208 protein-coding genes, 2 tRNA genes and 5 pseudogenes (2 of these 215 only partly in view) are annotated in these 227,243 nt (G+C 63.3%); 111 read left to right on the forward strand and 104 right to left on the reverse strand.

Annotated elements, in window-relative coordinates:
• On the reverse strand, positions 1 to 748 hold the 5' end (the start) of the coding sequence (locus CIT25_RS11610) for an NHL repeat-containing protein (RefSeq protein WP_095484653.1). The gene continues 1,247 nt to the left of window position 1, outside the view; only the first 748 of its 1,995 coding nucleotides appear in the window; its start codon is at positions 746 to 748; its stop codon lies off the left edge, out of view.
• A gap of 553 nt (positions 749 to 1,301) precedes the next feature.
• Here CIT25_RS11610 and dnaK point away from each other — a divergent pair.
• From dnaK to pmtA, 3 genes are all read left to right on the forward strand, one after another.
• A complete protein-coding gene (gene dnaK, locus CIT25_RS11615) occupies positions 1,302 to 3,218 on the forward strand; it encodes a molecular chaperone DnaK (RefSeq protein ID WP_095484654.1) in 1,917 nt (638 codons plus the stop codon).
• Positions 3,219 to 3,428: 210 nt separating this feature from the next.
• Positions 3,429 to 4,559, forward strand: a complete 1,131-nt coding sequence (dnaJ, locus tag CIT25_RS11620) for a molecular chaperone DnaJ (protein WP_095484655.1) — start codon at positions 3,429 to 3,431, stop codon at positions 4,557 to 4,559.
• Positions 4,560 to 4,701: 142 nt separating this feature from the next.
• Positions 4,702 to 5,307 (forward strand): phospholipid N-methyltransferase PmtA, encoded by a 606-nt coding sequence (gene pmtA, locus CIT25_RS11625; RefSeq protein WP_095484656.1) that lies wholly within the window; start codon positions 4,702 to 4,704, stop codon positions 5,305 to 5,307.
• Positions 5,308 to 5,363: 56 nt separating this feature from the next.
• Here the strand turns inward: pmtA and CIT25_RS11630 are convergent, their stop codons facing one another.
• The gene (locus CIT25_RS11630) at positions 5,364 to 6,176 is read right to left on the reverse strand and encodes a sulfite exporter TauE/SafE family protein (protein WP_095484657.1); all 813 of its coding nucleotides are present in this window, start codon (positions 6,174 to 6,176) and stop codon (positions 5,364 to 5,366) included.
• Between the two features lie 250 nt (positions 6,177 to 6,426).
• Between CIT25_RS11630 and CIT25_RS11635 the strand changes: the two genes are divergently transcribed.
• The 3 genes from CIT25_RS11635 to CIT25_RS11645 are packed head-to-tail and all read left to right on the forward strand — an operon-like array spanning position 6,427 to position 8,043.
• Complete coding sequence (locus CIT25_RS11635) at positions 6,427 to 7,023, forward strand: NADPH-dependent FMN reductase (protein ID WP_095484658.1); 597 nt, start codon at positions 6,427 to 6,429, stop codon at positions 7,021 to 7,023.
• Between the two features lie 20 nt (positions 7,024 to 7,043).
• Positions 7,044 to 7,727 (forward strand): orotidine-5'-phosphate decarboxylase, encoded by a 684-nt coding sequence (gene pyrF, locus CIT25_RS11640; protein ID WP_095485091.1) that lies wholly within the window; start codon positions 7,044 to 7,046, stop codon positions 7,725 to 7,727.
• A 28-nt stretch (positions 7,728 to 7,755) separates the two neighbouring features.
• Entirely contained in the window at positions 7,756 to 8,043 is a 288-nt protein-coding gene (locus CIT25_RS11645) for a DUF1330 domain-containing protein (RefSeq protein ID WP_095484659.1), read from the forward strand.
• Positions 8,044 to 8,060: 17 nt separating this feature from the next.
• Here CIT25_RS11645 and CIT25_RS11650 read toward each other — a convergent pair whose 3' ends face one another.
• The 14 genes from CIT25_RS11650 to CIT25_RS11715 all read right to left on the reverse strand — a co-directional run bounded on the left by CIT25_RS11650 (position 8,061) and on the right by CIT25_RS11715 (position 22,444).
• A complete protein-coding gene (locus CIT25_RS11650) occupies positions 8,061 to 8,414 on the reverse strand; it encodes a cupin domain-containing protein (protein WP_095484660.1) in 354 nt (117 codons plus the stop codon).
• Positions 8,415 to 8,441: 27 nt separating this feature from the next.
• Positions 8,442 to 9,827, reverse strand: coding sequence for an NAD(P)/FAD-dependent oxidoreductase (locus tag CIT25_RS11655; RefSeq protein WP_095484661.1), 1,386 nt, complete (start codon positions 9,825 to 9,827; stop codon positions 8,442 to 8,444).
• A 24-nt stretch (positions 9,828 to 9,851) separates the two neighbouring features.
• The gene (locus tag CIT25_RS11660) at positions 9,852 to 10,961 is read right to left on the reverse strand and encodes an ABC transporter ATP-binding protein (protein ID WP_095484662.1); all 1,110 of its coding nucleotides are present in this window, start codon (positions 10,959 to 10,961) and stop codon (positions 9,852 to 9,854) included.
• A 1-nt stretch (position 10,962) separates the two neighbouring features.
• Positions 10,963 to 11,748, reverse strand: a complete 786-nt coding sequence (locus CIT25_RS11665) for an ABC transporter permease (protein WP_095484663.1) — start codon at positions 11,746 to 11,748, stop codon at positions 10,963 to 10,965.
• Positions 11,748 to 12,638: an ABC transporter permease gene (locus tag CIT25_RS11670; protein ID WP_095484664.1), complete on the reverse strand. Its 891-nt coding sequence runs from the start codon at positions 12,636 to 12,638 to the stop codon at positions 11,748 to 11,750. The genes CIT25_RS11665 and CIT25_RS11670 overlap by 1 nt, the downstream gene beginning before the upstream one ends.
• 10 nt (positions 12,639 to 12,648) lie before the next feature.
• Positions 12,649 to 13,719, reverse strand: coding sequence for an extracellular solute-binding protein (locus CIT25_RS11675; protein WP_095484665.1), 1,071 nt, complete (start codon positions 13,717 to 13,719; stop codon positions 12,649 to 12,651).
• A 29-nt stretch (positions 13,720 to 13,748) separates the two neighbouring features.
• Entirely contained in the window at positions 13,749 to 14,417 is a 669-nt protein-coding gene (locus CIT25_RS11680; RefSeq protein ID WP_095485092.1) for a helix-turn-helix domain-containing protein, read from the reverse strand.
• 112 nt (positions 14,418 to 14,529) lie between these two features.
• Entirely contained in the window at positions 14,530 to 15,600 is a 1,071-nt protein-coding gene (locus CIT25_RS11685; protein ID WP_095484666.1) for a D-alanine--D-alanine ligase family protein, read from the reverse strand.
• A gap of 179 nt (positions 15,601 to 15,779) precedes the next feature.
• On the reverse strand, positions 15,780 to 16,661 hold the full coding sequence (locus CIT25_RS11690) for an SMP-30/gluconolactonase/LRE family protein (protein WP_095484667.1): 882 nt from the start codon (positions 16,659 to 16,661) through the stop codon (positions 15,780 to 15,782).
• Positions 16,658 to 17,299 (reverse strand): 2-dehydro-3-deoxy-6-phosphogalactonate aldolase, encoded by a 642-nt coding sequence (locus tag CIT25_RS11695; protein WP_095484668.1) that lies wholly within the window; start codon positions 17,297 to 17,299, stop codon positions 16,658 to 16,660. The genes CIT25_RS11690 and CIT25_RS11695 overlap by 4 nt, the downstream gene beginning before the upstream one ends.
• Positions 17,296 to 18,255, reverse strand: coding sequence for a 2-dehydro-3-deoxygalactonokinase (locus CIT25_RS11700; protein ID WP_095484669.1), 960 nt, complete (start codon positions 18,253 to 18,255; stop codon positions 17,296 to 17,298). The genes CIT25_RS11695 and CIT25_RS11700 overlap by 4 nt, the downstream gene beginning before the upstream one ends.
• Positions 18,252 to 19,019, reverse strand: a complete 768-nt coding sequence (locus CIT25_RS11705) for an SDR family NAD(P)-dependent oxidoreductase (protein ID WP_095484670.1) — start codon at positions 19,017 to 19,019, stop codon at positions 18,252 to 18,254. The genes CIT25_RS11700 and CIT25_RS11705 overlap by 4 nt, the downstream gene beginning before the upstream one ends.
• A 186-nt stretch (positions 19,020 to 19,205) precedes the next feature.
• On the reverse strand, positions 19,206 to 20,555 hold the full coding sequence (locus tag CIT25_RS11710; RefSeq protein WP_095484671.1) for a putative bifunctional diguanylate cyclase/phosphodiesterase: 1,350 nt from the start codon (positions 20,553 to 20,555) through the stop codon (positions 19,206 to 19,208).
• 95 nt (positions 20,556 to 20,650) lie between these two features.
• Positions 20,651 to 22,444, reverse strand: a complete 1,794-nt coding sequence (locus CIT25_RS11715) for a polysaccharide biosynthesis protein GtrA (RefSeq protein WP_095484672.1) — start codon at positions 22,442 to 22,444, stop codon at positions 20,651 to 20,653.
• Positions 22,445 to 22,575: 131 nt separating this feature from the next.
• Here CIT25_RS11715 and CIT25_RS11720 point away from each other — a divergent pair, with 131 nt between their 5' ends.
• The 4 genes from CIT25_RS11720 (at position 22,576) to CIT25_RS11735 (ending at position 26,932) form a co-directional block, all read left to right on the forward strand.
• Positions 22,576 to 23,583 (forward strand): glycosyltransferase, encoded by a 1,008-nt coding sequence (locus CIT25_RS11720; RefSeq protein ID WP_095484673.1) that lies wholly within the window; start codon positions 22,576 to 22,578, stop codon positions 23,581 to 23,583.
• Positions 23,584 to 23,687: 104 nt separating this feature from the next.
• Positions 23,688 to 24,062: a GtrA family protein gene (locus CIT25_RS11725; RefSeq protein ID WP_095484674.1), complete on the forward strand. Its 375-nt coding sequence runs from the start codon at positions 23,688 to 23,690 to the stop codon at positions 24,060 to 24,062.
• 223 nt (positions 24,063 to 24,285) lie between these two features.
• Positions 24,286 to 25,227, forward strand: a complete 942-nt coding sequence (gene gshB / locus CIT25_RS11730; protein WP_095484675.1) for a glutathione synthase — start codon at positions 24,286 to 24,288, stop codon at positions 25,225 to 25,227.
• A 172-nt stretch (positions 25,228 to 25,399) separates the two neighbouring features.
• Complete coding sequence (locus tag CIT25_RS11735; RefSeq protein WP_095484676.1) at positions 25,400 to 26,932, forward strand: YifB family Mg chelatase-like AAA ATPase; 1,533 nt, start codon at positions 25,400 to 25,402, stop codon at positions 26,930 to 26,932.
• Positions 26,933 to 27,271: 339 nt separating this feature from the next.
• Here CIT25_RS11735 and CIT25_RS11740 read toward each other — a convergent pair whose 3' ends face one another.
• The 4 genes and pseudogenes from CIT25_RS11740 to CIT25_RS11755 all read right to left on the reverse strand — a co-directional run bounded on the left by CIT25_RS11740 (position 27,272) and on the right by CIT25_RS11755 (position 33,004).
• Complete coding sequence (locus CIT25_RS11740; protein ID WP_095484677.1) at positions 27,272 to 29,443, reverse strand: malate synthase G; 2,172 nt, start codon at positions 29,441 to 29,443, stop codon at positions 27,272 to 27,274.
• A 266-nt stretch (positions 29,444 to 29,709) separates the two neighbouring features.
• A complete protein-coding gene (locus CIT25_RS11745; protein WP_095484678.1) occupies positions 29,710 to 31,737 on the reverse strand; it encodes a hydantoinase/oxoprolinase family protein in 2,028 nt (675 codons plus the stop codon).
• 194 nt (positions 31,738 to 31,931) lie between these two features.
• A pseudogene (locus tag CIT25_RS11750) lies at positions 31,932 to 32,282 on the reverse strand (endonuclease domain-containing protein); the annotation flags it as partial.
• Positions 32,283 to 32,377: 95 nt separating this feature from the next.
• The gene (locus tag CIT25_RS11755) at positions 32,378 to 33,004 is read right to left on the reverse strand and encodes a CDGSH iron-sulfur domain-containing protein (RefSeq protein WP_095484679.1); all 627 of its coding nucleotides are present in this window, start codon (positions 33,002 to 33,004) and stop codon (positions 32,378 to 32,380) included.
• A gap of 352 nt (positions 33,005 to 33,356) precedes the next feature.
• Between CIT25_RS11755 and CIT25_RS11760 the strand changes: the two genes are divergently transcribed.
• A complete protein-coding gene (locus tag CIT25_RS11760; RefSeq protein ID WP_158302541.1) occupies positions 33,357 to 35,489 on the forward strand; it encodes an ATP-binding protein in 2,133 nt (710 codons plus the stop codon).
• 27 nt (positions 35,490 to 35,516) lie between these two features.
• The gene (locus CIT25_RS11765) at positions 35,517 to 37,451 is read left to right on the forward strand and encodes a hypothetical protein (protein WP_245329824.1); all 1,935 of its coding nucleotides are present in this window, start codon (positions 35,517 to 35,519) and stop codon (positions 37,449 to 37,451) included.
• Between the two features lie 8 nt (positions 37,452 to 37,459).
• Here CIT25_RS11765 and lepA read toward each other — a convergent pair whose 3' ends face one another.
• Complete coding sequence (gene lepA / locus CIT25_RS11770) at positions 37,460 to 39,265, reverse strand: translation elongation factor 4 (protein WP_095484681.1); 1,806 nt, start codon at positions 39,263 to 39,265, stop codon at positions 37,460 to 37,462.
• A 204-nt stretch (positions 39,266 to 39,469) separates the two neighbouring features.
• Between lepA and CIT25_RS11775 the strand changes: the two genes are divergently transcribed.
• The 3 genes from CIT25_RS11775 to msrA all read left to right on the forward strand — a co-directional run bounded on the left by CIT25_RS11775 (position 39,470) and on the right by msrA (position 42,031).
• Positions 39,470 to 40,555: a TadE/TadG family type IV pilus assembly protein gene (locus CIT25_RS11775; RefSeq protein ID WP_095484682.1), complete on the forward strand. Its 1,086-nt coding sequence runs from the start codon at positions 39,470 to 39,472 to the stop codon at positions 40,553 to 40,555.
• 260 nt (positions 40,556 to 40,815) lie between these two features.
• A complete protein-coding gene (locus CIT25_RS11780) occupies positions 40,816 to 41,106 on the forward strand; it encodes a pentapeptide MXKDX repeat protein (protein ID WP_095484683.1) in 291 nt (96 codons plus the stop codon).
• A gap of 184 nt (positions 41,107 to 41,290) precedes the next feature.
• Positions 41,291 to 42,031, forward strand: a complete 741-nt coding sequence (msrA, locus tag CIT25_RS11785) for a peptide-methionine (S)-S-oxide reductase MsrA (protein WP_095484684.1) — start codon at positions 41,291 to 41,293, stop codon at positions 42,029 to 42,031.
• A 290-nt stretch (positions 42,032 to 42,321) separates the two neighbouring features.
• On the opposite strand, the gene CIT25_RS11790 is transcribed toward msrA, so the two are convergent.
• The 7 genes from CIT25_RS11790 to CIT25_RS11820 form a co-directional block, all read right to left on the reverse strand.
• Entirely contained in the window at positions 42,322 to 43,047 is a 726-nt protein-coding gene (locus tag CIT25_RS11790; RefSeq protein WP_095484685.1) for an amino acid ABC transporter ATP-binding protein, read from the reverse strand.
• Positions 43,025 to 43,684: an amino acid ABC transporter permease gene (locus CIT25_RS11795; RefSeq protein ID WP_095484686.1), complete on the reverse strand. Its 660-nt coding sequence runs from the start codon at positions 43,682 to 43,684 to the stop codon at positions 43,025 to 43,027. Before CIT25_RS11795 ends, CIT25_RS11790 begins: the two co-directional genes overlap by 23 nt.
• Before the next feature lie 10 nt (positions 43,685 to 43,694).
• Complete coding sequence (locus tag CIT25_RS11800; RefSeq protein WP_095484687.1) at positions 43,695 to 44,366, reverse strand: amino acid ABC transporter permease; 672 nt, start codon at positions 44,364 to 44,366, stop codon at positions 43,695 to 43,697.
• Between the two features lie 40 nt (positions 44,367 to 44,406).
• On the reverse strand, positions 44,407 to 45,198 hold the full coding sequence (locus CIT25_RS11805) for a transporter substrate-binding domain-containing protein (protein WP_425351740.1): 792 nt from the start codon (positions 45,196 to 45,198) through the stop codon (positions 44,407 to 44,409).
• A gap of 208 nt (positions 45,199 to 45,406) precedes the next feature.
• Positions 45,407 to 47,980: a mechanosensitive ion channel family protein gene (locus CIT25_RS11810; protein ID WP_095484688.1), complete on the reverse strand. Its 2,574-nt coding sequence runs from the start codon at positions 47,978 to 47,980 to the stop codon at positions 45,407 to 45,409.
• A gap of 125 nt (positions 47,981 to 48,105) precedes the next feature.
• Positions 48,106 to 49,110, reverse strand: coding sequence for a cytochrome d ubiquinol oxidase subunit II (locus CIT25_RS11815; RefSeq protein ID WP_095484689.1), 1,005 nt, complete (start codon positions 49,108 to 49,110; stop codon positions 48,106 to 48,108).
• Positions 49,110 to 50,480 carry a cytochrome ubiquinol oxidase subunit I gene (locus CIT25_RS11820; RefSeq protein ID WP_095484690.1) on the reverse strand — a complete coding sequence of 457 codons (1,371 nt, stop codon included), beginning with the start codon at positions 50,478 to 50,480 and terminating at the stop codon, positions 49,110 to 49,112. The genes CIT25_RS11815 and CIT25_RS11820 overlap by 1 nt, the downstream gene beginning before the upstream one ends.
• Before the next feature lie 455 nt (positions 50,481 to 50,935).
• On the opposite strand from CIT25_RS11820, the gene CIT25_RS11825 reads away from it, so the two are divergent.
• Positions 50,936 to 51,862 carry an ABC transporter ATP-binding protein gene (locus CIT25_RS11825; protein ID WP_095484691.1) on the forward strand — a complete coding sequence of 309 codons (927 nt, stop codon included), beginning with the start codon at positions 50,936 to 50,938 and terminating at the stop codon, positions 51,860 to 51,862.
• Entirely contained in the window at positions 51,859 to 52,620 is a 762-nt protein-coding gene (locus tag CIT25_RS11830; RefSeq protein ID WP_095484692.1) for an ABC transporter permease, read from the forward strand. The genes CIT25_RS11825 and CIT25_RS11830 overlap by 4 nt, the downstream gene beginning before the upstream one ends.
• Positions 52,621 to 52,648: 28 nt before the next feature.
• Here the strand turns inward: CIT25_RS11830 and CIT25_RS11835 are convergent, their stop codons facing one another.
• Both CIT25_RS11835 and CIT25_RS11840 read right to left on the reverse strand, forming a co-directional pair.
• Complete coding sequence (locus CIT25_RS11835) at positions 52,649 to 53,686, reverse strand: phosphatidylglycerol lysyltransferase domain-containing protein (RefSeq protein ID WP_095484693.1); 1,038 nt, start codon at positions 53,684 to 53,686, stop codon at positions 52,649 to 52,651.
• A 407-nt stretch (positions 53,687 to 54,093) separates the two neighbouring features.
• Positions 54,094 to 56,115: a PhoX family protein gene (locus CIT25_RS11840; protein ID WP_095484694.1), complete on the reverse strand. Its 2,022-nt coding sequence runs from the start codon at positions 56,113 to 56,115 to the stop codon at positions 54,094 to 54,096.
• A 207-nt stretch (positions 56,116 to 56,322) separates the two neighbouring features.
• Here CIT25_RS11840 and CIT25_RS11845 point away from each other — a divergent pair, with 207 nt between their 5' ends.
• From CIT25_RS11845 to CIT25_RS11860, 4 genes are all read left to right on the forward strand, one after another.
• Positions 56,323 to 56,661, forward strand: coding sequence for a hypothetical protein (locus CIT25_RS11845; protein WP_095485095.1), 339 nt, complete (start codon positions 56,323 to 56,325; stop codon positions 56,659 to 56,661).
• Between the two features lie 12 nt (positions 56,662 to 56,673).
• The gene (locus CIT25_RS11850) at positions 56,674 to 57,375 is read left to right on the forward strand and encodes a phosphatase PAP2 family protein (protein ID WP_095484695.1); all 702 of its coding nucleotides are present in this window, start codon (positions 56,674 to 56,676) and stop codon (positions 57,373 to 57,375) included.
• Positions 57,376 to 57,578: 203 nt separating this feature from the next.
• Complete coding sequence (locus tag CIT25_RS11855; RefSeq protein WP_095484696.1) at positions 57,579 to 57,848, forward strand: helix-turn-helix domain-containing protein; 270 nt, start codon at positions 57,579 to 57,581, stop codon at positions 57,846 to 57,848.
• Between the two features lie 127 nt (positions 57,849 to 57,975).
• On the forward strand, positions 57,976 to 59,694 hold the full coding sequence (locus CIT25_RS11860; RefSeq protein WP_095484697.1) for a SulP family inorganic anion transporter: 1,719 nt from the start codon (positions 57,976 to 57,978) through the stop codon (positions 59,692 to 59,694).
• A 44-nt stretch (positions 59,695 to 59,738) separates the two neighbouring features.
• On the opposite strand, the gene CIT25_RS11865 is transcribed toward CIT25_RS11860, so the two are convergent.
• A complete protein-coding gene (locus tag CIT25_RS11865) occupies positions 59,739 to 60,599 on the reverse strand; it encodes an SMP-30/gluconolactonase/LRE family protein (RefSeq protein WP_095484698.1) in 861 nt (286 codons plus the stop codon).
• 114 nt (positions 60,600 to 60,713) lie between these two features.
• Between CIT25_RS11865 and CIT25_RS11870 the strand changes: the two genes are divergently transcribed.
• Positions 60,714 to 61,514 (forward strand): helix-turn-helix domain-containing protein, encoded by an 801-nt coding sequence (locus CIT25_RS11870; protein ID WP_095484699.1) that lies wholly within the window; start codon positions 60,714 to 60,716, stop codon positions 61,512 to 61,514.
• 275 nt (positions 61,515 to 61,789) lie between these two features.
• On the forward strand, positions 61,790 to 63,166 hold the full coding sequence (locus tag CIT25_RS11875) for an adenylate/guanylate cyclase domain-containing protein (RefSeq protein WP_095484700.1): 1,377 nt from the start codon (positions 61,790 to 61,792) through the stop codon (positions 63,164 to 63,166).
• 84 nt (positions 63,167 to 63,250) lie between these two features.
• On the opposite strand, the gene CIT25_RS11880 is transcribed toward CIT25_RS11875, so the two are convergent.
• From CIT25_RS11880 to CIT25_RS11890, 3 genes are all read right to left on the reverse strand, one after another.
• Positions 63,251 to 64,078 carry a C40 family peptidase gene (locus tag CIT25_RS11880; protein WP_095484701.1) on the reverse strand — a complete coding sequence of 276 codons (828 nt, stop codon included), beginning with the start codon at positions 64,076 to 64,078 and terminating at the stop codon, positions 63,251 to 63,253.
• A 61-nt stretch (positions 64,079 to 64,139) separates the two neighbouring features.
• The gene (locus CIT25_RS11885; RefSeq protein WP_095484702.1) at positions 64,140 to 65,087 is read right to left on the reverse strand and encodes a CHAD domain-containing protein; all 948 of its coding nucleotides are present in this window, start codon (positions 65,085 to 65,087) and stop codon (positions 64,140 to 64,142) included.
• Positions 65,084 to 65,557, reverse strand: coding sequence for a CYTH domain-containing protein (locus CIT25_RS11890; RefSeq protein ID WP_095484703.1), 474 nt, complete (start codon positions 65,555 to 65,557; stop codon positions 65,084 to 65,086). Before CIT25_RS11890 ends, CIT25_RS11885 begins: the two co-directional genes overlap by 4 nt.
• Positions 65,558 to 65,646: 89 nt before the next feature.
• On the opposite strand from CIT25_RS11890, the gene CIT25_RS11895 reads away from it, so the two are divergent.
• Genes CIT25_RS11895 through CIT25_RS11910 form a run of 4 tightly spaced genes read left to right on the forward strand, consistent with a single transcriptional unit; the run spans position 65,647 to position 69,354 of the window.
• A complete protein-coding gene (locus tag CIT25_RS11895; protein WP_095484704.1) occupies positions 65,647 to 66,342 on the forward strand; it encodes a DUF1956 domain-containing protein in 696 nt (231 codons plus the stop codon).
• Positions 66,339 to 67,292, forward strand: coding sequence for an HlyD family secretion protein (locus CIT25_RS11900; RefSeq protein ID WP_095484705.1), 954 nt, complete (start codon positions 66,339 to 66,341; stop codon positions 67,290 to 67,292). The genes CIT25_RS11895 and CIT25_RS11900 overlap by 4 nt, the downstream gene beginning before the upstream one ends.
• The gene (locus tag CIT25_RS11905) at positions 67,289 to 68,209 is read left to right on the forward strand and encodes an ABC transporter ATP-binding protein (protein WP_095484706.1); all 921 of its coding nucleotides are present in this window, start codon (positions 67,289 to 67,291) and stop codon (positions 68,207 to 68,209) included. The genes CIT25_RS11900 and CIT25_RS11905 overlap by 4 nt, the downstream gene beginning before the upstream one ends.
• 8 nt (positions 68,210 to 68,217) lie before the next feature.
• On the forward strand, positions 68,218 to 69,354 hold the full coding sequence (locus CIT25_RS11910) for an ABC transporter permease (protein ID WP_095485096.1): 1,137 nt from the start codon (positions 68,218 to 68,220) through the stop codon (positions 69,352 to 69,354).
• Positions 69,355 to 69,364: 10 nt separating this feature from the next.
• On the opposite strand, the gene CIT25_RS11915 is transcribed toward CIT25_RS11910, so the two are convergent.
• The 4 genes from CIT25_RS11915 to CIT25_RS11930 all read right to left on the reverse strand — a co-directional run bounded on the left by CIT25_RS11915 (position 69,365) and on the right by CIT25_RS11930 (position 73,307).
• The gene (locus CIT25_RS11915) at positions 69,365 to 71,035 is read right to left on the reverse strand and encodes an FAD-dependent oxidoreductase (RefSeq protein WP_095484707.1); all 1,671 of its coding nucleotides are present in this window, start codon (positions 71,033 to 71,035) and stop codon (positions 69,365 to 69,367) included.
• 92 nt (positions 71,036 to 71,127) lie between these two features.
• Complete coding sequence (locus CIT25_RS11920; protein WP_095484708.1) at positions 71,128 to 71,781, reverse strand: glutathione S-transferase family protein; 654 nt, start codon at positions 71,779 to 71,781, stop codon at positions 71,128 to 71,130.
• A gap of 77 nt (positions 71,782 to 71,858) precedes the next feature.
• On the reverse strand, positions 71,859 to 72,836 hold the full coding sequence (locus CIT25_RS11925; RefSeq protein ID WP_167391049.1) for a threonine/serine dehydratase family protein: 978 nt from the start codon (positions 72,834 to 72,836) through the stop codon (positions 71,859 to 71,861).
• A gap of 147 nt (positions 72,837 to 72,983) precedes the next feature.
• Entirely contained in the window at positions 72,984 to 73,307 is a 324-nt protein-coding gene (locus CIT25_RS11930; RefSeq protein ID WP_095484710.1) for a hypothetical protein, read from the reverse strand.
• Positions 73,308 to 73,484: 177 nt separating this feature from the next.
• Between CIT25_RS11930 and mbfA the strand changes: the two genes are divergently transcribed.
• Positions 73,485 to 74,468, forward strand: a complete 984-nt coding sequence (mbfA, locus tag CIT25_RS11935; RefSeq protein WP_095484711.1) for an iron exporter MbfA — start codon at positions 73,485 to 73,487, stop codon at positions 74,466 to 74,468.
• 170 nt (positions 74,469 to 74,638) lie between these two features.
• Here mbfA and CIT25_RS11940 read toward each other — a convergent pair whose 3' ends face one another.
• The 3 genes from CIT25_RS11940 to CIT25_RS11950 form a co-directional block, all read right to left on the reverse strand.
• Positions 74,639 to 74,983: an antibiotic biosynthesis monooxygenase family protein gene (locus CIT25_RS11940; protein ID WP_095484712.1), complete on the reverse strand. Its 345-nt coding sequence runs from the start codon at positions 74,981 to 74,983 to the stop codon at positions 74,639 to 74,641.
• Entirely contained in the window at positions 74,980 to 75,312 is a 333-nt protein-coding gene (locus CIT25_RS11945) for an NIPSNAP family protein (protein WP_095484713.1), read from the reverse strand. The genes CIT25_RS11940 and CIT25_RS11945 overlap by 4 nt, the downstream gene beginning before the upstream one ends.
• A 95-nt stretch (positions 75,313 to 75,407) precedes the next feature.
• Entirely contained in the window at positions 75,408 to 75,629 is a 222-nt protein-coding gene (locus tag CIT25_RS11950; RefSeq protein WP_095484714.1) for a DUF1127 domain-containing protein, read from the reverse strand.
• A 68-nt stretch (positions 75,630 to 75,697) separates the two neighbouring features.
• Here CIT25_RS11950 and CIT25_RS11955 point away from each other — a divergent pair, with 68 nt between their 5' ends.
• Positions 75,698 to 76,372: an ArsR/SmtB family transcription factor gene (locus tag CIT25_RS11955; RefSeq protein ID WP_095484715.1), complete on the forward strand. Its 675-nt coding sequence runs from the start codon at positions 75,698 to 75,700 to the stop codon at positions 76,370 to 76,372.
• Positions 76,373 to 76,589: 217 nt separating this feature from the next.
• Here CIT25_RS11955 and ligD read toward each other — a convergent pair whose 3' ends face one another.
• Positions 76,590 to 79,124: a DNA ligase D gene (gene ligD, locus CIT25_RS11960; RefSeq protein WP_095484716.1), complete on the reverse strand. Its 2,535-nt coding sequence runs from the start codon at positions 79,122 to 79,124 to the stop codon at positions 76,590 to 76,592.
• Between the two features lie 152 nt (positions 79,125 to 79,276).
• The gene (locus tag CIT25_RS11965) at positions 79,277 to 79,783 is read right to left on the reverse strand and encodes a YciE/YciF ferroxidase family protein (RefSeq protein ID WP_095484717.1); all 507 of its coding nucleotides are present in this window, start codon (positions 79,781 to 79,783) and stop codon (positions 79,277 to 79,279) included.
• Positions 79,784 to 80,191: 408 nt separating this feature from the next.
• Between CIT25_RS11965 and CIT25_RS11970 the strand changes: the two genes are divergently transcribed.
• The 3 genes and pseudogenes from CIT25_RS11970 to CIT25_RS11980 all read left to right on the forward strand — a co-directional run.
• Complete coding sequence (locus CIT25_RS11970) at positions 80,192 to 80,338, forward strand: hypothetical protein (RefSeq protein WP_023801394.1); 147 nt, start codon at positions 80,192 to 80,194, stop codon at positions 80,336 to 80,338.
• Between the two features lie 193 nt (positions 80,339 to 80,531).
• On the forward strand, positions 80,532 to 80,975 hold the full coding sequence (locus CIT25_RS11975; RefSeq protein ID WP_095484718.1) for a thiol-disulfide oxidoreductase DCC family protein: 444 nt from the start codon (positions 80,532 to 80,534) through the stop codon (positions 80,973 to 80,975).
• A 60-nt stretch (positions 80,976 to 81,035) separates the two neighbouring features.
• Positions 81,036 to 82,631: pseudogene (locus tag CIT25_RS11980) on the forward strand (saccharopine dehydrogenase family protein); the annotation flags it as partial.
• A 44-nt stretch (positions 82,632 to 82,675) separates the two neighbouring features.
• Here the strand turns inward: CIT25_RS11980 and CIT25_RS11985 are convergent.
• From CIT25_RS11985 to CIT25_RS11995, 3 genes are all read right to left on the reverse strand, one after another.
• Complete coding sequence (locus CIT25_RS11985; protein WP_095484719.1) at positions 82,676 to 83,053, reverse strand: DUF1850 domain-containing protein; 378 nt, start codon at positions 83,051 to 83,053, stop codon at positions 82,676 to 82,678.
• Positions 83,050 to 85,140: a TRAP transporter permease gene (locus tag CIT25_RS11990; RefSeq protein WP_095484720.1), complete on the reverse strand. Its 2,091-nt coding sequence runs from the start codon at positions 85,138 to 85,140 to the stop codon at positions 83,050 to 83,052. Before CIT25_RS11990 ends, CIT25_RS11985 begins: the two co-directional genes overlap by 4 nt.
• A 161-nt stretch (positions 85,141 to 85,301) precedes the next feature.
• Entirely contained in the window at positions 85,302 to 86,261 is a 960-nt protein-coding gene (locus CIT25_RS11995) for a TAXI family TRAP transporter solute-binding subunit (protein ID WP_095484721.1), read from the reverse strand.
• A 259-nt stretch (positions 86,262 to 86,520) separates the two neighbouring features.
• On the opposite strand from CIT25_RS11995, the gene CIT25_RS12000 reads away from it, so the two are divergent.
• Together CIT25_RS12000 and CIT25_RS12005 are read left to right on the forward strand one after the other, a co-directional pair.
• Complete coding sequence (locus CIT25_RS12000; protein WP_095485097.1) at positions 86,521 to 86,874, forward strand: YciI family protein; 354 nt, start codon at positions 86,521 to 86,523, stop codon at positions 86,872 to 86,874.
• Positions 86,874 to 88,130, forward strand: coding sequence for an RNA polymerase sigma factor (locus CIT25_RS12005; RefSeq protein WP_095485098.1), 1,257 nt, complete (start codon positions 86,874 to 86,876; stop codon positions 88,128 to 88,130). The genes CIT25_RS12000 and CIT25_RS12005 overlap by 1 nt, the downstream gene beginning before the upstream one ends.
• Positions 88,131 to 88,145: 15 nt before the next feature.
• On the opposite strand, the gene CIT25_RS12010 is transcribed toward CIT25_RS12005, so the two are convergent.
• The 5 genes from CIT25_RS12010 to hrcA all read right to left on the reverse strand — a co-directional run bounded on the left by CIT25_RS12010 (position 88,146) and on the right by hrcA (position 92,616).
• Positions 88,146 to 88,772, reverse strand: coding sequence for a glutathione S-transferase family protein (locus CIT25_RS12010; RefSeq protein ID WP_095484722.1), 627 nt, complete (start codon positions 88,770 to 88,772; stop codon positions 88,146 to 88,148).
• Positions 88,773 to 89,115: 343 nt separating this feature from the next.
• Positions 89,116 to 90,096, reverse strand: a complete 981-nt coding sequence (cysK, locus tag CIT25_RS12015) for a cysteine synthase A (protein WP_095484723.1) — start codon at positions 90,094 to 90,096, stop codon at positions 89,116 to 89,118.
• 226 nt (positions 90,097 to 90,322) lie between these two features.
• Positions 90,323 to 90,940 carry a LysE family translocator gene (locus tag CIT25_RS12020; RefSeq protein ID WP_095484724.1) on the reverse strand — a complete coding sequence of 206 codons (618 nt, stop codon included), beginning with the start codon at positions 90,938 to 90,940 and terminating at the stop codon, positions 90,323 to 90,325.
• A 217-nt stretch (positions 90,941 to 91,157) separates the two neighbouring features.
• Positions 91,158 to 91,355, reverse strand: a complete 198-nt coding sequence (locus tag CIT25_RS12025) for a hypothetical protein (protein ID WP_029347942.1) — start codon at positions 91,353 to 91,355, stop codon at positions 91,158 to 91,160.
• Positions 91,356 to 91,503: 148 nt separating this feature from the next.
• The gene (gene hrcA / locus CIT25_RS12030; protein ID WP_095484725.1) at positions 91,504 to 92,616 is read right to left on the reverse strand and encodes a heat-inducible transcriptional repressor HrcA; all 1,113 of its coding nucleotides are present in this window, start codon (positions 92,614 to 92,616) and stop codon (positions 91,504 to 91,506) included.
• A 134-nt stretch (positions 92,617 to 92,750) separates the two neighbouring features.
• Here hrcA and rph point away from each other — a divergent pair, with 134 nt between their 5' ends.
• From rph to CIT25_RS37460, 6 genes and pseudogenes are all read left to right on the forward strand, one after another.
• The gene (gene rph, locus CIT25_RS12035) at positions 92,751 to 93,467 is read left to right on the forward strand and encodes a ribonuclease PH (RefSeq protein ID WP_095484726.1); all 717 of its coding nucleotides are present in this window, start codon (positions 92,751 to 92,753) and stop codon (positions 93,465 to 93,467) included.
• Between the two features lie 14 nt (positions 93,468 to 93,481).
• Positions 93,482 to 93,892, forward strand: coding sequence for a VOC family protein (locus CIT25_RS12040; protein ID WP_095484727.1), 411 nt, complete (start codon positions 93,482 to 93,484; stop codon positions 93,890 to 93,892).
• Entirely contained in the window at positions 93,892 to 94,554 is a 663-nt protein-coding gene (gene rdgB, locus CIT25_RS12045; RefSeq protein WP_095484728.1) for an RdgB/HAM1 family non-canonical purine NTP pyrophosphatase, read from the forward strand. The genes CIT25_RS12040 and rdgB overlap by 1 nt, the downstream gene beginning before the upstream one ends.
• Positions 94,551 to 95,714: a radical SAM family heme chaperone HemW gene (gene hemW / locus CIT25_RS12050; protein WP_095484729.1), complete on the forward strand. Its 1,164-nt coding sequence runs from the start codon at positions 94,551 to 94,553 to the stop codon at positions 95,712 to 95,714. Before rdgB ends, hemW begins: the two co-directional genes overlap by 4 nt.
• Before the next feature lie 68 nt (positions 95,715 to 95,782).
• The gene (locus CIT25_RS12055) at positions 95,783 to 96,106 is read left to right on the forward strand and encodes a low molecular weight protein tyrosine phosphatase family protein (RefSeq protein WP_095484730.1); all 324 of its coding nucleotides are present in this window, start codon (positions 95,783 to 95,785) and stop codon (positions 96,104 to 96,106) included.
• A 132-nt stretch (positions 96,107 to 96,238) separates the two neighbouring features.
• Positions 96,239 to 96,358 (forward strand): annotated as a pseudogene (locus CIT25_RS37460) (EamA family transporter); the annotation flags it as partial.
• 73 nt (positions 96,359 to 96,431) lie between these two features.
• Here the strand turns inward: CIT25_RS37460 and CIT25_RS35745 are convergent.
• Positions 96,432 to 96,623 (reverse strand): hypothetical protein, encoded by a 192-nt coding sequence (locus tag CIT25_RS35745; RefSeq protein WP_101954466.1) that lies wholly within the window; start codon positions 96,621 to 96,623, stop codon positions 96,432 to 96,434.
• 167 nt (positions 96,624 to 96,790) lie between these two features.
• On the opposite strand from CIT25_RS35745, the gene rsmI reads away from it, so the two are divergent.
• The 6 genes from rsmI (at position 96,791) to CIT25_RS12095 (ending at position 104,188) form a co-directional block, all read left to right on the forward strand.
• Complete coding sequence (gene rsmI / locus CIT25_RS12070) at positions 96,791 to 97,720, forward strand: 16S rRNA (cytidine(1402)-2'-O)-methyltransferase (RefSeq protein WP_095484732.1); 930 nt, start codon at positions 96,791 to 96,793, stop codon at positions 97,718 to 97,720.
• Positions 97,713 to 98,090, forward strand: coding sequence for a YraN family protein (locus CIT25_RS12075; protein WP_095484733.1), 378 nt, complete (start codon positions 97,713 to 97,715; stop codon positions 98,088 to 98,090). The genes rsmI and CIT25_RS12075 overlap by 8 nt, the downstream gene beginning before the upstream one ends.
• 252 nt (positions 98,091 to 98,342) lie before the next feature.
• A complete protein-coding gene (locus CIT25_RS12080; RefSeq protein WP_095484734.1) occupies positions 98,343 to 99,485 on the forward strand; it encodes a TRAP transporter substrate-binding protein in 1,143 nt (380 codons plus the stop codon).
• 75 nt (positions 99,486 to 99,560) lie between these two features.
• Positions 99,561 to 100,229 carry a TRAP transporter small permease subunit gene (locus tag CIT25_RS12085; RefSeq protein ID WP_095484735.1) on the forward strand — a complete coding sequence of 223 codons (669 nt, stop codon included), beginning with the start codon at positions 99,561 to 99,563 and terminating at the stop codon, positions 100,227 to 100,229.
• Positions 100,226 to 101,977: a TRAP transporter large permease gene (locus CIT25_RS12090; RefSeq protein ID WP_095484736.1), complete on the forward strand. Its 1,752-nt coding sequence runs from the start codon at positions 100,226 to 100,228 to the stop codon at positions 101,975 to 101,977. The genes CIT25_RS12085 and CIT25_RS12090 overlap by 4 nt, the downstream gene beginning before the upstream one ends.
• Before the next feature lie 294 nt (positions 101,978 to 102,271).
• Entirely contained in the window at positions 102,272 to 104,188 is a 1,917-nt protein-coding gene (locus tag CIT25_RS12095; protein ID WP_245329841.1) for a winged helix-turn-helix domain-containing protein, read from the forward strand.
• Positions 104,189 to 104,205: 17 nt separating this feature from the next.
• Here CIT25_RS12095 and CIT25_RS12100 read toward each other — a convergent pair whose 3' ends face one another.
• Positions 104,206 to 104,532 (reverse strand): hypothetical protein, encoded by a 327-nt coding sequence (locus CIT25_RS12100; protein WP_095484738.1) that lies wholly within the window; start codon positions 104,530 to 104,532, stop codon positions 104,206 to 104,208.
• Between the two features lie 288 nt (positions 104,533 to 104,820).
• Positions 104,821 to 105,627 carry an undecaprenyl-diphosphate phosphatase gene (locus CIT25_RS12105; protein WP_095484739.1) on the reverse strand — a complete coding sequence of 269 codons (807 nt, stop codon included), beginning with the start codon at positions 105,625 to 105,627 and terminating at the stop codon, positions 104,821 to 104,823.
• A 174-nt stretch (positions 105,628 to 105,801) separates the two neighbouring features.
• On the opposite strand from CIT25_RS12105, the gene CIT25_RS12110 reads away from it, so the two are divergent.
• From CIT25_RS12110 to CIT25_RS12170, 12 genes are all read left to right on the forward strand, one after another.
• On the forward strand, positions 105,802 to 106,494 hold the full coding sequence (locus tag CIT25_RS12110) for a glutathione S-transferase family protein (RefSeq protein WP_095484740.1): 693 nt from the start codon (positions 105,802 to 105,804) through the stop codon (positions 106,492 to 106,494).
• A complete protein-coding gene (queG, locus tag CIT25_RS12115) occupies positions 106,475 to 107,635 on the forward strand; it encodes a tRNA epoxyqueuosine(34) reductase QueG (protein WP_095484741.1) in 1,161 nt (386 codons plus the stop codon). Before CIT25_RS12110 ends, queG begins: the two co-directional genes overlap by 20 nt.
• A complete protein-coding gene (locus tag CIT25_RS12120) occupies positions 107,632 to 108,537 on the forward strand; it encodes an SDR family oxidoreductase (RefSeq protein WP_095484742.1) in 906 nt (301 codons plus the stop codon). Before queG ends, CIT25_RS12120 begins: the two co-directional genes overlap by 4 nt.
• A 138-nt stretch (positions 108,538 to 108,675) precedes the next feature.
• Entirely contained in the window at positions 108,676 to 109,794 is a 1,119-nt protein-coding gene (gene mepA, locus CIT25_RS12125; protein WP_095484743.1) for a penicillin-insensitive murein endopeptidase, read from the forward strand.
• Between the two features lie 381 nt (positions 109,795 to 110,175).
• Positions 110,176 to 111,195, forward strand: a complete 1,020-nt coding sequence (locus CIT25_RS12135) for a glucokinase (protein ID WP_095484744.1) — start codon at positions 110,176 to 110,178, stop codon at positions 111,193 to 111,195.
• 128 nt (positions 111,196 to 111,323) lie between these two features.
• Positions 111,324 to 113,195, forward strand: a complete 1,872-nt coding sequence (locus CIT25_RS12140) for an ABC transporter ATP-binding protein (protein WP_095484745.1) — start codon at positions 111,324 to 111,326, stop codon at positions 113,193 to 113,195.
• Positions 113,192 to 114,034, forward strand: coding sequence for a 4-hydroxy-tetrahydrodipicolinate reductase (gene dapB, locus CIT25_RS12145; protein ID WP_095484746.1), 843 nt, complete (start codon positions 113,192 to 113,194; stop codon positions 114,032 to 114,034). The genes CIT25_RS12140 and dapB overlap by 4 nt, the downstream gene beginning before the upstream one ends.
• A 32-nt stretch (positions 114,035 to 114,066) precedes the next feature.
• Positions 114,067 to 114,687 (forward strand): 2,3-bisphosphoglycerate-dependent phosphoglycerate mutase, encoded by a 621-nt coding sequence (locus CIT25_RS12150; protein ID WP_095484747.1) that lies wholly within the window; start codon positions 114,067 to 114,069, stop codon positions 114,685 to 114,687.
• A 67-nt stretch (positions 114,688 to 114,754) separates the two neighbouring features.
• Positions 114,755 to 114,839: transfer RNA gene (locus CIT25_RS12155), tRNA-Leu, on the forward strand.
• Positions 114,840 to 115,197: 358 nt separating this feature from the next.
• Entirely contained in the window at positions 115,198 to 116,163 is a 966-nt protein-coding gene (locus tag CIT25_RS12160; protein WP_095484748.1) for an ABC transporter substrate-binding protein, read from the forward strand.
• Entirely contained in the window at positions 116,160 to 116,852 is a 693-nt protein-coding gene (locus CIT25_RS12165; RefSeq protein WP_095484749.1) for a L,D-transpeptidase, read from the forward strand. Before CIT25_RS12160 ends, CIT25_RS12165 begins: the two co-directional genes overlap by 4 nt.
• Before the next feature lie 145 nt (positions 116,853 to 116,997).
• Entirely contained in the window at positions 116,998 to 117,216 is a 219-nt protein-coding gene (locus CIT25_RS12170; protein WP_337124585.1) for a hypothetical protein, read from the forward strand.
• On the opposite strand, the gene CIT25_RS36215 is transcribed toward CIT25_RS12170, so the two are convergent.
• Entirely contained in the window at positions 117,194 to 117,568 is a 375-nt protein-coding gene (locus tag CIT25_RS36215; RefSeq protein WP_164759207.1) for a hypothetical protein, read from the reverse strand. The two genes, CIT25_RS12170 and CIT25_RS36215, sit on opposite strands and share 23 nt — an antisense overlap.
• Between CIT25_RS36215 and CIT25_RS12175 the strand changes: the two genes are divergently transcribed.
• Positions 117,456 to 117,695: a hypothetical protein gene (locus tag CIT25_RS12175; protein ID WP_095485099.1), complete on the forward strand. Its 240-nt coding sequence runs from the start codon at positions 117,456 to 117,458 to the stop codon at positions 117,693 to 117,695. The two genes, CIT25_RS36215 and CIT25_RS12175, sit on opposite strands and share 113 nt — an antisense overlap.
• A 350-nt stretch (positions 117,696 to 118,045) precedes the next feature.
• Here CIT25_RS12175 and CIT25_RS12180 read toward each other — a convergent pair whose 3' ends face one another.
• From CIT25_RS12180 to CIT25_RS36220, 5 genes are all read right to left on the reverse strand, one after another.
• Entirely contained in the window at positions 118,046 to 118,885 is an 840-nt protein-coding gene (locus CIT25_RS12180) for a maleate cis-trans isomerase family protein (protein ID WP_245329825.1), read from the reverse strand.
• Between the two features lie 22 nt (positions 118,886 to 118,907).
• Positions 118,908 to 120,143 (reverse strand): D-amino acid dehydrogenase, encoded by a 1,236-nt coding sequence (locus CIT25_RS12185; RefSeq protein WP_095484751.1) that lies wholly within the window; start codon positions 120,141 to 120,143, stop codon positions 118,908 to 118,910.
• Positions 120,144 to 120,340: 197 nt separating this feature from the next.
• Positions 120,341 to 121,090, reverse strand: a complete 750-nt coding sequence (locus tag CIT25_RS12190) for a GntR family transcriptional regulator (protein ID WP_095484752.1) — start codon at positions 121,088 to 121,090, stop codon at positions 120,341 to 120,343.
• A gap of 284 nt (positions 121,091 to 121,374) precedes the next feature.
• A complete protein-coding gene (locus CIT25_RS12195; RefSeq protein WP_095485101.1) occupies positions 121,375 to 123,339 on the reverse strand; it encodes a BTAD domain-containing putative transcriptional regulator in 1,965 nt (654 codons plus the stop codon).
• Positions 123,340 to 123,462: 123 nt separating this feature from the next.
• Positions 123,463 to 123,657: a hypothetical protein gene (locus CIT25_RS36220; RefSeq protein ID WP_127205478.1), complete on the reverse strand. Its 195-nt coding sequence runs from the start codon at positions 123,655 to 123,657 to the stop codon at positions 123,463 to 123,465.
• On the opposite strand from CIT25_RS36220, the gene CIT25_RS12200 reads away from it, so the two are divergent.
• The 3 genes and pseudogenes from CIT25_RS12200 to CIT25_RS12210 all read left to right on the forward strand — a co-directional run.
• Complete coding sequence (locus tag CIT25_RS12200) at positions 123,656 to 124,744, forward strand: PLP-dependent cysteine synthase family protein (RefSeq protein ID WP_095484753.1); 1,089 nt, start codon at positions 123,656 to 123,658, stop codon at positions 124,742 to 124,744. The two genes, CIT25_RS36220 and CIT25_RS12200, sit on opposite strands and share 2 nt — an antisense overlap.
• Before the next feature lie 20 nt (positions 124,745 to 124,764).
• Positions 124,765 to 126,033, forward strand: a complete 1,269-nt coding sequence (locus CIT25_RS12205; protein WP_095484754.1) for an aminotransferase class I/II-fold pyridoxal phosphate-dependent enzyme — start codon at positions 124,765 to 124,767, stop codon at positions 126,031 to 126,033.
• Between the two features lie 106 nt (positions 126,034 to 126,139).
• Positions 126,140 to 126,654, forward strand: a pseudogene (locus CIT25_RS12210) (pyridoxal phosphate-dependent decarboxylase family protein); the annotation flags it as partial.
• Between the two features lie 44 nt (positions 126,655 to 126,698).
• On the opposite strand, the gene CIT25_RS12215 reads toward CIT25_RS12210, so the two are convergent.
• From CIT25_RS12215 to CIT25_RS12270, 9 genes are all read right to left on the reverse strand, one after another.
• The gene (locus CIT25_RS12215; protein WP_095484755.1) at positions 126,699 to 128,342 is read right to left on the reverse strand and encodes an ABC transporter substrate-binding protein; all 1,644 of its coding nucleotides are present in this window, start codon (positions 128,340 to 128,342) and stop codon (positions 126,699 to 126,701) included.
• 452 nt (positions 128,343 to 128,794) lie between these two features.
• Entirely contained in the window at positions 128,795 to 129,772 is a 978-nt protein-coding gene (locus CIT25_RS12225) for an alpha/beta hydrolase (RefSeq protein WP_245329826.1), read from the reverse strand.
• Between the two features lie 27 nt (positions 129,773 to 129,799).
• The gene (locus tag CIT25_RS12230) at positions 129,800 to 130,480 is read right to left on the reverse strand and encodes an isochorismatase family protein (protein WP_095484757.1); all 681 of its coding nucleotides are present in this window, start codon (positions 130,478 to 130,480) and stop codon (positions 129,800 to 129,802) included.
• Positions 130,481 to 130,497: 17 nt separating this feature from the next.
• Positions 130,498 to 131,802 (reverse strand): M24 family metallopeptidase, encoded by a 1,305-nt coding sequence (locus CIT25_RS12235; RefSeq protein WP_095484758.1) that lies wholly within the window; start codon positions 131,800 to 131,802, stop codon positions 130,498 to 130,500.
• 292 nt (positions 131,803 to 132,094) lie between these two features.
• Entirely contained in the window at positions 132,095 to 133,072 is a 978-nt protein-coding gene (locus tag CIT25_RS12245; protein WP_095484760.1) for a GlxA family transcriptional regulator, read from the reverse strand.
• 323 nt (positions 133,073 to 133,395) lie between these two features.
• Positions 133,396 to 134,577: a cystathionine gamma-synthase gene (locus CIT25_RS12250; RefSeq protein ID WP_095484761.1), complete on the reverse strand. Its 1,182-nt coding sequence runs from the start codon at positions 134,575 to 134,577 to the stop codon at positions 133,396 to 133,398.
• Positions 134,574 to 135,998 (reverse strand): pyridoxal-phosphate dependent enzyme, encoded by a 1,425-nt coding sequence (locus CIT25_RS12255; RefSeq protein ID WP_095484762.1) that lies wholly within the window; start codon positions 135,996 to 135,998, stop codon positions 134,574 to 134,576. The genes CIT25_RS12250 and CIT25_RS12255 overlap by 4 nt, the downstream gene beginning before the upstream one ends.
• 348 nt (positions 135,999 to 136,346) lie before the next feature.
• Positions 136,347 to 137,696: an FAD/NAD(P)-binding protein gene (locus CIT25_RS12265; RefSeq protein WP_095484764.1), complete on the reverse strand. Its 1,350-nt coding sequence runs from the start codon at positions 137,694 to 137,696 to the stop codon at positions 136,347 to 136,349.
• 61 nt (positions 137,697 to 137,757) lie between these two features.
• A complete protein-coding gene (locus tag CIT25_RS12270) occupies positions 137,758 to 138,210 on the reverse strand; it encodes an RrF2 family transcriptional regulator (RefSeq protein WP_095484765.1) in 453 nt (150 codons plus the stop codon).
• A gap of 614 nt (positions 138,211 to 138,824) precedes the next feature.
• On the opposite strand from CIT25_RS12270, the gene tauA reads away from it, so the two are divergent.
• The 4 genes from tauA (at position 138,825) to CIT25_RS12290 (ending at position 141,793) form a co-directional block, all read left to right on the forward strand.
• A complete protein-coding gene (tauA, locus tag CIT25_RS12275) occupies positions 138,825 to 139,838 on the forward strand; it encodes a taurine ABC transporter substrate-binding protein (protein WP_095484766.1) in 1,014 nt (337 codons plus the stop codon).
• A gap of 112 nt (positions 139,839 to 139,950) precedes the next feature.
• Entirely contained in the window at positions 139,951 to 140,718 is a 768-nt protein-coding gene (locus tag CIT25_RS12280) for a taurine ABC transporter ATP-binding protein (protein WP_095484767.1), read from the forward strand.
• Positions 140,715 to 141,587, forward strand: coding sequence for an ABC transporter permease subunit (locus CIT25_RS12285; protein ID WP_095484768.1), 873 nt, complete (start codon positions 140,715 to 140,717; stop codon positions 141,585 to 141,587). Before CIT25_RS12280 ends, CIT25_RS12285 begins: the two co-directional genes overlap by 4 nt.
• A 17-nt stretch (positions 141,588 to 141,604) precedes the next feature.
• Complete coding sequence (locus CIT25_RS12290) at positions 141,605 to 141,793, forward strand: hypothetical protein (protein ID WP_095485103.1); 189 nt, start codon at positions 141,605 to 141,607, stop codon at positions 141,791 to 141,793.
• 102 nt (positions 141,794 to 141,895) lie between these two features.
• Here the strand turns inward: CIT25_RS12290 and CIT25_RS36840 are convergent, their stop codons facing one another.
• Positions 141,896 to 142,081, reverse strand: a complete 186-nt coding sequence (locus CIT25_RS36840; protein WP_095484769.1) for a hypothetical protein — start codon at positions 142,079 to 142,081, stop codon at positions 141,896 to 141,898.
• A 303-nt stretch (positions 142,082 to 142,384) separates the two neighbouring features.
• On the opposite strand from CIT25_RS36840, the gene CIT25_RS12300 reads away from it, so the two are divergent.
• From CIT25_RS12300 to CIT25_RS12310, 3 genes are all read left to right on the forward strand, one after another.
• Complete coding sequence (locus CIT25_RS12300; protein WP_095484770.1) at positions 142,385 to 142,744, forward strand: septal ring lytic transglycosylase RlpA family protein; 360 nt, start codon at positions 142,385 to 142,387, stop codon at positions 142,742 to 142,744.
• 234 nt (positions 142,745 to 142,978) lie between these two features.
• The gene (locus CIT25_RS12305; protein ID WP_095484771.1) at positions 142,979 to 144,256 is read left to right on the forward strand and encodes a polyhydroxyalkanoate depolymerase; all 1,278 of its coding nucleotides are present in this window, start codon (positions 142,979 to 142,981) and stop codon (positions 144,254 to 144,256) included.
• Positions 144,257 to 144,427: 171 nt separating this feature from the next.
• Positions 144,428 to 145,045, forward strand: a complete 618-nt coding sequence (locus CIT25_RS12310) for a transglutaminase-like cysteine peptidase (protein ID WP_095484772.1) — start codon at positions 144,428 to 144,430, stop codon at positions 145,043 to 145,045.
• A gap of 7 nt (positions 145,046 to 145,052) precedes the next feature.
• Here CIT25_RS12310 and CIT25_RS12315 read toward each other — a convergent pair whose 3' ends face one another.
• From CIT25_RS12315 to CIT25_RS12330, 4 genes are read right to left on the reverse strand one after another with little or no spacing between them, the layout of a single operon-like run.
• Positions 145,053 to 145,421 (reverse strand): helix-turn-helix domain-containing protein, encoded by a 369-nt coding sequence (locus CIT25_RS12315; RefSeq protein WP_095485104.1) that lies wholly within the window; start codon positions 145,419 to 145,421, stop codon positions 145,053 to 145,055.
• A gap of 10 nt (positions 145,422 to 145,431) precedes the next feature.
• Entirely contained in the window at positions 145,432 to 145,965 is a 534-nt protein-coding gene (locus CIT25_RS12320) for a Smr/MutS family protein (RefSeq protein ID WP_095484773.1), read from the reverse strand.
• Positions 145,962 to 147,113 carry a murein transglycosylase A gene (gene mltA, locus CIT25_RS12325; RefSeq protein WP_095484774.1) on the reverse strand — a complete coding sequence of 384 codons (1,152 nt, stop codon included), beginning with the start codon at positions 147,111 to 147,113 and terminating at the stop codon, positions 145,962 to 145,964. Before mltA ends, CIT25_RS12320 begins: the two co-directional genes overlap by 4 nt.
• Before the next feature lie 24 nt (positions 147,114 to 147,137).
• Positions 147,138 to 147,842 carry a Tim44/TimA family putative adaptor protein gene (locus CIT25_RS12330; protein WP_095484775.1) on the reverse strand — a complete coding sequence of 235 codons (705 nt, stop codon included), beginning with the start codon at positions 147,840 to 147,842 and terminating at the stop codon, positions 147,138 to 147,140.
• Positions 147,843 to 148,041: 199 nt separating this feature from the next.
• Here CIT25_RS12330 and CIT25_RS12335 point away from each other — a divergent pair, with 199 nt between their 5' ends.
• Both CIT25_RS12335 and secB read left to right on the forward strand, forming a co-directional pair.
• Positions 148,042 to 148,542 (forward strand): FxsA family protein, encoded by a 501-nt coding sequence (locus CIT25_RS12335; RefSeq protein ID WP_095485105.1) that lies wholly within the window; start codon positions 148,042 to 148,044, stop codon positions 148,540 to 148,542.
• A gap of 139 nt (positions 148,543 to 148,681) precedes the next feature.
• Positions 148,682 to 149,182, forward strand: coding sequence for a protein-export chaperone SecB (gene secB, locus CIT25_RS12340; RefSeq protein ID WP_095484776.1), 501 nt, complete (start codon positions 148,682 to 148,684; stop codon positions 149,180 to 149,182).
• A 105-nt stretch (positions 149,183 to 149,287) separates the two neighbouring features.
• Here the strand turns inward: secB and dnaQ are convergent, their stop codons facing one another.
• The 5 genes from dnaQ to CIT25_RS12365 form a co-directional block, all read right to left on the reverse strand.
• Positions 149,288 to 150,007 carry a DNA polymerase III subunit epsilon gene (dnaQ, locus tag CIT25_RS12345; RefSeq protein WP_095484777.1) on the reverse strand — a complete coding sequence of 240 codons (720 nt, stop codon included), beginning with the start codon at positions 150,005 to 150,007 and terminating at the stop codon, positions 149,288 to 149,290.
• 86 nt (positions 150,008 to 150,093) lie between these two features.
• Positions 150,094 to 150,696, reverse strand: coding sequence for a dephospho-CoA kinase (gene coaE, locus CIT25_RS12350; RefSeq protein WP_095484778.1), 603 nt, complete (start codon positions 150,694 to 150,696; stop codon positions 150,094 to 150,096).
• Between the two features lie 5 nt (positions 150,697 to 150,701).
• On the reverse strand, positions 150,702 to 151,556 hold the full coding sequence (locus CIT25_RS12355; protein WP_095484779.1) for a shikimate dehydrogenase: 855 nt from the start codon (positions 151,554 to 151,556) through the stop codon (positions 150,702 to 150,704).
• A complete protein-coding gene (locus CIT25_RS12360) occupies positions 151,549 to 152,148 on the reverse strand; it encodes a Maf-like protein (RefSeq protein ID WP_095485106.1) in 600 nt (199 codons plus the stop codon). Before CIT25_RS12360 ends, CIT25_RS12355 begins: the two co-directional genes overlap by 8 nt.
• Positions 152,149 to 152,346: 198 nt before the next feature.
• Positions 152,347 to 153,168 (reverse strand): pyruvate, water dikinase regulatory protein, encoded by an 822-nt coding sequence (locus tag CIT25_RS12365; RefSeq protein WP_095484780.1) that lies wholly within the window; start codon positions 153,166 to 153,168, stop codon positions 152,347 to 152,349.
• A 403-nt stretch (positions 153,169 to 153,571) separates the two neighbouring features.
• On the opposite strand from CIT25_RS12365, the gene hemE reads away from it, so the two are divergent.
• The 3 genes from hemE to rho all read left to right on the forward strand — a co-directional run bounded on the left by hemE (position 153,572) and on the right by rho (position 156,570).
• Entirely contained in the window at positions 153,572 to 154,600 is a 1,029-nt protein-coding gene (gene hemE, locus CIT25_RS12370) for a uroporphyrinogen decarboxylase (protein ID WP_095484781.1), read from the forward strand.
• Entirely contained in the window at positions 154,597 to 155,136 is a 540-nt protein-coding gene (gene hemJ / locus CIT25_RS12375) for a protoporphyrinogen oxidase HemJ (RefSeq protein WP_095484782.1), read from the forward strand. The genes hemE and hemJ overlap by 4 nt, the downstream gene beginning before the upstream one ends.
• A 168-nt stretch (positions 155,137 to 155,304) precedes the next feature.
• The gene (gene rho / locus CIT25_RS12380) at positions 155,305 to 156,570 is read left to right on the forward strand and encodes a transcription termination factor Rho (RefSeq protein WP_095485107.1); all 1,266 of its coding nucleotides are present in this window, start codon (positions 155,305 to 155,307) and stop codon (positions 156,568 to 156,570) included.
• A gap of 303 nt (positions 156,571 to 156,873) precedes the next feature.
• On the opposite strand, the gene CIT25_RS12385 is transcribed toward rho, so the two are convergent.
• Complete coding sequence (locus tag CIT25_RS12385; RefSeq protein WP_245329827.1) at positions 156,874 to 158,907, reverse strand: thioredoxin domain-containing protein; 2,034 nt, start codon at positions 158,905 to 158,907, stop codon at positions 156,874 to 156,876.
• A gap of 64 nt (positions 158,908 to 158,971) precedes the next feature.
• On the opposite strand from CIT25_RS12385, the gene mnmE reads away from it, so the two are divergent.
• The 5 genes from mnmE (at position 158,972) to CIT25_RS12415 (ending at position 165,032) form a co-directional block, all read left to right on the forward strand.
• Positions 158,972 to 160,294: a tRNA uridine-5-carboxymethylaminomethyl(34) synthesis GTPase MnmE gene (gene mnmE, locus CIT25_RS12390; protein ID WP_095484784.1), complete on the forward strand. Its 1,323-nt coding sequence runs from the start codon at positions 158,972 to 158,974 to the stop codon at positions 160,292 to 160,294.
• Positions 160,295 to 160,735: 441 nt separating this feature from the next.
• Complete coding sequence (gene mnmG / locus CIT25_RS12400) at positions 160,736 to 162,610, forward strand: tRNA uridine-5-carboxymethylaminomethyl(34) synthesis enzyme MnmG (RefSeq protein WP_095484786.1); 1,875 nt, start codon at positions 160,736 to 160,738, stop codon at positions 162,608 to 162,610.
• Positions 162,607 to 163,242: a 16S rRNA (guanine(527)-N(7))-methyltransferase RsmG gene (rsmG, locus tag CIT25_RS12405; RefSeq protein ID WP_095484787.1), complete on the forward strand. Its 636-nt coding sequence runs from the start codon at positions 162,607 to 162,609 to the stop codon at positions 163,240 to 163,242. The genes mnmG and rsmG overlap by 4 nt, the downstream gene beginning before the upstream one ends.
• Before the next feature lie 36 nt (positions 163,243 to 163,278).
• Positions 163,279 to 164,079, forward strand: a complete 801-nt coding sequence (locus tag CIT25_RS12410; protein WP_095484788.1) for a ParA family protein — start codon at positions 163,279 to 163,281, stop codon at positions 164,077 to 164,079.
• A 68-nt stretch (positions 164,080 to 164,147) separates the two neighbouring features.
• Positions 164,148 to 165,032, forward strand: a complete 885-nt coding sequence (locus tag CIT25_RS12415) for a ParB/RepB/Spo0J family partition protein (protein ID WP_095484789.1) — start codon at positions 164,148 to 164,150, stop codon at positions 165,030 to 165,032.
• A gap of 308 nt (positions 165,033 to 165,340) precedes the next feature.
• On the opposite strand, the gene holA is transcribed toward CIT25_RS12415, so the two are convergent.
• A complete protein-coding gene (gene holA / locus CIT25_RS12420; protein WP_095484790.1) occupies positions 165,341 to 166,387 on the reverse strand; it encodes a DNA polymerase III subunit delta in 1,047 nt (348 codons plus the stop codon).
• A gap of 436 nt (positions 166,388 to 166,823) precedes the next feature.
• Between holA and CIT25_RS12430 the strand changes: the two genes are divergently transcribed.
• From CIT25_RS12430 to lpdA, 4 genes are all read left to right on the forward strand, one after another.
• Positions 166,824 to 168,056: a 3-methyl-2-oxobutanoate dehydrogenase (2-methylpropanoyl-transferring) subunit alpha gene (locus CIT25_RS12430; protein ID WP_095484792.1), complete on the forward strand. Its 1,233-nt coding sequence runs from the start codon at positions 166,824 to 166,826 to the stop codon at positions 168,054 to 168,056.
• A 2-nt stretch (positions 168,057 to 168,058) separates the two neighbouring features.
• Positions 168,059 to 169,072: an alpha-ketoacid dehydrogenase subunit beta gene (locus tag CIT25_RS12435; RefSeq protein ID WP_095484793.1), complete on the forward strand. Its 1,014-nt coding sequence runs from the start codon at positions 168,059 to 168,061 to the stop codon at positions 169,070 to 169,072.
• Between the two features lie 235 nt (positions 169,073 to 169,307).
• A complete protein-coding gene (locus tag CIT25_RS12440; protein ID WP_095484794.1) occupies positions 169,308 to 170,708 on the forward strand; it encodes a dihydrolipoamide acetyltransferase family protein in 1,401 nt (466 codons plus the stop codon).
• Positions 170,709 to 170,954: 246 nt separating this feature from the next.
• Positions 170,955 to 172,352: a dihydrolipoyl dehydrogenase gene (gene lpdA, locus CIT25_RS12450; protein ID WP_095484795.1), complete on the forward strand. Its 1,398-nt coding sequence runs from the start codon at positions 170,955 to 170,957 to the stop codon at positions 172,350 to 172,352.
• Positions 172,353 to 172,687: 335 nt separating this feature from the next.
• Here the strand turns inward: lpdA and CIT25_RS12455 are convergent, their stop codons facing one another.
• On the reverse strand, positions 172,688 to 173,791 hold the full coding sequence (locus CIT25_RS12455) for a saccharopine dehydrogenase family protein (RefSeq protein ID WP_095484796.1): 1,104 nt from the start codon (positions 173,789 to 173,791) through the stop codon (positions 172,688 to 172,690).
• A 124-nt stretch (positions 173,792 to 173,915) separates the two neighbouring features.
• Here CIT25_RS12455 and CIT25_RS12460 point away from each other — a divergent pair, with 124 nt between their 5' ends.
• A complete protein-coding gene (locus CIT25_RS12460) occupies positions 173,916 to 174,344 on the forward strand; it encodes an Lrp/AsnC family transcriptional regulator (protein ID WP_095484797.1) in 429 nt (142 codons plus the stop codon).
• A gap of 244 nt (positions 174,345 to 174,588) precedes the next feature.
• On the opposite strand, the gene CIT25_RS12470 is transcribed toward CIT25_RS12460, so the two are convergent.
• Together CIT25_RS12470 and CIT25_RS12475 are read right to left on the reverse strand one after the other, a co-directional pair.
• Entirely contained in the window at positions 174,589 to 175,074 is a 486-nt protein-coding gene (locus CIT25_RS12470; protein WP_095484798.1) for a hypothetical protein, read from the reverse strand.
• Positions 175,075 to 175,146: 72 nt separating this feature from the next.
• Positions 175,147 to 175,905 (reverse strand): SDR family NAD(P)-dependent oxidoreductase, encoded by a 759-nt coding sequence (locus CIT25_RS12475; protein ID WP_095484799.1) that lies wholly within the window; start codon positions 175,903 to 175,905, stop codon positions 175,147 to 175,149.
• A gap of 253 nt (positions 175,906 to 176,158) precedes the next feature.
• Between CIT25_RS12475 and CIT25_RS12480 the strand changes: the two genes are divergently transcribed.
• Positions 176,159 to 176,524: a RidA family protein gene (locus CIT25_RS12480; RefSeq protein ID WP_095484800.1), complete on the forward strand. Its 366-nt coding sequence runs from the start codon at positions 176,159 to 176,161 to the stop codon at positions 176,522 to 176,524.
• Between the two features lie 120 nt (positions 176,525 to 176,644).
• Entirely contained in the window at positions 176,645 to 177,874 is a 1,230-nt protein-coding gene (locus CIT25_RS12485; RefSeq protein ID WP_095484801.1) for an amidohydrolase/deacetylase family metallohydrolase, read from the forward strand.
• Between the two features lie 147 nt (positions 177,875 to 178,021).
• Here CIT25_RS12485 and CIT25_RS12490 read toward each other — a convergent pair whose 3' ends face one another.
• Together CIT25_RS12490 and CIT25_RS12495 are read right to left on the reverse strand one after the other, a co-directional pair.
• Entirely contained in the window at positions 178,022 to 179,809 is a 1,788-nt protein-coding gene (locus CIT25_RS12490; protein ID WP_095484802.1) for a flavin-containing monooxygenase, read from the reverse strand.
• Between the two features lie 203 nt (positions 179,810 to 180,012).
• Positions 180,013 to 180,957, reverse strand: coding sequence for a MurR/RpiR family transcriptional regulator (locus tag CIT25_RS12495; protein WP_095484803.1), 945 nt, complete (start codon positions 180,955 to 180,957; stop codon positions 180,013 to 180,015).
• Positions 180,958 to 181,231: 274 nt separating this feature from the next.
• Here CIT25_RS12495 and CIT25_RS12500 point away from each other — a divergent pair, with 274 nt between their 5' ends.
• The 5 genes from CIT25_RS12500 (at position 181,232) to CIT25_RS12530 (ending at position 187,265) form a co-directional block, all read left to right on the forward strand.
• A complete protein-coding gene (locus CIT25_RS12500) occupies positions 181,232 to 182,059 on the forward strand; it encodes an ABC transporter ATP-binding protein (RefSeq protein ID WP_095484804.1) in 828 nt (275 codons plus the stop codon).
• Positions 182,056 to 182,904, forward strand: a complete 849-nt coding sequence (locus CIT25_RS12505; protein WP_095484805.1) for an ABC transporter permease — start codon at positions 182,056 to 182,058, stop codon at positions 182,902 to 182,904. Before CIT25_RS12500 ends, CIT25_RS12505 begins: the two co-directional genes overlap by 4 nt.
• 71 nt (positions 182,905 to 182,975) lie before the next feature.
• Entirely contained in the window at positions 182,976 to 184,142 is a 1,167-nt protein-coding gene (locus CIT25_RS12510) for an ABC transporter substrate-binding protein (RefSeq protein ID WP_095484806.1), read from the forward strand.
• A gap of 353 nt (positions 184,143 to 184,495) precedes the next feature.
• Positions 184,496 to 185,587: a Gfo/Idh/MocA family protein gene (locus tag CIT25_RS12520; RefSeq protein ID WP_095485108.1), complete on the forward strand. Its 1,092-nt coding sequence runs from the start codon at positions 184,496 to 184,498 to the stop codon at positions 185,585 to 185,587.
• A gap of 235 nt (positions 185,588 to 185,822) precedes the next feature.
• Positions 185,823 to 187,265 (forward strand): amidase, encoded by a 1,443-nt coding sequence (locus CIT25_RS12530; RefSeq protein ID WP_095484809.1) that lies wholly within the window; start codon positions 185,823 to 185,825, stop codon positions 187,263 to 187,265.
• Between the two features lie 214 nt (positions 187,266 to 187,479).
• Here CIT25_RS12530 and CIT25_RS12535 read toward each other — a convergent pair whose 3' ends face one another.
• From CIT25_RS12535 to CIT25_RS12555, 5 genes are all read right to left on the reverse strand, one after another.
• On the reverse strand, positions 187,480 to 189,516 hold the full coding sequence (locus CIT25_RS12535; RefSeq protein ID WP_095484810.1) for an aldo/keto reductase: 2,037 nt from the start codon (positions 189,514 to 189,516) through the stop codon (positions 187,480 to 187,482).
• A gap of 34 nt (positions 189,517 to 189,550) precedes the next feature.
• The gene (locus tag CIT25_RS12540) at positions 189,551 to 190,624 is read right to left on the reverse strand and encodes an ABC transporter ATP-binding protein (protein WP_095484811.1); all 1,074 of its coding nucleotides are present in this window, start codon (positions 190,622 to 190,624) and stop codon (positions 189,551 to 189,553) included.
• 7 nt (positions 190,625 to 190,631) lie between these two features.
• Entirely contained in the window at positions 190,632 to 191,468 is an 837-nt protein-coding gene (locus CIT25_RS12545) for a carbohydrate ABC transporter permease (RefSeq protein ID WP_095484812.1), read from the reverse strand.
• Entirely contained in the window at positions 191,465 to 192,325 is an 861-nt protein-coding gene (locus tag CIT25_RS12550; RefSeq protein ID WP_095484813.1) for a carbohydrate ABC transporter permease, read from the reverse strand. Before CIT25_RS12550 ends, CIT25_RS12545 begins: the two co-directional genes overlap by 4 nt.
• Before the next feature lie 198 nt (positions 192,326 to 192,523).
• Positions 192,524 to 193,795: an ABC transporter substrate-binding protein gene (locus CIT25_RS12555; protein ID WP_095484814.1), complete on the reverse strand. Its 1,272-nt coding sequence runs from the start codon at positions 193,793 to 193,795 to the stop codon at positions 192,524 to 192,526.
• Positions 193,796 to 193,901: 106 nt separating this feature from the next.
• Here CIT25_RS12555 and CIT25_RS12560 point away from each other — a divergent pair, with 106 nt between their 5' ends.
• The 3 genes from CIT25_RS12560 to CIT25_RS12570 all read left to right on the forward strand — a co-directional run bounded on the left by CIT25_RS12560 (position 193,902) and on the right by CIT25_RS12570 (position 197,745).
• Positions 193,902 to 194,771 carry a helix-turn-helix domain-containing protein gene (locus CIT25_RS12560; protein ID WP_095484815.1) on the forward strand — a complete coding sequence of 290 codons (870 nt, stop codon included), beginning with the start codon at positions 193,902 to 193,904 and terminating at the stop codon, positions 194,769 to 194,771.
• A 43-nt stretch (positions 194,772 to 194,814) separates the two neighbouring features.
• Positions 194,815 to 195,627, forward strand: a complete 813-nt coding sequence (locus CIT25_RS12565; protein WP_158302543.1) for an FkbM family methyltransferase — start codon at positions 194,815 to 194,817, stop codon at positions 195,625 to 195,627.
• 162 nt (positions 195,628 to 195,789) lie between these two features.
• Positions 195,790 to 197,745 carry an acyltransferase family protein gene (locus CIT25_RS12570; RefSeq protein ID WP_158302544.1) on the forward strand — a complete coding sequence of 652 codons (1,956 nt, stop codon included), beginning with the start codon at positions 195,790 to 195,792 and terminating at the stop codon, positions 197,743 to 197,745.
• A gap of 256 nt (positions 197,746 to 198,001) precedes the next feature.
• Here CIT25_RS12570 and CIT25_RS35780 read toward each other — a convergent pair whose 3' ends face one another.
• From CIT25_RS35780 to CIT25_RS12590, 5 genes and pseudogenes are all read right to left on the reverse strand, one after another.
• The gene (locus CIT25_RS35780; protein WP_101954468.1) at positions 198,002 to 198,358 is read right to left on the reverse strand and encodes a hypothetical protein; all 357 of its coding nucleotides are present in this window, start codon (positions 198,356 to 198,358) and stop codon (positions 198,002 to 198,004) included.
• 407 nt (positions 198,359 to 198,765) lie between these two features.
• A complete protein-coding gene (locus CIT25_RS12575; protein ID WP_095484818.1) occupies positions 198,766 to 199,899 on the reverse strand; it encodes a PQQ-dependent sugar dehydrogenase in 1,134 nt (377 codons plus the stop codon).
• Between the two features lie 129 nt (positions 199,900 to 200,028).
• Positions 200,029 to 200,337: a HigA family addiction module antitoxin gene (locus tag CIT25_RS12580; protein WP_095484819.1), complete on the reverse strand. Its 309-nt coding sequence runs from the start codon at positions 200,335 to 200,337 to the stop codon at positions 200,029 to 200,031.
• 39 nt (positions 200,338 to 200,376) lie between these two features.
• A pseudogene (locus tag CIT25_RS12585) lies at positions 200,377 to 200,490 on the reverse strand (type II toxin-antitoxin system RelE/ParE family toxin); the annotation flags it as partial.
• 226 nt (positions 200,491 to 200,716) lie between these two features.
• A tRNA-Gly gene (locus tag CIT25_RS12590) sits at positions 200,717 to 200,791 on the reverse strand.
• 233 nt (positions 200,792 to 201,024) lie between these two features.
• Between CIT25_RS12590 and CIT25_RS12595 the strand changes: the two genes are divergently transcribed.
• The 4 genes from CIT25_RS12595 to CIT25_RS12610 all read left to right on the forward strand — a co-directional run bounded on the left by CIT25_RS12595 (position 201,025) and on the right by CIT25_RS12610 (position 203,889).
• Positions 201,025 to 201,522, forward strand: coding sequence for a prolyl-tRNA synthetase associated domain-containing protein (locus CIT25_RS12595; RefSeq protein ID WP_095484820.1), 498 nt, complete (start codon positions 201,025 to 201,027; stop codon positions 201,520 to 201,522).
• 94 nt (positions 201,523 to 201,616) lie between these two features.
• Positions 201,617 to 202,615: a thioredoxin gene (trxA, locus tag CIT25_RS12600; protein WP_095485110.1), complete on the forward strand. Its 999-nt coding sequence runs from the start codon at positions 201,617 to 201,619 to the stop codon at positions 202,613 to 202,615.
• 164 nt (positions 202,616 to 202,779) lie between these two features.
• Positions 202,780 to 203,451 carry an LON peptidase substrate-binding domain-containing protein gene (locus CIT25_RS12605; protein ID WP_095484821.1) on the forward strand — a complete coding sequence of 224 codons (672 nt, stop codon included), beginning with the start codon at positions 202,780 to 202,782 and terminating at the stop codon, positions 203,449 to 203,451.
• A gap of 198 nt (positions 203,452 to 203,649) precedes the next feature.
• Positions 203,650 to 203,889 (forward strand): Trm112 family protein, encoded by a 240-nt coding sequence (locus CIT25_RS12610; RefSeq protein ID WP_095484822.1) that lies wholly within the window; start codon positions 203,650 to 203,652, stop codon positions 203,887 to 203,889.
• A 60-nt stretch (positions 203,890 to 203,949) separates the two neighbouring features.
• Here CIT25_RS12610 and CIT25_RS12615 read toward each other — a convergent pair whose 3' ends face one another.
• The 3 genes from CIT25_RS12615 to CIT25_RS37465 are packed head-to-tail and all read right to left on the reverse strand — an operon-like array spanning position 203,950 to position 209,688.
• Positions 203,950 to 207,231 carry an error-prone DNA polymerase gene (locus CIT25_RS12615; RefSeq protein ID WP_095484823.1) on the reverse strand — a complete coding sequence of 1,094 codons (3,282 nt, stop codon included), beginning with the start codon at positions 207,229 to 207,231 and terminating at the stop codon, positions 203,950 to 203,952.
• Entirely contained in the window at positions 207,228 to 208,703 is a 1,476-nt protein-coding gene (locus CIT25_RS12620) for a DUF6504 family protein (protein ID WP_095484824.1), read from the reverse strand. Before CIT25_RS12620 ends, CIT25_RS12615 begins: the two co-directional genes overlap by 4 nt.
• Entirely contained in the window at positions 208,645 to 209,688 is a 1,044-nt protein-coding gene (locus CIT25_RS37465) for an ImuA family protein (protein WP_095484825.1), read from the reverse strand. The genes CIT25_RS12620 and CIT25_RS37465 overlap by 59 nt, the downstream gene beginning before the upstream one ends.
• A gap of 174 nt (positions 209,689 to 209,862) precedes the next feature.
• Between CIT25_RS37465 and CIT25_RS12630 the strand changes: the two genes are divergently transcribed.
• A complete protein-coding gene (locus CIT25_RS12630) occupies positions 209,863 to 210,285 on the forward strand; it encodes a metallopeptidase family protein (RefSeq protein WP_095485111.1) in 423 nt (140 codons plus the stop codon).
• A 60-nt stretch (positions 210,286 to 210,345) separates the two neighbouring features.
• Here the strand turns inward: CIT25_RS12630 and CIT25_RS12635 are convergent, their stop codons facing one another.
• Positions 210,346 to 211,551 (reverse strand): pilus assembly protein TadG-related protein, encoded by a 1,206-nt coding sequence (locus tag CIT25_RS12635; RefSeq protein ID WP_158302545.1) that lies wholly within the window; start codon positions 211,549 to 211,551, stop codon positions 210,346 to 210,348.
• Here CIT25_RS12635 and CIT25_RS36230 point away from each other — a divergent pair.
• Positions 211,550 to 211,729 carry a hypothetical protein gene (locus tag CIT25_RS36230; protein ID WP_158302546.1) on the forward strand — a complete coding sequence of 60 codons (180 nt, stop codon included), beginning with the start codon at positions 211,550 to 211,552 and terminating at the stop codon, positions 211,727 to 211,729. The genes CIT25_RS12635 and CIT25_RS36230 overlap by 2 nt on opposite strands.
• 328 nt (positions 211,730 to 212,057) lie before the next feature.
• Here CIT25_RS36230 and CIT25_RS12640 read toward each other — a convergent pair whose 3' ends face one another.
• Together CIT25_RS12640 and CIT25_RS12645 are read right to left on the reverse strand one after the other, a co-directional pair.
• A complete protein-coding gene (locus CIT25_RS12640) occupies positions 212,058 to 212,264 on the reverse strand; it encodes a DUF1737 domain-containing protein (protein ID WP_095484827.1) in 207 nt (68 codons plus the stop codon).
• Positions 212,265 to 212,290: 26 nt separating this feature from the next.
• Positions 212,291 to 213,172, reverse strand: coding sequence for an HpcH/HpaI aldolase/citrate lyase family protein (locus CIT25_RS12645; RefSeq protein ID WP_164897543.1), 882 nt, complete (start codon positions 213,170 to 213,172; stop codon positions 212,291 to 212,293).
• A 292-nt stretch (positions 213,173 to 213,464) separates the two neighbouring features.
• On the opposite strand from CIT25_RS12645, the gene CIT25_RS12650 reads away from it, so the two are divergent.
• The 4 genes from CIT25_RS12650 to CIT25_RS12665 all read left to right on the forward strand — a co-directional run bounded on the left by CIT25_RS12650 (position 213,465) and on the right by CIT25_RS12665 (position 218,521).
• Positions 213,465 to 215,018 carry a DUF4153 domain-containing protein gene (locus CIT25_RS12650; RefSeq protein ID WP_095484829.1) on the forward strand — a complete coding sequence of 518 codons (1,554 nt, stop codon included), beginning with the start codon at positions 213,465 to 213,467 and terminating at the stop codon, positions 215,016 to 215,018.
• A gap of 3 nt (positions 215,019 to 215,021) precedes the next feature.
• Entirely contained in the window at positions 215,022 to 215,717 is a 696-nt protein-coding gene (locus CIT25_RS12655) for a response regulator transcription factor (protein WP_095484830.1), read from the forward strand.
• Positions 215,714 to 217,291, forward strand: a complete 1,578-nt coding sequence (locus tag CIT25_RS12660; protein ID WP_425351741.1) for a sensor histidine kinase — start codon at positions 215,714 to 215,716, stop codon at positions 217,289 to 217,291. The genes CIT25_RS12655 and CIT25_RS12660 overlap by 4 nt, the downstream gene beginning before the upstream one ends.
• Before the next feature lie 63 nt (positions 217,292 to 217,354).
• Positions 217,355 to 218,521: an NAD(P)/FAD-dependent oxidoreductase gene (locus CIT25_RS12665; protein WP_095484832.1), complete on the forward strand. Its 1,167-nt coding sequence runs from the start codon at positions 217,355 to 217,357 to the stop codon at positions 218,519 to 218,521.
• Positions 218,522 to 218,629: 108 nt separating this feature from the next.
• Here CIT25_RS12665 and CIT25_RS12670 read toward each other — a convergent pair whose 3' ends face one another.
• A complete protein-coding gene (locus CIT25_RS12670) occupies positions 218,630 to 219,055 on the reverse strand; it encodes a GNAT family N-acetyltransferase (RefSeq protein ID WP_095484833.1) in 426 nt (141 codons plus the stop codon).
• A 161-nt stretch (positions 219,056 to 219,216) separates the two neighbouring features.
• On the opposite strand from CIT25_RS12670, the gene leuD reads away from it, so the two are divergent.
• Positions 219,217 to 219,822 (forward strand): 3-isopropylmalate dehydratase small subunit, encoded by a 606-nt coding sequence (gene leuD, locus CIT25_RS12675; protein ID WP_095484834.1) that lies wholly within the window; start codon positions 219,217 to 219,219, stop codon positions 219,820 to 219,822.
• Between the two features lie 61 nt (positions 219,823 to 219,883).
• Entirely contained in the window at positions 219,884 to 220,816 is a 933-nt protein-coding gene (locus CIT25_RS12680) for a hypothetical protein (protein ID WP_095484835.1), read from the forward strand.
• Between the two features lie 115 nt (positions 220,817 to 220,931).
• Here the strand turns inward: CIT25_RS12680 and CIT25_RS12685 are convergent, their stop codons facing one another.
• Positions 220,932 to 221,726 (reverse strand): lytic murein transglycosylase, encoded by a 795-nt coding sequence (locus CIT25_RS12685; RefSeq protein WP_095484836.1) that lies wholly within the window; start codon positions 221,724 to 221,726, stop codon positions 220,932 to 220,934.
• Positions 221,727 to 221,989: 263 nt separating this feature from the next.
• On the opposite strand from CIT25_RS12685, the gene CIT25_RS12690 reads away from it, so the two are divergent.
• The 5 genes from CIT25_RS12690 to CIT25_RS12710 all read left to right on the forward strand — a co-directional run.
• Positions 221,990 to 223,237 (forward strand): flavin monoamine oxidase family protein, encoded by a 1,248-nt coding sequence (locus CIT25_RS12690; RefSeq protein ID WP_095484837.1) that lies wholly within the window; start codon positions 221,990 to 221,992, stop codon positions 223,235 to 223,237.
• A gap of 100 nt (positions 223,238 to 223,337) precedes the next feature.
• Positions 223,338 to 224,435, forward strand: a complete 1,098-nt coding sequence (locus CIT25_RS12695; RefSeq protein WP_095484838.1) for a zinc-binding metallopeptidase family protein — start codon at positions 223,338 to 223,340, stop codon at positions 224,433 to 224,435.
• A 63-nt stretch (positions 224,436 to 224,498) separates the two neighbouring features.
• Positions 224,499 to 225,098, forward strand: a complete 600-nt coding sequence (locus CIT25_RS12700) for a DUF1236 domain-containing protein (RefSeq protein ID WP_095484839.1) — start codon at positions 224,499 to 224,501, stop codon at positions 225,096 to 225,098.
• Between the two features lie 201 nt (positions 225,099 to 225,299).
• Positions 225,300 to 226,244 (forward strand): CPBP family intramembrane glutamic endopeptidase, encoded by a 945-nt coding sequence (locus CIT25_RS12705; protein WP_095484840.1) that lies wholly within the window; start codon positions 225,300 to 225,302, stop codon positions 226,242 to 226,244.
• A 67-nt stretch (positions 226,245 to 226,311) separates the two neighbouring features.
• Positions 226,312 to 227,243: the 5' portion of a glycosyltransferase gene (locus CIT25_RS12710; protein ID WP_095484841.1), read on the forward strand. It continues 10 nt past the right edge of the window; only the first 932 of its 942 coding nucleotides appear in the window; its start codon is at positions 226,312 to 226,314; its stop codon lies beyond the right edge, outside the window.

The following is a 227,243-nucleotide window of genomic DNA, read 5'->3' on the forward strand; positions in this document are numbered from 1 at the left end:
TGAGACCGGTGTCGAGGTCACTGGCGAAGATCTGGCGGTGGATATTGTCGAAGGTGATGTCGCCAACGCCGGGACCGCTGTTGGTGTCGATGTCGGCAAATTTGCTCACCTGGCCGGTGATGCCGTCGATCTTCCAGATCGTGCCCGGTCCGCCGCCGTTCTCGGTGCCGAACTGGCCGTCCATAAAGATGGCGCCGGCAGCACCGCGACGCTGCCGCTCAGGGCGCCCGTCCGCATCTTCGTCTGATGTGACGATGCGGATGCCGTGCAGCGAGCTGGCGCCGGCATAGAGGTTCGGAATGCCTGATGGAACACCGTCGCGGACGCCGTCGTCATAGGTGATGCCGAACACCTGGCCGATCTGCTCGGCTGTCACTTCGAAGGGCGGCGGCGTGAAGACGAGCTGGCCGGAGGCCGGCCCGCCTAGCCTTGAAACGTCGAAAACGCGCAAGGTTGCGCGCGTCGTGTCGATGAAGGTTTCGTCGACGGGATCGACGCCGGGCGGCAAGCCTGCTTCGAAATTGGGCCCCTCTTCGAAATTGGGAATGACAGTGCCGGAAAACCCGGTCACCGCTATCGAGCCCGGATAGATGATCTGCGTTTCCTGCGCCTGGGCGGCACAGCCAAGCCACAGGGTGGTGGCGAGCGCCAGGAATCTACTGGTTGCCGGGAATCCACTGGTTGCTTGGATCGCACGGCGCAAACGGCCAGCACGAGAGCGCACGAACGCGCCGTGGTCGCAAGACATGGAATTCCCCCCGCGGGCGGGAGAAACATCCGGTCTTGCCGCGCAAATCAGGGCAAGGCGCGACGTTCCGGCACGTTTTTCCCTGATCGAATTGTCTGCTTTCCTCGCAGTCACGATACGCCGGCTCTTACGCAGGGTCAACGGAATCAGCGGAAAGCCCAGCGGATCGCCCCCATCCCGAAAGCGGTGGTCGCGCTGAGTTCCCGGAGACCGCGGAGCCTTTGGATTTCCAGTCATGGCACTTTCCTTTCCGGGGCCGCACCATGCAGCACCTAGGTGTCAGTCGCGAACAGACGCGGAAAGGTTCATGGGAAGCGCTGGACGGCCTGGGCTCACCGTGCCATGGCCGGAGAACACCCGGCTCGGCCCGAGCAAAGGATGTTGGACGGCCTTGCGCAGAATGCTTGCGCGCCGCGCAGCCTGTTCTTATATACGCGCCAAGCCGTTCGACGCCGGAATGCCGGTTGCCGAAGCGGAATTTCTTGTGAACAGGGGCTTTCGTCGGAACGCCTGTACGGGTCCTGAGAGCCTGCTTAGCGGAGAGACTAGAAAAATGGCAAAAGTAATCGGTATCGATCTGGGGACCACCAACTCCTGCATCGCCATCATGGATGGCAAGGAGTCGAAGGTCATCGAGAATGCGGAAGGCGCGCGCACGACCCCTTCCATCGTCGCCATCAACAGCGATGGCGAGCGCCTCGTCGGCCAACCGGCCAAGCGCCAGGCGGTCACCAATCCTGAAAACACCATCTTCGCGGTCAAACGCCTGATCGGCCGCCGGTATGACGACCCGGTGACTGACAAGGACAAGAAGCTCGTCCCCTACAAGATCGTCAAGGGTGACAATGGCGACGCCTGGGTCGAGGCCGGCGGCAAGAAGCAGTCGCCCAGCCAGATCTCGGCAATGATCCTGCAGAAGATGAAGGAAACGGCGGAAGCCTATCTCGGCGAGAAGGTCGAGAAGGCGGTCATCACCGTTCCGGCCTATTTCAACGACGCCCAGCGCCAGGCCACCAAGGACGCCGGCAAGATCGCCGGCCTTGAAGTGCTGCGCATCATCAACGAGCCGACCGCGGCCGCACTTGCCTACGGCCTCGACAAGAAGGAAGGCAAGACCATTGCCGTCTATGACCTTGGCGGCGGCACGTTCGACATTTCGGTGCTCGAAATCGGCGACGGCGTCTTCGAGGTGAAGTCGACCAATGGCGACACCTTCCTCGGCGGCGAAGATTTCGACATGCGTCTGGTCGAGTATCTGGCTGCCGAGTTCAAGAAGGAACAGGGCATCGACCTGCGCAACGACAAGCTCGCCCTTCAGCGCCTCAAGGAAGCGGCCGAAAAGGCCAAGATCGAGCTGTCGTCCACCACACAGACCGAGATCAACCTGCCCTTCATCACCGCCGATGCCAGCGGCCCCAAGCACCTGACGCTGAAGCTGACGCGGGCGAAGTTCGAGAGCCTGGTCGAGGATCTCGTCCAGCGCACGATCGAGCCCTGCAAGGCGGCGCTCAAGGATGCCAGCCTGAAAGCTGGCGAAATCGACGAGGTCGTCCTGGTTGGCGGCATGACCCGCATGCCCAAGATCCAGGAGATCGTGAAGCAGTTCTTCGGCAAGGAGCCGCACAAGGGCGTCAATCCGGATGAGGTCGTCGCATTGGGCGCCGCCATCCAGGCTGGCGTGCTGCAGGGGGACGTCAAGGACGTGCTGTTGCTCGACGTGACGCCGCTGTCGCTCGGCATCGAGACGCTGGGTGGCGTGTTCACACGGCTGATCGAGCGCAACACGACGATCCCGACCAAGAAGAGCCAGGTGTTCTCGACGGCCGAGGATTCACAGTCGGCCGTGACCATCCGCGTCTTCCAGGGCGAGCGTGAAATGGCCGCCGACAACAAGGCGCTCGGCCAGTTCGACCTGGTCGGCATTCCGCCGGCGCCGCGCGGCGTGCCGCAGATCGAGGTCACTTTCGACATCGACGCCAACGGCATCGTCAACGTCTCGGCCAAAGACAAGGGCACCGGCAAGGAGCACCAGATCCGCATCCAGGCGTCTGGCGGCCTTTCGGACGCCGACATCGAGAAGATGGTGAAGAACGCCGAAGCCAATGCCGAGGCCGACAAGAAGCGGCGCGCGCTGGTCGAGGCCCGCAACCAGGCCGAGGCGCTGGTGCATTCCTCGGAGAAGTCGCTGAAAGAATATGGCGAGAAGGTTTCCGAGGCCGACCGCACGGCGATCGCCGATGCGATCGCGGCGCTGAAGACCGCCGCCGAAGGCGACGACGCGGCCGAGATCGAAGCCAAGACCCAGGCGCTCGCCGAAACCTCGATGAAGCTCGGCCAGGCCATGTACGAGGCTTCGCAGAAGGAAGCCGCGGAAGCCGACGCCAAGGCGGACGCCGCCAAGGACAGCGACGTGGTCGATGCCGATTTCGAGGAAATCGACGAGGACGACGACAAGAAGAAGTCGGCCTGAGCCGCCTGACGGCAGATAAAGCGGAAAGCCCGGCGCAAAGCCGGGCTTTTTTGCAACTCTGACCGAAAAAATACGGGCTTGATCGAAAAAATGCGGGCAAGTCCGCGTCGACACTGGCATCCCGGCCCCATCGCACCTAAATCGGAACAGCGTGCCGGCAAACGACGCAACAAGGCTTCAAGACGTTGAATATCCGGACTGCAGGAAAAGATGAAAGCTGATTTCTACGAAACGCTGGGCGTGCAAAAGGGGGCAGACGAGAAGGAGCTCAAGAGCGCTTTCCGCAAGCTCGCCATGCAGTTCCATCCCGATCGCAATCCCGGCGACCATTCCTGCGAGCACAAGTTCAAGGAAATCAACGAGGCCTACGAGACGCTGAAGGACCCGCAGAAGCGCGCGGCCTACGATCGTTTCGGCCACGCCGCCTTCGAGCAGGGCGGCATGAATGGCGGCGCGCAAGGCTTCGGCGCCGGCGGCTTCGCCGACATCTTCGAGGATATTTTCGGCGACATGATGGGCGGGCGCCAGCGCCGCTCCTCAGGCGGCCGCGAGCGCGGCGCCGACCTGCGCTACAATATGGAAATCACGCTGGAGGAGGCATTCGCCGGCAAGACAGCGCAGATTCACGTGCCAGCGTCGATCTCCTGCACGGAATGCTCCGGCACCGGCGCCAAGCCCGGCACCCAGCCCGTCACCTGCTCGATGTGCAACGGCCACGGCAAGGTGCGCGCCACGCAAGGCTTCTTCTCGATCGAGCGCACCTGCCCGCAATGCCAAGGGCGTGGCCAGACCATCAAGGAGCCGTGCCCGAAATGTGCTGGTCAGGGTCGCGTCACCGAGGAGCGGTCGCTGTCGGTCAACATCCCGGCCGGCATCGAGGACGGCACCCGCATCCGCCTCGCCAATGAGGGCGAGGCCGGCCTGCGCGGCGGCCCGTCGGGCGATCTCTACATTTTCCTTGCGGTCAAGCCGCACGAATTCTTCCAGCGCGACGGCGCCGATCTCTATTGCAAGGTGCCGATCTCGATGACGACGGCCGCCCTTGGCGGCTCCTTTGAGGTGGCGACGCTGGACGGCACCCAGACGAAAGTGAAGGTGCCGGAAGGCACCCAGAACGGCCGTCAGTTCCGCCTCAAGGGCAAGGGCATGCCGGTGCTACGCCAGCACAATGTCGGCGATCTCTATATTCAGACCGCGGTTGAGACGCCGCAGAACCTTTCCCGCCGCCAGCGCGAGTTGCTGGAGGAATTCGAGCAGCTTTCCTCGAAGGACAATTCGCCCCAGTCGAGCGGCTTTTTTGCCCGCATGAAGGACTTTTTCGAAACCTTCAGCGAGCGCTGATGCCTATTCTCGTCAATCGGGTGTAGAGTGCAATTAAGGCGAAGCTTCCCTAGCGTCATCAACATCTTATACCGGCATCCGCCTTGCCTAGAACCCCGTAGCTGCTAAGTAGCCTCTCGGGGAAGCGTTCAGGAGAACTTGCATGGCACATGGTCCCGGACTGCGAAAAGCGCTGGCGGAAAAGTTCGACGACGAACTGAAGTTCTTCAAGGGCTGGATCGACAAGCCGAAGGCAGTCGGTTCGATCGTGCCGACCAGTTCCATCACGGCCCGCAAGATGGCATCCGTCGTCAACCCGAAGTCGGGCCTGCCGGTGCTCGAAGTCGGACCCGGCACCGGCGTCATCACCAGAGCCATCCTCGCCCAGGGCGTAAAGCCTGAAAATCTCTATGCGGTCGAATATTCCCCCGATTTCGTGCGCCATCTGCGCCGGCTCTATCCCGGCGTCAACGTTATCGAGGGCGACGCCTTCAATCTCGATGCGACGCTTGGCGACAAGAGCGGCCTGACCTTCGATTCGGTCGTCTCCGGCGTCCCACTGCTCAATTTCCCGGTCGCCCAGCGCATCGCCTATGTCGAAAGCCTTCTCGACCGCATCCCGACAGGCCGTCCGATCGTGCAGCTGACCTACGGCCCAATGTCGCCGATCCCGCCTGGCCGCGGCGACTACACGGTTGAGCATTTCCATTTCGTCATCCGCAACATCCCGCCAACGCAGCTGTGGATCTACCGGCGCGCGGCACACTAGGGTCGAAACTTAGCCAGCCGCCGCAAATGGCCTAAAATGGGTGGAAGCGGACATCTCTACCTCGCCTGGTGCCAGACTTTCCACGCGGAGATTACGAGGATCGCGGCTAGCGCTGGCAATAGCAGGGCGCTAGGAACGATGCCGAGCAGAAAACCGCCGATCAAGGTCCCCATGATTGATCCAGCTGCCATTACAAGCAAGAGCGACCGATTTCGTCCGATGGTGGCGAAGCTCTGATCGCGGCTGTAGCGTGAGAAGCCGACCAGCACCGTCGGAAGGCTCACGGCGAGCGACAGGCTTCCAGCAAGCTTGATGTCCGCACCGAAGAGCAGAACCAGCGTGGGTATCAGGAGTTCGCCGCCGGCAACGCCGAGAAACGACGCGACGACGCCTATTGCGAACCCTGCGACAGCACCCACCGCCATTTGGGCCGTACCCGTCAACAGTGCTCGCCCCACACTGGCATCATGTCCGAACACAAGCACAGCCGCGATGACGATGAGCAGCGCTGCGATCACCCTGTAGAGCGTTTCCGATTTCAGGCGCGTTGCCCATCCCGCTCCGAACCATGCGCCGAGAAGGCTTCCGGCAAGCAAATTCACGATGATCGGCCAATGCGCCGCAATCTGGCCAAAAGGCACCGTGCCCATGCGAAAGGGTAGCGCCGTGGCGACGACCACCAAGCTCATGGCCTTGTTGAGGATGACGGCTTCCAGCGCGGTGAAGCGGAAGACCCCGATCAGCAGCGGCAAACGAAATTCAGCACCGCCGAGGCCGATCAGGCCGCCGAGAGCGCCAATGATTGCGCCACCGCCGAATGCAAGCGGAAGTTTTTGCGGAGGATTTGTCGAGGTCAATCCTTGAGTCATAGCGCTATATCTACACGGAAACGACGCCTGGAACAGGCGATCCTTGGCCCGTCATTAAGCGTCCGCTCCGCGTCGAACTCGGTCGCTCAGAGTGAGCGAGGTTTGATCCCTTGAGCGAGGTGCGTCCTCTTGGACGCACAACACCTTGAATCCAAGCATCGTGCTTTCCAGAAATCGATTTTCGATTTTTGGGCCGATGCGTTGATCTGAGCGATCCTTGGCTGTACCTGTCCGGGGACAAAGGTGGCCAATGGCAGTGATCCCGAAAATTCTCGTCTTCGCGGGCTCGATTCGCGCTGGCGCCTACAGCGGCAGGACCGCCGACGTGGCGCAGAAGGAACTCGCCATGCAGGGCGCCGAGGTGACCCGGATCTCGCTTGCCGACTATCCGCTGCCGATCCTGGACGAGGATCTGGAAAAGGAGAAAGGCGTTCCCGAAAACGTCTTCAAGCTTGCCAGGCAGATCGCTGCCCATGACGGGCTGCTGATCGCGACGCCCGAATATAACGGCTCCATCCCGCCGCTGCTCAAGAACACTATCGACTGGGTGAGCCGGGTGCGCACGGATGGCGGGCGGTCGTTCAGGCCGTTCACCGGCAAGCCCGCCGGCCTTTGTTCGTCTTCCAAAGGACACTTCGCCGGGGTACGCTGCATCAACCATCTGCGCGCCGTGCTGGTGCGCTGCCAGATGGAGGTGGTAACGCCGGAGTGTTCCGTGCCGGAGGGCGGCAACGCCTTCGACGACGACGGAAATTTCAGGGACGAGAGACTGAACAGATCGATGGAGCACCTATGCCGCACGCTGATCGAAACCTCGCGCCTGCTGTCCACGCGGATCGAGGCTTGATCCAGGAGCGCGCCAGCACCATGCAAGACAGGCTGATCGTCGGCCTCGACGTGCCGACGCTGAAGGAAGCCGAGAAGGCGGTGCGCGAGCTCGACGGGGTCGTCTCCTTTTACAAGATTGGCTATCAGCTCGCTTTCGCCGGCGGGCTCGACTTCGCCCGCGAGCTCGCCAGCGGCGGCACCAGAATCTTCCTCGACATGAAGCTGCTCGACATCGACAACACAGTGGCCAAGGGTGTCGAGGCCATTGCCAGGATGGGCATGACCATGCTGACGCTGCACGCCTATCCGAAGACGATGAAGGCAGCGGTCGAGGCCGCCAGGGGCAGCGATCTCTGCCTGCTTGGCGTCACCGTGTTGACCTCGATGGACGAGCAGGACGTGATCGACGCCGGCTATGAATATGACCCGCATACGCTGGTGCTGAGGCGCTCCGAGCAGGCGCTGCATGCCGGCATGGGCGGCATCGTCTGCTCGGCCGAGGAAGCGGAAGCGGTGCGCCGGATCGTCGGGCCCAACCTGGCCGTCGTCACGCCGGGAATACGGCCCAAGGGCAGCGACCATGGCGACCAGAAACGCGTCGTCACGCCGGCGCAGGCGATCCGCAACGGCTCCAGCCATCTCGTCGTCGGCCGGCCGATCGTCGGCGCCGCCGACAGGCGGGCAGTCGCGGAAGCGATACTTGACGAAATGCGCTCGGCCTAAGGATCAATTCCGAAACTGGAGAAAAAGCATGCCCAAGGGATACTGGATCGCCCGCGTCGATGTGCGCGATGCGGAAGGCTACAAGGACTATGTTGCTGCCGCCAAACTGGCCTTCGACCGTTTCGATGTGAAATTCCTGGCGCGTGGTGGCGCGCACGAAAAGGCCGAGGGGCCGGGCCGCGACCGCAACGTGATCATCGAGTTTCCGTCATTGGCTGCGGCGCACGATTGCTACCACTCGCCGGAGTATCAGCGCGCCGTGGCGATCCGCCAGAAAGTGGCCGACGGCGAGATCGTGCTGGTCGAAGGGGTTTAGTTCAGCGCCTGCGGCGGTCAGACCGAATGCAGGATGTAAAGCTTGCGCGTCTTCTCGTGGATGGTCCATTCGCCCTCCCAGCCAAGCGGCAGGACAAGCAGTTCGCCGGGCCCGACATTCCTGGCCGCGCCATCGGGACCGTGCAGCGTCACGCGGCCGGAGACGATGTGGCAGATCTCGGAATTCGTGTCTCGGCGCGCAGTGAACCGGCCCTGCGAACATTCCCAGACACCGACTTCGATCTTGCCATCATCCGAAGCCCACAGGGTGTTGGCTGCTTCCAGCTGATCGCCTTCCACCGAGGTGGGTTTCGGCTGAGGCTCACCGAGGTCGATATGCGCAAGGTGGGCGAAGGTCTTGAAGTCGATCATTTTCTTAAGTCCTCGAGGTAATGCGGTTCAGTGCCCGGTGATGCGATCGGCCAGGGCGGCCAGCCGCGATGTGCGCGGCAGCCCCTTTGCTTCCCGCTCGTCGGCAATCCGATAGAGCTGATACATGGAATGGACGCCCAGCCAGCGCAGCGGCTCCGGTTCCCATTTGCGCACGGTTCGATTGACCCAGGGAAGCCGCGTCAGCTCGGTGTCGTTGCCCAGCAGCAGATCCCTCAATGTGCGTCCCGAGAGGTTCGAGGTGGAAACGCCGAGGCCGACATAGCCACCGGCCCAGCCTATTCCGGTCTGCTTGTCAAAGCCCACCGTCGTGCACCAGTCGCGCGGCACGCCCAGCGTTCCACACCACGCATGGTCGAGCTTTAGCCCCTTGGTCTGCGGCAAAAGCGTCGTCAGGATCTTGTGCAGCTTATCGATCGTCGCCTGCTGGGTGACGCCTCGAACGTCGGTCTTGGAGCCGAAACGATAAGGCACCCCGCGCCCTCCCATGGCAATGCGCCCTTCCCGGGTGCGTTGCGCGTAGCAGTAGGTGTGCGCAGCGTCGCCGAGCACCTCGTAGCCATCCCAGCCGATTTCACTCCACAGTTTTTCGGACAACGGCTCGGTCACCACGATGGCACTGTTGAGCGCCAACCAAAGTCTCTCGTGGCCGGCAATTCCGGCGGTAAAGCCCTCGGTCGCCCGCACGATCTTTTCGGCGCGCACCACGCCCCGATTGGTTACGACCTTGCCCTTCTCGATCGACAGCACGGTCGTCTGTTCACAGATCTGGACACCGAGGCGCTCCACTGCCCTGGCGAGCCCCTGCACCAGCTTTGCGGGCTGAACCCGCGCAACTTTCTTGATGACGAAGGCGCCGCGCGCATTGTGCACCGCTATGCGACGGCGCATCTCCGCGGCATCGATGTACCCGACGCGGTCGTCGGTCAGCTCCCAGGACCTGGCATGGGCATACATCGCCTTGGCGCGCTGCTCCTGCGCCTCGTTGGTTGCGACAAGCAGTTCGTCGGTACGGCGAATATCGGCGTCGATGCCTTCGGTCTCCGCGACCGATATGACCTCGTTCACCGTGCCCATCATCGCCGCCTGCATGGCGATGACCCCGGAGCGCGACGATGCCTCCTCATACTTTTCGCGCGACCATGAGAAGCCGCCGGACAGCCAGCCGCCATTGCGTCCCGAAGCACCGAAGCCGGCGAACTCCTTCTCGACGATGACGATGTTGAGGTGCGGCGCTGCCTGCTTCAGGTAATAGGCGGTCCAAAGGCCGGTGTAGCCGGCCCCGACGATGCAAACGTCGGCCACGATATCGCCCTGCAGCGGCGGCCGGTAGCCGGGCACGCCGCCGATGTCTGCATACCAGAATGAAACGTCGCCGTTCTTCTTCACGTCCATTGTCGCGATTTTCCCAGGTAGGATTCAGGTAAGCGTGAAATCGGCCTTTTCGTCGTCCGCTAACAGCTTCACGTCGCTGCCCGCGAATATGAGGTCGACCTCGTCGCCGATGGCGAAGGTCTCGGCATCCAGCGTCGAGCGCACGATCGCCTTGGAGGTGTCCGCCAGCACGACTTCGTATTTGGAGCCCGATCCGAGATAGATGGCTTCGCCGATGCGCCCGGGCAGGGTGTTTCGATCCTGTCCGCCCTTGCCCCGTCTGGCGAGGCTCAGCTTCTCCGGCCGCAGCAGCATCACCGGCTTGGCGCCATCGGGAAGGCGTTTGGCGGCGGCCACTTTCCGCCCTTCTATCTCGATGGCGGTCTCGTTCCCGGAGGTGGAGGCCGCGCCACGCAGTATCGTCGAGTCGCCGACGAACTTTCCGACGAACAAGGTCTCGGGCTCGTCGTACAGCTGGCGACCGGTGCCGATCTGCTCGATGCGTCCTTGGTTGAACACGGCGATGCGGTCCGAGAGGACCAGGGCCTCCTCTTGGTCGTGCGTGACGTAAACGAAGGTGGTGCCCAACTCCCGGTGGATCCGTTTGATCTCGAGCTGCAGCCATTCACGCAACTTCTTGTCGAGCGCGCCGAGCGGCTCGTCCATCAGGAGCAGCGGCGGGTCGAATACGATGGCGCGCGCCAGCGCGACGCGCTGCTGCTGCCCGCCGGAAAGCTCGCTGGGGAAGCGGTGGCCGAAATCCGCCATCTTCACCATGTCCAGCGCCTTGCGCACCCGCGCCTCGCGATCGGGATTGGCGATGCCGCGCAAGGTCAGTGGGTATGCGACGTTCCTGCTCACCCTCATGTGCGGAAACAACGCATAGTGCTGGAAGACCACGCCGATGTTGCGTTTGTGCGCCGGTACGCCGATGACGCTCTTGCCGCCGACATCAAGCGAACCCGAGCTGACCTCGGTGAAGCCGGCGATGACGTTGAGCGTGGTCGTCTTGCCCGAACCGCTGGGTCCGAGCAGCGTCATGAACTCCCCCGGCTCGATGCGCAGCGAAACCTTATCGAGAGCAATGAAGCTGCCATACTGTTTGCTGACGGATTTGAGATCGATGGCTGCGCCGCGGGTCGATGGTGAGGCCATGTCAACGTTTTCCCTGTCTCGAACCGATCAGCAGCCCCGCCCCGATAACCAGCGACGTCACGATGAAGAGCAGCGTGCCCACCGCCGCTACCGTGGGATCGGCGTCCCGGGTGATGCTGGAGAAGATCTGGACCGGCAGTGTCTTCAGGTAAGGGCTGGTGATGAACAGCGCGACGATGATCTCGTCGAATGAGGTTACGAAGGCAAACAGCAAGCCCGACAGGATGCCCGGCGCGATCAGCGGCAAGGTCACCGTCCTGAACGCCGTCAGCCGGGTTGCGCCGAGGCTGGCCGCAGCCGTCTCCAGCCGTTTGTCGAAGACTTCCAAGCTGGCGGAGACGGCGATGATGACGAAAGGGACGGCGAGCATCGTGTGGGCCAGCACGAAGCCGGTCATGGTGCCGACCAGCCGCGTATCGAGATAGACCGCATAGATTCCGACGGCGAGCACCACCCCCGGCACGACCATCGGCGTGATCAGCAGTGCACGCAGCACGCCGCTGACGCGGCTTTTCATGCGATCGAGGCCGAATGCCGCCAGCGTGCCGATGACAGTGGCGAACACCGCAGTGACGACGGCAACCTTGAGCGAGCCGACCAGGCTCGCCGACCATTCGGGGTTGGTGAAGAAGTTCTGGTACCACTGCCAGGAAAAGCCGGATGGCGGAAAGGCCAGCGACTTCTTGTCGTTGAACGACATCGGCACGACGACGATTGTCGGTGCGACCAGCCAGACCGCGACCAGCAGGCAGAACAGACCGAGCAGGATTCGACCGGGCTGTTTCATCAGCGTGTCGAGCCCGTCTTGTGCGGTTGGCGCGACAGCGGTGCTGCAAGCGCGAGCAAGACGAAGGTCGCGATCAACAACACCACACCCATCGCACCGCCGCGACCCCAGTTGAGCAGGCTGAGCACTTGGTTCTGGATCAGGGTCGAGAGCATGGTCGAACGCGGACCGCCGAGCAGCGCGGGGGTGATGTAGAACCCGAGCGCAAGAATGAACACGATGATGGCGCCCGCGTAGACGCCCGGAAGCGAGAGCGGCAGATAGACCTGGGCAAAGGCGCGCGCCGGGCTTGCGCCGAGGCTTCGTGCCGCCTGCATGAGCCGCAGGTCAATCGTCTTCATTACCGAATAGAGCGGCAGGATCATGAACGGCAACAGCACCTGCGCCATGCCGATCACCACGCCTGTCTGCGTGCGGATCAGCTTGACCGGACTAAGGCCGACTGCCCGTATGACGGAGTTGATCACGCCGGAATCCTGCAGAAGGATGACCCATGCCAAAGTGCGCACCACACCGCTCACCCAGAACGGCACCAGAACGCACAGGATGAGGACGAGCCGCATCTTGGGCCCGACCGCAGTCATCACATAGGCATAGGGATAGCCGGCAATGAGACATACCAGCGTCACCCAGGCGGAGATCGCGAAGGTCCGCTGAAGCACGGTCAGGTTGACCGGTGTGCCGAAAAACCAGGCATAGTTCTGCCATCCCCATTGCGGCTCGGAAAAGCTACGCAAGGTCATGATGGCGAGCGGCAGGCCCAGGCAGACGACGAGCAGCAGCAGCGCCGGCGCGACGAGCCAGAAAGCCTGTCCACGAAACCAGCGCCGGCGGTCGTCTGCTGCGACAGCCGGACCAGTGTTCCGGCTGTCGGTTGTTATCGTTGCCACTGCGGCGGACCTAGTTGCCCGCCATCAACGCGTTCCACTTTTCGTTCGCCACCTCGAAGTTCTCCACCCAGAACTTGATGTTCTGCTGATAGCCAAGCTTCAGCTTGTCCGGCGTATTGGTCATGAACGCCGCGGTGACCTCGTCCACTTCGGGCTTCGCGTCCTTGTGGATCGGGGTATACGAGGTGGTTTTTGCAAGCGTCTCCTGCGCGCTCTTGCCGACATAGGCGTTGATCAGCGCATGTGCTGCGTCGGGATCCTTGACGCCCATCGGAATGGTCATCTGGTCCATCACAACCAGCCAGTCCTGCCACGCCGGCGTGTACGCCGCGCCGTTCTTCACCGCGGTCATGGCACGTCCGGTCCACATCGCGATCATGTCGGCTTCACCGGATTCGGCGAGCTGCTGGGAATCGGCGCCGGTCTTCCAGAAGATCGTGTCCGGACCGAGCGCCTTCACCTTCTCGATAGCCTTGTCGATGTCGGCCACCGTCATGTTTTCCACCGACCCGCCGGCTGCGAGCAGCGCCTGCTCGATCATGCCGCCGGACAGATCGCCGCTGCCTTCCAGAGCGCGCGAGCCCGGGAACTTCTCGATATCGAAGAAATCCTTCCAGCTCCTAGGCGGATTATCCTTGTACTTTTCGGTGTTGTACATCAGCACCACGCCATAGTTCATGGCCGGCACACTGCAATCACTGATCTGGCCCTGTGGAATGTTGGACGTATCGATCTTCGAGAAGTCCAGCTTCTGGAACAGCTTGCCGCAATAGACGTAGGGCGGGAAATCGCCGGTGTCGACGACGTCCCAGGTCACATTGCCGGACTCGACCTGCGCCTGCAGTTTCGAGATTTCGGTCGGCCCATCGCTGAGCAGCGTCACACCGGACTTGTCGACGAACTCTTTTAGCGCGGCGATCTGGCCATCCTGATAAATGCCTCCATACGAGACGAAGGTAAGCGTCTTGTCCTTCAGCGAGCCCTCGGCCACCTCGCCTGCCACGGGCTTGCTCTGTGCAAGCGCTGCGGTCGCGATCATCAGCAGCCCGAGCGCGGTCACCTGTCCGATCTTGGTCTTCATGTTTTATCTCCCATTTACGTGCACCCGCATTACTTCTGTCCGCCCGGTTGCGAGCCTTGTCCGGGCGTGTATTGATTGAGTTCCGCCGCGCCGCTGGTCGGGGGCGCGATGATCCAGAGCACCTGCGCCGGCGTCTTGCCGATGTTCACCGTGCGATGCGGCGTTGAGGTTGCGTACTCGATGCTGTCGCCCTCGTTCATGGTGAAGCGCTCGTCCGCCAGCGTCAGCTCGACTGTCCCCTTCAGGACGACGAACATCTCGTGCTTACCGCCATGCGTGTAAGCGTCGTTGCCGGTCGAGCCGCCGACGTCGAAATCCCCCGAATAAACCTCGAATTCATGGATCGGCCGCCGCGACAGCAACGTCTTTCGACAACCGTGGCTGATCGGCAGCAGGGGGCGGTCGGCTCTGGTGAGCACCTTGTGGAACCCACCGTCGGTCTGCTCGAACAAGTCGTTGATGCCGAGGTCCAAGGCAGCCGCGATCCGCATCAGGGTGCTGGCGCTGGCTCCGCTCAGATTGCGCTCGAGCTGGCTGATGAAGCTCGCCGTCGTGCCGATCATGTCGGCCAGTTGGCGAAGCGAAATGCGTCGGGCCGTGCGAATGGCCTTGATCCGCCCACCGACATGCTTTGCCTTGTCAGCGTCTGCCGCTGCCAGCGCCGCCACGTCCGGGGATGTCGCAGGGTCGACTTTCACCGAGTGCTCCTTCACTTAACACCCTATTAAGTGGAGTGCCGGAACGCAAGCCATTTGTCGAGATACGATACGATCCCGGGTCGCCCGGGGCAGCTTTGCGCAGGATTTCTGCTCAGGACGCGGCCACTCGGCTAAAACGACTCGCCGCGGTCTCGACCATCGCATCGGCGAGGCTCATGTTCCATTGCGAGCGGCAATAGGCGCGGAAATCGAAGCAGGGCAGGCCGGGACACACTTCAAACTCTATGAGATGGACCGTGTCGTCGGCCTCGATCCGAAGATCGATCGAAAAGACGTCCCGCAGGCCAAGCCCAATCATCAGCCTTTGCGCGACTTGGCGTATCCTTGCATCGGCTCGCGGCTGGCTGGCGGCGACCGGCAGCAGCACCGGCTCGGCGTATGTCCCCGCCGCCCTGGCAGCCTCGCCAGTGTCGCCGTAGAGCGCCAGGCTATCTTCCATGGTCTGGAAATCACCGCCCGAATCGACGAAAGCGATGCCGAGCGCCTCGACGCCGATGTTCGGCTTCAGGCCCAGAAAACTAGCGCGCGCGTTGCGCCCGGCGACGTAGGACTGCACGACGACATCGTCGCGATAGGCGGCGAACACACGCCGGCTAAGCTCCAGCGCGTGGCCGAGATCGGCACAGCGTGAATCCGGCCAGATGCCGATCTTGGCGCCGAGCCGGTTCGGCTTGACGAACCAGCCGGCTGGCGAAGCCGGCGGCTCGACCAGCCAGCGGCCGTCGCGGGCCAAGCCGGATCGCGGCACCGGCAGGCCGAGCGCGCCGAGCACGGCGCCGGAGCGGAATTTGTCCTGGCAGAGCGCAAACAGCGCATCATCGGCGCCGAGCACCTTCAGGCCGTTCAGTCTTGCCAGAGCCGGTGCCGCACAGCCACGGAAATAGGCGACGCCATCGGTCAGCGTCCACACCAGCGTGGCCTTCGGGTCCTCACCGGCAAGCACGCCTGCGGCATCGTCGAGCGCCACCGGCGCGAAGGACAGGCCGCGCGTCAGACAGGCTGCGGCTAGTGCATCGAACTCAGGGGCGATGTCAGTCGACTGCGCCAGATAGGAGGCGATTTCGGCGGCACGCGCCGGCAAATGGCCTTCGACGACCAGCCGGTCGAAGCAGGCCTTTTCCGGCTCGTAGACAAGGATCAGCTTCGGCTTGCGGCTTGACATGGGATGAGCGGGTCCTGGGGATGAACGGGTCCTGGCAGCGCGATTGCCTACCATCGCACGGCGAATGTATCAGGCTTTCGCGGAAACCGACGTTAGCCGGACGCCTGCACGACAGTGCTGGTGCGATCTTCCCGTTTGGGACCATGTTCTTTTCCGAACCGAAGGTTCGGGATCATCGCCTAGGCGATCAGCACGCGCGGCTCGAAGCGGCCGTTGACCGGAATGTCGAGCAGAAACGTCATGCCGGCTTGCGGGTCCAGCAGGCGCTGTTTCTCATCCTTCCCCGACCAGGCGGAAGTGACCGCCAGCCGGTCGGCATTCCTGCCGACAAAGGCCGGGCAAGACGGCTGCGTCACCGGCATCGCGACCGACCGGATGAGCTTGCCGTCGGGCCCGTAGGCTTCGATGACGCTGCCGCCCCAGCAGGCGTTCCATAGGACACCGTCGCGATCGAGCACCGAACCATCGATATAGCCCTTGGCCTTGCGGTGATCGACGAAGATCTTCGGCTCGCCGGACGGCAGGCCGGTTGCCGGATCGCAGCCGACACGCATCAGCAGTCCGGTGCTGGTATCGGTGTAATAGGCGACCGCCCCATCTTCGGAAAAGCAGATAGAGTTCGACACGGTGATGTCCGAATAAAGCCGGCGCAACTCCCCCCTAGAGAACCAGTAGATCGAGCCGGCGGCCTTTTCCTCGCCCTTGCCCATGGTGCCGATCCAGAAGGCGCCGCAGGGGTGGACGCGCGAATCGTTCGAGCGCGTCACCGGGTTGTCGGCCTCGATCGCCGTGTGCAGCGTCATCTTGCCGGTCGCCACGTCGCGGACGTGCAGGCCGGTTTCGGTGGCGATCAACTGCCTGCTGTCGTCGATGATGGCTATCGCGCTGGCCATCTGGCCAAGCTCGTGGATTTTGACCGCGCCGCCGGACAGGCGTTTTTCCAGAAGCTGGCCGTTGACGATATCGAACCAGTAGAGCGTATCGGTGGCTGGATCATAGCTCGGGCCTTCGCCGAGCTGGCAGACATGGTCGGAAAAAACCGAAACTTTGGCTTCACTCATCCTGCTGCTCCAAACGCCGCATCCCAGGCTACTGTGGCAGCACGGGCCCGCACGGCCACCTCTTCGACGCTCATGCCAGGTTTGAACAGGCTGGATCCCAAGCCGAAGACGCTGACGCCGGCGGTCTTGTAGCCGGCAAAGTCCTTCTCCGAGACACCGCCGACCGCGCCGACCAGCGTCTCTGCCGGCAAAACCGCGCGCATCGCGGCGATGCCGGCAGCCCCAAGCACGCTGGCCGGGAAGAATTTCAGCGCCGAGGCGCCGAGCCGGATCGCCTGGAAGGCTTCGGTCGGCGTGAACACGCCGGGCATCGTCACCATGCCGTAATCCATCGCGCGGGCCATGACCTCGGCATCGATGTTGGGGCTGACCAGCAGCCGCCCGCCCGCCTTGTGCAATCCGTCAACATCGGCTGATGTCAGTACGGTTCCTGCACCGACCAGCGCCGTCGCCGGCAGCGCCTGCACGATATTCGCGATCGAGGCAAAAGGGTCCGGCGAATTGAGCGGCACTTCGATCGCTTCGATGCCGGCCTCGAAGATCACCCGGCCAATGGCCACCGCCTCGCCTGGCTTGAGGCCGCGCAGGATGGCGACAACGCCGCGTCTGAGCTTCGGAAACGGTGCGGTCTCGGTCATGCTGCAACTCCGCTTCCGGCAATCATGCCATTTTCGCGCGCGGCCTCGATCAAGCCGGCACGCACTGCCTCGTCAGCGTCGACAGTCCGAACCGCAAGTCCGGCAAGGCCGAGCGCCTCAGTGTAGAGCGCGCCGAGCGCGCCGGAAGCAATCAGCACGACCGACGCAGCGCCTTTCCCATAGCGGTGGCTGGCAGAAGCGATCTCGCCGCCGATCAGCAGGCCGGACAGGCAAGCAGCGGCATCGTCGGGTTTCAGGTCCTGCAGCAGGCCCGCCGCGCGGATCGAGAACAGTCTCGACGTGACATCGCCGCCGTCGGCCAGCGCTTGCTCGCACCAGCGCCGAAAGAACGCATTGCCTGATGCGACCGGCTTGGGCTGCTCGCCCAGCGAATGGCGCAGGATCGAATGCGCCGCCAGCACCGAAAACAACTCGCCGGTCGGCCACGTGCCGAAACCGGTAACGGCGCCGTCCTCGACCAGCACCCATTTCGAATGGGTGCCGGGCATGCAGACGAGATGGCGACCCTTTGTCGGCAAACCAGCGCCGGCAAGCTGCGTTTCCTCGCCGCGCATGACGTCGGGCGCGTCGGCCTGGCGCTGGGCAAGGCCCGGCACGATGCGGATGTCGCGGCGCTGGCCCGGAATGCGCGCCGCACCGGCCAAAATGGCGCCGATCGGCGCCGGCACGGTGACATAGGGCGCCTCGAGCCAGCCCTGGCGCGAGCCGGCCATGCCGCAGATGATGACGGGCATCGCTTCCGGCGCGCCCATCGCCGCCAGATGTCCTTCGAGGATGGTCGAAAAGCCGGTGGCTTGCGCAGTGATCAGCCCGTCGTCGCCGCGGCGCTCGGCAAGGATTTTTCCGGCCTCATCGACCAGCCAGACCCTGAGACGGGTGGTGCCCCAATCCACGGCGGCGACAGAGGGTGCTTTGCTCGGGGATCCTGGGTTCACAGGAAGCCCCCGTCGACGATCAGCATCTGGGCGGTCAGCATCCGCGAAGCGTCCGACGCCAGGAACAGCACCGTGCCGACGATGTCATCCGGCTGCATCACCTGCTTGATGCATTGCTTGGCGACATGGGCGGCGAGCGCCTGTTCGGTGACCCAGAGCTCCTTCTGCCGCTCCGTGATCACCCAGCCGGGTGCGATCGCATTGACGCGAATGCCGTCGGCGCCGAGCTTGCCGGCAAGGCCCTTGGTCAGGCCGACGATGCCGGCCTTGGCCGCGGTATAGGCCGGCATGTCGGGGTGGTTGATGAGAAACGACGTCGACGTGAAGTTGATGATCGAGCCGCCGCCGGCCCGCTTCATGCCCGGCGCCACCGCTTGGGCGGAGAAGAAATGCGGACGCAGATTGATCGCCTGATTGTTGTCCCAGAATTCCACCGTGACGTCTTCCACCGCGTGGCGTTCGTCAAGTGCTGCATTGTTGACCAGCACGGTGACGTCGCCATGCGCTTCTGCCGCCTTGGCGGCAGAAGCCCGCAGCGCCTCGATGTCGCGTATGTCTGTGTTGAGATAGAGGGGTCGCCGGCCGAGATCCTTCTCGATGCGGTCGGCCAGCGCCAGGCTCGGGCCGTCAGCGATGTCGATGAAGGCGACCTTCGCCCCCTGGCGTGCAAAACCCTCCGTCAACGCCGCGCCGATGCCGGAGCCGCCGCCGGTGATCAGCACCGAAGCGCCTTCAAGGTCGGCAAAGCGCGCCGATGGCATCATTTTTTTTCTCCACAAAGTCAAAGTGCGGCAGCGTCCTTGGCGCGTCCCAAACGGACGCACGGGGCTGTGGTCTGGCCGGCGCGCATCCTAGCCAGCCCGGTCCAGGGAGCAAGGGCGAAAAACGGATTCTTACGGCTTATGTCAGACAAAAAGAAGGCTGCGCCGCAGTGGCAACGTGGCCGGTCGTCAGATTGCCTTGACGCGCAGGGCGCCGCGGAAGCTATCCCTGAGATAGCCGAGCGTGGCGTCGGCATCGACCGGCCTGCCGAACAGAAACCCTTGCCCACCGGCGCAGCCGAACTGGACAAGGCGCTCGGCCTGCGCTTCCTGCTCGATGCCTTCGGTGACCACGTCCATGCCGAGCCCCTCGCACATGGCCAGGATCGCCCGGATGATGTGTTCGGACGGGCGGTCGTCGAGAATGGAGGAGACGAAGGCCCGGTCGATCTTGAGCTTGTCGAAATGAAATTCGCGCAGACGCCCGAGCGAGGACTGGCCGGTGCCGAAATCATCGAGCGCGACGCGGATGCCGACGCGGCGCAGATTCTCGACGATCTTTTCGGCCGAGGCCGGATCGTTCATCAGGCCGGTTTCGGTGATCTCGATCTCCAGCCGGCGCGGGTCGAAGCCGGTGCGGTCGAGGGTCGCCAATATGTGCAGCCCGGTGTTCTGGTCGACGAGCTGCGACGGCGACAAGTTGAAGGACAGGAACAGATCCTTGGGCCAGCTCCTGGCCGCCTCGGCGGCCTTGCGCAGCACAAGCTGCGACAGCGGGCCGATGATGCCCCGCTCCTCGGCGATCGGGATGAAGACCGTCGCCGGGACCGAGCCGAGATCACCATCTGTCCAGCGCGCCAGCGTCTCGAAGCCGATGATGCGGCGGGTCCTAAGATCGACGATGGGCTGGAAATGCGGCTCGACCTCGCCGGCCGAGACGGCCCGGCGCAGCGCCTGCTCGATGCGGGTGACGCGCTTGGCTGCTTCCTCCATCTCTCTGCTATAGACGACCACCCGTCCGCGACCCGAACGCTTGGCATGGTACAGCGCCGTCTCGGCCTTGCTGACCAGAATTTCGGTGGTCTCGTCGCCCGAATAGAACATCGAGCAGCCGACCGAGGCCGAAAGCCTGGCAGTGCGTTCGCCGACATCATGGGGTGCCGACAGGATCTCGATCAGCGTTCGCGACTTTTCGGCCGCCGCCTCCTCGCTGAACACCATCGGATAGAGGAAGGCATATTCGTCGGCGCCGATGCGGCAGACGGTGGAATGGCTGTCCATAGAAGCGCGCAGCCGCATCGCCACCTGGATCAGGATCTCGTCGCCGGCCTTGTGTCCGAACAGGTCGTTGATCGGCTTGAAACCATCGAGGTCGAGGATGCCGACGGTGAACGGCGCCGGATCGTCGGCGCGGTCGCTGATCAGGCGGTCGATCTTGTCGAAGAAGCGGCGATGATTGCCAAGCCCGGTCAACGGATCGGTAAAGGCCAGATCCGTGCTTTCCCCGGTTGCTTGCCCGGTGCCAAACGTCGTTTGCATCGGTAACCCTGTTAGGTCGGAATATTTCGAGGCTGGCAGCAAACCCTTTAGGAACCGTATCCCAAACCGATTTCTTTCACAGGTGAAGAACCGTTTCAGCGGCCGAGCCGAACGCGGTACAGTTCGAGGGAACCTCCGCTGATTGGTGTGACCGGCTCGAGCCATTCCGGCACGCTGCCGCGCATCAGCCCGGCAAGAAAGCCCTGAGGCGCCTTGGCGGTGAGAAGCGCGCTTTCCGCATTGCCACGACAAACCGCGACGAGGCCGACGTGATGCGTTGCCACGACCGCCCTGGCAGCGGTGGATGACCCCAGGAAGGTGTCGAGCGCAAGCAGATCTCCGGCGATGTTGCGGTGATAGGGCCCGGCGAAGACGCGATGATCGGAATAGGCGAGGATCGGCGATCCGAGATTGGAAATCGCCAGCACGGTGGTGTCCGGCACACCGCCAAGCGCGGCAAAGGAGGCCTGGCGCTGGCAGGCCATGTCGGCACCGCTGTCATTGGCCGCCGTCTTATCGGCTTCGAACGCCACCGCGGCCGCTGCCGCGGCGCCCGTCCACACGGCATTCACCGAGACGAGCCAGACCGCGGCCATGCGCAGCGCCACGCTGCTCGAGCCGCTTGTCTCGGCCCGCTGACGCCAACTGGCGATCCAGGCGGAAAGCGGGATGACCGCCAGCGCGACCGAGAATGTCGAGCCGCGCACCTGCCAGGCACTGACGACGAACGCCACGACAAGCAGCGCGCCGACAAGACTGTCCTGCCGCCGCCAACCGCCACGACCAAGGCGAAGCGCCATCAGGACGAGCGCGACGGCCGGCGTGACATAGCGCGCCGCCACCCTTGCCGGGTCCTGGGCGACAAGGTTGAACAGCGACTGCGCTTCGTCGACGTGATCGAGCCACAGTTCCTTGAGGCGCGGATCGAGGTTCGCGTAGGGAGCCGCCAGGCATTGCGGGAACAGCACCATGACGACCGTGCCCAGCGCGAGCGCAAGGATGCCAAGCGACACCAGCCGGCGCGTGCGGCCGACGGCCTCGATCGAGGCTATCGCCGCAAGGCCGGTTCCGGCCAACACGGCGACGACGAACTGCACGGTCGAGAAGGCGTCGCATTGCGCCTGGCTCCAGGCGGAGACGGGAACAGTGGTGACAAAGACGAGAGCGGAAGCGCCGGCAAAACCGACGCCGAAGTCCCTGGCGATCCGTCTTTCGCCATCTGCGTCAAAAGCGAACAGGAGCGCGACGCAGGCGCCGATGGTGGCGACATAGGGGGCGGTTTCCATGCCGACAGCCAGCATCAGCGCGGCGCACACGCCGGAGAACAGCGCAGCCGGCCCGCGCATGGTGGCTTCAAGCAGCAGGCTGAGGCTGGCTATGGTCAGCGTGAGCTGAACATTGTGATGATCGAGCGCGCCCGGCGAGAAGATGCCTATGAAGTGCAACGCCGCCGCGCCGACGATGACAGCGGGCAGCACGGCGGCCTCACCGGCGAAATTGCGCGCCGCGCGGGTGATGAAAAAGACCGCGAGGCAGAAGAGCAGCGCCGGCCACAGCACTTGCGCGACGTTCTCGGCCAGAGCCATGCTGCCGGTCAGGGCCGTCGCTGCAAGAATGATGGCGGCGATCGGCGCATCGACCAGCCGCGACCAGTGCATGACGAAGCCGCCTTCGAGCCCCATCCTGTACTGGTGCAGATCGAACCAGCCCTGGCCGGCCAGAAAGTCGCGAACCTCGACCAAACGCAGCAAATTGTCGTTGTCGCCGTGGGCGTTGGTCAATTGGGGGAATCCGGCCCAGGCATTGACGGCGAACGCCACCAGCGTGGCAAGCAGCGCCAGCACGATTTCGGACCTCCAAATGGAGGCGCCATGCTTGGCTATGCTCATTCTATGACCTTTGGAAGGAATATGGGGCAACTTAAACCTAGCCTTAACGGCTTCAATAAATAGTAAAGGCGCCCGAGCAGGCCGGCATTCAGCACGGCCAAGGACCCGGGCCAAGGCATCCGGAGACGAAAATGCCGCAAGAAGTTCGCTACGAACCCGCCATCGCCGTGCTCCTGCCTTGCTACAACGAGGAGCTGACGATCGCGGACGTGGTGCGGCGTTTCCGCGAAACCCTGCCTACGGCCGCAATCTATGTCTATGACAACAATTCGCGCGATCTGACGGCGCTCCGAGCCCGCGCGGCCGGCGCTAACGTCATCCGCGAGCCGCGCCAAGGCAAGGGCAATGTGGTGCGCCGCATGTTCGCCGACATCGAAGCCGACATCTATCTGATGGCCGACGGCGACGGCACCTATGCGCCGGAGGACGCGCCGCAACTGATCAACACGCTGCTCACCGAGCGCTCCGACATGGTGGTCGGGACAAGGCGAGGCGTCACCGACGATGCCGGCAGGACTGGCCATGCCTTCGGCAACAGCGTCTTCAATCGCCTCTACAAATGGCTGTTCGGCAGCGAGTTCACCGACATCTTCTCCGGCTACCGCGCCTTCACCAGGCGCTTCGTCAAGAGCTTTCCCGCCGTCTCCGGCGGCTTCGAGATCGAGACCGAAATGTCGGTCCACGCCTCGCAGCTGAAATTGCCGGTCAGCGAGATCGGGCTCGACTATGGCCGCCGGCCGGAGGGCTCCTCGTCGAAACTGTCGACCTATCGCGACGGCGCGAAGATCCTGTGGATGTTCGCCATGCTGATGAAGGAGACGCAGCCGCTGCGCTTTTTCGGCGCCTTCGCGGTGCTCTTCCTGGCATCGAGCCTGTTCCTGATGATGCCGGTGCTGATCGAGTTCGTCGAAACCGGCCTTGTCCCACGCATGCCGACCTGGGTGCTGTCGGTCGGCCTGCTGCTTCTGTCGATGTTGGCGGCGGTGACCGGGCTGATCCTCGATTCGGTATCACGCGGCCGGGCCGAGCAGAAGCGCATCTTCTATCTGTCGATGCCTTCCGGCCGGGTCGAGCGCGAACGCGCAAGCGCGCTCGCGACCTTAGAGACCGGACCGGGCAAGACCCCACGGGCGGCCTAGACCATGATCCCGAAAAGTGGGAACCGGTTTTCGGATAAGATCATGGCCAAACAAGAAAGAGTCCCATCCCCACCCCATCGGGATGGAACAGGCTCTAAGCCGAGATGAAACGTGTCCTGCGTTTCGTTTTCGCCGGCGGCGTCGGTTTCGTCGTCGACGCGGCGGCGCTGTGGCTTCTGCTGGCCTTCACGCAGCTTGGACCCTTCGTCGCACGTGTCGTCTCGATCGGCTTTGCGCTGTCCGTCACCTGGGCCATCAACCGCCACCTGACCTTCTCGCCGTCGAGCCGCGGCATCGCGCAAGAGGGCGCACGCTATGGCGGCGTCGGCATCGCCACCAGCATCTTCAATTACCTCGCCTATTGCGCCATCCTGATGGCGCTGCCGGCAATGCCGCCGCTGACGGCACTTGCCATCGCCTCGCTGGTCGCGATGGCGCTCTCCTTCCTCGGTTATTCCAGGCTGGTCTTCGATCGGTGAAGGGCTGCGCCAAGCGAAGCGCGGCCCCATATAGGTCTTAGCCGATATAGGTCTTGGGCCGATTGGCAGAAGGCGCCGAGTTCCGTATATCGCTGTCGTCGATGCATCGGCCCGAAAAGCGGAATCGATTTTCGGAAAGCACGATGGATAGATTCAAAGTGTTGGAGCGTACTTTGTGCGTCCAAATGGACGCACGTCGCTCCAAGTGCGCCGGAGAGCCGCCATGAAATTGAAAATCGCCGTCCAGATGGACCACATCTCCACCGTCTCGATTGCCGGCGACACTTCGTTTGCGCTGTCGCTGGAAGCGCAGCGCCGCGGTCACCAGCTGTTCCACTATACGCCCGACCGGCTGTCGCTGCGCGGCGGCAAGGTGTTTGCCCGCATCGAGGCAATGCAGGTCCGCGATGAGAAGGGCGATCACTATTCGCTCGGCGAAGAAGTGCGCACCGACCTGTCGGAGATGGACGTCGTCCTGCTCAGGCAGGATCCGCCCTTCGACATGAACTACATCACCTCGACGCACATACTCGAGCGTATCCATCCCAAGACGCTGGTGGTCAACGACCCGGCCTGGGTGCGCAACAGCCCGGAAAAGATCTTCGTCACCGAGTTTCCCGACCTGATGCCGGAAACGCTGATCACCAAGGATCCGCTGGAGGTCGCCGCCTTCCGCAAGGAGTTCGGCGACATCATCGTCAAGCCGCTCTACGGCAATGGCGGCGCGGGCATCTTCCATCTGCACGAGGCCGACCGCAATCTCGCCTCGCTGCTCGAGATGTTCGGCCAGATGTTCCGCGAGCCCTACATCGTGCAGCGTTATCTGAAGGACGTGCGCAAGGGCGACAAGCGTATCATCCTGATCGACGGCGAGCCGGTCGGCGCCATCAACCGGGTGCCGGCCGAGCATGATTCACGCTCCAACATGCATGTCGGCGGCCGCGCCGAAAAAACCGAACTGACGGCGCGCGAGCGCGAGATCTGCGCCCGCATCGGCCCGTCGCTGAAGGAGCGCGGTTTTATCCTCGTCGGCATCGACGTGATCGGCGACTACATGACCGAGATCAACGTGACGTCGCCGACCGGCGTGCGCGAGGTAAAACGCTTCGGCGGCGCCGATATTGCGAGCCTGTTCTGGGATGCGGTCGAGGGCAAGCGCAAGTAGCCTTCCCAGGCGCATTTCGAGCCCGCAACTCTGACGCAACTTCCTGGCAGCAATGGTATTTGTCTGTTCCCCTAATGTTCTTGCCTTGGCCGTAAATCTGTGGTTGTCTCTGGTGAAGCCGTTCGCGGCATGATCGCAGAGGCTTGGGCAAGCCTGCATCCGGGGTGAAAAAATGGTTGCGCGGGTCCGCACGGTCGCTTTCCAGGGCATCGAGGCCGTGCCGGTCGACGTGCAGGTGATGATCGCGCCGGGCAAGGTCAACATGCACATCGTCGGCCTCGCCGACAAGGCGGTGGCCGAAAGCCGCGAGCGGGTGCAGGCGGCATTGCACGCATCGGGCCTGTCGATGCCGTCGAAGAAGGTTACCGTCAATCTGGCGCCGGCGGATCTGCCGAAGGAAGGCAGCCATTACGACCTGCCGATCGCGCTCGGCCTGATGGCGGCGCTTGGCGCCATTCCGGGCGACATGCTGGCCGGCTATGTCGTGCTTGGCGAGCTGTCGCTCGACGGCACTATCGCCGCGGTGGCCGGCGCGCTGCCGGCGGCGATCGGCGCCAATGCCGAGGGCAAAGGCCTGATCTGCCCTTTCGCCTGCGGACCGGAAGCGGCCTGGGCCGGCAAGGATTTCGACATTCTGGCGCCGCGCAGCCTGATCGCCATCGCCAATCATTTTCGCGGCACCCAGGTTCTCTCGCGGCCGGAAGCCGGCATCCATGCCTCGGCGCGCGACCTGCCTGATCTCGCCGACATCAAGGGCCAGGAAACCGCCAAGCGGGCGCTCGAAGTGGCGGCCGCCGGCGGCCATAATCTGCTGATGATCGGACCGCCGGGGTCGGGAAAATCGATGCTGGCGCAGCGGTTGCCGTCGATCCTGCCGCCGCTGGCGCCGAGGGAATTGCTCGAAGTCTCGATGATCGCGTCGGTGGCCGGCGAACTCGGTGAGGGAAAACTGACCGACCGGCGGCCATTCCGCGCGCCGCACCATTCTGCCTCGATGGCGGCGATGGTCGGCGGTGGCCTGCGCGTGCGGCCGGGCGAGGCGTCGCTTGCCCATCACGGCGTGCTGTTCCTCGACGAGTTTCCCGAATTCTCGCCGCAGGCGCTCGATGCGCTGCGCCAGCCGCTGGAGACCGGCGACTGCATGATCGCCCGCGCCAATCATCGCGTCACCTATCCGGCGCGCATCCAACTGGTCGCGGCGATGAACCCGTGCCGCTGCGGCATGGCCGGCGAGCCGGGCTATCGCTGCCTACGCGGCGACCGTTGCCGCACCGATTACCAGGCGCGCATTTCGGGCCCGCTGCTCGATCGCATCGATCTCCGGATCGAAGTGCCGGCGGTCTCGGCCAGCGATCTCATCCGGCCGGACCGGGCGGAGAAAAGTGCCGCGGTGGCGCTGCGCGTGGCGCGCGCCCGCACCATCCAGCGAGAGCGTTTCGAGCGGCTCGGCGCGACCTCCGCCACCACCAACGCGCATTGCTCGCCCTCCGTCATCGAGGAGATCGCGATGCCGGATGCATCAGGCCTGGCGCTGCTCAGGGATGCCAGCGAGAAACTCGGCTTTTCCGCGCGGGCCTACCACCGCGTTTTGAAAGTGGCGCGGACGCTGGCCGATCTCGAGGCCAGCGAGACGGTCGGCCGCATCCATCTGGCCGAGGCGATTTCCTACCGCATGAGCTCGGAGCGCATGGCGCAGGCGGCGTGATACAAGGAGAGGCCGAGAACCGGCCCGGGAGATGGGATGCTCGACGCGACCTGGATAAGAAATATGCCACTAGACAGACCAACTCGATCCCCAGCGGTGGCTCTCGCCGTGGGTGCACTTGTCGCCGGTGCTGTCAGCCTTCTCGTCTTATTGCTCATTTGGTTAACCGGCTATGACGCCTGGTGGGTTCGTTCTGCGTGCGTTGGAACGGGCATTTTCTTTGGAAGTAAGGCTGCCCACCGACTGCTGAAGGAGAGGGCGTAGCCGTCGGCGCACTTCACGCAGGACCCACCCGGCCCTTTGGGCCACCCTCCCCTCAAGGGGGAGGGGACGCTTCGCTCAGGCCTGCTCTTTCGCCTTCAGCTCCAATCGCCGCGCGTGCAGCACCGGCTCGGTGTAGCCGTTGGGCTGGACGCGGCCCTTGAATACGAGGTCGCAAGCGGCGAGGAAGGCGACGGAATTGTCGAAATCGGGGGCCATCGGCTGGTAGAGCGGGTCGCCTTGGTTCTGGCGGTCGACAATGGCCGCCATGCGCCGCATCGTCTCCATTACTTGATCCTCCGTGCAGACGCCGTGGTGCAGCCAGTTGGCGATGTGCTGCGATGAGATGCGCAGCGTGGCGCGGTCCTCCATCAGGCCGACATCGTTGATGTCAGGTACTTTCGAGCAGCCGACGCCCTGGTCGATCCAGCGCACGACATAGCCCAGAATGCCTTGGGCGTTGTTGTCGAGCTCCTTCTGGATCTCTTCCGGCGACCAGTTCGGCCGCACCGCGACCGGCACCGACAATATGTCGTCGAGCTTGGCCTTCGGCCGGCTCTTCAGCGCCGCCTGCACAGCGAGAACATCGACCTTGTGATAGTGAGTGGCGTGCAGCGTCGCCGCCGTCGGCGACGGCACCCAGGCGGTGTTGGCGCCGGCCTTGGGGTGAGCGACCTTCTCCGCCAGCATCGCCGCCATCAGATCGGGCATCGCCCACATGCCCTTGCCGATCTGGGCGCGGCCGGCCAGCCCGCATTCCAGCCCGGTGTCCACGTTCCAGGCTTCGTAGGCGGCAATCCAGGCGGCCTGCTTCATGTCGCCCTTGCGGATCATCGGACCGGCTTCCATCGAGGTGTGGATCTCGTCGCCGGTGCGGTCGAGAAAGCCAGTGTTGATGAAGACGACGCGGTCTTTGGCGGCGCGGATCGCCTCCTTGAGGTTGACGGTGGTGCGCCGCTCCTCGTCCATGATGCCCATCTTGATGGTATTCGCTGGCATCTCCAGCAGCGCCTCGACGCGGTCGAAGATCTCTACGGCGAAGGCGACTTCCTCCGGCCCGTGCATCTTGGGCTTTACGACATACATCGAGCCCGCGCGGGAGTTTTGCCGGCGTCCGTTCGGCCCGACATCATGCAGCGCGATCAGCGCCGTCATCGTCGCATCCATGATGCCTTCCGGCACCTCGTTGCCGTCGCGGTCTGTGATCGCCGGATTGGTCATGAGGTGGCCGACGTTGCGGATCAGCATCAGCGAGCGGCCGGGCAGCGTCAGCGCGCCGCCATCGGGCGCGGTGTAAGAGCGGTCGGGATTGAGTTTTCGCGTAAACGTCTTGCCGCCCTTGGTGATCTCCTCGGCAAGGTCGCCCTTCATCAGGCCGAGCCAGTTGCGGTAGACCACGACCTTGTCCTGCGCATCGACTGCCGCGACCGAATCCTCGCAGTCCTGGATGGTGGTCAGCGCCGATTCCAGCACGACGTCGGCAATGCCGGCCGGATCGGTCTTGCCGATCTGATTGCTGCGGTCGATGACGATCTCGATATGCAGGCCATTCCCGGTGAGCAGGACGGCTTCGGGATTGTCGGCATCGCCGCGATAGCCGGCAAACTGTTTTGGGTCGGCAAGCGTGGTGGCGCCGGCGCCCTCGCCCAGCCGCAACATGCCGTTGGCAACCGAAAGCCCGTTCACCCCAGCCCATTTTCCCGAGGTGGCCGGCACCGACTCGTCGAGAAAACCCTTCGCCCAGGCAATGACCTTGGCGCCGCGCACGGGATTGAACTTCCCGCCCCTATCGGCGCCGTCGGTCTCGGGGATAGCGTCGGTGCCGTAGAGCGCGTCATAGAGCGAGCCCCAGCGCGCGTTGGCGGCGTTCAGCGCATAGCGCGCGTTCATCACCGGCACCACCAGCTGCGGCCCGGCAACCACCGAGATTTCCGGGTCGACATTTTCCGTCGCGACGGAGAAGGCCGGCCCCTCCGGCACGAGATAGCCGATCTCCTTGAGGAACGCCTTGTAGGCTTCCATGTCGCTGGGCGCGCCATTGTCGCGATACCAGCGGTCGATCTGATCCTGCAGGGCATCGCGCTTTTCCAGCAGCGCCCGGTTCTTCGGCGAAAGATCGTGCACGATGGCCGAGAAGCCGGTCCAGAAGGCGTTGGCGGCAATGCCGGTGCCCCGCAGCGCCTCGTTCACGACGAAATCATAAAGCTCGCGGGCAATCCGCAATCCGGCGATTTCGACGCGATCGGTCATCAGGGCTTCTCCAAGATGAAAGGCTTTGGCCGGGCCTTTGGCATGTCAGGGTAGCACGGTCAATTCAGCTTAGGGTGAAGGGGAAGATTTTCGAAGTCGGCGAAGCTGCCAATCTCCCCCCTTGAGGGGGAGATGGCCGGCAGGCCAGAGGGGGTCGGTCCGACCGGGCTCGGCCTCCTGCGACAGAAGGAAGTAGCGCTGCACGCGCGGCGACCCCCTCTGTCGCCTTCGGCGACATCTCCCCCTCGAGGGGGGAGATTACGCGCTTACACCGCAATCCTAGGCCTGCCGGACGCCACCGCCACGACATGCGCCTCGATGAACATGCGCTGGCCCTCGACAGTCGAGACGCGGAATTCGCTGGCGATTTCGATCTCGGCGCTGTCGGTGCCGGCGTCCCTGGCCCGCCCGGCGGCAATGGCGCGGACGTCGGTTTCCGCCGCCGCGATCGCCGCCGCCTCGTCATTGAAATCGCGCACGGTTTCGCCGGAGGCGACGCGAAACAGCCCTTCCTTGGGCTGGCTGACCCGCGCCTCCGCCGAGACCCTGACCTGGCCGACCACGGCGCCGAGCGCGTTGGCGACATCGGTATCCTCCGGCACGACGCAGCCGTTGCCGATGAGCGGAGGCAAGCCGGCGTAGTGCAGCGGCGCCGAGGCGCCGAGGCCGATCACCGGACGGTCGAGCGCGACGCTGAGGCGGGCAATGCCGGGGTGGGAATCGACGGCGCGCTGGACCAGCGCATGGGCGACGGTCGCCGCGCCGTCTAACCCGTCCTCGGTAAAGGCGGTTTCGAGGACGACTTCCGCTGACAGGCGAGTCAGTGTGGTCAGCACCCGTTCCGATATCGCCTCCGGCGAGGCGGCGATCGACTGTCCCCGCCCGTCGCGTTTGCGGGCGAACAGCTCCGCACCCAGACGGGCCGAAGCGGCATCCCAATTGGCCTGCTTGCCCAGCACATGGGCGGCATCCGACGGCGTGAAGCCGGCGACATGCACCAGCCCGCGCGACACCAGCCGGTTCAAGGTGGCGTTCTGCGCGTTCGAGGTCAAAAGCCTGTCGACGGCGAGCGGCACAGCACCGATCATCTCGTAAAGCTTGGCTTCGGCGCCGGTCAGGCCCGCGGCCAGCCGCTCCGGCACGCCGGTCCTGATCGCCAGGCGGCCATCCATGCGGCCGGGGTTCGGCGCGCGCAGCTGGCGTTCGAGCTCCGCTGCGACGACTTCGCCATGCATCATGCCGGCCAGCGCCAGCGGCACCAGGCGGCGCGGCCCGAGCAGGATTTTTGGGTTGAGCGCGCCATCTTCGAGCGCCACTTCGGAATCGCCGCCGAGCCCAAAAGTGCGCATGGCGACGGCCTCGACCATGGTGCGGAAGCCGCCGACGGTGGCGCCTTCCGGATCGAGCCTGGGGCGGCCCCCGTCGAGCACAGCGACATCGGTGGTGGTGCCGCCGATGTCGGAGACGACTGCATTGTCGAGGCCGGTCATGTGGCGGGCGCCAACCAGGCTGGCGGCCGGACCTGAAAGAATCGTCTCGATCGGCCGCTGGCGGGCGAAGGCCGCCGAGACCAGGGCGCCATCGCCGCGCACCACCATCAGCGGTGCGGCGATCTTGCGCGCGACAAGAAAACCTTCAGTCGCTGCCACCAGCCGGTCGATCATCGAGATCAGCCGGGCGTTGAGCAGCGTCGTCAGCGCGCGGCGCGGACCGCCGAGCTTGGCCGAAAGCTCGTGGCTGGCAGTGACCGGCAGGCCGGTCTTTTCGCGGATCAGGTCGCGAGCGGCAAGCTCATGCGCCGGGTTGCGGGTGGCGAAATAGGCGCAGACGGCAAAGCCGGACACCGAGGCGCCGAGTTCCGGCAGCGCGGCCTCCAGCCCGGACAGGTCGAGTTTTGCCGCATTGCCGTGGACATCATGGCCGCCGGTGCAGAACACCACAGGGTCGGTGCCGAGCGCCGCCTTCAGCCCGTCGCGGGCAAGGTCGCCCTCGGAAAAGCCGATCATCACCAGCGCCACGCGCCCGCCCTGGCCCTCGACCAGCGCGTTGGTGGCCAGCGTCGTCGACATCGACACCAGTTTTATGGCAGCCGGATCGGTGGCGGATTTCTCCAGCACCGCGTCGACCGCGCCCGATATGCCGACCGCGAGGTCGTGGCGCGTGGTCAGCGCCTTGGCCTTGGCCAGCACTTTTCCGCTTGGGCCACCGGCTTCAGACCACAGCACGGCGTCGGTATAGGTGCCGCCGGTGTCGATGCCGAGGAACAGGGCGGAGGATTTGGTCTTGGCGGTCATATTCTGGCAGCGGTCCGGCGAATTTCGTCCCCGCCCCTTAGCCGATACGGAACGGCGGATAAAGCCGCGAGCGCTGGGCCAAGGGACGATGACCGCGGTGACGGCCAATCTCCCCCCTCGTGGGGGAGATGTCGGGCAGGACAGAGGGGGGCGCTGTCCCGCCGGTCTTGCCATGGTTCAGGACGCGCTTCCACAGCCGCGATCACAATATGCTGGCAGACATTGTCGATGTCGCGGATGATGTCGTCATTCCAGAAGCGCAGGACGGTCCAGCCATCCCGTTCCAAACGCAATGTCCTTGCCGCGTCGCCCGCAACAGCATCACCTTGCGCATGCTGGGAGCCGTCGACCTCGACGATCAGCTTCTTCTCCGGGCAAGCGAAATCGACAATGTAACCGGCAATCGGAAATTGTCGGCGGAAGCCAAGCCCCATCAGCCGGTGCGCGCGAAGTTCGTTCCAGAGCTTCAATTCAGCTGATGTCATGACCGTGCGCATCGATCTGGCGTTTGCGCGATGTTTGGGAGGCAATGAAGTGTGAGGCATTGTGCTTGTGAAATTAGCGCTCTACGGCGCCCCCCTCTGTCCTGCCGGACATCTCCCCCACTTGGGGGGAGATTGGCGCTTGGCCGCTGCGCCAGCTACCCGACAAACCCCACGCGCTTGTGGCTGCCGTCGCAAAACGGCTTGTTGGCGGACTGGCCGCAGCGGCAAAGGAAGGTGCGTTGGGTGCGGTCGACCGTGTGGCCGGTGCCGGTGACGATCTCGAGATTGCCTTCGAGCTTGAGCGGGCCGTTGGTCGTCGGCGTCACCGTCAGCGGGCCATTCCGCGCGTCCAGCGCCGGCGTGTCCTTCAGCGCCGGCTCGCCGGTGGCGGCAAAACCTGATTTGTTGTGGCTGCCGTCGCAGAACGGCTTGTTTTCCGAAGCGCCGCAACGGCAGAGCGTGGCGCGATAAAACGTTTCGCCATTCAGCACGATCTCGGCATGCACCGCCAGCGGGCCGTTCTCCCTGATGCGCAGGGTGTTGACCACCGGCGGCTTTTCCTGCGGGCCGCCATCCTTCCTGACATAGGTGATGGCGCCCGACGGGCAGCTTTCGGCGATCGCCACGATCTTCTCGACGCTGGCCGCCTCGGGATGGATCCATTGGCCCTTCGCGTTGGGCACGAAGACATGCGGATCGCCAAGCACGCAATTGCGCAAATGGATACAGCGCCGGCCGGAAAAGCCGACATCGATTTTTTCGCCTTCGACCGTGCCTGCCATAGCTGCGCTCCTTGCTGGTGCCTTCACGCTATGGCGGTGGCCCGGACGGCGTCAAGCCGGCGTCCGGGATACCTTCTCCCCTTGTGGTGGAGGCGGTTACTATCCGACTGGCTCCAGCAGGAAAAGCTCGTCTGGCCAGATTGTCTCGGGTCGTGGCTAAACACGCTCGACGAGGCAGATTGCGACCGCTGGTTCTTTATGAGAAGGCTGGGGTGAGAACGAAAACTAATGCCGTCGGCCGAAAACTAGTGAGAGTTTACGCGATCTCGATTGGGATCGATTGATGCCTCTATAAGACAGTTGCTCACCAGCGTCACATTCCGCTAATTGATTCAAGGCAATGGAGGTTTTCTTGGAATCGCTCGAACATTATCTCGCCTCGGATTACCTCGCGGAAAAGCAGGAAATCAAAGTCATTGATCAAACGCTTGCTCAAGTTGAAGGCACCTTTTCGTATCTCTATGACCCAGAAGCCAAAGGCTGGCCCTATGAGTTTCGAGCTAGCGCACAAACGTTGTCTGCCGCAACAGAGTCACAAGGCACACTAGCAATGGCTCTGTTGGCCAGCGGCCGGATACTGGGTTACTGCCAACTACCAGCAGGAAATTTTCGAGAGAAGACAAAAGCAAGCGATCTGTTTGTTGATAGCTGGCGGAACTCTCTCAAGAACCTACTTTCCCTCCTCAAAAACGGCATTACATCTGGCACATTTGGAAATAGCAACCCTATTACTATTAGTCACGTTGCAGAGCTTACTAGACTTATCGACTCTAAGAATTTTAAGGACGAAAAAATCGTCCTAGAAGCCAACCTCCGCAAATACATCGAGATTATTAGAGACAAGATTAAGAATAGTCTTGGCTTGGATAGCGATCTTATTAAGTCGCCACAGCCGTCATGGTTATATTATAGGAGCTCTTTTGCTCCCCTGAGAACGTTAAGGGCCGCAGAGTATCTCGGTATCCTTGATTCAATAGGCCCTCAAAACCGAACATATTTCGAATCTACTCTGCACGATCATCTCTCTTTTAGCGCTATACCGGATAGCAGATTTGATCCGGCCGAATTGATGTTCTGTCTGGAAGGCCTCATGATTTGCGCAAAGGAGGCAGTTGACCGCCCCCTCCTCGACAGAATTCTAAGCGTTCTATCCGAAAAGCAGAACTCCAGTGCTCACTGGCGACCCAACAAGCCTTTCCTATCCTCTGCGACCGGACAGATTATGCTTCCTCTGAGCGTTGAGGGTGCCAATTCGCTGATGCGTTCCGTCGGCAAGATGGATGGCAATGGCATCTATGATACCTGTACTGCCAAGTGTCTTCCGCTCATAGATCGCTTTTGGCATTGGCTTCGCGCACGCTCCGTACGTTTTGAAAAGATGGGTACGAAGTGCGTTGGCTGGCATTCAGAACATGTCAATGAGCCCGACCTTGTGCACATTTGGGACACTAGCCAAGTGGCAGAGTTCATGTTCTGCTATCGCGAGATGATCAACCGGCATATCGCTGCAAAATCACTGCGGCTTTCGCATCTTGATATAAAGCGCCCTCACCCAAAAAAAGACGCTCCAGAAAATAAACTTGAACGTTGGGTAAAGAAGGTCGACGGTTTCGAACCAAACTTGGGCCATAGCGACAAAGCGAAGCAAGTTTATTCCAGTATCGGATCAGACTTCGTAGGCGGCTGGGTGGTCGGAAAGCCTACAAATTTCTCTATGCTCCTTTACGGCCCACCTGGAACGGGAAAATCAACAGTGGCAGAGAACCTTGCAGAGGTTCTTGAAGTTCCTCTTATAACAGTGACAGTCAGTGATTTCCTTGGAAGTGGTGGGGCGAATGTAGAATCTCGTGCAAAAGCCATTTTTCAGACGCTCGAGGCGCAGCAACAATGCGTTATTTTGTTCGATGAAATTGACAGCTTCCTGCTGGATAGAGACTCAAAACGTTACCGGGAGCAGGATAGTCTGTTCCAGTTCCTGACTCCGGGTATGCTCACGAAGATCAATGACCTTAGGCGACGGAAGCGATCAATCTTCATCATTGCTACGAATTACGAAAGCCGAATCGATCCCGCGATCAAGCGGGCGGGTCGAATAGACAAGTTGTATCTACTACCTCTTCCGAATCGCGCCCGGAGGAAGAAAATTCTTGAGACTGAAGGCCTAGGCGGCGATATGGACGAAGCCAAGGAGATTGAACTCGCCAAGGCTTCCGTTTTTTTCGGCTTCCCGGACTTAAAGGGGGCGGTTGTTAGCGCTCCGGACGGAAGGGCCACCGCTGATAGCGTGATTGAGAGTCTCAAACTCCGTCCACCCGCTACCAGCATCGACTCCTATTTGCTGAGGCTGGAAGACAAAGAGAGATTCCCTTACGACGAGTTGGCTGGCCTGGTTGAACTTGCCAAGGAAGTCGAACTGCCACTGCCAACGCCGACGAAGAGTCAGGGACAACGTCTCACGAAAGAAGGCCCTGTTGGATTATTCTAGGTTAAGAGCGCATCCGAGACCCGTAAAATGACCAAAGCTGTCGATCCAACCCATGAGGCAATTCTGCAGGCTTGGGAGTGTGCCCTGGTGGATACACCTGTCGTGTATCTAAGCGGACCAATCACAACCGGTCCGCGTTTGGTTAAATCTTTGCGATCGGGAATAGGCGACACCTCAGAAGTAGTCAGATTGAATACCGACGATATAGTTAGAACCGCCGCGCGCATTCGTCGGTCGCGTGACGAAGTGGTGGTCGAGCCGGCAAGCCTAAATATCAAAGGATGGTCACAGCACGACTATCTGGAGCTTTGGGGTCGCTTGATCGAGCGGCATGTGAAGCTGATGCTTTTCATGCCTGGATGGGAGTATAGCATTGGGTGCGTGACGGAGTTCGTCCAAGCTGTCAGACATCAGATCAGGACAGAACATCTTTCGGGATCAATAATAACGCTCGCAGACGCTCGTAGACTGCTCCAAGCGGCAATCGCTGATTTGTCCAGGTTTGACGAAATCAGAATCTTCAAACTAAACGCGCTTGCGGCAAGCCTAACTAACCTCCTAGGTCAATTGGATGTTTTCGATCGCTCGTCTCGTATCGTTGTCGTTGAACCATTGCGTAAAGACGCAGCACTTGATGTTCTAGCTGATAAGATGAATGTTGCACAGTTTGTTAGCTACGCACCTCGCCATGAACAGCCTAAACAGGCTTTCGCCCGCGTCGCGGGAGAAAGCCCTAATATAAAGTTCAAAAGTGTTCGCCATGCAGTTGAAACATTGTTGAACACTAGCGTTGACCGCTCGGTCAATGTTCGCTCCTACGAGCCGGAGAACCCGCAAAGTCGAGAATTTCTATACGGCCTTAGGGATATCGAACAAGTAGTAAGTGCAGTGAAGCGCCTTACGGCCGAAGGTCTGCATACTATCGTAAACGAAACGATCAATATCCATGATGGTGGTGTCTCGGGTGTTGTAATGGGAGACATTATCGAGTTTGCCCCTGACGATACTCCTCGCTGTGTCGAAAAGCCGGGAACTGCATCAGTTCCAAGAGGCTGGGGTGGAGAGCTACTAACAACGGTTTACGGTGTCCCGATCACATTCGACGTCCCATTCAATGCCCGTTTGGAGTTCAGCATTCATCCGCGGCCTCAGGGCTGGAGGCAAACCAACATGCTGGCATGGGAATACGCGGAAGAAGAATATGTTCCTTCAAATGCCAAAACCGAATGGCCCAATCGCTTCAGTAGATTCTTAGGTGACAAGGTCTATGGGTTGCTCGTGGCTCATCATGCTGGGCTGCCTATCCCGGCCACTACGGTAATTAACCGGCGCGTTGCACCATTCAGTTTTGGAAGGAAGACCAAATCTGGCGAGACTTGGATCCGAACGGCACCCGTCGAACAGGTTCCTGGCAAATTCTCAACCCACAAAGGTTGGCTTGATCCGTTCAACCTTGTTCAGAGTGAGGATCCCGCGAACAACCAGATAGTTTCGCTGTTGTCACAACAAGGTGTGCGCCAGATGTATTCGGGCGCGTTGATTGTTGGTCGCGAGGGTGAGGTCATCATAGAAGGAAAGCAAGGTGACGGGCAAACTCTCATGCTGGGATTGAGCGCTCCAGAAGAGCTGCCTACCGAGATTCAGAACGACATCCGCGAACTATACGATCGCGCCGCAGCCGCGGTTGGTCAGCCCGTGCGATTTGAGTGGGTGCACGACGGCGAACAAGCCTGGATTGTTCAGATGCATTCGGGCGCAACGCAAACAAATTACAGCTATATAACCGCTCAACCAGCTAAGTACTGGCAAGAATTTGATGTGAAAGCGGGCCTTGAAGAACTCCGACGATTGGTGGCAACGCTGCCGAGCGAAACCGGAATTGCCCTTTCCGGCCGCGTCGGACTGACGAGTCATTTCGCGGATGTTCTCCGTCGGGCTAAAGTGCCTGCCCGTATGGGCTAAAATCGGAACTAATCCCCCATCTTCAGCGCCTGGATAAAAGCCTCCTGCGGGATATCCACCTTGCCGAACTGCCGCATCCGCTTCTTGCCCTCTTTCTGCTTGTCGAGCAGCTTGCGCTTGCGCGAGACGTCGCCGCCGTAGCATTTGGCGGTGACGTCCTTGCGCAGCGCCGAGATCGTTTCGCGGGCGATGACCTTGCCGCCGATGGCGGCCTGGATCGGGATCTTGAACAGATGGTTCGGGATCAGCTCCTTCAGCTTCTCGCACATCAGGCGGCCGCGCTTTTCCGCCGCCGTGCGGTGGACCAGCATCGACAGCGCGTCGACCGGCTCCTCATTGACCAGGATCGACATCTTCACCAGGTCGCCTTCCTTGTAGTCAGTCAGGTGATAGTCGAAGGAGGCGTAGCCTTTGGAGATCGATTTTAGGCGATCATAGAAATCGAAGACGACTTCGTTAAGCGGCAGATCGTAGGTAAGCATGGCGCGCTTGCCGACATAGGACAGATCGGCCTGGATGCCGCGCCGGTCCTGGCACAGCTTTAGGATGCCGCCGAGATACTCGTCGGGTGTGAGGATGGTGGCGCGGATCCACGGCTCCTCGATGGCCGATATCTTGACCACGTCGGGCATGTCGGCCGGATTGTGCAGTTCCTTCGTCGTCCCGTCGTTCAGCAGCAGCCGGTAGACAACTGAGGGCGCGGTGGCGATGAGGTCGAGGTTGAACTCGCGCTCCAGCCGCTCCTGGATGATTTCCAGATGTAAGAGGCCAAGGAAGCCGCAGCGATAGCCGAAGCCTAGCGCGGCGCTGGTTTCCATTTCAAAGGAGAAGGAAGCGTCGTTGAGGCGCAGCTTGCCGACCGCGGCGCGCAGATCCTCGAAATCGGCGGCGTCGACGGGGAACAGGCCGCAGAACACCACCGGCTGCGCCGGCTTGAAGCCTGGCAGCGCCTGCGCCGTCTGGCGCTTGTCCTCGGTGATGGTGTCGCCGACGCGGGTGTCGGCCACTTCCTTGATCGAGCCGGTGAAGAAGCCGAACTCGCCGGGGCCGAGCTCGTCGACATTGATGCGGGCGGGCGTGAAAACGCCGGTGCGCTCGACCAGGTACTTGGCGCCGGTGCCCATCATGCGGATGGTCTGGCCCTTCTTCAGCACGCCGTCGATGACGCGGACCAGCACGATGACGCCGAGATAGGCGTCGTACCAGCTGTCGACCAGCATTGCCTTCAGCGGTGCCGCGATGTCGCCCTCGCGCGGCGGCGGCAATTCGTTGACGATAGCCTCCAGCACGTCGGGAATGCCGAGCCCCGTCTTGGCCGAGATCAGCACGGCGTTGGAGGCATCGATGCCGATCACCTCCTCGACCTGCTCCCGGATGCGCTCGGGCTCGGCAGCCGGCAGGTCGACCTTGTTCAGCACCACGACGATCTCGTGGTTGTTGTCGATCGCCTGGTAGACATTGGCCAGCGTCTGCGCCTCGACGCCTTGCGAGGCATCGACGACCAGCAGCGAGCCCTCGCAGGCGGCCAGCGACCGCGACACTTCGTAGGCGAAGTCGACATGGCCGGGCGTGTCGATCAGGTTGAGGATATAGTCCTCGCCATTGTTGGCGTGGTATTTCAGCCTGACGGTCTGCGCCTTGATGGTGATGCCGCGCTCGCGCTCGATATCCATCGAGTCCAGCACCTGCTCCTTCATGTCGCGCAGCTCCAGCCCGCCGGTGGACTGGATCAGCCGGTCGGCAAGCGTGGATTTGCCATGGTCGATATGGGCGACGATGGAGAAATTGCGGATGTTCTTGATCGGCGTTGTCATGATGAGGCGGCTTTAGCAGGGGCAGCTTGCCCGGGCAAGCGGCCGGCCAGTCGCTGCGCATGCATTGGACGCCAGCATTTGTCTGAAGCGCTTGTCCTGCCGGCCCCGGGAGCAAACTCGTTAAACTTTGATCCATCCCGTTAGAGCATAGTTCGCGCCCTGCGTGATAGGGCACACCCCGTCACCGTTTGGGGGAACCAAGACATGCTGCAAGCAGGACGTCATTTTCTCAACTCCGAGAGCGGCTCCCTTGCGCCGATACTCGCCATCGCGCTTATCCCGATGATTGCCACCCTTGGCTTTTCGCTCGACTACAACTCGGCCGTTTCGACCAAGGCATCGATGCAGAACGCGCTCGATGCCGCGACCCTGTCGATTACGACGCTGCCGACGGACACGTCATTGGCGGACCGTCAGATTAAGCTGCAGGAGTCATTTGCCGCCAATAGCGGGCAAGGCACTGCCAAACTCGACGGCTTCGTCGTCGCCGCCGACGGCACTGCCACCATCAACGCTTCGGCCGGCTTCGCCATGCCGACCAATTTCATGCAGATCGCCCACGTCCCAACGGTGCAGATCGGGGTTGCCTCGGCGGTAGTAAAGAGACCGGCGCTGGTGGAGGCCACGTTCAAGGTCAACAAGATCTCGGGCTATTGGGACAAGACGATGACGCTGTACGGCACCAAGTTCGGTGAGACGCTGGCCAACAAGCTGATGAAGATCTCCTACGTACACAACAGGTATGGCGATCCGAAAGGCTATGGAACGGCCAATGTGTATAAGATCAACGGATCGACAGAGACGCTGGCCCAGAAACAAGTATGCACGACCACCACGGTGACCAGCTTCTACGGCTTGCCCACCACCACGATCACCCAGACGAGCGGCAACACCAAATATGCGACCACCTGCGTCAACACCATGTACCCCGCCACTGGCGCTGGCGCGGTGATCGACGTCAGCCTGATGGACAAGCTCTATCTGGAGATGAAGATTCCGAATCCCAATCCTGGTCTTGGCGGCGGCAACCTGCCCACGGGCACGAAAACAACTCTGCGATCGGACAATACGGCGACGTCCAACCGGCTGTACATCGACAGCGTCGAAGTCGGGCAAGGCAAAACGGTGGACATTTTCACCGCCGTGCCATGCGGCCAACCCAGCGTGCAGGCCTGGGAAGACGGCGGCAACACGGTACCGGCTCCAGTGTCCAACGCCGACTTCTTCTATACCGTGACCGGCAAGTGCGCCTTCAACAAGCGGCCTTCGGAAACGGTGCTCATACAATAGGCCGGCGGTCATAGCGGGGCGCGCCGCAAAAGAGACCTCCTATCGCATCGTCCCATCACAAACGCCGCCCGGCCTTCGGGCGGCGTTGTCGTTTGGGCCGCTATCGCGACGACTCGATCGTCCCTGGGGGCATCGCGCTGGCGAGGAAAACCGGGCCACCGATCACGAAGCGGTGATGGCTGTAACGAAGTCTCAGGTCGCGGCGAAGAGCTGATGGGATCGCCATTTCCGGCGCGCCACCAACTCCAGAGGAGACCAGCATGACCGACTTCACCCGCCTGACGCTGCCGGCGCTTGCCTTCGCGCTTTGCTCGACGGCGCTTTTCGCCGGCGGCATCGCCCGCGCCGAGGATGCGATGAAGCCCGCTGACCCGATGGCCACCGATGCCATGAAGCCCGCCGATGCCATGGCCACCGACGCGATGAAGCCGGCCGACCCGATGGCCGCCGAAAAGATGAAGGACTGCATGGACAAGGCAGCCATGGAAACTGACGCGATGAAGAAGGACGAGGCAACGAAGGCCTGCGACGCGATGGGGATGGCCAAGTAGGTCTTGTCGGCCTCGGCAGTCCCTGGCCGTCCCTGTCCAGGTCGGGGACGGCCTTGGCGGCCCGGCGCGGGCAACCTGCGCCGGCGCAGCAATCCAAAAACGCACGGCCCGATATGCACGGCAATGTGAGACGCCGGCGGACCCAAATGTTCTATAGTCACAACACCATCATGGGAGATCAGACATGACCGGTATTCGAGAACCATTTGCGAGACGGTCGACGCGCTTCCCCAGGAGCGCTCTTGCGGCGCTGATGCTCGCCGCGGCCGGCGCCGCCTTGTGGCAGACGCCGGCGATCTCGGCCGAGGCGGCGGTGGTGATCCCGCCGCCGGCGATGGACGAAAAACCCGCTAGCGGCACCGAGAAGGCGGTCTTCGCCGGCGGCTGCTTCTGGGGCGTGCAAGGCGTGTTCCAGCACGTCAGGGGCGTGACCAGCGCCGTCTCCGGCTATGCCGGCGGCGACAAGGACACCGCCGTCTACGAGACGGTCGGCACCGGCCGGACCGGGCACGCCGAAGCCGTCGAGATTACCTACGAGCCGACAGAGGTGACCTACGGCCAGTTGCTGCAGGTGTATTTCTCGGTCGCGCACAACCCGACGCAACTGAACTACCAGGGGCCGGACCGCGGCCCCCAATACCGTTCGACGATCTTTGCCGAAAGCGACGCCCAGAAGAAGATCGCCGAGAGCTATATCGCCCAGCTCGACAAGGCGAAGGTGTTTCCGGAGCCGATCGTGACCACGCTGGAGACCGGAAAACCCTTCTACCCGGCCGAGGACTATCACCAGGACTTTTTGACGCTGAACCCGACCTATCCCTACATCGTCTACAACGACCTGCCCAAGGTCGAGAATTTGAAGACGCTCTTTCCGGATCTCTACAGCGAGAAGCCGGTGCTGGTGATGGCCGCCAACAAGAGCTGATTTTCTTTTCGCGGGCGGCGGACGGCGACGCCTGCCCATCAGACGTCGGCGGGAAAGCGCCCCCCTCTGTCCTGCCGGACATCTCCCCCACTTGGGGGGAGATCGGCAGCTTTGCCATCCCGCCCTTCCTTCAACGTTGGAGATTGGCGAAGGCCGAGGTGACATCCAATCTCCCCCTCGTGGGGGAGATGGCCGGCAGGCCAGAGGGGGGCATGAAGGATCGCCGGCGTTGCTGTGCAGCGGTTCTTGTCGTTGTCCCAAAACCGCTGCGCACTTTTGGGCGACATGGATTATTGCACGCCCAGAAATTGCCTGAGCTCCGGCGTCCTCGGGTTGGCGAAGACGTCCTCGGGGGCGCCGATCTCGTGGACGCGGCCCTGATGCATGAAGACGACGCGCGAGCAGACGTCGCGGGCGAAGCGCATCTCATGGGTGACCATCACCAGCGTCATGCCTTCCGCAGCCAATTCCTTGACGACGGCCAGCACTTCGGCAACGAGTTCGGGGTCGAGCGCCGAGGTGATCTCGTCGCATAGCAGCGCGATGGGCTGCATGGCGAGCGCCCGGGCGATCGCCACGCGCTGCTGCTGGCCGCCGGACAGTTCGTCCGGCAATGCGTCGAACTTGTGGGCGAGACCGACGCGGTCGAGCATTTTACGCGCGACCGCTTCGGCGTCCTTTTTCGGCGTCTTCTTCACCACCATCTGCGACAGCATGACATTGCCGCCAGCCGTGAGATGCGGGAACAGGTTGAATTGCTGAAAAATCATGCCGACCTTCAGGCGCAGCGCCTTGAGATGAACCTCGTCGGGCAGGAACTGGGCGCCGGCGACGACGATCGAGCCTTCATCGATGGTCTCCAGCCCGTTGATGCAGCGCAGCAGCGTCGACTTGCCCGAACCGCTCTTGCCGATGATGGCGACGACCTCGCCCGGCGCGATGTCGACGGAAATCCCCTTCAGCACCTCATTGTCGCCGAAACGCTTCTTCACCTCAGTGATTGCGATGAGCGACATCGAGCTTCCTTTCTAGGAGCTGGCTGGATTTCGACAGCGGCCAGCACAAAGCAAAGTAGATGAGCGCGACCAGGCCATAGACGGTGAACGGCTGGAACGTGGCGTTGGTGACGATCGAACCGGCCTTCGACAATTCGACGAAGCCGATAATGGAGGTGAGCGCGGTGCCCTTCACCACCTGCACCGAGAAGCCGACCGTCGGCGGCACCGCCACTTTCAGCGCCTGCGGCAGGATGACGTAGCGCATCTGCTGGAGATAACCCATGCCGAGGCTGGCGGACGCCTCCCACTGGCCCTTGGCGATGCTCTCGACGCAGCCGCGCCAGATCTCGGCGAGGAAGGCGGCGGTCCACAGGATGAGCGCGACACAAGCGGCAAGCCAGGCGGGAACGTCGATGCCGAACAGGCCAATCCCAAAGAAAGCGAGAAAGAGCTGCATCAGGAGCGGCGTGCCCTGGAACAGCTGGATGTAGCCGCGTGATAGAAGCCGTGCCCAGCGCCGGCCGCCGATGCGCAGGAAAAGCAGGGCCGCTCCGACGATGCCGCCACCGATGAAGGAGACCAGCGAGAGGACAACGGTCCAGCGGGCGGCCAAAAGCAGGTTGCGCAGGATGTCCCAGAAGCTGAACTCGGTCATGGCGCATGTCTCATCGCGACGCCTTTCTCAGGAACAGCATCCAGCCCAGGCCAGCCAGCATCTGGCGCAGCAGGATCGCGAGGGCCAGGTAGATCAAGGTAGAGACGATGTAGGTTTCGAAGGCCCTGAAATTGCGCGACTGGATAAAGTTGGCGGCGAAGGTCAGGTCCTCAGCGGCGATCTGCGAGACGACGGCAGAACCAAGCATGACGATGACGATCTGCGACGACAGCGCAGGCCAGATGCGCTGCAGCGCCGGGACCAGAACCACGTGCCAGAAGGTCTGGAACGGGGTCATGGCGAGGCTGGCGCCGGCCTCGAACTGGCCGCGTGGCGTGGCCTGGATGCCGGCGCGGATGATCTCGCAGCTGTAGGCGCCGAGGTTGACGATCATGGCGAGGTTGGCCGCGCTCAGTTCCGACATCCTGATGCCAAGTGATGGGAGGCCGAAGAAGATGAAGAACAGCTGGATCAGAAAGGGCGTGTTGCGGATCAGCTCGACATAGGTCGCGACGACGGGTTTCAGCCATTTCGGCCCGAGGGCGCGCACCCAGGCGCAGGCAATGCCCAATGCCACGCCGAACACCGCGCCGATCAGGATGAGCTGCACGGTGATCCGGATGCCCTTGAGCAGCACCGGCAGAGAATCGATCAGCCAGCCGAAATCGAACTGATAGGTCATGGCTTGCTGTCTGACCTAAACCACACGCGGCGGGCGGCGATCACAGGTCAGCCGGCAGGTCCACCTTCAGCCATTTTTGCGAAATCGCGTTGAGGGCGCCGTCGGACCTGGCGGCGGCGATGATCCCGTTGACCTTGGCCATCAACGCCGGCTGCTCCTTGTTCATGCCGATGTAGCAAGGCGAGTTCTTGATCAGGAATTTGAGCTCGGGCCGCTTGGGCGGGTTCTTTTCGATAATGGCGGCGGCGACGACATTCCCGGTCGCGATCACCTCGACCTGGCCCGAAAGGAAGGCTGAAATAGTGCCGTTATTGTCCTCGTAGCGCTTGATCTCAACGCTCGCGGGCGCGACCTTGGTCAGTTCGAGGTCTTCGATCGCGCCGCGGGTGACGCCAATGGTCTTGCCGGCGAGGTCTTCCGCCTTTGCGACCGCGACATCCGCCGGAGCGAACACGCCGTTGTAGAAGGGGGCGTAGGCCTCGGAGAAGTCGATGACCTTCTCGCGATCGGGATTCTTGCCGAGGCTGGAGATGACCAGGTCGACCTTGTTGGTCTGAAGATAGGGAATGCGGTTGGCGCTGGTGACCGGGACGATCTCGACCTTGGCGCCGAGCTTTTCGCCAATCAGATTGGCGATATCAATGTCGTAGCCTTGCGGCGTCATGTCGGCGCCAACACTGCCGAAGGGCGGGAAATCCTGTGGAACGGCGATGCGGACGGTGCCCCGCGCGCCGATGTCGCTCAAGACGTCAGCCCGCGCCCGCGAAGACGGGGCCATGGCCATCCCGACCACGGCGGCCAAGGCCAGCATGCACATATTGCGACGGTTCATTATTTTCCCCTTTGACTGGACAAACCAATTGGTCGCCAGGGCAAAGCAACAGACATGCCAAACCATCGAAATCGGCGGGAATCGGGCTTCCCCTGTAGGATTGGATAAGGCCGCTTTCGCGACCCATGCCGCCCGACTGGCAGGTTGCCTAAATATTGTGCAGATAATTCTTGTGGCGGATTTGGCGTCGTGCGGAGCGGACGGTCCGCTATGCCGTCCCTTTGCGCCACGGCAGGCTCCAGCGCAGCTTTTCCGGCGTGGCCCCGGCCGCAGTCGATGTCGGGGCGGGCTTCGTCTCGCGAAAATGCGCCGAGCCCTGCGGCGGGTAGGCGTGGGTGTTGTTGAGGGCGAGCTTCTCGATCTGGCTGAAGTCGGGGAAAGGCAGGTTTTCCGCCTCGCGCCAGTCGCTGACCCGTTTTTCGGCCGCGATGCGTTTTTCTTCATCGGCCGGCAGATCGGCGGCGGTGTACTCCAACTGCGAGGGGAAGGCGAACTGCGTGCCGGCATCGTCCATGATGTTGATGATGGACAAAAGGATGTCCTCGCGTATGGCGAGGAACTCGGACCCGTCCGCCGTCATGACATAGGTCGACACCTCGATGTCGAGCGAATAGGGGCCGAAGCCGACAAAGCGCACGTGACACGGATCGTCGATGACGCGCGGATGCGCGATCAGCAGCTTGCGCAGCTCGGCCAAAGTATAGCGCAACTGATCGGGCGTGGTCTCGTAGCGCAGTTGCAGCGTCGTCGCGAAACGGGTGCGGTCGCGATGCGCGTAATTTTCGATCTGCATGCCGGCGAAGTCCGAATTGGGCACCGAGATGATTGTGCGGTCGGGCGATCTTATGCGGGTCGAGCGCATGCCGATATGCTCGATGGTGCCCGACTGTCCGCCGAACTTGCAGAAGTCGCCGACGCTGACCGGCCGGTCAGCGTAGAGCGTGAGGCCGGAGAGGAAATTCTGCAGCGTCGGCTGCGCCGCCAGCGCCACGGCGAGGCCGCCGATGCCGAGGCCGGCGATGACGCCTTCATAGGGGATGGCAAGCACTTCGGCCAACAGCAGGAAGGCGACGACCAGCACGGCCACGCGGGCCACGCCGGTGGACAGCGAGATCAGCGTGTCGTGATAGCCGGGCACCTGCCACATATTGCGGTAACGATCGGCGATCCTGCCGATCAGATGCCAGACCACCGGAACGAAGCCGATCACGATCAGGCTCCAGGCCACTGCCTTCACTGGTGCTGCGACCACTTGCGGCAGGCCGAGCGGGCGCAATGCCACCAAAAGGAAAAGACCTAGGAAGATCGCGCGCACCGCCCATTCGACTACGCGTAAGAAACCCGACCGCTGCGAACGATTCTGACTGGGCGCAAAAAAGGAAATGACCGCATTGGCGATGAAGCCGAAGGCAATGCCGGCCAGCACTGCGAGGCCGAGCATCCACCATTGCCAGCGCTCCATCGGTCCGGCGCGGGTGAGCAGGCGGGGGCTGATCTCGCGCGCCAGGCCACGCGTGGCGAAGAACGGGTCGTTGCTGGCGAAAGCGGCGAATTCCGGCGCCACCGGGACCTCTTCCACATCGGCATAGAGCGTGCGGATGTTGGCGAGCGTCTCGGGCGTGAATTGCCAGATCTTGCCGTTGCCGGTGCCAGCGGGGTCCGTTTCCACCGGGCCGATGACGATGTTGCCGGACGGATGCTCGAAATAGACATAGGGCGTGTTGCTTTTGGGATCGTCCGGAATTTCCTGCCAGTAGACATAGCCGATACGATCGATGACCTTCTTCAGATAGCGCTCGAGAAGGACCGCCTCGTCGGCGCGCACGGCTGGAGTGTAATCGCGCAGATCAAGCGCCGCCTGTGCCGGGTCGCCGGCCTCGGTGACGCCGCTGAGCAGCACCTTGAACGCATCGCGCGGCGAGGCAAGCTTGCTCGGACTGTCGACCATGTCGACGGCTTCGCCGCGGGCCGCCTGGAATTCGGCGAGCTTGGCCTGGAGCGGGCCGAGCGGCGGCCCGACGATGAACCACTCGCCTTGTCTGCGGCGGAAGGTGACGTCGAAGGAGACGTTGGTGCCATATTGCTGGAGCTTGGCGCTCACCTCGTCGCCCGCGATCGCGTCATGCGGCAGGCTCCAGAGGCGGAAGGTCGCATTGTCGATGACATTGAACAGAAGCTTGGTGTAGTCGGGCATGTTGAGGCCGCCACGGTCGGCGTCGGCGACATCGACCAACCCGGCCGCTCGGGCGGCGAGGCCCATGCCGCCGCCGGTTGCGCGCGGCACATTGTCGGCGCCGCTCTCGTTCATCGCCTGCAGGAACGAGCGCATGGTCGTCATCGGGCTGGTCTGGTCGACACGGATCTCCTCGACGGCGCTGACGCGCACGCCTGTCCACCATTCGGCAGTAGCGGTTTCGAAGCGCCCCATGAAGCTCTCGCCGTCGGGCGACTGAACGAAGAGGAAAGCGCCCTGGCGGTTGCCCTCGAACCAGCGTCCGACAAGCTTTTCGCCTTCGGCCTTTGCCTCGATGCGGCCATTATAGAGCGGGTAGACGCCCTTCACCTCGGCGCCGGTCTGCTCGAACGTGATCTCGGCGCCGCCGCCGCGCCATTTCGTGTCCCAAACACCGGTCCAGTTGGCACCGGTCCAGTTGGCCGTGTCCTGGGCATGCGCCGGCTGCAGGAACGGCAGCAGGCCGGCCAAGGCAAGCGCCGCGATCAGAGCGATCATGCGGATCAGGACCAAGGCCACTCGATCTGATGCGACGGGGACACCGCTCATTGCATTGTCCTTCTTCTCGCCCGCGCAGCAGGGGCCGGACTGTCGAAGAAGGGTTATTGCCCCGGAAGATGAATATTCTATTTCCGCTGGGTCATGGAACACCGCCGGATCGCGGCGCTTGCCGGTCAATCGTAGGTCAGATCCGTCGCCTTGCCGCCGAAGACGCGATAGGCATAGAACGAATAGAAGATGATGATCGGCAGCACGACGACCGTGCCGGCCAGGATGATGGCGAGGCTTTCGGGCGCCGACGCCGCCTGCCAGATGGTCAGCCTGTCGGGCACGACGAAGGGATAGAACGACCAGGCGAGCCCGGCAAAGCCGAGCGTGAAGATGGCGGCCAGCGTCAGGAACGGCATGAGCGCATGGCGGTCGTCCGCTTTCGGCAGATGGAAGGTCTGCCACCACAGCCACCCGAACAGCACCGCCGACAGGATCGGCAGCGGCGACAGATAGAGCATGGCGGGCCAGACGAACCATTTGTCGAAGATACGCGGGCTGGCGAGCGGCGTGGCCAGCGAGACGGCGACCATGCCTAGCGCGGTCAGCACCAGCGCCCTGCGCAGCCAGAGCACCGCCTTCTTCTGCAGGTCGCCTTCCGTTTTGTAGATGACCCAAGCCGCGCCCATCGCCGCATAGGCAGCGGCAAGGCAGAGCGCCACCAGCGCGCCGAAGGCCATGCCCGCCAGGCCGAAATCGAGCCCGAGCACATAGACGCCCAGCATGTAGCCCTGCGCCAGCGAGGCAATGACGGAACCGAGCAAGAAGATGCGGTTCCAGCGGTGCTTCCTGCCAGCCGGCACCTTGGCGCGGAAATCGAAGGCGACGCCGCGCAGGATCAGGCCGACCAGAAGCAGGAAGACCGGGATATAGAGCGCGCCGAGGATGAGCCCGTGCGCCAGCGGGAAGGCAACCAGCAGCAGACCGACGGCCAGCACCAGCCAGGTCTCGTTGGCGTCCCAGAACGGGCCAATCGCGGCGATCATGGTGTCCTGCTCGGCATCCTCGGCCACCGCGAACAGGATGCCGATGCCGAGGTCGAAGCCGTCGAGGATGACGTAGATCAGGATGGCGAGGCCCATCAGGCCGGCGAAGATCAAAGGGAGCAGGGTCGGCCAATCGAAGGTCATCACCGTTCTCCTGGTTGGGCAACCGGCTGCGACAGCGGCGCGTCGAGAACGCCGGGCAGCGGCGAGGCGTCGCCGTCCTTCGCTGCCTTCAGAGCCAGATGCACCAGCACGCCGAGATAGGCGATCAGAAGCAGCACGTAGAGGATGAGGTATATCGCAAGCGTCAGTGCGACATGGCTGCCGGCGACCGGGCCGACGGCATCGACAGTTTTCAGCACGCCGGTGACCAGCCAGGGCTGGCGGCCGATCTCGGTGGTGTACCAGCCGGCCAGCGTCGCCAGCCAGCCGGACAACGCCATCGGAACCATCGCCAGGGCGAGCGGCTTCGGCAGGCTATGACGACGCTTGAGGAAGAAGGCCGCCGACCAGGAGACGACAAGCATCAGAATGCCGGTACCGACCATGATGCGGAAACCCCAGAACACCGGGAAGACCGGCGGATGATTGCCGGGATAGTCGTTCAGCCCCGGCACGACCCCACTGGCGCTGTGCCTGAGGATGAGGCTGGCCCCGTCGGGGATGGTCAGCTCGAATTTGTTCTCCTTGGCCGCCTCGTCGGGAAGCGCGAAAAGGACCAGCGGCACGTTGGGACCGGTGTTCCAGTTGGCCTCCATGGCGGCGATCTTCTGCGGCTGATGCTCCAGTGTGTTGAGGCCATGCTGGTCGCCGGCGAAGATCTGGATGGGGATCAGGATCGCCGCAGTGAAGACACCGGTGCGCAATGCCTTCCACATCGATTCCGAGCGGTCGCCATAGAGATAGCGCAGCGCCGACAGGCCGGCGATCAGGAACGAAACCGTCAGGCCGGAGGCAAGCAGCATGTGGACGAGCCGGTAGGGCATGGACGGATTGAAGACGATGGCCCACCAGTCGACGGCGTGGGCGACCCCGTCGCGCATCTCGAAGCCGACCGGCGTCTGCATCCACGAATTGAGCGCTATGATCCAGAAGGCGGACAGGGTGGTGCCGCCGGCCACCAGCACGGTTGCCATTGTGTGGATGCGGTTGGAGACGCGGCGGAAGCCGAACAGCATGATGCCGAGGAACGCTGCCTCGAGGAAGAAAGCGGTGAGGATCTCATAAGCGAGCAGCGGGCCGGCTATGTTGCCGACGGTTTTCATGTAACCCGGCCAGTTGGTGCCGAACTGAAAGCTCATGGTGACGCCCGAAACCACGCCCATGGCGAAGGACAGCGCGAACACCTTCACCCAGGTGAAATAGGCGCGCATCCAGGCGGAATCGCCTGTGGCGTTATAGCGAAGCTTGAAGAACAGCAGCATCCAGCCAAGCGCAATGGTGATAGCCGGAAACAGGATATGGAACGAGATATTCGCGCCGAACTGAATGCGCGAAAGGATGAGCGGGTCCATGGCGGCTCCGGCTGCTGCTTATGTGGCAGAAGATAGGCCGGATGCGCCAACCGGTCAAAGCGGCGTGGCGTCACGCGAGGCGGAACGCCGCAGGACGGGATTATTCATCCCTGATCCTGGACTAGATGATCTGTGGGGTGGTTGGTCATCACGGTGAACATTCCGACCCGCTTGGACCGCAAGGATCCGAGCTTGTACTTGTTGAGCCGTTCATCCGTTTCGGACAGGAAAAGGCTCGCTTTTCCGTCTGCGGCGGCATTGCCGACCGGTGCGGCTCTGCCTTGTATCGCCTAGTGAACAGACCGGCGTGCGACCGCACGACTGCGGCAGGGGTGGATGCGTCTTCGCAGGCCAATGTCCAGAACTGTCAGGAGTGCCATTGACTTCCGGCTGCGCGCACCGACATTCAGCGGATTAAAATCAACAGACCTCTTTCAAGCAGCCGTTTTTCAGCCATGCCCTCCATCATTTCCATTTCCGGGGTCACCAAGACCTACGCCACCGGTTTCAAGGCGCTGAAGGAAATCAACCTCGATATCGAGCGCGGTGAGATCTTTGCGCTGCTCGGGCCAAACGGCGCCGGCAAGACAACGCTGATCTCGATCGTCTGCGGTATCGTCAACCGCTCGTCGGGCACGGTCACCGTGGACGGCCACGATATCAGCCGGGATTATCGGGCTGCGCGCAGCCTGATCGGGCTGGTGCCGCAGGAACTGACCATCGACGCGTTCGAGAGCGTATGGGCGACTGTCAGCTACAGCCGCGGCCTGTTCGGCAAGCCGGCCAACCCCGCCTTCGTCGAGAAGGTGCTGCGCGACCTGTCGTTGTGGGACAAGAAGGACGCCAAGGCGATCACCCTGTCCGGCGGCATGAAGCGGCGGCTGATGATCGCCAAGGCGCTGTCGCACGAACCGAGGGTGCTGTTCCTCGACGAGCCGACAGCCGGCGTCGACGTCGAGCTGCGCCAGGACATGTGGGCGATGGTGCGCCGGCTGCGCGAGGATGGCGTAACCATCATCCTGACCACGCACTATATCGAGGAGGCCGAGGCGATGGCCGACCGCGTCGGCGTCATCAATCGCGGCGAGATCGTGCTGGTCGAGGACAAGGCCGAACTGATGCGCACGCTTGGCCGCAAACGACTGTTGCTGGAGCTACGCAGCCCGCTCGCCGCCATACCCGAGACGTTTTCGCGTTATGCGCTGGAGCTTTCGCCGAACGGTGACCAACTGACTTATACCTATGACAACCAGAGCGAACGGCCGGGCGTCGCCTCGCTGCTCCGCGACCTTGAGACGGCCGGCATCCAGTTCCGCGATATCGACACGCAAAACAGCTCGCTCGAGGAGATCTTCGTCAATCTGGTGAGGAAGGACGCATGAACCTGCGAGCAGTCTGGGCGATCTACAAGATGGAGATGGCGCGCGCCTTTCGGACCGTGCTGCAGAGCATCGTCTCACCGGTCATCTCGACATCGCTCTATTTCGTCGTCTTCGGCTCGGCCATTGGCTCGCGCATCACCGAGATCGACGGCATCAGCTACGGCGCCTTCATCGTGCCGGGACTGATCATGCTGTCGCTGCTGACGCAGTCGATCTCCAACGCCTCCTTCGCCATCTATTTCCCGAAATTCGTCGGCTCGATCTACGAGTTGCTGTCGGCGCCGGTGTCCTATCTGGAGATCATCGTTGCCTATGTCGGGGGTGCGGCGACCAAGTCGATCATACTCGGCCTGATCATCCTGGCGACCGCGTCACTGTTCGTGCCGCTGACCATCGAGCATCCGTTCTGGATGCTCGCCTTCCTGGTGCTGACGGCGGTGACGTTCAGCCTGTTCGGTTTCATCATCGGCATCTGGGCGAGGAGCTTCGAGCAGCTGCAGCTGGTGCCGCTGCTGATCATCACGCCGCTGACCTTCCTTGGCGGCAGCTTCTATTCAATCGACATGCTGCCCGGCATCTGGCGCACGGTGACGCTGTTCAATCCTGTCCTCTATCTGGTCAGCGGCTTTCGCTGGAGTTTCTACGGCAAGTCCGACGTCTCGATCGGCATCAGCCTCGGCATGACCGTCGTTTTCCTGCTTATCTGCATAGCGATCGTCGCTTGGATTTTCAGGACCGGCTACCGGCTGCGGAACTGACCCCGCCAAATCGGTCAAATGGCCGCTTTCAAATGGACTTGACCAAGCGGAGCAGCCCCAGCATCCCGACGAAGGTCCCCTTGCGGAAGGCGACGTAGGTCGGCTCCTCGATGCCGTGGAAGCGGCGTTTGAATGCAGCCTGCCCCTGCAGGTTGAACTTGCGGCGATTGATCCATGGCGAACCATAGGCGCGCTGGAAAGAGGTGCGCCAGAAGTCGCTTTCGGCAAATCCGCTGGGTCCGATGTCGACAAGCGGCGACAGGCCGAGCGTGACGACGGAGATGCCTTGCTCGCGGAAGCGGTCGACGGCGAATTTGGTCAGGCCGATCTCGGCATGCGGCGTGGCATCGACGTGCTTGCGCTTGAACGAGGTGGTATAGCCGATCACCTCGCCACCGCTGAACAGCGGATCGAAGTCGAGCAAGGCCACGAGCTCGCCATCGCGGCCATGCAGGACGAAGCGGCGCATGTCGACGCCGAGATGATCGCTGAACGGGCGGTTGAGGAAGGCCATCTCCCATCGCTTGACGATGCGGTCCGCCCGCCAGTTCTGCGATAGCCGCTGGATCTCGTCGAGAAAGATGGTCCGCTTATCCTCGGCAAAGGAAAACCCCTTTTTCAACAGCCAGCGCTCGGAATAGCGCACGGTTTCGTTGCGCTTTCCGGAAAAATCATGGGCTGGCAGGACCAGCCGCGTATCCACGCCGAGACGATTGACCTGGTATCCGAGCCCGGCGAGCACGCGCGCCGTCTGTTCGCCGATCTGCACGAACCACGGGTTGTCGGCGGCCTCGACGAAACGCCTGATGTAGTCGGGCCGATCGGGCGGGTGAACCACCGGGTCGCCAAGCGCGAAATGGTGCTTCATCTTGGTACCGAAGGCGATGTAGCCGTCAGCGTCTCCGAAATAGGAAAGGTTGCGCTGGACGGCGGTCGAATAGGCGAGCGAAAAATCGCCATGCCGGCGCACCAGCGCCAGGCGCTCGACATGCGTCAGCTCCCGCCGCTCTACCTTCGGCGCTGCGCCTTCGAGCAGGCGGTCGAAATGAATGCGCAAGGAGGGCATGGTCGAGGTTCCGCGTGCCGCGCTTCGCTATTGGGAATACCCGCCAGCCCGCAGGCTTCGAATCAGTCGCATTGGGCGGTCTGATTGTCGATCATATCGCGCATGTCCCCTTTAGAGCGCAACCGGCGTGGTGAACACCGATGAGTGGTGGCAGCGAGAACGGAACGGAATCTCAGCAATTGGGCATAAACCGGCAATTGGGCATAAAAAAGAGGGGCTTCGGTCGAGCCGAAACCCCTCCTTCACGATTTGTCAGCGTGGACCTTGGAGTGAGATGAACTCTAGAGCGCTTCATCGTTTCACGGAAACTCCGAACCGCTCCATCTCTTTGTTTTTGCGCAATTCCCTAGGGAAAGCGCTAAGCGCTTTTCCCCGGAAAACCGTTTCACACTTTTCCTGGAATTGCTCTAGACCGCAATCTTGCCGCCGCCCTGTTTGGTGATGGCGACGACCGACGGCCGCACCGGCATGTCGGGCTTGAAGTCGGGCCAGCGGGTCGACAGGTCCTCGTAGTAAGAGGGACGGCCAAAAGGCTCCCAATCTTCGCCGCCATCGCCCGGATGCTGGACGGCGACGAAAGCGGTCTGATCGTCGGGCGTGAATAGCGGGCCGCACATTTCGGCGCCGATCGGCACGCGGAAGAACAGCTTTGATGTCGCCCGCGCCTCGCCTTCGGTGTCGACCGCCCACAGGCCGTCGGTGCGGCCGGTCGCCTTCGGGCCCTGGCCGTCGGTCGAAACCCAGAGCCGGCCGGCCGCATCGACGGCACAGTTGTCCGGCATGCCGAACCAGCCATTGGCGGTCGTTGCGGTCGAGAAGGTGGCGCCGACTTCGGCCACCGAGGGATCGCCGCATTTCAACAGCACTTCCCACTTGCCCTTGGCAGCAGTGAAATCGCCACCGCCCTCGACGATCTCGATGATGTGGCCGAAGGCGTTTTCGGCGCGCGGGTTGGCGGCGTCGACTTGGTCGGCCTTGCGCTTCGAATTATTGGTCAACATCAAATAGACCTTGCCGTTGGCGGCATTGGGCTGGACGTCCTCGGGGCGATCCATCTTTGTGGCGCCGAGCAGGTCGGCGGCACGGCGCGTCTCGATCAGCACGTCGGCCTGGCTGGCAAAGCCGTTCTCCGCCGTCAAAGGGCCCTGACCGAAGACGATGGGAAGCCATTCAAGCGTACCGTCCTCGGCGAATTTGGCGACGTAGAGCGTGCCGTCGTCGAGAATATCCATGTTGGCGGCGCGGTCCTCGGCGTTGAATTTGCCTGCGGTGACGAATTTATAGACATAGTCAAAACGCTCGTCGTCACCGAGATAGAAGACGACGCGGCCATCCTTGGCGACGATCGATTCAGCACCTTCATGCTTGAAGCGGCCCATGGCGGTGCGCTTCTTCGGCGTCGATGTCGGATCGTTGACATCGACCTCGACGATCCAGCCAAAACGGTTCGGCTCGTTCGGCTCCTTGCCGAGGTCGAAACGGTCATAATGCGCTGCCCACTCATAGGCACCTTCGGGAATGCCCAGGCGCTTGTAGTTGGCGGCTTCCGAATGATCGGCCGGCAGTTCGCCGGAGAAATAGCCGTGGATATTTTCCTCGGCCATGACATAGGTGCCCCAGGGCGTGACGCCGCCGGCGCAGTTGTTGACGGTGCCGATGACCTTGGTGCCGGTCGGGTCGGCATTGGTCTTGACGCGGTCGTGGCCGGCGACGGGGCCTGACAGCGCCATCTCGGTGTTGGAGGTGATGCGGCGATTGAGCTTGCCGTCGCGCACCACCTGCCATTTGCCTGATACCTTGCGGATCTCGACGATGGTGCCGCCATGCGCGGCCATCTCGACATCGACCTGTTCCTTGCTCAGCGGCGCCTGCTTGGCCTCACCATCGACGATGGTGACGAGGCCCGGGAACATCAGATGCGGGTTGGTGTATTCGTGGTTGACCACCAGCAGGCCATGCTCGGCCGAGCCGTCGAGCGGGATGTAGCCGACATAGTCGTTGTTGTAGCCAAACTGTCTTTCCTGGGCCTGCGCCGACTGTTTAGTCGGATCGAATTCCGGCGAATCGGCAAACAGCGGATCGCCCCAGCGCAGCAGCACGTCGGCGTCATAGCCCGGAGCGACATGATGCTTGTCGTCGACACCTGCCTCGACCTCGTCGAACGTGAAGGCCGAGCCGCCGGCGGCGCGGGCATCGTCGGCGAGGATCAGCGCGAGCGGGCTGACGGTGACGGCGATGGCGGTTGCCGCGAGCGATCCCTGTAGAAAACCGCGGCGCGAGAAACGCGCGGCGATGATCTCGCCCATCGTCTTGTTGTCAGTGGGATTGGTTCCTGGCCCATCGTTTTCCTCGAGCAGACTGGTGCGGAACTGGGCGTCGGGGGAGCGATGTTCGGTCGAGCGATGTTCAGTCGAGCGATGTTCAGTCATGGGGGGCTTGCCTCTGGCTTCTTTGGGATGGCTGGAGCGTCTTGCTTGACTGACCGCGTATCGCCGGGAGATCACAGTTTGATGACGTTGCCGGCCAATTTCCAGCCCCGATTTCATGTCCATGATCAGCCCCGCTTGACCGCGACCGACGCTTCGGAAACAAGATCTGCTGCAGGCGCGGAAGCACCGCTTCGAGAGGGACAAAAAGTGAGTTTTTGGGGACTGGGGCAGCTCGGCATTTCTACAGTGATCTTCCTGCTGGCAGCGACGGCGGCGAAGCAATGGGGACTGGCGCCGAGCCTCGGCAAGATCGTTCTGACCTTGGCGCTCTATTCGCTGGGCAATCTGATCATGCTGAGGCTGATCCGTGAATTCGGCATGTCGGTGTCTTTCAGCCTGTCGGCGGTGATCCAGCTGGTGTCGGTGAACGTCGTGGCCCTGGTCTTCTTCGGCGAGCGCGTCAATGCGTTGCAGGCGACTGGCATCGTGCTCGCCGTCGCAGCTGTGGCGCTGATAACGCTCGGACCCTATCTGCAAAAATTGTAATTGCGAGGGTCGATGAAGAATACCGCAAACAAGTTGCTCAACTGGATCGAATTCCCGGTGCTGCTGGCCGGACTGGTCATCGCCGGCGGATTGTGGGGGTTCGAGGAGCTGATGGAGGTGGCGCGAGACACCACGCCGCACGCCTTCGATACGGAAATCCTGCTCGCTTTCCGTGAAGCGGGCCAGCCTGACAATCCGATCGGACCGCCATGGCTGGAAGGAGCGATGCGCGACCTCACCAGCCTCGGCAGCGCCAGCGTGCTCGTGCTGATCACTGCTGCGGTGATCGTTTATCTGCTGCTGATCCACAGACCGGGACCAGCGTTTCTCGTTTTCGTGGCAGTGGCGGGCGGGCAGGCCCTGTCGAGCACGCTGAAGCTCGGAATCGACCGGCCGCGCCCCGATCTGGTCTCGCATCTCGCCGACGTGGCGACGCTTTCGTTTCCGAGCGGCCATGCGATGCTGTCGGCGGTGACATATTTGACGCTGGGCAGCATGGCGTCGCGCTTCCTGCCTGGGCGAACGACCAAGATCTATGTGTTGGCACTTGCGGTGCTGACGACCCTGCTGGTCGGCATCAGCCGCGTCTATCTCGGTGTTCATTGGCCGTCCGACGTGCTGGCCGGCTGGTGTGCCGGCTTCGCCTGGGCGATGCTGTGCTGGCTGGCCGCACGGACGCTACAGCGATGGCGCGGGCACACCGACGGCGGCTGAACCGGCCGTCAGAACGACGCTGCGGCTAATTCTCCTCGAAATTTGCGGCGCCCGAGGGCCTACTGTCCTAGCTGGCACGCAAGCTCTGCAGGACACAACCGATCTTGGTGCGTGCATGTCTGACATATGCATCATGATGCTTGAACCATCAAAATGATAGTATTATGCATGGGAATGCAGACTCAGACGGGGGTTTTTAGCCGATGATCACTGCCGCGCAGATGCGCGCCGCAAGGGCGCTGGCCGGCATCGATCAGAAGACGCTCGCCGAGCGCGCCGGGGTTTCACTTCCAACCATTCAGCGCATGGAAGCGAGCGACGGCGTGGTCAGGGGCGTGGTCGATACGCTGATGAAGGTCATCCAGGCCCTCGATGGGGCCGGCGTGGAACTGATCGGCGAGAACCAGGCCAGCGAGCGCGGTGGCAGGGGCGTGCGCCTCAAGCCGGTCGTGCCGCGGAACCCGCCGGGCTGAGCCGACAAAGTCGCGACGGCGACCGCCGACAGTCCTGCCGACGATCCCGCCGCCTTCTTGGTTTTATGCATGCCCCAAAACCGCTCAGCATTTTTGGGCGACATGCATCAGGAGCGGAAGGTAGTCCATGGATCGAACCCGACGGGTAGTTCATCAACCGGCGCGGCCGGCATTTTCCGAACTGTTCACACCGAAGCTGGTGACGGTGCTGCGCGAGGGCTATACGCTTAGGCATTTCAAGGCCGATGCGATCGCCGGATTGACCGTGGCCATCGTGGCGCTGCCGCTGTCGATGGCGATCGCGATTGCTTCCGGCGTGACGCCGGAGCGCGGCCTGTTCACCGCCATCGTCGGCGGTTTCATCGTCTCGGCGCTCGGCGGCAGTCGCTTCCAGATAGGCGGTCCAGCCGGCGCCTTCATCGTGCTGGTGGCGGCGACGGTCCAGCGCGAAGGCATCGATGGGCTGCTTCTGGCGACGATGATGTCCGGCATTTTCCTGCTCGCCATCGGCTATCTCAGACTCGGCACCTATATCAAATTCATCCCCTACCCGGTGACCGTCGGCTTCACCGCGGGCATCGCCATCATCATCTTTTCCGGACAGATCGTCGAACTGTTCGGGCTGAAGCTCGCCGGCAACGAGCCCGGGCCACTGCTGCCGAAGCTCGTGGCGATCGGTGAGGCCGCCGGCACGATCAACATCTCGGCGACGCTGGTGGCGATGCTGACCATCGCCATCATTGTCGGGCTGAAGCGGTGGCGCCCCGGCTGGCCGGGCATGCTGATTGCCGTCGGGCTCGCCTCGCTGGTCGTGGCGCTGCTGGCGCTGCCGGCGGAAACGATCGGCACGCGCTATGGCGGCATTCCGCGCAACCTGCCTTTTCCGGCGCTGCCGGCGCTCAGCCTCGACAAGGCGATCGCGGTGCTGCCGGACGCCGTTGCCTTCGCGCTGCTCGGCGCCATCGAATCGCTGCTGTCGGCCGTGGTCGCCGACGGCATGACTGGACGTCGGCACCGCTCCAATTGCGAACTGGTGGCGCAAGGGTTCGCCAACATCGCCTCCGCCCTGTTCGGCGGCATCTGCGCCACAGGCACCATTGCCCGCACCGCGACCAATGTGCGGTCCGGCGCGCACGGGCCGGTTTCGGGCATGTTGCACTCGCTGTTCCTGCTTGTCTTCATGCTGGTGGCGGCGCCGCTGGCCAGCTACATCCCACTCGCAGCTCTTGCCGGCGTGCTGGCGGTGGTGTGCTGGAACATGTTCGAAAAACAGGCTTTTGCCACCCTGCTGCGCGCCTCACGCGGCGACGCACTGGTGCTGATGGCGACCTTCCTGATCGTCGTGTTCCGCGATCTTACCGAAGGCATCATCGTCGGCTTCGCGCTGGGCTCGATCCTGTTCATCGACCGTATGGCCAAGAGCATCGCCGTGGAGACCGACCTGCCGCTGGTGCAGGACGATGTCGCTGACGGCAGCAACGGTGGCGGCGCCTATGATTCCAGCGAGGCGAGCGACGCCGATACCGTCGTCTACCGGATCTCTGGCGCATTCTTCTTCGGCGCCGCTTCGACCGTCGGCACGGTGCTGGACCGCATCGCCGACCAGCGCAAGAACTTCATCCTCGATTGCTCGGCGGTGCCGTTCTTCGATTCGACGGCCGCCAACGTCATTGAGGGTGCCGCCCACAAGGCGAGGCGCGCCGGCGTCCGCTTTATAATAGCAGGCGCTTCGCAGCAGACACGGCGCATGCTGATCAAGCACGGTGTCAAGCGGCCGCTGGTGACATTCGCCGCCTCGATCAGGGACGCGCGGGCGCAACTGGCAAGGAAGACGGAGGCGGAGTAACCGCCGACCGGAATAGCCGGTCGGCGGTCAATCGCTGGGGAAGCTCAGTCGAGGGAGAGCGCCGCGACTTCGCCCTCGTTCATCTGCGGCACATAGATGGTCGACTTGCCGTCGGTGCCGATGTCGGCGCTGCCCGGCTTGAAAGTCGCGACTGCCTCAGGCTTGCCGCCGGCCTTGTAACGGTAGAGCGTGCCGGCCATGTAGGCGGTGGCGTAGACGCTGTCGCCGACGACAATGACACCGTCGAGGTTGGCGAATTTTTGCGCGCCGGGCAGGTGCGAAACTGTCCTGGTGGCGAGATCGACCGAAAGCAGGCCGCCCGGCTCCGCGGTGCTGAAATCCGGCTTGATGCCCTTGCCCCAGGACGCGACGATCAGCCGGCCACCATCGGCGAAGATACCATTTGGCGACGCAAGTGCCGCATCCCTGACGAACAGTTCCTGCCCGCCGTCGTCGAGGCGGTAGATCGCGTCGGCCAGCATGTCCGTGACGTAGATTTTGCCGGAAGCGTCAGTGGTCATGTCGTTGAGAAAGACGGTATTCGGCACATCGATGGTCGACACGAGCTTGCCGTTTTCGAGATTGACGACGCGGATTTTCGTGATGTCGGCGACATATAGCTTGCCGCCGGATATGGCCATGCCCTTCGGCGCGTCCATGCCGTCGGTCCAATGCTGAGCAACCATCTTGCCGTCCAGGGACAGGATTGACAGATAGCCGTTGCCGTCAGCTTCGCTGGGATTGCCGACGATATTGGAGACGATGATGCGCTTGCCGGCAGCGTCGAAGAACGCCGATTCCGGCTGTTCGAGGCCAGTGGCACGCCAGATTTCACCGGCCCGAGCGGCAGGCACGATGGCGATGCCGATGATGGCGAGAAGTGTCGAGGTGATCAGGGTTTTCATGGCTGGTTCTCCTGTAGTGATGGCGGAGAACTAGGGTTCTTGATACTTTTCGGGAAGAACGATTGCAGCTAGTATCGAAGATCGATACGAAACCACCCAAAAGAGGTGCATCCCATGAACAGCCTGATCTTCGAGGCGCTGAAGCGGACGCTCAAGGCGAAGGGCGTCACCTATCGCGTGCTTGCCGAGCGCATGGGCGTTTCCGAGCCGACGGTGAAGCGAATTTTCCACGAGCGCAACTGCAAGCTCGACCGGTTGGTGGAGATTTGCGCCGCTGCCGGCGTGGAACTGGAAAACGTGCTCGGCTCTATGAACAGGGGACCGGGGCCGGCCAACCACATCGCGTCGGACATCGAGCGCAAGCTCGCCAGCCGGCCGGCGCTGCTGTTCATCTTCGTCATGCTCTCCGAGAAATTCACGCCCGAAGGTATCATGCGCTCACAAGGGTTGAGCGAGGCCTCGATGTTCCTCTATCTGCGTGACCTCGAGGAGCTGGGCCTGGTCGCGCTTGGCCGCGGTCTGTCGGCCAGGTTGCTGGTCGAGACGCCGATCCAGTGGAATTTCGAAGGGCCGCTCAGGCCGCTGTTCGAGATGACCAACAAGAATTTTATCGGCTGGGCGATCACGCATCTGGAGCGGGAGGCGACCTTCGTCAGCTTCTCCAGGCGGATGCGGCCGGAGACGGCGGAAATGGTGAAGCGTGAGGCGGAGGAGCTGGCGGAACGCGTCAAATTGCTTGCCCATCACGATCAGCACACGACGCCCGAAGACGGGCTCACCGGTTACAAATGGACGTTTGCCTTTGGCGCGACGCCGTTCCCGGCGATCATGCCGATCGGGCCGCACCCGCGAGATGCCGGGGCGTCCGACCGGCCCGTCGCTCCTGCAAAGGGACGCCGTGCTTTGCCGGCCTGACACAGCCAATCATCCCGAGCAGGATTGTACCTGACGGCTTGTCGCGCACCACTCCGGCGGCGCCGACTGCCACCATTTTTGGTGACCTGAACTGGGAAGCCTCCGCCTGTCCTGCTTCAGTTTCCACGATGATCTTTTGTCCGGACACTTTTTGCTCTTTGCAGCCGCGCTTCAAAAATGAAACCACATTCATGGTAGAGTTCGCGCACTGATTTGCCAGTAGAGGGCGGGTTTGCCGAATGCGTGACACGTCCCCGTGAAATCGAAGTGATCCTATGCCGACGGCGCCAACACTTGAACTTCGCCGCTATTCGCGCCTGAAAAATTTGCGGGAGCGCGCAGAACGCCAGGGTGCTGCATTGCAGTTCTGGGCGCGTACGGCATCGCTCGCCGTGATCTCCTGCTTCTTTTCATCGATCAGCCGCTGGGATGCCTCGCTGCTCTTCGTGCTGGCGGGCCTCGTGCTGTTCCAGCTCGTCGGCCTGATCCAGTTTCTCTTTGCGCGCCGTCGCAACGCGCCATGGTGGATCGGTTACCTCGTGGGTACGCTGGACATCATTCTGCTGACCGTTCTGCTGGTAACGCCCAACCCGTTTTCCCTGGAGGTCGCGCCGGCCGCGATGCAACTGCGCGAGGGCAGCTTCAAATTCCTGCTGATTTTCGTATGCCTTGGCGCGCTGACCCTTTCGACACGATTGGCGCTCTATCTCGGCGCGCTCGCGGCCTTGACGTGGGCGATCGGGGTGGGGTGGGTGATTTTTCATGCGGGAACCGTCATTCCGGCGACGAACCTCTATTCGCTGCCGATGACAGAGCGACTGAACCTCTATCTCAATCCCAATTTCGTCGATACATTCGCGCAGGCGACCAACGTGTTGGTTGTGCTGATTATCGGCGCGATCATGGCGCTGGTCGTCTCTCGTTCCCGACATCTGTCGGAAGACTATGTCAAGGCAGAGCGCGCCCGCGCCAATCTCGCCCGGCATTTTTCGCCCAATGTCGTCGACCAGCTCGCCACGGATGACGAGCCCTTCGGCCCGGTCCGCCGGCAGGATATCGCGGTGCTGTTCGCCGACATCGTCGGCTTCACACACTATTCCGAGGATCATCCGGCCGAAGCAGTGTTCGAACTTCTGCGTCAGTTCCACCGTCGCATGGAGCAGGTCGTTTTCGACCACCATGGCACAGTCGATAACTATATCGGCGATTGCATCATGGCGACATTCGGGGTTCCGCAAGCCAGCCATAACGACGCGACTCGGGCCATCCAGTGCGCTGAAGCGATGATCGCCGCTCTCAAAGACTGGAATGTGCAGCGGGTGTCCAGGGGGTACCCGCCGCTGGACGTTCGGATCGGTGCACAATATGGCGCAGTCGTCATCGGCGCGGTCGGCAGCGAGCGCAATCTGTCCTTCGCGGTGGTGGGCGACACCGTCAACGTCGCCAGCCGTTTGCAAGCGCTCTGCCGTGAGCTTCAGGCGAATATTTGCTTTGGGTCGCGACTGATTGAGGCCGCGCAGGCGGAATCGCCCACGACACAGTTGAATGCGCGCGATCATGGACCGGTGAGCATCCGCGGCCGGGACGAACCGGTCCATGTTTGGGTCGAACACAGAGCCGAGAACCAGGGCGCTGTTGCGGTCTCGGCGTGATATAGGCCGCCATGTGAAACGCCTGCACCTCGGCCGGATAGCGGCCACGCCATAGGGGTATGTCCTGACCCAGGCCGAAAGCCATCACGTGCCTGAGGTGATTGCTCCAGCCTTCGCGGCTGCGGCGTCTGTGCCTGCCTTGTCCTCCCAAGTCACCGCCCGGTAGTCGAACCCGTATTCCAGCGTCGGCTTGACGATGCGGAAATACGGCGACAGGTCGAAATCGCGCGGCGTGTAAAGCGAGTGGTGGCGGATGTGCAGGATTTCCTTGCGCGAATAATTCGACTGGGCCGAGGCACGGCCGGGCGCCCGGGTGATCTCGGGCAGGATCGGATAGCGGATCTGGCCATAGGCCTCGGCGATCAGCGAGGAGCAGATGGCCCGGGTCGGGTCGCCGGAACCGAAAGCCAGCATGCGGCGGCGCCAGCGCACCGGCACCGGCGGTGTCGGGAAGAAGTAGCGCAGCATGTCGAAGATGTTCTTGAGATCGTATCTGAGGCCGAGCTTGCCGATCATGAAGGCAACGACCTCGTCGCGATCTTCCGGCGCCAGACCGCTCGCCCGGCAGATGCGCGTGTTATAAGTCCGGTAGCGCGACAGCGGCACGGCGATGCAGCCATCGCCAAGGGTGACCTCGATCAGACGGCGCCGCTCCGATCCGTCCGCCGGTTCGGGCAAGGCATCGCCGACATAGAAGGCTGCATGCGACCAGGTCGACTGGGTCAGGTATTTGATCGCCGCCGAGATCTTCTGGTTGCCCTCGATGAGCAGGATGTCGCCGGGCTCGAGCGTTCGGCGCAGCGTTTCGGCATCGGACGGCGTGTAAGGCTCGTAGCCGGACGATTCCTCCTGCAGCCGGCCGGCAAGCCAGCGGCCAAGTCGGTCCAGAAGCGTGTCACCGGTCTCGATCATGCCAGACGGCGATTACCACAGGCCGGCGGCCCAGACCATGATCCCGAACCGAAGGACTGCGTCAGCCGGCGGCGCCGGGCGCGCTGGCGTCTTCGCGCGGCGCGGCGGCCAGATCGTCGCGCGCTTTGCGCGCAAGTTTCCTTGTCGAGCGCCTGGGGCTGTCGCCGAACAGACCGGCTGCGACGGCGAGACAGGTCTTCTTCAGGCTTTTCTCCGAGCGCTTCAACAGCTTGCTCAGGAGCCGTGTTTCTTGAGGAGAGCCGAGCGGCCGGTCGTCGGCATCGAGAAGTTCACGCATGACGAACACATCATGCAATTCGCCCAGTCTTTCGCCGAGTTCGTCGACCGCCTTGCGCCGGGCCTTGATCGGCGTCGGCCACAGTCTTCCGAGCAGCGACAGATGCATGCCGTGGGTCTTTGCCGCCTTGCGCAGATCGTGGAAATCATCGGCCTCGCCGCGCGAGCCAGCCTTGTCCAGCGCCTTTCTGGCGCGGCGCAGGGTGATGCGGGCGCCGTCGGCAAGCACATCGGCGGCCTGTTCGGGCTGGTCGGGCAAGACCAATATGTCGATCCGGCTGATGCCCTCCTCGCAAGCCGCAATCGCCGCGCCTATTGCAGCGTCGAGGCCTGCTCCACCATGCAGTTCGTGCTGGCGCGCGACGAGCGTCTCGCGAACGGCATCGAGACCGCCACCCGCGCTCTGTTCGGGAAAGCTTGCTGCCAGCCGGTCGATTGTTTCAACCAGCGCGGTCGCCTCGCGCGGACCGGCAAGCAGGGCTGCAACGTCGCGGTAACACTGGTTCTCGGTCACGCAGAATGTTTCGTCTCCGGAACGGACCAGGCGCAGCAAGGCGCGAACGTTCTTCAGCCGCTTGCGGCATTTGTGCAGCCCCTGTTCCGGCCTGTCGCGCGCCGTGTCCAGATGGACCAGCGCCTTGCCGATCTCCTCGGCGAGGATGCGCCGAACCTCGCCGGTCAACGGCAGGCGCGGATTGATGCGATAGCTCATGCGGCGATCTCCGGAATCCCCTCGAGGGCGAGCGACGCGTTGTAGAACCTCTGCTCGCCGGTGACTTCACGGCCGAGCCAATCTGGCAGCATTTCGTCCGGCACGTCCTCAGGCGTCTCGAGCTCGGCGACCACCAGACCACTAAGCATCCCGCCGAAGACATCGACGTCATAGAGATGGCCGCGATGCCTAACATGGTGGCGTGTCTTCTCGATGACACGTCCGATGGCGAAGGCCAGCATCTCTTCCGCCTCCGCCAGAGGGATTGGATATTCGAATTCGTCGCGTTCGCGGGCCTTGCTGCCGAATTTGAGCGTCAGCTTTGCCGAGGCGCCGTCGCTGATGCGCACGCGCACCGAGCGGCCGGATGCGGCGGCGAGATAGAACTGGCGAATGCAGATATCCGCTTCGACCAGATCCCGCCACTCATTGCCGGAGACCAGGAACTTGCGCTCGATTTCCTTGACCATGGCTTCGCACTAAAGCGCGTGCGGCTAGAGATGGCAAGGCGGCGATGGTCGGGATTGACTTTAATCATTCGATTGATTAAATCGTTATCATGAGCAAATCGACAAACGCCAAAACTCCGCGGCGCGAGGCTTCCCCCGCCGACATGACGCGCACGGCACTTGTCCGCGCGGCGCTGAAACTGTTCGGACGGCAGGGTTTCGACGGCACGTCGACGCGCGAGATCGCGGCTGAGGCCAAGGCCAATATCGGCTCGATCGCCTATCATTTCGGCGGCAAGGAAGGGCTCCGCAACGCCGCGGCCGACTATATCGTCGACGCCATCCAGACCATAGCCGGCCAGGCGATCGGCAATCTGCAAGCGCCCGCGGCGGCAATGGCCGATCCCGAGGCAGCGCGGGCACATTTATTCGTCGCGCTGGAGCGGATGGTGGCCTTCATCGCGGCAAGGCCGGAAGCCGGCGAGATCGTGCAGTTCGTCCTGCGCGAGCTGTCCCATCCAACCGCCGCGCTCGACCGTATCTATGACGGTGTGTTCGAACCGGCGCATCGCCGGCTGTGCCTGATCTGGGAACAGGCGACGGGGGAGCCGGCCGAGAGTGAGGCTACCCGGCTCACCGTGTTCACGCTGATCGGCCAGGTCGTCTATTTCCGCATCGGCCGCGAGGCGGTGATGCGCCGCATGGGCTGGCGCGCGATCGGCGACGCCGAGGCCGCTAAGATCGCAGCGGCGGTGACGGATAACCTTGGGGCCATATTGGCCGCCCGGAAGGATCGAAGGTCATGAGTTTTCTTTGTTCTCTGCCACTCGCCGCCCTGCTTTTCAGCGCCTGCGCACCGGCCGCGCCGCTCGCCGTCGGCTATGTCGAGGGCGACTATGTGCTGCTCGCGCCGATCGAGGTGGCGCAGGTCGAGACGATTTCGGTCAAGCGCGGCGACCGTGTCGCGCCGGGCACGCCGGTGGTGACGCTTGAAAGCGCCGACGCAAGAATAGCCGTCGCGCAAGCCGAGGCGGCGCTTGCCCAGGCCCAGGCGCAACTTGCCGACCTGCAGGTCGGCAAGCGGCCGGAAGAGATTGAGGTGCTCAAGGCGCAGGTCGACATGGCCAGGGCGCAAGCCGCCGACGCCAAACGCAGATACAGCCGCGCTAGCGATTTGTTCAAACGCGGCACCGGCACGCAGGCCGATTTTGATACCGCCTCGGCCACGCTGGAGACAGCCAACGCGCAGGTCGGCCAGGCGGAAGCCAATCTCGCCGTTGGCGGCCTGCCGGCACGGCCCGAGACGATCAAGGCCGCCGACAATCAGGTCAGTCAGGCGCAATCGGCGCTCGAGCAGGCGCGATGGCGGCTTTCGAAGCGCGTGCTGGCGGCGCCGTCGCCCGGCCGCGTCAACGACGTGATCCGCAACCCCGGTGATACGGCCGGCCCGACCGCGCCGGTCATTTCGATGCTGCCGGACGGCGCGGTGAAGCTCAGCGTCTATGTGCCGGAAAGTGCGTTCTCGTCGGTGAAAGTCGGTACGCTGCTTAATGTCCATTGCGATGGCTGCGGGCCGGACGTGAAGGCTCGCGTCAGATACGTGTCGCCGGACCCGGAGTTCACGCCACCAGTGATCTATTCACTGGAGACCCGGCAGAAGCTGGTCTACCTGGTCGAGGCGCGGCCGGAGGGCGACGCCAGCGCCCTGCAGCCGGGGCAGATCGTCGATGTCGATCTGGCGGACATCGGCAAATGAACGTCATCGACGTTCACGGCCTGGTCAAGCGCTTCGGCGACAAGACGGTCGTCGACCATGTGACGATGACGGTGGCCGAAGGCGAGATCGTCGGCTTCCTCGGCCCGAACGGCTCGGGCAAGACGACGACCATCCGCATCATGTGCGGGCTGCTGACGCCGGATGAGGGCGACGGCACGGTGCTCGGCTTCGACATCCGCACCGACAGTCCGAGGATCAAGCGCGAAGTCGGCTATATGACGCAGAAATTCTCGTTCTACGAGGATCTGACCATCGCCGAGAATCTCGAATTCGTGGCGCGGCTCTATGGGTTGAAGCCGCTCGACGAGCATGTGGCTAAGACGCTAGAGGAGCTCGGCCTGACCTCGCGCAAGGACCAGTTGGCCGGCACGCTGTCCGGCGGCTGGAAGCAGCGGCTGGCATTGGCCGCCTGCATCATGCACAAGCCCAGATTGCTGCTGCTCGACGAGCCGACGGCGGGCGTCGATCCGAAAGCCAGGCGTGAATTCTGGGACGAGATCCATCGGCTGGCCAGCGGCGGCCTGACCGTGCTGGTCTCCACCCACTACATGGACGAGGCCGAGCGCTGCCACCGCATCAGCTACATCTCGTATGGCAAGATGCTGGCGTCAGGCACGGTCCAGGAGGTGGTCAGGAATGCCGGGCTAACGACCTTCGTCGTGCAAGGCCCACGGCTTGATCAGGTTGCTGCCGCACTCGGCGGCCGCCCCGGCGTCGACCAGGTAGCGCCATTCGGCGCGACGCTGCATGTCGTCGGTTCCGACAAGAAGGAACTGGAAGCAGCACTGGCCGATGTCGAGAAAGAGCACAAGGGCGTGACGGTGACGCCGGGCGAGACCAGCCTGGAGGATGTGTTCATCCAGTTCATGTCCGGCTCGAAGGACAACATGGGATGAAAAATGGGATAAACAGCGTCTTTTCCTTCGCCAGGCTCGGCGCGCTGCTGATCAAGGAGTTCATCCAGATGCGGCGCGACCGCATCACCTTCGCCATGATGCTGGGCGTGCCGCTGATGCAGCTGGTGCTGTTCGGCTATGCCATTAACAACGATCCGAAGAGCCTGCCGGCAGCCCTGGTGGCGATGAGCAGCGATCCTTACACGCGGGCCATGGTTTCGGCGCTGCAGACCACCGGCTACTACCGCTTCGACCATGTCGCGCAAAGTGCCGCCGAGGCGGAATTCCTGATGGCGCGCGGCGACGTCGCCTTCGTCGTCACCATCCCCGCCGATTTTGCCAGGCGGGTCGAGCGCGGCGACAGCCCGCAGATCCTGATCGAAGCGGACGCCACCGACCCAGCCGTCGCCAGCGGCGCCATCTCGACGCTCGGCACGGTCGCCAACCAGGCGCTGCTCAGGGCACGCGGCATGCAGGAAACGGCCGCCGAAGCTGCCCGGGGCCAGCTCGAGGTGGTGGTGCACCGGCGCTACAATCCGGAAGGCATCTCGCAATACAACATCGTGCCCGGCCTGCTTGGCGTCATCCTGCAGATGACAATGGTGATGATGACCTCGATCGCGCTGACGCGCGAGACCGAGCGCGGCACGATGGAGAATCTCCTGGCGATGCCGTCCAGCCCGCTTGAAATCATGCTGGGCAAGGTGCTGCCCTATCTGGTGGTCGGCGCCGTGCAAGTGGTGGTGGTGTTGGCGGCGGCCAAGCTTTTGTTTGGCGTTCCCTTCACCGGGTCGTTGTCACTGCTGCTTGCGGCGGTCCTGGTCTTCGTGTTGGCGCTGGTGCTGCTCGGCTACACCATTTCGACGATGGCGCGCACCCAGATGCAGGCGCTGCAGCTCACCTTCTTCTTCTTTCTGCCGTCGATCCTGTTGTCGGGCTTCATGTTCCCCTATCGCGGCATGCCCGGCTGGGCGCAGATCTTCGGCGAGATCCTGCCGTTGACGCATTTCCTGCGCATCATCCGCGCGGTGATGCTGAAGGGCGCCGAACTGCCGGCGGTCGCAACCGAGATCGGCTGGCTCGTCGGGTTCGTGGCGCTCTTCGCCGGCGTGGCGCTGGTGCGGTTCCGCCGAACGCTGGACTAAGGCCTGTGGCCTAGCTTTGGCCGCGTTTGGCCTTCTCTTCATTCGCCAGATACTGGTGAACGAACGCGATCGCCATGCTCCCTTCTCCGACCGCTGACGCAACCCGCTTGACAGGACTCAAGCGTACGTCGCCGCAGGCAAAGATTCCGGGCGCGCTGGTTTCGAGCAGATAGGGGTCGCGGTCGTGCGACCAGCCACCTGCCTTCTTCACATCATCCCCGGTCAGCACATATCCGCGTGCATCGCGCACGACATCGGTCGGCAGCCACTCGGTCTCTGCGTTGGCGCCGATGAAAACGAACAGCCCGCCGCAATCGTACCGGCTCACCTCGTTGCTGGCTTTGTCGAGAATATCGATCGCCGTCAGGTGAGTCTCGCCGTGCACGGCCTGGACTTCGGATCGAAGCTGGACTTTTACGTTCGATTTCGCCCTGAGCTGCTCGATCAGATAGTGAGACATGCTGTCTGCAAGGGACGGGCCGCGCACGAGAAGTGTCACGCTGCGCGCATGGCCCGAAAAATGCAGTGCTGCCTGGCCGGCCGAGTTGCCGGCGCCGATCAGGAAGACGTCCAGTCCATGGGTGGTGCTTGCCTCGCTGCGCGCGGCTCCATAATAGACGCCCTTGCCGATAAGCCGATCGAACCCGTCGATGCCGAGACGACGCCATGTCACGCCTGTTGCAAGAATGAGGCTGCGCGCCCGCACGACATCGGTGCCGTCGAGAAACAGATCGTGCGTGGTCGGATCGATGCCGGCGACGGAGCGGGTGACCAGGATTTCGGCGCCCAGCCGTCTTGCTTGCTGCAGCGCGCGACTGGCCAGTTCATCGCCGGAAATTCCGCTGGGAAAGCCGAGATAGTTCTCGATCCGTGACGATGTCCCCGCCTGTCCGCCAGGCGCCTCGCGCTCGACGACGATCGTGCGCAGCCCCTCCGAGGCCCCATAGACCGCCGCGGCAAGGCCGGCCGGCCCGCCACCGACGATCGCCACATCGTACTCGGCGCCGCGCGGGCGCGTCTGCAACCCGAGGCGAATGGCAAGATCGCGCACGGCAGGACTTTCCATGATCTCTCCGTCCGCCAGCCGGGCAACGGGACCATCGAGAGCCGGCCGGCCCGTGGCGGACCAGAAGGCCTCGGCATCCGCCGTGTCGGGCAACAGCCAGGTGAATGAGATCTGGTTGCGGGCCAGAAACCGGCGCAGCTCCCCGCACGCCGTGTCCCAGCGATGGCCGACCAGTGTCACGCGCGGCTTCTGCGGCTCGGCGGTGATGCTCTGCAGCCCGCCCATCCGCTCGCGGGCAAGCGCGCTGACCTTCTGGGCCACGTCCTTTGAAACCGCCGCGATGGAATAATATTGCTGGACCTCGAGGCGCATGACGCGAGACGGTTCGGCGGCGCGATACCCGCCCGGAAAACCTGAGCCCAGGGCAATCGGCACCTCACCGAATATCGTTCCCGGCAACCGCCAGCCGAGCGTCCGCTCGACGCCGTCGAAGGTCTTCACGACTTCGATCTTGCCGGCGAGAACCGCAAACAGCGCGGCCTCTCCACCCTCGTGAACGGCGAACTCTCCGGGGCTGAGATGGAGGTCGGCCGCCGTCCGCGCCAGCCGCTCCAGCTCGCCCGCAGGCAAACCCGAAAACAACGGGATTGCTTCCACTTCATCAATTGTCAGCATGGTCCCTCGCGGGAGCCAATTAGCGTTTTTTTCCCGTTTTGATCAACAGAAAAAGGGCGGAGTCTCGCTTTTGCTTTAGGTTGTGAGGAGATTCATGCTGGCTTGCCCTGACCCGAAACCGGCGGCAATTCAGGCGCATCCAGCCCTTTGAAGGGATCGCGCCAGGCATCGATTTCTTCCAACTGACGATACCAGCGGCTGACAGACGGATAATCATCGAGCGGCAATCTGGCGACATCGTTGAACGGCAGAAACGTCGCCATTCGAAAGTCGGCATAGGAAACCGAATTCTCGACCAGCCATTCTCGCTCCGAAAGCGCGGCCTCGAGTGTTGCAGCGGCAGTGCGGAAGTCTCTCAGGCCCTCCTCAACCCGGCCCTGATCGATCGGGCCGAGCCCATATCGCTGTTTGGTCCCGCGTTCGAAATGCACGACGTCGCAAGCTCTTGCGAAGTTCTCTTTACCCCAACTGAGCCATCGGATCATCTCGGGTTCGTCGTCGCCGGTGCGCCAGAGATCCGAATGCGCGTCGCGTGAAAGCCGGCAGGCGATGGCGTCGGCCTCCCAGAGGCTTTTTCCCGAGCCTACAAGTATGGGCAATGAAAGATTGGGATTTAGCGGGCGATATCGCTCGGCCTGCCCGGGAGCGAAGGGGGAGGCGAATTCAAACTCGACCTTTGCGTCGAGATAACGGGCCACCGCGACCGTGAGGCGAGGATTGGGATTGCGGCTGAAGAACAGTTTCATTCCTGTCTGTCCTTGAATGGTACGGTTCGACCCTTTGACACCTTGAACCGGCCGCGTGGCCCGGAACTGGTCGCCACCTAAGCCGCCGCCATGATCTCCGCATAGGTGGCGAAATCGACATTGCCGCCGGACAGCACCACGGCAACGCATTTGCCTGATAGCTCGATCTCGCCCGACGATAGCGCGGCCAGCCCGACGCTGCCGCCAGGCTCGACCACCAGCTTGAGGTGGGCCATGGCGTCGCGCATCGCCTGTGCCGCTGCCTTGTCGGAAACGGCAATGCCGCCGGCGAGATTCCTGCGGTTGATCTCGAAGGTCATCGCGCCCGGCTCGGCGGTGAGGAGCGCGTCGCAGATCGACGTGTGGCCGGGTTCGATCGAAACCCGAGCACCTTTGGCCAACGAACGACAGGTGTCGTCGAAATGCTCGGGTTCCACCGCCCAGACGGCCGTATCAGGTGATGCATCCTTGACCGCGATGGAGATGCCGCTGCTCAAGCCGCCGCCGCCGCAGGGAATGACGATCGCGTCGAGACTCACGCCGAGCGCTTTCGCCTGCGCCATCAGTTCGAGGCCGATCGTGCCCTGGCCGGCGATGATGGCCGGATCGTCGAATGGCGGGACCAGGACCATGCCCCGGTCCATATAAGGGCGAACCACCGCCATGCGGTCATCGCGGAAACGGTCGAACGGAACCACTTCCGCTCCCATCTTCCTGACATTGCCGACCTTCATGGCCGGCGCGTCAGTGGGCATGGCGATGACCGCCTTGACCCCGAACATCGCCGCCGACGCGGCGACACCTTGCGCGTGGTTGCCCGACGAGAAGGCGACGACGCCACGGCTGCGTTCTTCCTCGGTGAGCGAAGACAGTTTGTTGTAGGCGCCGCGGAACTTGAACGAGCCGGTGCGCTGCAGCGTCTCCGGCTTGAACAGGATCCTGGCGCCGAAGCGCTTGTTCAGCTCCGGCGATTCGATCAGCGGCGTTTCGACGATCAGGCCGGACAATCGTATTGCTGCGGCGTGGATATCGGCGATGCCGGGAGGCGAGTTCATGGCGAGGTCCTGCGAAGTGAGATCGCCCATGGTGCACGGAAAGCAGGGCCGCGCACCACTGAAAAAATGTGACCGACACAATTCGTCGATTGCGAGACGAGCGTGTTGCCTTATCAGCGCCCCCGACGTTTGCGATTGGCCGAAGCCTCACCCCAAAAGCGTCCGTCGCCGCTTGGCGCCACCCATCTTGCGCCAGTTGTTGAAGCGATGGGTGGCGGCGGCGAAGGAGATCTTCATCTGCTGGGCAACCGAATAGCGCGACTTGCCCTCGTCGAACATGCGGTAGCAGCACTCGACGCCCTCCTCGGTCAGCTTGCCGTCGGGGGCCTTGTTGTGCGGATTGGCGGGATCGAATTTTTCGACCTGCTGCTCGACCAGGCCTTTCAGGCGCTGCAGGTCGGCCTCGATATTGGCGATGAGGTCGAGAACAGGTTTCGGGTCAAACGCATGGGTGGGCTGCTTTGCCGGCATCTACGGATTCCTTTCTCTTGGCTTAGGTTCAGCTATATAGGTGAACATTCACCAATAGTTAAGGGCGGCGGAGGATCCCCAGAGCCAATAATTTTGAACCTCCGGGCGATGGGTGCGATTGACCAACGGCGCACCAGACCATAGTTTAGAACTATTCTAAACTAGGGTGAATTTCTCATGCTTTCCCGTGTTTTCGGCTTTGGCCGCCGTCCCTTCGAATCGCTCTCGGAGCAAGAGATCCTGGCGCTCGCCATCTCTTCCGAGGAAGACGACGGGCGTATCTACCGGGCCTATGCCGATGGATTGGCAGATAGTTTTCCGCATTCGGCCAAGGTGTTCGAGGAGATGGCCGAGGAGGAGGACGGCCATCGCGACTCGCTGATCGAGCTTCACCGCGAGCGTTTCGGCGAGCGCATTCCGCTGATCCGGCGCGAGCATGTGAAAGGTTATTACGAGCGCAAGCCGGACTGGCTGGTCAGGCCGCTCGGTATCGAGCATGTGCGCCAACAGGCCGAGTCGATGGAGCGGCAGGCGTATCTGTTCTACGTCGAGGCGGCGAAACGCACCAGCGATGCCTCGACGCGAAAGCTGCTCGACGATCTGGCGGTGGCCGAACAAGGCCACGAGACGCAGGCGCAGCGGCTGGAGCAAAAGCATGTGCCGGGCGCGGTGAAGAACGAGGAAGCCGCGGCCGAGCAGCGCCAGTTCATCCTGACCTATGTGCAACCGGGACTGGCCGGGTTGATGGACGGATCGGTGTCGACGCTGGCGCCGATCTTTGCCGCCGCCTTCGCCACGCACGACACGTTCCAGACCTTTCTGGTCGGGCTTGCCGCCTCGATCGGCGCCGGCATCTCGATGGGCTTCACCGAGGTGGCCTCCGACGACGGCAAGCTGTCGGGCCGCGGCTCGCCGGTGAAACGCGGGCTGACAGTCGGCATCATGACCATGCTGGGCGGCCTCGGCCACGCGCTGCCCTACCTCATCCCGTTTTTCTGGACGGCGACGATTGTCGCTGCGGTCGTGGTGTTCTTCGAGCTATGGGCGATCGCCTTCGTGCAGAACCGCTACATGCAGACGCCGTTCTGGCGCGCCGCCTTCCAGGTGGTGCTGGGCGGCGCGCTGGTGTTTGCGGCCGGCGTGCTGATCGGGAATGCTTAGCTCGATCTTTCCTTCTCCCCTTGTGGGAGAAGGTGATTGGCGCGTAGCGCCAAGACGGAAGAGGGGTGTTGGACGGGTCGCAGTCGGTGCCAAGCTGGAACACCCCTCATCCGTCGCCTTCGGCGACACCTTCTCCCACAAGGGGAGAAGGAAAGGCCGCATAGTCCCACTCACCCATGCACCACCCGGCTGTCCTCAGGCGCCTCGGCCCGTTCGGTCAGGCCATAGTCGCGCACGACATGGGCGATGCGCAGACGATAGTCGGCAAAGATGCCGCCACGGCCGGCCTTCTGCGCCCGCCTATGTTCCTCCGTGTTGCGCCAGGCCTTCACCGCCTCCTCGTCGCGCCAGAACGACAGCGACAGGATGCGATTCGGGTCAGTGAGGCTCTGAAAGCGCTCGATAGTGAGAAAACCGTCGATGCCGTCGAGCAGCGGGCGCAGGTCGGCGGCGAGGCCGAGATAGGCATCGCGCTTGCCCGCTGCCGGCTCGACCTCGAAGATGACGGCGATCATAATTTCACCAGAGAGGCATGCGGCCCGGACGCCAGCTTCAGGAACATGCGATCCTCCTTCAGGATGAATCTTTCACGCCGCGCGAACTCGTAATTCGCCTTGCCGACCGGATCGGCGGCCAGCCTGGCACGGTAGGCCTCGTAAGCCGCCAAGCTGTCGATGTTGTAGGCGGCGTAGGCGGTCGTGGCCGAGCCTTCATGCGGAGCAAAATAGCCGATCAGATCGGCGCCGCAGCGCGGAATGGCCTGGCCCCAGTTACGGGCATATTCCTCGAACGCCGCCTTGCCGAACGGGTCGATCTCGTAGCGGATGAAGCAGGTGATGGTCATCTTTTGTCTCCTTGCTGAATTTGGTTCGTTGCGCCGATAGTTCGAGCGGGGTCGAAACGTTCAGCGGATCGATGTGCTAGGCAATTTCTCCGGTGTCATGCTTGCCAGAAGGATTTCGCGCATTCGTGGCGAACGTCTTCCGGCGTCAGGCCAAGGTCGCGCAAAAGATGCTCGTCGATCTCGGCAAGGTCGAGGCGCTGCAGATAGCGGTCGTGCCACCGCGCCAGAAGCCGCAGTCGGCATAAGGCGATGAATGGAAATGGTCGGCGGCGGAAGCGGCTGACAGACACGGCGTTGGGGGCGGCTCTTGCGGTCATCGTCGTCTCCTTGATCTGAGCCGAGAATAGTGTTTATCTGACAAGAATGCTTCGATGACGGACGAACTATGCGTGAAGGACCAGACATAGCCCGCATCGCCAGCCTGGTCGGCGATCCGGCGCGGGCGAACATGCTGACCGCGCTGATGGGCGGCACGGCGTTGACGGCGAGCGAACTGGCGCTCGAGGCCGGTGTGTCGCTGCCGACTGCCAGCTCGCATCTGTCGAAACTGATGGAGGGCGGGCTGCTGACGCTGGCAAGCCAGGGGCGGCATCGCTATTACGGCCTCGCCGGGCCGCAGGTGGCTGGCATGATCGAAGCCATCACCGGTGTCGCCGCAGCGGTCGGGCCGCAGCGGGTCCGGCCGGGTCCCCGTGATGCGGCCATGCGCGTGGCGCGTGTCTGCTACGACCACCTCGCCGGAGAACAGGCCGTGGCGATGCTCGACCGCCTTGTCGCTCGACAAGTGCTCCTGCGCGACGACAAGGAGATCAGGCTTGGGCCGTCGGCCGCCTCGTATTTTGCCGCGATTGGCATCGATGTCGAGAGCAAGGCGCGACGACCGGTGTGCCGGGCGTGCCTCGACTGGAGCGTGCGGCGCTCACATCTTGCCGGCACGCTGGGCGCCGCCATTCTCGACAAGATCCTCGCCGAAAAATGGGCAAGGCGCGAGAAGGACAGCCGCGCGGTTGTGTTTTCGCCGACGGGGAGGCAGGCGTTCGAGAGGGTGTTTCTGGCTTGAAAGATTTGCCGGTATTGTCCTGGGGCGGGGCAGGGGCGAAGCGACGTGGCGGAGACCCCAGTATCCATGCCGAAACTTTCGATCGTCGCGGCGGCGCATAACGTTGCGAGACGTCAGCGGGACAGCGCCCCCCCTTTGTCCGGCAGGACAGAGGGGGGCGTGAAGGATCGCCGGCGCTCGTTCTCGCGCTCGCTCAGCCTGGAACGAAGCCAATGAACTAGCCGCGCTTGAGCACCTTGCCCTGCCTGAAAAAATCCTTCCACGGATCGGCTTCGGCCAACTGCTTCAGCGTCGTCTTGTCGCCGATCGGAAATGCGTTCGGCGCCAGTCCGGCCTCGATCTCCGCCCAGGTCGCCGGCATCGATACGGTAGCGCCCTTTTTGGCCCGCGACGAATAAGGCGCCACCGTGGTCGAGCCGCGGCTATTGCGCAGATAGTCGACGAAGATTTTTCCGGTGCGCGCCTTCTTCGACAGCGTCGCCGTGTAGCGGTCGGGTGCCGCCTGTTCCAGCGCGCGGGCGAAATCATGGGCGAAGTCTTTCACCTCATCCCAATCCGCCGATGGTTTCAGAGGCACGACGACATGGTAGCCCTTGCCACCCGACGTCTTGACGAAATTCGGCAAGGACAGCTCATCGAGCCTACCGCGGATTTCGAGCGCCGCCGCGCGCACCGCTTTCACGTCGACGCCTTCGTCGGGATCGAGATCGAAGATGATCTGGTCCGGCTTATCCAGTTCGTCGATGGTGCAGCCCCAGATATGGATCTCGACCACGCCGAGCTGGACCAAGGCAGCGACACCGTCGAAGTCGCGGATGAACAGGATCTCCTCGCCGTCCGTCGGATCCTTCATCCTGGCGATCTTGTCATGCATGCCGGCCGATGCATGCTTCTGGAAAAAGCGCTGGCCCTCGACGCCGTCCGGCGCACGCACCAGGCTTAGCGGCCGATTGACGACGAATTGTTGCAGGCGCGGCCAGACCAAAGCGTAATGATCGAGCAGGCCCTGCTTCGATACCTTCTCGTGCGGCCGCAGAAGCTTGTCGGGATGAGAAAGCTTTACGACGGTTTTTGCCGCCCCCGAGGATTCAACAGAGGTGCCCTTGCCCCCGGCAGGCTTTTCCTTGGTATCGGCCTTGCCTGCGGGTGCCTTTGGCTTTTCCTGCACGACTTCCTCCGCCGGTTTGTCCTCGCGCAATCCCTGGAACGAGGCGTGGCGTATTATACGGTCGGACGTCCAGGTACGGAACTCCACTTCGCCGACAAGGTCTGGCTTCACCCAAACCACTCCTTTGCCCAGCCCTTTGCCCCTCGGTAGCGCCCTGTCGAAGGGCGAGGTCTTCGCCTTCAGAGCATCAAGCTTCTTCTTCAGGTCGTTGGTGCCCTGCATCGAAAAGCCGGTGCCGACACGGCCGGCATAGTGCAGCTTGCCGCCCTCATGGTAGCCGACCAGCAAGGAGCGCAATCCACGCCCGGTCTTCTCCGACGGCAGGTAGCCGCCGATGACGAATTCCTGGCGAAGCGTGCATTTCGACTTCACCCAGGACAAGCCGCGGCCGCTGCGATAGGGCGCGTCGGCGCGCTTGGAGACGATCCCCTCCAGCCCCATGCGGCAGGCGTGCTCCAGCATGACCTTGCCCGGTTCGGCAAAATGGTCGCTGAAGCGGACTGCCGAATTGTCTGGCTGTTTGCCAAGCAAGTCCTGCAAAGCCTGCTTGCGCTCGACCAGCGGCTCTGTGCGCATATCCTCGCCATCGAGACGCATCAGGTCGAAGACGTAATAGAGAAAACGATCCGTGCGGCGCGCCGACAGATCCGCCTGGAGCAGCGCGAAGGACGAGACGCCGCTGTCCGCCAGCACGACGATCTCGCCGTCAATGATGGCATCCATGCATTTCAGGCGCCCGAGTTCTGCGACAATCTCGCCGCCGAACTTGTCCGTCCAGTCAAGGCCGGTGCGCGTCAAGAGCCGCACCTCGGTGCCGGCAAGCTGCGCCTGCATGCGGTAGCCGTCGAATTTCACCTCATGCAGCCATTCCTTGCCGGGAGGGGCATCCCTTTGCAGTGTGGCGAGGCATGGTTCAATGAATTCGAGCTGCTTTGCCGCCTTGGCCTTCGCCTTGCTAGCGAGCCGTTTGTTCGAATGCCAGACCCTTGGCTTCTTGCCATCGGCGGTCTTGCCTTCGCCGACCTCCTCGATCGTCAGGCCCGACTTCACCGATTCTGGCGCCTCCTGCAAAATGTCCTCGCCCGGCCGGGCGGCGACATCGTCGGATTTGATCAGCAGCCAATTGTCGCGCGTTTTGCCGGGACGCGGCTTCAGGCGCACCAGATGCCAGAGACCGTTCAGCTTGTGGCCATGCAACTCGAAGCTGATATGGCCCTTTTTCATCGCCTGGGCCGGATCGGTTTCCGGTTGCCATCTGCCTTCGTCCCAGACGATGACCGAGCCGCCGCCATATTCGCCCTTGGGAATGGTGCCCTCGAAGGACGCGTAGTCGATCGGGTGGTCCTCGACATGCACGGCGAACCGCTTTTCATGCGGATCGAGGCTCGGGCCCCGGGTTATCGCCCAGCTCCACAGCACGCCATTGTGTTCGAGGCGAAGGTCGTAATGCAGCCGTGTCGCGGCGTGCTTTTGGATGACAAAGATGCCGCCGGCCTCACCTTTCCTGCTGCGAACGACCTTGCCGGCCGGCTCGGCGGTCTTCTTGAAATCGCGCTTGGCGTGATACTGCTCAAGGCTGGCCATGACACGCGATCCTATGCGGATTTGCTATGGCGTCGAAGGCTTCGGCTTGGCGACGCCGGCACGAGGTCTTGAACGGATAGAAATCGTTTCAGTTCCGGCCCCGCGAAAAGCGAGGCACGCCGGATTGCCCGGCGTTGCCTCGATCGAGAGTGCTATTCGGCGGCTTGAAGGTTGACCTTGGCCTCCGCGATCTCGGTAAGCTTGCGGTCGGTTGCCTGCTCTTCCTTGATGTTGTTGGCCAGGACATTGGCGCAGTCGCTGCGGCCAAGCTGCTTGGCCCAGGCAATCAACGTGCCGTAACGGGTTATCTCATAGTGCTCGACCGCTTGCGCGGATGCGATCAGGGCGGCGTCGAGAACATCCTTGTCGTCGATGTCGCCGCTGACTTCATCGGCTTCCTCGAGAATGCCGTCGATGGCCGGACAGTTGACCGTCTTGGCCTTCACGCCGTGCAGTTCGAACACGTTCTCGACGCGCGCGATATGGCCCTTGGTCTGCCCGAGGTGCTTCTCCAGGCCGGCTTTCAATTGCGGATTGGTCGCCTTGTCGATCATCTTCGGCAGCGCCTTCTCGATCTGTTTTTCGGCGTAATAGATGTCGCGCAGCGTGTGGACGAAGAGGTCGTCCAGCGTCTTGATGTCTTTCGAAAAGAAACCCATGGCTTTTGCCTTTCCATCGTTCTCGCTGTGTTGGGATTCCGGCGGCGGTTCCGCACGGAAGCCGCTGTCTGCTGGAGCCGGGTTGGTGCGGCTCTTGTCGTCAACGTGCGGCTATCGGACGGGTTCCTGACTTTCCCTGGGCAAGCACGGAAATTTCGCGGCACCGGCCAAGGCTGAAACAGAAGCGCGCCGCAGCGACATCCAAACGAAACATATGTGATGCAAAAGTCACATCGACCGAAATGTCGACGCACTGCATGGAAAGACCCCGAATCAGCCGCATTGCGGCCATGAACCAAGGCATTTTCGACCAGATATTAACATCGTGTTCACCGACTATTCACGCCTCGACGCTATGATCCTCGCAATTCGGAAGGGACATCCGAAATCGGGACAGGGACAGGTAAAATGAACTTCTTGACGCACCTCATCGGCTACGCTGCCGCCATCCGCGAATTCGTCGCGCCGACCTACCGGCCGGAGCGCTATTACATGCGCGGCCCAGGCCCTGCTTGCGCACGCCGCGGCCACACGCTCGGCATCAGCGCGCACTGATGACGACCATGGAAAGCCGTCATGACAGCCGGATCTGCAGGCCGGCCGCCGATCACCGTGCGACCACCTATCGCACGGAGCGTTCTGCGCTCGCCGACCGGCGGCGTGCGACAACAAGGTTCTGAGATTCTGGGGCTTTGATCTCGCCTCCGGCAAGCTTAGTGTCGTTTGACACCAAGCAGCCGGGACCCGCGTGACCACCCAGCCAAACCATCCTCCTGAAAAGCCAGCCTTCGATGCAAGCCATCCGTTGATCGTGTTCGACGGCGTCTGTGTGCTGTGCTCGGGCTTCGTGCGCATGGTGGTCAGGCTCGACCGCAAAAGCCGCTTCCGCTTCGCCACGGCGCAGTCGCCGCTCGGCGAAGCGCTGTTTCGAAAATACGGGCTGCGGACGGATAGCTACGAGACCAATCTGGTCCTCATCGACGGCGCCGCCTTCACCCGCCTGGACAGTTTCGTCGCCGTCATGGCCGAACTGGGCTGGCCGTGGCGGGCGGCGAGGTCTTTCCTCCTGCTGCCGCGCCCGCTTCGCGACTGGCTCTATGACCGCATTGCGAAGAACCGGTACGCGCTGTTCGGCAGGAAAGAGAGTTGCGAGATCCCCTCCGCTGAACTGAAAGGGCGGCTGATTGGCTAAGCGAAGGCTCCTGGGAAGCTTCTGCGCTACCCGAGGCGGCAGCGCTTGGGAGAGCAGCCGATGAAGGTTCTCATCGTCGGCGGCTACGGCACATTTGGCGGCCGCATCGTCGAACTGCTGGAGAACCAACCGCGCCTGACGCTGATCATCGCCGGCCGCTCGCTTGCCAAAGCCGATGCCTATTGCGGGAGCCGTCACGGCGCTGAGGCGCGGCTCGTGCCGGCGCAGTTCGACCGCGACGGCGATCTTGCGGCGCAACTGGCCTCATTGCGTCCCGACACGATGGTCGACGCCAGCGGTCCGTTCCAGGCCTATGGCGAGGGGCGCTACCGCGTTATCGAGGCCTGTATCGCCCAGGGTGTCAACTATCTCGATCTCGCCGACGGGTCGGATTTCGTCGCCGGCGTTTCTGCATTCGACGCGGCGGCGCGCGAGACCGGTCTTTTCGTGCTGTCCGGAGTTTCCAGCTTTCCGGTGCTGACGGCAGCGGCGGTGCGCCGGCTATCTCTTGATATGGCGCGGGTCGAGACCATTCGTGGCGGCATCGCGCCGTCGCCCTTTGCCGGGGTCGGCGAAAACGTCATCCGCGCCATTGCCGGCTATGCCGGACAACCAGTGCAGCTCGCACGCGACGGCGAACCGTCGCAGGGCCACCCGTTCACCGAACAGATGCGTTACACGATCGCGCCGCCCGGCCGCCTGCCGCTGAGGAGCACGCTGTTCTCGCTGGTCGACGTACCGGACCTGCGGGCGCTCGCCGATCTCTGGCCGCAGGCACAGACGATCTGGATGGGCGCGGGGCCGGTGCCGGAAGTGCTGCACCGCGCCCTGATCGGTCTCGCCTGGCTCGTGCGCGCCGGCTTGGTCCGCTCGCTCTTGCCCTTGGCTTCGCTCATGCACTGGGCGAGCAACCGGCTGCGCTGGGGCGAGCATCGCGGCGGCATGTTTGTCGCGGTGGAAGGCGCGGATCGGTCGCGTACGCCGGTCAGGCGCTCATGGCATCTGCTGGCGGAGGGCAATGACGGGCCGCTGATCCCGTCGATGGCGGTCGAGGCGCTGGTGCGCAAGGCGCTGGACGGACATATGCCTGCGCCAGGAGCGCGGGCGGCCGTGCGCGACCTGGAACTCGAGGACTATGAAGCGCTGTTTGCCAACCGGACGATCCATACCGGCTTCAGGGACGATACCGCCGATGCGGACAAGCCGCTCTACGCCGCCTTGCTCGGCGACGCCTGGCAAAACCTGCCCAAGGAGATCCGCGCCATGCACGATGGCACGACCAAGGCGCAGGGACGCGCCAGCGTCGAGCGCGGAGGCAATATGTTTGGCCGGCTTGCAGCCTGGTTGGTCGGGTTTCCGAAGGCCCGTGACGACATCCCGGTCGATGTCCGCTTCCACGCCAACGAAAACGAAGAAACCTGGACGCGGACATTCGGCGGGCAGGGTTTCTCCAGCCGCCAGTTCGCCGGATGCGGCCGATCCGAGCGGTTGCTGTGCGAACGCTTCGGCCCGCTGACCTTCGCCATGGCGCTGGTCGCCGAGGAGAACCGGCTGTCGCTCGTGCTGCGCCGCTGGAGCATTTTTGGCCTGAAGCTGCCGATGTGGCTTTGCCCGCGCTCGACATCTTTTGAGAGCGTGGAGAACGGCCGCTTCCGCTTCCATGTCGAGATCTCGCATCCGCTCACTGGATTAATCGTGCGCTATCGCGGCTGGCTCGAACCCTCGCACGGTTCCAGCACGATCGTGCCGCCTGCCGCCTTGCCCAGTTCGCGGCAGTCTTCAACCGTGCACAGTGTCCAGCCTTCGCCGGTGGCGCCGGATGCGGCGAGCACGAGGCGCGGCTGTGGCTTGATCGGGGGCGTGTAGGCCCACCAGCCGTCCCGCAGCACCGCGCCCTCGGGCGGCTCCATGCCGGCGCCCGAGCCCTTGATCCGTGCCTCGACGATTTGCAGGCCGGAAGGCAGCACCTTCCAGTCCTCCTGCCAATGCGTCTTTTCCACCGAATGCGTCCAGGAAAGCGTGAAAGCGGCCACAGTGAGCGTCATCGTCTTACCGGCGGCCAGGATACAGAGGCTCATGCGGTCCCGGACGCCTGCCGTGCACGCCAGCAGTGCCAGCCGATCCAGATAAGAGAGAGCGCCCAGCCGGCCTCGTCGGTGAGCGGCAGCGCGGCAACCAGCAGCGCGCCTGCGCAGAAGGCGACGAGACGTTCCCACCAAGCCATGCGCCTGATGAGGAACCCGACAGCGGCCGCGCCCCACAGGACGATGCCCATGCAGGCCTTGGCGACGATATAGGCGACCTCGACGGGATAGCCGAACTGGGCGGCGATCGGACCGGCGTCCTGCAACATCAGCGCCGGGGTGTAGACCGCCATGAACGGCACGACGAAGCCGGCGACGGCAAGCTTGGTGGCTTGGATGCCGATCTTGAGGCCGCTCTCCTTGGCCATTGGCGCGGCGGCGAAAGCGGCCAGCGCCACCGGCGGGGTGAGGTCGGCCATGATGCCGAAATAGAAGACGAACATATGGCTGACCAGCAGCGGCACGTCGAGCGCCAACAGGGCCGGCCCGGCCAGCGACGAGGTGATGATGTAATTGGGGATGGTCGGGATGCCCATGCCGAGCACCAGGCAGGTCAGCATGGTCAGCAGCAGCGACAGGAACAGGTTGTTCTCGCCGATGGAGATGATCCAGCCGATGAAGGTCGAGGCGATGCCGGTGAGCGTCAGCGTGCCGATGACGATGCCGACAATGGCGCAGGCGATGCCGACCGGCAGCGCGTTCTTTGCTCCCTCGGCAAGCGAGTCTATGCATATCTGCAACGTCTCGCGTCCGCCCCTGAAGGTGAAGCAAGCGATGACGAGCGCCGCGATCACAAGGCTGAGGATGTTGACGCCGAACTTCATGAAAGAGGCGGCGGCAAGCCCCAGCGCCAGCCAGAAGACAATGCGGAAGGCAAGCGGCCCGATCAACGCCGCCAGCGGCGTGCCGAGGATGAGCACGATGGTCAGCGCCAGCCCCATGGTGCCGGCGAAGATCGGCGTATAGCCGGCAAACAGCAGATAGATGAGCGCGGCAAGCGGCAGAACCAGCGGCCAGTGTCTTCTCACCGCGTCCCACGGATTGGGCAGATCCGCTTTGGCCATGCCGTGCAGGTCAGCCTTGCCGGCTTCCAGATGCACCTGCCAGAAACAGGCGCCGAAATAGAGCAGTGCCGGGATGATCGCCGCCTTGACCACTTCGGCATAGGGGATGTTCAGCGTCTCGGCCATGATGAAGGCGACCGCGCCCATCACCGGCGGCATGATCTGGCCGCCCATCGAGGAGGTCGCCTCGACGGCGCCGGCGAAAGCCGGGCGGAAGCCGAAGCGCTTCATAAGCGGGATGGTGAACTGGCCGCTGGCCACCACGTTGGCGACGCCGGAGCCGGAAATGGTGCCCATCAGCGCCGATGACAGGACGCAGACCTGGGCCGGGCCGCCGCGCCACGAGCCGACCAGGCCAAGGGCGAAATCGTTGAACAGCGCGATCATGCCGGCGCGTTCGAGAAAGGCGGCGAAGACGACGAAGATGAAGATGTAGGCGGCCGAGACGTAGACCGGCGTGCCGTATATGCCTTCCGTGCCAAAGGCGAAGGTGTCGACGAGCTGGGCGAAATCATAGCCGCGATGGATGAAGGGCGACGGTAGGTGATTGCCGGCAAATGCGTAAGCGAGGAAGATCAAGGCGATCAGGGCAAGCGGCAGCCCCATCAACCGCCGCGCGGCCTCGAAGACCAGCACGACCAGCACCGTGCCGACGATCAGGTCCGGCGTGGTGAGGAAGCCGGAGCGGCGGATGAGGTCGGCATAGAACACCCAATTATACAGGCCGGTGGCGAAGCCGAGCACGCCGAGTGCCCAGAACGCTGCTTTCGCCGGGATGCTTGTGGCGCGCAGATTGGCGATCAGGCCAAAGCCGAGCAGCAGCAAGAAGCCGACATGCATGGCGCGCACCACCTGGCTCGGCAGGCTGCCATAAGCGGCGATGTAGATCTGGAAGATGGAAAAGGCGACGGCGATGAGAAAGGCGGCCTTGCCGGCGATGCCTTCGCCGAAACCCGGCGGCAGCCCTTCGACCGGAGCTTCGGCGGTGGGGGAGAGAATGGTCGGGGTATCGGTCATTGGCGGGTTCCTGGCAGGCGCTCCCCTCCCCCTTGAGGGGAGGGTGGATAGCCGCCGACGGCGGATGGACGGGTGGGGTCGTTGCGGCAGTGCGCGGCCTGAACCGACCCCACCCGCCTCGCTTCGCTCGGCACCCTCCCCTCAAGGGGGAGGGAGCGCCCTTACTTCACCAGCCCCTTCTCCTTGTAATACCTCTCGGCGCCTGGATGCAGCGGCACCGGCATGCCGTCGAGCGCCTTGGCCGGGTCGATCGCCTTGGCGGCGGCATGGGCAGCAGTGAGCTGGTCGAGATTTTCAAACAGCAGCTTGGTCATCTGATAGGCGGTCTCGTCGGAGACGTCGGCGCTTGTGATGAGGAAGTTGCCGACGGCGGCGGTCGCAACATCCTCGGTCTGGCCCTCATAGGTGCCCTTAGGAATGGTCACCGAAAGATAGGGCGAGCCGATCTTGGCGACATCCTGCGCCGGCACGGCAACGACGTTGATCGGCACCGAGGTGGCGAGGTCGCGGATCGAGGCGACGCCGAGGCCGGCCGATTGCAGCGTGGCGTCGAGCTGGCGGTTCTTGATCAGCTCGACCGATTCGGCGAAGGGCAGATACTCGACCCGTCCGAGATCCTCGTATTTCAGCCCGGCGGCGGCGAAGATGGCGCGGGCGTTGAGCTCGGTGCCGGAGGCCGGCGCGCCGACCGACAGGCTTTTGCCCTTGAGGTCGGCGAGCGTCTTGATGCCGGACTCCTTACTGGCAACGATCTGGATGTAGTTGGGATAGATGGCGGCGATGCCGCGCAGCTTGTCGAGCTTGCCCGGATAGCCGGCTTCGGTATTGCCCTCGGCGGCCAGCTTGACGGAATCGCCGAGCGCGAAGGCGATCTCGCCCTTGCCCTGCTGCAACAAATTGAGGTTCTCGACCGAAGCTTTCGTCGCCTGGACCTGGGTGCGGGCACCTTCGATGCCCTTGCCGTAGATTTCCGACAGCGCGACGCCGAGCGGATAGTAGACGCCCGAGGTGCCGCCGGTCAGCACGTTGATGAATTCCTGCGCCTTGGCCGACACCGCGCCAAGGCCCAGCGACAGCGCCAGCGCGCCGGCGGCAACAAACTTCGTCCTGAAATTGAGCATGCGATTTCCTCCCTGAAATATCAGCGGCCGTGCCACCCTCCCAGCACGAGCCGAGGCGAGTTTAGACAGCGGGCGGGAAATGCCAACCCGCAATAGTATCCATTAGACGAACGGCTGAGTGATGCCGCAACGCATGGCCGCTTGCGTAAAACGCCATCGGAGCCGAAAGATTTTCCGACGCCTGTCGAAATCGGGCCGGGCCGCGCGACATACGTCCGGCTCGCAATGATGCGGCCCTGTGAACATGGGAGAGAAGACCATGCGATACATGCTTTTGATCTACGTGAACGAAGCTGCGATGGCGGCCGCGCCGACGGACAAGACCTACGAGATCAGCGCAGCCTATGGCGCCTATACCGAGGCGTTGAAGAAGTCCGGCGCCTGGTTGGCCGGCGACCGGCTGAAACCGACCCAGGCCGCGACCTCGGTGCGGATGGCCAATGGCAAGACCAACGTGCTCGACGGCCCGTATGCCGACACCAAGGAACAGCTCGCAGGCTTCTACATGATCGAGGCCGAGGATGCCGATGCCGCGATTGCCTGGGCGGCGCGCTGCCCGGGTGCCAGCACCGGCACGGTCGAGGTGCGGCCGATCTGGGAACAGACAATGTGATATCGGAACGGCCCGACATCGCGCGGGCGGCGGCGGAAGCGGCCGCCCGGCAAAGCTACGGCAAGCTGGTCGCCTTCCTCGCCGCCCGCACACGCGACGTCGCCGGCGCCGAGGATGCGCTGGCCGATGCCTTCGCAGCGGCACTCGAACGATGGCCGAAGGCTGGCGTGCCGCGCCGGCCGGAAGCTTGGCTGCTTGCGGTGGCGCGCCGACGTCGCGTCGATGCCGTGCGGCGGCGGCTGACCGGCGAGGCCGCCCGCGACGACCTCCGGCTGATCGCGGAGGAGATGGAGGCCCGCATGACCGACGAAGATCTGCCCGACGAGCGGCTGCGGCTGATGTTTGCCTGCGCCCATCCGGCAATCGAGGCGGGCGTGCGAGCGCCGCTGATCCTGCAGACCATTCTGGGCTTCGACGCGGCGACGATCGCCTCGGCCTTCCTGGTGTCGCCGGCAACGATGGGCCAGCGCCTGGTACGCGCCAAAAACCGCATCCGCGAGACCGGCATTCCGTTCCGGGTGCCTGAAAGAACCGAGCTCGGCGAGCGGCTGGATGCGGTGCTGGAAGCGATCTACACCGCGTTCGCCGAGGGCTGGTCCGACCCGGCCGGCACCGAAACCCGGCGCCGCAATCTCGCGACCGAAGGCATCTGGCTCGGCCGTCTGGTAGCGTCGCTGATGCCGGATGAGCCGGAAGCGCTCGGCCTGCTGGCGCTGATGCTGTTTGCCGAGGCGCGGCGTGCGGCGCGGCGCAACGCCGCCGGCGACTATGTGCCATTGGCCGAGCAGGAGCTTGCGCTGTGGGACCACGCCTTGATCGACGAAGCAGAGACATTGCTGAGGCGCGCCGCGACCAAGGGCGTTGTCGGTCGCTACCAACTTGAGGCGGCCGTGCAATCTGCCCATACGACAAGGCGGCTGACCGGCCGGACCGACTGGGCCGCGATCAAACAGCTCTATGATGCGCTGTCGGTGATTGCCGGCTCGCCGGTGGTATCGATCAACCGCGCGGTGGCCATTGCCGAGGCCGACGGCGCCGCGGCGGGATTGAGCGCACTTGATGAGCTTGGCGATGACAAGCGGCTGCATGATTATCAGCCTTATTGGGCCGCCCGCGCGGGCCTCCTGGCCAGGCTCGGCAAAACTCGGGAAGCGACTGAGGCCTATGACCGGGCGATCGGCCTCGAACGCGATCCTGCCGTGCGCCGGTTCCTGCAGGAACGACGGGCTGGGCTCAGCCGCGCGGAAAAAGACTGACGCAACACGATCCGTTCAGGCCGGCCACATGGCGTGGGAGGCGTTCAGCGTCCTCATCACCTGATGCTCCCGCAACTTGGCCCACAGGCGTTCGATGTTCGGCCAGGCGCTGGGGACCTTTTCAATCTCGGGATGCCAGGCCACCAGCATGATAAGATAGATGTCGGCCAGCGAGAGCCGGTTGCCGACCAGCCAGTCACGGCCTTCGAGGGCAGCATCGAGAATGGCCAAGCCGCGATCCATTTCCGAGATCGCCGCCTGCTTGACGGCGTCCACGCCGCCGGGATCGGCGGTGTAGCGATGAGCGTAGAAGAACCGCAGGTCAGCCTGATAGATGACCGACGACATGAAGGTCATCCAGCGCAGGAAATCGGCGCGGGCGGGCGAGTTCGCTGCCGGCGCCAGAGCTGCTTCCGGGTGGCGTTCGGCAAGCAGGATGCAGATCGCCGCCGACTCGGTCATCGAGCTTCCGTCCGGCAAGACCAGGATCGGCACCTGGTTCAAGGGGCTGATGTCGAGAAAGGCCTGATCGGGCGAGGTCGATTTCGGAACGTCGACCTGGTCGAAAGGCACACCCGCCAAAGCGAGCGCCGCCTCGACGACAAAGCCGCCAGTGTTGGCACGGGTATAGAGCTTGTACATGAAATCCTCCGCCAGCCGATGCAAGGCCGGCGACGATCTGACCGGAAGCGCAACTTTACTCAAGCGAGCGGCGGCCGCCACAGGTGTTTTTTCAGCGGTCCAGACCGAAGTGTCGCCGCGGAACTTTTGATGCCGGCGGGACAGCGCCCCCCTCTGTCCTGCCGGACATCTCCCCCACACGGGAGGAGATCGGCCATCATTCCGACTTTCGCCAACCGCCAACGTTGCAGGAGTGAGCTGCGCGCTGAAGCTGCCAATCTCCCCCAAGTGGGGAGATGCCCGGCAGGGCAGAGGGGGGCGTGAAGGATCGCTACGAATCTATCGGAATTCCCGTGTCGAGGACCTAAGCACCCAGCCCTTCGAACAGGATCGTCGACAGATAGCGTTCGGCGAAGGATGGAATAACGACCACCAGGTTCTTGCCCTTGTTCTCCGGCCGAGAGCCAACGACGATCGCCGCCTGCAGGGCGGCGCCCGAAGAGATGCCGACCGGCACGCCTTCGAGGCGGGCGACGAGTCGGGCATTGGCGACCGAATCCTCGTTGGAGACCTTGACGATCTCGTCATAGATCGTCGTGTCGAGGATCTTCGGCGCGAAGCCGGCGCCGATGCCCTGGATCTTGTGCGGGCCGGGCTGGCCGCCCGACAGCACCGGCGAGGCTTCCGGCTCGACGGCGACGACATGCACGGAGGGCTTACGCTGCTTCAGCACCTGACCGACGCCGGTGATGGTGCCGCCGGTGCCGATGCCGGCGACGAAGATGTCGACCTCGCCTTGGGTGTCATTCCAGATTTCCTCGGCCGTGGTGCGGCGGTGGATTTCCGGATTGGCCGGATTTTCGAACTGCTGCGGAATGATGGCGTCCGGCAGCGTCGCGGCCAGCTCGTCGGCCTTGGCGATGGCGCCCTTCATACCTTTCGGCCCTTCGGTCAGCACCAGTTCGGCACCGAGCAGCGCCAGCATTTTCCTGCGTTCGACCGACATGGTCTCCGGCATGGTCAGGATCAGCTTGTAGCCCTTGGCGGCGGCGGCGAAGGCGAGCGCGATGCCGGTGTTGCCCGAGGTCGGCTCAATCAGCGTGGTCCTGCCGGGCGCAATCCTGCCCGATGCCTCCAGCGCCTCGATCATCGAGACGCCGATGCGGTCCTTGACCGAGCCGATCGGGTTGAAGAATTCGAGCTTGGCCAGCAGATTGGCGACGACGCCCTTTTCATTGGCGAACTTGTCGAGCCGCACCAGCGGGGTGTCGCCGATCGTTTCGGTGATCGAATTGTAGATGCGGCCGCGGCCGGGCACATGCGCGGTGGTGGCGGGCTTGTTCATTGGTTTCGCTCCCCGAGTTCAGATGGGCCAGAGGTCAGATCGGCCAGAGTCAGGTTGGCCAGAGTCAGTCAGGCTAGTGTCAGGCGGGCATAAGATAGGGCCATCCGCCGCGCAAGATAGTCTGTCGGTTGAAAATATCCGAGTGGGACGCATGCTGAAAACAGCTTCGGCCTGGAAAAGCATTTCAGGCGGTGTCCTGTTTAGGAATGGCTCGACCGCGAGATGCCTATTGCCGGGCGGCGATCGCAGCCGCTGCTCCGACCATGAAACCGGCGGCGGTGCGGTTCAGCACCCGCAGCGCACGCGGCGACTTCAGGAGCCCGCGCGCCTTGGCCGCCAGCGCCAGATAGGGCACCAGCACCACCAGCAGCACGAAGAGCGTCAGCGCGACGAGGATGCCGTAATCGGCGAGCGTGATGGTCTTCAGATCGACGATGGTCGGCGTGATGGCGAGATAGAAGATCATCGTCTTCGGATTGCCGAGCGTGACGGCGAGGCCGGCAATAAAGCTCGACACCAGCCCGCCCCTGCCTTTCTTCGCCTCCACCGTTTCGGGCGTGATGCCGCTCGTCCAGAAGCGCCAGCCAAGGAAAGCGAGATAGGCGACGCCCAGCCATTTGATTACCAGGAAGGCCATGCCGAAGGTCTGAGCGACGAGGGCCAGGCCGAGCACCACGGCGGTGAGATAGGTGAGATCGCCGAGCATCAGCCCGAAAGACATGGCGAGCGCCGAGCGAAAGCCGGAACCAAGCGCACGCGCAATAAGCGCGGTGAGACCTGGGCCAGGAATGGCGGCGGCGATGCCGAGGGCCGCGCTGTAGGCGAGGAATCCGGTGAGGGTCATGATTTCGGCCTTAGCGCATGACCCCAAAACGGAATCGACTTTTAAGACTGCGCCTTGTCGCACAAAGGCTGGCAGGCGTGTACTCCCTGAGGCCCGGATTCGATTGCACCAGAACTACCGGCCGGGCGAACTCGCCGATCAGGACGGACTTTTGCCGTAGGTGACGCGCATGACGCGCACACGGAGAGTTGAAGCGGAATCGATCGGTTTTCGGAACTCAGTTTCCGGCTGCGTAAAAATCGTCGTCGAGGCGCTTTTCCAGCGCGACGAGATCGGCCGGCAGCGGCAGGCCCATGGCGCGCATTTCCCTCAGCTTTTCGCGTAGCTGCTCCTGCACTTCATGCTGATCCTCGGGCTGGTTGATCATCTGCTCGAGCAACAGGCTGATCTGGGCCTTGAACGATTCCAGCGCCATTTTTTTCTCCTTAGGTCCGGCCTAAGCGCGTCGCGTTTGAAGGGTTCCTGCGACGCGCTTTGCTTTCTTGTTTTTATGCATGTCATTATCCCAAAACCGCTTGCGCATCACAGGTCAAGCCCGAGGGCAGGCTTTTGGGCGACATGCATTATCGCAGCATGCGGGAAATAAGCTGCGCGGTATAGTCGACCATCGGCACGATGCGTGCGTAGTTCAGCCGAGTCGGGCCGATGACGCCGAGCGCGCCGATGACGCGGGCATCCTTGTCGCGATAGGGCGCCACGACCAGCGACGAGCCCGACAGCGAAAACAGCTTGTTTTCCGAGCCGATGAAGATGCGCACGCCGGACCCTTCCTCGGCAAGATCGAGAAGCTGGATCAGCCCGTCCTGCGTCTCCAGATCCTCGAACAAGTGCCGCAACAACTCGATGTCGGCCTGGGCCGTGACGTTTTCCAGCAGATTGGCGCGGCCGCGCACGATGAGACGCGCCGGCAGGCCGCTGTCGGCGCCTGCCCAGACCGCCAGGCCCTTTTCGACCAAGTCCTGCGACAGCGTGTCGAGGGCGGCCCTGGTTTCTTCCTTGATGCGGGCGATCTCGATCCGCGCCTCGGCCAGCGTGCGGCCGCGGATGTGGGCGTTGAGGAAGTTCGAGGCTTCATGCAATTGCGAAACGGTGATGCCGGCGGGCAGATCGACGACGCGGTTTTCGACGTCGCCGTTCTGCGATACCAGAACGGCCAGCGCCTTGGTCGGCTCGAGCTGGATGAACTCGATGTGCTTCAGCGCCACCTCGTTCTTGGCGGCAAGCACGAGGCCGGCGCCGCGCGACATGCCGGACAGCATCTGGCTGGCTTCGGTAAGCATATGCTCCAGCGTCGCGCCCGAGCCGGAGGCGCGCACCTGTGCCTCGATGGTGCGGCGCTCCTCATCGGAGAGGTCGCCAAGCTCCATGAACGCATCGACGAAGAAGCGCAGGCCGGCCTGGGTCGGCAGCCGGCCGGCCGAGATATGCGGCGCGTAGATCAGTCCGAGATGCTCGAGATCGCTCATCACGTTGCGGATGGTTGCGGGCGACAGCGAAGACGGCAGAATCCGCGACAGGCTGCGTGAGCCGACGGGCTCGCCGTCCTTCAGGTAGGAATCGACGATGCGCCGAAAGATGTCGCGCGAGCGCATGTCGAGCGATTGAAACGCCGGCGATTGAAATGCGGGCGACTGAAGCACGGGCGACTGGGAACTGGGATCGACTGCCTTGGTCATTCGAGCCAAATACCTCCGGCCCAAAGATATAGACTTCGGCGGTGCCCGCGCAACCAGCCATTTTCCTTTGCGCCCTGCGCTCCATGCGGCTACAAGCCGGCCACGATTCCGAAAAAGATAGGAAAAAAGCCTGAATGCGCCCTTCCAAACGCCAATTCGACGAAATGCGCGCCATCTCCTTCGAGCGTGGCGTTTCCAAGCACGCGGAAGGTTCGTGCCTGGTGAAATTCGGCGACACACATGTGCTGTGCACGGCCAGCCTCGAGGAAAAGGTGCCGGGCTGGATGCGCAATTCCGGCAAGGGCTGGGTGACGGCGGAATACGGCATGCTGCCGCGCTCGACCGGCGAACGCATGCGCCGCGAAGCTTCGTCCGGCAAGCAAGGCGGCCGCACGCTGGAAATCCAGAGGCTGATCGGCCGTTCGCTGCGCGCCGTGGTTGATCTGCAGGCGCTCGGCGAGCAGCAGATCACCGTCGACTGCGACGTGATCCAGGCCGATGGCGGCACGCGCACCGCTTCGATCACCGGCGGCTGGGTGGCGCTCTACGACTGCCTGCGCTGGATGGAAGCTCGACAGATGGCCAGCGTCGCCAAGGTGCTGAAAGACCATGTCGCGGCGATCTCCTGCGGCATCCATGACGGTCAGCCGGTCATCGACCTCGACTATCTCGAGGATTCCTCGGCCGGCACCGACGCCAACTTCGTCATGACCGGCAAGGGCGGCATCGTCGAGATCCAGGGCACGGCCGAGGGTGAGCCTTTCTCTGAAGAGCAGTTCACGGCGCTGATGGAACTGGCCAAGAAGGGCATTGCGCGACTGGTCAGCCTACAGCAGATGGCTGTAGGTTAATTTTCGGTTCTGTCATGATTCCTACCGCCATCCTCGAATCAGCCCTCTATGTGACCGACCTCGATGCCGCGGAAGACTTCTATTCCGGCGTGCTTGGGCTCGATCTGCTGGGCAAGGTCGACGGCAGGCATCTTTTCTTCCGTTGCGGGGACGGCGTGCTGCTCATCTTCAACGCGGAGGCGACCAAGGTGCCGCCGGCGCCCGACGCCAGGCTGAAAGTGCCGCCGCACGGCACGGTCGGCGACGGCCATCTCTGCTTTGCCGCAAGCGCGGACGAGATAGTGCGCTGGAAAGCGCATCTCGAGCAGAAGAAAATCGCCATCGAAAGCGAGTTCGAATGGCCGCAGGGCGGCCGGTCGATCTATATTCGCGACCCCTCCGGCAATTCGATCGAATTCGCCGAGCCAAGAATCTGGGGCATCTGATGCATTCGCTTGATGGACATAAGATCGTCGTCGCCAGCCACAATGCCGGCAAGCTGCGGGAATTCGCCGATCTGATGGCGCCATTCGGCATAGAAGCGAAGTCGGCCAAGGAATACGGCCTGCCGGAGCCGGACGAGACCGGCATCACCTTCGAGGAGAACGCCTTAATCAAGGCTTTAGCCGCCGCCAAGGCGACAGGCCTGCCGGCATTGTCGGACGATTCCGGCCTATGTGTCGATGCGCTGGGCGGAGCGCCCGGCGTCTACACCGCCAACTGGGCCGAGGCGCCGGACGGGTCCCGCGACTTCGGCATGGCGATGCAGCGAGCGGAAGTGGCGTTGCAGGAAATCGGCGCGGTCGCGCCGGCTCAGCGCAAGGGCCGCTTCGTCGCCGTCATCTGCCTCGCCTTTCCAGACGGCGCGGCCGAATATTTCCGCGGCGAGGTCGACGGCACGCTGGTATGGCCGCCGCGCGGTGAACTCGGTTTTGGCTACGACCCGGTGTTCGTGCCGGACGGTTTCGAAAAGACCTTCGGCGAGATGACCGCTGAGGAAAAACATGGCTGGAAGCCCGGCCAGCCGACGGCATTGTCGCACCGCGCCCGCGCCTTCCAGAAATTCGCGCAAGCCAGACTGGATTTGGCACGATCGGGCGTGAAATGACCATGCTGCTCGACCGTAGCCCCGGCTTCGGCGTCTACATCCACTGGCCGTTTTGCGCGGCCAAGTGCCCCTATTGCGACTTCAACAGCCATGTCCGCCACCAGCCGGTCGACCAGGAGCGTTTTGCGCGCGCCTTCGAGACCGAGCTTGCGACGATGCGCGACCGGACCGGACCGCGCGAGGTGACCAGCATTTTTCTCGGTGGTGGCACGCCATCGCTGATGAAGCCGCAAACCGTGGCGACGGTGCTGGACGCGGTGGCGAAGAACTGGACTGTGCCTGCCGGCATCGAGGTGACGCTGGAAGCCAACCCCTCTTCGGTCGAGGCCGAGCGCTTTCGCGGCTACCGGGCGGCAGGCGTCAACCGGGTGTCGCTCGGCGTGCAGGCGCTGAACGACAAGGATTTGCGCTTCCTCGGCCGGCTGCACAATGTCGACGAAGCGCTGCATGCGATCGGCCTGGCGCGTGAAATCTTTCCGCGGCTGTCCTTCGACCTGATCTATGCGCGGCCCGGCCAGACCCCGGAAGCGTGGCAGGCCGAACTCGAGCGGGCGATCGGCCACGCCGCCGACCATCTGTCGCTCTACCAGCTGACCATCGAGGAAGGCACGCCATTCCACGCGCTCCATGCGGCCAGGAAATTCGCCATTCCCGACAACGACCACGCCGCCGATCTCTATGCGCTGACGCAAGAGATCACCGCCGCGCATGGACTGCCGGCCTACGAGATTTCCAACCACGCCAGATCAGGTGCCGAGAGCCGGCACAATCTCACCTATTGGCGCTATGGCGAATATGTCGGCGTCGGTCCCGGCGCTCATGGCCGCTTCGTCGAGAACGGCCGCCGCGTGGTGACGATCGCGGAGAAAATGCCGGAAACCTGGGCCAATCTGGTCGATGCCAAGGGCCATGGCATCACCGGCGGCGAGACCCTGACGCGCTCGGAAGAGGCCGACGAATTCCTGCTGATGGGGCTGAGGCTGGCCGAGGGTATCGACCTCTCGCGCTACGAAGCGTTTTCCGGCCGCGGCCTGTCGACGGCGCGGCTGTCGGTGCTGCAGGGCGAGGGGCTGGTGGCGCCGATCGGCAATGCCCGCCTGCGCGCCACGCCGGCTGGCATGATCGTGCTCGACGCCGTGGTGGCGGATCTGGCGCGGTAGAGCATGATCCCGAAAAGTGGGATCCGGTTTTCGGACCAGATCATGTTCAAACTGGAAGATGGGACCCGTTGAAGAACGTCCTCTTCGTCTGCAGCCAGAACCGCTTGCGCAGCCCGACCGCGGAACAGGTGTTTTGCGGCCGCAGGGATATCGAGGTCGCATCGGCCGGTACCAACCATGATGCCGACAACCCGTTGACGCACGACCTCGTCTCCTGGGCCGACATCATCTTCGTGATGGAAAAGGCGCACCGCGCCAAACTGCAGAAGAAATTCAAGGCCAGCCTGAAGAAGGCTCGTGTGATCTGCCTCGATATTCCGGACGATTATGAATTTATGGACCCGGTCTTAGTTCGCCTTCTGGAAGCGCGCGTCTCGAAATATCTGGGTTGATGATGTGGCTGAGCGTTTTCACCGGCGCTTTCGTCATCCTTGGGGTCTGCGCCGCGTCGTTTCGCTCCTTGCTCTGCCCCGGGGATGACGAAGAGAGAAGTGTCTCGGCCAATCGCGAGGTTGCGGTAGTCAAGCGTCGTGCTTGTGGCGGCGCTTGGCGTGATCTTTCTCGGCGTCCGCCTCACCGGAGCGAGCCGGCTCGGCGTCGCCCTTGTCGCGGCGGGCACGGTTTTGATCGCTTATGGGGTGTGAGGGCGCTCCATTGCGGGAGCTTTTCGTTTCAAGGCGGGTGATGAAAATGTCGAAGCGATTGGGCATCGTCTGGTCAGTGCTCCATCGTGCTACCGGTCGAAGGCTCGATTTCCAGGTTGGTTGCCTTTGAAGGACGACGCTTTCGCGGCTTTTTGGCCAGGCCCGCGCCGGCTTTGGCAGGCTGGCGCTTGTCCTTTCGCGCGGCAAAGCGCTTGCGCCCTGCATAGTAGGGTTCGAAAGCGTCCTGTATCTTGAGGCTGTCCATCCTGCTCCTCCCGAGATCAGGGATAAATCCGTCGGGCATGGTTTCGTTCCGTACTATGGCAAAGGCATGGCGGCCACTTCACTTCGGCGCGGGTTTTGCAACCAGGCGAGAGCCGTGGCAAACAGGGCCGAATGCATTCAAGTGTCAGAGCCTGACGGGGAACACCGGTGACCGGCGAGTTGGCGAAACGCAGCTATGTAATCGGCCAGACCGAGATATCAGCCCGGCCGCTCGCGCCGGCGCTCTACCTGGTGGCGACGCCGATCGGCAACCTCGCCGACATCACATTACGCGCGCTTGAAACGCTGGCCGCCGCCGATATCGTCGCCTGCGAGGACACGCGTGTCAGCCGTGTGCTGCTCGACCGCTACGGCATCCGCCGTCGCACCACTGCCTATCACGAGCACAATGCCGGCGAGGCCGGGCCGAAACTGATTGCGGCCTTGCTGGCCGGGCAGAGCGTGGCGCTGATCTCGGACGCCGGCACGCCGCTGATCTCCGATCCCGGCTACCGGCTGGTCGGCGAAGCCCTCGACCAAGGCATTCGCGTCGTGCCGATCCCCGGCCCGTCGGCGCCGCTGGCGGCGCTGACGGCGTCCGGCCTGCCCTCCGACGCATTTCTGTTTGCCGGCTTCCTGCCGGTGAAGACCGGACAGCGGCTGACGCGGCTGGAAGCGCTCAAAACCGTGCCGGCGACGCTGATCTTCTTCGAATCGCCACGCCGGCTGGCCGAGACGCTCAGCGCCATGGTCGAGGCGCTGGGTGGCGCCCGCAAGGCTGCGATCGGCCGCGAATTGACCAAGACTTTCGAGGAAATGCGGACCGGCACCTTGCGGTCGCTCGCCGAACACTATGAGGCAGCCGACACGCCGAAGGGCGAGATCGTCATCTGCGTCGGCCCGTCGGAAGCGACGGCCGACGAGCCTGAAGACATTGATCGGCTGCTGCTTTCGCTTGCCGCCGAGATGCCGGCCTCCAAGGCGGCGGCGGAAGCCGCCAAGATGACCGGCGGCCAGAAGCAGGCGCTTTACCGGCGACTGCTTGAGCTCAAGGAGACCGGGAAGAACGGGGAGATCGGGAAAGACGGCGATGGCTGAACGCCCGGTCGCCAGCCGCCGGCAGGCCTATCGGCGCGGCCATCGCAGCGAGTGGCTGGCGGCGGCAGCATTGATGGTGAAAGGCTACCGGATACTGGCGCGCCGCCACCGCACGCGGTTCGGCGAGATCGACCTGATCGCGCGCCGCGGCGATCTGGTGCTGTTTGTCGAAGTGAAGGCGCGCCGCACGCTGATGGAAGCGATGGAGGCTGTTCGCTACGAATCGGAGCGCCGCATCGAAAGCGCAGCCGACCTCTGGCTGTCGCGCCAATCCGACTATGGGAGATTGTCGGCGCGCTTCGACATGGTGGCGGTGCTGCCCTGGCGCTGGCCGGTGCATGTCGAGAATGTTTTCTACGGACGAAACTAGCTCAGGATTCATTGATCAGCGCCAGAATGTAACAGTAGCCGCAACACTTATCGCCGGGAAGAACGTGTGGGCGCTACCGTCGCGCGCGTAACTGCTATTCGCCCATTGCTTGGGAAAGTACCGGCCCCTGTCCTTAAGAGGGAACTGCACTAGTTTAGGCGAATGGGACGTGCGCTGCAATTTTTGCTGGGCCGTCTTTGAGTAGTATTGTCGGACGTGGGCTTGAAAAGCCGACACCTTCGGGAGGAACCGATGACCAAAGCAAGGATCCAGACACGGAATATGACGTCGCGCCGCAAGTTTCTTGGCGAGGCGGCCGTGGCAGCTGCGGCGATCGTTGCCGCGCCGAGCGTCGTCAAGGCACAGGGGCCGGTCAGCATGCGCTGGCAGAGCACATGGCCTTCCAAGGATATCTTTCACGAATTCGCGCTCGATTTCGCCAAGAAGGTCAACGACATGACCGGCGGCGACCTGAAGATCGAGGTGCTGCCGGCGGGCGCCGTGGTGCCGGCCTTCGGCCTGCTTGACGCGGTGTCGCAAGGAACGCTCGACGGCGGCCACGGCGTGGTCGTCTATCACTATGGCAAACAGTCGGCGCTGGCGCTGTGGGGTTCCGGTCCGGGCTTCGCCATGGATGCCAATATGCTGCTCGCCTGGCACAAATACGGCGGCGGCAAGGAGCTGCTCGCAAAGCTCTACGAATCCATCGGCGCCAATGTCGTTTCGTTCCTCTACGGGCCGATGCCGACGCAGCCGCTCGGCTGGTTCAAGAAGCCGGTGGCGAAGGCCGAGGATCTCCAGGGCCTGAAATTCCGCACCGTCGGCATCTCGATCGACGTCTTCACCGCGCTCGGTGCCGCAGTCAACGCGCTGCCGGCCGGCGAGATCGTCGCGGCTCTGGATCGCGGCCTGATCGACGCGGCCGAGTTCAACAACGCCTCGTCCGATCGGGTCCTCGGCTTCCCGGACGTCTCCAAGATCTGCATGCTGCAAAGCTATCACCAGAATGCCGAGCAGTTCGAGATCTTGTTCAACCGGGCGAAATACGACGCCTTGCCTGACCAGATGAAGGCCATCATCACCAATGCGGTCGAGGCAGCCTCGCAGGACATGCACTGGAAGGCGATCGACCGCTATTCGAAAGACTATGTGGAGATGCAGACGACCGACAAGGTCAAATTCTACAAGACGCCGGAGGCGATCCTCAAGAAACAATTGGAGGTCTACGACGAGGTCGTGAAGAAGAAGGCGGCGGAAAACCCGGCTTTCAAGGAAATCATCCTCTCCCAGATCGCCTTTGCCGAGCGGGCAACGCGGTGGGAGCAGGACACCGTCGTCGGCCGGCTGGCGTTCGATCACTACTTCGGACAGGGCGGTGTGGCGAAGGAGTTCTGACCCGTGAGTTCGGGCATCACCGGGCAGCGTCCCGGTGATGCTTCTGACCAAGGTACCCGTCATCCGGGGGCGCGCATGAACGTCCAGCATTTCCTGAATACAGTCGATGCAATCAGCACGTGGGTCGGCAAGGCCGCGGCGTGGCTTATCATCGGGCTGATGACGCTGGTCTGCGTCGAGGTCTTCAAGCGCTACATCCTGAACATGCCCACGGCGTGGATATTCGACGCCAGCAACATGTTCTACGGCTCGCTGTTCATGCTCGCCGGAGCCTATGCGCTGGCGCAGAATGCACATGTGCGCGGCGACTTTCTATACAGCTCGATGCGGCCCCGCACCCAAGCCGCGCTCGATCTGTTGTTGTATGTGGTTTTCTTCCTGCCGGGGATCGCGGCCCTCGTCTATGCAGGCTACGACTATGCCGCGATTTCATGGCGGATCGGGGAGCATTCGACCGTGACAGCGGAGGGTCCGCCGATCTACCACTTCAAGTCGGTCATTCCGTTGGCCGGCGCCTTGGTGATGCTCCAGGGTGTGGCCGAGATAGTGCGCTGCATCGTCTGTCTCAGGGCCGGGCAATGGCCCAGCCGGCGCAAGGACGTTGCGGAGATCGACGTCGTGGAGGAACAGCTCGCGCTCAGCGAATATGTGGATGAAGAGACGCGTAAGACCGCGATCGAGCGCGCGCAAAAGATAGACGAGCAAGCGCGCCAGCGCGGAATGGGTGGAGACCTGCAGAGTTGAGCGATCCAGCCCTCGGACTCACGATGCTCATGCTCATCGTGGTCGTCATAGTCATGGGTTTCCCGACAGCCTTCACGCTGATGGGCCTTGGCATGTTCTTCGGGTTCTACGCGTTCTACAACCCTGCGGAGCACTGGATCGACAACCGCGTCTTCGATCTGATGGTCCAGCGCACCTATGGGGCAATGACCAACGACGTCCTGATCTCCATCCCGCTTTTCGTGCTCATGGGATACGTGATGGAACGCGGGGCGCTGGTCGACAAGATGTTCTACAGCATCCAGCTTTCGTTCCGACGAGTACCAGCGTCGCTGGCCATCGCTACGCTCATTGTCTGCACCTTCTGGGGCATCGCCAGTGGCCTTGTCGGCGCTGTTGTGGTTTTGATGGGGGTGATTGCCTTCAATCCGATGCTGCGTGCCGGATACGATGTGAAGCTCGCTTCCGGCGTGATCACCGCGGGCGGCACGCTGGGCATCCTGATCCCGCCGTCAGTCATGATCATCGTCTATGCGGCAGTTGCAGGCCAGTCCGTCGTGAAGCTCTACGCTGCGGCGATGTTCCCCGGTTTTTTCCTCGCCTTCCTCTATCTCGTCTACATTCTTGGCTGGGCGACAATCAGTCCGAAGATCGCCCCGCCTTTGCCGGAGAATCAAACAAAGGTTCCGGTGCCTGCGTGGATGGGGAGCCTTCAGACAGTTTACTCGCGCAACATGCTTGTTGGACTTCTTTCCGCCTTGTTCTCGCCGTCCAGGGCGATGGCGCTCGAGACGGAGAACGGACGCCTCACATATTGGGAGCTGTTCAAGAATTTCTGCGCTGCGCTGGTGCCCCTCGCCTTGACAGCACTCACCCTCCTGCTGGTGTGGTGGTATGTCGTCATCCATCCGCAGGCATCGGCCGACGTCGAAGCTCCAGAGGGATTGGAGCAGCTCGGCGCTCCGGCGGTGGAGGAACTCGGCGCACCCGCAGTGGACGCAGGGCCGGCAACCAGCTTCTACGCCACCTTCGGCATCATCGCGGCACTCGCCGCAGTGGTGCTCGTCCGTTACTACCGGAACATGACTGCCGAACGGCTCGAGGTCGTAAAGCTCCTGGTCTCGTCGGTCATGCCGCTGGCCATACTTACTGTCGTCGTGCTCGGCGTCATCCTGTTCGGAATCACGACGGCGACCGAGTCCGCGGCAGTCGGCGCCGCTGGTGCCTTTCTGCTGGCGTTACAGGCGCGAACGCTCGACTGGAAGCGCATCAAGGAAGCAGTGTTCCTGACGGCCAAGACCACAGCCATGGTTTGCTGGCTCTTTGTCGGCTCGGCGCTGTTCTCCGCCGTTTTTGCGATCCTCGGCGGCCAGGCACTTCTCGAGCAATGGGTGCTCGCGCTCGACCTGACGCCCGTGCAATTCATGATCCTGTCGCAGGCGATCATCTTCATTCTCGGCTGGCCGCTCGAATGGACCGAGATCATCATCATCTTCGTGCCGATCTTCCTACCGATGCTGACGCACTTCGACATCGATCCGGTTCTCTGGGGCGTTCTCGTTTTCGTCAATCTGCAGGCGGCGTTCCTGTCACCTCCGGTCGCGATGTCGGCCTACTATCTCAAGGGCGTTTCGCCCCCGCATGTCACGCTCAACCAGATATTCGCCGGGATGATGCCCTACATGCTGATCGTCATCCTCTGCATGGTCCTCATGTATATCTGGCCCGGCATGGCGCTCTGGCTTCCGAATTATCTTTACGGCAGCTGAGAAGACTCCGCCATTTCCGGACTTTTGCGATCGCAGCGCGAAGGTTTCTTCCCGGGGAGATAATGCCGACTTTCAAACGCCAGTTGACTTTCGGCGACAGGCGCCGATTCTCAAGGTCAAGGCGGCCTGCCGAGCAACATGCCGCCCGAACGATCAGAACGATGATCGAGAGCAGCTTTGACCCTGGTCAATCCGCCGAGCCTTGTTCTAAACGGTGTCGAGTTCGATTTCGACGCCGGTCTCCTGCACGGCGAGCATGGTGAAGATGTCCCGCTGAGGCCTCAATCGCTCGCGGTGCTGAAGCATCTGGTCGCCAACGCCAACCGTGTTGTGACCAAGGAGGAGCTCCTGGACACCGTCTGGCCCGGCATCGCGGTGACGGAAAACAGCCTTTCCCAGTGCATCAGCGAAATCAGGAAAGCCATCGGCGACGAGAAGCAGAGCCTGCTAAAGACAGTTGCGCGACGGGGATATCGCTTTGTCCCCGAAACCGAAGCGCCCGGCATACCGCACGATTCCTACCCGCAGATTTACGGCACTGCCTCTTCTGATCCGCGCGAAATTAAAGCCCGGCGCGGCCTGATGTTTGTAGTCGCTGTACTGGCGATCGCTGCCGCAGTCGCGGTGTTCATCTGGAGGCCCACATTTGAAACGGAAGTGCCGACCTCCCTGTCGATCGCGGTTCTGCCGTTCGCAAATCTCAGCGAAGCCGAGGCACAGGCTTATCTTGCCAACGGTTTCGCGGACGATCTGACGACAGAGCTGGCGCGCGTTCCCGGCCTGTTCGTGGTCTCGCGCAATGCCGCGCGTGCATATCGCAACAGCGGTCTGCCGCAGGCGAAGATCGCAAAAGAGCTCGGCGTCCGCTATCTGCTGGAGGGCTCCGTTCGACGTCTCGGCGATGAGGTGCGCATCAATGCGCATTTGGTCGATGCCTCGACGGTTGGGCAGATCTGGGCCGAGCGGTTCGAAGGTCCATTCACCGACGTGTTCAAGCTCCAGGATCAGGTGATCGGTCAAATTATCGCCGCGCTGCAGCTGAAGCTCATCCCGGGAAAAGCAAACCTCGCCGTGTCCGGTGATACTGACGACCCGGAAGCTTACCAGGCGTTTCGACGCGCCATCGAGGCGCGACGAAAGGATACACCATCGGGCACGGTGGAAGCATCGGGCTACCTTCGCCAAGCCTTGGCGCTGGACGCCGATTTCGGCGCGGCGGCCGCGGAATTGGCGTGGCTCCACTGGGACGCCGACGAGGTAAGGAGGCAAGCTCTCGGGATCAGTTGGACCGAAATCGACGACGAGCTCTATGGCAGTCTGGCCATCGCTGCCGGAAATCCGTCTCCCGGTTACTATCAGCTGATTTCCGAACTTCTGGTCCGAGAGCATAGGTCCGACGAGGCGGTGGCTGCCCTGCAAAAGGCGATAGCGCTCGACCCGAGCGATTCCTGGACCTACGAAGGGCTGAGCCAGGCCCTCAACTTCAACGGCAGGCCGGCCGAGGGGCGAGCCTTTCTCGAGGCGGCCTTACGCGTCGATCCCGGATGGACGGAGTGGCGACACTACCAGGCTGGCTTGGCGGCGTTCGGCCAAGGCCGCTACGAGGAGGCGGTCGCGCAGCTTAAGCAGGTCGATGTCCGCTCCCCCAATCCGTGGACGAAGTTCTACGGCCTGCATGTTCTTGTCGCGGCGCTTGCGCATCTCGATCGCCTGCCGGAAGCGGCCTCGGCCCTAGGGCAGCTCCGACGCGTGCTGTCGGACATGCAAGAGGGGCAGCCCAACCTGCTGATCGCGCAGCAGTTCTTCGTCTACAAGCGGCCGCAGGACATCGCTCGCCTGCTCGATGGCTTGAGGAAGGCGGGGGTTTCCGAGCTTCCCGCCGGAATGGAGCCGGAATCCGCGAAACGGATGAACGGCGTCGACATCGGGAATCTCATAATCGGACACGAGCTGACGGGACGCCAGATTCTGCCCAATGTCTCAGCCTACCATGCTGTGGTTGCGGCAGACGGCAGCGTGACCAGAACAGTTGGTGAGGAGGTCGTGACCGGTCAGATGTGGGTGCAGGGCGACAGCTTGTGCAGCGCATATCCGCGTAAACTGACAGGCTGTGGCGCTGTGTTCCGCAACCTGAGCGGCATATCTGGAGCCACGAAGGAATACATACTTCTGTCTCGCTTCAAGCGTTACGAATTCTCGGTGACGAAGTAGCAGCAACTTCGCCGCGCCTACGGCGGCCATGAGAGATTGAGGTCCATTTCGCTCATGCCTTCGGTACCGTAGGGGCCACACTGCTTCAATGCGTCAGCGAAATCCTTGGCTAAGGCCTTGAACGTCTCGGTCTGTGGCGCAACGTCGACGATTTCGATGGCACTGACTTGACCCTCGCGCGTGAAGCTGACGTGGACATCGGCGCTGAAGCTGATTCCGCGCATCGCCGTCTGCGTAGGCCAGCAGCTTGCTGCCCGTTCGAGAATGTGACGGCTCAGACCATCACCAGCGGACGCGGTGGTCGCCGCGCCGATCACGAGAATTCCCAAGATGCGGTTGATCATCTTTTATCTCCTCAGTTCGACGCCCGAACCGTGTGGGGACGGCTTGGTGGGGACGGCTTGTGAGAGAGAACGCGAGGGGTCGTTCGAAGTCATGAAATCGACGTGAAAAAGTTCTGAAGAGTGGTGAACGCAGTCGATTTTGGCTACGGAATGCACGCAAGCGGCAAGAACGATCCTGCGAGGTCGGCATGGGTCGGGGGCAGGTCTACGTTGGTCGTCCCCACCATCAACGGCATTGCTACGCCAACGAGCAAATAGAGCCTTGGGCGATAAATTAACTGTGCCGCCTCACCCCCATACGAACAGCGCAACCAGCCCGACGGTGCCGATGACCACCCGCCACCAGCCGAACAGCGAATAGCCGTGGCGCGAGACGTAGTTGAGCAGGAAGCGCACGACGATGAGCGCCGCGACGAAGGCCGCGATGAAACCGGCGGCGATGACGGGCAGATCGGCGCTGGTCAGCACATTGCGGTTCTTGAAGAGGTCGAAGGCGAAGGCGCCGACCATCGTCGGCATGGCGAGGAAGAAGGAGAATTCCGCAGCCGGCCGCTTGTCGACGCCCAGAAGCAGCGCGCCGACGATCGTCGAGCCGGAGCGCGACGTGCCGGGGATCAGCGAAAGGCATTGGAACAGTCCGATCTGCAGATAGAGCCTGAGCGGAAACCGCTCGACGTCGTGGTAGAACGGCTTCAGCTTGAGACGATCCACCCACAGCAGGACCACGCCGCCGATGATCAGCATGATGCAGATCAGCCTCGGCGATTCAAACAGCACCGTCTTGATGAAGTCGTGCGCCAGCGCACCGATGACGGCCGCCGGCAGGAAGGCGACGAGGATGCCGAGGACGAAATGCCGCGTCACCCGATCACGCGGCAGATCGACCAGCATCTGCCACAGACGATGGAAATAGACGCTGAGGATCGCCAGTATTGCGCCGAGCTGGATCAGGATCTCGAAGGCCTTGCCGGTCGAGTGGAAGCCGAGAAAATGGCCGGCAAGCAGGATATGGCCGGTCGACGAGACCGGAATGAACTCGGTCATGCCCTCGATCATGCCGAGCAGCAGCGCTTCGACGATGGTCTGGCTTTCCATGGCAACCTCGGCGTTCGAGTGAGAGCTTGAAGAACGGCTTGCGAAAGGGCTTGCTTGTCATGGCGCGGAACTCCTCCTATAGGTCGCAGCACCCTGACAGCCCTTTGAATCGGGGCGGCTAAGACTTACCGGCGCAGCCGGCGATTTGCCAGTGCGCTCTATTATCGCGGGACCATGCTGACGCTTTTCCACCACCCGATGTTCGCCTCCTGCCGGTTCGTGCGCCTCGCTTTCGGCGAATATGGCGAGGAGCTGGCGCTGATCGAGGAAAAGCCGTGGACGCGGCGCAAGGAGTTCCTGGCGCTGAACCCGGCCGGCACGCTGCCGATCCTGCTCGCCGAAGGCGACGTGCCGATCGTCGGCGCCATGGTCATCGGCGAATATCTCGACGAGACGCGCGGCGTGCTCAAGCGCGACAAGCGGCTGTTCGCCGAGGATCCGATGGGGCGCGCCGAAATCCGCCGGCTGACCGACTGGTATCTCAACAAGGCCGATAGCGAGGTGACGCGGCATCTGGTGCGCGAGCGCGTGCTGAAGCCGGTCATGCCGGAAACGGCGGGCGGCGGCTCGCCCGATTCGGCAGCGATCCGTGCCGCGCGCGCCAACATCCGCCAGCACATGAAATACACCAACTGGCTGGCCGGCACCCGCCAATGGCTGGCCGGCAACAAGGTCACCTATGCCGATCTCGCGGCTGCAGCTGCGCTGTCTGTGCTCGACTATCTCGGCGAGATCGACTGGCGCGAACACGCTGCCGCGCGCGAATGGTATGCACGGGTGAAATCGCGGCCATCGTTCCGGCCGCTTTTGTCCGACCGGGTGCGCGGCCTATCGCCGGTGTCACATTATGCGGACCTCGATTTCTAAAGCGGAAAACCTGCGCGCGCTGATCGACCGCGAGGCACGGCGCGCCGGTTTCGATGCCGTTGCCGTCACCACGCCCGATGCCATTCCGCAGGCGCCGGCCCGGCTCGCCGAATTCGTCGCCGACGGTTTTCACGGTTCGATGGGCTGGATCGCCGAGACGCTCGAACGCCGCAGCGAGCCGACAGCACTTTGGCCCGAAGTTCGCTCCATCATTGTGCTCGCCATGAACTATGGCCCCGACCACGACCCACGCGCGGTCCTGGTGAAGCGCGACCGCGGCGCGATCTCGGTCTATGCGCAGAACCGCGATTACCACGACGTGATGAAGGGCCGGCTGAAAGAGATTGCCGGCAAGATCGTGGCGCGCGCCGGTGGCGATGTAAAAGTGTTCGTCGATACCGCCCCGGTTATGGAAAAGCCGCTGGCAGAAGCCGCCGGCCTCGGCTGGCAAGGCAAGCACACCAATCTGGTCAGCCGCGCGCACGGCTCCTGGCTGTTCCTCGGCACCATCTTCACGACGGCCGAGCTTGCGCCCGATACGCCCGAGGACGACCATTGCGGCTCCTGCCGCGCCTGCCTCGACGTTTGCCCTACCGACGCCTTTCCGGCTCCCTACCGGCTCGATGCGCGACGCTGCATCTCCTATCTCACCATCGAGAGCAAGGGGCCGATCCCGCACGAGTTCCGGGAAAAAATCGGTAACCGCATCTATGGCTGCGACGACTGCCTGGCCGCCTGCCCGTGGAACAAGTTTGCCCAGACTGCGTCGGAGGCAAAGCTCGCCGCCCGCGCGGACTTGCGCGAGCCGCCGCTCGCCGATCTCTTGGCGCTCGACGACGCGGCTTTCCGGTCCTTGTTCACCGGTTCGCCGATCAAGCGCATCGGTCGCGACCGCTTTGTCCGCAATGTGCTGATCGCCGCCGGCAATTCCGGCGATTCCTCGCTCGGCAACGCCGTGCGCGCGCTGCTCGGCGATGCCTCGCCCCTGGTGCGTGGGGCGGCGGTATGGGCGCTGTCACGGCTTGTGCCTGAAACTGAATTTGCCAGACGCGCCACCGCTGCGGTCAAAGCAGAAAGCGACGACGCCGTGCAACGCGAATGGCGCCTGGCGCTGGCAAATCAAATCGAGGCGCATGCATGAGCGAGAAGCATATCTTTGTTTTCGGGGCCGGCTATTCGGGCAAGGCATTTGCCCGAGCCAACAAGGATGCCGGCACGATCCTTGGCACGACACGCGCGCCGGAGAAATTCGAAGCGTTGCGGCAAGCCGGGATCCAGCCGCTGCTTTTCGATGGCGCGCTGACGCCCGAAATCCGTGACGCGCTCGAGAAAACAACCCATCTCGTCGTCTCGGTGGCGCCGGAAGAGGCCGGCGACCCGGTGTTGAATGCGGCGCGCGAGACAATTAGGACGGAGATGCCGGCGCTGAAATGGATCGCCTATCTCTCCACCGTCGGCGTCTATGGCGACCATGGCGGCGGCTGGGTGGACGAGACCGCCGAATGCCGGCCGGTGTCGAAGCGCTCGATGATGCGTGTCACCGCCGAGCGGGACTGGCTGAGACTGGGTCGGGACATCGGCCGGCCGGTGGCGATCCTGCGGCTTTCCGGCATTTACGGGCCGGGCCGCAATGCCCTGGTCAATCTGGAAAACGGCACCGCGCGGCGGCTGGTCAAGCCGGGCCAGGTGTTCAACCGCATCCATTGCGACGACATTGCCGGGGCGCTTTGGCATCTAATCGGAGACAATCGCGGCGGCATCTTCAACGTCACCGACGACCTGCCGGCGCCGCCGCAGGACGTCGTCGCCTATGCCGCCGGGCTGATGGGCGTCACACCGCCGCCCGAAATTCCGTTCGAGACCGCCCAGCTTTCGCCCATGGCGCGATCCTTCTATGGCGAGAACAAGCGTGTCGCCAACGCGGCGATCAAGGCTGCCGGCTATCGCTTTCGCTTTCCCGACTACCGCTCGGCCTTCGACCAAATGTGGTCTGACGGCAGATGGCACGACGGCGAGGCGCGCAGCCCGATGAAGCGGTCGTAATCGAAACCTCGCGCCGGGCATGATATGATTCGACTTAAATTCGCAGAGGGGTTCTGCTTCATGAAACCGTTGAAGCAATCATTGCCCGGCAGAGCATTGCTGCTAAAGCGCGTCGCGACGCGCTTTAGATCTCTGTTTATGCCTGTCGTTGTCCCAAAGCCGCTGCGCACCCTCGGTTCAAGCCCGAGGGCATGCTTTGGGCGACATGCATTAGCAGCGCTCGCCGTCCTCGCCCTGGCGGGGCTTGCGGCGCGACCTGCCGCCGCCGAAGGCCTGGCGAAAGACCTGTTCGGCGCCAAAAAGCTGCCGGCCGTGGCTGCGCCGCAATCGATCGGCTTTTATTCCAAGGGCTGCTTTGCCGGCGGCGTCGCCATCCCCATGGACGGCCCGAAATGGGAGGTGATGCGGCCTTCGCGCAACCGTCGCTGGGGCCATCCGACGATGATCGCGCTGATCGAGAAACTGTCGCGCGACGCCGCGGCCGACGGTTGGCCCGGCCTGCTGGTCGGCGACATTTCGCAGCCGCGCGGCGGCCCGATGCTGACCGGCCATGCCTCGCACCAGATCGGCCTCGACGCCGACATCTGGCTGACGCCGATGCCCGACCGCAAGCTTTCGATCGACCAGCGCGAAAATATGAGCGCCACCTTGCTTGTCGATGAAAAGACCCATCTGGTGAAGGATGCGCTCTGGGTGCCGGCGCATATGCGGCTCCTAAAGCGCGCGGCAAGCTACGCGGAAGTCGAGCGCATCCTGGTCAATCCCGGCATCAAGAAGAAGCTCTGCGACACGGTGAAAGGCGACCGCGCATGGCTGCGCAAGGTCAGGCCGTTCTGGGGCCACGACTATCACTTCCACATCCGCATCGGCTGCCAGCCCGGCTCGCCCAATTGCAAAGCACAGGAAAACACGGCGCCCGGCGACGGCTGCGACCAGTCTCTGGCATGGTGGTTCACCGAGGAACCGTGGCGCCCCAACAAAAACCCGGACAGGCCGAAAGCGCGCGACGTGATGACGATGGCGAGCCTGCCCGCGGCATGCCAGGCGGTGCTCGACGGGCCCGATCCGGCTTCGGCGGAGGCGGTCACCTTTTATGGCGACGGCGTGCCGGTCGCGGCTGCACCCACTCTCACGGTGGCCCCGGCGCCGGCGCGGGCATCCGCAAGCGGCGCGGCAGCGCTTCCGGCCTCGATCAACGCCTTCGCGGCTACACCCGAGATCGGCATTCCATTGCCGCGACCGCGGCCGGGGAACTGATGCCAGGATAATCGCCTCGGCTTCCACTGATGTTGGAGACGACCAACTGTTGGGTCGGCGCCGCCCCTCATTGCCCTGCCGGGCATTTCTCCCCGTATAGTGACGGGAGAAAGGGCTGGCCGCGGCCTTGGCGCCGTTCTTGCAGAGTTGGAGATTAGCGGAACCATCGATGAAAGCGCCCCCTTTCCCCGTCACTATACGGGGAGAGGATGCCGGCAGGCAGGTGAGGTGCAGCGCCAACGCTGAATAGGGCTAGCACGAAATTCGGACCTGAGGTGATTGCTCCGGAACTGACTCTGAAGCGACTTTCCCTTTTCCAGGTCATGCGCTAGTCAACGAAAGAACAGCGGAACGCCACTGGGAACCGGGACGGACAAGAGCATGCCAGGCGACGACGACACAGCGCTGCAGTTTCCGGTCCTGATCGGCGACATAGGCGGCACCAATGCGCGCTTTTCGATCGTGCTCGACGCGAACTCGGAACCAACCGAGCCGCAGATCGTCCAGACGGCCAACTTCAACACCATCGACGACGCGATCCAGGCAGCGGTGCTCGACCGCTCGCCGGTCCGGCCCAACTCCGCCGTGCTGGCGGTGGCCGGCCCGGTCGACAGCGACGAGATCCCGCTCACCAATTGCCCGTGGATCGTCAAGCCGAGAAAGATGTTTGCCAGCCTCGGCCTCAGCGACGTCGTGGTGCTCAATGATTTCGAGGCGCAGGCGCTGGCTGTCGTGGCGCTTGGCGAAGAGCATATGGAAAAGATCGGCGGCGATGCGCCGGAGCCCAATGCCGGACGGGTGGTGCTCGGTCCCGGAACCGGGCTTGGCGTCGCCGGCCTGGTCCACGCGCTGAACCATTGGATTCCGGTGCCCGGTGAGGGAGGGCACATGGATATCGGGCCGCGCTCGCCGCGCGATTTCCAGGTCTTTCCGCATATCGAGAAGCTCGAGGGCAGAATCTCCGGCGAACAGATCCTGTCCGGACGCGGCCTGGTCAATGCCTACCGGGCGGTGGCCAAGGCGGACGGCAAGCCGGCGCCCTTCACCACGCCGGCCGAGGTCACCGCGGCGGCACTGGCGAAGTCAGATCCGGTGGCCGAGGAAGCGCTGTCGATGTTCGTCACCTGCCTGGGGCGCACAGCCGGCGACCTTGCGCTGGTGTTCATGAGCCGCGGCGGCGTCTTCCTGACCGGCGGCATCGCCCAGAAAATCCTGCCGGCGCTGAAAACGGGCGAGTTCCGCGCCGCCTTCGAGGACAAGGCGCCGCATAGCGAGATGATGCGCACCATGCCCGTCTATGTGATCACCCATCCGCTGGCAGCGCTTTCCGGTCTTGCCGCCTATGCCAGAAACCCGTCGCTGTTCGGCGTCCAGACGGCGGGGCGACGCTGGCGGGCTTAAGTGACGCCCTGAGCCGCGGCGAAGTTTTGCCTACCTCGGCCATAGGCAAGCCGCCACCGGGGCGCTAAGAGGATTGCCGAATTAGCCCGGCCGCGAGGCCGAACCGACATCACGGAACGATCCCGACTTTGAACCAGTCGCCCAAACATCAAGCGGAAGCCCGGCACCAAGCCAAAGCCCGGCCCGGCGAGATCGTGGCGGTGGTCCGCCGCATCATCGCCGAGAACAGCCACGAGTACCGCTGGTATTATGCTCTGGCCGTTCTGTGCCTGGTGATAGTTGCGGCTACGACTGCCTTCACCGCCTGGATCATGAAGGACGTCGTCGACCAGATATTCTACGAACAGCGCGGCGATCTCATCGCGCTGATCTGCTTGTTGATCCTGGGCGCATTCATGCTGCGCGGGCTGGCCACTTACGGCCAGGCGGTGACGCTGGCCAGGATCGGCAACAATCTGGTGGCGCGCTACCAGCGCCGCATCTTCGCTCATCTGATGAAGCTCGGCGTCGGTTTCTTCAACGACACGCGCTCGGGGCGGCTGGCCGCCCAGATCAACGAGAACGTCAACGGCATCCGCGACCTGCTCTCGATGACGCTGACGTCATTGGCACGCGACGCCGTATCGCTGGTCGCGCTGATCGGCGTCATGATCTGGCAGGATCCGATGCTGTCCCTGATGTCGCTGCTGGTCGGGCCGCCGCTGATCTACACGGTCGTCTACCTGACCCGCAGAATACGACGCGCCACGCGCGAAGCGGTGCAGATCAACTCGCGGCTGATCGGCGCCATGCAGGAAGCAACGCAAGGCATCGCCATCGTCAAGGCGTTCACGCTGGAAGACGAGCTGTCGCGTCGCATCAGCGATCTTGTCACCGGCGCCGAGCAGCGGGCAAACCGCATCGCGCGCGTGTCGGAACGGTTGACGCCGATCTCGGACATGCTGGCCGGCTTCGCCGTCGCCGGCGTCATCGCCTATTCCGGCTACCGGGCAGCCGTCAGCGGCCAGCCGCCTGGCGCGGTCTTTTCCTTCATCACGGCACTGATGCTCGCCTACGACCCGGCCCGGCGGCTGGCGCGCATGCAGGTCGGCATGGAACGGGCGCTGGTCAATGCGCGCATGATCTACGAGCTGCTCGACCTCGAGCCGCAACAGGGCGACGCGCCCGGAGCGGTCGAAGCGAAGATCACCAGGGGCGAGGTGCGCTTCAACAATGTGTCGTTCGGCTATGTCGCCGACGCGCCGGTGCTGCAGGAGCTCAGCTTCGTCGCCGCTGCCGGCAAGATGACGGCCATCGTCGGCGCCTCGGGCGCCGGCAAGTCGACGCTGGTGGCGCTGCTGCAGCGCTTCCATGATGTCGAAGCGGGTAGCATCGAGGTCGACGGCCAGGACATTTTAGAGATGACCAAGCAGTCGCTGCGCAGCTCCATCGCCTATGTCTCGCAGCAGCCCTATCTGTTCGAAGGCACCATTCGCGACAACATCCGCTACGGGCGGCTCGCCGCCAGCGACGCCGAGATCGAACTGGCCGCGCAGCAAGCCGGGGCCGACGGCTTCATCCGCCAGCAGCCGCAAGGCTATGACACCCCTGTCGGTGAAGGCGGCGTGACGCTGTCGGGCGGCCAGCGCCAGCGTCTGTCGATCGCCCGCGCCATCGTGCGGCAGGCGCCGATCCTGCTGCTCGACGAGGCGACCTCGGCGCTCGACAACGAGGCGGAAGCGCGCGTCCAGCAGGCGCTGACCCAGGTGACGGAAGGGCGCACGACCATCGTCATCGCGCATCGGCTGTCGACCGTGGTCAATGCCGACCACATCGTCGTCATGGAACAGGGGCGGCTGGTCGAGCAAGGCACGCATGCCTCGCTGATGGCCGACCCGCACAGCGTCTATGCCCGCTTTCACCGGGTGCAGGGCAACAAGGGGCTGGGGCTTGTCGACGACGGCAAGCCAATCCAAACTTCGGTGCGCCGCGCGAAAAAGGCGGTCGGGAGAACTTTATGAGCGGTGCGGCCACAAACGATCCCCCCGTCAATGAAATGGGCCTGGTGGTGGTCGGCGCGGCCGGCCGGATGGGCCAGGCGCTGATCCGCGCCATTCACACGATACCGGGCGCACGCGTCGCCGGCGCGATCGAGCGGGCCGGCTCGCCACATCTCGGCAAGGATGCCGGCGAGCTTGCCGGCATCGGCAATATCGGCGTGGCGATCGGCGACGACCCGCTGCCGGCCTTCGCCAAGGCCGACGGCGTGCTCGATTTCACGAGCCCGGCAGCGACGGTCGAATTCGCCGGCTACGCGGCGCAGGCGCGCATCGTCCATGTCATCGGCACCACCGGCTGCTCCGCGGACGACAATGCCAAGATAAAGGCGGCGGCGCGCCACGCGACGGTGGTCAAGTCAGGCAATATGAGCCTCGGCGTCAATCTGCTGGCGGTGCTGGTCGAGCAGGCGGCGCGCGCGCTCGACGCCGATGATTTCGACATCGAGATCCTGGAAATGCATCACCGGCACAAGGTCGACGCGCCGTCGGGCACGGCGCTGCTGCTCGGCGAAGCCGCTGCCGTCGGGCGCGGCATCGATCTTGACGGGAACAGCGTGCGGTCGCGCGACGGCCACACCGGCGTGCGAAAGACCGGCTCGATCGGTTTTGCCACGCTGCGCGGCGGCTCGGTGGTCGGCGACCACTCCGTGGTGCTGGCCGGCACCGGCGAGCGCATCACGCTCGCCCATCACGCCGAGGACCGGGCGATCTTCGCTCGCGGCGCGGTCAAGGCCGCACTGTGGGCGCGCGGCAGGAAGCCGGGACTGTATTCGATGCGGGACGTGCTCGGACTCGCCTGAGACGATCTGATCCACAAACTGAAGGAGCAAAAATGTCGGGAACTCTCGTGCTCGTGCGCCATGGCCAGAGCGAATGGAACCTGAAGAACCTCTTCACCGGCTGGCGCGACGTTGACCTGACCGAGCTGGGCCACGCCGAGGCCAAGGAGGCGGGCGCCAAGCTGAAGGCGCGCGGCCTGAAATTCGACATCGCCTTCACGTCGTCGCTGATCAGGGCGCAGAAGACCTGCCAGCACATTCTCGACGCGGTCGGCCAGAGCGATCTCGAGACCATCCGCGACCAGGCGCTGAACGAGCGCGACTATGGCGACCTCTCCGGCCTCAACAAGGACGATGCGCGCAAGAAATGGGGCGAGGAGCAGGTGCATGTCTGGCGCCGCTCCTACGACGTGCCGCCGCCCGGCGGCGAAAGCCTGAAGGACACCGGCGCGCGCGTCTGGCCCTATTATCTGCACGACCTGCAGCCGCATGTGCTGCGCGGCGGCACCGTGCTGGTGGCGGCGCACGGCAATTCGCTGCGTGCGCTGATCATGGCGCTGGACGGCAAGTCGGGCGAGGAGATCGTCAAACTGGAGCTCGGCACCGGCGTGCCGGTCATCTACAAGCTCAACGCCGATTCGACCGTGGCATCCAAGGAAGTGCTGGAGAACTGAGCCGGCGAGTGCGTTTCAAAAAAGCGCGTTGACACTCACCGTTTGCCCGCCTAAAGAGCCCGCACCAGCCCAGATGGCGGAATTGGTAGACGCGCACGGTTCAGGTCCGTGTTCCGCAAGGAGTGGAGGTTCGAGTCCTCTTCTGGGCACCAAATCCCTTTGTAAGTTCTTGATTTCCCGGAAACTGCGGTTTCCGGGCCGTCGGCTGCACATGACCTTGCGAATGACCTCACCCAACAAGGTGTCCTAGCACGCCCTACAGTTCGTAAGGCGTGTGCCCGCGGACAACTTGAAAGTTGGCGCGCGACCTCCGGTTGTAAGCATCTTCCCATACGGAATGTCATCGAGTAGCGTGCAGAGGCGGCATGTGACGGCGCTCTCTTTGGCGAATGCATTGTCGCACCTTCAGCAGTTGCCGTCGGCAGATGGGGCTGCTGTCACAACCCGGTGCTTGCCGTGACAGATTGTTCCCGTCCCGGTTCATTTCAGCGCCGAAGCGAGGGGGAAGAAATGCACGACCGATTTCGGCAGTGCCTGCGGAAAATGTCGCTGGCGGCATTGACGATGCTGGCGATCCCGGCCCAAGCGGCTGATCTCGTCATTGCAATGCCGAACTGGCCGTCGGGCCAGGCGACGGCAAACATTCTCAAGGTCAGCCTGAAGGAAAATTTCGGGCTCGATGCCGATGTGCGCGAGATGGGGACGCTTATTGCCTTTGCCGGCCTCGATTCGGGCGAGGTGGATATTCATCCCGAAATGTGGCTGCCCAACCTCGACAATCTGGTGAAGAAGTATGTGGACGATGCCGGCACGGTTGCCATCAGTCCCATCGGTGTGCCGGCATGGCAAGGCATATGCGCAACCCGCGAAACCGCCGACAAATTTGGCATTCGCGACATTTCGGACCTCACCGACCCGCGCAAAACTGCCGCGTTGGACACTGATCGGGACGGACATGGGGAACTGTGGATTGGCGCGGAGGGTTGGTCCTCGACGGCTATCGAGCGTGTCCGCGCCAACAGCTATGGCTATGCCAAGACAATGACATTGCTGGAGACGCCGGAGGATGTCGGAATGGCGGCTGTCGATGCCGCGGTCGCCACGGCTCATCCGATGGTGTTTGCCTGCTATGCACCGCATCACGTGTTTGAGCTGCACGACATTGTCCGGCTTACCGAGCCGCCTTTTGACCCGGCAAAGTGGAAGATCGTGCTGCCTTCCGAGGACCCGCTCTGGGTCTCGAAGTCCAGCGCGCCAGTGTCATGGGATACCGCACATTTCCATATCGCTTACGCCACCTCACTGCGCAAAAAATATCCGAAGGTGGTCGAGTTCCTGGAACGGGTCGCGCTCAAGCCCGAAGACGCCGCGAAGATGAGTTATGCGCTCCAAGTGGAGCGTCAGGATCCTTACGAGTACGCCAAACAATGGGTTGCTGCACAGGGCGCTCGGGTGAACGGGTGGGCAAATCCATGAACGGCAAGCTGATGATCGCGGGACGCGCCATTCTCCAGCGGCGCTCCCTGACGGCAATTGTCGCGGCAGCGTTCGGTCTTGTCGCAGTGGCGGCGCTGGCTGCGGGAACACAGGTTTTCGATCCGAAAACCCGCAAATGGGTGGACTACGACCGCACCAAGGCACGCAAATACTATGCCGCGCACAATGAAGTGCCGGAGGCGTTTCGGCCGCAGATGGTCAAGTTCCGCACCGCGGAAGTGCCCGGCACGATCATCATCGATGGCAACCAGCATTTTCTCTATCTTGTGCAGCCGGGTCAGCGGGCCATGCGCTACGGTATCGGCGTCGGCCGGGAGGGATTTGGATGGGCCGGAATCGTGCGCGTCGGCCGCATGGCGGAATGGCCGACCTGGACACCCCCGGCCGAAATGATCGCTCGTGATCCGAATGCGGTCAAACATGCGGGAGGCATGCCGGGAGGACCGGACAACCCGCTCGGCGCCAGGGCGCTCTATCTGTATGAGCGCGACCAGGACACGATCTACCGGATACACGGCACTCCGGAGCCCTGGACGATCGGGCTCGACGTGTCATCGGGGTGCATCCGGATGAGGAACGACGACATCACCGATCTCGCATCGCGCGTCAAGGTTGGAGCCAAGGTCATCGTTCTCATGCAGGGGGCGGCACTTTACAAGGGTGTGTAAGGCCGGGAAGCGGCATTCGGAGAGGGACCAAGCAATGTCGGCAAAACATGCAGTGAGAACGTCGATCCGGGCAACAACAATTGGATTTTTGGTGGGAACACTGAGCGCTTGTGTCAGCGCCCCGCCGCCGCCTCCCCAGGAACAGATGTCCAGGACCAAGGTCGAGACGGCCCCGGCGGACCTTCAGCTTCTTTGCGCCGACGCGGCCGCCAAGGCGAGCGGCGTCGACAGCACGAAGATACTTCCGGTTTCGTCGAGCAAGATCGATCCCCAAACCTATCAGGTCGAGCTCGATGCCGGCGGCAAGAAGACAAGCTGCCTTGTCGATACCGAAGGCAATGTCAAATCGGTTCAGCCTGCCTGATCCGCTCTGGTCGAGGAATTTTGGGCGATCTGACGATTGCCGCGAAGCTGCCGTCGACTTCGGACGTGAGGTGGTGGCGATCAGCCGTGATGAAAGGCTCAGAAACCTCGAGAAAAAACCGGCCGACCGCAGCTTGCCTCAACCCGGCGGCATCATCGTGATTGGCAGGTTCGGGCATCCGCTGTACCATTCCTATGCCGGTCGTCGACGTGGCGTGTTCCGGCGAGGGAGAAACGTCCATGTTACGATCAATTTCGCTTGCGGTTTTCCTGGCGGTCGTTCCTGCGACAGCCTTTGCAAATTCGTGCCCGACCATCATGGCCGCGATCGACGCGGCGTTGCCGACCGCCACCCTCTCCGAGGCCGATATGACCAAAGTCAAGGAACTGCGCGCCCAAGGCGAGACATTGCACGCCGCCGGCGATCATGCAGGGTCAGAGGCCGCGCTCAACCAAGCCAAGACGATGCTCGGCATATAGCTGCGACGAACGCGGCTTTGCTGGCCGATCTTCTTGGCCGATTGCCGGGCTTTTGTTCGGCTGTCGACCGGTTAGAGCAATTCCAGGAAAAGTGTGAAGCGGTTTTCCGTCCGGAATTGCGCAAAAACAAAGAGATAGAGCGGTTCGGCGTTTCCGTGAAACGATGAAGCGCTCTAGGCATCGCGGCCTTGACCGGTTGAAACAGGCCGGGGCAGGAGTGGATCAGCCCAGTCCGATGCGCTTGGCGCCTTGCCGGAACACGGCTGCAGCGTCTTGCGAAGAACAGCGGAAAAATTTCGTGCCTCGTCAAGCCGTCCCGCCAGCGCAAGGCAGTGCGCCGCGATCGCCAGTCAGTTGCTTGGCAATCCAAAAAGCCTTCCGGCGGGCACGACGTCATTGATCCCGGCAAGCCGCAGACAATGCCAGGCCATGGCGTGGTTGCTGGACGTGACCGGCACGCCGATGCGCTGCTCGAGCCCGGCGGCCGCTTCGGCGATGCGCAGGCTGGTGCATGATATGAAGACCGCATCCACCCCCGGCGTGGCAGCCATCCGCTCGGCCGCGGCTTCGATCGATGTGGCCGAGATGCGGGCGGCGTCGCGATCGTCGCGCCGGTCGAAGGTCGCGACGGCTGATATGTCGACGCCGCGCCCGCTGAAATAGGCAACGAGGTTTTCATTGATCTGCGGCGCGTAGGGCGTCAGCAGGCCGATGCCTTTGACGTCGAGAGCCTTGAACGCCGCGAGCGCGGCGGTGACGGGTGTGGTGCAGGCGACATTTGGCCGTGCCTTCCTGATCTCCGCGAAAACCGCCTCTTCGCCGAGCGTCATCGTCGCCGAGGTACAGCCGAAGGCAACGACGTCCAGGGGAATGCTCGGCAAGATGAGGTCGACGGCCGGCGCGATCCTGGGACCGATGGCGCGCAAGGTCTCGGTCGTTATGTCGTTGTCGCTGAACACGCGGGATTCGTAGAAGGCGACACCGGACTGGCGCACGAGCGCGCGGAATTCATGCTCCAGGGTCTGATCCGTTGCCAGCACCACAAGGCCGATCGCCGCGCGCGACGCCAGACCGCCGTCGAGTTCCGATGGCAGCACGCCGAGATCAATCGGCCCGGAAGACGCAAGGCGCGTGGCGGCGAGGTCGGCAGACATGACGTTGTTGAGAGACATAGCGTTGTCGAAAGACATGGCGTTCCCTTTCAAAGTCGGTTCAAAGACCATTCATTGGAATGGCCGGCGTCCGGCCGGCGATCAGATCGGCGGTGATCCGGGCCGACCCGTGCGACATGGTCCAGCCGATGTGACCATGCCCGGTGTTGAGGAAGAGGTTGCGCAAGCGTTGCCGTCCGAAGGCGGGAAGATTGTTCGGCGTCATGGGCCTCAGACCCGCCCACATTTCCGCGCGATGGTAGTCGGCGCCCTCGGGGTAGAGGTCCTCGGCAACCCCTTTCATGAAGGCGAAATCGGCGGGCTTATGGCTGGTGTCGTAGCCGGCGAACTCCGCCGTTGCGGTGACGCGGATACGGTCGCCGAAGCGCGAGATGGCAACCAGATTGTGCTCGTCGACGGAGGCGATGGTCGGCGGCAGCGGACGATTGCCGATCGGGATCGTCAGCGAATAGCCCTTGATCGGGTAGATCGGCAGTCGAATGCCGATCTTTCTTGCCAGAACAGGACTGTGGCTCCCGAGCGCAAGCACATAGGCATCACCCTTGAAAGGCTCCTTGTCGGTGAGCACCTGCGCGACAGCGTCGCCGGTCGTTTCGATACCGGTGATCTTCGTGCCTGTGTGGATGGCGCCGCCGCGGGCGATAATCTTGGCGGCGAGGGCCCTGGTGAACTTTGCCGGGTCGCCGGTCTCGTCGGTCGGGCAATAGATGCCGCCGGCAATCTTGTCCTTGGCGGACGCCAGAGACGGATCGAGCGCGACGACCGCGTCTCGGTCGAGCACCTTGATCTCTTGTCCGTCCGACTGCAGCAGCTTCATATGCTCGACACCATTGTCGAGCGCTTGCTGGCTGCGGTGGAAATAGACGATGCCGCGATCGTTACGGTCGTAGTCGATTTGCTCGTCGGCAACGACCTCGCGCAGCACTGCCTGCGAGTAGGCGGCGAGGCGATGCTTGAGCAGCGTGTTGCGCCGCGCCTTGGCGGCCGTGCATTCCATGAGAAACAACCAGGACCACGTATAGAGCCGCGGATCCGCCGAGAACTTGAAGCGCAGCGCCTGGTCCTTGAGCACCAGCGATTTCAGCAAGGTTATCGGCGCCCTGGGGGACGACCAGACAAAGGAATGGCCTGGCGCGATCATACCGGCATTGCCCCAACTCGTTTCAGCGGCGACCTGCGCATTGCGTTCAATGAGCGCGACGTCGTGACCGTCGTTTTGCAGTTGATAGGCTGTCGTGACACCAACGACGCCGCCACCCAGCACCACTATGCGCATGACGCCTCCGGAAATCACAAAGTGAGTACACTTTAGAAGGTTGGTTGGAATTCACAAGAGGCCTGAAGAGATGGGCGAGGCGACGAAGCTGCCGATCTCCCCCCATGCGGCCCCATGCGGGGGAGATCGGCTGTTCCGCCGCTCACGCTCGTTCCGCCTCGCTGTGTTCCTCTTCCCCGCTCTCCGCGATGGTCCTCCTACGCGGTAGTGCCGAAAAAGATCCGCGCTAAGCCACGCGCGGCCACCTCCATTGCATGCGCCGAACTCAGCGTGATGTGCTTTTCGACCAGGGCTGCCCCGCCCGCGGCATCGCGACGGCGCAGGGCATCAATGATCGCCTCATGCTCCTGGTAGCTGTGGCTGCGGCGCGGCATGGACTCCAGATCGATGCGCCGGAAAAAGCGAATCCGCGAACATAGGCCCTCGAGCGCATTGACCATCTGCGCATTCTTCGACAATTGCGTCAGGGCCATGTGGAAACTTTCATCGGCAACGGCAACCTTCGCCCACGACCCTTCACCCTTCAGGCTGCTATGCTTGGTCCATGCGTCGACCGTCGCCTGGATCTCGGTGTCCGTTGCCCGCTCACAGGCCAGGACGAATGCGGCCCGCTCGATCGCCGCGCGGAGTTCGTAGAGATCGCGCACGGCTTCCGGCGTGAGTTCGCGGGCATAGAATCCCTTGTTCGGAACGGACGCCACGAAGCCGTCGCGCTGCAATCTGTTGAGAGCCGCGCGCACCGGCGTGCGACTTACGCCAAGTTCAGTCGCGAGTTCGACCTCGTTGATCTTCTCTCCCGGCCGGAAACGATAGTCGATCGCGAATTCCTTGATCGCCGCGTAGACCCGATCGACACTGTCCGCAGCGCGGACGATGCGCTCTCGCTCCTTTGCGCGCGTTTGGACTTTTACCCCGTTATTGACGTCATTCCTGGGGTTCGTTGTCATCCTGTCCTCATGCCTCCGCACGCAGCTGAAGCACGCGTCTGAAGAGGCCCATGCGACGCGCTTTATTTTTTTGTATGCATGTCATTACCCCTTTTTGGCGACATGCATTAGCCTCCCGAGAAGGTCAGCTCCGATAAGATACATAGCTGAGTCGTAAAGTGCACTCAGTTATCCGCACCGAGAGGGGCCCGGGCGAGGATCGCGGCCACGATCGGTTGTAGTGTCAGACGGAGGCATGGCTCGGGCTCATTCGCTTCACAAGCACCATCCCGACCTGGGATGGATCAGCCCAGCCCAATCCTTCTCGCCCCTTGCCGGAACATGGCCTCGGCGCCCGGCTCGAAGCGGAAGGTGCCGATAAAATCATCGGCGCAGTAGTTCGGCAGCGTCTTGCGCAGCGCGGCGGAAAAGTTTCGCGCTTCGTCAAGCCGTCCCGCCAGCGCGAGGCAGTGGGCCGCGATCGCCAGGATGATGGCATGGGCATTGGGACGGGCGGCGGCTTTCAGCGCCCATTCGGCAGCCTCGTCGAACTGGCCGAGCCGGACATGCGCCATCGCCCTGGCCCCCAGCATGCCGAACAGCAGCGGATCGAACGGGCTCAGATGGCGCGAATGGTCGGATGAACCGATCGCCGCTTTTGGGTCACCCGACTGCGAGTGTACAAACGAAAGTGCGTAGTGGCCAAGCGCGAAGTTCGGGCTGAGGTCGACGGCCCGCTCCAACTCGATGAGGGATCCGTCCTGCTCGCCGCGCAGCCACAGAGCCCGGCCCATGGCCCAGTGGGCGGCCGGATTGTGGTCATCGACCAGAAGACTTTGGCCGGCGGTTTCGAAGGCCAGCGCGCTTTCCCTGTCGCGGTCTCCCCAGCGCTGAAAGGCGTTTTGCCAATGGGTGAAGGACAGGCCGGCATAGGCACGGGCGAAGGTCGGATCGAGCTTCAGGGCCATGCCGAAGAAATGCCGGGCCTGTTCGTTTTCCGTGCGGGTGAAGCGATACATGTGCCAGAGGCCGCGATGGTAAGCCTCCCAGGCATTCAGCGAGTTGGGCGCTTTCAGCAAGGCGCGGTTGCGCTCGACCATCTCGATTTCGGCCGAGATCGACGAGACAATGCTGTTGCCGATATCGTCGAGGACGGCAAAGATATCGTCGGGCTTGCGCTCGAACGTCTCGGCCCAGACGATCCTGACCGTGCGAACCTCGACAAGTTCGACTGAGACCACGACGCGGCCTGCCTGGCTGCGCACGGTGCCGGTGGCGACATAGTCGACGTTAAGCCGCCGGCCGGCGTCTTCGGGCGCGATGTTTTTTTCCGCCAGCGCAAAGACCGAGCCGCGGGCGATGACGAAGAAGTCCCTGAGCTTGGCCAAACGGGTGATGATGTCGTGGGTGAGGCCATCGGCTAATCCACCGCGAGAGGGGCCACCGCGAGCACTGCCGATGCCGGCTTCCTCGATGAAAGGCATCACGGCAAGCGAAGCCTTCTGCGATGCAGCAGTATCGGGATGGGGAAGCACAATCGACGCCTGGGGGGCCGCGGGCAGAAGTGCCGGTCGCGCCCAGAGCGTCGCGGCAGTTCGTTCGCTGCGGATCGTCCGCCATGCCTCACGAACGGGACTGAAATCCAGATCCTCCGAAGCAAACAGCTGCTCCGCGGAAGCGAGATGTTCCTCGCACGCGCCGATCTGGCCGCGCCGTGCAAGCCCTGCCAGAAGAGCCGCATGCGCGCGCCCGTCGAACGGATTAAGTTCCACCCACTTTTCCAGATGCGGAGAGGTTTCGTCGGCATCTGCCGGGAGATTGTTGACGAGATGTTCCAGGATGGCGGCATGGCATGATCTGAACCGGCGGCGTTGCGCGATCAGCCAGCTGTTGAAATGCGGGCTGCGGTCGATCTCCAGCCCGTCGAGGAAATCGCCGACGAACAGGCCGGACAAGACCTGCAGCCGCTCCAGATCGAGCGTCTCGATTCCATCAGCGGCGGCCGAGGCAATATCGATCGCGTCGACGAGACTGCCGCTGAGATCAAGCGCGACCGTATCGCCAGACGTCTCGATCCTGGCGGGGTCGTCGAGAATGCTTCTGAGCTTGCTGAGGCACCAGCGAAGCTCGCCCCTCGGATCGTTCGGCACGTCCCACAAGAGCTCGCACAGACGGCTGCGTCCGACGGCATGCGGCGCTAGCGCCAGATAGGCGAAGAGCGCGCGCAGCTTGCGCGATGCCGGCAGTTGCACGACGGCACCGTCGCGCATGATCGTCAGCGGCCCGAGCAGCCGCACGGACAGCCCGGCCGTTGCGCCGCCCAGGCTCGATCGAGCGGATTCCACGTGCGTTTCCACGCTTGCTCCCACGCTGGCCTATCGCCCTCTGCTTTATCACTGAAAGCGATAGAGTGCATCCGGCAACGAATTTTCCGCGCCGGACGCCGGCATTGCCGCCTTTCCGGGCAGCATTGCCGCCACAGGCACCGTACCGCGGCAAGGTCTCGAAACCTCGCCGCCCACGCCGCCGGTTTGTAACCGGCTCGTGACGACAACTCGTGACAATAACAAAAAGAGGAGAACAGCCATGTTGTATCAGCAAAAAATCAGGACCACGGCCGGCCGCGGCCGCCTGTTCGACAGCATTCTCGATACGGTCGGCGATACGCCGGTGATCAGGATCAACAATCTCGGCCCCGATGGTGTGACGATCTATGTGAAGGCCGAATTCTTCAATCCGGCGGCGTCGGTGAAGGACCGGCTGGCGCTCAACATCATCGAAGAAGGCGAGCGCAGCGGCGCCCTGAAGCCGGGCCAGACGGTCGTCGAGGCGACCAGCGGCAACACCGGCATCGGGCTGGCCATGGTCTGCGCCCAGAAGGGCTATCCGCTGGTGGTGACGATGGCCGACAGTTTCTCCATCGAGCGCCGCAAGCTGATGCGCATGCTGGGCGCCAAGGTGGTGCTGACGCCGCGCGCCCAGAAGGGTTTTGGCATGTACAACAAGGCGGTGGAACTGGCCGAGGCCAATGGCTGGTTCCTTGCCCGCCAGTTCGAGACCAAGGCCAATGCCGCCATTCACGAGGCGACGACGGCGCGCGAAATCATCAACGATTTCGCCGGATCGCGGCTCGACTGCTTCGTCACCGGTTACGGAACCGGCGGCACCGTCGTCGGTGTCGGGCGCGTGCTGCGCCGCGAGCGCCCGGAGACGCGGATCGTGCTGGCCGAGCCCGCCAACGCCCAGCTCATCGGCAGCGGCAAGGCACAGGAGCGCGGCGCCGACGGTGGGCCCGCCGCCAGCCATCCGGCGTTCGAGCCGCACCCGATCCAGGGCTGGACCCCCGACTTCATTCCCAACGTGCTGCAGGAGGCGGTCGACGCCAGCCTCTATGACGAGGTCGTGCCTGTTCCCGGCCCCGAAGGCATCAAATGGGCCAAGGCGCTGGCGCAAAAGGAAGGGATTTTCACCGGCATCTCCGGCGGAGCCACTTTTGCCGTGGCACGCCAGATCGCGGAAAAAGCCGCACCCGGCTCGGTGATCCTGTGCATGCTTCCCGACACCGGCGAACGCTACATGACGACGCCGCTGTTCGACGGCATCGAAGCCGAGATGGACGCGGAGGAGACGGCCCTTTCGCGCTCGACGCCGGGCTGCCAGTTCCCGGCCGAGTAGCGGGAGAGGGAGAAACCACCATGGACGCGACGCCAAAATCCTCCGGCATGGCTTTCGAAGAAACGCTCGACATGCGCCGCCTGCAGCAGGGGAAGTGCGTGCCAATCGCCACCGTGTCCAGCCGGATGCTCGCCGTCACCGAGGAAATGCGCACGGTCATGGATTTTGCGCGAAACGTCCTGGAGGGCGACGGCCTGGGGCCTGATGCCTGCGATTTCATGTTCGGCAATCCGCAGGAAACGCCGTTGCGTGGATTTGTCGATGCATTGATCCGCCACGTCGAGCCACAGGATGTTCACTGGTTCGGTTATAAAAAGTACGATGCGCTGGCGCGCGAAACGGTGGCCCGCTCGCTCAGCCAGGCGCGAAGCCGGAACTACAAGCCAGACGACATTGCGATCACCGCGGGAGGGTTCGGCGCGATAGCGGCTGCGCTGCTCGCCGTGCTCGAGGTGGGAGAGGAGGTCATCTATCCGCGTCCCGGCTGGTTCGCCTATGGTGCCCAGATTCGCGGCGCGGCAGGGACACCCGTCGCCGTCGATCTAGCACCGGGAACCTATGACCTCGATCTCGAAAAGATTGAGGCAGCGATCACCCCGCGCACCCGCGTGGTGGTGGTCAACACGCCGCACAACCCGACCGGCCGCATCTTTCCCCGCGCTCAACTCGACGCGCTCGCCGACAAGCTCGCGGCCGCGTCCGAAAGATTTGGCAAGGTGATCTATCTCCTTGCCGACGAGCCCTATGCGCGACTGGTGTTTGACGGCCATGCGCATATCAGTCCGGCCGAGAGCTACCCGCACACGCTGATCGCCTATTCCTTCGGCAAGACCTTGCTCGCGCCCGGCGAGCGCCTGGGCTGGCTCGCACTCGGGGCGGACATGCCCGAGGCCGATCGCATACTATTGCGCGAGGCTGTCGACATAGCGCAGGTTTCGCACGGTTGGGCTTTTGCCGGCCGTACCCTGCAGCGGGCACTGCCTGATCTCGAGAAGCTCAGCATAGATGTCGCAGCCCTCGCGCGGCGCCGCGATCGCATGGTCGAAGGCTTGAGGGCAGCGGGATACGACCTGCCGGTGCCTGAAGGTACCTTCTATCTCATTCCACGCTCCCCAATACCGGACGACGTGGCCTTCGCGGCACGCCTCGCAACTGACGGTGTCTGGGTGCTGCCCGGCAGCGTCGCCCAATTGCCTGGACGTCTGCGGATCAGTTTGACTGCAAACGACGGCATGGTGGAGCGCTCTTTGCCCGTCTTTGCGCGAGCGATCCGGGAAGTCGCCGCCTAACTCCTGGCGAGCAGGAGCTCACACAAGGGCTTCTGGTCCATCGCTTGAGCGATGGCTGGCGGCCGTTGCAATCGACTGCTGAATGCCAAATTAATAGGTCCTGATCCTAGTCAGGGATGCTTCAGCGCATCGCAAAACCTTCGCGGTCACGCCGGAATATCTGGAATCGACGCCGCGCGGCCTCGCCTCCGGACACTGGCTGCATGATTACGGCCTGCAGACGTCACGCGGTTTCCAGGCGCTGAAGGTATGGATGGCGCTGAAGGAGCACGGCATCGAGAAGTTCGGCCGCCTGATCGACCAAAAACATCGCGCAGGGACATTATCTCAGCACGCTGATCGAGGCCGAGCCGCTGCTGGAACTCGTCGCGCCACCGAGCATCAACATCGTCTGTTTTCGCTACCGCGGCGACGAGACGTCGGGCGAGCGACAGAAGGCGCTCAACACCGAGATCATGCTGAGGCTGCAGGAAGAAGGCATCGCCGCCCTTTCGGACACGACGGTGCATGGCCAGCATTGCCTCAGGGTGGCGATCAACAATCACCGTAACCCGGCGCGAGGATCTAGACCTGCTGGTGCGGGAGACAGTGCGCCTCGGACGTGAGATATCAAGGTCCGGCGTGGCTCTCCCTTCTCCCCTTGTGGGAGAAGGGAAGACCCGCGATCACGCGTCCAGCCAAACCTTCTCGAAATGCTGCTCGAGCGACTGGTGCTGCTCACAGCCATGCACGCCCTTGCGATAAGTCCGGTACACCGAGCGCCAATAGGGCTGAGTGATGATGCCGGAGTCGCGCAAATTCTGTTCGATCTTGGCCATGATCTCCTTGCGGGCGCCGGCGTCGGGTGTGGCCAGCGCCTTGTCGAGCAAGGCGTCGAACTCCGGATTGGCGTAGGCGCTCTCGTTCCAGGCAGCGCCCGATCTGTAGGCCAGAGCCAGCACCTGGACGCCCAGCGGCCGGCCGAGCCACTCGGTGCAGGAGAAAGGATATTTGCTCCAGTCGTTCCAGAACGTCGCCGCCGGCAGCACGGTGCGTTTGACCTTCAGTCCGGCGTCGCGCATCTGCGCGGCGATGGCATCGCCGGTGTTCTTCTGCCAGTCGACATCGACGGATATCAAGTCGTATTCGTGGTCGGACTTGCCGGCCTCGGCAAGCAGCGCCTTGGCTTCGTCGACATTCCGCACGGCCGGGCCGATATCGGCATATTCGGCGTGCATCGGGCCGACATGGTGGTTCTCGGCCGGCTTGCCGCGGTCGTCCATGCCGATCTTCAGGATCGCGCTGTTGTCGACGGCGAGCTGGGCGGCCCGACGGACCCTGATGTCGTCATAAGGCGGATTGCCGACGTTGAAGCGGGCGACGATGGTCGAGCCGGTGGCAAGCTCGGAATTGCTTAGATCCATGGCGTCGGTTTGCGAAACCGTATCGGCGGCGGTTTCGTGGTTGGTGTCGATCTCGCCCGATTCAAAAGCCGAGAACATGGCGTTGGGATCGGAGCCGTAGTCGACCCATTGGATGCCGTCGAGATAGAAGTCGCCTTTCCACCACGGCTTGTCCTTGCGGCGGACCTCGGCGCCGACCTCGGCGTTCCATGCCACCAGTTCGCAAGGTCCGGTGGTGATCGCCAGTGCCTTCAGCGGATCGCCGTCGCCATCGTAGCTGCGGTGCATGATCAGCGCCGGATAATCGGTCATGCCGGCAATCAGCGATATGTCGGGCTTCGGCAAATTGAGCCGGACGGTAAAGTCATCGACACGCTCGATGCCGCCGTCGACCGGTTTCTTGGTAGCGGCGTCGACCAGCGCGCCCATGCGCTCGGCGACCGAATTGCCGGCGACGCCGGCATCGCACCAGCGCGTCAGATTGTGGACGACGTCGTCGGCGTTGAAGGTATCGCCATTCGACCAGGTGATGCCCTTGCGGACATGCAGCGTGAGCACGCGGGCGTCGTCGCTGGTCTCCCAGCTCTCGAGCAGCCACGGCTCGAAGGTGAAATCGCGGTTCCAGCGCACCAGATACTCGTTGCACTGACGGGCGACATTGGACATTTCGACGCCGTCGAAAGTGCGCGGGTCCTTCCAGCCCTTGACGTTCATGGCGACGCGCAAGACGCCGCCGCGCCTCGGCTCCTCGGCCGCCCTGGCCGGGGAGGGCGCAAGGCCGCCCAGCGCCAGCGCGCCGGCGGCGCTGACCCCAAGTGCTGCCATGGTGGCGAGATATTCGCGCCGGTTCATGCCGCCTTTCTTGAAGCCGTCGGCGACGGGCTCGGCCTGCGGATGCAACGCTCTGTCGGTCAGCATGAATTTCATCGTCGATCCTCCCTGTCGGCGCCCGGTCGACCGCTTCGCGGGGGCGGATGCGATTGCCGGGCGCCTTTGGTCATAGGCGATGATAGTGCGGGATTTACGGGCGAAGTGTTCGCATTTCCGCAGTTGTTGTGCGCTGTTCCGCAGAAGTGGAGAGGGGCTTGCACTGCTGCAGTGCGGAACTTTTCGAGACGCCGGCGGGACAGCGCCCCCCTCTGTCCTGCCGGACATCTCCCCCACTTGAGGGGAGATCGGCTGTCGTCCCGGCTTCCGCCAATTTCCAACATCGCAGCAGGAGCGCAGCGCCGAAGCTGCCATCTCCCCCCAAGTGGGGGGAGATGGCCGGCAGGCCAGAGGGGGGCGCGAAAGAACGCCAGCCTTCGAGTTAACCTGGTTCCGAGTGGCCGGTGATTCCCGCCGCCGACCGACGCGGAGATGCAGCAGAACAGCCTTCCCTACAACCAGCCGCCCTTGCCGAGCGTGGCGATGGCGGCGACGATGCGGGTGAACGCTTCGCCGGCCCGCGGCACGGTCTTGCGGGCGCGTAGAAAGCTATGCACGAGGCGCGGCTCCTCGTGCCACCAGGCACGGCCGCCGGCGGCGAGGATGCGGTCACGATAGGCCTCGCCGTCCGATGACAGCGGATCGCATTGCGCGGTGACGACGACCGTCGGCGGCAGGCCGGAGAAGTCGCTGTCGCGCAGCGGCGCGAAGGTCGGGTCGTCTGGCGACTGTGCCTTGCCGGAGCGGACCTGGCGATAGAATCCGATGTCGCTGAGCGTCAGCAGCGGCGCTTCGGCGTGCTCGACATAGGAGCCGGCGCTCTCATCGCCGCCCAGCTCCGGATAGATCAGCACCTGGCCGATTGCGTGGCGAGGATGATGGCGTGCCGCATGCGCCACCCCAGCGGCAAGATTGCCGCCGGCGCTCTCACCGCACAGCACGATCGGCAGGCCCTCTGTGTCAGCCGCCCATTCGAACACCGCCAGCGCATCGTCGAAGGCGGCCGGATGCAGATGTTCGGGCGCCAGCCGGAAGTCGGCGGACAGCACCGCAAAGCCGGTGCCGGCGCAGATCTCGGCGCAGATATCGTCATGGCTGTCGAGCCCGCCAAGCACGAAGCCGCCGCCGTGATAATAAACGACCATCGCTTGCGGTGCCTTGCCCGCCAGTTGGTAGCGCCGGATCGGGATCGCATGGTCGCCGGCGGCAACCGCGCTGTCGCTGGCTTCGACGCCTGCGGGAGTGCCCGTGTGAAACGCCCGGCACATCGCGTCATAGACCGCCCGCTGCTTGTCGACCGGCAGATCCATTTCGGGCGGATACCATGCGTTGACCCGGTCGATATAGGCCCACAGCGCCGGGTCGAGCAGCGTCGCGTATTTTCCCCGTTTTGCTGTCTCGGGCTTTTCGGCGTCGCTGACCATTGCCATCCGATCCCACCAAATCCGCTGGAAGCGTCAGAGCTCGTCGTAGAGCCGGGCCGCGTTTTCGTAGGTGAAGCGCAAAGGCACGGAACCCACGACCTGCCATGCATCGACGGTCTCGCCTGCGATCAGGCGGCAGGCGCCGTCGGTGGTGGTGACGGCGCCGCCATAGAGCCGGTTGGCAAGGTTGATGATGGCAGTCTGGTGCATCGCCGTGCTGCCGCTGCCGCAGGCATCCTTGACCAGCAGCACCCGAAAGCCTGATGACACCGCATCCCTGACGGTGGCGTCGATGCAGGCCTCGGTCCACACGCCGGCAACGACCAGCCACTCGATGCCTTCGGCCTTGAGCCGGCCGGCTGCAGGGCCTGCACCGAAGGCGCTGGCCTCAGTCTTGACCAGCATCATCTCGCCGGCGACCGGCGCCACTTCCGGACAGATCGCGGTCAGCGGATCGTCCTTGTCGGAGAAAGCCGACCTGCCATTCGCATCGACCGGATGGAACCGCCGCGCCTCCCTGGTGAGATCGACGATATAGGCCGAATGGTAGAGCAGCACATCGTTGGCCCGCGCCGCCGCCTGCAGACGCTGGACATTGGCGAGAACGCCGCCAAAACCCTCGACCAAATAGCGCCTGTCCTGCCGATGCTCCTCCTGGAGGTCGACGAACACCGCGGCCACCGTGCCGCGCTCGATCGAGACCGGGCCTTTCATTCAAACCTGCCCTTCATTCAAACCTGCTTGTCAAGAAAATCGTCCTCATAGGGAAAGCGCGACAGAAGCTCGGTGCCGGTCTCGGTGATCAGTATCTCGTCTTCGAGCTTGACACCCTCGCGTCCGCCTTTCTCGCCGATATAGCTCTCGACGCTGACCACCATGCCGGGCACGACAAAACCGTCGCGGCCATAGGTCTCGTAGTCCATGGCGTGCGCGATGAACGGCGTCTCGCCATGCATGCCGACGCCGTGCATGACAGAGGTATAGCGCTGGTCGACGAAGCGGTCCGGGATCTTCCAAGCCTTTTCAGCAATCTCGCGAAACGCCATGCCGGGTTTCACGATCGAGATGTTGTGCTGAACCTGGTCGTGGGCCATGCGGTAGAGCGATTTCTGATAATCCGTCGGCTTGCCCGGCCCGCAGCGGAAGGTGCGCGAGAAGTCCGAATAATAGCCGTAGCAGCCGATCGTATCGGTATCCAGCGCCAAAAGTTCGCCCGGCCTGATCTTGCGGCCGCTCGCCTCGTTGAACCACGGGTTGGTGCGCTGGCCGGAGGTCAAGAGCCGGGTTTCGATGAACTCGCCGCCTTGACGGATCACCTCGTGATACATGATGGCGAACAGATCGTTCTCGGAAACGCCGGGCTTGATCGCCTCGCGCACCGCGTAGACGGCGGCCTCGGCGCCGGCCATCGACACCTGCAGGCATTTTACTTCTTCGGGCGTCTTGACCGCCCGCACGGCGAGGATTTCGCCTTGGCAATCCCTGACCTCGCAGCCGCGCTTTTCCAGCGCCAGCGCCTGCAGATGGCCGCAGCGGTCGAGGCCGAGCTTCATCGAGCCGCCGCCATGCGCCTTGAGCAGTTCTGCGATCTCGTCGGCGAAGGGACCCGCTGTTTCGTCGTCGCGGCCCGACACCGAGGACCACACCAGCTTGGAAGGACGCGCCTCGTCGATCGTGTCGAGCACCATCGAGACATGGTAGCTCTGCGGATATTCGAACAGCACGATCGGCCCTTCGGTGGGGATGAAGAAGTAGCGGGTCGAGTTGCGCAGGAAATAGCCGAACATGTTGCGCGAGCCGGTGGCGTAGCGCTGGTTATAGGGATCGAACAGCACCACGCCGCCATAGCCGGCCTCGCGCATCCAGGCGCGCAGCTTGGCGAGCCGGCCTTTGCGTAGTGCATCCGCGTCGATGAAGGACGGCTCGGTATCGGACAGCCACATGCCGCCGGCCGGATCGGCCGCCGCCGGGTGGCGCATACGGTCCTTGAAGTCGACGTCCTCGGTGCTGTCGGGGTCGAAAACGACAATGCTCATGGGTGCCTCCTGGAAACGGGGAAGATGAGCCATGCCTTGCGCAGAGGCTGTGCGGAATCCCGCAGGTGTTGTGCCGGATGCCGCTTGAAGTCGTCCGTAGCGCTCTACGGCGCCCCCCTCTGTCCTGCCGGACATCTCCCCCTCAAGGGGGGAGATCGGCCGTCATCGCCGCTTTCGCGAATTTCGCCCGTCGCAGGAGGAGCGGAGCATCGAAGCTGCCAATCTCCCCCCTTGAGGGGGAGATGCCCGGCAGGGCAGAGGGGGGCGCTGTCCCGCCAACGTCCGAGAGGACCTAGCGCCTCCGCGCCACCTTCGGCGCGTGGCCGTGCTCCTCCCGAAATGCCCGCGCAAAACTCGACATCGAGGCGAAGCCGCAGGCGAGCGCCACGTCGCGCACCATCAGCGTCGAATGCGCCAAGAGATCAGCGGCGCGCTTCAGCCGTAGGCGGCGGTAATAGCCGTTGGGCGAGATGCTGAGCTCGGAGCGGAAGTTCCGTTCGAGCTTGTCGGAGGAGACGCCGAGCTTTTCCGCCAGCGCCGCCATGCCTAGGCGCTCTTCCACCGCATCCTCCATGATGGCGATGGCCGACAGCACCAGCTCGTTCTGGACGCCGGTGCGCAAGCGCAGCGGCATCAGCTTGCGGTCGACGCTGGAGCGCAACGGGCTGTGCACGAACCATTCGGCGACGCCGGCCGCGAGCTCGGCGCCATAGTCGTTGGTGATGATCTCCAGCATCATGTCGAGGCTGCCGACGCCGCCGGCCGAGGTGAAGCGCTTGCGGTCGATGACGTAGAGATCGCGCCTCAGCTCGATGTCCGGGAACGCCTCGGTGAAGGCGGCCTGGCTTGTCCAGTGCAAGGTGCAGGCATGGCCGTCAAGCAGGCCGGCCCGCGCCAGGAAGAAGGCGGCATCCGCCACCGCGCCGATATGGGCGCCGCCGCGCAGGCTTTTGCGGATCCAGCTCACCGCATCGTCGGCGACGAGATGATCGGCATTTCCGCCCGAGCAGACGACGATGCGATCGACCTTTGGAGCCTCGCCGGCGAAAAAGCCGGGCTGGATGACGACGCCATTCGAGGCCGCGACCGGGCCTTCGGCGGCGCCGACGATGATCCAGCGGTAGCAATTTTTCTTCGCCAGCACATTGGCGGCGCGCAAAGGCTCGATCACCGAGCTGAACGCCATCATCGGAAAGCCGGGGAAGACGAGGATGGCGAAGGTGAGCGGGGTGTCGCTTGCCGTCGGTTGGCTGCGTTGTCGGTTGTTCATAGCTTCCGGAGCCAGGCAGCAAGGTGGATCAAGAAGCTACAATTCTGCCAGATGGCGCCAAGGTCAACGGAATTGAATGTAAGACACAAGATGCAGAACAAGCGCCGCTCGTTGGCGATCCTTCACGCCCCCCCTCTGTCCTGCCGGACATCTCCCCCACAAGGGGGGAGATCGGCAGCTTCGCCGTCCCGTCCGTGTTTCAGCGTTGGAGGTTGGCGAAAGCGCAAGATGACGGCCAATCTCCCCCCTCGTGGGGGAGATGCCCGGTAGGGCAGAGGGGGGCACTGTCCCGCCGACGTCTCGCAAGGTTCTTGTTGCCGCCCTCAGCTCGCCAGCGCCTGATCCAAATCCGCAATCAGATCATCGCCATCCTCGATCCCAGCGGACAACCGCACCAGCGAATCCGAAATCCCGATTTCCGCGCGTTTTCCCGCCGGGATCGAGCCGTGCGTCATCAGCGCCGGGTGCTCGATCAGGCTTTCGACGCCGCCGAGGCTCTCGGCCAGCGTGAATAGTTGCGTGTGCTCGAGGAAGCGTTTCGTGCCCGCGAGGTCGCGGTCGAGCTCGACCGTTATCATGCCGCCGAAAGCGTGCATCTGCCGCCTGGCGGTGGCGTGCTGCGGATGGCTGGGGAGGCCGGGATAGATGACGCGGCGGATGTCGGGGCGGCTTTCCAGCCAGTGCGCGATCTTCTGGCCGTTCGAAGAATGGCGCTCCATCCTGAGCGCCAGCGTCTTGAGACCGCGCAGCGCCAGAAAGCTGTCGAACGGCCCGGATATGGCGCCGATGGCGTTCTGCAGAAACTTCAGCTGGTCGGCGAGATCCTTGCTGTCGCCGACCACGGCGACGCCGCCGACCATGTCGGAATGGCCATTGAGGTATTTGGTCGTCGAGTGGACTGATATGTCGATGCCGAGTTCCAGCGGCCGTTGCAGATAGGGGCTGCAAAAGGTGTTGTCGGCGACCGAGAGCACGCCCCTGCGCTTGGCCAGTGCGGCCACCGCTTCGAGGTCGACGACACGCAGCAGCGGGTTGGTCGGCGTCTCGACCCAGAGCATTTTGGTTTCCGGGCGGATCGCCGCCTCGACCGCCGCAAGATCGGTGAAGTCGACGAAGTCGACCTGCAGGTTTGCCGAGCGTTTGCGCACCCGCTCCAGCAGCCGGAAAGTGCCGCCATAGATGTCGTCGGTGGCGACGACATGCGCGCCGGAATCGAGCAGCTCGAAAATGGTGGCGATCGCCGCCAGCCCGGAAGCGAAGGCGAAGGCATTGGTTCCGCTTTCGAGGTCGGCCACCGCGCGCTCGAAGGCAAAGCGGGTCGGATTCTGGCTGCGCGCATATTCAAAGCCCTTGTGCACGCCCGGGCTCTGCTGGCCATAGGTCGAGGTCGCATAGATCGGCACCATCACCGCGCCGGTCGTCGGGTCGTGGCTCTGGCCGCCATGGATCGTGCGCGTCGAGAAGGCCAGACGGTTCCTGCCCGATACGGTGGCTTTGATGGTCATCGGGCGCGCCTCAGATGGTTGATCAGGTCGATGCGGGTTATCAGCCCGATGAACTCGTCGCCGTCGAAGACGATGGCGACCTCGTTGCGATCGAAGACCGGCAGCAGCGCGTCGAGCGTCTGGCTGGCCTGCAGCGTGTGCAGGGTGGAGGTCATCGCCGTGCGCACAGGGGCTTTGAAGCGGTCCCAGCGGCTGTCATAGGGGCCTTCGACGTGGGCGAGGATATCGCTTTCGTCGACGATACCGACGAGCTTGCCCTCATCCAGCACCGGCAATTGCGAGACATCCGAACGGCGCATGCGGCCATAGGCGTTGAGCAGGCTTTCGTCGGGGCCGACAAACACGGTGTCGCCGGTGCGGTGCGAGCGCATCACCAGATCGCGCAGATCGCCATGCTGCTCCTGCTCGGCAAGGCCCTGCTCGGCCAGCCAGAAATCGTCGAACACTTTCGACAGATATTTGTTGCCGCTGTCGCAGACGAAGGTGACGACGCGCTTCGGCACGGTCTGCTCGCGGCAATAGCGAAGCGCGGTCGAAAGCAGCGTGCCGGACGACGAGCCGGCGAGGATGCCTTCCCTGGAAAGCAGGTCGCGGACCGCCAGCATGCTCTGCTTGTCGGTGATCGAGTAGGCCTTTTTGACCAGCGACAGATCGGCATTGGGCGGGACGAAATCCTCGCCGATGCCTTCCACGGTCCAGCTTCCGGCCTCTGTCATCTTGCCGGTCTTGATCAGCGGCGCCAGCACCGAGCCGACCGGATCGGCGAGAATCATCTCGGTTTTCGGCGAGACCTCAGCGAAATAGCGGCCAAGCCCGGTCAGCGTGCCGCCCGAGCCGACGCCGACGACCACCGCATCGACGTCACCATCGAGCTGTTGAAAGATTTCCGGGCCGGTCGTGGTTTCGTGGGCCAGCGGATTGGCGGGATTGGCGAACTGGTTGGCATAGAAGGCGCCGGGCAGCTCGGCGGCGATCTTTTCGGCCATGTCCTGATAGTATTCCGCGTGACCCTTGCCGACATCGGAACGGGTCATGCGCACTTCGGCGCCGAGCGCGCGCAGATGCTGGATTTTCTCGCGCGACATCTTGTCGGGCACGACGAGGATGATGCGGTAGCCCTTGGGGATGCCGACCTGCGCGAGGCCGAGACCGGTGTTGCCGGCGGTCGCCTCGACGATGGTGCCCCCGCGCTTCAGCTTGCCCTGTTTTTCGGCGGCGGCAATCATCGACAGCGCGATGCGGTCCTTGATCGAGCCGCCGGGATTCTGGCTTTCAAGCTTGATGAACAGCCGGCACTTGCCGATATCGAATTTGGTCAGCTCGACGACCGGCGTCTGCCCGATCAGATCGAGAACCGATGCATAGGGCGGACGCAGGCGGGACAGTTCATCGTCCCGTGCCACGATCTTATGCTTGCTCATATCAGATGCTCCATGGTCAAGCGACCGCCTTGGGCAGGCTGTCAGCCTATCCTCTTTTCCAGCCGTTTGCAGTCTGAAAGAAGATAGATCGTGCCAATCCATTGGCCAGACGAGGAATGGGATTCCACGGCTGGAGGTGTGGGCCGCTCGCAAAAGGCTCCAGGACAGCGCCCCCCTCTGGCCTGCCGGCCATCTCCCCCACGAGGGGGAGATTGGATGTCGCAATGGGTTTCGCCAATCTCAAACGTTGAAAGAATGGCGCGGTCAGCGAAGCTGCCGATCTCCCTCCTTGTGGGGGAGATGTCCGGCAGGCCAGAGGGGGGCGCCGTAGAGCGCCGACCCACAGCCCTAACCCAGCAACCGCTTCCCCAGCCGCGCGCATTGGACGCGAATATCTGGAATGGCGTCGATCTCGAAGAAGGTGCCGCGTGTCAGTGGCCCGACCGCCAGTATCTTGGCCGATACAGTGCCGTCGCCGGCGATGACCTCGCAATTGTCTGATACGTCGAGGCCAAGGCGCAGCGGATCCGGCCGGGCCAGCCCGCGGTCGACCAGCGACCGCACCACGCTGTTCGAGGTGGTCGAGATGTCCCTGGCGATGCCGCTGCAATCGTAGATGCGGGCGATTTCGAACGTTTCGAGACGCTGCGTGTGGCGGGACTGGACCTGCACTGTGAATTCGTCGCCCGCCGTGATGTCGACGACGCGCCCGGCGACAAGCCGGATGCGTCCCTTTTGAACCGCCTCGGTGACACGGCCGTAGACTTCCGGCGCCATGCGATGGCGGTGGATGTCCCACCATGCCTTGGTGTGCTCGACAAAGCGGCGCTTGGCCGAGGACGGCCAGTTCTGCCAGATTTTCTGGTTGAAGGGCCTCAGACCATCGACGACATCGCGCCAGTCGATGCCGGCTTTCTGGTTTTCCCGGATCAGGTCGCGGAACCACCCGACGAAATAGGAGAGCTGGGTGCCGAGCGGAATATCGGCAACGTCGAGCTTGATCGGGTTGCCCTTGCGGTGCGGCGAAGGCAGCAGGCCGCGCCGTGACACCGCGACGATATCGCCGCGATGGCCGCGCTGTTCGAGCGACAGGAACGCATCGACCATGCTCAAGCCAGTGCCCAGCACCAGGACTCGGGCCTCGGGGTCCAGCGCGGTGTCGGCTTCCGATCCCATCCTGATCGCGTGGCCCTGGCCGGCGCCCGGCTCCTCGTCATGTCCGGTCGCCAGCACGGCAAGGTGGGCGACGACGCTGGTGCCGTTGGCCAGCGCCACCTCGACCCCGGATGCGGTCGGCGAGATCGACAGGCTCTCCTCGCGGATCAGGCGAAGGCGCCCCGTCTCGCGGGCCTCAAGCTCGTCCAGCAGCTCCTTCAGATAGCGGGCATAGACACTGCGCGGCGCGTAGACCGGCGCCTGCTCCGGGGTTGCCAGGCCGCGTTCGAGCAGCCAGCGCCAGAAATTGCCGGGGTCGTCGGCATAGGCGCTCATGCCGGCCGCGCTGACATTCAGCACATGCGCCGACAGCAGCGTGGAATAGGCGATGCCCTGGCCGAAATGCGGGCGCTTTTCGATCAGCGTGACGCGGAGATCGGGATTGGGCGACTTCAACAGATGCGCGGCAAGGACGACGCCGCTGGCGCCGCCACCGACGATAATGATCGAATTTGGGATGATCGAATTTGCGCGACTGGTCATGCGCGCACCAATTGCCTCAGGAGCCAATGGTTCCAGCGTTGCTGGTTCAGGCTTTGTTGGCTCAGGCCTGGATTTCCAACGCAACCGAAAGGTCTTCGTCGCTGGCGATATCGCGCATCTCGGCGAGGCTGCGCTGATCCAGCACCTCGGCGATCGCTTGCCGGACCTCCAGCATCAGGTGTCGGACTTGGCATGTCGCCTCGTTACAGTCTTCACAGCGCTGATACCGGGTGCGGCTGGCGCAGGGAATGGGGGCCAGCGGCCCGTCGAGCACGCGCACGACATGGCCGATCTTGATTTCATCCGCCGGCCGCGCCAAGCGATAGCCGCCCTCCTTGCCCTTGCGGCTCTGGACGAAACCGGCATTGCGCAATTCGCCGAGGATGGCGTCGAGAAACTTCTTCGGAATGTTGTTTCCGGTGGCGATATCGCCGACGAAGGCGAGCTGTCCAACCGGCAGCCGTGCAAGATGCACGAGCGCCTTGAGGCCGTACTTGCCCTTTTTTGTGAGCATAGACCGAACGTTTCTCTGTCGTGCGATGGCGCAGGGCCACCGGTTGTGAAACGCCTGGCGTGGGTCCCCACCGCGGCCAAGCTTGTATGACACATAATTTCTAGTGACATGATATACAAGCCAGTTGCTGTTGATTTTGCTTGGTTTTCAAGCCGTGGCAGCGATTTTGGGCCAGGCTTGTGACGCCGAGGACACGGAGCATGTGGGCCGATGCCACGAGCGATCGCCGGAGCACGGTGGGTATGGTCGCTCATCTCGTCAACTCCCTAAGTCGATAAGAATACTATAGTTACTCGCGAAGACAGGGAATGAGGTTCCAATTTATCGCTTGTTTGAAGTATGGATTTACCGGACTGGCGCTGGATCGGGAATTGAAGTTCACCCCGATTACTGCCGGTCGCACCCAGCACCGTAATGGCTTCGACCAAGCTCCAAGGTTTTAGTGCCACCTGTAGCAACGACCCCGCCGCAGCCGCTCTATCCGCTCGCCAGCCCGTCGCCGACAGCTTTTTTCCACCAACCCCGCCGCCGTTGGAAGGATTTAACTCTACAAGAACGATAGAAATACCTGACTATGCAGGCCAGTCCGGTTTTCTCTTTTCAAGGAGCCTTTCATGTCCACCATTTCACGACGCATCGTTCTCCTGTCGTCGGCAGCCCTTGCGGGCGCCGCCTTCCTCGGCCCGGCCCAGGCGCAAGACCTCAAGATCACCATCGGCTACCAGACGGTGGTCGAGCCCTCGAAAGTGCCGCAGGCAGACGGCGTCTACGAGAGCACGACCAAGGCGGCCATCGACTGGCGGAAATTCGACTCCGGCGCCGATGTGATCGCCGCCGTCGCTTCCGGTTCGGTCGACATCGGCTATGTCGGGTCGAGCCCGCTGGCTGCCGCGGCCAGCCGTGAGCTTCCGATCCAGACCATTTTCATCGTCGGCCTGATCGGCGAATCCGAGGCCCTTGTCGCCCGTAACGGCGCCAGCATCGAAAAGGTCGCCGACCTCGCCGGCAAGAAAGTGGCCGTGCCTTTCGTCTCGACGACGCATTACAGCCTGCTTGCCGCGCTGAAGCATGAGGGCGTCGATCCGAAGTCGGTCGAAATCCTCAATCTCAGGCCGCCGGAGATCGCGGCGGCCTGGGCGCGCGGCGACATCGACGCGGCCTATGTCTGGGATCCGGCGCTCGGCCAGATCAAGACGTCCGGCAAGGTTGTGGTGGACTCCTCACAGGTCGCCGCCTGGGGCGCGCCGACCTTCGACGCCTGGATCGTGCGCACCGATTTCGCCGAGAAGAATCCGGAAGCGGTGCGCGACTTCGTCAAGGTGACGGGTGCGGCCTACGCCGAGTTCCTGGCCAAGCCGGACGCATGGTCGGTGTCGTCGCCACAAGCGGCAAAGATCGCCAAGCTCACCGGCGCCAAGCTGGACGACGTGCCGCTGCTGCTCAAGGGCTATGTCTTCCCGACGCTCGGAGAGCAGGCCTCGGACAAGTTCCTCGGCGGCGGCACGGTCAAGGCTGTGGAGGCGACATCGGCCTTCCTCAAGGAGCAGGGCAAGGTCGACGCCGTGCTGCCGGATTACTCGAAATACATATCGTCGAAATATGTCAGCGAGGCGCTGGCTTCGAACTGACGCCAAACGCGCGCGGTTCTCCTTCCCTGACGCCGCGTGCTGTCTGCCCCGAACCGCTGACGAGGAGCGGCTTCGGGGCAGGCGGATTCTCTCAAAGATTCTGCGAGGCCACATGACGCATCTCGTGCTCGACAAAGTCTCTGTCCATTATGACGGCCAGCCGGCCGTCGAGCGCGTGTCGATCGATGTCGCCAAGCACGACTTCGTCGTTCTGGTCGGCCGCTCCGGCTGCGGCAAGACCTCGCTGCTCAATGTTGCCGCCGGCCTGGTCGAGCCGGTGCGCGGCAGCGCCACGATCGGCGGCAGGCCGATCACCGCGCCCGGCTCGGACCGGGCCGTCGTGTTCCAGAACGACGCGCTGTTTCCGTGGCTGACCGCACGGGAGAATGTCGCCTTTGCTCTCAGGCTGCGCGGCGCACTGCCAGCTGAGCGGACACGGCGCGCCGACGAGCTGCTCAGGCTGGTGAAGCTCGACGGCGCCGGCGACAAGCATATCTGGGAGCTTTCCGGCGGCATGCGCCAGCGCGTCGGGCTGGCCCGGGCACTCGCCGCCGAACCGCAATTCCTGCTGCTCGACGAGCCGCTGGGCGCGCTCGACGCGCTGACGCGCGAGCGCATGCAGACGACGCTGCTCGATCTGTGGACCGCAAGCCATGTCGGCGTGCTGATGGTCACGCATGGCATAGAGGAAGCGCTGGTGCTCGCCACCCGCATCGTGGTGCTGGCGCCCGGGCCGGGCCGGGTGGTGCGGACGTTCGAAACCGGCTTCAGCCGGCGCTATGCGGCCGGCGAGCCCATCCGCGCCATCAAGGCCGATCCGGCCTTCGCGGCGTCCCGCGGCGAGCTGACCGACGCGATCTTCGAGGGAGAGGCGGCATGACCGTCTCCTCCTACACGGAACGGCCAATTGCCAATACCGGCGCCAAGGCCGACGAGACCGACGCCTTGTCGGTGCCGTGGTCGCGGCCGCGGCCAAAACGGGGCCGGGTTTCGGCGCGCGTGGTCAGCGCTGTCACCATTCTGGCGGTGCTGGCGGCATGGGCGCTGTCGGCTCGCCTGCAACTTGTGTCGCCGGTCTTTCTACCGTCGCCTGCCGCCGTCTGGATCAAATTCATTGCCGTCGTCCGCGACGGTTTTGTGGACGCGACGCTCGTCCAGCATATCGTCGCCAGCCTGGGCCGCGTGTTCGCGGCGCTGGTCGCGGCCGTCATCGTCGGCGTCCCCGTCGGGTTGGCCATCGGCACCAGCGTGATAGGTCGCGGTATCTTCGATCCGCTGCTGGAATTCCTGCGGCCGATCCCGCCGCTCGCCTATCTGCCGCTGGTCATCATCTGGTTCGGCATCGGCGAGCCGTCAAAGATCCTGGTGATCGCCATCGCCATGCTGGCGCCGGTCGCGCTGTCGACGGCTTCGGGCGTTCGCGGCGTCTCGCAGGAACGCGTCAACGCGGCCCGTTCGCTTGGCGCGACGCGGGCGCAGGTCATACGGCATGTGATCCTGCCCAGCGCCCTGCCCTCGATCCTGACCGGCCTGCGCATCGCGCTTGGCGCCGGCTGGTCGACCTTGGTCGCCGCCGAGCTGGTGGCGGCGACGCGCGGGCTTGGCTTCATGATCCAGTCGGCCGCCCAGTTCCTCGTCACCGACGTGGTGGTGATGGGCATCCTGGTGATCGCTGCCATCGCCTTCGTGCTCGAATTCATCATTCGCAGGCTCGAGCGCGCGCTCGTTCCATGGGCAGGACGGGAGTGAACAAAGGAGAGACAGTGATGGACCATTCCACCGCAACGCTGTTTGCCTTTCTTGGCAGCCGGCTTCGCCTGATCCAGGCCAGGGACAGTCAGGCGGCCGAGGACGAGCCCAGATCGCCAGTCCCCGTCCAATTGGACGCCGGGCGCAGCCGCCTGCCGCCGCGCGACGAAAGCTTCTACTGGGCCTGGCAGTATTGGTCACAGTGAATAGCGCGACCCGGCTCCCGCGCCATCTGGTCTGGTCCCTGCAACAAACCGCTGCGCACCCCGGTCCAAGCCCAAGGCTTGCTCTGAACGCCATGCATTGGGTCAACCGCGCGAACGGTTCGCCCACACCAATCCCACCAGCCCGACCAGCATGGCGACGATGCCGATATAGAGCCATTGCGACTGGCCGGTCATGAAGCTGCCGCCGACGAGGCCGATGCCTTGCAGCGACCAGAGCGCACCAATGGCGAGCACCAACAACGCCAGCAGATTCTTGATCAATCTCATCGCCGGAATTTCCTTCCCAAGTCGATCGTCAATTGCGCCATGACCGTGATGCAAGAGCGAAAGGAAGCGACCCTATCGCGCTCACCTGACCTTGCATCTTAACGTCTGATCTTGATGACGACATCTCGAAGATCAGCGCGAAGATCATCGAAGACTCGCAACCAGCCAGCAGAAAACTCTGACAGACTGTTTCGCGCCGACTCCAAACGTGTGCCGCTGCCACGGAACTGCCGGGCCTTTGCCGCATTTCCTGCCTTATTCGCCTCCAACGGCTTGGGTCTGTCAACGGAGACATTCCCAAACATGAACAAAAACAAACAGACTGCGCTTGTCGCGGCGACGATCGCGGCTGGCCTCATGGTCGGCGCATCCACCTCCCCTGCCGCCGCTCAATGCGGCCGCGCCTCCTGGTACGCGCTGCACTCGAAGACCGCTTCGGGCGAGCGGATGAACCCGTCGGCGCTGACCGCGGCGCACCGCACCTTGCCTTTTGGCACCAAGCTGAAGGTCACCAACCGCAACAATGGCCGCAGCGTCGTCGTGCGCATCAACGACCGTGGCCCGTTCATCAAGGGGCGCGTGATCGACCTGTCGAAGGGCGCCGCCAGGCGGCTCGGCTTCATCAGTTCGGGCCATACTTCCGTGTGCACCGACCGCGTGTGATGCTTCTTGTGTCCGGCCAGCGCCGGACACGCCTTGCCTCGTTACGCCTTCGCAGTCGCACAATAAGCCGGCTCCCGCCGTTCAAAGCCGGATTTCAACACCTTAAACGAAAGTATGAGCATAAATCACGGCACATGACGTATTGCATCGCAGCAGTTTGTTGTTAACTTCCCCGCGAGAGATTCAAGGCTCGGCACTGCTGTCGTCCCTTCGGTCGCAGCAGCGGGGTTCTCGATGTTCTACCAGTTCTACGAATTGAACCACGCCGCCGTGCAACCAGCCCGCCTCTATGCCGATGCGGTGCGGATGCTCTACACCAATCCGCTGAATCCATTCACGCACACGTCCTGGGGCCGCTCGGTCGCGGCAACGGCCGAATTGTTCGAGCGCACGACGCGCCGCTACAGCAAGCCGCAATTCGGCCTGACCAAAACCGTGGTCGACTGGAAAAGCGTCGACGTCACCGAAAAGACGGTGTGGTCGCGGCCGTTCTGCAATCTGCTCCGCTTCGAGCGGGCGGTTCCCGCCGGCCGCCGGCCCGATCCGAAGCTGCTGATAGTGGCGCCGATGTCGGGCCATTATGCGACGCTGCTGCGCGGCACGGTCGAGGCGATGCTGCCCCATGCCGACGTGCACATCACCGACTGGGTGGACGCCCGCATGGTGCCGCTCAGCGATGGCAGCTTCGACCTCGACGACTACATCGACTACATCATAGACATGCTGCACGCGCTAGGCCCCGATACCCATGTCATGGCGGTATGCCAGCCTTCGGTGCCGGTGCTGGCGGCTGTGGCGCTGATGGAAACGCGCGGCGACCCGTTCGTTCCTTCGACAATGACGCTGATGGGCGGGCCGATCGACACCCGCCGCAATCCGACCGCGGTCAATCTTCTGGCCGAGGAAAAGGGCATCGACTGGTTCCGCGACAACGTCGTCATGCAGGCGCCGTGGCCGGTGCCGGGCTTCGGCCGTGAGGTATATCCCGGCTTCCTGCAGCTTTCGGGCTTCATGAGCATGAATCTCGACCGCCACATCATCGCCCACAAGGACTTCTTCATGCATCTGGTGAAGCATGATGGCGACAATGCCGAGAAGCACCGCGACTTTTACGACGAATATATGGCGGTGATGGATCTGACGGCGGAGTTCTACCTGCAGACCGTCGACACCGTGTTTGTCCGCCACGCTCTGCCCAAGGGCGAAATGACGCATCGCGGCGTGGCCATCGATCCCTCAGCGATCCGCAATGTCGCCCTGTTCACCGTCGAGGGCGAGAACGACGACATTTCCGGCCTCGGCCAGACCCAGGCCGCACACGACCTCTGCGTCAACATCCCCGCGGACAGGCACGCTCACTACATGCAGCCGGCGGTCGGCCATTACGGCGTCTTCAACGGCTCGCGCTTCCGCTCCGAAATCGTGCCGCGCATCGTCGACTTCATCACCAGCTATGGCCGCCAGACCCGCGTTGCAGTGAAGCCGAAGCTGGTCCGCACCGCCAAAAAGTAAGAATGCACCTTATGAGGCCCGGATGGTAGCAGCCGCTCAAATCTACCTGTTGCACAATAGCCGCGTTTTCGGCCGTGCCGGTAACCATGTCGCAAATCTGGCCGTTCGTATAATTGACGGGACTGTGAATCGCCCTTAACGTTTCGTTAACAACAAGGGACGAGGGGGACAATGATTTCCTCACCAATGGCGAGAAAGGTGCGCGTGTGCGCACTCGCAGGGCTGGCACTTGCGGCAGGCTGGTCGACGGCGGCTTCGGCGGCCGGACCAATGGCAACCGGCGGCCCGACATCGCAGCCGATCGGCCATTACGATTTCTGCAAGACCAATCCGGCCGAATGCTCAATCCGCCCGGGCAATCTCGCCCCCGCCACCATGACCGGCTCGCTCTGGCGCAAGATGCTCAGCGTCAACGCCAGGGTCAACGCCGCCGTCAAGCCGATAAGCGACTTCGACATCTACGGCAAGGACGAGGTCTGGGCCTATCCGGCCAAGGGTGTCGGCGACTGTGAGGACTATGTCCTGGAGAAGCGCCGCGAATTGAACCGCATGGGCGTGTCTTACGCCGATCTTCTGATGACCGTGGTGCGCAAGCCCGACGGCGAGGGCCATGCAGTGCTGACGGTGCGCACGAGCAAGGGCGACTACATCCTCGACAATCTGGACGGAAAGGTCCGCGCGTGGGACCGGACCGGCTACCGCTTCCTCAAGCGGCAGGCGATCGACAATACCGGCCGCTGGGTCTCGATCCGTGATGGCCAGCAAGTTCTGGTCGGCGCGGTCCAGTAGCAGGCGATCACTTCGGCTGCTTCAAAGCGGCGCGGATCGATGCGGTGATGCGGCGAAGCTCGGCTTCGTCGAGTTTTTCGATGTTCTCGGCCAGCAGATTGGCAAGCTCGGTGGCAGCGGGGCTTAGGCCTGACGTGTCGAGCTTCACCCGCGGGTGCGAGGTCTCGGCCAGCCGCGCGAGTTCTTCCGCATCGTCCCATATGACGTTGAAATAGCCGATGATCTTCTGGATCAGCGTCCAGGTCGGCGCGCCGCGACGGCCATGCTCCAGCGCCGACAGATAGGCGGCGCTGACGCCGATCGCCTCGGCCATGGCCTTTTGACTGACGCCGCGCTCGCTTCGCAACGCGCGAAGCTTTTCGCCGAACGGGGTCACAAGTTCGTCCTCATAGGCGCGCCCGCCGCAGGCGGACATAGAGCGCGCCGGAGCCGCCATGGTTGCGGGCGGCATGGTCGTGGCTGGAGACGAGCGGCCTGAATGCGGGTGTCGACAGCCAGGCCGGCACGGCGCGCCGCAAGACGCCGTCGCCGCCCGACGAGGAGCCTTTGCCGGTGATGACCAGCACATAGCGGATGCCGCCGGCATGCGCCCGGTGCAGAAAGGAAAACAATAGCGAATAGGCCTCGTCCTGGGTCAGGCCATGCAGATCGACGCGGCCTTCGATCGGCAGCCGGCCCTTCGACAGTTTTTCCAGCGTCGGTTCGTCGAGCGCATGTGAAACGTGCTGCGTCTTTGCTTTCGTGGCCGCGGCCGGAGCCATGGCCTGGGCACGCGGCGGTGGCTTCGTGTCATCACCGTTGTCCGGGCCGATGTCGGGACTGTCGATGGCGGACTTGCCCTTCAGCGGCTTGGCCGTGCGCGCCACCAGGTTCCACAGCACCCGGTCGTCCTCGCTCAGCCTGTCGATGCGTCGGGTCATCGCCCCGCCTCCCGAACAAGCGGACGCGGTATCAGCGCGTAGAAATCGGCAGGATTGCGGACGACACCGGCGATCTCGCCGGCCGCGTCGCCCGTTCCGGCGAACAGGTCGCCACGGGCCGGCCCGGTGATGGCCGAGCCGGTGTCCTGCGCGATCATCAGCCGCCGGAACGGCTTTCTATCGAAGGCGGTCAGCGAGGGCGCGTCGATGTAGAACGGCGTGCCGAACGTATGGAGCAGCCGGTCGACGGCGACGGAGCGGCCCGGCGTCAGCGGCACCTTGGCGGCAGCGATCGGCCCGAGTTCCGGGTCGTCGACCCCCGCCTCGCTGAGGGAAATCTCGCGGAAAAAAATATAGGAGCGGTTGCGCCACAGTATCTCGTCGATGCGATCCGGATGCGCCTTGAACCAGGCACGGATCGACTGCATGGTCACCGCTTGCAGCGGGATTTCGCCTAGCTCACTCAGGATCATGCCCGGTCCGGTAAAGCGCTGGCCGGATTTGGCGGCATAGGTGACGCGGCAAAGCCGGCCGTCGGTCATGGTGAGCCGCGCAGAACCCTGCACATGGATGAAGAAGGCGTCGACCTTGTCGGCGAGCCAGGCGATTTCCAACCCCTTGCCGGCCAGGCTTTTGCCGGCCAAACCTTCGCCAGCAAGCGCGCCGCGCTCGATCTCGCCGCGGTCAAAGTACTCGACCGGTCCGTTCGGCGTCTCGCGGCCGAAGGCGAGATAAAGGTCGATGCCGGGCGGCCGGTTGACGTCGTCGATGTCGACGAGATCGGCCGGGCGCGACAGCAGCGGCACCGTAAAGCGCTCGGTTCGCACCGGTGAGGCGTCGACCACGGGTTCATAGAAGCCGGTGACGAGGCCGGCGCCGCTGCCTTCGGCCCTTATGTGCGCCGGGATGAAATGACGCTCGAAGAAGGCGCGGGCTTGCGCCCGGTCGGTTGGCGGAACGGTGCGGGCCGCAGCGTAGGCGTCGGTGAAGGCGTTGAAGTCGACGCCGAGCCCGCCGGAGCGATAGGGTTTTGTCAGGACATGAAAAGCCGAACGCCGGAAAGCCGCGAACGCAGCCAGATGGTTGTCCTCGTCCCAACCGGGCAGATCGTCAAAGGATTTTTCGCGGAACGCCTGAGAAAGCGACACGACAGACCCCGCCGTGGTCCGGGCTCAGTCTTCTTCTTCGGTGGCGACCAGCTTCCAGTTCGGGTCGCGCGAGCGCGTGTCGCGGGCGAATGTCCAGACGTCCTTGACCTCGGCGACGGTCTCGGGATCGCCGTCGATGACGGCGCCGGCCTTGTCGCGCGTCGCCGAAATCAGCTCGCTGACGATGCGCAGCGTGATATGCGCCTCGCCGCCCTTCATCTCGGCGGAGACGATGTCGGCCTTGTCGATGCCGACGAAAGACGACTGGATCTTTTCCGATTTCGCCTCACGGTCGCCGATGGCCGCGACAAAGCCGTCATAGACCTCGCGCGACAACAGGTTCTTCAGCGTCTTGCGGTCGCCATCGGCGTAGGCCATGACGATCATCTCATAGGCCATCTTGGCGCCGTCGACGAAGGTCTTGGGGTCGAATGCCGGATCATTGTCCTTGATCGTGCGCAGGCCCCAGTTGAGATCGGTGTCAGGCTTGGCGAAGGCGTCGATCGCCGCATAGGCGTCGATGGCCGGCTCTCCCGGCGCCCGCTTGCGCGGCAGCGAGACCACATTTTCGGGTTTCTGGGCGGCGTCCTCGCGCGTCCGGCTCGCCGTATAGGGATCGAAGGGCGGGCGTTCGCTGCCGGTGCGGCGGCCGAGCACGTTGCGCAGCTGGAAAAAGATCACAACCGCCGCAACCAGAAAGAAAATCGTGCCGAAGTCGAAGAATCCCATATCTTCCGCCAATCAATCCCTACTCCGGCCGGACCGCCCGGCCTAGCAATGGCTGCGGTCGCATAGCGTTCAACATTCAAAGCATATAGAACGCAAGGTGCCATCATTCAAATTAAAGGCAGGCATACCTATCTACAAGCTCCAGTGCCAGCGGCGATTGCTCGCCGGCCGGCAAAACATGGAAACGATCGGTCAAGATTTGCGTATTTCGCTGCTTCCCCTGTTCATTCTCGCGCTTCCGCTGCTGGAGATCGCCGGTTTCGTCGTTGTCGGCCGCCAGGTCGGCGCATTGGCGACGGTCGGCCTGGTGCTGGCCTCGAGCATCGCCGGCGCGCTGTTGTTGCGATACCAGGGTTTCGGCGTCATGAGCCGGGTCCGTGCCGAGATGGACGCCGGACGTGATCCAAGCCGCCAGCTCGCGCACGGCGCGATGATCGTGCTGGCGGCGATCCTGCTCATCATTCCCGGCTTCATAACAGACATTTTCGGCATTCTGCTGTTCCTGCCGCCGGTCCGCGACCTTGCCTGGCGCCTGTTGAAAGGCCGTATCGTGCTGGCGACCAATTTCGGCACCGGCGGTTTCCGCGCCCGGCAACGCGACAAGACCATCGATCTCGACGACGGCGACTATTCGCGCGGCGACGATCACGGGCGTGGGCCGGATCACACTTCTCCCTGGCGCCGCCTCAAGGACGACTAGGTCACCTCAGGGGCGACTGGTCGGCAAACGCCTCCGGAACGAATGCCCGGCAAACCTTGTCTTGTCATGCCGACCATGGTAGCGAACGCCCGATTTCAATCCGGTCAGCAACGCTGCCCAGGCAAAAGGACAACAGCTTATGGCCAGCAAAGACGACGCGCCGACCGGCGCGGCCAATGGCAACGGTGACGTGACGCAGCCTTCGCTCAACGTGCTCGCCCAATATGTGAAGGACCTTTCCTTCGAAAGCCCCGGCGCGCCGAACTCGCTGCGCGGCCGCGACAAGGCCCCCGGCATCGCCATCAACGTCAATGTCAACGCCAACCCGCTTTCGGACAAGCAGTTCGACGTCAATTTGACGCTGAACGCCAAGGCGTCCTTCGATCAGGAAGTGCTCTTCAACGTCGAGCTGGTCTATGGCGGCGTGTTCGCCATCAGCGGCTTCCCGCAGGAGCACATGCTGCCGCTGCTGTTCATCGAATGCCCGCGGCTCTTGTTCCCGTTCGCCAGGCAGATCATTGCCGAGGCGACGCGCAATGGCGGCTTCCCGCCCTTGATGCTCGACCCGATCGATTTTGCGCAGATGTTCCAGCAAAAGCTGGCCGAGGACCAGGCCGCCGGCAAAGTCAAGGCGAGCTGAAGCTATTGTAGAGCAGCCTCTGAAAGCCCGGCTTCGCGCCGGGCTTTTTGTTTGAGATGCCGGCAGGCCAGAGGGGAGTGCGACGGAGCGCTCCCGTCAAAATCACTATGCCGCGGAGCTCGCTTCCGGCGTAACGCGCAGCCAGAGCGCCTTTTCGCCTAAGGTGCCGACCATGCTCGCGTGCGCGGTGCGCTCGGCGTCGGTCACACGGGACGGCAGCGCTATCGGCCGCGCGCCGATGCTGATGTCGATATCGTCGACATTTCTCCTGCCGCCGGCGGGCGCCGTGGCACTGTCGAGGATCAGCGCCGCCTGCTTGCCGCCGATGAGTTCGATATAGACCTCGGCCAGCAACTCCGAATCGAGCAGCGCGCCGTGCTTGGTGCGACGGGCATTGTCGATGCCGTAGCGCCGGCAGAGCGCGTCCAGCGAATTCGGTCCCATCGGATGCTTGCGGCGCGCCAACGCCAGCGTGTCGACGACAAGTCCGGGATCGACGACCGGGTGGCCGAGCCGGCCGAATTCGACATTGAGGAAGGCGATGTCGAAAGTGGCATTGTGGGCGACCAGCTTGGCGCCGTCGATGAAGGCAAGAAACTCGTCGGCGATGTCGCTGAAGGTCGGCTTGCCCATGAGGTCGGCGGCGCTGATGCCATGAACCGCCTGCGCCTCCGCGTGAATTGGTCGTCCTTGCGGATTGATGTAATGGTGGAAGGTACGGCCGGTCGGGAACCGATTGACCAGCTCGATGCAGCCAAGCTCGATGACGCGGTCATCGCGGAAATCGAGGCCGGTGGTTTCCGTATCGAAGATGATCTCGCGCATCTAAACAGTCCGTTGGCTCCGGCGTCATTCCAGCCGAATCATGATGGGAACAAATTGGCAACATATTACGCCGGATGCAAGCGTCGTTAAGCAGGCTTCCCGGCCTTATCCCCGACCAGTTCGGCGACGATCGCATCGACCGCCACGCGCGCCGCATCAAAACCCTGTCCGGTGTCGATGATGAAATCGGCGCGCTTGCGCTTTTCGGCGTCGGGAACCTGCCTGGCCAGGATCGACGCGAGCTTCCCTTCGCTCATCCCCGGCCGCGCCAGCACCCGGGCGCGCTGGATTTCGGCCGAGGCGGTGACGACCACAACCTTGTCGACGCGGTCGCGGCCGCCGGTTTCGAACAGCAGCGGGATATCGAGAACGACAAGCGGCGCGCCGGCGGCCCGGTTCCTGGCCAAGAAGGCGTCGGCGTCGGCGCGGACCAGCGGGTGGATGATCGCTTCCAGCCGTTTCAGCGCGGCTGCATCGCCGAGCACCCGCTCGGCCAGCTTTGTGCGATCGACCGAGCCGGATCTGGTGGTTCCGGGAAAAGCCGCCTCCACCAGCGGAGCGGCCTTGCCGGTGTAGAGGCGATGCACCGCCTCGTCCGAATCGTGGACTGGCACGCCGGCCTCGGCAAACATCTTGGCCGTGGTCGACTTGCCCATGCCGATCGATCCGGTGAGGCCGAGCACGATCATGCCTTTCACTCCTTGGTAATTCCTTGGGCACCGAGATCGGCGACGATCATCTGCCGCAATTCGGCAGTGACCTCCGGCCTGATCCCGAACCAGCGCTCGAAGCCGGGCACCGCCTGGTGCAAAAGCATGCCGAGCCCGTCGACCGCCTTCAGGCCCCGCGCTTTGGCCGCGGCCAGCAACGGCGTTTCCAGCGGCACATAGACAATGTCGGTGACGATGGCATGGTCCGGCAGCCTGGCTGGATCGGCGGACAGGCCTTCATTGCCATGCATGCCGAGCGCTGACGTGTTGACCAGCAGGCCGGCATCGGCAAGCAGCTCGTCGGTCGCAGCCATGCCATGGGCCGAGACCCCGGCACCGAAACGGTCGCGCAGCTCCTGCGCCCTCGCAAGCGTCCGGTTGACGATGCGCATGTCGCTGACGCCGCGCTCAATCAGCGCGTGGATGACCGCGCGGGAAGCGCCGCCGGCGCCGAGCACCACCGCCGGGCCATTATTTGCCCAGCCCGGCGCGTGCTCGTCGAGATTGGCGGCAAAGCCATGGGCGTCGGTGTTGCCGCCCCACAGATATCCGCCCTCGAACCACAGCGTGTTGACCGCGCCGATCTGTTCGGCCGCATCGTCGCGGCGCGCCGCCAATGCGAAGGCGGCCTCCTTGTGCGGGATGGTGATGTTGCCGCCACGGTAGCCATTCGTCTCGAGCGTTCTGACGAATTCGGCAAAATCGTACGGCGCGACGTCGATGGCCCGGTAGCTGCCGTCGATACCGTATGTCGCCAGCCAATAAGAGTGGATCTTCGGCGACCGCGAATGCGCCACCGGGTGGCCGGTGACGAAGGCCTTTTTCGCGGCCTCAGCCATCGATGGCTCCGAGCTCACGCAGCTTGGCCAGAACGGGCAGAAGCGGCAGGCCGACAATGGTGAAATAGTCGCCCTCTATTCTTTCGAACAGCTGGATGCCCTCGCCTTCGATCTGGTAAGCGCCGACGCTGGACAGCGCCTTGGCGCCGACACGCGCCAGATGGCGGCCGATGAAGGCCGGATCGAGTTTTCGCATGGTCAGGCTGGCGATGCCGACATGCCGCCACAGGACAGCGCCGTCGCGGGCCAGCACGACGGCGCTGTTGAGCTGATGGGTCTTGCCCGACAGCGCCAGAAGATGGCGGCGCGCGGCCTCCATGTCGGCAGGCTTGTGGAACACTTCGTCGCCGAGCGACAGGGTCTGGTCGCAGCCGAGCACCAATGCGCCGGGCTTTCGCTCGCTGACCTCGGTAGCCTTGGCCTCGGCCAGCACCAGGGCGACGTCCTCCGGCGAGATACCGCTGTCTTTTAGTGGCGCCTCAAGCGCGCGCTCGTCGACTTCCGCCGGAACCGCCTCGACCGCCACGCCGGCATGGACGAGCAGCGCCTTGCGAAACGGGCTGCCCGAGGCAAGGATGATTTTTTCGGTCATGGTTTTTCGTCCGGTCTTTCCTTCTCCCCTTTGTGGGAGAAGGTGGATTGGCGCGCAGCGCCAAGACGGTTGAGGGGTGTTGGAAGGATCGCTGTCGGTGCCAAGCTGGAACACCCCTCATCCGACCGAGCTTCGCTCGGCCACTTTCTCCCACAAGGGGAGAAGGAAAGGACCGCCCACAGCACAAGCGCCCGAACCCTACCGTGTCTTGCCGCGCAGGGCAACGATGGCCGCCGCCGTCTCCTCGATCGAGCGGCGGCTGACGTCTATCATCGGCCAGCCATGCCGGGTGCAGATCTGGCGGGCGTAGGCGAGTTCCTCGGAGATCGCGGCGCGGTCGACATAGTCGGTCGGCTCGTAGGCACTCGTATTGCCGAGGATGCGGTTCTGGCGGACCTGCGAGATGCGCTCCGCTGTGGCAATCAGTCCGACGATCAGCGGCTTCGTGGCGTTGACCAGGCTTTCCGGCACCGGCACGCCGAGCACGATCGGGATGTTGGCGGTCTTGATGCCGCGATTGGCGAGATAGATGCTGGTCGGCGTCTTCGAGGTGCGCGAAATGCCGACGAGCACAATGTCGGCATCATCCATATTGGCCGGCAGCTGGCCGTCATCATGCTCCATGGTGAAGTTGAGCGCGTCGATGCGGCGAAAATATTCGGCGTCGAGAACATGCTGGGCGCCGACACGGCGGCCGGCCGGTGTACCGAGATAGGACTGGAACACGGTCAGCACAGGTTCCAGCACGGAGACGCAAGGCAGGCCCATGGCGGCGCAGCGTTCGTCAATGCCGCGGGCGAGCTTCTGGTCGACGACCGTATAGAGGATGATGCCCGGCTCCTCCTCGATATCCTCGAACACTTTCGTCACCTGCTTCTCGGTCCGGATGAGCGGGTAGATGTGCTCGATGGCGCGCGCATCCTTGTATTGCGCAGAAGCCGCGCGGCCGGCCGCCAGCAGCGTCTCACCGGTGGCATCGGAAATCAGGTGGAGGTGAAAGAAGCTCTGGGGTTTGTTCACAGGGGTTCGTTCCAAGCTGTGGGCCGATGTGGATAAGGTCGGTCGGAAAGGTCGGTCGGTTTGGGGCGACTGTATCAGATGCCGGTTTGTCCACAATTCGATGCGCTGTCGGCTTCGTCGGGCGGTTGGGGACAAGTCCGGGGACGGGCTTTTTTGACTCGGCCCTATCCACAGGCCCATTTTCTTTGCGCTGGCGGCAACGCATTGACTCTAGTCGGAAATTTCCAACTGTCCCCAATCCCCTCCTATCCGGCAGAAGAAGCACGCGACAATATGCTGGCTGGCCTTTTCCGGGGCAAAGCGGGACAGGAGACAACCACCGATACCAACAGACTCTTAGAATCATAAGATTCCTAGAAATAGAATATTTAATTATAGAGAAGCCTGGAGAGGCGAGCGCCGAATGCCTGAAAACCGGATCATGCGGGACGTGTTGAAGGGCGAAGCGGTGTTTCCACCGCCGCTCTGGATGATGCGGCAAGCCGGCCGCTATCTGCCGGAATATCGGGAGACACGCAGGCGGGCCGGATCGTTCCTCGATCTCTGCTATAATCCCGACTTCGCGGTGGAGGTGACACTGCAGCCGATCGAGCGCTTCGGCTTCGATGCATCGATCCTGTTTTCCGATATCCTTGTCGTGCCGCATGCGCTGGGCCGCGACGTGCGCTTCGAGGAAGGGCGCGGGCCGTTACTGACGCCGATCTCGGCCACGGGGATTGCGGCTCTGGACGGGGAAACGTTTCACGTGAATCTCGAACCGGTCTATGAGACGGTCAGACGGCTGCGGGCAAAACTGCCCGATGAAACGACGCTGATCGGCTTCTGCGGCGCGCCCTGGACGGTGGCGACCTATATGATCGCCGGCCACGGCACCTCAGACCAGGCCCCGGCGCGGCTGTTTGCCTATCGTGAGCCGGCCGCTTTCTTGCAGCTGCTGAACGTGCTTGCCGATCATTCGGCCGCCTACCTCATCCGCCAGATCGAGGCCGGCGCTGATGTGGTGCAGATCTTCGACTCGTGGTCCGGCGTGCTCGATGAAGTTTCGTTCGAGGCTTTTTGCATCAAGCCCGTGGCCGAGATCGTCAGGCAGGTGCGAGCCGTTCATCCCGATGTTCCGATCATCGGCTTTCCCAAGGGCGCCGGCGCCCACTACCGGAGCTATCGCCAGAAGACCGGCGTCACGGGACTGGGGCTCGACTGGACCGTGCCTCTAACGGCGGCGCGTGAATTGCAGCGCGACGGCGCCGTACAGGGCAACCTCGACCCATTGCGGCTGGTGGCCGGCGGCAAGGCTCTAGCCGACGGCGTCGACGCAATCCTGAAAGCACTGCGCGATGGACCGCTGATCTTCAATCTCGGCCATGGCATCACGCCGGAAACGCCGATCGCGCATGTCGAGGCGATGGTCAAAATGGTGCGGAGCGCGTCATGACGATGATGGGGAAAGGCTCTGTGGAAGGTGGTGCCGGCGCAATGCGCCGCGCTGCGATCGCGATCGCGGTTTTCCTCGTGTTGGCCGGGCTTCTGTTCGTGTTCGGACCTGATGATTTCTATCCCTGGGCAAAGGCGGTCCACGTCATCGCCGTCATCTCGTGGATGGCGGGCATGCTCTATCTGCCGCGGCTGCTGGTCTATCATGCCGATGCTAAAGGCTCCGTGCAGTCGGAAACCTTCAAGGTGATGGAGCGGCGCCTGCTGCGCGGCATCATCAATCCGGCCATGATCATTACCTGGGCGTTCGGCCTGTGGCTGGCCTGGAAAGGCTTTGGTTTTCAGGGCGGCTGGCTGCACGCCAAGATCGCTGCGGTGCTTTGCCTCTCCGCCGTTCATGGTTATCTGGCCGGCGCGGTTCGTAAATTCGCGGAGGACCGTAACGAAAAACCCGCGAAGCACTGGCGGATCATCAATGAGATACCCACATTGCTGATGATCATCATCGTCGTGCTGGTCATCGTGAAGCCTTTCTGAGGCTTTGATGACCTGCAAAAGGCGGCTTGCTCTTTCAGTCGACCGACGATAAAAGACGGGTCTTCCTTCCCGTCATGCGCCGCCCATTCATCGCTTCGGCCGCGCCCGGCATTTGTCGCATCCCGCCGATATTTTCCCAATGCTTACTCACTCAGAGTCCGTCTAATGATGCAAGAAATGAAACTCGCAGAGTTCAAGAACAAGAAACCGCCAGAGCTGATCGCCTATGCCGAATCGCTCGAGGTCGAGAACGCCAGCGTCATGCGCAAGCAGGAGCTGATGTTCGCGATCCTGAAGAGGCTGGCGACCCAGGATATCGAGATCATCGGTGACGGCGTGGTCGAAGTGCTGCAGGACGGTTTTGGTTTCCTGCGCTCGGCCAATGCCAATTACCTGCCGGGTCCGGACGATATCTATATTTCGCCGTCGCAGATCCGGCGATTCTCGCTGAAGACCGGCGATACGGTCGAAGGGCCGATCCGCAGCCCGAAGGAAGGCGAGCGCTATTTCGCGCTGCTCAAGGTCAACACGATCAATTTCGACGACCCGGAAAAGATCCGCCACAAGATCCATTTCGACAATCTGACGCCGCTTTATCCGACCTCGCGGCTGAAGATGGAAATGGACGTTCCGACCTCGAAGGACATCTCGGCCCGCGTTATCGACCTGGTGGCGCCGCTCGGCAAAGGCCAGCGCGCCCTGATCGTGGCGCAGCCGCGCACCGGCAAGACGGTGCTGTTGCAGAACATCGCCCATTCGATCACCACCAATCATCCGGAATGCTACCTGATCGTGCTGCTCATCGACGAGCGGCCGGAGGAAGTCACCGACATGCAGCGCTCGGTGAAGGGCGAGGTCGTCTCCTCGACCTTCGACGAGCCGGCGGTGCGCCACGTCCAGGTCGCCGAAATGGTGATCGAGAAGGCCAAGCGCCTGGTCGAGCACGGGCGCGACGTCGTCATCCTGCTGGATTCGATCACCCGCCTCGGCCGCGCCTACAACACCGTGGTGCCGTCATCCGGCAAGGTGCTGACCGGCGGTGTCGACGCCAATGCGCTGCAGCGGCCGAAGCGCTTCTTCGGTGCCGCCCGCAACATCGAGGAAGGCGGCTCGCTGACCATCATCGCCACCGCGCTGATCGACACCGGCAGCCGCATGGACGAGGTCATCTTCGAAGAGTTCAAGGGTACCGGCAACTCGGAAATCGTGCTCGACCGCAAGGTGGCGGACAAGCGCATTTATCCGGCCATGGACATCCTCAAGTCCGGCACCCGCAAGGAAGACCTGCTGGTCGCCCGCCAGGACCTGCAGAAGATCTTCGTGCTGCGCCGCATCCTGGCGCCGATGGGAACGACGGACGCCATCGAGTTCCTCATCGACAAGCTCAAGCAGACCAAGACGAACGCGGATTTCTTCGATTCGATGAATACGTAAGGTTGGTTGAGGGGCCGGGAATCGGCACTCAACGTATTGGAGATGACCAATCGTTGATGCCGGCTCCGCCCCTCATTGCCCTGCCGGGCATTTCTCCCCGTAAACGGGGAGAAAGAGGCTGGCCGGAACCCTGGCACTTTTTCTGCAACGCTGGAGATTGGCGAAACCGCCGATGAGAGTGTCCCTCTCCCCGTTTACGGGGAGAGGATGCCGGTAGGCAGCTGAGGGGCAGCGCAAACACCCGGAACAGGTGAGGGCAAATACAAAATCTGCGACGATTGCCCCGCGTCTCTGGCACCTCACCTATCCGCGCCGCAACCGCTGCTCAAGCTCCTCTGCATCCGTTATCACCGGCAGGCAGACCTGCCCCGTACACAGCCAGGCGCCGGGCTTGTCGGTTGGCGGCAGGGCGCCGCCTGGCAGCATCGGCAGGTTTGTTGCCGAGCCGACCGGCACAACATTGTCGATCCGGCGCGGGTCGGGATTTCGATTCGCAACCGGAACAAGCCCTGGATTCTCCGGGCTGTCCACCAGCACCAGTTTCAACGGCTCGATCGCTAAGGCGCAGGCGTTGGCGACACCCGCCTGGCCATAGGCCTGATGCGCCGCCCGGCCGGCTGCGTGCTCGGCGACCTTCCAGGTCTTGTCCTGCAATTCGAGATCGCCGGAAAGCGATGACAATCGGACCATGGCCTCGATGATCTGGCCGGTGGCCGACGGAATTGCCTCGTCGACATCGCCCCTGATGCGGATCGGCACGTCGCTGCTGTCCGATGCGGTGAGATAGTAGCCGGTGTCGTCATCGTCGCGATGCCATTGGTCGAGCTGCGCGATGAATTGGCCGGACAGCTCGGCGTAACTCGATGTGCCGGTAGCCTCGAACAATGAGATCGCGGCGTTGGCCATGGCGGCGTAGTCGCTCGACAGCGCCGGGAACAGCTTCTTTGCGCCAAGCATCGAATGCGGCAAGCGGCCGTCTCGGCTGGCGCTGGCAATGGCAGCGAAGGCCTGTTCCGCCGCCTCGATCCAGTCGATCCGTTTCAGGGCGCGCCCGGCTTCGGCGAGAGCCGCGATCACCAGGCCGTTCCAGTCGGTCAAGATTTTCCCGTCCCGCCCGGGCCTGACGCGCTGCTCGCGGGCTGCCAGCAATTTTTCTTTTAACGGAGTGAGCCGGTCGCGATCGACCACGCTTTGCGTTTGCTGCGCTCCGGTCTGGTGGATGATTGGCTTGCCCTCCCAGCCATGTGGGCCGGAAAGCGTGAAGTGCTTGAAAAACAACGCTGATTCATCGCCAAGAGCGGTTTCGATCTCATCCCTGCTCCAGGTGTAGAACAACCCCTCCTCGCCCTCGCTGTCGGCGTCGAGGCTGGCGGCGAAAGCGCTGCCATCGACGCGCATCTCGCGCAGGAGCCAGTCGATCGTCTCTTCGATTCGTACCCGGAACAAATCATTGCCCGATGCCGCATAGGCCCAATTGCACAGCCGGATGAGCTGGGCGTTGTCGTAGAGCATCTTTTCGAAATGCGGCACCAGCCACTCGGCATCGGTCGAATAGCGGCTCAGCCCGCCGCCGATATGGTCGTAGATCCCGCCCGCCAGCATCTTTTCGAGGCTGAGCAGCACGGCGTCGCGATGCGATGTGCTACCGTCGCGCAGCCACGACAGCCAAAGCGTCTGCATGAAAGGCGCGTTGGGGAATTTGGGCGCGCCGCGCAGGCCGCCGAGATCCCTGTCGATCATGCCGTCGATGCCTTGGGCAAGGTTCGCGAGCGTGTCGCGGTCGAGCACGGCCTTGGCATGCGTGCCCGCCAGCCGCGCCTCGACATGCGTGGTCAGTCCGTCGGCGCTTTGGTTAACGCTTTCTTTCTTCTCCCGCCACGCCTTGTCGACCGCCTCCAGCACCTGGACGAAGCCCGGACGGCCGTAACGCGCCTCGCGTGGAAAATAGGTGCCGCCCCAAAATGGCTTTCCGTCCGGCGTCAGGAACATGGTCAGCGGCCATCCGCCCTGCTCGCCCATCGAGGACAGCGCGGCCATATAGATCTGGTCGATGTCCGGCCGCTCCTCGCGATCCACCTTGATATTGACGAAGAGACGGTTCATGACGGCGGCGACGTCGTCATTCTCGAAGCTTTCGTGCGCCATGACATGGCACCAGTGGCAGGCGGCGTAGCCGACCGAGAGCAGGATTGGCCGCTCCAGCGCCTTTGCTTCGGCGAGCGACGCCGGCGACCACGCCCGCCAATGCACCGGGTTGCCGCTATGCTGCTGCAGATAGGGGCTGGCCTCTTCGGCAAGTAGATTTTGCGCGGGCAGATTTTGCGCGGGTAATGTCACGGTCGGGCACTCGGCGAATTGTCGATGAATAAGCGAAGCTAGGGCGGTTGTGCTGGGTCGGCAAATGATTTCAAGTGATTCCATTGTTGCCCTGTCGAGCGGCCGCCTGCCCGCCGGCGTTGCCGTGATCCGCATTTCGGGTCCGCAAAGTCGATTCGTTTTCGAAACGATTGCCGGTCCAGTGGTTAAGAACCGTGTTGCGGCCTATCGCAAGTTCAGGGCGCCGGACGGATCGGTGCTCGACAGCGGCCTGGTCGTTTTCTTCGCGGGACCGAACAGCTTTACTGGTGAGGATATCGCGGAATTCCATGTCCATGGCGGCCGCGCCGTGGTGGCGAAGATGCTGGAGACGATCGCCGGCTTCGATGGCGTCAGGCATGCCGAGCCGGGCGAGTTCACCCGCCGCGCCTTTCTTAACGGCAAGGTCGACCTGGTCGAGACCGAGGCGCTGGCCGATCTCGTCAACGCCGAGACGGAGGCGCAGCGGCGCTTTGCCGTGCAGAATGCCGAGAGCGTGCAGAGCGAGCTCTATCTGGGCTGGCGGGGTCGGCTCATCCATGCGCGGGCGATGATCGAAGCCGAGATCGATTTTGCCGACGAAGACGATGTGCCCGGTTCCGTTGCAGAGACGGTCTGGTCGGATGTGCGCGCGATGATCGACGAGATCGAGCGTCATGTCGAAGGTTTCCGAGCCGCAGAGATCATCCGCGACGGGTTCGAGGTCGTCATCCTCGGCGCGCCGAATGCCGGCAAGTCCAGTCTGTTCAATGCGCTGGCCCGGCGCGAGGCGGCGATCGTCACGGAAGAGCCCGGCACGACCCGCGATCTGCTCGAGGTGGTGCTGGACCTGGAGGGGATGCGCGTCAGAGTGACCGATACCGCCGGCCTGCGCGAGACGCCCGGCAGGATCGAGGCGATTGGCATCGAAAGGGCAAGGAGCAAGGCCGGAACCGCCGATCTGTTGCTCGTGTTGGAGGATATGGTGGACCCGGTCCCGATCGGCGCAATACCGGCCGATATCCCGACATTGAGGATCGGGACAAAGGTCGATTTGCTGCGAGATGAATCGCTTGCAACGCGCTACGACGCGGTCATCTCGACCAGGGACGGAACAGGGCTGGCGGAGCTGCTGGCGGAGATCGGCCAACGCGCCGCGGCGCAAATCGGCCAGGCCGGCGATGTCCTGCCGTCGCGGCTGCGGCACGTCGAGCTTCTCAATGAGGCGAAACGCTTTCTGCTTGCGGCGGTGGGAGGGGATGAGCGCGGGCAAGAGCTGCGGGCCGAGGAATTGCGGCTGGCAGCTGATAGGCTTGGCCGGATCGTTGGGGCGGTCGATGTCGAGGATTTGCTGGACGTAATCTTCTCGCAATTCTGCATCGGCAAATGACTCACGTGAAACACTGGGGAGGGAAGGCTCGCGATGATTCACGTGAAACGCTGAGTGATCACGTCGAAGGCATTGTTTCACGTGAAACGATTCGCCGGGCAATCGCTTTAGGTTGAGTTCGCTCCTCACTGATTCCGGGGCGAGCCGTGGCGCGCCGGCGCTAGAGCTTTTGTGCGCTCTCCCTTCTCCCCTTGTGGGAGAAGGTGTCGCCGAAGGCGACGGATGAGGGGTGCTCCAGCATGGCACCGACCGCACTCCGTCCAGCACCCCTCAACCGTCTTGGCGCTGCGCGCCAATCCACCTTCTCCCACAAGGGGACAAGGGAAGACGGCGCCGGCTTGGCCACTTCTTCGAAGAGATTTGCCCGCCAAACTCCACGTATTCTTGACACCACGTCCTGACGGGCACATGTGTCGGGCGACTTGAATGCGGGATTCTAAAATGACCGATCACTATGATGTGGTTGTGGTGGGCGGCGGCCATGCTGGTTGCGAGGCGGCCAGCGCTGCCGCGCGCGCCGGTGCCAAAACCGCTCTGGTGACGCTGCGCTTCGAGACGATCGGCGTCATGTCCTGCAATCCGGCGATCGGCGGGAACGGCAAGGGCCATTTGGTTCGCGAGATCGACGCCATGGACGGGCTGATGGGGCGCGTCGCCGACGCTGCCGGCATCCAGTTCCGCCTGCTCAACCGTCGCAAGGGACCGGCAGTTCGCGGGCCGCGCACGCAGGCCGACAGAAAGCTCTACCGGCTCGCCATGCAGGCGGCGATTCGCGAGCAGGCCGGTCTCGACGTGGTCGAGGGCGAGGTCCTGGATTTCGAAGTCGACAATGAGCGCATAGCAGCGGTGCTGCTGGCGGATGGCCGCCGGCTTGCCTGCGGCGCCGTGGTGCTGACGACCGGCACTTTCCTGCGCGGGCTAATCCATATCGGCGAGAAGAAGATCGTTGCCGGCCGCATGAACGAGCAGGCCAGCCTTGGCCTGTCGGCGACGATGAGCAGAGCGGGTTTCAAGCTCGGGCGGCTGAAGACCGGCACGCCGCCGCGGCTGGATGGGCGGACGATCGATTGGGCGTCGCTGGAGAGCCAGGCGGCGGACGAGGATCCGGTGCCGTTCTCGCTGATGACCGACCGCATCGACAATCCGCAGATCCATTGCGGCATCACGCGCACGACGGCGGCGACGCACGAGCTGATCCGCGCCAATCTGAGCCGTTCCGCCATGTATTCCGGCTCGATCGAAGGGGTCGGGCCGCGTTACTGCCCGTCCATCGAAGACAAGATCGTCAAGTTCGGCGACCGCGAAGGCCACCAGATTTTTCTGGAGCCGGAAGGGCTGGACGATGACACCGTTTACCCCAACGGTATTTCGACCTCGCTGCCCGAGGACGTTCAGATCGACATTCTGAAGACCATTCCTGGCCTTGAGCGTGCCATCATGCTGCAGCCCGGCTATGCCATCGAGTATGATCATGTCGATCCGCGCGAGCTTAAACCGACGCTGGAAACCAAGCGGATTGGCGCTCTTTTCCTGGCCGGGCAGATCAACGGCACCACCGGGTATGAGGAGGCCGCCGCGCAAGGGCTGCTTGCCGGCCTCAACGCTGCGCGGCAGGCTTCGGCAAGCGACCAGATCGTGCTCAGCCGCACGGAGGCCTATATCGGGGTGATGGTCGACGATTTGACCAGCCGCGGCATTGCCGAACCCTATCGCATGTTCACTTCGCGGGCCGAGTTCCGGCTGTCGCTACGGGCCGACAATGCCGATGAGCGGCTGACGCCGCTGGCGACGAAGCTCGGGACCGCTTCACCGGAGCGGATGCAGCGCTTCAACGATGTCATGCAGGAGCTTGAAAAGGCGAGGGACCTTGCGCTTGGAACGACCATGACCCCCAACGAAGCGGCGCGCCATGGGCTGGAGATCAACAGGGACGGAGTGCGTCGCTCCGCCTATGAGTTGCTGGCTTATCCCGGTGTCGATATCGCCTGGTTGGCCCGAATCGCTCCCGAATTTGGCGCCATCGACGCCAAAACGGCAGAGCGCCTCGAAACGGAGGCGAAATATTCGGTTTATCTCGATCGCCAACAGGCTGATGTCTCGCAGATCAGGCATGAGGAAAGCCGGCTGATCCCGGCTTCGCTCGACTTTGCTTCTGTGCCGGGCCTGTCCAACGAGCTGAAGCAGAAGATGCTGGCACGGCAGCCGCGTTCCATCGCCGACGCACAGCGGATGGAAGGCATGACCCCGGCGGCGCTGGCGATCATTGTTGCCCACGTCCGCAATTCCGAGGCTGCCGCGCGAAGGAATGTTGCGTGAATGCTGCCTCATGGGTGAGCCTGCAAGAGGCTGCAGGTCCGGTTTCACGTGAAACATTCGATCGCCTGGTCGAGTTCGAGACGGTCTTCCAGAAATGGAACCGCCGGATAAACCTGGCGGCGCAATCTACGCAGGCCGATGTCTGGCGCCGCCACATCCTCGACAGCGCGCAGCTTGCGCGAATCAAACCGGACGCAAAGCGCTGGGTCGATCTCGGCTCGGGCGGCGGTTTTCCCGGCCTGGTGCTTGCCTTCCTGCTTGCCGAGCGTGACGGCGCCAGCATCGATCTGGTTGAGAGCAACCGGAAGAAAGCGTCGTTCCTGCAAGCGGTCGTCGGGCAGTTCAATCTGCCGGCGAGAGTCATCGCGCGGCGCATCGATGATGCCTATCCGCTTGTTTCGACACCTCAAATCGTCACGGCCAGGGCGCTGGCGTCGCTTCCGACGTTGCTTGACCTATCGGCGCCGTGGCTGACGGCGGGCGCGCGCGGCCTGTTCCACAAAGGCCGGGATTACCGCGCCGAAGTGGCAGAAAGCGCTCAACGATGGTCGTTCGATCTGGTAGAACATGCCAGCGCGACCGACGCTCATGGCGTCATCCTCGAACTGTCTGATTTGCGCCAACTGACTTAGATCGGCGACCTCGGAATGAATTTCTGGCATAGACCCATGATGAAGAATGGCCCCCGAATCATCACCGTAGCCAACCAGAAGGGCGGCGTCGGCAAGACGACGACGGCCATCAATCTGGCCACGGCGCTGGCGGCGATCGGCGAAAAGGTGCTGATCGTCGACCTCGATCCGCAAGGCAATGCCTCGACAGGCCTTGGCATCGACCGCAAGGACCGTACCGTCTCGTCCTATGACGTGCTGACCGGCGAGCTGGATCTGGAAGCAGCGGCGATCCCGACGGCGGTGCCCGGGCTGTCGATCGTGCCGTCGACACTCGACCTGCTCGGCATCGAGATGGAGATCGCTTCCGCGCCCGACCGGGTGCTCAAGCTGCGCAATGCTCTCCGTGCCGCGAGCGAGCGTGGCGCCCCCTTCGGCTATGTGCTGATCGATTGCCCGCCGTCGCTCAATCTGCTGACGCTGAACTCGATGGCGGCGGCCGATTCGGTCCTGGTGCCGCTGCAATGCGAATTCTTCGCGCTTGAAGGCTTGAGCCAGTTGCTGGAGACGGTCGAGCAGGTGCGCCGCTCGATCAATCCCGATCTGATCATCCAGGGCATCGTGCTGACCATGTATGACGGCCGCAACAACCTCGCCAACCAGGTGGTGCAGGATGTGCGGGCGCATATGGGCGACAAGGTCTACGAAACCGTCATCCCGCGCAATGTGCGTGTCTCCGAGGCGCCGTCTTACGGCAAGCCGGCGATCCTGTACGACCTCAAATGCTCCGGCAGCCAGGCCTATCTGCAGCTTGCCTCCGAGGTGATCCGCCGCGAGCGCAAACTGCGCGCCGCTTGATGCAGTCGCCCAAAACTGGGAACTGGTATGCAGAAGATAATTCGATACCGAAACGATCTGGACAGACGATGAGCGAAGACCTTTCAAGAAAAAGACTGGGGCGGGGACTGGCCGCGCTGATCGGCGAAATCAATCGTCCGGCAGCAGTGGAAAAGCAAGGCATGAATGCCGACGGCAAGGTGCCGATCGAGTTCCTGAGCCCGAACCCTAAAAATCCGCGCCGGCATTTTGGCGACGCCGACCTGACCGATCTTGCCCAGTCGATCCGCGAGCACGGCGTGGTGCAGCCGGTGGTGGCGCGGCCGTCGCCGACGCAAGCTGGCCGCTACGAGATCATCGCCGGCGAGCGGCGCTGGCGCGCGGCGCAGCGCGCCGGGCTGAGCGAGATTCCGATCATCGTGCGCGACGTCAACGATCGCACCGCACTCGAGCTGGCGATCATCGAAAACGTCCAGCGCACCGACCTCAATCCGGTCGAGGAGGCGATGGGCTACCAGCAGTTGATCGACGATCACGGCTACACCCAGGCCGATCTCGGCCAGGTGATCGGCAAGAGCCGCAGCCATGTCGCCAACACGCTGAGGCTGCTGAAGCTGCCGGACGTGATCCGCGACATGCTGGTCGACGGCGCGCTGTCGGCCGGCCACGCCCGCACATTGGTGACGGCAGAGGATCCGGCGGGCCTGGCCAAGCGGATCGTCGAGGAGGGGCTTTCGGTGCGCCAGGCCGAAGCGCTGGCGCAGATGCCGGCGGGCGCTCCAACCGTAAAGCGACAGCCTGCGGAACCGGCGCAAAAAGATGCCGATACGCTGGCGCTGGAAAAGCTGATGACCGACACGATAGGCATGATCGTCACGATCGAGCACAAGGAACGCGGCGGCGTGCTGCGCGTCGCCTATCGGACATTGGACCAGCTCGATGAGCTCTGCCGAAGGCTGAAGCAGGAGCGGTAGGTGCTGAGGTACGCCTGTTTTTAGCCGGCAAATAATCTTCGGCTTAGGAGCAACCCGGCGGACATCTTCGCCCTGGTAATACAACGAGGGTTGGCGAATGCCGGCCCTTCCTTTTTCCGTGCGCTGGTGATTGGCGAAATCGCCGAGGCTGCTGATCTCCCCCCTCGAGGGGGAGATGGCCGGCAGGCCAGAAGGGGTCGTCTCACATCAAGCGCCTACGTCGTCTGTCGTCGCGAAAGGCGTCGGCATTCCACGCGCTGGGACCCCCTCTGTCGCCTTCGGCGACATCTCCCCCTCAAGGGGGGAGATCATCCGCGCTGAGCCAGCCTTGCACTCTCCACGGCAATGCCGAGCAGCGCTTGCCGTGCCAGCGCGACCGACAGGTCCGGCCGTCGGCGCGTCTGCAGGACCGCCGTCTGCAGCCTGGTCAAAGCGCGGCCAAGCGCCTCGCTGTTCCAGCGTTCGAGGGCCTTCTCCACCAGCTTGCGCCTGGTAAAAAAAACCGGCGGGCGCGCCGCGGCAACGACCGAAGCGGCGTTGCGGCCGCCGGTGTCCATCTGGCCGCGCATCGCCTGGATCGCCTGCAGCTGCCGCATCGCCGACGACAGCACCAGAAAAGCCTGGCCGCCGGACTGGCAGTGGCGGGTGAAGGCCATGTCGAAGTCGCCGACCTTGCCTTCGAGCAAAGCATCGACGGCGTCGTCGAAGGAGAGACCGGAGACGTCGCCCGATGTCGCCTTGACGTCGTCGAGGCCGATCTCGGTCTGGCCGTGGGCGTAAAGCACCAGCTTCTCGATCTCGCCGCGCGAGGCCAGCCGGTCACCGCCGAGGTTCCGGCGCAGCGCCTGGCGCGCCTCCAGCGTCATCGACATGCCGGCCTTGCGCAATTCGTCGTCGATGACCGTGTCGATGTCGCGGGCCTCGTCGGCGTAGCACGGCAGCGCCATGGCAATGTCGGCCGCCTCGACGATGGCGCGCAGGCCGACGCCTTTCTTCAAGTCGCCGGCTTCAATGAGTATGATCGCATCCTGCGCGGGCTCTGATGTCAGCGCCTTGACGTCGTCGGCAAGCGCCTTCTGGCCGCTGGCGTTGCGCACCCAGAGCAGGCGCCGGTCTGAAAACATCGGCACGGTGCGGGCTTCGTCGAGCAGGCGGCCCTCGTCGCGATCGACTTCCGAACCGTCCAGCCTGACCACCGAGAACGGATCGTCGAGCGGCAGGCCGGTTTTGCCGGCAAAGGCCTTCGCCCGCTCGGCGACGAGCCCGCGATCGGGCCCGTAAAGCAGGACGATCGAGATGCGCGGATCCGGCCGCGCCAACCACGAATCGACCTCGTAACCTTTCTTCTGTGCCATGCGGGGATGGTTAGCATGATGCGGGCGCGGGGTGAACGGCGGGGCTCCTTCTTCCTTCTCCCCTTGTGGGAGAAGGTGGATTGGCGCGCAGCGCCAAGGCGGTTGAGGGGTGCTGGACGGAGCGCCGTCCTTGCCAGGCTGGAACACCCCTCATCCGACCGAGCTTCGCTCGGCCACCTTCTCCCACAAGGGGAGAAGGAGACGCCGCGCGAAGCCCCTCAATCCGCCGAGAATTGCTCATCTGGCGGGAAACCCGGCGCAATCATGCGCCAAATTGCGCGTGGCGGCGGAAGATCGACAAGAAATTTCGCCGACATATCTTCATCTTGGCGAGTGCTGGCCGGTGCGTCGCTGGCCTGAAGCCTTGCCCGACGAATTGGCACTGGTCCGGCGGTGTGCAACTATCGCGCCAAGGCAACATTGGAGGACGAAGGTCATGGCCGATGCAGGAATGTTGCGCTTCCATGTGCCGGAGCCGGAGGTGCGGCCGGGCGGGACGCCGGATTTCTCTGACGTGACCATCCCCAAAGCCGGCTCGGTGCCGCGCCCGGGGATCGATGTCGATCCGCGCACCATCCGCGATCTGGCGTTTTCGATCATCCGGGTGCTCAACCGCTCCGGCGAGGCCGTCGGGCCATGGGCCGGGCTGCTTTCCGACGATGAATTGCTGGAAGGGCTGCGCCACATGATGACGCTGCGCAGCTTTGACGCCCGCATGCAGATGGCGCAGCGGCAGGGCAAGACCTCCTTCTACATGCAGCACCTCGGCGAAGAGGCGGTGAGCTGCGCCTTCCGCAAGGCGCTGGCGCCGGGCGACATGAACTTTCCGACCTATCGGCAAGCAGGGCTGCTTATCGCCGACGGCTATCCGATGGTCACGATGATGAACCAGATCTATTCGAACGAGGCCGACCCGCTGAAGGGGCGGCAATTGCCGATCATGTATTCGTCGAAGGAGCATGGCTTCTTCTCGATCTCCGGCAATCTGGCGACGCAATATATCCAGGCGGTCGGCTGGGCGATGGCTTCGGCGATCAGCAATGATTCGAAGATCGCCGCCGCCTGGATCGGCGACGGCTCGACCGCCGAGTCCGACTTCCATTCGGCGCTGGTGTTCGCCTCGACCTACAAGGCCCCGGTCGTGCTCAACGTCGTCAACAACCAGTGGGCGATCTCGACTTTTCAGGGCATCGCCCGGGGCGGCTCCGGCACTTTCGCCGCGCGCGGTCTCGGCTTCGGCATTCCCTCGCTGCGGGTCGACGGCAACGATTACCTCGCCGTCCATGCGGTGGCGAAATGGGCCGCCGAGCGGGCGCGGAACAATCTCGGGCCGACGCTGGTCGAATACGTCACCTACCGCGTCGGCGCGCATTCGAGCTCCGACGATCCGTCCGCCTACCGGCCGAAGGCCGAGTCCGACGCATGGCCGCTCGGCGACCCGATCGTCAGGCTGAAAAACCACCTCATCCAGCGCGGCGTCTGGTCTGACGAGCGCCACACCCAGGCCGAGGCAGAAATCCTCGAAACGGTGATCGCGGCGCAAAGGGAGGCCGAGCGGCACGGCACGCTGCATGCCGGCGGCAAGCCCTCGGCGCGCGACATGTTCGAGGGCGTCTATGCCGAGATGCCGCCGCATCTCAGGCGCCAGCGCCAGCAGGCAGGGGTCTGACCATGCCAAGGCGGACCATGATCGAGGCGATCCGCGACGCCATGGACGTGTCGATGGCGCGCGACGAACGCGTCATCGTGTATGGCGAGGATGTCGGCTTTTTCGGCGGCGTCTTCCGCTGCACGCAGGGCTTGCAGGCGAAGTACGGCAAGAGCCGCTGCTTCGATGCGCCGATCAGCGAAGCCGGCATCGTCGGCTCGGCCATCGGCATGGCCGCCTACGGCCTAAAACCTTGCGTCGAGGTGCAGTTTGCCGACTATGTCTATCCGGCCTACGACCAGATCGTCTCGGAGGCGGCGCGGCTGCGTTACCGGTCGAACGGCGATTTCACCTGTCCGATCGTGGTCAGGATGCCGACCGGTGGCGGCATCTTCGGCGGCCAGACCCACAGCCAGAGCCCGGAGGCGCTGTTCACCCACGTTTCCGGCCTGAAGGTCGTCGTGCCGTCCAATCCGCACGATGCCAAAGGCCTGCTGATCGCGGCGATCGAGGATCCCGATCCGGTGATCTTCCTGGAGCCGAAGCGGCTCTACAACGGCCCGTTCGACGGTCATCACGAGCGCCCGGTGACGCCGTGGTCGAAACATGACCTCGGCGAGGTCGCCGACGGCCATTACACGGTCCCGCTCGGCAAGGCGGTGATCCGGCGGCCGGGTGCCGCTGTCACCGTGCTCGCCTATGGCACGATGGTCTATGTCGCGCAGGCGGCGGCCGAGGAGACCGGCATCGACGCCGAGATCATTGATCTGAGAACCCTGCTGCCGCTCGATCTCGAGACGATTGTCGCCTCGGTGAGAAAAACGGGCCGCTGCGTGGTCGTGCACGAGGCGACGCTGACATCGGGGTTTGGCGCCGAGCTGTCGGCGCTGGTGCAGGAAAATTGTTTCTATCATCTGGAAGCGCCGGTGGCGCGGGTCGCCGGCTGGGACACGCCCTATCCGCACGCGCAGGAGTGGGATTATTTTCCAGGTCCCGCCCGGCTTGGCCGGGCCTTGCTTGAGACGATGGAGGCCTGATGATGGGAGGCAGAGCAATCGCTTCGGACCAATTGCCAACCATGGCGCCGCCCCTCATCTGCCTGCCGGCATCTTCTCCCCGTGAGGGACGGGAAGAAGGGGCTGGCCGCCACGCAGGCGATCCCCCTCTCCCCGTTCTTCACGGGGGTCCGAAGGACGGGCGAGACAAGCGGCTCGCCCCGGAATGGGCAGGGGTGAGGGGCAGCGCAAACGCCTCGGTAGCGGAGGCCTGACGATGGGCGAATATGTAATCAAGCTGCCCGATGTCGGCGAAGGCGTCGCCGAGGCCGAGTTGGTCGAATGGCAGGTCAAGGTCGGGGATCTCGTGCGCGAGGACGCGGTGCTTGCCGCTGTGATGACCGACAAGGCGACGGTCGAAATCCCGTCACCCGTCGACGGCGAGATCCTGTGGCTTGGCGCCGAGATCGGCGACACGGTGGCGATCGGCTCGCCCATCGTCAGGTTGAAAGTGGCGGGAGAGGGTAATGTGAAGGCAGGTGCGGAGTCAGGAGGCGAGGCGGGCGCCAAGAGTACCCCCACCCCTAGCCTTGCCGGGGCGAGCCACGGGTCTCGCCCGTCCTTCGGACCCCCACAAGGGGGAGGGGGACGCGCTTCGGCTCCCGAGGCCGACGTCAAACCAGCCCTGGGTTCATCCGGAAAAGTTTCAGTGCATGGTGCACCGGCGACGGAATCCCCCTCCCCCTTGTGGGGAGGGGTTAGGGGTGGGGGTACTGCGCCCGTCAGCGCGCCGCGCCCCGAAGGTGAAAAGCCGCTGGCGTCGCCCGCTATCCGCCTGAGAGCGAAAGAGGCCGGCGTTGATCTTCGGCAGGTCGCGGGAACGGGCCCGGCCGGCCGCATCCAGCATGAGGACATCGAGGCGTTTCTGGCGCGTGGACCGCAGTTCGCGAAAGTCTCCGGCCTCGCCCGCAACGAGGCGGTCGAGGACATCAAGATCATCGGGCTCAGGCGCAAGATCGCCGAGAAAATGGCGCTGGCCAAGTCGCGCATCCCGCACATCACCTATGTCGAGGAGATCGACGTCACCGCGCTCGAGGATCTGCGCGCCGCGCTCAACAAGGAGAAGCGCGGCGGCGCGGAACGGCCGAAGCTGACGCTGCTGCCGTTCCTGATGCGGGCGATGGTCAGGGCGATTGCCGACCAGCCCAACCTCAACGCGCTGTTCGACGACGAGGCCGGCATCATCCACCAGCATGGCGGCGTCCATATCGGCATCGCCGCGCAGACGCCTTCGGGGCTGGTGGTGCCGGTGGTCAAGCACGCCGAGGCGCGCGACATCTGGGATTGCGCCGCCGAGGTTGTCAGGCTGGCCGAGGCGGCAAAATCCGGCACGGCGAGCCGCGACGAGCTGTCGGGCTCGACCATCACCATCACCTCGCTTGGCGCCATGGGCGGCGTCGCGACGACGCCGGTGATCAATCACCCGGAAGTGGCGATCATCGGCGTCAACAAGATGATGGTGCGACCGGTGTGGGATGGCACTCAGTTCATCCCGCGCAAGATGATGAACCTGTCCTCCAGCTTCGACCACCGAGTGATCGACGGCTGGGACGCCGCGGTGTTTATTCAACGGATCAAGACGCTGCTGGAGACCCCGGCGCTGATTTTCGTGGAGTAGGGCCATGAACAGAGGATCGCAGTGGCGCAGAATGAGAGCGGTAGCGATCCTTCGCGCCCCCCTCTGTCCTGCCGGACATCTCCCCCTCAAGGGGGGAGATCGGCTCTCATCCCGACTTTCGACAATCTCCAGCGTTACAAGACTAAGCGGAGCGCCAAAGCTGCCAATCTCCCCCCTTGAGGGGGAGATGCCCGGCAGGGCAGAGGGGGGCGCTGTCCCGCCGGCTCGACGAACCAAGGTGCCATGATGAAAGAAATCTCCTGCAAGCTGCTCGTCATCGGTGCCGGGCCTGGCGGCTATGTCTGCGCCATCCGCGCCGGCCAGCTCGGCATCGACACGGTGATCGTCGAGTTCGGCAAACCGGGCGGCACTTGTCTCAATGTCGGCTGCATTCCGTCCAAGGCGCTGATCCATGCGGCCGAGGAGTTCGAGAAGATCTCCCACATGGCCGGCGGCAAGAGCCCGCTCGGCATTTCAATCGCAGCACCATCCATTGATCTCGAAGCCACCATCGCCTGGAAGGACGGTATTGTTAGCCGACTGAATAGTGGCGTTGCCAGCCTGCTCAAGAAGGCCGGGGTCAAGACCGTGCACGGCTGGGCGAAATTCCGCGACGGCAAGACCGTCGAGGTCCAGACCGAGACCGGGATGCAGGTGGTCCGCGCCGAGACGGTGGTGATCGCGACAGGCTCGGCGCCGGTCGAGCTGCCGTCGCTGCCGTTTGGTGGGCCGGTGATCTCGTCGACCGAAGCGCTTGGGCTGAGCGAAGTGCCGGAAAGGCTTGCCGTCGTCGGTGGCGGCTATATCGGGCTCGAGCTCGGCATTGCCTTCGCCAAGATGGGCGCCAGGGTGACCGTGGTCGAGGCTTTGCCGCGCGTGCTGGCGCTGTATGATGCAGAGCTGACGCGGCCGGTCGTGAAGCGGCTCACCGAACTCGGTATCGAGGTGCTGGTGGGCGCCAAGGCCAAGGGGCTGTCGACTAAGGGCGATGCGCTGCTGGTCGAGACGAAGGACGGCAAGAATGCCAAGATCGCTGCCGACAGGATCCTGGTCACCGTCGGGCGCAAGCCGGTGATCGAAGACTGGGGGCTGGACCAGATCGACCTCGATATGGCGGGGAAATTCATCCGCATCGACGACCAGTGCCGCACCTCGATGCGCGGTATCTTTGCCATTGGCGACGTCACTGGCGAGCCGATGCTGGCGCATCGGGCGATGGCGCAAGGCGAAATGGTCGCCGAGATCGTCGCCGGCCACAAGCGCAGCTGGGACAAGCGCTGCATTCCCGCCATCTGCTTCACCGATCCGGAGCTGGTCACCGCAGGCCTGTCGCCGGACGAGGCAAAGGCCCTCGGCGGCGAGATCAAGGTCGGGCTGTTTCCCTTCGCCGCCAATGGCCGCGCCATGACGAAGATGGGTGAGGAGGGATTCGTCCGGGTCGTTGCCCGGGCGGACAACCATCTTGTGCTCGGCATCCAGGCGGTCGGCCAAGGCGTGTCGGAGCTTTCGACGGCCTTCGGCCTGGCGCTGGAAATGGGCGCGCGGCTGGAGGACATCGCCGGCACCATCCACGCCCATCCGACACAAGGCGAGGGTTTTCAAGAAGCAGCGCTGAAGGCGATGGGGCATGCGCTGCATATTTGAGGTGCTTCACCCTTCCCTCTTGTTGGACACAAGGGGAGGACCGGCGCGAACCTACGTCGCCAGGCGCCTTTCCTCTCCCTCCGGAGGGGGGAGGTGGCGCTGCGAAGCAGCGACGGAGTGGGGGAAGCCGGTCCTCAAATGCGCCGCCGCTGATAACTCACCACAGGGGCTCAATTAGTGCGAGGCATCGCCCCGATCTGAAATAACGGCGCCCGAGCCAGGTCGACCCCCACTCCGTCGAGCTTCGCTCGACACCTCTCCCCCGGTCGACGGGGGAGAGGAATGGCGCGAACTTATTCCTTCCGGCTCCCATCCTTCTCCACAGAGGTGGCACCTCACCCCGCAAGCCGGCTAACCATCTCGTGCTGCGCATAGGCGTGGCCGAAGCGGTTGGCGAGGAAGGCGTCGAGCGCGATGTCCTCCTGCTTGACAAAACCCTTCGCTGGCAAGGTGCCGTCGGCCAGCATGTCGAGCACCGCGCAGATGGCGGAGGCCGTGGTGATCTGGATGGCGCTGCGCACTATTTCGCCGACGCGCTTGGCGTAGATCTTGTTGGCGTAGGTCTCCTGGAGCAGGCGGCCGTTCTTGCGGCCGCTGACGGTGACGAAGACGATGACCACGTCCTGCAGCGTCGCCGGCAGGGCGCTCTCAAAAATGTCCTTCAGCACGTCGCGGCGGTGGCGCAGGCCGAGGTCGTTGAGCAGCGCCTTCATGATCGCGGCGTGGCCGGGATAGCGGATGGTGCGATAGTTCAGTGTGCGCACCTTGCCCTTCAGCGTCTCGGCCAGCGTGCCGAGCCCACCCGACGTGTTGAACGCCTCGTAGGTGACGCCGTCGAGCGAGAATTCCTCGCGCTCCTCCAGCGGCGGCACCTCGATCAACTCGCCTTCGACGATCGCCTCGCAAGGCTCGCAATATTCATTGATGACGCCGTCCGTGCTCCAGGTCAGATTGTAATTCAGCGCATTCGAGGGGTATTGCGGCAGCGCCCCGACCCGCATGCGCACGCTTTCCAGCGTGTCGAAGCGGCTGGCCAGATCATTGGCGACAATCGAGATGAAGCCCGGCGCGAGCCCGCATTGCGGGATGAAAGCGCTGTTGGCCGAGCGCGCCAGCTCCTTGACGCGCCGGGTCGCGACGACGTCCTCGGTCAGGTCGAGATAATGGACGCCGGCGCTGGCTGCCGCCTCGGCGATGCGCGTGGTCAGATGGAAGGGCGCTGCGCTGAGCACCGCGAACTTGCCGGCCAGGGCCGCTTCAAGCGTGCCGGCGGCTTCGATGTCGAGCTCGAGCGTCTCGACCGTTTCAGGCAGTTCGGCCGCGCCGAGCTGTGCGGCCGAGCGGTCGACGAGAGTGACGTGATAGTCGCCGGTGGAAGCCAGCATCTCGGCAATGGTCGAGCCGATCTTGCCGGCGCCGACAACGATGATTTTCTTCATGACAGTTCCCTCGCCTTACCTTCTCTCAAGACGATAGAATCGCAGCTTGCCTGTCGAAAGGAAGCGTGGAATTGTTCGAAACGAAGTGGCTTCTTGATTAATATGCCGATGAGGTTCGTCGAAAGTGCTTAGCAACGCCGAACAGGCCCTGCTCTCCCTGCTGCGGGCGAATGCGCGCGCCTCGACGGCCGAGTTGGCGCGGCGGCTCGGCGTGTCGCGGACAACCGTGCAAAGCCGGATCGAGCGGCTGGAGCAGCGCGGCATCATCACCGGCTATGGCGTCAGGCTTTCACCCGATTACGAACAGGGACTGGTGCGGGCGCATGTCCTGCTCACCGTCACGCCCAAGCTTGCCGACAGAGTGGTGCGCAGCCTGCAGGCGCTGCCACCGGTGCGGACACTGCATTCTGTAAGCGGCAACTTCGACATGATCGTCATCGTCGACGCGCCGTCGATCAAGGATCTCGACACGCTTCTCGACCAGATCGGCGCGATGGACGGGGTCGAGCGGACGTCGTCCTCGATCATCCTGTCGACGCGGATCGACCGCTGAGCGGGCAGAACTGAAGCCGTTCTGTAGCGATCCTTCGCGCCCCCCCTCTGCCCTGCCGGGCATCTCCCCCACGAGGGGGGAGATTGGCAGCTTCAGCGCCCCGCTCACTTCTGCAACGATGGAGATTGGCGAAAGCCGGGATGACGGCCGATCTCCCCCCATGTGGGGGAGATGTCCGGCAGGACAGAGGGGGCGCTGTCCCGCTGGCATCAAAAGGTTCCGGCATCGTCGTGATGGCCGGCTTCTAGCCGCCGAGCGGATGCGGCATGTAGCCGACGAAGCCTGATATTTTCCAGCGGCTCTCGACCTTGGTGCAGAAATAGAGGGTCTGCCATTTCAGCCTCTCGACGCTGCCGTCGGGCTTGGCGATCGAGCCGTTGAACTTCTTGTGCAGCACGGCGCGGTCGCCGTCGACGTCGATGTCGCGCATGTTGGTGATGCGGAACAGCGCCTCGCGCAGCGGCTCGGCGAATGTCGTCGCCGCGGTTTCCCTGGCTTGGCGCAGCCACTCGTCGCGGTAGCTGCGAAGCGTCGGGAATTGCAGCCGCCAGGCATCCGCATCGCTGAGGAAATGGGCGTGCATGCCGAAGAAGCTCGAGGCGACGAAATCATCCTCGACCATCGTCCAGTCCTGGCCGAGGAAGGCGTCGATGTCGCGCCGCACCAGCATCTCCCAGAGCGCATGGCGGTCGGCGTCGCCGGGCGGAAACGGATTTTTGTCGAAGGTCACTTCTGCTCCCCTATATTGCGATGTTTTGGGTGTTGCGATGTTTCGGTCAATTGAAGGCTCGACTTGATCCGATCAGTCGCCGATCTGGTCCAGAAACGGCAGATTGCTTGCCATCAGGCCGGCATCGACATTCAGGGTCGTGCCGGTGATGCCGCTGGCAAAGGGCGACGCCAGGAATACTGCGGCGCGGGCGACCTCGACCGGCTCGACCAGCCTTCCCAGAGGATAGAGCTTGCCGACGGCGGCGAGGATCTCCGGCTTGTGCGCAAGGCGATGCTCCCAGGCCCCGGTCCGGATCGAGCCGGGAATGACGGCGTTGGCGCGGATGCCGTTGCGGCCTTCCTCGGTGGCGATGGCGCGCATCCAGGCGTTGAGCGCTGCCTTGGCGGCGGCGTAGGCGGGATTGCCGAAATGGGCCTGCGCGTTGACCGAGGAGATGAACACGAAGGCGGCACCCAGCGGCTGGTTGCGCATGACGGGAAGCAGTGCCTGCGACAGCAGTGCGGCGCTGCGAAAATTCAGATTCATTTCGTGATCGAGGGCTGCCGTCGAGACATCGGCGAGCGTTTCCGCCCGCGTCCAGCCGGCGTTGGAGATGACTGCCGCTGGTGGAGCCCCTTCACTGAGGCGCTTGGCAAATGCCGCCACGGCCTCGTCATCGAGAAGGTCGAAATGGTGCGCTTCTTCTATTCCGGCGCCGGTAAGGTCGGTTCCTTCGCGATCGCAGGCGATCACCCTGGCCCCGCTGGCGGACAGGGCGGCGACCAGCGCGCTGCCGACGCCGCCGGCGGCACCTGTCACGACCACGCTGCGGCCACCAAAATCGATCATGCGGCTCCTCGTTTTTCCTCCGCAATCCTCGCCTGCCGGACGCTTCGACGCAATCGCTGATCGAGCAGGATGCTGGTGCTCTTGTAATAAAGCAACATGAATTCCAAAAAATGTTGCTTTCCAACACAGCCTGTATGAGAATCGCTCGGACAGGCGTAGACCTTCCGGCGGGAAACCGGCAAACCGGCGCAGCGAAAGAGCCCGCGCGGACTCTGCGGCGATTGCCGCCAATGTTTGAACAGGAGACTTTTCCGTGCCCAAACAGTGTTTTGGAACATCCCATGTGCCGCTGTCGCCGGCGGTCCGGGCCGGCGACATGGTCTATGTCTCCGGCCAGGTGCCGGTCGGTAGCGACGGCGTGGTGGTCAAGGGCGGCATCGCCGAGCAGACCGAGCAGGTGCTTTTGAATGTGAAGGCAGCGCTGGCGCTGGCCGGCTGCACCATGGACGACGTGGTCAAGACGACGGTCTGGCTCGAGAACGCCAGCGATTTCGGCGCCTTCAATGCCGTCTATGCCAGGCATTTTCCAAAGGATCCGCCGGCGCGCACCACCGTCGAATCGCGGCTGATGATCGACATCAAGATCGAGGTCGAAGCCGTCGCCTACAGGCCGGTCTGAGCATTTTGCAGCCAAATGGAATCATTTGGCGTCCGCATAAATGCGGCAAAGAAATAGATAGAGCGAGTTACGGTTCCCCAGGAACCGGAACTGCTCTAGTAGGAACGGAGGCGGACGCCGATGCAATTTGATCTCCTCCTGAAGGGCGGCCGCGTCATCGATCCGGCGTCTGGTCTCGATGCGCAGCGCGATCTGGCCATCGCCGACGGCCGCATCGCGGCGATCGATGCCGACATTCCCTTCGACCGTGCCGCGCGCGTCATCGATGCCACGGGCTCCATCGTCGCGCCAGGCCTCATCGACCTGCACAGCCACGTCTATTGGGGCGGCACCTCGCTCGGCGTCGATGCCGACCGCCTCGCCGCCAAGAGCGGCACCACCACGTTCATCGACGCGGGAAGTGCCGGCGCCGGCAACTTCCTCGGCTTTCGCCGTCACGTCATCGAGCGCTCGAAAGTCCGCATCCTGGCCTATGTCAACATTTCCTTTGCCGGCATTTTCGGCTTCTCGCAGACCGTTTCGGTTGGGGAATGCAGCGACCTCAGGCTCTGCGAACCGCGCGAGACGGTGGCAGCGGTGCGCGAGCACGCAGACGTGGTTGTCGGCGTCAAAGTCCGCTCGGGCCGCCATGCCGGCGGCACCAGCGGCATTGCTCCGGTCGATCTGGCGCTCGAGGCCGCCGACCAGGTCGGCCTGCCGCTGATGGCGCATATCGACGAGCCGCCGCCGGGCCGCTCGGAAGTGCTGCCGCGGCTGCGCAGGGGCGACATTCTCACCCACTGCTTCCGGCCGTTTCCCAACGCGCCGATCTTCGCCTCCGGCGCGGTGCGGCCCGACATGCGGCTGGCGCGCGAGCGCGGCGTCATCTTCGACATCGGCCACGGCATGGGCTCGTTCGATTTCGAGGTTGCCAAGGCGATGCTCAGCGAGGGGCTGGCGCCTGACGTGATCAGCAGCGACGTGCATCTCTACTGCGTCGACGGGCCGGCCTTCGACATCCTGGTGTGCATGTCGAAACTGCTGGCGCTCGGCATGCCGCTTGTCGAGGTGCTGCGCGCGGCGACACAGCGGCCGGCCGAGGCCATCGCAAGGCCCGATCTTGGCGCGCTTATGGTCGGCGCGGTCGGCGATATCGCGGTGCTGCGGCTGCGCCCGGGCAGTTTCACCTTTGTCGATGCGGTCGGCGCCTCGCTGGTCGCCGAGCAAAGGCTGATCTCGGACGGTGTCGTGATCGGCGGCACCTGGTGGCCGAACGAGGCGGCAGGCGATCTCGGCGATACCGAGCGCTTCGAAGCGCATGCGCATGAGACGCATGTCGATGTCGTGGCTAGGCATTTCGGGCGTGGGTGATCTCCCCCCTCGAGGGGGAGATGTCGCCGAAGGCGACAGAGGGGGTCGGTTCGACCGGGCTCGCCTTCCTGCAACGGATGGAAGTTGGCGCTCGACGCGCGGCGACCCCCTCTGGCCTGCCGGCCATCTCCCCCTCAAGGAGGGAGATTACGGCTTCACCCCCGGCGCCCCATAAACCGGCGTGGCAATGCCTTCCATCCTCGCCTTGATCTGCAGCGCCACGAATTTCGAGTAAAAACGCGACAGCGCCAGGTTGCCGCCGTGGAACCATAGCGCCTCCTGCGCGGTCGGCTTCCACATGTTGCGCAATTCGCCTTGCCATGGTCCGGGGTCGCCTCTCACGCCCGAGCCAATCCCCCAGCACGGGCCGACCTTGTCGGCGACCTCACGCGAGACGATCGCCGCCACCGTCTCGTTCATCGACTGATAGCCGGTGCAGGAGATGACCACGTCGGCCGCAAGCTCGGTGCCGTCGTCGAAGAGCATCCCTGTCGGCGTCAGCGACTTGATTCCGACGCCGCTGCGAACGCCGATCTCGCCGTTGATGATCAGATCCGAAGCGCCGACGTCGATGTAGTAGCCCGAGCCTGTGCGGTAGGCCTTCATCATAAGGCCGGTCTCGTCGTCGCCGAAATCGATGGCGAAGCCGGCGCCGCGCAAGCGGTCGTAGAAGGCAGCGTCGCGGGCCTTGATGATGTCGTAGAGCGCGCGCTGGCTTTGCGGCAGCAGCGCGAACGGCGTGGAGGCGACGATCATGTCGGCCTTCTCGGTGGTGATGCCTCGCGCCAACGCTTTTTCCGAAAAGATCTCGAAGCCGACTTCCATCAGCGTGTCGGACTTGACCACCGTCGTCGGCGAGCGCTGGATCATCGTCACCTCGGCGCCGCTTTCCCAGAGGTCGACGCTGACGTCGTGCCCCGAGCTTGCCGCGCCGATGACCGCGACGCGTCTGCCGCGGAATTTCTCGCCGCTGGAATACTGGCTGGAGTGCAGGATCTCGCCCTGGAACGCCTCGGCGCCGGGCAGGTCGATCTGCCTCGGCGGACCATAGGCGCCGGTCGCGAAGACGATATGCCTCGGCTTCAGCGTGATGCGCTGGCCGGCGCGATCGACCTCGACCGTCCAGATTTTTTCGGCCTCGTCATAGCTGGCGCTGACGCATCTCGTCGAGGTCCAGTAGTTGAGCTCCATGACGCGCGTGTACATTTCCAGCCAGTCGCCCATCTTGTCCTTGGGCGTGAACACCGGCCAGTTCTCGGGAAACGGGATGTAGGGCAGATGGTCGTACCAGACCGGGTCGTGCAGCACGAGCGAGCGATAGCGATTGCGCCAGGAATCACCGGCTTGAGCGTTTTTCTCGATGATGATGGCCGGCACGCCGAGCTGCCGCAGCCGCGCGCCCAACATGATGCCGCCCTGGCCGCCGCCGATGACCAGGCAATAAGGCTGGTGGCCGGCGCCGAGTTCACGCGTCTCGCGCGCTCTCGCCTCCGACCAGGTCTCGCGGTCCGGGTCGGCCTTGTGGCGGACACCCAGAGGCCGCGCCGGCCCCCTGCGCTCCTCAAAGCCCTTGAGGTCGGTCATCGCCGTGAACAGCGTCCGGCACCGGCCGTCCTGCAGGCGCATGATGCCCTGGCCCCATGCCGATGACGTCTCGAAAGTGAACCAGGCTTCGACGATGCCTTCGTCCGCGCTTGCTTCGCCACTGAGCTGCCAGGCAGTCGGCCTTGTCGTCGCCAGCGTGGCATCCAGCATGTCGCGGATCGGCACGCGGCCTTCCATCGTCTTGATGTTCCAGGTGAAGGTCAGCAGGTCGCGCCAGTAGCAGTCCTCGACGAACAGGTTGGTCGCGGCCTCGGCGCCGCCCGCCTCGAGCGCGCGGGAGAGGGAAGAAAGCCAGGTGGCCGCCTGTTTCGATGGTGCCATGTCGAGCATCTGTGGTCCTTCTACCTTTTCAAGTCGGCGCCGCCCGGTCTTCCCTTCTCCCCTTGTGGGAGAAGGTGTCGCCGAAGGCGACGGATGAGGGGTGTTCCAGAGGAACACCAACGTCTCACTCCGTCCAACACCCCTCTTCCGTCTTGGCGCTACGCGCCAATCCACCTTCTCCCACAACAAGGGGAGAAGGGAAGCCGCGCCACTCAATCCCCGAGCGGTTCCATTTCCTTGCCCGTCCTGTGGATCTGGGCGTTGTATTTGATGCGGCGGACCGTTTCGCGGGCGGAGCCGTCGAGCTTGTAGGCGGCCGCCACGGCCATCAGATCGATCGCGGCCAGGAAGGCGAACCGCGAGGCGGTCGGCTTCAGCGTGTCGGGATATTCGGGCACCGCGACCGTCAGCCTGACGTCGCAGGCGCGCGCCAGGTCGGTGTCGGGCGCGGTCACGCCGATCGCATTTGCGCGGTAGTGCTTGGCGAGTTCCACCGCCTCGATCACTTCGCGCGTGCGTCCGGTCGCCGAGATGGCGATCACCAGATCGCTTGGCTTCAAGGTCGAGGCAGTCATGCGCATCAGATACGGGTCGCACTGGGCGCTGACGGTGATGCCGTAGCGAAACAACCGGTACTGGGTTTCCTGCGCCAGTGCCGAGGAGCTGCCGCCGAGGCCGAACACGGTGACCTGGCGCGCCTTGGCGATGAGCTCGGCCGCCTTCACCAGCTGCGCCGGATCGAGCTGCCGTTCGGCTTCCTGCAGCGCCCGGCGTGCCTCGCCGAACACAGCATTCCAGAACGGCATGCCATTGTCCGCGCTCGCGGGCGGCGGCTTGCTCAGATAGAGCGCGCCGACGACGAGGCTCTGCGCCAGCTTCAGCTTGAAGTCGCGCACACCTTCACAGCCGATGGCGCGGCAGAACCGGGTCACGGTCGGTTCGCTCACCCCGGCGCGCTGGGCGAGCACGGCATTGGAAGCGTCGACCGCGAACCTGACGTCGTCGAGCACGACGTCGGCGACGCGGCGCTCCGCCGGGCGCAGCTCACCGTAAGAGTCCTTGACCAGCGAGATGATGTCGGGGATGCGCCTGACATGGTCGCGTGTATCCGGCTCGCCATCCGAAGTCAGTCGTGCATGGCCTTCAGCTTCGGTCATGAGTCATTCCCCTGACGTTCGTGGAACTCGACCTCTACCATGTTTGCGCACCGCTTGCCTGCTCCGCTTCACGCGACGTGTTTCCGAAGTATGTAGGAAAGCAACAAGCTTTTCAAGAAATAGAAAATGTAATTTAAACAAACAGATATGGCTGGCCCTAGCGATCTTGCCAGCGATAGCGACGGTCGCCGCTTGACAGTAAAGTAGGATAGTTACAGACTGATTTCTGCGACCGTATGACCCACTGGATCATCGCGCAATCTCCGAGGGGCGCATGAACGCGGGCAGTGCAAAAACCCCGAAGCTTGGCGTGCAGGACGCGACCAAGATCTATCATACGGCTTCCGGCGACCTCTTGGCGCTGGACCGTTGCAGCCTCGACGTTCACGCCAATGAGATCGTCTCGATCGTCGGCCCCTCCGGCTGCGGCAAGACCACACTTTTGTGGTCGATGTCCGGGCTGCATCGCCTGTCCAGCGGGACGATCCGGCTCGACGGCAGAGAGATCACCGGGCCGCATCCGGATATCGGCATCGTCTTCCAGGAGGCGAACCTGCTGCCCTGGCGCAATCTCGACGCCAACATCCATTTTCCCTTCGAGATCAAGGGCGAGAAACCGGATCGCGCCTGGATCGCCCATCTCGTCAACCGCGTCGGGCTAGACGGTTTCGGCGGAAAGTTTCCGCGCGAGCTCTCGGGCGGCATGCAGCAGCGCGCGGCGATCGTGCGGGCGCTGGCGCTGAAGCCCTCCGTCCTGCTCATGGATGAGCCCTTCGGCGCGCTCGACAGTTTCACGCGCGAGGAGATGAACCGTCTCGTCGAGGAGATCTGGCTCGATACCAAAACCACCATCGTCTTCATCACCCATAGCATCGAGGAGGCGATCTTCCTTTCCGACAGGGTGGTGGTGCTGAGCGCGCGGCCGGGGCGCGTCGCCAAGGAATATCGCGTGCCATTCCTACGCCCGCGCTCGCTGGAGATCATGGCGACGAAGGAGGTCTTCGATCTCACCAACACGATCAAGATGGACATTGTCGGCGAACGCGTGCGGCCGAAGGCGCGGGAGCGCGGCACCGCCGAAATTGTGAGGATCAGGCCGTGAGCGGAGGCGACACTATCCCGGAATTTTCCAAGACCAAGGGGGGTGACGGGCACGACGTCAGCCTGACCAATCTTTCGGCCTTCGCCAGCGGCCCCGGCATCAGGTCGGGCGCCGAGGTCGCGGCCATCATCGCCGTTGCGGTGATCATCATCGGCGGCATCGAGCTGGCGCTGCGGCTCTTCAATGTGCCGCACTACATCATGCCGGCGCCAAGCGCGATCGCCTATGCGCTGTTCGACGAGTTCCCGCTGATTGCGCCGCATCTCGGCTATACGCTGGTCGAGCTTATTTCCGGCTTCTCGATCGGCGCCATCATCGGCCTGGTGATGGCTGCGGTGATCACGCAATTTCCCTTCGCCGAGAAGATCGTGGCGCCTTACATCTTGCTCTTGGTCACCACGCCGATGCTGGCGCTGGTGCCGCTTTTGATCCTGCGCTTCGGTTTTGGCTACACACCGCGCATCATCGCAGTGGCGCTGGCCGCCGGCCCGATGGTGATGATCAATGCGGCGACCGGCTTTCGCCGCGTCGATAGCGCCAAGATCGCGCTGGCGCGTTCCTATGGCGCCAGCACCTTGCAGATATTCTGGAAGATCCGGGCGCCGATGGCGCTGCCGATGATCCTGGTCGGGCTGATGATCGGCGCGATCTTCGGGCTTTTGACCGCGGTCGGCGCCGAGATGGTCGGCGGCGGCTTCGGCCTCGGCAACCGGCTGACCACTTATTCGTCGATGATCCAGATGCCGCAGTTCTTCGCCGTGGTTCTGATCCTCTCGATGCTTGGCATCCTGATCTATGTGCTGTTCTTCCTGATCGGCAAGAAATGGGCGAGCTGGGAGGCGTGAGCGCAGAAATGACGAAAGGTCCCGGGAGGCGGGCGGCAAGAGACTGAAAATCAACAAAAAAGGGGAATGCCATGACCAAAGAAAGTTCAATCAGCCATAGTGCGAGGATCAGCCGCCGTTATTTCCTGCAGGTGACCGGTGCCGGCCTGGTAACGGCGACTGCGCTCGGCGCTTCCAACCTCAGGGCCAAGGCCGAGGCCTATGAAAAATTCACGTGGATCTCGCCGCGCGGCACGCTCGAAGTGCTGGACGATTATCCCTATTGGGCGGCCAAGAAGGCCGGCTATTTCGGCGACCTCGAAACCGACATGCAGCCGGGTCCGTCGGACGGCACCGCAACGGTGAAGTTCGTCGATGTCGGCCAGGCCGACATGGGCTTCCCTTCGCCCGGCGTTTTCTCCTTCGCCATCCAGAACGGCATGAAGCTCAAATCCGTGTTCCACATGGGCGCGCGCGACACGTTCAGCTTCGCTTTCCGCAAGGGCGAGGGAACAAACGACCTGAAGCAGCTAGAAGGAAAGACCATTCTGCTCGGCTCCGCCGCCTGGCAGTCGATCACTGACCCGCTGCTGGCGGCGCAAGGCGTCGACATCAAGAAGGTGAAGTATGTCGAGGCCGGCTGGCCGACCTGGGGCACCGCACTTGCCGGCGGCCAGGGCGACGCCGCCCTGTCATGGGAAGGGCTGCGGGCCGAATGGATCGCCAAGAACCTCGACTTCGAATACTGGCTCGGCGTGCAGAATTCGAAGCTGCCGGCCAACACTTTCGTCGTGCGCGCAGCAGATCTCGAGGATCCCGACCGCAAGGCGTTCCTGGAAAAGTACCTGCGCGGCTGGGCGATGGGCCTCGAATTCGGCTACCAGAATCCGCGCGCGGCCGTCGAAGCGGTGTTCGAGCAGTTCCCGACGCTGGCCAAGAATCTCGGGCCGGAACTCGGCACCACCTCGATCCTGCAGCAGATCAACGTCTTCCGCGGCGACATGGACAAGCGCGAAGGCTGGGGCTCGCACGACATGGCGAGCTGGCAGGGCTTCTTCGACGAGATCCACAAGATCGGCCAGATCACCAGCCCGGTGAAAGCCGAGGACGTCTGCACCAACGAGCTGATCGGCCCCGCCAACAGCTTCGACAAGGCCAAGGTCAAGGCCGATGCCGATGGCTACAAGCTGTCAGAGGGCTTTGCCGCGCTCGATGTCGATAACATCAAGGCGCATCTGTTCGACTCGGCGGTCAAGTAAAGACTGCAATTGTCGATGCCGGCGCTGCCCTTGGCCTGCCTTGGCTCCTTTCCTCTCCCTCCGGAGGAGGGAGAGGTGGCGCCGCGAAGCGGCGACGGAGTGGGGGAAGGCGTTCGCCAAACGCGCAGTCGCCGCAAGACAGGCACAATGTGGCGAGCAAGTAACCTCAGGCGGGCGCGAAGGTCGACCCCCACTCCGTCGAGCTTCGCTCGACACCTCTCCCCCGATCGACGGGGGAGAGGAAAGGGCCGGGCAATGAGCGGCGGCGACTGATCTGAGATGATTGTCCCAGATAGACATACGAGCGGCAACCGATCGCCGCGCACAATTCAATGAAGAATTGGGAGGCTGAGATGACCGACAAGGTGAAAGTGCTGGTGATTGGGCTGGGCAATATGGGCGCGTCGCATGCCAGCGCCTACCACCGGCTGGACGGCTTCGAGATCGTCGGCATCATGAGCCGCACGATCAAGAGCAACACAAAGATCCCGGCGGAATTAGCCGGCTATCCGCTCTACGAGGATTTCGATCAGGCGCTGAAAGAGACCAGGCCGGATGCCGTTTCCATCAACAGCTGGCCCAACACCCATGCCGAATATGCGCTGAAGGCAATCGACGCGGGCTGCCACGTGTTCATGGAAAAGCCGCTCGCCACCAATATCGAGGATGCCGAAAAGGTCGTCGCTGCGGCCCGCGCCAAGAACCGCAAGCTTGTGCTCGGCTATATCCTGCGCGTCCACCCGTCCTGGATCAAGTTCATCGAGGTCGGCAAGACGCTCGGCAAGCCGCTGGTCATGCGCCTCAACCTCAACCAGCAGAGCAGCGGCAGCGCCTGGCACTGGCACAAGAACCTGATCGATTCGCTGATCCCGATCGTCGATTGCGGTGTCCACTATGTCGACGTGATGTGCCAGCTGACCGGCGCCAAGCCGGTGCGCGTCCACGGCATCGGCGTCAAACTGTGGGCCGACGCCGCCAAGCAGAATTACGGCCATCTGCACGTTACTTTCGATGACGGCTCGGTCGGCTGGTACGAGGCGGGCTGGGGGCCGATGATGAGCGAGACCGCCTATTTCGTGAAGGATGTGGTCGGCCCCAAGGGCGCGGTCTCCATAGTCGCCGGCCAGCAGGCGAGCAGTGCGGCCGAACTGGCTGAGGTATCGAACTCCGCCGACATCGATCGCCACACCAAGACCGATGCGCTCAAGATCCACTACGCACAGGTCGACGGCGACAAGAATTTCAGCAAGCCGGACGAGATCGTCAGCATGGAGGACGAACCCGGCCACCAGGAGCTTTGCGACCGCGAGCAGGCATTCTTCCTGCGCGCCATCCGCGAGGATCTCGATCTGACCGAGCAAATGGATGCCGCGGTCAACAGCCTGCGCATCGTGCTTGCCGCCGAGCAAAGCATCGCGGAAGGGCGGACCGTCGAGCTGGCCTGAGGCCTAGCTCCGCCTTCTCCCCTTGTGGGAGAAGGTGGCCGCCCACGGGTCTTGCGTCCGGCAAGCCCGAGGACAGGCTCCGCGGCCGGATGAGGGGTGTTCCAGCTTGGCACCGACTGCACTCCGTCCAGCACCCCTCAACCGTCTTGGCGCTACGCGCCAATCCACCTTCTGCCACAAGGGGAGAAGGAAGAAGGAGCGCCCGTTCGGGCACGGCAGAACGAGGGAGAGAGACATGGCCGAAATCACCGACAGCTTCCTGGAAACCTACGCCGAATCCGACGCGCTGGATCTGGCCGAGCTGGTGAAGCGCGGCGAAGTCTCACCGGCCGAGCTTGTCGAGGCGGCGATCACCATGATCGAGCGACTCAACCCGGCGCTGAACGCGGTGATCCACCGCCTGTACGAGATGGCGCGGGCTTCGGCTGAGACGGTCGATAGAAGCACGCCCTTTGCCGGCGTGCCATTCCTGCTCAAGGAACTGGGCTCGTCCTGGACCGGAGCGCCCAACACCAACTCCTGTTCTTTCCTGAGAGATGTCGTCGCCGATTTCGACACCGAAGTGGTGCGCCGCATGAAGGCGGCGGGCCTGGTGCTCGTCGGCAAATCCAATGCGCCCGAGAATGGCTGGTCGATCAGCACAGAACCCAAGCTTTACGGCGCGACGAAAAACCCTTGGAAGCACGGCATCACGCCGGGCGGCTCGAGCGGCGGCGCGGCCGCAGCCATCGCCTCGCGCATGGTGCCGATCGCCGAGGCCAGCGATGGCGCCGGCTCGATCCGCATCCCGGCCTCCTGCTGCGGCATCGTCGGCCTGAAACCGTCGCGCGGACGCGTCAGCCTGGCGCCCTTCGGCGACTATTGGTATGGCGGCGCCTATTTCCTGTGCTGCTCCAGGACGGTGCGCGACACGGCGGCCTATCTCGATGCCGTGGCCGGCGCGCTGCCGGGCGATCCCTATACGCCGCCGGTGCCGGGCGGCAGCTGGCTCAGCCTCTCGTCGCGTGCACCGAAGAAACTGCGCGTCGGCTTCACCGTCACGCCGCCATACGGCACGGCCATCGACCCAGAGGTCAAGGCCACGGTGCTGGCGACGGTCGCCGCGCTCGAGCACCTCGGGCACGATGTCGAGGAGCACGACATGCCGCTCGACGCCAATGCGGTGTGGAAAACCTACACCAACATGACCTGCGTGCAGACGGCGGCAACCTTCGGCTATCATGAAACGGTGATCGGCAGGCCGGTGACGCCAAGCGACGTCGAGCCGGTAACCTGGGCGATCATCGAGCGCGGCCGCGCAACGAGCGGCATCCGCCACATCTCCGACGTCGAGACGATCCGGCAAATCGGCCGCGACATCGTCGGCGATCTCGCGTCCTACGATCTCTTCATCACCCCGACCTTGACGCAACTGCCGAGGCCGTTGGGCTATTACGACATGTCGGAACCGGACATCGACCGCTACAATGCGAAGTGGACGGACGCCGTCTTCGCCTTCCCCTTCAACATCTCCGGACAGCCGGCGATCTCGCTGCCGCTTGGCTGGTCAGCCGGCGGCGTACCGATCGGCGTGCAACTGATCGGTCGTTATGGCGACGAAGCAACGGTGCTGGCCGTTTCCGCGCAGCTGGAACGGGAGATGCCGTGGAAGGATCGGCGGCCGAAGGTGAGGGGGTAGGTCTCGTTCGCCCTCGCCATCACCTGTTCCGGGGAGCGGTGGCGTTGCGCCTCGCGCGGCTCCCCTTCTCCCCTTGTGGGAGAAGGTGTCGCCGAAGGCGACGGATGAGGGGTGCTCCAGCATGGCACCGACCGCACTCCGTCCAGCACCCCTCAACCGTCTTGGCGCTGCGCGCCAATCCACCTTCTCCCACAAGGGGAGAAGGCGAGGTAGGTCAGCCCGTGCCTCGCGCGCGCTGCCGATCCGAACCGCCATCCAGCCATGCGATGTCGTCCGGCGAAAGCGCAATGTCGAGCGCCCGCAGACTGTCCTCCAACTCGTCGAGCGTGCGCGGTCCGATCAGCGGGACGGACGGGAACGGCTGGGCCAGGACATAGGCGAGCGCGACATGGATCGGGCTCTTGCCCAGTCTGTTGGCGAGCTCGATCGCCCGGTCGCGGCGGCCGAAATTCTTCTCCGAGTACCAGACCCGGACCAGCTCTTCATTGTCACGCTGGTCGCGCCCGGCGCGGCCGGTGAAGAAACCCCGCCCTTGGCTCGACCAGGCAAAGTTCGGCATCTGCCGGTCGGTCAGCCAGGCCTTCCATTCATCGCTCGACGATGTGACGCAACCTGGCCAGATCGGCACCAGCATTTCGGCCAGCGAAAAATTGTTCGAAAGCGCGCCAGGCTTTTGCTTACCGGTCCGCTCGGCATAGGCAATAGCCTCGTCCATGCGTTCCCTTGTCCAGTTCGAGCCGCCGAACGGACCGCGAATGCGGCCAGCCCTGACCTCCCTGTCCATCGCGTCGACGAATTCGTCGACCGGCACGTCCGGATCGTCGCGGTGCATGAAATAGACATCGACATGATCGGTCTGCAGCCGGTCGAGCGACTGGGTGAGCTGCTTGCCGATCACATCGGGATAGCAGAGCGGGGTGTGCGCGCCCTTGCCGATGACCACCGCTTGCTCACGCACGCCGCGGTTCGTCAGCCACTGGCCGAGCAGCGTTTCGGTGTAGCCGCTGCCATAGATATAGGCGGTGTCGAAGACGTTGCCGCCGTCTTCGAAATAGGCATCGAGCAGGATCATGCCCGAGGAGAACGTGCGAAAATCCTCGAAGCCGAGCGCCAGGCACGAGGCCGGCCGCGGCAGGCCCGGAATTTCGCGCTTCGGGATCGCGGTGCCGCCGGAACGCAGCCGCCGACCGGAGATGGTGTTGAGGCGTTTTTCGGGCTTCTCGATCTCGTATTCGAGGCCGATCGCGGCGCGCCATTTGTCGAGCACGCGCAGATTGCCGAGACTGTCGGCCCAGCCCATGCCCGGCCAGGCAAACTCCTGCTTCCCGGCCAGGATGGCCTCGCCGGCGGCGTCGACCTCGAAAGCGTAGAGCCAGCGGTCTTCCCTGACCTCGACTACCTCCTCCCCGCCCGGCCGGATGATGCGGATTTCGCCAGTGCCGCCTTCCCTGCCGCTCGCATACCAGAAATCCGCGACCTCGATGCGACCCTTGGTGCCGACGATGCGCAGGACATTGTCCTGCGCCAGCGAGATGCCGCAGGAAACTTCGGCGACGATGCCACTGGGAAAATGCAGGAGCGCCGAGGCCCATTCGTCGACGCCGGACTGGCCGAGATGCGCAGCGCCGACCACCTTGTCCGGCTCGGCGAAGGGCGTTCCGACCGCCGCCCCGGCAATCAGCCGCGCCATCGAAACGGGGTAGCCGCCGACGTCCAGAATGCCGCCGCCAGCGAGGTCGTTGGCGTAGAGCCGGTGCTCCGGCATGAAATCAGGCATGGCGAAGCCGAAGCTCGACTTCACCATGCGCACCTCGCCGATCGCGCCGGACCTGATCAGCTCGACCAGCTTTGCCGTCTGCGGATGCAGCCGGTACATGAAGGCTTCGCCGAGAAAGGTACTGGCCTTGCGCGCCGCATGGATCATCGCATCGGCCTCGAAGGCGGTCAGCCCCATCGGCTTTTCGCAAAGCACATGCTTCCCGGCCTCGGCCGCCTTGATCGCCCATTCGGCGTGGCTGGGATGCGGCGTCGAAATGTAGATCGCATCGACGTTCGGGTCCGCGAGCAAAGCCTCGTAGCCGTCGAGGATGCGGGCGCCGGGGAAGTTTTCAGCGAGGCCTGATTTGCCGGGATTGCGCGCGGCAATGGCAACCAATGTGCCGGTGCGCGAATGTGCCACGCCGCCGGCAAAGGCCTTGGCGATGGTGCCAGGCCCGAGAATGCCCCAGCGGATGGGCGCGATTGAAGTCATTGTCATTCTCCTGGGATTTGAGACGAGCTGGCCGTCAGCGCAGCCGCCGTCCGTTGTCGTCGAATAAGTAAGATTTGCGGATGGAAACGGTGATCTCAGGGGCGTCGGGCACCTCGGCCGCGTCGCGCTGGATGACGATATCGTCGCCAGCCGCAGTACGGGTGTAGAGAAAGCTCGTGCCACCCAGATGCTCGACCACGTCGATGGTCACAGAAAGGTCGGCGTCGCCCTTTCCGGCATGACCGAAATGTTCTGGGCGAACGCCCACCACTACCTTGCTTCCCGGTTCGGGCACCGGGCCATTCAGCGGCTGTGTAAGACGCGTCCCGCCTGCCAATTCGACCGTCACGCCGGAAGCGCTGTGCCCCAGGACCCGAGCTTTGATGAAGTTCATCTTCGGCGAGCCGACAAAGCCCGCGACGAACTGATTGTCGGGGTCACTGTAAAGATCGAGCGGCCTGCCGATCTGCTCGACATAGCCGTCGCGCAGCACCACGATCCTGTCGGCCAGCGTCATCGCTTCGGTCTGGTCGTGCGTCACATAGATCATGGTGACGCCGAGCTCCTTGTGCAGGCGCGAGATCTCGACCCGCATCTGCACCCTGAGCTCGGCATCGAGGTTGCTCAGCGGCTCGTCGAACAGGAACACTTGCGGCTCGCGCACGATGGCGCGGCCGATGGCGACGCGTTGGCGCTGGCCGCCCGACAATTGCCGCGGGCGGCGCTTCATCAGCTCGGCGATGCGCAGGATCTCGGAGGCCCGCTTCACCCGCCGCTCGGTGTCGGCCTTCGGGTTGCCGTTCATCCTCAGCCCGAAGCTCAGATTCTGCTCGACACTCATATGCGGGTAGAGCGCGTAGGACTGGAACACCATGGCGATGCCGCGATCGGCCGGCTCGACGTCGTTCACCACCTTGCCGCCGATGGCGATCTCGCCGCCGCTGATGTCCTCGAGCCCGGCGATCATCCTCAGCAGCGTGGACTTGCCGCAGCCGGAGGGGCCGACAAAGACGACGAATTCGCCGTCATTGACGTCGATGTCAGCGCCGTGAATGATCTGAAAGCCGCCGAAGCGCTTGACGACATTTTTGAGTGTGACCGCTGCCATGCTGATCCTATTTGATGGCGCCGGCGGCAATGCCGGCAACGAAATGGCGCTGCAAGAGCACGAACACGACGAGCATCGGCACGGTGAGCATCACGGCGCCCGCCATGATGCCGCCCCACGACACTTTGGTGAGGCCGATCAGCGTGCCGAGCGCCACCGGCGCCGTCATCGCGCCGGGCTTGGAATTGATCAGCAGCGGCCAGAGATAGTTGTTCCAGGAGGCAAGGAACAGGATGATGGCGAGCGCCGCCAGCATCGGCCGCGCCAGCGGCAGCGCTACGAACAGGAAGATCCGCCACTCCTTGACCCCCTCGACCCGAGCGGCGTCGAACAGATCGCCCGGCATCATCGAGAAGCTCTGCCGCATGAACAGCACACCGAGCGAATTGAAGAGCGGCGGCACGATCAGCGCCACCCAGGTGTTGGCGAGCTTGAAGTCGCGCGCCACCATGATGAATTGCGGGATCAGCACGACAGCATAGGGCAGCGTGATGGTGCCGAGGATGATGGCGACGACCACGCCCTTGCCGAAGAACTGGTAGCGCGCCAGCGCCCAGCCGGCCATCGAGGTGAGCAGCACCGACAGGAACGTGTAGGTCACCGCCACCGAAACGGAGATGCCGATGGCGCCGATGAAATTGGTGTCGCGCTGCAGATTGTTGACATTGTCGAGGAAACTGCCGTGCGGCAAAAGCTCGATGCTGGGGCTGAATATGCCTCTGTCGGGCATAGTCGAGAAAATCACCATCATCCACAGCGGAAACAGCCAGATCAGCGCCAGCGGCGTCAGGAAGAGATGCAGCGCGATGCTGCGCCCCAGTTTTGAAGAGGAACGCGAGCTCATTTCGGGTCCCTCGTCAGCCACAGTTGCACCAGCGAGATGGCGATCGCCAGCCCGGCCATGGTGTAGGCAATCGCCGAGGCGTAGCCGAAATTGAGCGACCTGAAGCCTTGGCGGTAAAGCAGCAGCCCGAGCGTTTCAGTGCCGCCGCCCGGTCCGCCGCGTTCGGTGATCAGGAACGGCTCTGTGAACAGCTGCATGGTGCCGATGATCGACAGCACGGCGCAGAATACGATGATCGGCTTGAGCAGCGGCAGGGTGATGTAGAAGAACTGCTTGAGCTTGCTGACGCGGTCCAACGTCGCCGCCTCGTAGACATCCTGGGGGATGGACTGCAGGCCGGCGAGCAGGATGATGGCGTTGTAGCCGGCCCAGCGCCAGGTCACCGCGATAATGATGACCGCCATCGCCGGTGTGACGTTGGAAAACCAGTCGATACGGGGCAGGCCGACGCTGTTCAGCAGCTTGTTGATGATGCCGTAATCGAGGTTGAACATCAGCCGGAACACCGCCGAATAGGCGACTTCGCCGACCACCACCGGGGCGAAGAAGGCGAAGCGGAACAGGCCACGGGCTTTCAGCAGCGGCGAATTTAAAAGCACCGCCATGACGATCGCCAACGTGATCATCACCGGCACCTGGATGACGAGGATGAGCAGCGTGTTCTTCAGCGCATTGAAAAACGCAGGGTCGCCGATCAGCCGGCCCCAGTTGAAGGTGGGGGCGAACCGCCACGGCACGGTGCGCGTCGCCTGGAAGGAGATCAGGAACGAGCCGATGATCGGCCACAGCCAGAAGATGGAGAAGATCAGCAGGTAGGGCGCGAGGAAGCGATATGCCGTGGCGTTCTGATAGCGCATCGTTGCCTCCTTCTCGCTTCTAGGTTTACCGGCCTGAGTTTCCTTCTCCCCCTGTGGGAGAAGGTGGATTGGCGCGCAGCGCCAAGACGGTTGAGGGGTGCTGGACGGAGCGCCTTCCATGCCAAGCTGGAACACCCCTCATCCGTCGCCTTCGGCGACACCTTCTCCCACAGGGGGGAGAAGGGAGAGCCGTGCAGATCACTCTTTGGCCGGCAGGCCGGTCGCCGAGGCGATCTGGCTTGCGGCATCGTCTAGCGCCGCCTTGGCATCGGGATAGCCGCCGCCCAGATATTTGGTCTGCACCGCGCGGACGATGATCTCCGCGTCGCTCTGGAACGGGGTGCCGCGGCTGGGGACGACTTTGGGCAAGGTGCCGAGGATGTCCTTCCACACCGCCTGGCCGCCCCAATAGGGCTGGCCTTCGGAGACATAGGGATCGTCGAGCGCCGAGATCAGCGACGGCACGAGGCCAAAGCCCTTCAGCATCGCTATCTGGCCCTCATTGGTCGCGAGCGAGTATTTCAGGTAGGCGTAGGCGGCCTCCTTGTTGTTGGACACCGAGGTGATGGCGAGTGACGAACCGCCGAGATTGGCGGCGCGCGGGCCGTCGGCGGTGAGGCTCGGCATCAGGTAGACGCCCCATTTGCCGCTGCCGTCGGGCGATTCGGTGCGTATGGTGCCCTCATACCAGCCGCCATACATCTGGGTGGCGACCTTGCCGGCGGTGTTGTTGGTGATCTTGGTGCTCCAGTCGGCCGAGGTGATGATGCCGGCGTCCTTCATCTCCTTGATCTTGGTCATCGACGCCACACAGGCCGGTTGATTGACGGTGATCGACTGCCCATCGGCGGCGAAATAGGCGCAGCCCTGCTCGTTGGCGATCATGCGGAAGAATTCGGAGTCGCCGTTGAAATCGGCGTTGGTCATCGTCACGCCGGGATTGGCGTCCTGGATCTTCTTGCCGGCGGCAATGAAATCGTCCCAGGTCTTGATCGACGCGGGATCGACGCCGGCCTTCTCGTAGAAGTCGCGGCGATAGTACATCGCCACCGGGCCCGAATCCCATGGCATCGCATAGGCCTTGTCTTCCACTTCGAGTTCGGTGCGCTTGAAATCGGGGAATTTTGCCTGGTCTTCGGCCGTATAGCCCAGCGTGTGAAGGTCGACGAAGCAGTCCGGGAACTGGCTCCAGTAGTTCTCGGCCTCGCCGTTCTCGATCGTCACGACATCCGGCAGCCCCTCGCCGCCGGCGGCGCAGCCGGCGATCGACTTGTCGTAGGTCGGCTGGTTGCCGAGATCCTGGACCGTGACCTTGACGTCGGGGAACTGCTTGTTGAAGCCTTCTATAGTGGCCTTCAGCGATGAAGCGGCGACGTTCCAGCTCCAGATCGTGATTTCGCCGGACTGCGCAAAGGCCGGGGCTGAGCCCAGGGCAAGCGCGAGCGCGGCGCAGGTCAATGTGATGCGCATCGAAATCCTCCCATTTCATTTGCTCTCTCTTCGCGAGCATGGCTAGACTAGGCACTGGCGAAGGCTTGTCCGCGACAAAGGGAATAAAGAATTGGCGGAAAGTAAGATGCCGGAAAGACCGTTTTACCAGCCTGGCGCCAGCAGCGTGGAGGGCCTGCCGCTGCTCCTGCAGACGTTTCACAATCATCCCCTGGTAATGCTCAAGCCGCATTGGCATGCCCAGGTCGAGGTGAACTTCATCATGTGCGGCACTGTCCACTACCGCATGAACGATCACGAGATCTCGCTTTCGGCCGGCGACATGTGCCTGTTCTGGGGCGGCCTGCCGCATCAGATGATCGATGCATCGGACGATGCCGTCTTCGCCGGCGCGCATCTGCCACTGGTGCATTTCTTCCGGCTGCATTTGCCCGCTGATATTCGCAACCGGCTGATGACGGGCGCGACATTGGTGACCAATGCCACCGATCGGTCCGACAGCGACAATTTCGAGCGCTGGAACCGCTATGTCCGGTCAGGCGATCCAGCCAAGGCCGAGCACGCCGTGAACGAGCTGTTGCTGCGGCTGGAGCGGGTGCGGTTCGAGCCCTACCGGCTCGCCCCCGAAACCTCGATCGAGCAGGAAGCAGGCAATCCTTTCGATCAGCAATCCCTGCGCAATGTCGGGCGCATGTGCGACTTCATAGCGGAGAATTTCCTCTACGAGATCGACTGTGTGGACATAGCGGCGACGGCCGATATCCATCCCAAATACGCCATGAGCATCTTTAAGAAATCGACCGGCATGACGCTCAACGAATATGTCAACCTGCTGCGGCTCAGCTACGCGCAGGCGCTGCTGATGCACCAGGATGCCAACGTGCTGCGCGTCGCGATGGACTCCGGCTTCGGCTCGCTCAGCGCCTTCAACAAGTCGTTCCGCAAGCTGGCCGGCATGTCGCCGTCGGATTTTCGCAGAGGCGCTGGCGTCAGATAGTCCCGGGTTGAAATGCCGTCATGGTTTGCGTTATCAGCAAGGGGTGAGACTAAAAGAATATTTCTATCTGCTTGGATTGAAGCCAAGAACACGCGTTTACGGCCACTCGATACAAGTCATCGATCTCCCGAAAGACGGGAAGATTGAATTCGCTCGCTGGAAGAACCCGCGCGGGGCAGACCTCGATCTCACCCAGGGCGAAATCGATGACCTGCGGACGTTCCTGAGCGATGGCGACGTGGCGATCGACGTTGGTGCCCAGGTTGGCGACAGCACGATACCGATCGCCCTCGCCTGCGGGCCGCAGGGCCTGGTCCTCGCTTTCGAGCCGAACCCTTTTGCCTTCACGATCCTCGGAGCCAATGCCGCGCTCAACCCTTGCAGACTGAATATTTTTCCGATTCCTTACGCGGCGACGCCGGAAGATGGGTCGTTCGTCTTCGACTACGGCAACCCGGGATTTGAGAACGGCGGCGACCACACCGGCGTGTCGCGGTGGAAGCACGGGAGCGCTTTCAGTATCCCGGTCGAGGGACGGCGAATTGAGCCGTTGATCCGTGCCCGGCTCGGCCAGCGCATCAAGCGCCTGCGCTACATCAAGACCGATGTGGAGCAGCATGATCTGTCGGTTTTGATCTCGATCGGCGCGCTGATCGACGAATGCCGGCCCTACATCAAGTCCGAGGTCAATCACAACCTTTCGATGGACGAGCGGGTGCGGATGCACCGGTTCTTTGCCGACAAGGGCTACGATGTCCGCCTGGTGGGGCCGACGACGCTGTTCGGTCCGAAACTCACCGAAAACGATCTCGGCAGGAAGAAAAATTTCGACATGTTCGCGGTTCCCCGGAACTGACGCCGCTGGCCCTTCCAGTGCGTCGCGTTTGGTGCGTGCGGCGGTATGGTGGCCGCCAGCGGGTTTTGATATCGTCTAATGACCCGTGATGTGGTCTGACGTTTGCGGTCCGACATTTCTCTTGAGACAGGCCGTTCGGAATTGCGGGACAGTTTTCAGCCAGTGCGCGAGGGACCTCGGTTTCGGCCGGATATACAGGGGCTGCGTGGTCTCGCGGTCGCTCTGGTCGTGGTTTTTCATCTGTGGCCGGATGTTCTTCCCGGCGGATATGTCGGCGTCGACGTCTTTTTCGTTATTTCGGGCTATCTCATCACAGGCTTGCTTGCGCGAACAGCAATGCGCGACGGCCGGATCTCGCTGATCGAATTCTATTCCCGGCGAATCCGGCGGCTTCTGCCAGCAGCAACCCTGGTGCTGCTTGTGACGCTGTGCGGGACGTTGTTTTTCCTCTCGAAGGCGCGCTGGGAGGAAACAGCCAACCAGATCGGTGCCAGCGCCCTTTATGTCCAGAACTGGCGGCTGGCCTCGATCGCCGTCAGCTATCTCGATGCCGACAGCCTGCCGAGCCCGGTACAGCATTACTGGTCGCTCTCGATAGAAGAGCAGTTCTATATCGTCTGGCCGCTCCTCATGGTTGCGGCAATCTGGCTGGCGCGTCGCCTAGGATTCCCGCTGAGACTTTCATTGATCGGGGCATTGTCGCTCGTGTTCACCGGGTCGCTGATCGTGTCGGTGATCTTGACCGAGATGGACCCTGCCCAGGCTTATTTCGTGACCCAAACGCGCAAATGGGAATTGGCGCTGGGAGGGCTGTTGGCCCTCACCGGACACGGGTTTCGACTGGGAGCGTTCGCACGACAGTCATTGGCGGCGGTGGGCGTGGCAGGCATCCTCGCATCCGCCCTGTTGTTCTCCGCGTCAACGCCTTTCCCAGGCGCAAGCGCCTTGCTGCCGACCCTCGCTACCGTTCTTGTCATCCTGGCCGGCGAGGTTGAACGCGGTCGGTTTCGCGGGCTTGATTCGAAAATGCTTCGCTTCATCGGCGACCGGTCGTACTCGATCTATCTGTGGCACTGGCCACTGATCATTTTCTTTCTGGCGCAGGGCTACTCCGTGTCGCTGGTCAACGGTCTTGGGCTGATTGTGCTGACCACCGCACTATCGGACTTGTCTTATCGATATGTGGAACAACGATATCGAGAGGCTCGCGCCCGTGTCGAATGGAAACCGCTGGGATACGGCACTTTTGCGATACTTGCTTGCGTGGCGGTCTCCGGCGGCCTGCTCTATTCCCTACGCACCGAAAGCATCGACACGGCCTTGATTGGGACGCCTTCCTATCCCGGCCCGGCGGCATGGCTCAGCCACGCCCCCGTTCCGGACGATGTGAACCTGCTCCCTCCCCTCGCCAGGCTGAAGCGAGACTTGCCGGTCGCCTATCTGTCGAAGTGCCACCAGGAGGAAGGTGCAGAACCGACAAAATGCTCTCTCGGCGATCCGGCCGGTGCGAGGGCCATCGTCCTCGTGGGAGATTCTCATGCCGCCCAATGGATTCCGGCGCTGGACAAGATTGCCAAGGACCGCAAATTCAGATTGATCACCTTTACGAAGTCCGCCTGCCCATTCAGCCGTGTCCCGATCGTCGCCTATGGCAAACCCTACGTGTCTTGTGCCGAATGGCGGGAGAACGTGCTCGCCGAGATCATCAAGCTGCGGCCGTATCTGACATTTACCAGTCAATCCGGCTACAGTGCCGTTCCGCAAGAACAGATGGTTGAGGGGTTACGGAGCCTCTGGAGCAAACTGACGCAGACAGGCTCGCAAATCGTCGCGATCCGCAACACGCCCTATATCAGGTTCGACCCCGGCGATTGCTTGAGAACTACGCCAACGAAATGCTTCACCAAGCGCAGTGAAGTTGAATCGAACAGCACGTTTGCCTTGGCAGCAAAGTCGCAGAAGAATGTGGTCTTCGTGGATATGACCGATGCCATATGCGGCCCGCTCCTATGTCCTGCAGTCGCAGGCAACATCATCGTCTGGCGCGACCTTCACCATTTGACGGCCAGCTATTCGCTTGCCTTGGCCCCCTATCTGGCATCGAGGGCCGGCCTTTGAAAGTCGGGCGTCGATGCCGTGTCGATCCCCGCTGGTGCAGTTGAGCGCCCACGCAAAAACGCACCACCGGCCGGAGCCGGTGGTGCTCTCTGGACAGTCTGTAGGGGCAGGACCGTCCAGCGATCCCCGAGGATCTGGGCTCAATGTGGGCTCTTCCTTGACCCATGGCATCGGCCAAACAGATGAAGGAGCCCGCCAGCCGGGCAAGAATTTTCGATAGTTGCGGTGCGCCGCCGCGGACGCACGAATTGCAATTTTATTCGGCTGCGTCAGGAATTTCGCCGGATGTGTCGTCGGAAGACTCTGCCGGGTCGGCCTCTCTTGCCAGGAACTTGTCCAAGGCTGCCTGCAAGGACAGGGTGGCCTGCGGTGAGGCCGGCGTCGTCGAAACGACGCCCATTGCATGAGCAATTCCCCTCGTCGTCTTATCCTTAGCCGCCGCAGAAGTTGCGGCTCCGTGTCCCTGCGATCCGGCCCCGCCAGAGTTTCCGCCGTTGCCGTTGCTTCCGCCGTTACCGTGCCCGCCGCCATTGCCGCCGGGCCCGGCGAAGACCGGAGACGCGACAAGGGCGAGAGCGGCGACCGTTGCGAACAGACTGGTTCGAGTTTTCATGGTTTCTCCTTACGAATCGCCGTCCCGCCAGGTTGGTTCTGGATCATAAATGTGAGGACTCTCTAATATGAAGGTCCACTATTTAGCCAGTTTCGTTTAAATACAGCCGTCCGCAAGGGACCTTGGTCCGAGGTTGAAAAGCAAAAGTCCTAACTCTATCCGGGGCGTATTGCGCGGCGAACAAACGCTTGCTGGTCACAAGCCAGCAAAGCGAGATAGCGAAATCGATGGGAGCGCGTAGACGCAATCCTCCGCGATCACGCGATACACATCGCGGCTGGCTGCGGTGCGAGGGTAGGAACCACTGGCGGTTCTTGCCGCCTATTGCGTTTTAACCCCGACGATCTCTGCAAAAGGACCGCCAACGCCGGGCGCGCGAAGTGCCGCTCCTGTCGCGCCGCATGGGATCACTGCGACGCTGCCGGCGCCAGTCGTAATATCCTTCCCGCTGGCTCGTCGGTCAACGCCATTACCGCGCCGTCGGGAGCCTGCACCACGTCTCGGACGCGGCTGCCGAGAGCGAGGACTTCCTCGCCGGCGAACTGCTCGCCGTCAATTCTGACACGAACGATGCCTGCCGCGGACAGTCCGCCAATCAGGAGGTCGCCTCGCCAATCGGCAAACATGTCGCCGGTGTAGAAGGTCATGCCGGAAGGCGAGATGACCGGTGTCCAGCTATGGATGGAGCCGGCAAACTCCGGCCGTGTCGATGGATCGGGGATGCGTTTGCCCGAATAGTGCCGCCCCCAGCTGACCACGGGCCAGCCGTAATTCCTGCCGGCTTCCGGAATGTTTAGCTCATCGCCGCCGCGCGGCCCCATTTCCGCCGTCCAGAGCACGCCGGTTTCGGGATGGATCGCTGCGCTTTGCACATTGCGATGGCCGTAGGACCATATCTCGTCGGCGCCGTCCTTGCCGACGAAGGGATTGTCGTCAGGCACAGAACCATCGGGATTGATGCGGACGACCGTCCCGAGATGATTGCTCGCGTCCTGCGCCTGTTGCGCCTTGCCGCGCTCGCCGAGCGTAACGAAGAGCTTGCCGTCCGGCGCGAACACCAGGCGGGAACCGAAATGGTGCTGGCTCGAGACGGTTGGTTCCTGCCGGAAGATCACTTCGAAGCCCGAAAGCGCGCTCCCGTTCTCGTTCAGGCGTCCACGGCCGACGGACGTGGCCGCGCCGCCGCTCCGCTGCTCCGAATAGGAGAGATAAACCGTCCGGTTGTTGGCAAAGTCCGGATCGAGCGCCACATCCAGCAGGCCGCCTTGTCCGTCGGCGAGGACGTCCGGCACACCGTCGATCGGATCGGAAACGGCCCCGTCGGTCGAGACGAGCCGCAGGCGCCCCGGACGCTCGGTGACCAGCAGCGTGCCGTCGGGCAGGTAGGTCGCGCCCCAGGGATGTTCGAGCCCTTCGGCAAAGGTCTCGACAGCAATGCGGCCTGTTTGGCTCTCTATGCTCTTGGAAGGGTCCTGCGCGAAGGTGGTCGAGGGCGCGCTGAAGGCAAGAAGAAAAGACAAAGCAATCGGTATCCGCAGCATGATTTCTCCATCCGAACGGGGGGAGCCGCCGGCTCCTCGATATAATGACCGACTACCGATGCGGTTCCCAAGCTGGCGAGCGGGTTCTCATCAATGGCGTATATGGCGGCCGAAGATGTCCGCCTGCTGCTAAGCTGCAAGCGGCGCTTCGGCGTAGCTGTCAATCGCTGCGATCTCTTCCTTTTTCGCGTCAGCTTCCATAGTGAGGTCAAACGCGGCCTGCATGTTCATCCAGAACTGAGGCGTCGTATTGAAGAACTTGGCAAGGCGAAGCGCAGTGTCGGGAGTGACGGGCGTCACTTCGGCCACAAGGCGCTCAATCCTGGTCCGTGGCACATGGAGCTTTTTGGCGAGCGTGTAAGGCTTCAGACCCAGAGGGGCAAGAAACTCCTCCCGCAAGATTTCGCCAGGGTGGATCGGCGAAGTAAAGTGTAGCATTGCAGATCTCCAACTCTTGGTCGTCCCCACTCTTGGTCGTCAATGGCAATCGGCGATTTCAACGTCCTCGGCGTTGCCGTCTACCCACCGAAAGCAGACACGGAATTGGTCATTAATGCGGATCGAGTGCTGTCCGGTGCGGTCGCCTTTCAGCGTTCCGGGCTGTCAACGAAAAAGTACCACCGCGTGAGACTGACGGCCCATCTTCAGATGAAGGCAATCTATGATTGAACTGGTCCAGGCGAAAAGATGGATGACGATACGTCGCCGATTTTGGCACGAAAAGCTCACCGTGGCGACATGGTCGCGACACAGGGCCACAAAGCAAATCGGCCGCCCGAAGGCGGCCGATTTAATCGCTTGATTCCCTGAGAGAAACTGGAGCGGGTGAAGCGATTCGAACGCTCGACCCCAACCTTGGCAAGGTTGTGCTCTACCCCTGAGCTACACCCGCTCGCGCGGCTTTTTGGGCCGCAAGCCGCGCCTATATGGCTGAAGGGCGCGGCGATTGCAACAGGGAAATCGCAGGTTTTTTGGTCCGCAGCCGGCGACGTAAACAAGCCTTCCGTAGCGAGGACAGGAACGGAATCGGCGGCCTCACCGCGCGACGGTCTTGTCTCGACCGCGTCATTGGCCGTAAACGGCGTGATCTAAACCGCGACAACAACAAGTCCGACAAGAAACAACATGCCGAAAACCGAAGCCGAGCTTTTTGCCTTTCTCGCCGATCTTGGGATCGAGGTCTCGACCCTACGTCATCCGCCGCTGTTCACGGTCGCCGATTCGCAGGCGTTGCGCGGAGAAATCGCTGGCGGGCACACCAAAAACCTATTCCTCAAGGACAAGAAAGACAATTTCTTCCTGGTCAGCGTCGGCGAGGAGGCGGTGGTCGACCTCAAGCAGATCCACCATGTGATCGGCGCTGCCGGGCGCGTGTCTTTCGGCAAGCCGGAGATGCTGATGGAGCTTCTCGGCGTCGTTCCGGGCGCGGTCACCGTGTTCGGCGTGATCAACGACACGGCGCGAAGAGTGAAGGTGGTACTCGACCAGGAGTTGATGGGCCATACCATCATCAACGCCCATCCGCTGAGCAACGAGGCAACGACATCGATCGCTGCCGCCGACCTCGTCAAATTCGTCGAGGCAACCGGGCATGATGCTGTTATCTTGAAAGTCACGGCATGATCGCCACATGGATGACGATAAACCGACTTCTGAGTGAGGATATGGACGTTGTGCCGGGCCGGTGGGCCGGCGGCGCGACCGAAAGGGTGACGAGATGAGCGACAACAATCAATTTGGCGGCCCGTTTGACAGCAATGGCGGGCAATATGCCACCACAGTGCAGTATGGCGGCACCGAGGCCACCCCCGCGAAAGTCGCGCTTGGCGAGCCGCCCGTCGCCGTCGACGTCATCAAGGACACGACGACCGCCGCTTTTGCCGCCGACGTCATCCAGGAATCGCGCCGTCAGCCGGTGCTGGTCGATTTCTGGGCGCCCTGGTGCGGGCCCTGCAAGCAACTGACGCCGCTGCTGGAAAAGGCAGTCACGGCCGCTGGCGGCAAGGTCAAGCTGGTCAAGATGAATATCGACGACCATCCTTCGATCGCCGGACAGCTCGGCATCCAGTCGATCCCGGCGGTCATCGCTTTTAAGGACGGCCAGCCGGTCGACGGCTTCATGGGCGCCATCCCCGAGAGCCAGATCGCCGCGTTTATCGAGAAGGTCGGCGGCAAGACCAATGGTGCGCCGCAGGTGGCCGAGGCGCTTGCCGCGGCCGCGGAGGCGCGCGACGCCGGCGATGTGCAGACCGCGGCGGACATCTACGACGCGGTCCTGGAACAGGCGCCGGAGACGATCGAGGCCATTGCCGGGCTTGGCGATCTGCTGTTCGAGGCCGGCGATGCCGAGGGCGCCGAAGCCGTGCTGGCGCGGGCGCCGGAAGCAAAGAAGGATGCGCCGCCGCTGGCCGCGGTGCGCGCCAAGATGGCGCTTGCCGCACAGGCAGCAGCACTTGGCAATCCGGCCGAATTCGAGCGTCGGCTGGCCGAGAACCCCGGGGACCATCAGGCACGGTTCGATCTTGCCATGATCCAGAACGCCAATGGCGAGCGCATGGCGGCGGCTGACAATCTGCTGGCAATCGTCAAGGCCGACCGCTCGTGGAACGACGACGGCGCCAAGACGCAATTGCTGCAATTCTTCGAGGCATGGGGGATGACCGACGAAGCAACTCTGGCTGCACGGCGCAAATTGTCGTCGCTGCTGTTTTCCTGAGCGCGCATCAAGCTGTTTTTGCCTGGCGGCCTTGCGGTCGGCGGCGGCTGCGCCAGATTAGGGGCCAGACCCGATCCGTTTTTCGCTTCCTGACGATTTACACGCCAGGTTGCGATCGGCGGGCGGATTGATGCGCTTCTCGACGAAGCGAGCGGAGGACTGAAGTGCAGGCGGGAAACGCGCATTACCGGCTCGATACGGATTTGCCGTCGACGGTACCGATCTTCCCCCTTGAAGGCGCATTGCTGCTGCCGGGAGGCCGCATGCCGCTCAACATCTTCGAGCCGCGCTATCTGGAGATGGTGGATGAGGCGATCGCCGGATCGCGGCTGATCGGCATCATACAGCCCAGCCTCGACGGCGCGCGGCGCGCCGATGGCGAGCCTGAACTCTGCAATGTCGGCTGCGCCGGGCGCATCATTGCGCTTTCTGAGAGTGGCGACGGCCGTTACCTGATTTCGCTGCAAGGCGTGTGCCGGTTCCGCATCGTGCAGGAGCTCGCGGTCAAGACGCCCTTCCGCCAGTGCCGGTTTGCTCCCTTTCTCACCGATCTCGATGAAGATCAGGCGGAGGCCGGGATCGACCGGCCGGCGTTGCTCAAGGCATTTCGTGCCTATCTGCAGGCCAACGAACTCGAAGCCGACTGGGAAAGCGTCAGCCGCGCCGAAAATGCCATGCTGGTCAATGCGCTGTCGATGATGGCTCCCTACGGGCCGGCCGAGAAACAGGCGCTGCTCGAAGCGGCGGACCTGAAGACACGCGCCGAAACGCTGATCGCCATCACCGAAATGGCGCTGGCGCGCGAAAACGAGGATTTCGGGTCGAGCCTGCAGTAGGAGGCTCTTCCTTCTCCCCCTGTGGGAGAAGGTGGATTGGCGCGTAGCGCCAAGACGGTTGAGGGGTGCTGGACGGAGCGCGGTCGGTGCCAAGCTGGAACACCCCTCATCCGACCGAGCTTCGCTCGGCCACCTTCGCCCACAAGGGGAGAAGGAAGAGCCGCGCGAAGCTTAAATGCTGGTGAGAGGACGGGCCGAATGGTGGATGGGCGTGACGGAAAGAAGGCCAATGTCGATCCCAAGCTGCTGGAGTTGCTGGCCTGCCCGCTGACCAAGGGCCCGCTTACCTGGGATCCGGAGCGCGGCGAGCTCATCTCGAGGCTCGCGCGGCTTGCCTATCCGGTGCGTGACGGCATCCCGATCATGCTGCCTTCGGAGGCGCGCTCGCTCCCCTTCGACGACGGATTGCCGCCGCCGCGCCTGGGCGGACCGTCCTGAACTGTAGTGATCTTTCGCGCCGACATTTCGCAAGATTGTGCACCGCCGCACCGGTATCCCCTATTGAAAATTGCGCCCCTTGGGCATGACCTTTTCTGCCTTCCCCGATAGCGCCGCGATATCCTGCCGGTCGTTTTGCACGACAGGTACATCGGGCCTCTCCTCCAAAAGCACGGACAGCCAGGGCGTCAGATCCTCGACCTTTTCGGCGACGATATGGATGACGTTCGATTCCGACTGCAGTTTGCCGGTGATACGGACCAGCCGCGCCCCCATGACAATGGGCCGGTAGCGATTGAAGGTTCTTTCCCAGAAGATGACGTTGGCGACCGCCTGCTCGTCTTCCAGCGTCAGGAAAATCGCTTTGCCAGTGCCTGGGCGCTGCCGCACGAGCACCAGGCCGGCGACGGAGACCCGCCTGCCATCCGGCACGGAGGGGAGGCGCGCATTGGGCGTGACGCCGGAACGATCCAGCCGCTGGCGCAGAAAGGCAAGCGGATGCGCCTTCAGCGACAGGCCGAGCGAACGGTAGTCGTGGACGACGTGCTCGCCGAGCGGCATTGTCGGGAGCCTGGTTTCGGGTTCAAGGTCGCGCAAACGGACCGCCGGCCGGTCGAACAGCGGCAGGGTCTCGGCGGCACTCCTGCCGTCGAGGGCGCGGACCGCCCACAGGGCGTCGCGGCGGTCGAGACCAAGCGAACGGAAAGCGTCGGCTTGCGCCAGTTTCTCGATCTCATCGACATAGAGGCCTGAACGCAGCCAGACATCGCGAACGGATGCGTAGCCATCGCTGCGTCTGGCGACAAACACCTCCATGCGCTCCTTCGACAGACCTTTGACTTGGCGGAAACCCAGCCGGACGGCATGATTGGTCCGGATGACGCCACGCATCTGGGCATGGCGTTCGAGGATGCGGGCCTGATCGAAAGGCTCCTCCTCCAGCGCGCAATCCCAACCGGAAAAATTGACGTCGACGTCGCGGATTTCGACGCCATGATCGCGCGCGTCGCGAACAAGCTGAGCCGGCTGATAAAATCCCATCGGCTGGGAGTTCAGGATCGCGGCGCAGAACACGTCGGGATAGAAGGTCTTGAACCAGCACGAGGCATAGACCAACAGGGCGAAGGAAGCGGCATGGCTTTCGGGAAAGCCGTATTCGCCGAATCCCTCGATCTGCTTGAAGCAGCGCTCGGCGAAGTCTCTCTCGTAGCCCCGCAAAACCATGCCGTCGACCATCCGCTTGCGATAATTGCCGATCGTGCCGGTGCGCTTGAAAGTGGCCATGGCGCGGCGCAATTCATCGGCCTCCCCTGGCCTGAAGCCGCCGGCGACGATGGCGATCTTCATCGCCTGTTCCTGGAACAGTGGCACGCCAAGCGTCCTGCCGAGTATCTCTTCCAGTTCCGGCCTGGGATATTCAGGTTTTTCCTTGCCTTGCCGGCGGCGCAGATAGGGATGGACCATGTCGCCCTGGATCGGGCCCGGCCGCACGATCGCCACTTCGATGACGAGGTCATAGAATGTTCTCGGCCTGAGACGCGGCAGCATCGACATCTGGGCGCGGGATTCGATCTGGAAGACGCCGAGCGTGTCGGCGCGGCAGATCATGTCGTAGACATGTTTGTCCTCGGCAGGGAGGGTGGCCAGCACATAGGGTCGGCCATACGGATCCCGCGCATCATCATAATGGTCTTCCAAGAGCTTGAAGGCGCGCTGCAGGCAGGTCAGCATGCCGAGCGCCAACACGTCGACTTTAAGGATTTTCACCGCGTCGAGATCGTCCTTGTCCCACTCGACCATCTTGCGCTCGTCCATCGCCGTTTTGATGATGGGCACGATCTCGTCGAGCCGGTCCCTGGTGATGACGAAGCCGCCGACATGCTGCGACAGATGACGGGGAAAGCCCATGATCTCGTTGGCGCATTCGATCACATGCCTTGTCGATGGATCGGTCTGGTCGAGGCCGCCGGCCCTGGTCTCCTTTTCGCCGAGCTCCGAGGTCGACCAACCCCAGATCGAACTGGACAGCGCGCTCCTGATATCGTCCGACAGGCCCATCGCCTTGGCCACTTCGCGCATCGCCGACCGGCCCCGGTAGCTGACGACGGCCGCGGCAAGTGCGGTGCGCTTGGCGCTGTATCTCGAGTAGATGTACTGGATGACCTCTTCGCGCTTTTCATGCTCGAAATCGACATCGATGTCAGGTGGCTCGTTTCTTTCCTCGGAAATGAAACGCTCGAAAAGCGAGTCGATCCGCTCGGGGCCCACTTCGGTGATGCCGATGCAATAACAGACCACCGAGTTGGCCGCGGAGCCGCGCCCCTGGCAGAGTATGCCCTGGCTGCGGGCGAATTTGACGATGTCGTAGACGGTCAGAAAATAGCGCGCGTAATTCAGGCGCTCGATCAAAGCGAGCTCTTCCTGGATGCGCTTTGTCACATCGGAGGGAACGCCTGAAGGGTACCGTATCGCCGCTCCCTCTCGAGCCAGCCTTTCCAGTTCGGCCTGTGGCCCGAGGCCCGATTCCGTCGGTTCGTCGGGATAGTTGTATTGGAGGTCACTGAGAGAGAAGCTCAATTCGCCGGCAAAGCGCAGCGTTTCCGCCAGTGCCTGCGGATGTCTGCGGAAAAGCCGGGCCACCTCCATTGGCGGCTTCAAATGGCGCTCGGCATTGGCCGCCAGTTCCAGCCCCGCTTCGGCAACAGGCACGTTGAGGCGGATCGCCGTCAGCACGTCCTGCAACCGGCGTCGTTCGGACGTATGGTAAAGAACGTCGTTGGTCGCCATCAGCGGAATGCCCGATGCCTCAGCCATGGAAGCTGCCTGCTCGATGCGGAAGCGGTCGTTGCCGTGATAATCCGGCGAAACGGCAAGCCGCAAAGCCTTGCCAAAACGATCCTTGAGCCGACTAATCATTTTAAGATCATCTGGCGCCGACAGATCCGGCAGGATCGCCAGCGACATGAGATCGCCCCATTCGAAAAGGTCGTCGCGATAGAGAAGCGGTGCGCCCTTTTCGCTTTCGTCGCGCATATTGGCTTGCGTCAGCATGCGGCAGAGATGGCCCCAGCCCTTGCGGTCCTGCGGATAGGCGAGAACGTCGGGCGTGCCGTCGCAAAAAACCAGGCGGCAGCCGGGATGATAGGAAAGGCCTTCCACCTTGGCCTGCTGCCAGGCGCGCACGACACCGGCCACCGTGTTGCGGTCGGCAAGCCCGATCGACGAGAATCCCAAAAACTTTGCCGCGACCACCAGCTCCTCCGGTTTCGAGGCGCCGCGCAGGAACGAGAAATTCGACTGGATGCCGAATTCGGCATAGGGAACGGCCGCCAGCGCGTTCATGCGAAGACCCCATGCATGAACCAGCGCGGCGGGACTTGAGAGGCGCCGTAGAGACCCTGGCGGTAGAGCCAGTAACGGCGGCCGTCGCTATCCTCGATGCGGAAATAATCCCGGGTCGGCGCGTCTTCCTGCCCCGCCGCCTCCCGCCACCATTCCGGGGCGATGCGTTCCGGCCCTTCGGCGCGCGCGACCCGATACAGCGCGCGCCGCCAGCGGAAGTTCATGGGCGGTCCCTCAGGCATTTCGGTGGCCGGGACCTCGATCGGTTCGGGCGAACGGAACAGCCGGATGGGGCGTTCCGGCCGGAAGCCAGGCTTAGTGTCTTGTATCTTGTCCGGCTTCTTCGGCGGAGAGACCCTTTGCGGCGCCTCCGCGAAGGGAAGCGTGGCGACGGCGCGCTCGGGCAGATGGCTCTCGACGGCAACCGGTTTCAAAACCGCGCTGTCGCCGAGCCGGGCGCGGATGCGATCGGCGAAAAGGGCAATATCGGCGCCGTCATCGCGCGTCTCGCCGGCGAGATCGGCCTGCTGCATGTCGAAGGCGGCGGCCGACAGGACGGAGAGGCGCACGAGATCGAAGCCATAGCCGACATCGATGTCCTGTTCGAGCGCGGCTAGCCTTTCGTGAAATAATTTTTGGATCAGCAGCGGCTCGCGCAGCGGCCGCGACGTGCCGACGGCGATCCGGCTGACGGCCCCGTCGACGCGGAAGAGCAGCAGCGCCAGCCTTCTTGCGCCTTCGCCGCGGCGCTCGAGATCCACCTTCAAAGTCGTCGCCAGCATTTTCACCAGCCGCTCTATTTCGTCGGTCAGCATGATGGGTTCTGCGAGGTGGCGTTCGACCGAAAGCGGCGCGACCGGCAGGCGCGGCGACACCGCCTCGTCGAGGCGGCCGAGCGCCTGGTCGAGACGCAAAAGCAGCGAGACACCGAAGCGGCGGGCGAGCGGCGCGCGCGGGGCTGCCATGACGGCGCCCGCCGTGCGCAGGCCCACGCTTTCCAGGCTGGCGCGGATATCAGGCTCGATGCGCAGCGCCGCCAGCGGCAAGGGTGCGAGAAGCGCCTCCTCCTCGCCACCGGGGACGATGCGGTCACTGGCAAACCGCGCTGCCGCCCAGGCAGCACCTGGCGTGGCAGCAAGGCCGGCGCGGACATCAAAACCCTGATAGAAAAAGCGCGACAGGATGTCGTCGAGCATCGAGCGTTCGCCGCCGAAAAGATGAGTGCAGCCGGTGACGTCGAGGAACAGGCCATCGGCTGCGTCGAGCGCCACCAGCGGGGTGTAGCGGTCGCACCAGTCGGCAAGACTTTCGAGCAGGCGGCGGTCGGCCTCGGGATCGGCTTCCACCACGTCGATCGACGGATGCATGGCGCGCGCGTCGGCTATGCCCATGCCGCGCTTCAGGTGAAGCGCCTCAGCCCGCTCGTCGAGGGCGGCGATGCGCTGCGCGTTCGCTTGGCGATGGCTGATCACCAGCGGCAGGTGATCCGACGGCCGGGAACGCCAGGACCGCCCCAGACGCTGCCGCAGGACCCTTTCCGCGGCGAGGTGCGGGAACCACAGGGACAGAATTCGCTGCCCTTCTTTCCTCGCCCCGTCTTTCTTCAAAACTGTGTTCATCGGGGTTCCACTCCAGTGTGAATTGTCCTGGCAAGGCCGTGCGGCTCTTGCCGATGCTGACGGTGAAGGCGGGACGGCCGATCGAGCCGGCAAGTGGCCCGGCGATCGTCTGGCGGGATGCCGACGGCGCCGCCGACAGGATGAGGCGAACGGGTGCCGCCGTAGGCTCTGCCTCGCCGGCCTGGCGCAGCAGGAAGACCGGCCGGCCGGCATTCTGCGCCCGGGCGTGCAGCCGCCGCGTCGCGGTGAGATCCAGCCGCTGCGGGCTGCCGCGGATTTCGAGGATGACGGCGGCGAGCGCCGTCATCCGGGCGGCCTCCTCGGCGATCCACAGCGCGTCGAGGAGTTTTGGCGCTTCGGAAAACAGCAATTGCTCCGGCTCGATGCCGAAAACGGCGTGAAGCCCTCTGGCATAGGGGAAGCCCGCCTCCCGGAAGATTTCCGCGGTGCCGATCCACAGGACCGGCAATCGCGGCCCCTGTTTGAGAATCAGGCTGACGAGCGACAGGGCGAAGCCGGCGACGGCCCCGGCATCACGGGTCGCGGCGCCATGGATCTCGCTCAGCGCCGCCTTCGGCAGGCCGCCGCTGAGCGCGGTATCGAGACCCTCGGCGCCGGTGCGCAGAAACGCATCGGGCGGCGCCACGGCGAGGCCGCGGCGGACGATTGTTAGACCCTGGGGTGTGACATCCGCTGTTGGATTCTGGGGGGTGACATCCGCATCAACGGGGGCTGCGCCGGCCGGCGCCTCCAGGCGCTCGGGCAGCGTTCCCTCGATCTTCGCGATCTGGCGGCGCAGGGCAAAAACAGTCTCCCGCGCCACGGCGCTTGTCGCCATGACGGTCAGCTTCCACTCACAATTGTTCCTGTTATGTTCTAATAGATTCCAGAGGGCGCCCGAAGAGTCAAGCGGAGTCATGGGGAATTTATTCCTGTCCGCGTGTGGACGGCAACCCGGCCATTTGCCGATTTCGGCTCGAAAGCCTATATGCCGGGATCAGAAGGACAAAGCATGGCCCGCATCTACAAGACCCGTGTCTGGCACGACCAGCTTTCGCCATCGATGGAGGAAATGGAGTTCCTGGCGCTGGAGGCTTACGCCCATCTGCCGGAGGAATTTCGCAAGCTGACCGGCGAGATCGTCATCCAGATCGCCGAATTCCCGACCGACGAGATCATGGACGATCTGTCGCTAGAAACGCCCTTCGACCTGCTCGGCCTGTTCGAGGGGCGCGGGATCGCCGAACGCTGGAATCCGCAGACCGGCGAGGGGCCGAACCGCGTCACGCTCTACCGCCGCGCCATTCTCGACTACTGGGCCGAGAACGAAGAGACGCTGGGCGACATCGTCACCCATGTGCTGATCCACGAGATCGGCCATCATTTCGGCCTGTCGGACGATGATATGGAGCGGATCGAAGAGGCGGCGGAGTAACGGCCCACGCTTCGTCGCCGCTATCCTGCTCCGGTTCGGCGTCATTTGCGCCGGCGCGCATCACTGTGAGAGATAGATCTTCGCCGACTGGCCGGCGATGCCGCTGAATTTCCAGTTGGCGGAGTTGATGATCATGGTGTTCACGACCATCGAGATCTTGCTGGAGGTGATGTTCGTGGTCGAATTGTAGGTGACGTCCCGGTTGGGCAGATAGATGATCCCAGTCAGAGACTCGCCGTTCGAGCCGTTGAACACATACTGGCGCTTGTTGGCGTTGTTGGCGGGATCGCTCGTCTTTTCTAACATCAGGATATCCTTGTAGGCACCGCTGCTCGGGGCCGAGGCCGTGATTGTGAGGGCGCCGTTGGCCTGGATCATGCTGTCGGTATCCGGGAAGTAGAAGGTGACGCCTTCGGCGATGACCTTGGCGCCGGAATTGATGATCATCGGTCCCTTGATGATATGAAGGCCCGGATTGAACGTGATGGTAGGGCTGCCATTGAAGTTCACCCAGCAGTGCAGTCCCGGGTTCAAGGTCTGCGTCTGTCCGTCACGCGCGCCGGATGTGGTGCAGGCCGAGGGAACGGCGGGCTCAGGAATGGCGCCGGCATAGGGATCCGCCGTGACGGCGCATGCCGTCTCCAGCTTGGACAGCGTACCGCCGTTCTTGATGTATTTCGTGCCCTTCACGCAGAGCTTGCTGATGTTCATGGTGACGCCGGCATTCATGATGAAGGCCGGGTCCCTGGTAGAATGAACGTCGATCACGCAGGACTCGGCATCCACGTTGGCGCCACTATTGAGCAGCAGCGCCTGCGGGTTATTCGCAAGGACGATGATGCAAGGGACGGCCGACGTGGCCATCTTGACGGCGGACGTGACGCGAACGTTGACGGTCGGGTCGCCCAAGACAAACGGGAACAAGCGCGGGTAGCTGTAGGTCGCGCTGCCCGAGAGCGTACTGTTGTCCAGCTTGATGGACATGTTGGCCTTCAGGTCCGGGTCGGCCGCGAAATCCGGGCTGCCGGCGATGAACCCGCTGAACAGGGACGTCGCCGTGGCCTCGGCGGAGGTGGCGCCCTGCGCCGCGCCCCCCAGCAGGGCGGCGTCGAGAAGGGCCTGCAACTCATTCTTTTCGCGGAGGACGTTGGTATAGTCGATCGCAAACCCGATCGCCCCGACCAACGGCAGCAGGCTCAGCGCCATGACGATGGAAAGGTTCGCGGCGCGGGAATGGACAAAACGACCATAGCAGGATGTCGCCATGGCGCTGACGATCCGGGCCAGTGCCGACCGCAATTCGAACCTCAACCTCATGGCAATCCACCCCTCAAATGCGCGCCCATCGGCGTTCATAGCCGCGAAATTATTTCGATTCGGTTTCGGAATCGTAGCATTTGATGCCGGGCCTTCCGCCGTCAGGGAAACCCGGGGACAGTTTTAAAACTGTTCACTTAGCAAGCTGACATGGGATCAGCTTCTGTCGGAGACGCCTTTCGGTGATTGGTCGCCCTCGGCAACACGACTAATAGCACCGCGAGGGAAACAATGGACAGCTACGCCGGCCCGTCATAGAGCTTGCTTCGCCTTTCGCGGCCGACAGCGATGCGACGACTAGCATTGGAAAGTGCGCCAGACTTGCATTTTTGGCGCTGATCGGGTCGTGCGCGCCGCCGTTGGCTGCCGTTCCGGCTTTCGCCAAGAACTGCTCACTCGGACAGCAGGATAAGCTTGTTTTACTAGGATGACGAAGGACGAGCGATGTCAGCGCCCTACCAGTCGCTGAGCTTGGTGTCGGGCCCGTATTCCTGGCCCTCGATATCCTTCACCACGGCCTGGCCGCAGCGCATGGCCTTGGCCTCCTGGTCGTAGGAATAGGTCGGTGAGCCGAACAGGTGCCAGCCCTTGTTCAGCGCCGCGGTTACCTTGTGGCAGAAGCTGGAATCGTCCGGAGCGGACAGAAAGCGGTAGAGTTTCATTTTTCATTCCTGTCGTGAGTTGCCAATCATGCCCCGATGGCGGCCGCCTTCGCCAGCAGTTTTTCGGCCTGTGTCAGATGCAGCCGCTCGACCATCTTTCCATTCAGCGCAATCACTTGGCTGCCGGCATTTTCGGCAAGCGCGAAGGCCTCTTTCACCGAGCGCGCCTCGGCCACCGCCTCGGCAGATGGCGCAAAGGCCCGGTTCGCCGCCTCGATCTGAGCCGGGTGGATCAGCGACTTGCCGTCAAACCCCATGGCGGCTGCCTCCCCGCATTCGCGCGCAAAAGCGTCCAGGTCGCGAAAATCATTGAAGACACCATCGAGCAGGTCAAGGCCACCGGCGCGCGCGGCGAGCACCATCTGCATCAGCCACGGTGTGAGATAGCGCCGGTCGGGCGTGGCGAGAATGCCGGTTTCCTTGACCAGATCGTTCGTTCCGGCAACGAAACAGACCAGCCGCGAGGCCGGATCGCGGCCAAGCTCGGCAATCGGTCCGATGTTGAGCAGTGCCTTGGGCGTTTCGATCATCGCCCATAGTTTCACCGCGTCCGGTGCGAAATTGTCGTCGAGGACGTCGCCGGGTTCGAGGACATCGCGCGGTGTGTCGACCTTGGGCAGCAGGATGGCGTCGGGCTCGCAGCGTGCCGCAGCCAGCAAATCGTCGGCGCCCCATTCGCTGGAAAGCGCATTGATGCGCACGACCATCTCGCAGCGGCGGCTGGGGCGATCGGCGAAGATGCCGGCCAGTTTTTCGCGCGCGGAAACCTTGTCGGCCGGGGCGACGGCATCTTCGAGGTCGATGATGACGGCATCGCAGGCCAGCGACGGAAGCTTGGCCAGTGCCTTGTCGTTCGAAGCCGGGACGTAGAGCACCGAGCGGCGCGGGCGGTAGGTTTCGGTCGTCATACCAGATCTATGCCGCCTGCGGCCGGTCGAGGCAAGCCGTCTTGGCCTGCACAAAAACTGCATAAAACTCCCGAAAATCTCCTCGCATCCGCCTCGCTGCCCGCATTTCGGCCGGCGAAAAGGGCGGCATGCAAGAGCAAACAAATTCCCGTTGGTCGCTGCCTTACCGGCTCCGTAGCGAAGATTGGTGGCTCGTCGATCCACCCGGCACTTCGGCGACCCTCTTCCCCTTCATCCCCAAATCTCTGCCCAGATATGCCGGCCGGATCAAAGCCGCTGAGAAAGTCCGATCATGACATCGTTGCTCACGGCCGCGCCGAGCTATTGCGCGCGCTTCGGCGTTGCGGTCCTGCTTGCCGCGCTGGCCGATTTCTTCTTCTACGGCCAGCCCGTCGGCATCACGCTTTTCCTGTTTGGCATTACGCTTGCCGCCGCAGCCGCGGCCATCCAGCCTTCGGCGCTCAGCGCCCGCGGCCTGTGGCTCGGACTTGCCGCCTTGCTTGTGGCGCTGCTGCCGCTCATTGAAAATGTCAGCGCGCTGTCTGTCGCGATCGGGCTGGCGGCGATGGCCGTCTTTGCGCTTTCGCTGGTCGGCCGGCTGCGGCACGGGCTTGCCCGCATTGCCGGCCAGGTCGCGCTCTTCCTGCTCGCGGCACCATTGCGGTTCGTCCACGATTTCCTTCGCTGGCGCAAGGCGGCGCGGCGGCTTGGCCGGCGGCGCATCCGCTTTGCGGCGATCGCCGTCTGGGTCATGCCGTTGACGTTGGGTGCCGTGTTTCTCGCGCTGTTCGGCGCCGCCAATCCGGTTGTCGAATACTGGCTGTCGCTGATCGATCTCCTCGCACTGCTCGAGTTCATCCAGCTGCCGCGGTTGGCCTTCTGGTTGTTGGTGCTTGCCGGTGTCTGGGCCTTTTTGCGTCCGCGCCTGCCGCGCGTTCTCCGTCGCATTCCGCGTGTGGTGTTGCCTGTGCCTGTCGGCCGGGTGACGACGACAAAACCCGTCACGGCAATCGAGGACATCATCTTCGGCAAGGCCGCCATTCTTCGCGCGCTGGTCGTCTTCAACATCCTGTTTGCGATGCAGACCGCGCTCGACGCCACCTATCTGTGGGGCGGCATCGCCCTTCCCGACGGGCTGACCTACGCCGCCTATGCGCATCGCGGCGCCTATCCATTGATCGTCACGGCGCTGCTCGCCGCCGGCTTCGTCCTGGCAGCGCTGCGGCCGGGCAGCACGACCTCCGGCGATCCGCTCATCCGCCGGCTGGTCTATATCTGGGTGGCGCAGAACATCATGCTGGTCGTCTCGTCGATCCTGCGGCTCGACCTCTATATCGGGGTCTATGCGCTGACCTACTGGCGCATCGCCGCCTTCGCTTGGATGGGGCTGGTGGCGGCGGGCCTTGCCCTGATCATCGCCCGCATCGCGCTCGAGAAATCCAACGAATGGCTGCTTTCCGCCAATCTTCTGACGCTTTCGGTGACGCTCTATGCCTGCTGCTTCATCAACTTCGCGGCGCTGATCGCCAACTACAATGTCGAGCACTCATTCGAAATGACCGGCCAGGGCACTGAGCTCGATTTCTGGTATCTGCGTTCGCTCGGTCCCAGCGCCTGGCCGGCGCTCGATCGCTTCCTCGAGCATCAGGGCAAGACGAATGCGGCCAGCGTTTCCTCCTACCGCGAACTCGTCCGGTTGCTTGGGCAGGACGAGGCCCACTATCGCGCGCGCCGAGAAAACTGGCGCGCCTGGAGCTTTCGCGACTGGCGGCTGCTTCGCACTCTCGACACACGTATCCCGTTCGTGGTTCCTCAGGGCTCCGAACCCTTCGTGCCGGGCCGCTGATTCATGCCGCATCACATTCTGGTCGCCGACGATGATCCGCACATCCGCGAGATCATCTGCTTTGCGCTCGAAAAGGCCGGGATGAAGACGGTTGCCGTGTCCGACGGCGCCGCCGCCCTGCTGGCGATCGAGCGCCGCGCCCCCGATCTTGTCGTGCTCGATATCGGCATGCCGGAGATGGACGGGCTGGAGGTCTGCCGGCGGCTGCGGCACACATCGGACGTGCCGGTGCTGTTCCTGTCCGCGCGCGATGAAGAGATCGACCGCATCCTCGGCCTCGAAATGGGTGGCGACGACTATGTCACCAAGCCGTTCAGCCCGCGCGAGCTGGTCGCCCGCGTCAATGTCATCCTGCGACGCGCCCGTCCGACAAAGGCGGAACAGACCGACGACAGGCAGTTCTCGCATGGCAGGCTGGCTTTGGTGCCGGCCAGCCACGCCGCCAGCTTCGATGGCAGGCCGCTGGTGCTGACGGGAATCGAATTCGCGATCCTGAAAGGGTTTCTGGCGCGACCGGCGCATGTGCTCGGCCGCGACATGGTGATGGCCAATGCCTATGCAGCCAACATCCATGTCGCCGATCGCACCGTCGACAGCCATATCCGCAACATCCGCGCCAAGCTGGCGGCGGCCGGCTGCACGGACGCGATCGAGACCGTGCATGGCGTCGGCTTCCGGCTGGGCCGGTGCGGCGCGTGAGCGCCCAAAAATGGATTGGCAGCAAATGGCGGCCGCGCCTCGCCACCATCGTTGTCGCCATCCTCATCATGGTGATGGCGCTGCCGCTGGTCGGCCTGTTCTTCTTCCGGCTCTACGAGAACCAGCTGATCCGCCAGACCGAGGCCGAGCTGATCGCGCAAGGTGCCGCCCTTGCCGCCATCTATGCGCAAGAGGTCCGCGACGCCGGCATCCCGGCCGAGAAGCTCGGAGCGGCCGTGCCTGCCGCCAGTGCCAGCGATCCGAACTCTCCCTACCGGCCGATCGAGCCGCGCCTCGATCTTGCCTCTGACTCCGTTCAGCCGACCCGGCCTGTGGCCACTGCCGCCATCGTCGATCCCGCCTTCTCAGCGGTCGGGGCACGGCTGTCGGGCATTCTTGCCGAGACGCAGAAAACCACGCTTGCCGGCTTCCGGCTGCTCGACGCAAAAGGCGTCGTCATCGCCGGACGCGAAGAGGTCGGCATGTCGCTCAGCGCCGTCGAGGAGGTTCACGCAGCACTTGTCGGCCGCTACGCCAGCGCGCTCAGGCAGAGGATCTCCGACGAGCCGCCGCCATCGCTCTACTCGGTGAGCCGCGGCACGAGAGTCCGCGTTTTCGTCGCCCTGCCGGTCGCGGTCGCCGGCAAGGTCGCCGGCGTGGTCTACCTGTCGCGAACGCCGAACAACATCGTCAAGCACCTCTATGGCGAGCGCGGCAAGGTGGTGCTGGCGGCGATCGCCATCCTCGGCGGCACGCTGCTCATCGCGCTTGTCTTCCTGCGCACCGTCAGCCGGCCGATCTACGCGCTGATGGAACGCACGAAGCGCATCGCCGCAGGTGACCGCGAGGCGATCAGGCCGCTCGACCACCACGGCACAAGCGAGATGGCAGCGCTGTCCGCCGCCTTTCTCGACATGGCCGAAAAGCTGCATGCGCGCTCGGACAGCATCCAGACCTTCGCCACGCATGTCTCGCACGAGCTCAAATCGCCGCTGACGGCGATCCAGGGGGCGGCCGAGCTGCTGCGCGATTCGGGCAGCGCGATGGATGAGGCCGAGCGGCGGCGGTTCTCGAACAATATCGTCACCGATGCCGTGCGGCTCAACCTTCTGGTGCGCCGCCTGCTCGACCTGGCGCGCGCCGAAAATCTTGCCCCCAGCGGCGAAAGCACGTCGCTTGGTGGCGCACTGGCGCTGCTGCCGGCCGAAGACAGGCTGGCGGTTCGTATCGAGGCGGGCGGTGATACCGGCCTGCGCATCTCGGCCGAGAACGCGGCAATCGTGCTGGCCAATCTCATCGACAATTCGGCGCGGCATGGCGCGACGCTGGTTTCGATGACAGCGGCGAGCGCGGACGGCAAGGCAACGATCCAGGTGAGCGACGATGGCGCCGGCATTTCGCCCAGCAACCAGGCCCGCATCTTCGAGCCATTCTTCACCACGCGCCGCGATTCAGGCGGCACCGGCATGGGCCTCGGCATCGTGCTGGCCCTCCTGAAATCGCATGATGGCACGATCCGGCTGGTTGACTCCGAGCGCGGCACGCGCTTCGAGATCATCCTGCCGGTTGTATGAATTGGAGCCTGATTCCGAAAACCGGCGTTCGGGATCATGCTCTAGAACTGGAGAAGCGAAAAAGTGCGCTACGACGTCGTGATCATCGGTGGAGCCATCGTCGGCTCCTCGATTGCCTATTATCTGCGCGGGGAAGGATTTTCGGGCTCGATCGCGCTGGTCGAGCGCGACCCGCAATTCGCCCATGCGGCAACGACGCTGTCCTGCGCTTCCATTCGCCAGCAGTTTTCGATTCCCGAGAACATCCGCCTGTCTCAGTTCACGCTGAAGCTGTTCAGACGGCTGACGGAAGAATTCGGAGCCGATGCCGATATCGGCTTTCGCGAAGGCGGCTATCTCATCCTTGCCGGCGAGAACGGGCTGCCGATTCTGCGGGCCAACCACGAGGCGCAGATGGCCGAGGGCGCCGACATCGTGCTTGAGGATGCGGATGCGTTGGTGCGTCGCTTCCCATGGCTGTCGGCCGAGGGCATCACCGCCGGCGCCTATGGCCGCAGCGGCGAAGGCTGGTTCGACGCGCATGCCATGCTGATGCTGTTCCGCAAGGCGCTGCGGGGCAAAAACATCGATTTCATCACCGCTGATGTGACCGGCATCGAGCGCCAGGGCGATCGTGTCACCAGCGTCAGCCTCGGCAATGGCGAGCGGCTCGAGGCCGGCATAGTCATCGACGCCGCCGGGCCGAATGCCGGCCAGGTGGCTGATATGGCCGGGCTGGCGCTGCCGGTGGAGCCGCGCAAGCGCAATGTGTTCGTCTTCGAGGCACGCGAAAAATATGCCGACATGCCGCTGCTGGTCGATCCCTCAGGCATCTATGTCCGGCCAGAGGGCTCGGTCTACATCACCGGCGGCGCCGAACCGGAAGAGGGCGACGGTCCTGCCGATCCTGGCGATTTCGAGCCCGACTGGCCGCTGTTCGAAGAGGTGATCTGGCCGGTGCTGGCCACCCGTATTCCCGCCTTCGAGGCGATCAAGCCGACACGCGCCTGGGCCGGCCATTACGATTACAACACGCTCGACCAGAACGCGGTGATCGGCCCGCATCCTGAGGTGAAGAATTTCCTGTTCGCCAACGGTTTTTCCGGTCACGGCCTGCAGCAGGCGCCGGCCGTCGGCAAGGCGCTGGCCGAGCTGATCGTGCATGGCGGCTACCGCACGGTGGATTGCACGGCGTTTGGATACAGCCGTGTCGCCGAAGGGCGGGCTTTTCGGGAATTGAATGTGATCTAGCAAGAAGGGCGGGTGCGCCGCGACGGTCCTTTTTGCCGCTGGAGGGACAGAGGGGGGCGCGAAGGATCGCGACAGGCGATGCTGCGGTGCAGAGGCCTAGCCAGGCCGTCAACCCTCGCGGCCGAACCAGAAGGCGTCGGGCATGCGCTTCATGCCGATCCGCTCGTAGAAGCCGACGGCGTCGGGCACGGAAATCAGCGAGATGGCGACGGACGGCCCGAGCTGCCGCCGCACTTCGTCGAGCAGGCCCTTGCCGATGCCGAGCCCTTGCGCCGATTTGCAAACGGCGAGCTCGGAAATGTAGCACACCCACGAAAAATCGGTGATGCCGCGGACGAGGCCAATCAGCGGCTTGCCAGGCGCATCGAGGCGCGCCGTCAACACCATATCCGCGCTGGCAAGCATCGTCTTCAAACGGGCTTCGTCATCGATGGGCCGAGTGGCGCCGAGGCCGGATTCCACCAGCACGCGGCGGAACTCGGCAGCGTCGAGGGCTGGTTCTCTGGCGTAGAGGATTTTGGACCGCGTTGTCATGCCGGTGAAAGTGCACCATAGGGCGGCGGTTTTGAAGCTGTTTGGTGCCGATCTTGTGTTCCGGACCACGAGCGAAGACAGCTGCCTTTTATTTGCCCGCCTCTTTGTGTAAACCGGGCGCCAACACATCCCCCGCAGCGAAAAGAAGACGGGCAAAGACCATGGAAAAATTCACCAAGCTCACCGGCGTCGCCGCGCCGATGCCAATCGTCAATGTCGATACCGACATGATCATCCCCAAGGATTATCTCAAGACGATCAAGCGCACCGGGCTCGGCAGCGGACTGTTCGCCGAAATGCGCTACAAGGACGACGGTTCGGAAAACCCGGACTTCGTGCTCAACAAGCCGGCCTATCGCAAGGCGCAGATCCTGGTCGCCGGCGACAATTTCGGCTGCGGCTCCTCGCGCGAGCATGCGCCGTGGGCGCTGCTCGATTTCGGCATACGCTGCGTCATCTCGACCTCGTTCGCCGACATTTTCTACAACAACTGCTTCAAGAACGGCATCCTGCCGATCACCGTCAGCCCGGAGGATCTGGAGAAGCTGATGGACGACGCTTCGCGCGGCTCTAACGCTACGGTGTCGGTCGACTTGGAAGCCAAGGAAATCCGCGGACCGGACGGCGGCGTGGTCACGTTCGACCTCGACGACTTCAAGCGGCACTGCCTGCTCAACGGGCTCGACGACATCGGCCTGACCATGGAGAAGGCCGACGCCATCGCCTCGTTCGAGAAGAAGAACGCCGAGCTGCGTCCCTGGGCCTGAACGGTACGATGACCCCGGCTGCGGCAGGCCGGGTTTGTGGCGGCTGAACGGAGGGACAGTCATGACACGCTCGCTTCTTGCCGGCGCCTGCGCGCTGGCGTGGATTCTGACGCCGGTGGCTGGCGCGCATGCACAGACCGACATGGTGCTCGTGCCGGCTGACGATTCGTCCGGCGGGGCCGCCGACCAGGGCGCGTCGAGCAATGCGGCCCTAGCCGAAGATGACAGCCAAGCACCGGTCCCGTTCGAGGGCGGCCAGCTGACCATCACCCAGCAGGAAGAGTATGGCGAGAAGGTGCTGGCCTATGACGGCAAGCAGCTGGCGAGCAACTACGACGTCTTCTTCGACAGGATTGTCGAGGTCGGCGGCATCAACGTGGCGCTGGTCGATGTCGGCGACGGCGGCAATCAATGCGGCCCGGCCAAGGTGATCGTGTGGAAGCCGGAAGGCGGCATGATCCAGAGCATCACGGTCGAGCAGGACGAATGCGGCGCGCCGCCGGCCGCGGTGTCCGACAGCGCCATCTATTTCGTGCCTTATCTCTTGCCGGGAGCTTCGAAACCGACGCTGCAATGGTCGCCTACGGGCGGATTGTCGACCTCGGGCAATCTCACCTACATGCCGGAACCGGGCACCGGCTGGAAGGATATCGATCCGGCGAAATACGACAACATCATCGACGCCTTCCGCAATGAGGCCGTCTACAAGGCGGCTGAAAAGCTGCTCGGCAAGGACATGCCCGACATGGCGACCAGCCTGCTGGTCGGCGGCGGCACCGAGAAGACCGCCTCGGGCGGCGCCTTTTATGCCAGCGGCTGCGTGCCGCACGATTGCGGCGGCAATGACGGCTTCATGGCGGTCGATCCGGCCAACCAAAAGCTCTATTTCGCCCGCCGCGGCGACAAGCCCGAGCCGGACGCATGGCCGGCGCGGACCACGTGGCCGGCCGAGGTCATGGAAGCGATGGACAAGGCGCTCGGCTCGCCGAATTAGCTCCTCTGCTTCGCGCCGTCATCCCGGGTGCCGCCGAGCGGCGGCAGTCGTAACCTTAGAACATCAACAAAAAAGCCCGGCCATGGCCGGGCTTTCCGTCGAATAGAGATTTCTATCAATCGCCATCGATCGCCGTGGCCATGCGGGCGATGGCCTGTTGATAGACGCTCGCGGAATTCCAGCCAGCAATTGCGCCCATATTCGCCTGATAACCCGCGCCGGCCTGCCAACCATGACCCTTGAGGAAGTTGGCAGTGGAAGCCAACGCAGTGCTCTTGTCGCGCAGATTTTTGTTGCCGACTCCATACTTCAAAACGTTTCCGGGGAGGAACTGCGTGTGGCCAATCTCGCCATGAGCGGCACCGACCGACGAGGCGCTCAACGCTCCGCGATCAACCAGCTTCAGGGCTGCAACGCCATGCGGGTAAAAGAACTCCGGACGGCGGCAATCATAGGTAAGCGTTAAAATGGCAGAGACCGTATTCTGTTTGCCCATGGAGGCGCCGAAGCCAGTTTCCATACCCCAGATGGCGAGCAACACACCCGGCGGTACGCCGTAGGTCCGTTCGATCTTGTCGAACAGCGCCGCGTTCGACTTCTTCAGCGCACGGCCCTTGGCAATGATCGCGGATCCGCCACGGCGCTTCATGAAACTTTCCACCGAGCCGCTGAAAGCCTTATGAAGGGCGCGGTCGACGGCGATCGTCTTTGTTGCGTAGGTCGCGCGAGCCAGAGCGGCTAGACCCTTCGAGCCTACACCGTTGGCCCTAGCCTCCGCGGCGAAATCTGCCTTCCACGCTTCGAAGCCCGCACTCGTCTTGCCGCATTGGGCGGCCTGCGCACCTGTTGCCGCCGCAAGCATCATCAATGCTGCCGCTGCGTAAATCTTTCCCTTGGCAAGAAATGCCATGTTGCTCTCCTGGTTGCCTGGATCACGTCCCAAATACGAATTTGCCAGCGAAACGCTCGCTTGTCACTGTTGGAGCGGCGTTCGTCCACTTGGACGCAGTACGCTCTGACACTCTAATCTGCGCATCGTGCTTTCTGAAAATCGATCCTGATTTTCGGGCCGATGCGCTAAGAAGTCGTTTACGTATCCCCGCCGCAGCGCTGGCGAATGCCGGAGAACTTGCTTACGATCAAGTAATTATTGTGGCGGGGGCTGGAATATTCATGGAAGACGTTGACGTCGTGGTCATCGGCGCTGGCTCGGCGGGACTTTCCGCCGCCAAGACCCTGCGTGCAGCCGGCCTTTCTTTCAAGCTGTTCGAAGCGATGAACCGGATCGGCGGCCGCGCCTGGACCAGCGATCAGCATTTCGGCGTCCCTTTCGACATCGGCTGCGCCTGGCTGCATGCGGCCGACCGCAATCCCTACTTTCCCGAGGCGCAAGCTGCTCGCTGGACGCTTCACCATCACGACATGAATATCGATCATCTCTATTATCGCGACCGAAAGGCGAGCGAGGACGAAGAGGCCGCAATGAAGGCGGCCGATATCAGGCTGTTCGAGCTGCTGGCGGCGCATGAGGTCAGGGATGGCGACGACGACCGCCTTTCGGCGTTGCTGGCCAGGGGCCATGCGCCGCGCGCCGCCGCCACCTTCGCCGGGCCAATGGATTTCGGCGCCGACGAGGACGAGATATCGATCCGCGACTTTCAGGCCGCCGCCGATCTCGAGCCGAACTATTTCACCAAGGAGGGGTTCGGCGCATTGGTCGCCCGTTTTGGCGCCGACGTGCCGGTCGAGCTGTCGACGCCGGTGCGGAAAATCCTCTGGGATGTGCCTGGCGTCGCCTGCGTCACCGATCGCGGCACCATTCGCGCCAAGGCGGCCATCGTCACCGCCTCGCCGGCGGTGCTCGCCTTCGAGGAGATCGAATTCGCGCCGGCGCTGCCCGACACGCATTTCGCTGCCTTCTTCGACCTGCCGATGGGCATGCTGACCAAGCTGCCTGTGGAGATCAGGGGCACAAGGCTCGGGCTTGAGCCGTTCGATGACCTGCTGATCGAGCGGCTGGCCCGGCACGACATCTACTTCCTTTGCTTTCCCTTCGACCTCGACCTGATGGTCGGCTTCGTCGGCGGCGATTTCGCCTGGGAGATGTCGGCGGCGGGCGAGGCGGCAGGCGTCGACTTCGTCGTCGACCGGCTGTGCGCCATTTTCGGCGGCGACGTCAGAAAACATGTCGGGCGCGCCATGATGACCAATTGGGGCGGCGAGCGGTTCGTGCGCGGCGCCTATGCGGCGGCCCGGCCCGGCCGTTCGCGGGCGCGCGCCACGCTGATGCAGCCGGTGGCCGAAAAAATCTTCTTCGCCGGCGAGCATCTGGCCGGCCCGCTGATGCAGACCTGCGGCGGCGCCAGGCTATCGGGCGAGGCGGTGGCGAGAATGGTCGCCGCCCAGCTTGCGGCAAAATAGCATCGGCAGGAACGCCGGCCGCTGACGGGCGTTTGGGCGAAATGCCGCTCCGCACTATATCCGGGCCTGACGATCTAAGACCTGATGATTTGAGATTGGGATGAAGCTCTTCGATTGTCCGCATTGCGGGCACCGCCTCTACTTCGAGAACGCCCAGTGCCTGAACTGCGCCAGCTCCGTGCTGTACGATCCCGGGCATGCGCGCTTCGTCTTGTCCGGCACCGGCGGCGTTTTCCACTGCACCAATGCCGACGAGTGCGCTTGCAACTGGATGGCGGAACCAGGTCATGCCTTCTGTCGCGCCTGCATGCTGAACCAGTTGATCCCGGACCTTTCGGTCGATGGCAACCGCCGTCGCTGGATCCGCGTCGAAGAGGCAAAGAAGCGGGCAATCTATTCACTGCTCGCTGCCGGACTGCCGGTCGCACCCAAGCGGAATGCCGGCGACGAGGTCGGCCTCGCCTTCGACTTCCTCGCCGATCCGATCGGCGGCGGTCCGGGTGGCGGACGTATCCTGACCGGCCATGGCAACGGCCTGATCACGCTCAATGTCGCCGAGGCGGATTCGGCCGAGCGCGAAAGACGGCGCGTCGAGATGGGCGAGAACTACCGCACTTTGCTCGGCCATTTCCGCCATGAGCTTGGCCACTACTACTGGGACCGCCTGATCCGCGATGACCCGCAACGGCTCAGCGCCTTCCGCGCATTGTTCGGCGACGACCGCGTCGATTACGAGCAGGCGCTGAAGGCCTACCATGCCAATGGTGCTGTGCCCGACTGGCAGCAGGGCCACATTTCGGCCTATGCCACGTCCCATCCCTGGGAGGACTGGGCCGAGACATGGGCGCACCATCTGCACATCACCGACACGCTGGAGATGGTGCATGCGCTGAATTTCCCGCTCGGCCGGCTGGAAACCGTGGAGGCCAACGACCTGTCGCGGGGCGACACCGGCGGCGAGCTGCAACCGGCGCCGTCGGAACCTGGCGCCGTTCCCGAACCGTTCGAAAAGATCCTGGCCCGCTGGCTGGTGCTGTCGGAAGCGTCCAACTCGATCAACCGCTGCATGGGCCTGCCGGACCTCTATCCCTTCGTCATCTCGGAGGTGACCGCACAGAAGCTGGCTTTCGTCCATGAACTCCTGACCGGTGTAGCGAAAGAAACTGGAACAAAACGTGAGCCGGCCGAGGCATTTTAGCCGGAACGCATGAGGTTTTGTTTCGTTTTCGTTCGCGAGGGATTACGAAAACGGAGCGAAATCATGAAACGCATACTGCTTCCTGCTGTCGCCGGAGCGCTTGTCGCCATGTCGGGCGCAGCCTTGGCCGATACCGCCGTCTCGGCTGTCGCCGATCTCAACGTGCGCGCCGGCCCCGGCCCGCAATACCCGGTCATCGGCACGCTCGCTGCCGGTCAGTCGGCAACCCTCGAGGGCTGCATCCAAAACAGCAAATGGTGCACCATTGCGGAGGCCAATGGCCAGGGCTGGATCTATTCCGACTACGTGACGGCCGATTTCGGCGGCAACGACGTTGTCCTGACCCGGCGCCCGGCCGACGCAGGCATCGCCATCGTCGAAGCGCCCGCCGACATGGACTATGACGATACCTATACCGGAGCGATCGTCGCTGGCGAGCCGATCGAGCCGATCAGGCGGCCTCCGGCCGAAGTCCGCACCTATATCGACACGAACCGGCTCGACCCGGTCTATCTCGAGGGCGAGGTGGTTACGGGCGCGACCTTGCCCGATACCGTCGAGCTGCGCGAGATTCCGGACTATGACTACCGCTATGTCTATGTGAACGGCCAGCCGGCACTGGTCGATCCGGGCACCCGACGCATCATGTACGTCGAGCGCTGACATAACCAAGCAACCAGGCCGGCCGCTGGGGCAAGAGCAACGGCGGCCGCCTCGGTCCGATATCGTTTCATCCAGAGCTTCGCGCTGGAGCGGCGTGCCGCCGCTCCAGCTTTTTGAGCACCGGATTTTCCCAAAAACAGTTCCACTTTTGGGTCCGATGCTCTAGATCATGCGACCCGATGCATCAGGCAAGGAACCCGCGTGACGATCGATCCAACCGCTTTCGAGCGTTACCGGCATATTCCCAACGCCAAGACGACCCTGCCGCGCCTGCTGCTCGGAACGGCGATCGTCATCCTGTTCTGGGTCGCGACAACCGTCGCCGTGCTGTTCGGCGGCGCCTATCTTTTTGTTATCTGGCAGGCATCATCGGCCCCGATAGAAGGAGGGGCGGTGCAGAATTTCATGGCTTCGCCCGCCGGAATCCTCGCCGCGCTCGCTTCATTTGCCGGAATCTGGCTCGGCCTGTGGGTTGCCATGCGCTGGGTCCATCGCGAGCCGCTGATGGCGCTGATCGGCACCAGCCGCCGCGTCTCGCGCTCGGGATTCCTCAAGGGATTGGCCGCGGTGCTGATCACATCGCTGCTCTCCGAAATCCTGCTCTATCTCTTGCAGCCCGAGATTGCGCGCGGTGCGATCGGCCTGTCGTCCTGGCTGCTGTTCCTGATCCCGATCGCTGCGCTGACCCTGCTACAGACCTCGTCCGAGGAAGTGCTGTTCCGCGGCTATCTCCTCAGGGGCCTGGCCAACCGGTTTAAAAACCCCTTTATCTGGGCATTGCTGCCAGGACTTCTGTTCACCTCGATGCATTGGAGCCCAAGCTCGAGCGCCGCCATCAACGCCTGCGTGCTGGCCTCGATCGCCGCTTTTGCGCTGCTCCTGACGCTTGTGGTCTATGTCACCGGCAATCTCGGCGCGGCCTTCGGCGCTCATCTCGGCAACAATCTGACCGGCTTCCTGCTGATTTCGCACCAGCAAAGCTACAATTCCTTCGCCCTGTTCAACGCCAAGCCGCTCGAAGGCGCCGGCTGGACGACGCTTGATGCCGTCCTCATCGCAGCGATCGGCATCGTCTGCAGCCTGTTGACGATCCTGCTGCTGCTGCATCCGCGCTCGCCGCTGAAGGTTGAGCCGGATAGACCATGATCCCAAAAAGTGGAAACCGGTTTTTGGGTAAGATCATGGTCAAGCAAACAACTGGCGGGCCAAGCTGATGCGCATCGCACTGGCGGTGACCGGAACCATCCCCTCCAGGGGCTATGGCGGCACCCAGCGCCAGGTCGACTGGTTGGCTGGGGAATTTGCCCGGCTTGGCCATCGTGTCGTGCTGATTGTCGATCCCGGCTCGAGCCACCCGCTTTGCGAGGTGCGGCATGCATCTTCGGAAGCGCAATGTCGGGCCGCCATCCCCGCGGACGCCGATATCGTCCACTTTCACAGCTGGTTTCTCGACGTTCCCTTCCCGACCCTCAACACCGCGCACGGCTTTTCTCCGGAAAAGCCCAGGCCCCAGGCAAACTGGAGTTTCGTCAGCGCCAGCCACGCGCGCAACCACGGCAGGAAGACCTTCGTCTACAACGGCTTTCCGACTGACACCTACCGCCTGGCCGGTTTGAAGAACGACCACCTTCTGTTTCTCGCCGGCATCGCGCGCGCCAGCAAGAATCTGAATCGCGCGGTCGATCTCGCGAAAAAATTCAATTTGCCCCTCGATATCGCCGGCGGCTCGCGCTGGAGGCTTTTGACGCGCAGCCAGGTCCGGCGCGATGGCGTCTTCTTCAAGAGCCTGGGCAGCCGCTTTCGCTTCCATGGCGTCGTTGATGGTGAGGAAAAGCTTCGCCTGCTGGGCGCGGCAAAGGCCTTTCTCAACCCGATCGCCTGGGAAGAGCCGTTCGGCATGGCGCCGGTCGAGGCCATGCTGTGCGGAACGCCGGTGCTGACAACGCGGCGCGGCGCCATGCCCGAGATCGTCGACGACGACACCGGACGGTTCTTCGACAGCGATGAGGAATTTGCTGCGGCCCTCGACGCGATCGCCGGCCTTTCCCCGCAGCGCTGCCGGGACTCTGCCGTCGACCGATTTCCAATCTCCCGCACCGCAAAGGGCTATCTCGATCTCTATGCCCGGATCCTCGACGGCGAAAC

Origin of the sequence: Mesorhizobium mediterraneum (genome assembly GCF_002284565.1) — a bacterium.
GTDB classification, from domain to species: domain Bacteria; phylum Pseudomonadota; class Alphaproteobacteria; order Rhizobiales; family Rhizobiaceae; genus Mesorhizobium; species Mesorhizobium mediterraneum.

Bases quoted from the DNA above. Each gene is read 5' to 3' on its own strand.
- dnaK (WP_095484654.1), top strand. From the start codon at position 1,302: ATGGCAAAAGTAATCGGTATCGATCTGGGGACCACCAACTCCTGCATC.
- dnaJ (WP_095484655.1), top strand. From the start codon at position 3,429: ATGAAAGCTGATTTCTACGAAACGCTGGGCGTGCAAAAGGGGGCAGAC.
- pmtA (WP_095484656.1), top strand. From the start codon at position 4,702: ATGGCACATGGTCCCGGACTGCGAAAAGCGCTGGCGGAAAAGTTCGAC.
- CIT25_RS11630 (WP_095484657.1), bottom strand. From the start codon at position 6,176: ATGACTCAAGGATTGACCTCGACAAATCCTCCGCAAAAACTTCCGCTT.
- CIT25_RS11635 (WP_095484658.1), top strand. From the start codon at position 6,427: ATGGCAGTGATCCCGAAAATTCTCGTCTTCGCGGGCTCGATTCGCGCT.
- pyrF (WP_095485091.1), top strand. From the start codon at position 7,044: ATGCAAGACAGGCTGATCGTCGGCCTCGACGTGCCGACGCTGAAGGAA.
- CIT25_RS11645 (WP_095484659.1), top strand. From the start codon at position 7,756: ATGCCCAAGGGATACTGGATCGCCCGCGTCGATGTGCGCGATGCGGAA.
- CIT25_RS11650 (WP_095484660.1), bottom strand. From the start codon at position 8,414: ATGATCGACTTCAAGACCTTCGCCCACCTTGCGCATATCGACCTCGGT.
- CIT25_RS11655 (WP_095484661.1), bottom strand. From the start codon at position 9,827: ATGGACGTGAAGAAGAACGGCGACGTTTCATTCTGGTATGCAGACATC.
- CIT25_RS11660 (WP_095484662.1), bottom strand. From the start codon at position 10,961: ATGGCCTCACCATCGACCCGCGGCGCAGCCATCGATCTCAAATCCGTC.
- CIT25_RS11665 (WP_095484663.1), bottom strand. From the start codon at position 11,748: ATGAAACAGCCCGGTCGAATCCTGCTCGGTCTGTTCTGCCTGCTGGTC.
- CIT25_RS11675 (WP_095484665.1), bottom strand. From the start codon at position 13,719: ATGAAGACCAAGATCGGACAGGTGACCGCGCTCGGGCTGCTGATGATC.
- CIT25_RS11685 (WP_095484666.1), bottom strand. From the start codon at position 15,600: ATGTCAAGCCGCAAGCCGAAGCTGATCCTTGTCTACGAGCCGGAAAAG.
- CIT25_RS11690 (WP_095484667.1), bottom strand. From the start codon at position 16,661: ATGAGTGAAGCCAAAGTTTCGGTTTTTTCCGACCATGTCTGCCAGCTC.
- CIT25_RS11695 (WP_095484668.1), bottom strand. From the start codon at position 17,299: ATGACCGAGACCGCACCGTTTCCGAAGCTCAGACGCGGCGTTGTCGCC.
- CIT25_RS11705 (WP_095484670.1), bottom strand. From the start codon at position 19,019: ATGATGCCATCGGCGCGCTTTGCCGACCTTGAAGGCGCTTCGGTGCTG.
- CIT25_RS11710 (WP_095484671.1), bottom strand. From the start codon at position 20,555: ATGCAAACGACGTTTGGCACCGGGCAAGCAACCGGGGAAAGCACGGAT.
- CIT25_RS11715 (WP_095484672.1), bottom strand. From the start codon at position 22,444: ATGAGCATAGCCAAGCATGGCGCCTCCATTTGGAGGTCCGAAATCGTG.
- CIT25_RS11720 (WP_095484673.1), top strand. From the start codon at position 22,576: ATGCCGCAAGAAGTTCGCTACGAACCCGCCATCGCCGTGCTCCTGCCT.
- CIT25_RS11725 (WP_095484674.1), top strand. From the start codon at position 23,688: ATGAAACGTGTCCTGCGTTTCGTTTTCGCCGGCGGCGTCGGTTTCGTC.
- gshB (WP_095484675.1), top strand. From the start codon at position 24,286: ATGAAATTGAAAATCGCCGTCCAGATGGACCACATCTCCACCGTCTCG.
- CIT25_RS11735 (WP_095484676.1), top strand. From the start codon at position 25,400: ATGGTTGCGCGGGTCCGCACGGTCGCTTTCCAGGGCATCGAGGCCGTG.
- CIT25_RS11740 (WP_095484677.1), bottom strand. From the start codon at position 29,443: ATGACCGATCGCGTCGAAATCGCCGGATTGCGGATTGCCCGCGAGCTT.
- CIT25_RS11745 (WP_095484678.1), bottom strand. From the start codon at position 31,737: ATGACCGCCAAGACCAAATCCTCCGCCCTGTTCCTCGGCATCGACACC.
- CIT25_RS11755 (WP_095484679.1), bottom strand. From the start codon at position 33,004: ATGGCAGGCACGGTCGAAGGCGAAAAAATCGATGTCGGCTTTTCCGGC.
- CIT25_RS11765 (WP_245329824.1), top strand. From the start codon at position 35,517: ATGACCAAAGCTGTCGATCCAACCCATGAGGCAATTCTGCAGGCTTGG.
- lepA (WP_095484681.1), bottom strand. From the start codon at position 39,265: ATGACAACGCCGATCAAGAACATCCGCAATTTCTCCATCGTCGCCCAT.
- CIT25_RS11775 (WP_095484682.1), top strand. From the start codon at position 39,470: ATGCTGCAAGCAGGACGTCATTTTCTCAACTCCGAGAGCGGCTCCCTT.
- CIT25_RS11780 (WP_095484683.1), top strand. From the start codon at position 40,816: ATGACCGACTTCACCCGCCTGACGCTGCCGGCGCTTGCCTTCGCGCTT.
- msrA (WP_095484684.1), top strand. From the start codon at position 41,291: ATGACCGGTATTCGAGAACCATTTGCGAGACGGTCGACGCGCTTCCCC.
- CIT25_RS11790 (WP_095484685.1), bottom strand. From the start codon at position 43,047: ATGTCGCTCATCGCAATCACTGAGGTGAAGAAGCGTTTCGGCGACAAT.
- CIT25_RS11795 (WP_095484686.1), bottom strand. From the start codon at position 43,684: ATGACCGAGTTCAGCTTCTGGGACATCCTGCGCAACCTGCTTTTGGCC.
- CIT25_RS11800 (WP_095484687.1), bottom strand. From the start codon at position 44,366: ATGACCTATCAGTTCGATTTCGGCTGGCTGATCGATTCTCTGCCGGTG.
- CIT25_RS11805 (WP_425351740.1), bottom strand. From the start codon at position 45,198: ATGAACCGTCGCAATATGTGCATGCTGGCCTTGGCCGCCGTGGTCGGG.
- CIT25_RS11810 (WP_095484688.1), bottom strand. From the start codon at position 47,980: ATGAGCGGTGTCCCCGTCGCATCAGATCGAGTGGCCTTGGTCCTGATC.
- CIT25_RS11815 (WP_095484689.1), bottom strand. From the start codon at position 49,110: ATGACCTTCGATTGGCCGACCCTGCTCCCTTTGATCTTCGCCGGCCTG.
- CIT25_RS11820 (WP_095484690.1), bottom strand. From the start codon at position 50,480: ATGGACCCGCTCATCCTTTCGCGCATTCAGTTCGGCGCGAATATCTCG.
- CIT25_RS11825 (WP_095484691.1), top strand. From the start codon at position 50,936: ATGCCCTCCATCATTTCCATTTCCGGGGTCACCAAGACCTACGCCACC.
- CIT25_RS11830 (WP_095484692.1), top strand. From the start codon at position 51,859: ATGAACCTGCGAGCAGTCTGGGCGATCTACAAGATGGAGATGGCGCGC.
- CIT25_RS11835 (WP_095484693.1), bottom strand. From the start codon at position 53,686: ATGCCCTCCTTGCGCATTCATTTCGACCGCCTGCTCGAAGGCGCAGCG.
- CIT25_RS11840 (WP_095484694.1), bottom strand. From the start codon at position 56,115: ATGACTGAACATCGCTCGACTGAACATCGCTCGACCGAACATCGCTCC.
- CIT25_RS11850 (WP_095484695.1), top strand. From the start codon at position 56,674: ATGAAGAATACCGCAAACAAGTTGCTCAACTGGATCGAATTCCCGGTG.
- CIT25_RS11855 (WP_095484696.1), top strand. From the start codon at position 57,579: ATGATCACTGCCGCGCAGATGCGCGCCGCAAGGGCGCTGGCCGGCATC.
- CIT25_RS11860 (WP_095484697.1), top strand. From the start codon at position 57,976: ATGGATCGAACCCGACGGGTAGTTCATCAACCGGCGCGGCCGGCATTT.
- CIT25_RS11865 (WP_095484698.1), bottom strand. From the start codon at position 60,599: ATGAAAACCCTGATCACCTCGACACTTCTCGCCATCATCGGCATCGCC.
- CIT25_RS11870 (WP_095484699.1), top strand. From the start codon at position 60,714: ATGAACAGCCTGATCTTCGAGGCGCTGAAGCGGACGCTCAAGGCGAAG.
- CIT25_RS11875 (WP_095484700.1), top strand. From the start codon at position 61,790: ATGCCGACGGCGCCAACACTTGAACTTCGCCGCTATTCGCGCCTGAAA.
- CIT25_RS11880 (WP_095484701.1), bottom strand. From the start codon at position 64,078: ATGATCGAGACCGGTGACACGCTTCTGGACCGACTTGGCCGCTGGCTT.
- CIT25_RS11885 (WP_095484702.1), bottom strand. From the start codon at position 65,087: ATGAGCTATCGCATCAATCCGCGCCTGCCGTTGACCGGCGAGGTTCGG.
- CIT25_RS11890 (WP_095484703.1), bottom strand. From the start codon at position 65,557: ATGGTCAAGGAAATCGAGCGCAAGTTCCTGGTCTCCGGCAATGAGTGG.
- CIT25_RS11895 (WP_095484704.1), top strand. From the start codon at position 65,647: ATGAGCAAATCGACAAACGCCAAAACTCCGCGGCGCGAGGCTTCCCCC.
- CIT25_RS11900 (WP_095484705.1), top strand. From the start codon at position 66,339: ATGAGTTTTCTTTGTTCTCTGCCACTCGCCGCCCTGCTTTTCAGCGCC.
- CIT25_RS11905 (WP_095484706.1), top strand. From the start codon at position 67,289: ATGAACGTCATCGACGTTCACGGCCTGGTCAAGCGCTTCGGCGACAAG.
- CIT25_RS11915 (WP_095484707.1), bottom strand. From the start codon at position 71,035: ATGCTGACAATTGATGAAGTGGAAGCAATCCCGTTGTTTTCGGGTTTG.
- CIT25_RS11920 (WP_095484708.1), bottom strand. From the start codon at position 71,781: ATGAAACTGTTCTTCAGCCGCAATCCCAATCCTCGCCTCACGGTCGCG.
- CIT25_RS11925 (WP_167391049.1), bottom strand. From the start codon at position 72,836: ATGAACTCGCCTCCCGGCATCGCCGATATCCACGCCGCAGCAATACGA.
- CIT25_RS11930 (WP_095484710.1), bottom strand. From the start codon at position 73,307: ATGCCGGCAAAGCAGCCCACCCATGCGTTTGACCCGAAACCTGTTCTC.
- mbfA (WP_095484711.1), top strand. From the start codon at position 73,485: ATGCTTTCCCGTGTTTTCGGCTTTGGCCGCCGTCCCTTCGAATCGCTC.
- CIT25_RS11940 (WP_095484712.1), bottom strand. From the start codon at position 74,983: ATGATCGCCGTCATCTTCGAGGTCGAGCCGGCAGCGGGCAAGCGCGAT.
- CIT25_RS11945 (WP_095484713.1), bottom strand. From the start codon at position 75,312: ATGACCATCACCTGCTTCATCCGCTACGAGATCGACCCGTTCGGCAAG.
- CIT25_RS11950 (WP_095484714.1), bottom strand. From the start codon at position 75,629: ATGACCGCAAGAGCCGCCCCCAACGCCGTGTCTGTCAGCCGCTTCCGC.
- CIT25_RS11955 (WP_095484715.1), top strand. From the start codon at position 75,698: ATGCGTGAAGGACCAGACATAGCCCGCATCGCCAGCCTGGTCGGCGAT.
- ligD (WP_095484716.1), bottom strand. From the start codon at position 79,124: ATGGCCAGCCTTGAGCAGTATCACGCCAAGCGCGATTTCAAGAAGACC.
- CIT25_RS11965 (WP_095484717.1), bottom strand. From the start codon at position 79,783: ATGGGTTTCTTTTCGAAAGACATCAAGACGCTGGACGACCTCTTCGTC.
- CIT25_RS11970 (WP_023801394.1), top strand. From the start codon at position 80,192: ATGAACTTCTTGACGCACCTCATCGGCTACGCTGCCGCCATCCGCGAA.
- CIT25_RS11985 (WP_095484719.1), bottom strand. From the start codon at position 83,053: ATGAGCCTCTGTATCCTGGCCGCCGGTAAGACGATGACGCTCACTGTG.
- CIT25_RS11990 (WP_095484720.1), bottom strand. From the start codon at position 85,140: ATGACCGATACCCCGACCATTCTCTCCCCCACCGCCGAAGCTCCGGTC.
- CIT25_RS11995 (WP_095484721.1), bottom strand. From the start codon at position 86,261: ATGCTCAATTTCAGGACGAAGTTTGTTGCCGCCGGCGCGCTGGCGCTG.
- CIT25_RS12000 (WP_095485097.1), top strand. From the start codon at position 86,521: ATGCGATACATGCTTTTGATCTACGTGAACGAAGCTGCGATGGCGGCC.
- CIT25_RS12010 (WP_095484722.1), bottom strand. From the start codon at position 88,772: ATGTACAAGCTCTATACCCGTGCCAACACTGGCGGCTTTGTCGTCGAG.
- cysK (WP_095484723.1), bottom strand. From the start codon at position 90,096: ATGAACAAGCCCGCCACCACCGCGCATGTGCCCGGCCGCGGCCGCATC.
- CIT25_RS12020 (WP_095484724.1), bottom strand. From the start codon at position 90,940: ATGACCCTCACCGGATTCCTCGCCTACAGCGCGGCCCTCGGCATCGCC.
- CIT25_RS12025 (WP_029347942.1), bottom strand. From the start codon at position 91,355: ATGGCGCTGGAATCGTTCAAGGCCCAGATCAGCCTGTTGCTCGAGCAG.
- hrcA (WP_095484725.1), bottom strand. From the start codon at position 92,616: ATGACCAAGGCAGTCGATCCCAGTTCCCAGTCGCCCGTGCTTCAGTCG.
- rph (WP_095484726.1), top strand. From the start codon at position 92,751: ATGCGCCCTTCCAAACGCCAATTCGACGAAATGCGCGCCATCTCCTTC.
- CIT25_RS12040 (WP_095484727.1), top strand. From the start codon at position 93,482: ATGATTCCTACCGCCATCCTCGAATCAGCCCTCTATGTGACCGACCTC.
- rdgB (WP_095484728.1), top strand. From the start codon at position 93,892: ATGCATTCGCTTGATGGACATAAGATCGTCGTCGCCAGCCACAATGCC.
- hemW (WP_095484729.1), top strand. From the start codon at position 94,551: ATGACCATGCTGCTCGACCGTAGCCCCGGCTTCGGCGTCTACATCCAC.
- CIT25_RS35745 (WP_101954466.1), bottom strand. From the start codon at position 96,623: ATGGACAGCCTCAAGATACAGGACGCTTTCGAACCCTACTATGCAGGG.
- CIT25_RS12075 (WP_095484733.1), top strand. From the start codon at position 97,713: ATGGCTGAACGCCCGGTCGCCAGCCGCCGGCAGGCCTATCGGCGCGGC.
- CIT25_RS12080 (WP_095484734.1), top strand. From the start codon at position 98,343: ATGACCAAAGCAAGGATCCAGACACGGAATATGACGTCGCGCCGCAAG.
- CIT25_RS12085 (WP_095484735.1), top strand. From the start codon at position 99,561: ATGAACGTCCAGCATTTCCTGAATACAGTCGATGCAATCAGCACGTGG.
- CIT25_RS12100 (WP_095484738.1), bottom strand. From the start codon at position 104,532: ATGATCAACCGCATCTTGGGAATTCTCGTGATCGGCGCGGCGACCACC.
- CIT25_RS12105 (WP_095484739.1), bottom strand. From the start codon at position 105,627: ATGGAAAGCCAGACCATCGTCGAAGCGCTGCTGCTCGGCATGATCGAG.
- CIT25_RS12110 (WP_095484740.1), top strand. From the start codon at position 105,802: ATGCTGACGCTTTTCCACCACCCGATGTTCGCCTCCTGCCGGTTCGTG.
- queG (WP_095484741.1), top strand. From the start codon at position 106,475: ATGCGGACCTCGATTTCTAAAGCGGAAAACCTGCGCGCGCTGATCGAC.
- CIT25_RS12120 (WP_095484742.1), top strand. From the start codon at position 107,632: ATGAGCGAGAAGCATATCTTTGTTTTCGGGGCCGGCTATTCGGGCAAG.
- mepA (WP_095484743.1), top strand. From the start codon at position 108,676: ATGCCTGTCGTTGTCCCAAAGCCGCTGCGCACCCTCGGTTCAAGCCCG.
- CIT25_RS12135 (WP_095484744.1), top strand. From the start codon at position 110,176: ATGCCAGGCGACGACGACACAGCGCTGCAGTTTCCGGTCCTGATCGGC.
- dapB (WP_095484746.1), top strand. From the start codon at position 113,192: ATGAGCGGTGCGGCCACAAACGATCCCCCCGTCAATGAAATGGGCCTG.
- CIT25_RS12150 (WP_095484747.1), top strand. From the start codon at position 114,067: ATGTCGGGAACTCTCGTGCTCGTGCGCCATGGCCAGAGCGAATGGAAC.
- CIT25_RS12160 (WP_095484748.1), top strand. From the start codon at position 115,198: ATGCACGACCGATTTCGGCAGTGCCTGCGGAAAATGTCGCTGGCGGCA.
- CIT25_RS12165 (WP_095484749.1), top strand. From the start codon at position 116,160: ATGAACGGCAAGCTGATGATCGCGGGACGCGCCATTCTCCAGCGGCGC.
- CIT25_RS12170 (WP_337124585.1), top strand. From the start codon at position 116,998: ATGTCCAGGACCAAGGTCGAGACGGCCCCGGCGGACCTTCAGCTTCTT.
- CIT25_RS12175 (WP_095485099.1), top strand. From the start codon at position 117,456: ATGTTACGATCAATTTCGCTTGCGGTTTTCCTGGCGGTCGTTCCTGCG.
- CIT25_RS12180 (WP_245329825.1), bottom strand. From the start codon at position 118,885: ATGTCTTTCGACAACGCTATGTCTCTCAACAACGTCATGTCTGCCGAC.
- CIT25_RS12185 (WP_095484751.1), bottom strand. From the start codon at position 120,143: ATGCGCATAGTGGTGCTGGGTGGCGGCGTCGTTGGTGTCACGACAGCC.
- CIT25_RS12190 (WP_095484752.1), bottom strand. From the start codon at position 121,090: ATGACAACGAACCCCAGGAATGACGTCAATAACGGGGTAAAAGTCCAA.
- CIT25_RS12195 (WP_095485101.1), bottom strand. From the start codon at position 123,339: ATGCGCGACGGTGCCGTCGTGCAACTGCCGGCATCGCGCAAGCTGCGC.
- CIT25_RS12200 (WP_095484753.1), top strand. From the start codon at position 123,656: ATGTTGTATCAGCAAAAAATCAGGACCACGGCCGGCCGCGGCCGCCTG.
- CIT25_RS36220 (WP_127205478.1), bottom strand. From the start codon at position 123,657: ATGGCTGTTCTCCTCTTTTTGTTATTGTCACGAGTTGTCGTCACGAGC.
- CIT25_RS12205 (WP_095484754.1), top strand. From the start codon at position 124,765: ATGGACGCGACGCCAAAATCCTCCGGCATGGCTTTCGAAGAAACGCTC.
- CIT25_RS12215 (WP_095484755.1), bottom strand. From the start codon at position 128,342: ATGAAATTCATGCTGACCGACAGAGCGTTGCATCCGCAGGCCGAGCCC.
- CIT25_RS12225 (WP_245329826.1), bottom strand. From the start codon at position 129,772: ATGGCAATGGTCAGCGACGCCGAAAAGCCCGAGACAGCAAAACGGGGA.
- CIT25_RS12230 (WP_095484757.1), bottom strand. From the start codon at position 130,480: ATGAAAGGCCCGGTCTCGATCGAGCGCGGCACGGTGGCCGCGGTGTTC.
- CIT25_RS12235 (WP_095484758.1), bottom strand. From the start codon at position 131,802: ATGAGCATTGTCGTTTTCGACCCCGACAGCACCGAGGACGTCGACTTC.
- CIT25_RS12245 (WP_095484760.1), bottom strand. From the start codon at position 133,072: ATGAACAACCGACAACGCAGCCAACCGACGGCAAGCGACACCCCGCTC.
- CIT25_RS12250 (WP_095484761.1), bottom strand. From the start codon at position 134,577: ATGACCATCAAAGCCACCGTATCGGGCAGGAACCGTCTGGCCTTCTCG.
- CIT25_RS12255 (WP_095484762.1), bottom strand. From the start codon at position 135,998: ATGAGCAAGCATAAGATCGTGGCACGGGACGATGAACTGTCCCGCCTG.
- CIT25_RS12265 (WP_095484764.1), bottom strand. From the start codon at position 137,696: ATGACCAGTCGCGCAAATTCGATCATCCCAAATTCGATCATTATCGTC.
- CIT25_RS12270 (WP_095484765.1), bottom strand. From the start codon at position 138,210: ATGCTCACAAAAAAGGGCAAGTACGGCCTCAAGGCGCTCGTGCATCTT.
- tauA (WP_095484766.1), top strand. From the start codon at position 138,825: ATGTCCACCATTTCACGACGCATCGTTCTCCTGTCGTCGGCAGCCCTT.
- CIT25_RS12280 (WP_095484767.1), top strand. From the start codon at position 139,951: ATGACGCATCTCGTGCTCGACAAAGTCTCTGTCCATTATGACGGCCAG.
- CIT25_RS12285 (WP_095484768.1), top strand. From the start codon at position 140,715: ATGACCGTCTCCTCCTACACGGAACGGCCAATTGCCAATACCGGCGCC.
- CIT25_RS12290 (WP_095485103.1), top strand. From the start codon at position 141,605: ATGGACCATTCCACCGCAACGCTGTTTGCCTTTCTTGGCAGCCGGCTT.
- CIT25_RS36840 (WP_095484769.1), bottom strand. From the start codon at position 142,081: ATGAGATTGATCAAGAATCTGCTGGCGTTGTTGGTGCTCGCCATTGGT.
- CIT25_RS12300 (WP_095484770.1), top strand. From the start codon at position 142,385: ATGAACAAAAACAAACAGACTGCGCTTGTCGCGGCGACGATCGCGGCT.
- CIT25_RS12305 (WP_095484771.1), top strand. From the start codon at position 142,979: ATGTTCTACCAGTTCTACGAATTGAACCACGCCGCCGTGCAACCAGCC.
- CIT25_RS12310 (WP_095484772.1), top strand. From the start codon at position 144,428: ATGATTTCCTCACCAATGGCGAGAAAGGTGCGCGTGTGCGCACTCGCA.
- CIT25_RS12320 (WP_095484773.1), bottom strand. From the start codon at position 145,965: ATGACCCGACGCATCGACAGGCTGAGCGAGGACGACCGGGTGCTGTGG.
- CIT25_RS12330 (WP_095484775.1), bottom strand. From the start codon at position 147,842: ATGGGATTCTTCGACTTCGGCACGATTTTCTTTCTGGTTGCGGCGGTT.
- secB (WP_095484776.1), top strand. From the start codon at position 148,682: ATGGCCAGCAAAGACGACGCGCCGACCGGCGCGGCCAATGGCAACGGT.
- dnaQ (WP_095484777.1), bottom strand. From the start codon at position 150,007: ATGCGCGAGATCATCTTCGATACGGAAACCACCGGCCTCGATTTCCGC.
- coaE (WP_095484778.1), bottom strand. From the start codon at position 150,696: ATGATCGTGCTCGGCCTCACCGGATCGATCGGCATGGGCAAGTCGACC.
- CIT25_RS12355 (WP_095484779.1), bottom strand. From the start codon at position 151,556: ATGGCTGAGGCCGCGAAAAAGGCCTTCGTCACCGGCCACCCGGTGGCG.
- CIT25_RS12360 (WP_095485106.1), bottom strand. From the start codon at position 152,148: ATGACCGAAAAAATCATCCTTGCCTCGGGCAGCCCGTTTCGCAAGGCG.
- hemE (WP_095484781.1), top strand. From the start codon at position 153,572: ATGCCTGAAAACCGGATCATGCGGGACGTGTTGAAGGGCGAAGCGGTG.
- hemJ (WP_095484782.1), top strand. From the start codon at position 154,597: ATGACGATGATGGGGAAAGGCTCTGTGGAAGGTGGTGCCGGCGCAATG.
- rho (WP_095485107.1), top strand. From the start codon at position 155,305: ATGCAAGAAATGAAACTCGCAGAGTTCAAGAACAAGAAACCGCCAGAG.
- mnmE (WP_095484784.1), top strand. From the start codon at position 158,972: ATGATTTCAAGTGATTCCATTGTTGCCCTGTCGAGCGGCCGCCTGCCC.
- mnmG (WP_095484786.1), top strand. From the start codon at position 160,736: ATGACCGATCACTATGATGTGGTTGTGGTGGGCGGCGGCCATGCTGGT.
- CIT25_RS12410 (WP_095484788.1), top strand. From the start codon at position 163,279: ATGATGAAGAATGGCCCCCGAATCATCACCGTAGCCAACCAGAAGGGC.
- CIT25_RS12415 (WP_095484789.1), top strand. From the start codon at position 164,148: ATGAGCGAAGACCTTTCAAGAAAAAGACTGGGGCGGGGACTGGCCGCG.
- holA (WP_095484790.1), bottom strand. From the start codon at position 166,387: ATGGCACAGAAGAAAGGTTACGAGGTCGATTCGTGGTTGGCGCGGCCG.
- CIT25_RS12430 (WP_095484792.1), top strand. From the start codon at position 166,824: ATGGCCGATGCAGGAATGTTGCGCTTCCATGTGCCGGAGCCGGAGGTG.
- CIT25_RS12435 (WP_095484793.1), top strand. From the start codon at position 168,059: ATGCCAAGGCGGACCATGATCGAGGCGATCCGCGACGCCATGGACGTG.
- CIT25_RS12440 (WP_095484794.1), top strand. From the start codon at position 169,308: ATGGGCGAATATGTAATCAAGCTGCCCGATGTCGGCGAAGGCGTCGCC.
- lpdA (WP_095484795.1), top strand. From the start codon at position 170,955: ATGAAAGAAATCTCCTGCAAGCTGCTCGTCATCGGTGCCGGGCCTGGC.
- CIT25_RS12455 (WP_095484796.1), bottom strand. From the start codon at position 173,791: ATGAAGAAAATCATCGTTGTCGGCGCCGGCAAGATCGGCTCGACCATT.
- CIT25_RS12475 (WP_095484799.1), bottom strand. From the start codon at position 175,905: ATGATCGATTTTGGTGGCCGCAGCGTGGTCGTGACAGGTGCCGCCGGC.
- CIT25_RS12485 (WP_095484801.1), top strand. From the start codon at position 176,645: ATGCAATTTGATCTCCTCCTGAAGGGCGGCCGCGTCATCGATCCGGCG.
- CIT25_RS12490 (WP_095484802.1), bottom strand. From the start codon at position 179,809: ATGCTCGACATGGCACCATCGAAACAGGCGGCCACCTGGCTTTCTTCC.
- CIT25_RS12495 (WP_095484803.1), bottom strand. From the start codon at position 180,957: ATGACCGAAGCTGAAGGCCATGCACGACTGACTTCGGATGGCGAGCCG.
- CIT25_RS12500 (WP_095484804.1), top strand. From the start codon at position 181,232: ATGAACGCGGGCAGTGCAAAAACCCCGAAGCTTGGCGTGCAGGACGCG.
- CIT25_RS12510 (WP_095484806.1), top strand. From the start codon at position 182,976: ATGACCAAAGAAAGTTCAATCAGCCATAGTGCGAGGATCAGCCGCCGT.
- CIT25_RS12520 (WP_095485108.1), top strand. From the start codon at position 184,496: ATGACCGACAAGGTGAAAGTGCTGGTGATTGGGCTGGGCAATATGGGC.
- CIT25_RS12530 (WP_095484809.1), top strand. From the start codon at position 185,823: ATGGCCGAAATCACCGACAGCTTCCTGGAAACCTACGCCGAATCCGAC.
- CIT25_RS12535 (WP_095484810.1), bottom strand. From the start codon at position 189,516: ATGACTTCAATCGCGCCCATCCGCTGGGGCATTCTCGGGCCTGGCACC.
- CIT25_RS12540 (WP_095484811.1), bottom strand. From the start codon at position 190,624: ATGGCAGCGGTCACACTCAAAAATGTCGTCAAGCGCTTCGGCGGCTTT.
- CIT25_RS12545 (WP_095484812.1), bottom strand. From the start codon at position 191,468: ATGAGCTCGCGTTCCTCTTCAAAACTGGGGCGCAGCATCGCGCTGCAT.
- CIT25_RS12550 (WP_095484813.1), bottom strand. From the start codon at position 192,325: ATGCGCTATCAGAACGCCACGGCATATCGCTTCCTCGCGCCCTACCTG.
- CIT25_RS12555 (WP_095484814.1), bottom strand. From the start codon at position 193,795: ATGCGCATCACATTGACCTGCGCCGCGCTCGCGCTTGCCCTGGGCTCA.
- CIT25_RS12560 (WP_095484815.1), top strand. From the start codon at position 193,902: ATGCCGGAAAGACCGTTTTACCAGCCTGGCGCCAGCAGCGTGGAGGGC.
- CIT25_RS35780 (WP_101954468.1), bottom strand. From the start codon at position 198,358: ATGAAAACTCGAACCAGTCTGTTCGCAACGGTCGCCGCTCTCGCCCTT.
- CIT25_RS12575 (WP_095484818.1), bottom strand. From the start codon at position 199,899: ATGCTGCGGATACCGATTGCTTTGTCTTTTCTTCTTGCCTTCAGCGCG.
- CIT25_RS12580 (WP_095484819.1), bottom strand. From the start codon at position 200,337: ATGCTACACTTTACTTCGCCGATCCACCCTGGCGAAATCTTGCGGGAG.
- CIT25_RS12595 (WP_095484820.1), top strand. From the start codon at position 201,025: ATGCCGAAAACCGAAGCCGAGCTTTTTGCCTTTCTCGCCGATCTTGGG.
- trxA (WP_095485110.1), top strand. From the start codon at position 201,617: ATGAGCGACAACAATCAATTTGGCGGCCCGTTTGACAGCAATGGCGGG.
- CIT25_RS12610 (WP_095484822.1), top strand. From the start codon at position 203,650: ATGGTGGATGGGCGTGACGGAAAGAAGGCCAATGTCGATCCCAAGCTG.
- CIT25_RS12615 (WP_095484823.1), bottom strand. From the start codon at position 207,231: ATGAACGCGCTGGCGGCCGTTCCCTATGCCGAATTCGGCATCCAGTCG.
- CIT25_RS37465 (WP_095484825.1), bottom strand. From the start codon at position 209,688: ATGGCGACAAGCGCCGTGGCGCGGGAGACTGTTTTTGCCCTGCGCCGC.
- CIT25_RS12630 (WP_095485111.1), top strand. From the start codon at position 209,863: ATGGCCCGCATCTACAAGACCCGTGTCTGGCACGACCAGCTTTCGCCA.
- CIT25_RS36230 (WP_158302546.1), top strand. From the start codon at position 211,550: ATGGCGCTGACGATCCGGGCCAGTGCCGACCGCAATTCGAACCTCAAC.
- CIT25_RS12635 (WP_158302545.1), bottom strand. From the start codon at position 211,551: ATGGCGACATCCTGCTATGGTCGTTTTGTCCATTCCCGCGCCGCGAAC.
- CIT25_RS12640 (WP_095484827.1), bottom strand. From the start codon at position 212,264: ATGAAACTCTACCGCTTTCTGTCCGCTCCGGACGATTCCAGCTTCTGC.
- CIT25_RS12645 (WP_164897543.1), bottom strand. From the start codon at position 213,172: ATGACGACCGAAACCTACCGCCCGCGCCGCTCGGTGCTCTACGTCCCG.
- CIT25_RS12650 (WP_095484829.1), top strand. From the start codon at position 213,465: ATGACATCGTTGCTCACGGCCGCGCCGAGCTATTGCGCGCGCTTCGGC.
- CIT25_RS12655 (WP_095484830.1), top strand. From the start codon at position 215,022: ATGCCGCATCACATTCTGGTCGCCGACGATGATCCGCACATCCGCGAG.
- CIT25_RS12670 (WP_095484833.1), bottom strand. From the start codon at position 219,055: ATGACAACGCGGTCCAAAATCCTCTACGCCAGAGAACCAGCCCTCGAC.
- leuD (WP_095484834.1), top strand. From the start codon at position 219,217: ATGGAAAAATTCACCAAGCTCACCGGCGTCGCCGCGCCGATGCCAATC.
- CIT25_RS12680 (WP_095484835.1), top strand. From the start codon at position 219,884: ATGACACGCTCGCTTCTTGCCGGCGCCTGCGCGCTGGCGTGGATTCTG.
- CIT25_RS12685 (WP_095484836.1), bottom strand. From the start codon at position 221,726: ATGGCATTTCTTGCCAAGGGAAAGATTTACGCAGCGGCAGCATTGATG.
- CIT25_RS12690 (WP_095484837.1), top strand. From the start codon at position 221,990: ATGGAAGACGTTGACGTCGTGGTCATCGGCGCTGGCTCGGCGGGACTT.
- CIT25_RS12695 (WP_095484838.1), top strand. From the start codon at position 223,338: ATGAAGCTCTTCGATTGTCCGCATTGCGGGCACCGCCTCTACTTCGAG.
- CIT25_RS12700 (WP_095484839.1), top strand. From the start codon at position 224,499: ATGAAACGCATACTGCTTCCTGCTGTCGCCGGAGCGCTTGTCGCCATG.